At 72.5% G+C, this 227380-nt stretch carries 197 protein-coding genes, 4 pseudogenes and 1 riboswitch (1 of these 202 only partly in view); of the genes and pseudogenes, 82 read left to right on the forward strand and 119 right to left on the reverse strand.

Annotation, left to right across the window (positions count from 1 at the left end):
* The 3 genes from ACFO3J_RS14820 to ACFO3J_RS14830 form a co-directional block, all read right to left on the reverse strand.
* On the reverse strand, positions 1-757 hold the beginning of the coding sequence (locus ACFO3J_RS14820; protein ID WP_386429852.1) for a glycosyl hydrolase family 28-related protein. 1322 nt of this gene lie to the left of the window's left edge; the window shows 757 of its 2079 coding nt (coding positions 1-757); it begins with the start codon at positions 755-757; its stop codon lies off the left edge, out of view.
* A 279-nt stretch (positions 758-1036) separates the two neighbouring features.
* Positions 1037-1255: a DUF397 domain-containing protein gene (locus ACFO3J_RS14825; protein WP_386429853.1), complete on the reverse strand. Its 219-nt coding sequence runs from the start codon at positions 1253-1255 to the stop codon at positions 1037-1039.
* Positions 1231-2064 (reverse strand): helix-turn-helix domain-containing protein, encoded by an 834-nt coding sequence (locus ACFO3J_RS14830; protein ID WP_386429854.1) that lies wholly within the window; start codon positions 2062-2064, stop codon positions 1231-1233. Before ACFO3J_RS14830 ends, ACFO3J_RS14825 begins: the two co-directional genes overlap by 25 nt.
* Before the next feature lie 138 nt (positions 2065-2202).
* Between ACFO3J_RS14830 and ACFO3J_RS14835 the strand changes: the two genes are divergently transcribed.
* Complete coding sequence (locus tag ACFO3J_RS14835; RefSeq protein ID WP_386429855.1) at positions 2203-2643, forward strand: ATP-binding protein; 441 nt, start codon at positions 2203-2205, stop codon at positions 2641-2643.
* Between the two features lie 158 nt (positions 2644-2801).
* On the opposite strand, the gene ACFO3J_RS14840 is transcribed toward ACFO3J_RS14835, so the two are convergent.
* Positions 2802-3281, reverse strand: a complete 480-nt coding sequence (locus ACFO3J_RS14840; RefSeq protein ID WP_386429856.1) for an RICIN domain-containing protein — start codon at positions 3279-3281, stop codon at positions 2802-2804.
* A 156-nt stretch (positions 3282-3437) separates the two neighbouring features.
* Positions 3438-3857, reverse strand: a complete 420-nt coding sequence (locus ACFO3J_RS14845) for a VOC family protein (protein ID WP_386429857.1) — start codon at positions 3855-3857, stop codon at positions 3438-3440.
* A 178-nt stretch (positions 3858-4035) separates the two neighbouring features.
* Here ACFO3J_RS14845 and ACFO3J_RS14850 point away from each other — a divergent pair, with 178 nt between their 5' ends.
* Together ACFO3J_RS14850 and ACFO3J_RS14855 are read left to right on the forward strand one after the other, a co-directional pair.
* Positions 4036-4416: a type II toxin-antitoxin system RelE/ParE family toxin gene (locus ACFO3J_RS14850; RefSeq protein ID WP_386429858.1), complete on the forward strand. Its 381-nt coding sequence runs from the start codon at positions 4036-4038 to the stop codon at positions 4414-4416.
* Positions 4413-4736 (forward strand): helix-turn-helix domain-containing protein, encoded by a 324-nt coding sequence (locus tag ACFO3J_RS14855; protein WP_386429859.1) that lies wholly within the window; start codon positions 4413-4415, stop codon positions 4734-4736. The genes ACFO3J_RS14850 and ACFO3J_RS14855 overlap by 4 nt, the downstream gene beginning before the upstream one ends.
* Before the next feature lie 102 nt (positions 4737-4838).
* Here the strand turns inward: ACFO3J_RS14855 and xylA are convergent, their stop codons facing one another.
* On the reverse strand, positions 4839-6044 hold the full coding sequence (gene xylA / locus ACFO3J_RS14860) for a xylose isomerase (RefSeq protein WP_386429860.1): 1206 nt from the start codon (positions 6042-6044) through the stop codon (positions 4839-4841).
* A gap of 112 nt (positions 6045-6156) precedes the next feature.
* Between xylA and xylB the strand changes: the two genes are divergently transcribed.
* A complete protein-coding gene (gene xylB / locus ACFO3J_RS14865; protein WP_386429861.1) occupies positions 6157-7578 on the forward strand; it encodes a xylulokinase in 1422 nt (473 codons plus the stop codon).
* A 604-nt stretch (positions 7579-8182) separates the two neighbouring features.
* Positions 8183-9325, forward strand: coding sequence for an ROK family protein (locus tag ACFO3J_RS14870; protein ID WP_386430216.1), 1143 nt, complete (start codon positions 8183-8185; stop codon positions 9323-9325).
* A 9-nt stretch (positions 9326-9334) separates the two neighbouring features.
* On the opposite strand, the pseudogene ACFO3J_RS14875 reads toward ACFO3J_RS14870, so the two are convergent.
* A pseudogene (locus tag ACFO3J_RS14875) lies at positions 9335-10213 on the reverse strand (LysR family transcriptional regulator); the annotation flags it as partial.
* A 231-nt stretch (positions 10214-10444) separates the two neighbouring features.
* Between ACFO3J_RS14875 and ACFO3J_RS14880 the strand changes: the two are divergent.
* On the forward strand, positions 10445-11353 hold the full coding sequence (locus tag ACFO3J_RS14880; RefSeq protein WP_386429862.1) for an SDR family oxidoreductase: 909 nt from the start codon (positions 10445-10447) through the stop codon (positions 11351-11353).
* A gap of 75 nt (positions 11354-11428) precedes the next feature.
* Here ACFO3J_RS14880 and ACFO3J_RS14885 read toward each other — a convergent pair whose 3' ends face one another.
* Positions 11429-12808 (reverse strand): L,D-transpeptidase, encoded by a 1380-nt coding sequence (locus ACFO3J_RS14885; RefSeq protein WP_386430217.1) that lies wholly within the window; start codon positions 12806-12808, stop codon positions 11429-11431.
* 376 nt (positions 12809-13184) lie between these two features.
* Between ACFO3J_RS14885 and ACFO3J_RS14890 the strand changes: the two genes are divergently transcribed.
* On the forward strand, positions 13185-13469 hold the full coding sequence (locus ACFO3J_RS14890) for a hypothetical protein (RefSeq protein WP_386429863.1): 285 nt from the start codon (positions 13185-13187) through the stop codon (positions 13467-13469).
* Positions 13470-13535: 66 nt separating this feature from the next.
* Here the strand turns inward: ACFO3J_RS14890 and hutH are convergent, their stop codons facing one another.
* The 5 genes from hutH to ACFO3J_RS14915 all read right to left on the reverse strand — a co-directional run bounded on the left by hutH (position 13536) and on the right by ACFO3J_RS14915 (position 19939).
* Positions 13536-15089, reverse strand: coding sequence for a histidine ammonia-lyase (hutH, locus tag ACFO3J_RS14895; protein WP_386429864.1), 1554 nt, complete (start codon positions 15087-15089; stop codon positions 13536-13538).
* A gap of 518 nt (positions 15090-15607) precedes the next feature.
* Positions 15608-16783 (reverse strand): GGDEF domain-containing protein, encoded by a 1176-nt coding sequence (locus tag ACFO3J_RS14900; protein WP_386429865.1) that lies wholly within the window; start codon positions 16781-16783, stop codon positions 15608-15610.
* Positions 16784-16862: 79 nt separating this feature from the next.
* A complete protein-coding gene (locus tag ACFO3J_RS14905; RefSeq protein ID WP_386429866.1) occupies positions 16863-17666 on the reverse strand; it encodes an enoyl-CoA hydratase/isomerase family protein in 804 nt (267 codons plus the stop codon).
* 80 nt (positions 17667-17746) lie between these two features.
* Complete coding sequence (locus tag ACFO3J_RS14910; protein WP_386430218.1) at positions 17747-18838, reverse strand: adenylate/guanylate cyclase domain-containing protein; 1092 nt, start codon at positions 18836-18838, stop codon at positions 17747-17749.
* 234 nt (positions 18839-19072) lie between these two features.
* Positions 19073-19939 carry a biotin--[acetyl-CoA-carboxylase] ligase gene (locus tag ACFO3J_RS14915; protein ID WP_386429867.1) on the reverse strand — a complete coding sequence of 289 codons (867 nt, stop codon included), beginning with the start codon at positions 19937-19939 and terminating at the stop codon, positions 19073-19075.
* 184 nt (positions 19940-20123) lie between these two features.
* Between ACFO3J_RS14915 and ACFO3J_RS14920 the strand changes: the two genes are divergently transcribed.
* The 4 genes from ACFO3J_RS14920 (at position 20124) to ACFO3J_RS14935 (ending at position 22970) form a co-directional block, all read left to right on the forward strand.
* Positions 20124-21713 (forward strand): acyl-CoA carboxylase subunit beta, encoded by a 1590-nt coding sequence (locus tag ACFO3J_RS14920; RefSeq protein ID WP_386429868.1) that lies wholly within the window; start codon positions 20124-20126, stop codon positions 21711-21713.
* A 119-nt stretch (positions 21714-21832) separates the two neighbouring features.
* A complete protein-coding gene (locus ACFO3J_RS14925) occupies positions 21833-22039 on the forward strand; it encodes an acyl-CoA carboxylase subunit epsilon (RefSeq protein WP_386429869.1) in 207 nt (68 codons plus the stop codon).
* 84 nt (positions 22040-22123) lie between these two features.
* Complete coding sequence (gene mmpB, locus ACFO3J_RS14930; RefSeq protein ID WP_386429870.1) at positions 22124-22258, forward strand: morphogenic membrane protein MmpB; 135 nt, start codon at positions 22124-22126, stop codon at positions 22256-22258.
* Positions 22259-22364: 106 nt separating this feature from the next.
* Complete coding sequence (locus ACFO3J_RS14935; protein WP_386429871.1) at positions 22365-22970, forward strand: Maf family protein; 606 nt, start codon at positions 22365-22367, stop codon at positions 22968-22970.
* Between the two features lie 37 nt (positions 22971-23007).
* On the opposite strand, the gene ACFO3J_RS14940 is transcribed toward ACFO3J_RS14935, so the two are convergent.
* Positions 23008-23448, reverse strand: a complete 441-nt coding sequence (locus ACFO3J_RS14940) for a hypothetical protein (RefSeq protein ID WP_386429872.1) — start codon at positions 23446-23448, stop codon at positions 23008-23010.
* Between the two features lie 425 nt (positions 23449-23873).
* Here ACFO3J_RS14940 and ACFO3J_RS14945 point away from each other — a divergent pair, with 425 nt between their 5' ends.
* Positions 23874-25631: an acetyl/propionyl/methylcrotonyl-CoA carboxylase subunit alpha gene (locus tag ACFO3J_RS14945; RefSeq protein ID WP_386429873.1), complete on the forward strand. Its 1758-nt coding sequence runs from the start codon at positions 23874-23876 to the stop codon at positions 25629-25631.
* Between the two features lie 180 nt (positions 25632-25811).
* Here the strand turns inward: ACFO3J_RS14945 and ACFO3J_RS14950 are convergent, their stop codons facing one another.
* Positions 25812-27278 (reverse strand): MFS transporter, encoded by a 1467-nt coding sequence (locus ACFO3J_RS14950; protein ID WP_386429874.1) that lies wholly within the window; start codon positions 27276-27278, stop codon positions 25812-25814.
* A gap of 127 nt (positions 27279-27405) precedes the next feature.
* Between ACFO3J_RS14950 and ACFO3J_RS14955 the strand changes: the two genes are divergently transcribed.
* Positions 27406-28035, forward strand: coding sequence for a TetR/AcrR family transcriptional regulator (locus tag ACFO3J_RS14955; RefSeq protein ID WP_386429875.1), 630 nt, complete (start codon positions 27406-27408; stop codon positions 28033-28035).
* A 9-nt stretch (positions 28036-28044) separates the two neighbouring features.
* On the opposite strand, the gene ACFO3J_RS14960 is transcribed toward ACFO3J_RS14955, so the two are convergent.
* The gene (locus ACFO3J_RS14960; protein ID WP_386430219.1) at positions 28045-28920 is read right to left on the reverse strand and encodes a DeoR/GlpR family DNA-binding transcription regulator; all 876 of its coding nucleotides are present in this window, start codon (positions 28918-28920) and stop codon (positions 28045-28047) included.
* Between the two features lie 254 nt (positions 28921-29174).
* Positions 29175-30623: an NAD(P)H-quinone dehydrogenase gene (locus ACFO3J_RS14965; RefSeq protein ID WP_386429876.1), complete on the reverse strand. Its 1449-nt coding sequence runs from the start codon at positions 30621-30623 to the stop codon at positions 29175-29177.
* Positions 30624-30756: 133 nt separating this feature from the next.
* Between ACFO3J_RS14965 and ACFO3J_RS14970 the strand changes: the two genes are divergently transcribed.
* From ACFO3J_RS14970 to ACFO3J_RS14980, 3 genes are all read left to right on the forward strand, one after another.
* A complete protein-coding gene (locus ACFO3J_RS14970) occupies positions 30757-31194 on the forward strand; it encodes a gamma-glutamylcyclotransferase (protein ID WP_386429877.1) in 438 nt (145 codons plus the stop codon).
* 500 nt (positions 31195-31694) lie between these two features.
* Positions 31695-32510: a purine-nucleoside phosphorylase gene (locus ACFO3J_RS14975; protein WP_386429878.1), complete on the forward strand. Its 816-nt coding sequence runs from the start codon at positions 31695-31697 to the stop codon at positions 32508-32510.
* A gap of 27 nt (positions 32511-32537) precedes the next feature.
* Positions 32538-34223 carry a phospho-sugar mutase gene (locus tag ACFO3J_RS14980; RefSeq protein ID WP_386429879.1) on the forward strand — a complete coding sequence of 562 codons (1686 nt, stop codon included), beginning with the start codon at positions 32538-32540 and terminating at the stop codon, positions 34221-34223.
* Between the two features lie 499 nt (positions 34224-34722).
* Here ACFO3J_RS14980 and ACFO3J_RS14985 read toward each other — a convergent pair whose 3' ends face one another.
* The 12 genes from ACFO3J_RS14985 to ACFO3J_RS15040 all read right to left on the reverse strand — a co-directional run bounded on the left by ACFO3J_RS14985 (position 34723) and on the right by ACFO3J_RS15040 (position 50265).
* A complete protein-coding gene (locus tag ACFO3J_RS14985) occupies positions 34723-35514 on the reverse strand; it encodes a hypothetical protein (RefSeq protein WP_386429880.1) in 792 nt (263 codons plus the stop codon).
* 12 nt (positions 35515-35526) lie between these two features.
* Positions 35527-36372, reverse strand: a complete 846-nt coding sequence (locus ACFO3J_RS14990; protein ID WP_386429881.1) for a phosphate ABC transporter ATP-binding protein — start codon at positions 36370-36372, stop codon at positions 35527-35529.
* A 94-nt stretch (positions 36373-36466) separates the two neighbouring features.
* On the reverse strand, positions 36467-37390 hold the full coding sequence (locus ACFO3J_RS14995; RefSeq protein ID WP_386429882.1) for a sortase: 924 nt from the start codon (positions 37388-37390) through the stop codon (positions 36467-36469).
* A gap of 114 nt (positions 37391-37504) precedes the next feature.
* Entirely contained in the window at positions 37505-39085 is a 1581-nt protein-coding gene (locus ACFO3J_RS15000) for a hypothetical protein (RefSeq protein WP_386429883.1), read from the reverse strand.
* A gap of 142 nt (positions 39086-39227) precedes the next feature.
* The gene (locus tag ACFO3J_RS15005; protein WP_386429884.1) at positions 39228-40358 is read right to left on the reverse strand and encodes a hypothetical protein; all 1131 of its coding nucleotides are present in this window, start codon (positions 40356-40358) and stop codon (positions 39228-39230) included.
* Between the two features lie 185 nt (positions 40359-40543).
* Positions 40544-41632: a substrate-binding domain-containing protein gene (locus ACFO3J_RS15010; protein ID WP_386429885.1), complete on the reverse strand. Its 1089-nt coding sequence runs from the start codon at positions 41630-41632 to the stop codon at positions 40544-40546.
* Positions 41633-41884: 252 nt separating this feature from the next.
* Positions 41885-44488, reverse strand: a complete 2604-nt coding sequence (locus ACFO3J_RS15015; RefSeq protein ID WP_386429886.1) for a hypothetical protein — start codon at positions 44486-44488, stop codon at positions 41885-41887.
* Positions 44475-46253: a phosphate ABC transporter substrate-binding protein PstS gene (locus ACFO3J_RS15020; RefSeq protein WP_386429887.1), complete on the reverse strand. Its 1779-nt coding sequence runs from the start codon at positions 46251-46253 to the stop codon at positions 44475-44477. The genes ACFO3J_RS15015 and ACFO3J_RS15020 overlap by 14 nt, the downstream gene beginning before the upstream one ends.
* Before the next feature lie 14 nt (positions 46254-46267).
* On the reverse strand, positions 46268-47587 hold the full coding sequence (pstA, locus tag ACFO3J_RS15025; RefSeq protein WP_386429888.1) for a phosphate ABC transporter permease PstA: 1320 nt from the start codon (positions 47585-47587) through the stop codon (positions 46268-46270).
* Between the two features lie 57 nt (positions 47588-47644).
* Positions 47645-48688, reverse strand: a complete 1044-nt coding sequence (gene pstC / locus ACFO3J_RS15030; protein WP_386430220.1) for a phosphate ABC transporter permease subunit PstC — start codon at positions 48686-48688, stop codon at positions 47645-47647.
* A gap of 137 nt (positions 48689-48825) precedes the next feature.
* Complete coding sequence (locus ACFO3J_RS15035) at positions 48826-49218, reverse strand: hypothetical protein (protein WP_386429889.1); 393 nt, start codon at positions 49216-49218, stop codon at positions 48826-48828.
* Between the two features lie 348 nt (positions 49219-49566).
* Positions 49567-50265 (reverse strand): PH domain-containing protein, encoded by a 699-nt coding sequence (locus ACFO3J_RS15040; protein WP_386429890.1) that lies wholly within the window; start codon positions 50263-50265, stop codon positions 49567-49569.
* 146 nt (positions 50266-50411) lie between these two features.
* Here ACFO3J_RS15040 and deoC point away from each other — a divergent pair, with 146 nt between their 5' ends.
* From deoC to ACFO3J_RS15065, 5 genes are read left to right on the forward strand one after another with little or no spacing between them, the layout of a single operon-like run.
* Complete coding sequence (gene deoC, locus ACFO3J_RS15045) at positions 50412-51452, forward strand: 2-deoxyribose-5-phosphate aldolase (protein WP_386430221.1); 1041 nt, start codon at positions 50412-50414, stop codon at positions 51450-51452.
* Positions 51453-51454: 2 nt separating this feature from the next.
* A complete protein-coding gene (locus tag ACFO3J_RS15050; protein ID WP_386429891.1) occupies positions 51455-52963 on the forward strand; it encodes an aldehyde dehydrogenase family protein in 1509 nt (502 codons plus the stop codon).
* The gene (locus ACFO3J_RS15055) at positions 52960-53850 is read left to right on the forward strand and encodes an aldehyde dehydrogenase family protein (protein WP_386429892.1); all 891 of its coding nucleotides are present in this window, start codon (positions 52960-52962) and stop codon (positions 53848-53850) included. Before ACFO3J_RS15050 ends, ACFO3J_RS15055 begins: the two co-directional genes overlap by 4 nt.
* A gap of 58 nt (positions 53851-53908) precedes the next feature.
* Entirely contained in the window at positions 53909-54211 is a 303-nt protein-coding gene (locus tag ACFO3J_RS15060) for a ribbon-helix-helix protein, CopG family (RefSeq protein WP_386429893.1), read from the forward strand.
* Entirely contained in the window at positions 54208-54711 is a 504-nt protein-coding gene (locus ACFO3J_RS15065) for a hypothetical protein (RefSeq protein WP_386429894.1), read from the forward strand. The genes ACFO3J_RS15060 and ACFO3J_RS15065 overlap by 4 nt, the downstream gene beginning before the upstream one ends.
* A gap of 41 nt (positions 54712-54752) precedes the next feature.
* Here the strand turns inward: ACFO3J_RS15065 and ACFO3J_RS15070 are convergent, their stop codons facing one another.
* A complete protein-coding gene (locus tag ACFO3J_RS15070; RefSeq protein ID WP_386429895.1) occupies positions 54753-55160 on the reverse strand; it encodes a hypothetical protein in 408 nt (135 codons plus the stop codon).
* A gap of 87 nt (positions 55161-55247) precedes the next feature.
* Between ACFO3J_RS15070 and ACFO3J_RS15075 the strand changes: the two genes are divergently transcribed.
* Positions 55248-55889, forward strand: coding sequence for a hypothetical protein (locus ACFO3J_RS15075; RefSeq protein ID WP_386429896.1), 642 nt, complete (start codon positions 55248-55250; stop codon positions 55887-55889).
* A gap of 199 nt (positions 55890-56088) precedes the next feature.
* Here the strand turns inward: ACFO3J_RS15075 and ACFO3J_RS15080 are convergent, their stop codons facing one another.
* Entirely contained in the window at positions 56089-56874 is a 786-nt protein-coding gene (locus ACFO3J_RS15080) for a SigE family RNA polymerase sigma factor (protein ID WP_386429897.1), read from the reverse strand.
* A gap of 252 nt (positions 56875-57126) precedes the next feature.
* On the opposite strand from ACFO3J_RS15080, the gene ACFO3J_RS15085 reads away from it, so the two are divergent.
* The 4 genes from ACFO3J_RS15085 to ACFO3J_RS15100 all read left to right on the forward strand — a co-directional run bounded on the left by ACFO3J_RS15085 (position 57127) and on the right by ACFO3J_RS15100 (position 60669).
* Positions 57127-57804 carry a response regulator gene (locus ACFO3J_RS15085; protein ID WP_386429898.1) on the forward strand — a complete coding sequence of 226 codons (678 nt, stop codon included), beginning with the start codon at positions 57127-57129 and terminating at the stop codon, positions 57802-57804.
* Positions 57801-59315: an ATP-binding protein gene (locus ACFO3J_RS15090; RefSeq protein ID WP_386429899.1), complete on the forward strand. Its 1515-nt coding sequence runs from the start codon at positions 57801-57803 to the stop codon at positions 59313-59315. Before ACFO3J_RS15085 ends, ACFO3J_RS15090 begins: the two co-directional genes overlap by 4 nt.
* A gap of 158 nt (positions 59316-59473) precedes the next feature.
* Complete coding sequence (locus ACFO3J_RS15095; protein ID WP_386429900.1) at positions 59474-60070, forward strand: hypothetical protein; 597 nt, start codon at positions 59474-59476, stop codon at positions 60068-60070.
* Positions 60071-60180: 110 nt separating this feature from the next.
* Positions 60181-60669, forward strand: a complete 489-nt coding sequence (locus ACFO3J_RS15100; protein ID WP_386429901.1) for a VanZ family protein — start codon at positions 60181-60183, stop codon at positions 60667-60669.
* 146 nt (positions 60670-60815) lie between these two features.
* On the opposite strand, the gene ACFO3J_RS15105 is transcribed toward ACFO3J_RS15100, so the two are convergent.
* Entirely contained in the window at positions 60816-61139 is a 324-nt protein-coding gene (locus ACFO3J_RS15105) for an ATP-binding protein (protein WP_386429902.1), read from the reverse strand.
* A gap of 91 nt (positions 61140-61230) precedes the next feature.
* On the reverse strand, positions 61231-62397 hold the full coding sequence (locus ACFO3J_RS15110) for an adenosine deaminase (protein ID WP_386429903.1): 1167 nt from the start codon (positions 62395-62397) through the stop codon (positions 61231-61233).
* A gap of 100 nt (positions 62398-62497) precedes the next feature.
* Here ACFO3J_RS15110 and ACFO3J_RS15115 point away from each other — a divergent pair, with 100 nt between their 5' ends.
* On the forward strand, positions 62498-63298 hold the full coding sequence (locus ACFO3J_RS15115) for an alpha/beta hydrolase (RefSeq protein WP_386429904.1): 801 nt from the start codon (positions 62498-62500) through the stop codon (positions 63296-63298).
* 66 nt (positions 63299-63364) lie between these two features.
* Here the strand turns inward: ACFO3J_RS15115 and ACFO3J_RS15120 are convergent, their stop codons facing one another.
* The 9 genes from ACFO3J_RS15120 to ACFO3J_RS15160 form a co-directional block, all read right to left on the reverse strand.
* Positions 63365-63958 carry a DUF4232 domain-containing protein gene (locus ACFO3J_RS15120; RefSeq protein WP_386429905.1) on the reverse strand — a complete coding sequence of 198 codons (594 nt, stop codon included), beginning with the start codon at positions 63956-63958 and terminating at the stop codon, positions 63365-63367.
* Between the two features lie 59 nt (positions 63959-64017).
* Positions 64018-65298 carry a thymidine phosphorylase gene (locus tag ACFO3J_RS15125; protein ID WP_386429906.1) on the reverse strand — a complete coding sequence of 427 codons (1281 nt, stop codon included), beginning with the start codon at positions 65296-65298 and terminating at the stop codon, positions 64018-64020.
* A 118-nt stretch (positions 65299-65416) separates the two neighbouring features.
* Positions 65417-65851 carry a cytidine deaminase gene (locus tag ACFO3J_RS15130; RefSeq protein ID WP_386429907.1) on the reverse strand — a complete coding sequence of 145 codons (435 nt, stop codon included), beginning with the start codon at positions 65849-65851 and terminating at the stop codon, positions 65417-65419.
* Positions 65848-67134, reverse strand: a complete 1287-nt coding sequence (locus tag ACFO3J_RS15135; protein ID WP_386429908.1) for an ABC transporter permease — start codon at positions 67132-67134, stop codon at positions 65848-65850. Before ACFO3J_RS15135 ends, ACFO3J_RS15130 begins: the two co-directional genes overlap by 4 nt.
* Entirely contained in the window at positions 67131-68261 is a 1131-nt protein-coding gene (locus ACFO3J_RS15140) for an ABC transporter permease (protein WP_386429909.1), read from the reverse strand. Before ACFO3J_RS15140 ends, ACFO3J_RS15135 begins: the two co-directional genes overlap by 4 nt.
* On the reverse strand, positions 68258-69958 hold the full coding sequence (locus tag ACFO3J_RS15145) for an ABC transporter ATP-binding protein (RefSeq protein WP_386430222.1): 1701 nt from the start codon (positions 69956-69958) through the stop codon (positions 68258-68260). Before ACFO3J_RS15145 ends, ACFO3J_RS15140 begins: the two co-directional genes overlap by 4 nt.
* 196 nt (positions 69959-70154) lie before the next feature.
* On the reverse strand, positions 70155-71183 hold the full coding sequence (locus ACFO3J_RS15150) for a BMP family lipoprotein (RefSeq protein ID WP_386429910.1): 1029 nt from the start codon (positions 71181-71183) through the stop codon (positions 70155-70157).
* Between the two features lie 222 nt (positions 71184-71405).
* On the reverse strand, positions 71406-72614 hold the full coding sequence (locus tag ACFO3J_RS15155; protein ID WP_386429911.1) for an amidohydrolase: 1209 nt from the start codon (positions 72612-72614) through the stop codon (positions 71406-71408).
* Positions 72615-72888: 274 nt separating this feature from the next.
* Positions 72889-74643: a G1 family glutamic endopeptidase gene (locus tag ACFO3J_RS15160; protein ID WP_386429912.1), complete on the reverse strand. Its 1755-nt coding sequence runs from the start codon at positions 74641-74643 to the stop codon at positions 72889-72891.
* Between the two features lie 318 nt (positions 74644-74961).
* Here ACFO3J_RS15160 and ACFO3J_RS15165 point away from each other — a divergent pair, with 318 nt between their 5' ends.
* Entirely contained in the window at positions 74962-75435 is a 474-nt protein-coding gene (locus ACFO3J_RS15165) for a carboxymuconolactone decarboxylase family protein (protein ID WP_386429913.1), read from the forward strand.
* A 132-nt stretch (positions 75436-75567) separates the two neighbouring features.
* On the opposite strand, the gene ACFO3J_RS15170 is transcribed toward ACFO3J_RS15165, so the two are convergent.
* The 3 genes from ACFO3J_RS15170 to ACFO3J_RS15180 form a co-directional block, all read right to left on the reverse strand.
* Positions 75568-76179 carry a hypothetical protein gene (locus ACFO3J_RS15170; RefSeq protein ID WP_386429914.1) on the reverse strand — a complete coding sequence of 204 codons (612 nt, stop codon included), beginning with the start codon at positions 76177-76179 and terminating at the stop codon, positions 75568-75570.
* A gap of 138 nt (positions 76180-76317) precedes the next feature.
* Positions 76318-76974, reverse strand: coding sequence for a DUF2637 domain-containing protein (locus ACFO3J_RS15175; RefSeq protein WP_386429915.1), 657 nt, complete (start codon positions 76972-76974; stop codon positions 76318-76320).
* The gene (locus ACFO3J_RS15180; RefSeq protein WP_386429916.1) at positions 76967-77236 is read right to left on the reverse strand and encodes a hypothetical protein; all 270 of its coding nucleotides are present in this window, start codon (positions 77234-77236) and stop codon (positions 76967-76969) included. The genes ACFO3J_RS15175 and ACFO3J_RS15180 overlap by 8 nt, the downstream gene beginning before the upstream one ends.
* A gap of 479 nt (positions 77237-77715) precedes the next feature.
* On the opposite strand from ACFO3J_RS15180, the gene ACFO3J_RS15185 reads away from it, so the two are divergent.
* From ACFO3J_RS15185 to ACFO3J_RS15195, 3 genes are read left to right on the forward strand one after another with little or no spacing between them, the layout of a single operon-like run.
* Positions 77716-79023 carry a hypothetical protein gene (locus ACFO3J_RS15185; RefSeq protein ID WP_386429917.1) on the forward strand — a complete coding sequence of 436 codons (1308 nt, stop codon included), beginning with the start codon at positions 77716-77718 and terminating at the stop codon, positions 79021-79023.
* Positions 79020-79511, forward strand: a complete 492-nt coding sequence (locus ACFO3J_RS15190; RefSeq protein WP_386429918.1) for a hypothetical protein — start codon at positions 79020-79022, stop codon at positions 79509-79511. The genes ACFO3J_RS15185 and ACFO3J_RS15190 overlap by 4 nt, the downstream gene beginning before the upstream one ends.
* On the forward strand, positions 79508-81790 hold the full coding sequence (locus ACFO3J_RS15195; protein WP_386429919.1) for a hypothetical protein: 2283 nt from the start codon (positions 79508-79510) through the stop codon (positions 81788-81790). The genes ACFO3J_RS15190 and ACFO3J_RS15195 overlap by 4 nt, the downstream gene beginning before the upstream one ends.
* Positions 81791-81821: 31 nt before the next feature.
* Here ACFO3J_RS15195 and ACFO3J_RS15200 read toward each other — a convergent pair whose 3' ends face one another.
* From ACFO3J_RS15200 to ACFO3J_RS15240, 9 genes are all read right to left on the reverse strand, one after another.
* Positions 81822-83168 (reverse strand): protein kinase domain-containing protein, encoded by a 1347-nt coding sequence (locus ACFO3J_RS15200; protein WP_386429920.1) that lies wholly within the window; start codon positions 83166-83168, stop codon positions 81822-81824.
* Positions 83165-84106 (reverse strand): protein phosphatase 2C domain-containing protein, encoded by a 942-nt coding sequence (locus ACFO3J_RS15205; protein ID WP_386429921.1) that lies wholly within the window; start codon positions 84104-84106, stop codon positions 83165-83167. The genes ACFO3J_RS15200 and ACFO3J_RS15205 overlap by 4 nt, the downstream gene beginning before the upstream one ends.
* Positions 84103-84789 carry a vWA domain-containing protein gene (locus ACFO3J_RS15210; protein WP_386430223.1) on the reverse strand — a complete coding sequence of 229 codons (687 nt, stop codon included), beginning with the start codon at positions 84787-84789 and terminating at the stop codon, positions 84103-84105. Before ACFO3J_RS15210 ends, ACFO3J_RS15205 begins: the two co-directional genes overlap by 4 nt.
* A gap of 191 nt (positions 84790-84980) precedes the next feature.
* Positions 84981-87569 (reverse strand): GTPase-associated protein 1-related protein, encoded by a 2589-nt coding sequence (locus ACFO3J_RS15215; RefSeq protein WP_386429922.1) that lies wholly within the window; start codon positions 87567-87569, stop codon positions 84981-84983.
* A 303-nt stretch (positions 87570-87872) separates the two neighbouring features.
* Entirely contained in the window at positions 87873-89261 is a 1389-nt protein-coding gene (locus ACFO3J_RS15220; protein ID WP_386429923.1) for a glycosyltransferase, read from the reverse strand.
* A 642-nt stretch (positions 89262-89903) separates the two neighbouring features.
* Positions 89904-91064, reverse strand: a complete 1161-nt coding sequence (locus ACFO3J_RS15225) for a hypothetical protein (RefSeq protein WP_386429924.1) — start codon at positions 91062-91064, stop codon at positions 89904-89906.
* Between the two features lie 91 nt (positions 91065-91155).
* Positions 91156-92091 carry an N-acetylneuraminate synthase family protein gene (locus ACFO3J_RS15230; RefSeq protein ID WP_386430224.1) on the reverse strand — a complete coding sequence of 312 codons (936 nt, stop codon included), beginning with the start codon at positions 92089-92091 and terminating at the stop codon, positions 91156-91158.
* Positions 92092-92160: 69 nt separating this feature from the next.
* Positions 92161-93414 carry a cytidylyltransferase domain-containing protein gene (locus ACFO3J_RS15235; RefSeq protein WP_386429925.1) on the reverse strand — a complete coding sequence of 418 codons (1254 nt, stop codon included), beginning with the start codon at positions 93412-93414 and terminating at the stop codon, positions 92161-92163.
* Positions 93415-93488: 74 nt separating this feature from the next.
* On the reverse strand, positions 93489-94775 hold the full coding sequence (locus tag ACFO3J_RS15240; protein WP_386430225.1) for a DUF6716 putative glycosyltransferase: 1287 nt from the start codon (positions 94773-94775) through the stop codon (positions 93489-93491).
* Positions 94776-94997: 222 nt separating this feature from the next.
* Between ACFO3J_RS15240 and ACFO3J_RS15245 the strand changes: the two are divergent.
* From ACFO3J_RS15245 to ACFO3J_RS15260, 4 genes and pseudogenes are all read left to right on the forward strand, one after another.
* Positions 94998-95945, forward strand: a pseudogene (locus ACFO3J_RS15245) (glycosyltransferase family 2 protein); the annotation flags it as partial.
* Positions 95946-96124: 179 nt separating this feature from the next.
* Complete coding sequence (locus ACFO3J_RS15250) at positions 96125-97489, forward strand: polysialyltransferase family glycosyltransferase (protein WP_386429926.1); 1365 nt, start codon at positions 96125-96127, stop codon at positions 97487-97489.
* Positions 97486-98691 carry an acyltransferase family protein gene (locus ACFO3J_RS15255; protein WP_386429927.1) on the forward strand — a complete coding sequence of 402 codons (1206 nt, stop codon included), beginning with the start codon at positions 97486-97488 and terminating at the stop codon, positions 98689-98691. The genes ACFO3J_RS15250 and ACFO3J_RS15255 overlap by 4 nt, the downstream gene beginning before the upstream one ends.
* 83 nt (positions 98692-98774) lie before the next feature.
* Positions 98775-99470, forward strand: coding sequence for a TetR/AcrR family transcriptional regulator (locus ACFO3J_RS15260; RefSeq protein ID WP_386429928.1), 696 nt, complete (start codon positions 98775-98777; stop codon positions 99468-99470).
* Between the two features lie 12 nt (positions 99471-99482).
* Here the strand turns inward: ACFO3J_RS15260 and ACFO3J_RS15265 are convergent, their stop codons facing one another.
* The 3 genes from ACFO3J_RS15265 to ACFO3J_RS15275 form a co-directional block, all read right to left on the reverse strand.
* Entirely contained in the window at positions 99483-101063 is a 1581-nt protein-coding gene (locus ACFO3J_RS15265; protein WP_386429929.1) for an acyl-CoA mutase large subunit family protein, read from the reverse strand.
* A 356-nt stretch (positions 101064-101419) separates the two neighbouring features.
* Complete coding sequence (locus ACFO3J_RS15270) at positions 101420-102106, reverse strand: hypothetical protein (protein WP_386429930.1); 687 nt, start codon at positions 102104-102106, stop codon at positions 101420-101422.
* 20 nt (positions 102107-102126) lie between these two features.
* Positions 102127-102834: an RNA polymerase sigma factor gene (locus ACFO3J_RS15275; RefSeq protein WP_386429931.1), complete on the reverse strand. Its 708-nt coding sequence runs from the start codon at positions 102832-102834 to the stop codon at positions 102127-102129.
* 342 nt (positions 102835-103176) lie between these two features.
* Here ACFO3J_RS15275 and ACFO3J_RS15280 point away from each other — a divergent pair, with 342 nt between their 5' ends.
* The 5 genes from ACFO3J_RS15280 to ACFO3J_RS15300 are packed head-to-tail and all read left to right on the forward strand — an operon-like array spanning position 103177 to position 107323.
* On the forward strand, positions 103177-103830 hold the full coding sequence (locus ACFO3J_RS15280; protein WP_386429932.1) for a 2-oxo-4-hydroxy-4-carboxy-5-ureidoimidazoline decarboxylase: 654 nt from the start codon (positions 103177-103179) through the stop codon (positions 103828-103830).
* A gap of 48 nt (positions 103831-103878) precedes the next feature.
* Complete coding sequence (gene sdhC, locus ACFO3J_RS15285) at positions 103879-104259, forward strand: succinate dehydrogenase, cytochrome b556 subunit (protein WP_093735429.1); 381 nt, start codon at positions 103879-103881, stop codon at positions 104257-104259.
* Positions 104260-104266: 7 nt separating this feature from the next.
* Positions 104267-104758, forward strand: a complete 492-nt coding sequence (locus ACFO3J_RS15290) for a succinate dehydrogenase hydrophobic membrane anchor subunit (RefSeq protein WP_386429933.1) — start codon at positions 104267-104269, stop codon at positions 104756-104758.
* Positions 104759-104795: 37 nt separating this feature from the next.
* Positions 104796-106550 carry a succinate dehydrogenase flavoprotein subunit gene (gene sdhA, locus ACFO3J_RS15295; RefSeq protein WP_386429934.1) on the forward strand — a complete coding sequence of 585 codons (1755 nt, stop codon included), beginning with the start codon at positions 104796-104798 and terminating at the stop codon, positions 106548-106550.
* Positions 106550-107323, forward strand: coding sequence for a succinate dehydrogenase iron-sulfur subunit (locus tag ACFO3J_RS15300; RefSeq protein WP_386429935.1), 774 nt, complete (start codon positions 106550-106552; stop codon positions 107321-107323). Before sdhA ends, ACFO3J_RS15300 begins: the two co-directional genes overlap by 1 nt.
* A gap of 111 nt (positions 107324-107434) precedes the next feature.
* Here the strand turns inward: ACFO3J_RS15300 and ACFO3J_RS15305 are convergent, their stop codons facing one another.
* A complete protein-coding gene (locus ACFO3J_RS15305) occupies positions 107435-108982 on the reverse strand; it encodes a sensor histidine kinase (RefSeq protein ID WP_386429936.1) in 1548 nt (515 codons plus the stop codon).
* Complete coding sequence (locus tag ACFO3J_RS15310) at positions 108979-109788, reverse strand: response regulator transcription factor (protein WP_386429937.1); 810 nt, start codon at positions 109786-109788, stop codon at positions 108979-108981. The genes ACFO3J_RS15305 and ACFO3J_RS15310 overlap by 4 nt, the downstream gene beginning before the upstream one ends.
* 205 nt (positions 109789-109993) lie before the next feature.
* Between ACFO3J_RS15310 and ACFO3J_RS15315 the strand changes: the two genes are divergently transcribed.
* From ACFO3J_RS15315 to ACFO3J_RS15330, 4 genes are all read left to right on the forward strand, one after another.
* Positions 109994-112207 carry an MMPL family transporter gene (locus ACFO3J_RS15315; protein WP_386430226.1) on the forward strand — a complete coding sequence of 738 codons (2214 nt, stop codon included), beginning with the start codon at positions 109994-109996 and terminating at the stop codon, positions 112205-112207.
* Positions 112208-112704: 497 nt separating this feature from the next.
* Positions 112705-113115 carry a hypothetical protein gene (locus ACFO3J_RS15320; protein ID WP_386429938.1) on the forward strand — a complete coding sequence of 137 codons (411 nt, stop codon included), beginning with the start codon at positions 112705-112707 and terminating at the stop codon, positions 113113-113115.
* Position 113116: 1 nt separating this feature from the next.
* Positions 113117-113824: a DCC1-like thiol-disulfide oxidoreductase family protein gene (locus ACFO3J_RS15325; RefSeq protein WP_386429939.1), complete on the forward strand. Its 708-nt coding sequence runs from the start codon at positions 113117-113119 to the stop codon at positions 113822-113824.
* 72 nt (positions 113825-113896) lie between these two features.
* Complete coding sequence (locus ACFO3J_RS15330) at positions 113897-114709, forward strand: TetR/AcrR family transcriptional regulator (protein ID WP_386430227.1); 813 nt, start codon at positions 113897-113899, stop codon at positions 114707-114709.
* 37 nt (positions 114710-114746) lie between these two features.
* Here the strand turns inward: ACFO3J_RS15330 and ACFO3J_RS15335 are convergent, their stop codons facing one another.
* From ACFO3J_RS15335 to ACFO3J_RS15345, 3 genes are all read right to left on the reverse strand, one after another.
* Positions 114747-114992 carry a DUF397 domain-containing protein gene (locus ACFO3J_RS15335; RefSeq protein ID WP_386429940.1) on the reverse strand — a complete coding sequence of 82 codons (246 nt, stop codon included), beginning with the start codon at positions 114990-114992 and terminating at the stop codon, positions 114747-114749.
* Positions 114989-115846, reverse strand: a complete 858-nt coding sequence (locus tag ACFO3J_RS15340) for a helix-turn-helix domain-containing protein (RefSeq protein WP_386430228.1) — start codon at positions 115844-115846, stop codon at positions 114989-114991. The genes ACFO3J_RS15335 and ACFO3J_RS15340 overlap by 4 nt, the downstream gene beginning before the upstream one ends.
* 178 nt (positions 115847-116024) lie before the next feature.
* A complete protein-coding gene (locus ACFO3J_RS15345; protein ID WP_386429941.1) occupies positions 116025-116342 on the reverse strand; it encodes an SCO4848 family membrane protein in 318 nt (105 codons plus the stop codon).
* 213 nt (positions 116343-116555) lie between these two features.
* Between ACFO3J_RS15345 and ACFO3J_RS15350 the strand changes: the two genes are divergently transcribed.
* A complete protein-coding gene (locus ACFO3J_RS15350) occupies positions 116556-117881 on the forward strand; it encodes a D-alanyl-D-alanine carboxypeptidase family protein (protein ID WP_386430229.1) in 1326 nt (441 codons plus the stop codon).
* On the opposite strand, the pseudogene ACFO3J_RS15355 reads toward ACFO3J_RS15350, so the two are convergent.
* The 5 genes and pseudogenes from ACFO3J_RS15355 to ACFO3J_RS15375 all read right to left on the reverse strand — a co-directional run.
* Positions 117817-118785 (reverse strand): annotated as a pseudogene (locus tag ACFO3J_RS15355) (YihY/virulence factor BrkB family protein); the annotation flags it as partial. The gene ACFO3J_RS15350 and the pseudogene ACFO3J_RS15355 sit on opposite strands and share 65 nt — an antisense overlap.
* Positions 118773-119261, reverse strand: a complete 489-nt coding sequence (locus ACFO3J_RS15360) for a GtrA family protein (RefSeq protein ID WP_386429942.1) — start codon at positions 119259-119261, stop codon at positions 118773-118775. The pseudogene ACFO3J_RS15355 and the gene ACFO3J_RS15360, both read right to left, overlap by 13 nt.
* A 128-nt stretch (positions 119262-119389) precedes the next feature.
* Positions 119390-120355: a decaprenyl-phosphate phosphoribosyltransferase gene (locus ACFO3J_RS15365; RefSeq protein ID WP_386429943.1), complete on the reverse strand. Its 966-nt coding sequence runs from the start codon at positions 120353-120355 to the stop codon at positions 119390-119392.
* Positions 120348-120884, reverse strand: a complete 537-nt coding sequence (locus ACFO3J_RS15370; RefSeq protein ID WP_386429944.1) for a phosphatase PAP2 family protein — start codon at positions 120882-120884, stop codon at positions 120348-120350. The genes ACFO3J_RS15365 and ACFO3J_RS15370 overlap by 8 nt, the downstream gene beginning before the upstream one ends.
* Before the next feature lie 29 nt (positions 120885-120913).
* Entirely contained in the window at positions 120914-121156 is a 243-nt protein-coding gene (locus tag ACFO3J_RS15375; RefSeq protein ID WP_386429945.1) for a hypothetical protein, read from the reverse strand.
* Positions 121157-121160: 4 nt separating this feature from the next.
* Between ACFO3J_RS15375 and ACFO3J_RS15380 the strand changes: the two genes are divergently transcribed.
* Positions 121161-122546 (forward strand): FAD-binding protein, encoded by a 1386-nt coding sequence (locus ACFO3J_RS15380; protein ID WP_386429946.1) that lies wholly within the window; start codon positions 121161-121163, stop codon positions 122544-122546.
* A gap of 122 nt (positions 122547-122668) precedes the next feature.
* Positions 122669-123424, forward strand: a complete 756-nt coding sequence (locus ACFO3J_RS15385) for a decaprenylphospho-beta-D-erythro-pentofuranosid-2-ulose 2-reductase (RefSeq protein WP_386429947.1) — start codon at positions 122669-122671, stop codon at positions 123422-123424.
* A 56-nt stretch (positions 123425-123480) separates the two neighbouring features.
* Here the strand turns inward: ACFO3J_RS15385 and ACFO3J_RS15390 are convergent, their stop codons facing one another.
* Positions 123481-124056: a 2'-5' RNA ligase family protein gene (locus ACFO3J_RS15390; RefSeq protein WP_386430230.1), complete on the reverse strand. Its 576-nt coding sequence runs from the start codon at positions 124054-124056 to the stop codon at positions 123481-123483.
* A 245-nt stretch (positions 124057-124301) separates the two neighbouring features.
* Positions 124302-125327, reverse strand: coding sequence for a tryptophan--tRNA ligase (gene trpS / locus ACFO3J_RS15395; RefSeq protein ID WP_386429948.1), 1026 nt, complete (start codon positions 125325-125327; stop codon positions 124302-124304).
* 173 nt (positions 125328-125500) lie between these two features.
* Here trpS and rocD point away from each other — a divergent pair, with 173 nt between their 5' ends.
* Positions 125501-126739, forward strand: a complete 1239-nt coding sequence (gene rocD, locus ACFO3J_RS15400) for an ornithine--oxo-acid transaminase (protein WP_386429949.1) — start codon at positions 125501-125503, stop codon at positions 126737-126739.
* Positions 126740-126968: 229 nt separating this feature from the next.
* The gene (locus ACFO3J_RS15405) at positions 126969-127811 is read left to right on the forward strand and encodes a hypothetical protein (RefSeq protein ID WP_386429950.1); all 843 of its coding nucleotides are present in this window, start codon (positions 126969-126971) and stop codon (positions 127809-127811) included.
* Positions 127812-127888: 77 nt separating this feature from the next.
* Here ACFO3J_RS15405 and ACFO3J_RS15410 read toward each other — a convergent pair whose 3' ends face one another.
* The 4 genes from ACFO3J_RS15410 to ACFO3J_RS15425 all read right to left on the reverse strand — a co-directional run bounded on the left by ACFO3J_RS15410 (position 127889) and on the right by ACFO3J_RS15425 (position 131645).
* Positions 127889-128878 carry a malate dehydrogenase gene (locus ACFO3J_RS15410; protein ID WP_386429951.1) on the reverse strand — a complete coding sequence of 330 codons (990 nt, stop codon included), beginning with the start codon at positions 128876-128878 and terminating at the stop codon, positions 127889-127891.
* Positions 128879-129166: 288 nt separating this feature from the next.
* Positions 129167-130108, reverse strand: coding sequence for a helix-turn-helix domain-containing protein (locus tag ACFO3J_RS15415; RefSeq protein WP_386429952.1), 942 nt, complete (start codon positions 130106-130108; stop codon positions 129167-129169).
* Positions 130109-130252: 144 nt separating this feature from the next.
* Complete coding sequence (locus ACFO3J_RS15420) at positions 130253-130750, reverse strand: DUF3017 domain-containing protein (protein ID WP_386429953.1); 498 nt, start codon at positions 130748-130750, stop codon at positions 130253-130255.
* Entirely contained in the window at positions 130740-131645 is a 906-nt protein-coding gene (locus ACFO3J_RS15425; RefSeq protein ID WP_386429954.1) for a bifunctional methylenetetrahydrofolate dehydrogenase/methenyltetrahydrofolate cyclohydrolase, read from the reverse strand. Before ACFO3J_RS15425 ends, ACFO3J_RS15420 begins: the two co-directional genes overlap by 11 nt.
* A 190-nt stretch (positions 131646-131835) precedes the next feature.
* Here ACFO3J_RS15425 and ACFO3J_RS15430 point away from each other — a divergent pair, with 190 nt between their 5' ends.
* Positions 131836-132600 (forward strand): RDD family protein, encoded by a 765-nt coding sequence (locus ACFO3J_RS15430; protein WP_386429955.1) that lies wholly within the window; start codon positions 131836-131838, stop codon positions 132598-132600.
* A 525-nt stretch (positions 132601-133125) separates the two neighbouring features.
* On the opposite strand, the gene purH is transcribed toward ACFO3J_RS15430, so the two are convergent.
* Together purH and purN are read right to left on the reverse strand one after the other, a co-directional pair.
* On the reverse strand, positions 133126-134724 hold the full coding sequence (purH, locus tag ACFO3J_RS15435; protein WP_386429956.1) for a bifunctional phosphoribosylaminoimidazolecarboxamide formyltransferase/IMP cyclohydrolase: 1599 nt from the start codon (positions 134722-134724) through the stop codon (positions 133126-133128).
* Positions 134721-135344 (reverse strand): phosphoribosylglycinamide formyltransferase, encoded by a 624-nt coding sequence (gene purN, locus ACFO3J_RS15440; RefSeq protein ID WP_386429957.1) that lies wholly within the window; start codon positions 135342-135344, stop codon positions 134721-134723. The genes purH and purN overlap by 4 nt, the downstream gene beginning before the upstream one ends.
* A gap of 372 nt (positions 135345-135716) precedes the next feature.
* On the opposite strand from purN, the gene ACFO3J_RS15445 reads away from it, so the two are divergent.
* Positions 135717-136616 (forward strand): hypothetical protein, encoded by a 900-nt coding sequence (locus tag ACFO3J_RS15445; RefSeq protein ID WP_386429958.1) that lies wholly within the window; start codon positions 135717-135719, stop codon positions 136614-136616.
* A 137-nt stretch (positions 136617-136753) separates the two neighbouring features.
* Positions 136754-137551 carry a ferritin-like domain-containing protein gene (locus ACFO3J_RS15450; RefSeq protein ID WP_386429959.1) on the forward strand — a complete coding sequence of 266 codons (798 nt, stop codon included), beginning with the start codon at positions 136754-136756 and terminating at the stop codon, positions 137549-137551.
* A gap of 446 nt (positions 137552-137997) precedes the next feature.
* Here the strand turns inward: ACFO3J_RS15450 and ACFO3J_RS15455 are convergent, their stop codons facing one another.
* Positions 137998-139437 (reverse strand): cell division protein PerM, encoded by a 1440-nt coding sequence (locus ACFO3J_RS15455; protein ID WP_386429960.1) that lies wholly within the window; start codon positions 139435-139437, stop codon positions 137998-138000.
* A gap of 152 nt (positions 139438-139589) precedes the next feature.
* Here ACFO3J_RS15455 and ACFO3J_RS15460 point away from each other — a divergent pair, with 152 nt between their 5' ends.
* A complete protein-coding gene (locus ACFO3J_RS15460; RefSeq protein WP_386429961.1) occupies positions 139590-140744 on the forward strand; it encodes a sigma factor-like helix-turn-helix DNA-binding protein in 1155 nt (384 codons plus the stop codon).
* A gap of 41 nt (positions 140745-140785) precedes the next feature.
* On the opposite strand, the gene sucD is transcribed toward ACFO3J_RS15460, so the two are convergent.
* The 5 genes from sucD to ACFO3J_RS15485 form a co-directional block, all read right to left on the reverse strand.
* Positions 140786-141670: a succinate--CoA ligase subunit alpha gene (sucD, locus tag ACFO3J_RS15465; protein ID WP_386429962.1), complete on the reverse strand. Its 885-nt coding sequence runs from the start codon at positions 141668-141670 to the stop codon at positions 140786-140788.
* Between the two features lie 22 nt (positions 141671-141692).
* Positions 141693-142865 carry an ADP-forming succinate--CoA ligase subunit beta gene (sucC, locus tag ACFO3J_RS15470; RefSeq protein ID WP_386429963.1) on the reverse strand — a complete coding sequence of 391 codons (1173 nt, stop codon included), beginning with the start codon at positions 142863-142865 and terminating at the stop codon, positions 141693-141695.
* Between the two features lie 330 nt (positions 142866-143195).
* Positions 143196-144485 (reverse strand): VWA domain-containing protein, encoded by a 1290-nt coding sequence (locus tag ACFO3J_RS15475; RefSeq protein WP_386429964.1) that lies wholly within the window; start codon positions 144483-144485, stop codon positions 143196-143198.
* A 133-nt stretch (positions 144486-144618) separates the two neighbouring features.
* Positions 144619-147345: a DUF5682 family protein gene (locus ACFO3J_RS15480; RefSeq protein ID WP_386429965.1), complete on the reverse strand. Its 2727-nt coding sequence runs from the start codon at positions 147343-147345 to the stop codon at positions 144619-144621.
* On the reverse strand, positions 147342-148499 hold the full coding sequence (locus tag ACFO3J_RS15485) for an ATP-binding protein (RefSeq protein WP_386429966.1): 1158 nt from the start codon (positions 148497-148499) through the stop codon (positions 147342-147344). The genes ACFO3J_RS15480 and ACFO3J_RS15485 overlap by 4 nt, the downstream gene beginning before the upstream one ends.
* A 141-nt stretch (positions 148500-148640) precedes the next feature.
* Here ACFO3J_RS15485 and ACFO3J_RS15490 point away from each other — a divergent pair, with 141 nt between their 5' ends.
* Both ACFO3J_RS15490 and ACFO3J_RS15495 read left to right on the forward strand, forming a co-directional pair.
* A complete protein-coding gene (locus ACFO3J_RS15490; protein ID WP_386429967.1) occupies positions 148641-149978 on the forward strand; it encodes an SWIM zinc finger family protein in 1338 nt (445 codons plus the stop codon).
* Positions 149979-150092: 114 nt separating this feature from the next.
* Positions 150093-151754: a DUF5691 domain-containing protein gene (locus ACFO3J_RS15495; RefSeq protein ID WP_386429968.1), complete on the forward strand. Its 1662-nt coding sequence runs from the start codon at positions 150093-150095 to the stop codon at positions 151752-151754.
* A gap of 148 nt (positions 151755-151902) precedes the next feature.
* Here ACFO3J_RS15495 and ACFO3J_RS15500 read toward each other — a convergent pair whose 3' ends face one another.
* Complete coding sequence (locus ACFO3J_RS15500; RefSeq protein WP_386429969.1) at positions 151903-152313, reverse strand: cobalamin B12-binding domain-containing protein; 411 nt, start codon at positions 152311-152313, stop codon at positions 151903-151905.
* Between the two features lie 357 nt (positions 152314-152670).
* Here ACFO3J_RS15500 and ACFO3J_RS15505 point away from each other — a divergent pair, with 357 nt between their 5' ends.
* Complete coding sequence (locus ACFO3J_RS15505; RefSeq protein ID WP_386429970.1) at positions 152671-153645, forward strand: esterase/lipase family protein; 975 nt, start codon at positions 152671-152673, stop codon at positions 153643-153645.
* A 139-nt stretch (positions 153646-153784) separates the two neighbouring features.
* Positions 153785-155284, forward strand: coding sequence for a M23 family metallopeptidase (locus ACFO3J_RS15510; protein ID WP_386429971.1), 1500 nt, complete (start codon positions 153785-153787; stop codon positions 155282-155284).
* A gap of 324 nt (positions 155285-155608) precedes the next feature.
* Here ACFO3J_RS15510 and pcrA read toward each other — a convergent pair whose 3' ends face one another.
* A complete protein-coding gene (gene pcrA, locus ACFO3J_RS15515) occupies positions 155609-158104 on the reverse strand; it encodes a DNA helicase PcrA (RefSeq protein ID WP_386429972.1) in 2496 nt (831 codons plus the stop codon).
* A gap of 280 nt (positions 158105-158384) precedes the next feature.
* Between pcrA and ACFO3J_RS15520 the strand changes: the two genes are divergently transcribed.
* The 3 genes from ACFO3J_RS15520 (at position 158385) to ACFO3J_RS15530 (ending at position 162490) form a co-directional block, all read left to right on the forward strand.
* Positions 158385-159533 carry a C40 family peptidase gene (locus ACFO3J_RS15520; protein WP_386429973.1) on the forward strand — a complete coding sequence of 383 codons (1149 nt, stop codon included), beginning with the start codon at positions 158385-158387 and terminating at the stop codon, positions 159531-159533.
* Positions 159534-159705: 172 nt separating this feature from the next.
* Positions 159706-159860: riboswitch (cyclic di-AMP (ydaO/yuaA leader) on the forward strand.
* Positions 159861-159867: 7 nt separating this feature from the next.
* Positions 159868-160974: a C40 family peptidase gene (locus tag ACFO3J_RS15525; protein ID WP_386429974.1), complete on the forward strand. Its 1107-nt coding sequence runs from the start codon at positions 159868-159870 to the stop codon at positions 160972-160974.
* 460 nt (positions 160975-161434) lie between these two features.
* Positions 161435-162490, forward strand: a complete 1056-nt coding sequence (locus tag ACFO3J_RS15530) for a C40 family peptidase (RefSeq protein WP_386429975.1) — start codon at positions 161435-161437, stop codon at positions 162488-162490.
* Positions 162491-162720: 230 nt separating this feature from the next.
* On the opposite strand, the gene ACFO3J_RS15535 is transcribed toward ACFO3J_RS15530, so the two are convergent.
* Positions 162721-162975 carry a DUF397 domain-containing protein gene (locus tag ACFO3J_RS15535; protein WP_386429976.1) on the reverse strand — a complete coding sequence of 85 codons (255 nt, stop codon included), beginning with the start codon at positions 162973-162975 and terminating at the stop codon, positions 162721-162723.
* Entirely contained in the window at positions 162972-163781 is an 810-nt protein-coding gene (locus tag ACFO3J_RS15540; protein WP_386429977.1) for a helix-turn-helix domain-containing protein, read from the reverse strand. Before ACFO3J_RS15540 ends, ACFO3J_RS15535 begins: the two co-directional genes overlap by 4 nt.
* 145 nt (positions 163782-163926) lie before the next feature.
* Here ACFO3J_RS15540 and ACFO3J_RS15545 point away from each other — a divergent pair, with 145 nt between their 5' ends.
* From ACFO3J_RS15545 to ACFO3J_RS15580, 8 genes are all read left to right on the forward strand, one after another.
* Complete coding sequence (locus tag ACFO3J_RS15545) at positions 163927-164373, forward strand: ATP-binding protein (RefSeq protein ID WP_386429978.1); 447 nt, start codon at positions 163927-163929, stop codon at positions 164371-164373.
* 90 nt (positions 164374-164463) lie between these two features.
* Positions 164464-165453: a zinc-binding dehydrogenase gene (locus ACFO3J_RS15550; protein ID WP_386429979.1), complete on the forward strand. Its 990-nt coding sequence runs from the start codon at positions 164464-164466 to the stop codon at positions 165451-165453.
* Positions 165454-165630: 177 nt separating this feature from the next.
* The gene (gene tgmA, locus ACFO3J_RS15555) at positions 165631-165897 is read left to right on the forward strand and encodes a putative ATP-grasp-modified RiPP (protein WP_386429980.1); all 267 of its coding nucleotides are present in this window, start codon (positions 165631-165633) and stop codon (positions 165895-165897) included.
* A gap of 3 nt (positions 165898-165900) precedes the next feature.
* Complete coding sequence (gene tgmB, locus ACFO3J_RS15560; RefSeq protein ID WP_386429981.1) at positions 165901-166899, forward strand: ATP-grasp ribosomal peptide maturase; 999 nt, start codon at positions 165901-165903, stop codon at positions 166897-166899.
* 40 nt (positions 166900-166939) lie between these two features.
* On the forward strand, positions 166940-168088 hold the full coding sequence (gene tgmC / locus ACFO3J_RS15565; protein ID WP_386430231.1) for an ATP-grasp peptide maturase system methyltransferase: 1149 nt from the start codon (positions 166940-166942) through the stop codon (positions 168086-168088).
* A gap of 125 nt (positions 168089-168213) precedes the next feature.
* Positions 168214-169116, forward strand: coding sequence for a helix-turn-helix domain-containing protein (locus ACFO3J_RS15570; protein ID WP_386429982.1), 903 nt, complete (start codon positions 168214-168216; stop codon positions 169114-169116).
* 94 nt (positions 169117-169210) lie between these two features.
* Positions 169211-170182, forward strand: coding sequence for a hypothetical protein (locus tag ACFO3J_RS15575; RefSeq protein ID WP_386429983.1), 972 nt, complete (start codon positions 169211-169213; stop codon positions 170180-170182).
* A gap of 545 nt (positions 170183-170727) precedes the next feature.
* Positions 170728-171525 carry an NPP1 family protein gene (locus tag ACFO3J_RS15580; RefSeq protein ID WP_386430232.1) on the forward strand — a complete coding sequence of 266 codons (798 nt, stop codon included), beginning with the start codon at positions 170728-170730 and terminating at the stop codon, positions 171523-171525.
* Between the two features lie 81 nt (positions 171526-171606).
* On the opposite strand, the gene ACFO3J_RS15585 is transcribed toward ACFO3J_RS15580, so the two are convergent.
* A complete protein-coding gene (locus tag ACFO3J_RS15585; protein ID WP_386429984.1) occupies positions 171607-172524 on the reverse strand; it encodes a transglutaminase-like domain-containing protein in 918 nt (305 codons plus the stop codon).
* Positions 172525-172583: 59 nt separating this feature from the next.
* On the opposite strand from ACFO3J_RS15585, the gene ACFO3J_RS15590 reads away from it, so the two are divergent.
* Positions 172584-172751 (forward strand): hypothetical protein, encoded by a 168-nt coding sequence (locus ACFO3J_RS15590; RefSeq protein WP_386429985.1) that lies wholly within the window; start codon positions 172584-172586, stop codon positions 172749-172751.
* Positions 172752-172793: 42 nt separating this feature from the next.
* Here ACFO3J_RS15590 and ACFO3J_RS15595 read toward each other — a convergent pair whose 3' ends face one another.
* Positions 172794-173537: a LuxR C-terminal-related transcriptional regulator gene (locus tag ACFO3J_RS15595; RefSeq protein WP_386429986.1), complete on the reverse strand. Its 744-nt coding sequence runs from the start codon at positions 173535-173537 to the stop codon at positions 172794-172796.
* Positions 173534-174877, reverse strand: coding sequence for an ATP-binding protein (locus ACFO3J_RS15600; RefSeq protein WP_386429987.1), 1344 nt, complete (start codon positions 174875-174877; stop codon positions 173534-173536). Before ACFO3J_RS15600 ends, ACFO3J_RS15595 begins: the two co-directional genes overlap by 4 nt.
* 165 nt (positions 174878-175042) lie before the next feature.
* Between ACFO3J_RS15600 and ACFO3J_RS15605 the strand changes: the two genes are divergently transcribed.
* Both ACFO3J_RS15605 and ACFO3J_RS15610 read left to right on the forward strand, forming a co-directional pair.
* Positions 175043-176320 (forward strand): PspC domain-containing protein, encoded by a 1278-nt coding sequence (locus ACFO3J_RS15605; RefSeq protein WP_386429988.1) that lies wholly within the window; start codon positions 175043-175045, stop codon positions 176318-176320.
* A complete protein-coding gene (locus ACFO3J_RS15610; RefSeq protein WP_386429989.1) occupies positions 176317-176535 on the forward strand; it encodes a hypothetical protein in 219 nt (72 codons plus the stop codon). Before ACFO3J_RS15605 ends, ACFO3J_RS15610 begins: the two co-directional genes overlap by 4 nt.
* On the opposite strand, the gene ACFO3J_RS15615 is transcribed toward ACFO3J_RS15610, so the two are convergent.
* Both ACFO3J_RS15615 and guaA read right to left on the reverse strand, forming a co-directional pair.
* Entirely contained in the window at positions 176486-177049 is a 564-nt protein-coding gene (locus ACFO3J_RS15615) for a DoxX family protein (RefSeq protein WP_386429990.1), read from the reverse strand. The two genes, ACFO3J_RS15610 and ACFO3J_RS15615, sit on opposite strands and share 50 nt — an antisense overlap.
* 164 nt (positions 177050-177213) lie before the next feature.
* Positions 177214-178755, reverse strand: a complete 1542-nt coding sequence (gene guaA / locus ACFO3J_RS15620) for a glutamine-hydrolyzing GMP synthase (protein WP_386430233.1) — start codon at positions 178753-178755, stop codon at positions 177214-177216.
* A 389-nt stretch (positions 178756-179144) separates the two neighbouring features.
* Here guaA and ACFO3J_RS15625 point away from each other — a divergent pair, with 389 nt between their 5' ends.
* Positions 179145-179516, forward strand: a complete 372-nt coding sequence (locus ACFO3J_RS15625; protein WP_386429991.1) for a chorismate mutase — start codon at positions 179145-179147, stop codon at positions 179514-179516.
* Between the two features lie 403 nt (positions 179517-179919).
* On the opposite strand, the gene ACFO3J_RS15630 is transcribed toward ACFO3J_RS15625, so the two are convergent.
* From ACFO3J_RS15630 to ACFO3J_RS15660, 7 genes are all read right to left on the reverse strand, one after another.
* Positions 179920-181686, reverse strand: a complete 1767-nt coding sequence (locus ACFO3J_RS15630) for a GMC oxidoreductase (RefSeq protein ID WP_386430234.1) — start codon at positions 181684-181686, stop codon at positions 179920-179922.
* A gap of 221 nt (positions 181687-181907) precedes the next feature.
* Complete coding sequence (locus tag ACFO3J_RS15635; protein ID WP_386429992.1) at positions 181908-183605, reverse strand: succinic semialdehyde dehydrogenase; 1698 nt, start codon at positions 183603-183605, stop codon at positions 181908-181910.
* 182 nt (positions 183606-183787) lie between these two features.
* Positions 183788-185467, reverse strand: a complete 1680-nt coding sequence (locus ACFO3J_RS15640; protein WP_386429993.1) for a serine/threonine-protein kinase — start codon at positions 185465-185467, stop codon at positions 183788-183790.
* A gap of 102 nt (positions 185468-185569) precedes the next feature.
* Complete coding sequence (locus ACFO3J_RS15645) at positions 185570-187576, reverse strand: protein kinase (RefSeq protein WP_386429994.1); 2007 nt, start codon at positions 187574-187576, stop codon at positions 185570-185572.
* A 274-nt stretch (positions 187577-187850) separates the two neighbouring features.
* Positions 187851-189728, reverse strand: a complete 1878-nt coding sequence (locus tag ACFO3J_RS15650; protein WP_386429995.1) for a serine/threonine-protein kinase — start codon at positions 189726-189728, stop codon at positions 187851-187853.
* A 201-nt stretch (positions 189729-189929) separates the two neighbouring features.
* Positions 189930-191705: a serine/threonine-protein kinase gene (locus ACFO3J_RS15655; protein ID WP_386429996.1), complete on the reverse strand. Its 1776-nt coding sequence runs from the start codon at positions 191703-191705 to the stop codon at positions 189930-189932.
* A gap of 59 nt (positions 191706-191764) precedes the next feature.
* Entirely contained in the window at positions 191765-193471 is a 1707-nt protein-coding gene (locus tag ACFO3J_RS15660) for a glycerol-3-phosphate dehydrogenase/oxidase (RefSeq protein WP_386429997.1), read from the reverse strand.
* 235 nt (positions 193472-193706) lie between these two features.
* On the opposite strand from ACFO3J_RS15660, the gene ACFO3J_RS15665 reads away from it, so the two are divergent.
* Positions 193707-194984, forward strand: coding sequence for a nucleotide sugar dehydrogenase (locus ACFO3J_RS15665; RefSeq protein ID WP_386429998.1), 1278 nt, complete (start codon positions 193707-193709; stop codon positions 194982-194984).
* Positions 194985-195025: 41 nt separating this feature from the next.
* On the opposite strand, the gene ACFO3J_RS15670 is transcribed toward ACFO3J_RS15665, so the two are convergent.
* The 4 genes from ACFO3J_RS15670 to ACFO3J_RS15685 all read right to left on the reverse strand — a co-directional run bounded on the left by ACFO3J_RS15670 (position 195026) and on the right by ACFO3J_RS15685 (position 199611).
* Positions 195026-196147: a GuaB3 family IMP dehydrogenase-related protein gene (locus ACFO3J_RS15670; protein WP_386429999.1), complete on the reverse strand. Its 1122-nt coding sequence runs from the start codon at positions 196145-196147 to the stop codon at positions 195026-195028.
* 216 nt (positions 196148-196363) lie between these two features.
* The gene (gene guaB, locus ACFO3J_RS15675) at positions 196364-197863 is read right to left on the reverse strand and encodes an IMP dehydrogenase (RefSeq protein WP_386430000.1); all 1500 of its coding nucleotides are present in this window, start codon (positions 197861-197863) and stop codon (positions 196364-196366) included.
* Positions 197864-198058: 195 nt separating this feature from the next.
* On the reverse strand, positions 198059-198670 hold the full coding sequence (locus ACFO3J_RS15680; protein WP_386430001.1) for a sigma-70 family RNA polymerase sigma factor: 612 nt from the start codon (positions 198668-198670) through the stop codon (positions 198059-198061).
* 329 nt (positions 198671-198999) lie between these two features.
* Complete coding sequence (locus ACFO3J_RS15685; protein WP_003948568.1) at positions 199000-199611, reverse strand: response regulator transcription factor; 612 nt, start codon at positions 199609-199611, stop codon at positions 199000-199002.
* 514 nt (positions 199612-200125) lie between these two features.
* On the opposite strand from ACFO3J_RS15685, the pseudogene ACFO3J_RS15690 reads away from it, so the two are divergent.
* A pseudogene (locus tag ACFO3J_RS15690) lies at positions 200126-200440 on the forward strand (WhiB family transcriptional regulator); the annotation flags it as partial.
* A 296-nt stretch (positions 200441-200736) separates the two neighbouring features.
* On the opposite strand, the gene ACFO3J_RS15695 reads toward ACFO3J_RS15690, so the two are convergent.
* The gene (locus ACFO3J_RS15695) at positions 200737-201669 is read right to left on the reverse strand and encodes a LysR family transcriptional regulator (RefSeq protein WP_386430002.1); all 933 of its coding nucleotides are present in this window, start codon (positions 201667-201669) and stop codon (positions 200737-200739) included.
* A gap of 82 nt (positions 201670-201751) precedes the next feature.
* On the opposite strand from ACFO3J_RS15695, the gene ACFO3J_RS15700 reads away from it, so the two are divergent.
* From ACFO3J_RS15700 to ACFO3J_RS15715, 4 genes are read left to right on the forward strand one after another with little or no spacing between them, the layout of a single operon-like run.
* Positions 201752-202900: an aminotransferase class V-fold PLP-dependent enzyme gene (locus tag ACFO3J_RS15700; RefSeq protein ID WP_386430003.1), complete on the forward strand. Its 1149-nt coding sequence runs from the start codon at positions 201752-201754 to the stop codon at positions 202898-202900.
* Between the two features lie 52 nt (positions 202901-202952).
* Complete coding sequence (locus ACFO3J_RS15705) at positions 202953-203738, forward strand: GNAT family N-acetyltransferase (RefSeq protein WP_386430004.1); 786 nt, start codon at positions 202953-202955, stop codon at positions 203736-203738.
* An 8-nt stretch (positions 203739-203746) separates the two neighbouring features.
* Positions 203747-204400, forward strand: a complete 654-nt coding sequence (locus ACFO3J_RS15710) for an MOSC domain-containing protein (protein ID WP_386430235.1) — start codon at positions 203747-203749, stop codon at positions 204398-204400.
* A gap of 57 nt (positions 204401-204457) precedes the next feature.
* Positions 204458-205234, forward strand: a complete 777-nt coding sequence (locus ACFO3J_RS15715) for an SDR family NAD(P)-dependent oxidoreductase (protein WP_386430005.1) — start codon at positions 204458-204460, stop codon at positions 205232-205234.
* Positions 205235-205331: 97 nt separating this feature from the next.
* Here the strand turns inward: ACFO3J_RS15715 and groL are convergent, their stop codons facing one another.
* Entirely contained in the window at positions 205332-206954 is a 1623-nt protein-coding gene (gene groL / locus ACFO3J_RS15720) for a chaperonin GroEL (protein ID WP_386430006.1), read from the reverse strand.
* Between the two features lie 146 nt (positions 206955-207100).
* A complete protein-coding gene (gene groES / locus ACFO3J_RS15725) occupies positions 207101-207409 on the reverse strand; it encodes a co-chaperone GroES (RefSeq protein WP_093740451.1) in 309 nt (102 codons plus the stop codon).
* A 258-nt stretch (positions 207410-207667) separates the two neighbouring features.
* Here groES and ACFO3J_RS15730 point away from each other — a divergent pair, with 258 nt between their 5' ends.
* A complete protein-coding gene (locus tag ACFO3J_RS15730; RefSeq protein WP_386430007.1) occupies positions 207668-208864 on the forward strand; it encodes a THUMP-like domain-containing protein in 1197 nt (398 codons plus the stop codon).
* Positions 208865-208894: 30 nt separating this feature from the next.
* Here ACFO3J_RS15730 and ACFO3J_RS15735 read toward each other — a convergent pair whose 3' ends face one another.
* The 4 genes from ACFO3J_RS15735 to tsaB are packed head-to-tail and all read right to left on the reverse strand — an operon-like array spanning position 208895 to position 211686.
* Complete coding sequence (locus tag ACFO3J_RS15735; protein WP_386430008.1) at positions 208895-209155, reverse strand: hypothetical protein; 261 nt, start codon at positions 209153-209155, stop codon at positions 208895-208897.
* Positions 209152-210390: a tRNA (adenosine(37)-N6)-threonylcarbamoyltransferase complex transferase subunit TsaD gene (gene tsaD / locus ACFO3J_RS15740; RefSeq protein ID WP_386430009.1), complete on the reverse strand. Its 1239-nt coding sequence runs from the start codon at positions 210388-210390 to the stop codon at positions 209152-209154. Before tsaD ends, ACFO3J_RS15735 begins: the two co-directional genes overlap by 4 nt.
* Positions 210383-210961: a ribosomal protein S18-alanine N-acetyltransferase gene (rimI, locus tag ACFO3J_RS15745; RefSeq protein WP_386430236.1), complete on the reverse strand. Its 579-nt coding sequence runs from the start codon at positions 210959-210961 to the stop codon at positions 210383-210385. The genes tsaD and rimI overlap by 8 nt, the downstream gene beginning before the upstream one ends.
* A gap of 59 nt (positions 210962-211020) precedes the next feature.
* Positions 211021-211686 (reverse strand): tRNA (adenosine(37)-N6)-threonylcarbamoyltransferase complex dimerization subunit type 1 TsaB, encoded by a 666-nt coding sequence (gene tsaB, locus ACFO3J_RS15750; RefSeq protein ID WP_386430010.1) that lies wholly within the window; start codon positions 211684-211686, stop codon positions 211021-211023.
* Positions 211687-211868: 182 nt separating this feature from the next.
* Here tsaB and ACFO3J_RS15755 point away from each other — a divergent pair, with 182 nt between their 5' ends.
* Complete coding sequence (locus ACFO3J_RS15755) at positions 211869-212414, forward strand: hypothetical protein (protein WP_386430011.1); 546 nt, start codon at positions 211869-211871, stop codon at positions 212412-212414.
* Positions 212415-213317: 903 nt separating this feature from the next.
* Here the strand turns inward: ACFO3J_RS15755 and tsaE are convergent.
* The 5 genes from tsaE to ACFO3J_RS15780 all read right to left on the reverse strand — a co-directional run bounded on the left by tsaE (position 213318) and on the right by ACFO3J_RS15780 (position 218493).
* The gene (gene tsaE / locus ACFO3J_RS15760) at positions 213318-213887 is read right to left on the reverse strand and encodes a tRNA (adenosine(37)-N6)-threonylcarbamoyltransferase complex ATPase subunit type 1 TsaE (RefSeq protein ID WP_386430012.1); all 570 of its coding nucleotides are present in this window, start codon (positions 213885-213887) and stop codon (positions 213318-213320) included.
* A gap of 11 nt (positions 213888-213898) precedes the next feature.
* Positions 213899-215230, reverse strand: a complete 1332-nt coding sequence (locus tag ACFO3J_RS15765) for an alpha/beta fold hydrolase (RefSeq protein ID WP_386430013.1) — start codon at positions 215228-215230, stop codon at positions 213899-213901.
* Between the two features lie 7 nt (positions 215231-215237).
* Positions 215238-216416 carry an alanine racemase gene (alr, locus tag ACFO3J_RS15770; protein WP_386430014.1) on the reverse strand — a complete coding sequence of 393 codons (1179 nt, stop codon included), beginning with the start codon at positions 216414-216416 and terminating at the stop codon, positions 215238-215240.
* A 75-nt stretch (positions 216417-216491) separates the two neighbouring features.
* Entirely contained in the window at positions 216492-217931 is a 1440-nt protein-coding gene (locus tag ACFO3J_RS15775; RefSeq protein WP_386430015.1) for an NAD(P)H-hydrate dehydratase, read from the reverse strand.
* A gap of 193 nt (positions 217932-218124) precedes the next feature.
* The gene (locus ACFO3J_RS15780) at positions 218125-218493 is read right to left on the reverse strand and encodes a holo-ACP synthase (protein WP_386430016.1); all 369 of its coding nucleotides are present in this window, start codon (positions 218491-218493) and stop codon (positions 218125-218127) included.
* A 140-nt stretch (positions 218494-218633) separates the two neighbouring features.
* Here ACFO3J_RS15780 and coaA point away from each other — a divergent pair, with 140 nt between their 5' ends.
* On the forward strand, positions 218634-219641 hold the full coding sequence (gene coaA / locus ACFO3J_RS15785; protein WP_386430017.1) for a type I pantothenate kinase: 1008 nt from the start codon (positions 218634-218636) through the stop codon (positions 219639-219641).
* Between the two features lie 40 nt (positions 219642-219681).
* Here coaA and glmM read toward each other — a convergent pair whose 3' ends face one another.
* The 4 genes from glmM to ACFO3J_RS15805 form a co-directional block, all read right to left on the reverse strand.
* Positions 219682-221040 carry a phosphoglucosamine mutase gene (gene glmM / locus ACFO3J_RS15790; protein WP_386430018.1) on the reverse strand — a complete coding sequence of 453 codons (1359 nt, stop codon included), beginning with the start codon at positions 221038-221040 and terminating at the stop codon, positions 219682-219684.
* Positions 221041-221328: 288 nt separating this feature from the next.
* Positions 221329-221844: a 30S ribosomal protein S9 gene (gene rpsI, locus ACFO3J_RS15795; protein WP_386430019.1), complete on the reverse strand. Its 516-nt coding sequence runs from the start codon at positions 221842-221844 to the stop codon at positions 221329-221331.
* A gap of 39 nt (positions 221845-221883) precedes the next feature.
* Positions 221884-222327, reverse strand: coding sequence for a 50S ribosomal protein L13 (gene rplM / locus ACFO3J_RS15800; RefSeq protein WP_386430020.1), 444 nt, complete (start codon positions 222325-222327; stop codon positions 221884-221886).
* A 223-nt stretch (positions 222328-222550) separates the two neighbouring features.
* On the reverse strand, positions 222551-224173 hold the full coding sequence (locus ACFO3J_RS15805) for an ABC-F family ATP-binding cassette domain-containing protein (protein WP_386430021.1): 1623 nt from the start codon (positions 224171-224173) through the stop codon (positions 222551-222553).
* Between the two features lie 132 nt (positions 224174-224305).
* Between ACFO3J_RS15805 and ACFO3J_RS15810 the strand changes: the two genes are divergently transcribed.
* Positions 224306-225808, forward strand: coding sequence for a hypothetical protein (locus ACFO3J_RS15810; protein WP_386430022.1), 1503 nt, complete (start codon positions 224306-224308; stop codon positions 225806-225808).
* Between the two features lie 35 nt (positions 225809-225843).
* Here the strand turns inward: ACFO3J_RS15810 and truA are convergent, their stop codons facing one another.
* On the reverse strand, positions 225844-226689 hold the full coding sequence (truA, locus tag ACFO3J_RS15815) for a tRNA pseudouridine(38-40) synthase TruA (RefSeq protein WP_386430023.1): 846 nt from the start codon (positions 226687-226689) through the stop codon (positions 225844-225846).
* A 75-nt stretch (positions 226690-226764) separates the two neighbouring features.
* A complete protein-coding gene (gene rplQ / locus ACFO3J_RS15820; RefSeq protein WP_386430024.1) occupies positions 226765-227307 on the reverse strand; it encodes a 50S ribosomal protein L17 in 543 nt (180 codons plus the stop codon).
* Positions 227308-227380 lie beyond the last annotated feature (73 nt).

A 227380-nucleotide genomic window follows, 5' to 3' on the forward strand; every position in this document is an offset into this window, starting at 1 on the left:
GCAGGTCGATGGTGGTGGGCGCCGCGCCGGCCGGGGCGGTCAGCCGGATCTTGTCGCCCGCCTTGTACGTACGGCCGAGCAGCAGGCGCTGCTCGTCGTAGAAGTGGTTGGGGCGGTAGGGCTTGGCGAAGACCGGCGTCGGAGTGGTGTCCTGCGGCACGCAACCGCACTCGGTGACCCAGTAGTCGGGGTGCAGGATGTCGGCGTTGGGGTCGTTCGAGAACGGGTACAGGTTGTACAGCCAGGCGTACTGCGAGGTCAGCGCGATGGACTTCTTGTCGCCGCCGTTGACCGTGACATTGAGCGGCGAGGTGATGCCGCCGCCGGTCGCCGCGTCCGGAATGCTGTAGCGGACGGTGATCGCGTTGGTGGTGCTGGGCAGGGTGAATTCGACGTACTGCCCCGGCTGCAGGGTGACGGCGCTGCGGCCGGACGCCTCCGCCGGCAGGGTGTACGCGTCGCGCCCCGGGCCGATGACGGTACCGGTGGTCTTGGCGTGCTCCGCCTCCTGCTCGGCGAAGCCGACACTCGCGCCCTTGCCCGCGACGAGCGCCGGGTCGAGGGCGGCGCGCGTGACAGCCGGTTGCGCGGCGCTGGCGCCGGTGGCGCCATGACCGCCGGCACCGGCGAAAGCGGTGCCGCCGGCCAGCATGCTGAAGCCCGCCGCGGTCGCAGTCAGCGAGGCGACCACCATCGCGGCTCTTCGCCGGGGGCTGCCGGACCGATTCGCCGCAGCACCTGTGATGCTCCGTGACATCGAAAGCTCGTTTCTCTCGGGACTGACGCCATCAAGGGTGAGGTGACATTAGGGCCCGGCTGTCCCGTTCCACAAGATTGCTGCGAAATGATTTCGCAACTTTGGGCTCAAACTACGCCCGTACGTTTACTTCTTGCGTTGCAACGACGATTCGTTGCGACACTCCCGCATCACCCGCCCCGGGCGTACGCGGTCACGCTCCGGAACCGGAGCGGAAGCGCCAACGGTCCCGCCACCCTTGACGGGTGGCGGGACCGTTGGTCGTCGGCGGTCGGATGATCAGCCGTTCGGGAGGCGTCCCGCCTTGACGTCGGCGACGAACGCGGACCAACTCGACGCCACGAAGACGAGCGCCGGACCCTGCGGGTCCTTGGAGTCACGAACGGGAATCACGCCGGGGTAGCCGGCCGCGACCTCGACGCAGTCGCCCCCGTCGCTGTTGCTGTACGACGACTTGCGCCACTCAGCGGCGCTCAGGTCAAGTCCGGTGGTAGGCATGACGTGCGGTCCTCCATTGCTTGCCGGATGAGATCGAGCGACGCGCCCGGTGGCAGAGCGGCGTCCCTCAACAAATCGTAGGACAACTTCAGTTGTTCCACGTCCTCCGGTTCCTCGATCAGATCACCGGTCTTGCTGGACTCCAGGTAAGCGACGGTCTTGCCGCCGCGCAGCCAGAGCAGTGTCAGGGAACCGCCGAGAAGATGGTGCAGTCCGGCCTTGAACGGAACGATCTGGACGGAGATATTGGGCCGCTGAGCGTCTTCCACCAGCCGGTGGAGTTGCTCCAGCCAGGCTGCGGGGTCGCGTGTGGGCCTTCGGATCGCGGACTCGTCCAGCAGCGCTCGGAAGTGCTGAGGCTGCTCGCCGTAGAGCACGTCCTGCCTGCTGATGCGGGCCGCCACCTGCTCCTCCAGCCTTTCCTCGCCGAGCGGACGGGCCAGGCTGAGGACTTCCGTCGCGTACGCCTTCGTCTGCAACAGCCCTGGGATGGTGGAGACGCTGTACTGCTGACGCACCGTGGCCAGGGTCTCCAGGTCCATGAAGCGCCGGTATCGGCCGGGCACCACATCGGCCTTGGCGAGAAACCACAGATTCTCCAGGTGGTGCCCGGTCTCATACGCCCGGTCGAGGGCATTCATCGCGTTCGACGAACCGAGCTTCTCGCCCTTCTCCAGCTTGAGCAGGTACGAGCGGTCGTACGTCGTCTTCTCCGCCAACTCGGCCAGCGACCACCCCGCCGCCTCGCGCAACCGGGCCAATTCCTCGGCCAGAAGGCTCCGAGCGGACGGCCTGCCGCGTCCCACCATGTCCTCACCCCTTGCGAACAGCCAACGTTCTCGTAGTCCTTGTGAACTGGGCCACAGCTCACATCTGGCAACGGTAACGCTCAGAGTTGGATCCTGTGAGCAGTTCGATACCGACAGTTGCCTGAGAGGCCCAGCGGCATGACTGCACCCGCACCCCCGACCCCAGCCCCGACGGCGGTCCATCATTGGCCGAAGGACCCCGCATCCGTGAGCGCCGCCCGGCGTCACCTGCGCGGCGTCCTCGACCGCTGGAGCCTCGAAAACCTCGCCGAGGCAGCCGAGTTGGTCGTATCCGAGCTGGTCACGAATGCCGTCCAGCACGCCCGGTCCTCCGACCGGCTGATGGAGGTCCGCTACCAGCCGACGCCGGAGGGCGGCCTCAATATCGAGGTCCACGACGCCGACGACCAAGCCCCGGCCATGCGCGGAGCGACCGCGAAAGACGAGTCGGGCCGGGGCCTGCGCATCGTTGACGCACTGACGAACGGCCGTTGGGGAGTGCTCCCCCGCGAGCCTCGCGAGGGCCTCGGAGCCGTCGGAAAGCTCATCTGGGCTCACATCGGCCCGGACCCCTCATGAATCACCTGAGAGTGACCGCGCCGACGACACGACCCTGGACGATCACGGCCGAGTCCGGGCTCACCGCGAGCGGCTACCTGACCCGGGCGCCGGTAGGCGCCGCGCGCAGCGGCGGGGCGGCTACCGGCGGGCGAGAAGTCGAGGAGTAGCGGGGCGGATCAGTAGTTGGTCAGGCTGATCTGCTGTCCCTGGATCGTCCACTGCTGGTTGGCCGCGGTGCCGCAGTTGCCCAGGGACACGATGTACGCCTGCGGGTAGTTCGTGACCAGGCACAGATTCGAGTACTGGGTCAGGCGGATCGACTGACCGCTGACGGTCCACTGCTGGTTGGCCGCGGAGCCGCAGTTGCCCAGGGACACGATGTACGCCTGCGGATAATCGGTCACCACACACAGGCCGGGGTTCTGGGTGAGGTGGATCGACTGGCCACTGACGGTCCACTGCTGATTGGCCGCACCGGAGCTACAGGTGCCCAGGGTGACGAAATAAGCCTTCGGGTAGTTGGTGACCAGACAGAACTTGCCGACGGCCGGGACCACACCGGCAGGCGCGGGGGCTGCCACGGCGGCCGCCGGCAGTACGAGGGACGTCAGCGCGAGAAGCACGGGCAGGAGGAGCTTGCGGAATAAGTGAGCCACGAGGTGGAATCCTTCACGGTTGGCGGATCCGCATCAGCCGTGACGCAACTGCCCGTCCCGGCCAAGGGATCTGGGTGATTGGGGCCTTGAAAGGTTCCCCTCATCACTCACGTCATATGCGTCACACGCGATACATGCCTCCTGGCCCCGGGGGCATCACGAATGGGTCGGGGTCCAGAGGCAGAAGGGGTGGCCGGCCGGGTCGAGCAGGACGCGGGCATCGGGCTGGGGCTGGAAGTCGGCGAGGGTGGCGCCCAGGGAGAGGGCGTGGGCGACCGACGCGGGCAGGTCCGGCGTCTCGATGTCCAGGTGCATCATCATCTGCTGGACGCCGGGGGCGGCCGGCCAACTGGGCCGGACGAACGCGGCCTCGGCCTGAAAGGCCAGGCCCGGTCCGCCGCCCGGCGGGATGAGCTTGACCCAGTCCGGCTCGTCCATGGTCACCGCCCAGCCGAGCAGCCGCCGGTAGAAGCCGGCGAGCGCATGCGGATCGGGAGCGTCCAGGACGGTCCCGGTCATCGTCAGCGGCGGCGGCCCGGACGGAGCGGCGGCATCGGGCGCGGGTGCGGTCGTCATGCCCGCATGTCTACCCGCTGGTCCGGCCAACGCTCAGGGCCGCGCCGCCCGCCGGCCGTACCGGACAACCCTCGCCATCGGCTTCGCTCGATCGAGTGACGCGGCCCAGTCGAGCTGGCCAGGATCCTCCCGGAAAGGTTTAGCTTTCGCTAAACTCGACGGGTGGAAGGTTCTTGGCATGGCGGAGCAGTGGGAGGTTTATCTGACGAGCGAGGTGGATCAGTGGCTCCATGACTTGGAGAAGGTCGATCCCGCCTCGTATGTCTTGGTCAACCAAGCGATCTGGGTGCTGGTCTGCGATGGGCCCGCGGAAGGCAGGCCGCTTGTCGATCGAGTGCGCGGATCGAATCTCCACAACCTGAAGGAGCTACGACCTCCCTCGGCGGGACGGAGCGAGGTGAGGGTGCTGTTCATGTTCGACCCGTGGCGCGCGTCCATCCTGTTGGTGGCCGGCGACAAGGCGGGAGACTGGCGCGGCTGGTACGAGCGGGCGATTCCGCTGGCCGAGCGGCGGTACGCGGAGTACTTGGACGAGCGGGCGAAGGAGGCGGGGCAGTGACGCGGTTCTCCCGTTGGAGTGAGAGCGGGCACCATGAGCGGGCTGCGGAGTTGGCCGGCGGGGCCGAAGCGTTTGAGCAGGGCGTGCGGGAGCTGGTCGGTACGGCCCGGGCGTGGCGGCTGGTCGAAATGCGGAAGGAGCGCGGATTCACGCAGGCGGAGGTGGCCGCGGCAATGGGCATCAGCAAAGGGCGGGTGTCCCAGATCGAGAGCGGGCAGGTCTCGGGCAGTGAGGTGATCGCCCGCTATGTCGAAGCGCTGGGCGGCAGCCTTGTGATGGTCGCCGTGTTCGATGACGGCGAGTTGCGCAAGGTGGGTTGACGGACCATCGGTGCGGCGGGGGACGTCAGCCGACAGGCCCCGCGGCCCGCCGACGACGGGAGGTCGTCGGCGGGCCGCCGGGGGGCCGGGGGGGCCGGGGTGTCAGCGCGCGGCCAGCAGGTGGTTCATCGCCAGCTGGTCGAGGTGCTCGAAGGCCATGCCGCGGGCCGCGGCGGCCTCCGGGTCGAAGTCCTCGTAGGCCGTGCGGTCGGCGAGGAGGTCGGCGAGGGTCTCGCCTTCCGCGACGGTCGGGAGGGCCAGCTCGTCCAGGCGGGAGGCGCGCAGTGCCTCCTGGACCTGCGGGTCGGCGCGGAAGGCGGCGGCCCGCTCCTTGAGGATGAGGTAGTTGCGCATGCAGCCGGCCGCCGACGCCCAGACACCGTCGTAGTCCTCGGTACGCGGCGGCTTGAAGTCGAAGTGCCGCATGCCCTCGTAACCGGCCGTCTCCAGCAGGTCCACCAGCCAGAAGGCGGCCCGCAGGTCGCCGGCGCCGAAGCGGAGGTCCTGGTCGTACTTGATGCCGGTCTGGCCGTTGAGGTCGATGTGGAAGAGCTTGCCGTGCCACAGCGCCTGCGCGATGCCGTGCGGGAAGTTGAGCCCGGCCATCTGCTCGTGGCCGACCTCCGGGTTGACGCCGACGATGTCGGGCCGCTCCAGCGAGTTGATGAAGGCCAGCGCGTGGCCGACGGTCGGCAGCAGGATGTCGCCGCGCGGCTCGTTCGGCTTCGGCTCGATGGCGAAGCGCAGGTCGTAGCCCTGCTCGGTGACGTAATCGCCGAGCAGGTCGAAGGCCTCCTTCATGCGGTCCAGCGCGACCCGTACGTCCTTGGCGGCGCCGGACTCCGCGCCCTCGCGGCCGCCCCAGGCGACGTACACCTTGGCGCCCAGTTCCACGGCGAGGTCGATGTTGCGGATGGTCTTGCGCAGCGCGAAGCGGCGGACGTCGCGGTCGTTGGCCGTGAAGGCGCCGTCCTTGAAGACCGGGTGGGTGAAGAGGTTGGTGGTGGCCATCGGGACGACGAGTCCGGTGCTGTCCAGGGCCTGGCGGAAACGCTTGATCCGGGCGTCCCGGTCGGCGTCGGAGGAGCCGAAGGGGATCACGTCGTCGTCGTGGAAGGTGACCCCGTAAGCGCCCAGCTCGGCGAGGCGGGTGACGCTCTCGACCGGGTCGAGCGGGGCACGGGTGGCGTCACCGAACGGGTCGCGGCCCTGCCAGCCGACCGTCCACAGGCCGAAGGTGAACTTGTGCTCGGGGGCCGGGGTGTACGGGTTCCCGGAACCAGCGGGCGGGGGCGTGGCGGAAGTCATGGTGGTCGGCTCCTATTCGTCAGACTGTTGAACAAATTAGTATGCGAGGCCGATGATGGGAAGTGGGAACCCGGAGAAGTGCGCTGAGCGCGCGCGAAAGGACACGGATCACATGGCGTCGCAGGATCAGTCACACGGGCAGGTCGTGCTCGGCGTGGACAGCTCCACGCAGTCCACGAAGGTGCTCGCGGTCGATGTGGACAGCGGCGAGGTACTGGCGCGCGGGCAGGCACCGCACACGGTCAGCGGCGGCGCCGGGCGGGAGAGCGATCCGGAGCAGTGGTGGCAGGCGCTGATCGACGCGCTCGGGCAGCTGGGCGAGTACGCGGGGCGGGCCGAGGCCGTGTCGGTCGGCGGTCAGCAGCACGGCCTGGTCGTGCTCGACGCGGCCGGCCGGCCGCTGCGGCCGGCGCTGCTGTGGAACGACGTACGGTCCGCGCCGCAGGCCGACGCGCTGGTGGAGCGGTACGGCGCCGGGTGGTGGGCCGAACGCTTCGGCTCGGTGCCGGGGGCGAGCTTCACGGTGACCAAGTGGGAGTGGCTGCGGGCGCACGAGCCGGAGGTGGCGGCGGCCGCAGCGGGTGTACGGCTGCCGCACGACTTCCTGACCGAGCGGCTGAGCGGCGCCGCGGTCACCGATCGCGGGGACGCTTCGGGCACCGGGTGGTGGGCCTCGCAGACCGGGGAGTACGACGAGACGCTGCTCGGTGAGGTCGGGCTCGACCCGAAACTGCTGCCCGCCGTGCTGGGGCCGGGTCAGCGGGCCGGCACGGTACGGGAGCGGCTGCCGCTGCGGGCCGGGGCGCTGGTCGCGGCCGGCACCGGCGACAACGCGGCGGCGGCCCTCGGGCTCGGGCTCACCCCGGGCCGGGCGGTGCTCAGCCTGGGCACCTCGGGCACGGTGTACGCGATCGCGCGGCAGCGGCCGGTGGACCCTACGGGGACGGTGGCGGGTTTCGCGGCGGCCGACGGGGGCTGGCTGCCGCTGGCCTGCACGCTCAACTGCACGCAGGCGGTGGACAAGGTGGCCGCGCTGCTGGGGCGGGGCCGCGAGGAGGTGGAGCCGGGGGGCACGGTGGCCTTCCTGCCCTTCCTCGACGGCGAGCGGACGCCGAATCTTCCCTACGCGTCCGGTCTGCTGACCGGGCTGCGGCACGAGACGTCCGCCGGACAGGTCTTGCAGGGGGCGTACGACGGGGCGGTCTGGGCGCTGCTGCGGGCGCTGGACGAGGTGCTGGCGGTGGACGCCGCCGCGTCGCCGGAGCCTTTGCTGCTGATCGGGGGCGGGGCGCGGGGGGCCGCCTGGCGGGAGACGGTCCTGCGGCTGTCCGGGCGCCCGGTCCAGGTCCCCGCCGCCGAGGAGCTCGTCGCCCTCGGGGCGGCGGTCCAGGCGGCGGCCCTCCTCACCGCGGAGGAGCCTTCGGCGATAGCCCATCGCTGGGCGACTTCCCGGGGGCCGCTCTACGATCCCGTCCCCCGCGATGACGCGGCGCTGGCTCGGCTGGCGGCGGCCCTGCCCCTGGCGGGTGCGTGAACGCCGGCCGGGGGCAACCCGGTTTTCCCACCCGCAACCACCCGTGCGGATTCGATCTCGGCGATCGGCTCAACCAGCGGGGGTCCGGCGCCATCGGCGACTGCCGGTCCGTGGGTGGAGAGCGGGCCCGGACAACGCCCACCCGGCGGCCCGGCGGAGCCACTGCCGGCGAACCGCTCAACCGGCGCGGGACCGGCGCCATCGGCGGCTGCCGGTCCGTGGGTGGAGAGCGGGCCCGGACCACGCCCACCCGGCGGCCCGGCGGAGCCACTGCCGGCGAACCGCTCAACCGGCGCGGGTCCGGCGCCATCGGCGGCTGCCGGTCCGTGGGTGGAGAGCGGGCCCGGACCGCGGCGGGCCGGCGGATCCGGGCGGGGCTGGACGCTGCATCGGTGGGGGTCCGGCGCCGTCGGCGTCCCGCTGGCCGGGGCTCGCGGGGCGCGTCCGGGGGGTGTGGGTGACCGCCGGGGGGATGGGGCGGCGCCGATAGGGAACGCGCGCTGTTCGGGCCGCACATACTGAGGGGCCGAGGGAAGGGAGGAGCCCCGTGGGGAGAGCAACTGGCGCACAGGCGGGGCTGCGGCGGCGGAACATGGGGCTGGTGATGCGGGCGCTGGCCGCCGGGGAGAAGGTGACCCGGGCGGGGGTGGCCGCGGAGGTGGGGCTGACCCGGGCCACCGTGTCGACGCTGGTCGACGAGCTGCTGGCGGCCGGGCTGCTGGAGGAGCGCGGGGCGCAGCGGCCGGGGACGGTGGGGCGGCCCGGGACCGCGCTCGGGCTGTCCGCGACCGGTCCCGCCGGGGTGGGCGCCGAGATCGGGGTCGATCATCTGGCCGCCTGCGTGGTGGACCTGCGCGGGACCGTCCGGTGCCGCACCGAGGCCCCGGCGGCGAACCGTGACCGCCCGGCCCCCGCCGTACTCGCCGAACTCGCCGAGCTGACCGCCCGCGTCACCAAGGAGGCCCAGGAGGCCGGCCTGCGCCCGGTCGGCACCACCGTGGCCGTCCCCGGTCTGGTGGGCCGCGACCGCGGCACCGTCCTGCGCGCCCCCAACCTCGGCTGGGAGGACGTCCCGGTCGCCGCCGCCCTCGGCGCGAACACCGTCGTGGAGAACGAGGCCAATCTCGGCGCCCTCGCCGAACTCTGGCTCGGCGGCCACGACCGGCTCGCCGACTTCGTCCATGTCTCCGCCGAGATCGGCATCGGCGCCGCCCTGGTGGTGGAGGGCCGCCTCTTCCGGGGGGCCCGCGGCTTCGCCGGTGAGCTGGGCCATGTCCCGGTACGGCCGGACGGACCGCTGTGTTCGTGCGGCGCGCACGGCTGCCTGGAGACCTACGCCGGGGAGGAGGCGCTGCTGCGGTCCGCCGGGGTCGCCACCGCGCGGGGCCCGGCCGCGCTGCGGAAAGCCGCCCGCGAGGGCGACCCCGCGGCGCTGCGCGCCCTGGAGGAGGCCGGCGCCGCCCTCGGGATCGCGCTCAGCGGCGCGGTGAACCTGCTGGACCCGCAGGCGGTCGTGGTCGGCGGACCGCTCGCCGACCTGGCGCCCTGGCTGCTGCCCGGCGTACGCCGCGAGCTGGCGGCCCGCGTCACCGACCGGCAGTGGCGCCCCGAGGACCTCGTCACCTCACGCCTGGGCCGTGACGGCGTCCTGCGGGGAGCCGCCTACAGCTCCGTACGCACCGTCCTGGACGACCCCGCGAGCTGGATCAACGGCTCCGCCGTCACCCCCGGGGGCCTGGAGGGATAGGTCCTGGCCGAGGTGGGCCCGGGCGTACTTGCCGAAGGCCGCGACCAGCCGGTTGCGGTCGTCCGCGCGGGTCGCCAGCACCACGTGGCTGGGCTCGACGCCGAGCAGCGGGATCGTGGTGAGGTCCGGGCGCAGGCTGGTGGCGCGCATGCAGGCGCCGACGATGGCCACCGCCTCCCCGGCGGCGATGAGTTCGAGCTTGTCCTCGACGGCGTCGACGAACGGACCGTCGGGCGCCCGGCTTCCGTCGGGCCGGGGATCGATCAGCCAGAAGGCGTTCCAGGCGGGGTCGGCCAGCCGGGGCATCGGCTCGTCGGCGATGTCGTCGAGGGTGACGGACTCCTTGCCGGCCAGGCGGTGGTCGAGGGGCACCACCAGCATCCGGGGTTCGTCGTGGAGCAGCGTCACCCGCAACTGGTCGGTGGCCAGCGGCAGCCGGGTCACCGCCGCGTCCACCCGGCGCTCCAGCAGGGCGGCCCGGGATTCGTTCCAGCGCAGGTGCAGGGTGTGCACCTCGGCGTCCGGATGCCGCCGGCGCAGCTCACGCACCGCCGAGGTGACGATGATGCCGGTGGTGTAGCCGATGGTGATCCGGCGGGGCCGGGCGGCGGCGCGGGTGGCGGCCGTGGCCTGGGCGGCGGAGCGCAGCAGCGCCCTGGCGGACGGCAGGAACACCTCGCCCGCCTCGGTGAGCCGGCTGCCGTGCGGGGTGCGGTCCAGCAGGCGGGCGCCCAGCTGCTCTTCGAGGCGGCGGACCTGGCGGCTCAGCGAGGGCTGGGTGATGTGCAGGGCCTCGGCCGCGCGGCCGAAGTGCCCCTGCTCGGCGACGACCGTGAAGTACCGGACCAGCCGCAGATCGAGGTCCGGCGCGGGTGATGAGTCGGTCATGCCTGGAGTCTACTTCCGGCGGGTCCGGGAGTCCGCCGCCGAAGCCGCTCCGACCCGGGGCTGACCTGGGGTCATGCCCGCATCGTATTGCGCCGTGCGAAACAGGCTTTGGACGTGGGCCGCCCGCGGCCCGGACGCTGGAGCCACCGGTCCGGTCGCCCGCCCCCGCCGGTCCGCACCGGTCCACGCGGTACGGGCGCCGGACCCCGCTGTTCACCGAAGGAGCGCACTGTGCGTGTTTTTGTTACCGGCGCGACCGGCTACGTCGGTTCCGCCGTCGTCCGCGAACTCATCGACGCCGGGCATCAGGTCGTCGGCCTCGCCCGCTCGGAGCGGGCCGCCGCGTCCCTGACCGCCGCCGGCGCCGAGGCGCACCGCGGCGACCTCGCGGACCTGGCCGGCCTCCGCGCGGGCGCCGCCGCCGCGGACGGCGTCATCCATACGGCGTTCCAGAACATCGGTCCCGACACGGATTTCGCCGCCTCGTGCCGGGCCGAGGACCGCGCCGTCGAGGCGCTCGGCGAGGCCCTCGCGGGATCCGGCCGGCCGTTCGTCATGACCTCCGGCACGGGACTCGTCACCGCCGGCCCCCTGGCGACCGAGGAGGACGCGGCCGATCCCGCGTCGCCCGTCGGCCTGCGGGCCGGCGCGGAGGAGACGGCGCTGTCCTTCGCCGCCCGCGGCGTCCGGGTATCGGTGGTACGGCTCTCGCCCTCCGTGCACAGCGACGGCGACCGGCACGGATTCGTCCCGTCGCTGATCGGTATCGCCCGGGCCACCGGGATATCCGCCTACGCGGGCGACGGGTCCAACCGCTGGCCCGCCGTGCACCGGCTCGACGCCGCGCGCCTGTACCGGCTGGCCGTGGAGGCGGCGCCCGCCGGAGCGCGGCTGCACGCGGTCGGCGAGGAGGGTGTGCCGCTGCGCGAGATCGCCGGCGCGATCGGGCGTCAGCTGGAGCTGCCGGTCGTCGGTGTGAGCGGTCAGCAGGCGACCGACCACTTCGGCTGGCTGGCCGGCTTCGTGTCGCTCGACAATCCGTCGTCGAGCGCGCTGACCCGGAAGCTGCTGGGGTGGCGTCCGGTGGGGCCCGGGCTCGTCGCGGACCTCGACGCGGGGCACTACTCCGAGGTCGAGTAGCGGCGGGCCGGGGAGCTGGAACACGCGGGCGGCCGCTCCGGACGGAGCGGCCGCCCGCTCAGCGGCGGACGGTGGTCAGCTCAGGGCCGAACCGGCGACCCACTGCGACCAGTTCATGTTCCAGCCGTTGAGGCCGTTGTCCGGCTGGATGGTCTTGTCGGTGGAGTTCTTCATGATCACCACGTCGCCGATCATGGAGTGGTTGTAGAACCACGCGGCCGGTGTGTTCGGGTCCTTGCCGCCCTTGGTGTCGCTCAGGCCGATGCAGCCGTGGCTGGTGTTGACCGTGCCGAAGGCGGACTTGGGCGCCCAGTAGTTGCCGTGGATGAAAGTGCCGGAGGTGCTCAGCCGCATGGCGTGCGGGACGTCGGGGATGTCGTACTCGCCCTTGCCGTCGCTGTTGGTGAAGCCGACCGAGGCCCCGTCCATCCGGGTGGTCTGGTCCTTCTCCGAGATGACCATCTGACCGTCGTAGGTGGTGTGCTGGGGGGCGCCCGCCGAGATCGGGATCGTCTTGATGACCTTGCCGTCGCGGACCACGGTCATCATGTGGGTGGCGGCGTCGACCGTGGAGACCTGGGAGCGGCCCACGTCGAAGCCGACCGTCTTGTGCTGGACGCCGAAGACGTTCGGCGCGCCCTCCACACCGTCGAGGTTCAAGGTGAGGGTGACATGCGAGCCGGCCAGCCAGTACTGCTGGGGGCGCAGGTCGAGCCGGGTGGAGCTGAACCAGTGGCCGACGACCCGCTGGCCGCTGCTGGACCGTACGGTGATGCCCTGCTGCACGGCGGCGCGGTCGCCACGGGCGATGGCCTTGTCGAAGTTGATCGAGACCGGCATGCCGACGCCGACGGTCGAGCCGTCCTCGGGCGTGAAGTAGCCGATGAAGCTGCCCGCGGCGGAGATGGTGGCGAAGGTGGAGTTCGCGGCGGCGACACGGCCCTGGGTGTCGGTGGCGACGGCGGATATCAGGTACTGGGTGCCGCGGGCCAGCTGCCCGTCGGGCGTCCAGCGGGTGCCGTCGGCGGATATCGTGCCGGCCACCCGCTGGCCGCCGGCCTTCGACGTCATGGTGACGGAGGTCAGCGTGCCGTCCGCCACGGTCACCTTGGTGGCGCCGGTGATGCCCGCGCCCGTGCTGCCGCTCTGCGGCGAGAAGGTGATCTTCGCGGCCGAGGCGTTCGCGGCGGCGCTGGCGTCGGCCTGGGCGGTGGCGTTCGCGCTGCTGGCCGGGCTCCCCGTGGGGGTGCCGGGGGCGGAGGAGGACGCGGTGGCGGACGGGGACGGCGCCGAGGACGCCGAGGACGCGGCCGGTGCGGGGGACGGGGAGGACGCGGAGGGCGCCGCCGGTGACGAGGACGCGGAGGCCACCGGGGAGCTGGCGGGCGCCTTGTCCGCGTGGCTGCCGATGCCGCCCGCGCAGGCGGTCAGCGCAAGCGAGCCCCCCAGCAGCACCGCGGCCGCCGCGAGGGTGCGTCGGCGGGTGTACGGGGACCGGTGACCGGACCTCTGGGCAGGGGTTTTCTCGGGGTTGGGCGTCGTCACGCGTCTCTCCGATGGTGGGGGGCTCGGGAGGCCTGGCTCATGCGTCTTCTTCGTCTTGACGTTCCCCTTCATGAAAACAGGCGAGGGTGGTGGTCCGGACCCTTCTGCCAGGAATTGTGGCCTTTCCCACGCGGCGGAAGGTTCCCGGCCCAGCCAGCGGGCATACGATCTGCGTAATTCCGTTCATACAGACCGTGATCACCGGGAGACCGGCTTCACACGCGTGGCGCCGAGTCACTAGCATCGGCCCCCACGGTCAAGTCGCCACTCAAACCTGGGGGATACGTTGACCTCGCCCCGCCCTTATGTCGCAGCCGCCGCCGCTTCCGTGCTGGCCGCGCTGTATTTCGTGCCCTCGGCGACCGCGAGCCCGGTGCATCCCGCGCCCGCGCACTCCACGACGAGCCGGACGGCCACCGCCACCGGCGGCTCCGCCCCCGAACTGGGCGGGCTGGCGGACACCGGCGCGGTGGACACCAAGCCGTACGTCATCGGGGGCGCGGCGTTCCTGGTGGCCGGAGCGGGGCTGGTGCTGAACGCCGGGCGCCGCGCCCGCGCCGAGGCGGTCTGACCCGCTGCCCGGTCCGGAGCGCCCGGCGCCGGCCGGCGCCCGCACCGGGCTCCGTGCTGCCCTCGGTCAGGCCAGCGGTCCGGTGACCGACTCGGCGGCGCGGGCCAGCGAACCGTCCCGGACGAAGGCGTAGGCCGCCTCCAGGTCGGGTGACAGGAAGCGGTCCGGGCCCGGGCCCTGGATTCCGGCCTCCCGTACGGCCGCCAGCACCGCCTGCGAGGCGGGCGCCGGCCGCAGCCCGGCCGTCGTGGCCCTGATCTCCAGCGCGCGGGTGGCCGCGTACAGCTCCACCGCGATGATCCGGGCCAGGTTGTCGACCGCGGTACGCAGCTTGCGCGCCGCCGACCAGCCCATGGATACGTGGTCCTCCTGCATCGCCGAGGACGGGATGGAGTCGACGGAGGCGGGGACGGCCAGCCGCTTCAGCTCGCTGACCAGGGCGGCCTGGGTGTACTGCGCGATCATCAGACCGGAGTCCAGCCCGGGGTCGTCGGCCAGGAAGGGCGGCAGGCCGTGCGAGCGGTTCTTGTCCAGCAGCCGGTCGGTGCGGCGCTCGGCGATGGAGCCGAGGTCGGCGGCGGCGATGGCGAGGAAGTCCAGGACGTAGGCGACGGGGGCGCCGTGAAAGTTGCCGTTCGACTCCACCCGCCCGTCCTCCAGGACCACCGGATTGTCGACGGCGGAGGCGAGTTCGCGGTCGGCCACCAGGCGGGCGTGGGCCAGGGTGTCGCGGCCGGCGCCGGCCACCTGGGGGGCGCAGCGGATCGAGTACGCGTCCTGTACGCGCGGGGCGTCGTCCTGATGATGGCCGGTCAGCCCGGAACCGGCGAGCACCCGGCGCATGTTCTCGGCGCTGGCGGCCTGCCCGGGGTGCGGGCGGATGGCGTGCAGGTCGGCGGCGAGCACCCGGTCGGTGCCGAGCAGCGCTTCCAGGGTGAGGGCCGCGGTGATGTCGGCGGCGGTGAACAGGCGGGTCAGGTCGGCGCAGGCCAGCAGCAGCATGCCGAGCATGCCGTCGGTGCCGTTGATGAGGGCCAGGCCCTCCTTCTCGCGCAGCACGACCGGGATGATCCGGTGCGCTTCGAGCAGCTCGGCGGCCGGGCGGACCGTACCGTCGGGGCCTTCCGCCTCGCCCTCGCCCATCAGGACCTGGGCGCAGTGCGCGAGGGGGGCGAGGTCGCCGGAGCAGCCGAGGGAGCCGTACTCGTGCACGACCGGGGTGATTCCGGCGTTGAGCAGCGCGGCCATCGTCTCGGCGACCACCGGCCGCACGCCGGTGTGCCCGGACGCGAGCGTCTTCAGCCGCAGGAACATCAGCGCCCGCACCACCTCGCGCTCCACCCGCGGCCCCATCCCGGCGGCGTGCGACCGCACCAGGCTGCGCTGCAGCTGCGCCCGCAGGTCCGGCGTGATGTGGCGCACGGCCAGCGCACCGAACCCGGTGCTCACCCCGTACACCGGCTCCGGCTTCGCGGCCAGCGCCTCGATCACGGCCCTCGCCTTCGCGATCCCGCGCAGTGCGGCTTCCCCGAGCACGATCTGCGCGTCCCCGCGCGCCACCGCCAGCACATCCTCCGCCGAGGTCCCGTCGGCGCCCAGCACCACGTTCTGCATATCCATATTCACGCACCCTAAGCAGTGAATCCCGAGCTGTCACCCCGCCCCCGGACCGGCCCCCGCCTCCCCCCTCCGCGGCCGGGACGCGGGGTGTTTCCCACCCGCAGCCACCCGTGCGAGTGCGATGCCGGGTGCGGGCCTCCTCGCGGGGGTACGCCACCGCCGGCGGCGCCCGGTCCGTGCTCCACCCCAGCAACCCACCCAACCTGCGCCCCCAGCCCCGCACGGCTTCCCCCCGGCCGACAGCACCACCGCCAGCAACCCTCCCCCACCCGACAACCCACCCACACGACCGGCAGCCGGACGGCCCGCCCCCAGCAAGTCCGCCCACCCACAGGCCACCGGACCACCGGAGGGCCACCCCCACGAACCGCCCGCCGCCGACGGCGGCGCACCCCCACGAGGGGACCCGCACCCGACAACCCACCCGCACGGGTGGCTGCGGGTGGGAAAAGGCGGAGGAGGAAGCGGGGGCCGCCCCCGCGTCCCGGCGGCGGCCGGGCGGCGCCGGGAGGCGGGGGCTAGCCGCGCGCTTCCGGGGGGCGGCGGCCGCGCAAGGTGCGGCGTTCCGGGGTGGGAGGGCCCGGAGGGGGCGCGTCGGCGAGTTGGACGACGGGGTCGCCGGGGCCCTCGCGGCCGGCGACGACCGGGTGAGCCGCGCGCAGCGCCTTCGCCCGGTACTGGGCCGCGTCCGCCAAGCGGAAGAGGCGGCGGGCGGAGCGGACCGGGCCGATCGCGTCGCCGGTGGAGGCGACGCCGACGGCGACCCCCTCGCCCACGCCCAGTTCGTGCGCCCGGCGGCACAGCTCCTCCGCCACCAGCTCCACCTCCGCCGCCGGCTGCCCGACCGCGACGATGCAGAACTCGTCGCCGCCCAGCCGGGCCGCCAGGCTCCCCGGCAGGGTCGCGCCGCACAGCGAGAGCAGGGAGCCGAACCGTTCCAGCAGGCGGTCCCCCACCGCGTGCCCGAGCAGGTCGTTGACCCGCTTCAGTCCGTTGAGGTCGCAGACGACCAGGCTGACCACCGCCCCCTCCAGCCGGTGCCGTTCCAGCGCCTCGTCCAGCCGTACGTCCACCGCCCGCCGGTTGCCGAGCCCGGTCAGCGGGTCGGTGAAGGCCAGCCGCCGTACCTCCGCCAGCCGCTGGGTCTGGGCGATCCCGGCCGCGATCAGGGCCGCCAGCACACTGGCGAAGTCCGCGTCGGTGCGGCCGAAGGCGGTCTCACCGATCGCCCGGGCCACGTACAGCTCTCCCCACGCCCGCCCGTGCACGACGATCGGCGCGACCACGCAGCTGCCCCGCCCGCGCCGCCGCAGCGCGGCCGTGCGGCCCCAGCTGTGGCCGCCGGACGACGGCTCCGCGCTGTCCGCGGCCTCCACCCACGCGTGGGGTTCGCCGCCCCCGGCCCATGTCCCGTGCAGATACTCGGCGATCTCCGGGAAGTCGTGCACGGAGTACGACTCGTCGGTCGGTTCGGCCGCCTCACCGGCCGCGAGGTGGCCGTCGTTGACCAGGACCCGCAGCCGGCCGGCCTCCCGCTCCCAGGCGGAGATCGCCGCGAAGGACCCGCCCATCGCCAGCCGCGCCCGCCGCGCGCCGGCCCGTACCGCGGCCTGCGGTGTCTGCTCGGTGGCCAGGGCCTGAGCGAGTTCGACGACCGCCCGCAGCCGTACGTCCGCCGCCGTCCCGTCAACCATCCCCCCAGGCTAGGGAGATTTGCCCCGGCGCGACCGCTGGCCCGGCGATCGCTGGGCCGAACGAGCGGAGCGCCCCCGGCTACTCCCCGGGCCAGTCCGGGCGGCGCTTCTCGTTGAACGCGGCCACACCCTCCACCCGGTCCCCGGAGAAGGCGACCGTGCGCCAGGCCGCGTCCTCCACCTCCAGGCCGGTCCGCAGGTCCAGGCCGTGGCCCAGGCGCAGCGCGCGCTTGGCCGCGCGCAGGCCGACCGGGGAGTTGGCCGCGATGACGGCGGCCAGCGCCAGGGCGGTGTCGCGCGCGCCCTCCCCCTCGGGGGCGAGCCGGTCGATCAGGCCGAGCGCCGCCGCCTCGGCGGCGGCCAGCCGGCGGGCGGTGAAGACGAGATCCGCGGCGCGGGCCGCGCCGACCCTGCGGGGCAGCAGCTGCGTACCGCCGCCGCCCGGGATGACCCCGACGGACACCTCGGGCAGGCCCAGCACCGTCGTGCCGTCGCCGACGATCAGGTCGCAGCTCAGCGCCAGCTCGAAGCCGCCGCCGAGGGCGTAGCCGTGCACCGCGGCCACCGCCGGCATCGGCAGTTCCAGCACTCCGGTGTACGCGGCCCGGGCGAGGGGGCGCTGGCGGCCCAGTTCGGCGTCGCTGAGCGCGTTGCGCTCCTTGAGGTCGGCGCCGACGCAGAACGCCCGGTCGTTGGACGAGGTCAGCACGGTCACGCTCACCGTCCGGTCCCGGCCCAGCGCCTCGCACGCCCCCGCGATGGCCTCGGCCATCGGCGTGGACACCGCGTTCATGGCCGCGGGCCGGTCCAGCACCAGCTCGGCCACCCGCTCGCCGTGCCGCCGCACCCGTACGAACTCCCCGTACCGCTGCTCCTCAGCCACCACGCCGTCCTTCCGCCGCCGGTCCATGCCCCCGAACGGGACACATCCTGCCAGCGGGGCAGCGCGGCCGGGGGCGCCGGTCAGTGCGCGCGGCGGGTGAGCAGCCAGGGCTCCACCACGCCGAGGCCGCGGACCGGGCGGCGCCACATCGGCTGGAGCGCGAAGCGGTACTTCTCGGCGGAGCCGGCGTCCACATCGGCCTCCGAGACCGGGGCGTCGCCCGCCGCGCCGAGGGCCTCGGCGAAGTCGCCGTCGACGAGGACGGCGTCGCGGGGAGCTATCGAGGTGAGCCGGGAGGCGAGATTGACGGTGGTGCCGAAGACATCGCCCATCCTCGTGGTGACCGTGCCGAAGGCCATCCCGACCCGGAGCGCCGGCATGGACTCGTCGCCGGTCATCGTCTCGATCAGCCGCATGCCGATCTCGGCCGCCGTGCCGGGGTCGTCGGCGACGAAGAGCACCTCGTCGCCGAGCGTCTTGATCAGCCGGCCGCCGTAGGCGGCCACCTGATCGGCCGCGGTGGTCTCGAAGGCCTCCACCAGCTCGCCGAGCTCCTCCTCCTCCAGTCGCCGGGTGAGCCGGGTGAAGCCCACCAGATCGGCGAAGCCGACCGCGAGCCGGCGGTCCACCGCCTCCTCGTCGTCGGACTGGACGACCCTGCTGGTGGCCGCCGCGACCTGGCGCCGCCAGACGTAGATCAGGAACTCCTCCAGCTCCGGCAGCAGCAGTTCCACCAGCGGATACGCCACCTCGGCGCGGGTCATGCCCGGCTCGGGCGGCTCGGTGAGGCCTTCGAGGAAGGAGTCGGTCTGCCAGTCGGCGAGCCGGGCGGTGGTCTGGCCGGTGGACCGGGCCACCTGGATCGCCATCGACTCGCTGAGCAGGCCCGCCTCGACGAGTCCGGCCAGCCGGCGCAGCGCCAGCACATCGGCCTCGGTGAGCGCCCTGGCCTGGCCGATGTCGGCGAAGCCCATCGCCCGCCAGAAGCGGGACGCCAGGTCCATCGAGACACCGGCCGTGCGGGCCGCCTGGAAGGGCGTGTAGCGGCGGGGCGCGCCCAGGATCAGCTGCTCCAGCCGCAGGGCGAGCGGATGCTCACCGGTGTCCGGATATTCACCCGATTCGGGGTCCTGGTCGGGGTCCGCGCCGTCCCCGGGGTCGACGAAGCCCATCGCGGGCAACGGGACCCCGCGATCGCCGCGCACCGCGTCCGGTCCAGCACCCGGATGCGGTGAGTACGGCTCGTCCGGCGAGGCGCTGTCGTTGTCCACGATCTACCGCCCGGCCCCGAAAGAATCCCTGCGCACAGCCCTTCCGATCATCGAGACGACGCAGCTCCTCAAAGATACGGCAGGTGTGCCCTGGCTCACTCGCACCGGGCTCACCGACGGCCCGGGCGCCCCCGGTCAGCCCTGTCCGCCGCCCGGCAGCAGGTGGACGACATCGCCCGCGCCCACCGCTTCCTCCCCGCCCGGCCCGGCGATCACCAGCCGTCCGTCGCCGTCGACCGCCACCGCCGTACCGGAGAGTTCCCGGCCGCCGGGCAGCTCGGCCCGGACCTGGCGGCCCAGGGTGGCGCAGCCGGCCGCGTAGGTCTGCTGGAGACGGGAGGCGGCCGGGTCGCCGCCGGCCTCGCGCCAGGCCTCGTACCAGTCGGCGATCGAGCGCAGCACGGCCCGCAGCAGCGGGTCGCGGTCGGTGCCCTGGGCGCCGGCCAGCGCCAGCGAGGCTGCGGTGGGGACCGGCAGCTCCTCGGCGCGCAGCGTGACATTGAGGCCGATACCGATGACCACGGCGGTGCCGACCCGCTCGGCGAGGAGGCCGGCCGCCTTGCGCTCCTCGCCCCCGACGGTGACCAGCAGGTCGTTGGGCCACTTCAGCGCCGTGTCGACGCCGGCCGCCCGGGACAGCGCGGTGGCGGTGGCGACGCCGGCCAGCAGCGGCAGCCAGCCCCAGCGGTGCACGGGCACCGGCTGGCGGTCGCCCGAGGGCTCGCCCGGCCGGAGCAGCACCGAGAAGAACAGCCCGGAGCGGGCCGGCGCGGTCCACCGCCGGTCGAGCCTGCCGCGGCCGGCGGTCTGCTCCTCGGCGATCAGCACCGCCCCCTCGGGGGCGCCGTGTTCGGCCCGGACGACGAGGTCGGTGTTGGTGGAGCCGGTGGCCTCCACCACGTCGAGGTCGGTCCACAGGCCGTCCGGGACGACGACCGCCCGGCGCAGCGCGGAGGCGTTGAGGGGCGGTCGTTCCAGATCGGACCAGCGGTTGCGCGTCATGGCCTCACCCTACGAGGGCGCCCCGGCGTCCCCGGGTCCGCGCGGCCCCGGGGGTGTGTCGAACGCCGCAGTGCCCGTACCCGAGCGTCGCCATTACGCTACACAGCAGCGTTACCCGTCAGTCATTTCAGCGGGCGGAGGGAACGTCACCGTTCGATCCGCCGAGAGCAGGAGAGCCGCCTCCATGGCCGAGCCGGAGTACGACATCCACACGACCGCGGGGAAGCTCGCCGACCTGCGCCACCGTATCGAGGCGGCGACGCACGCCGGTTCGGGGCGGGCGGTGGAGAAGCAGCACGCCAAGGGCAAGCTGACCGCCCGGGAGCGGATCGAACTGCTCCTGGACGAGGGGTCGTTCACCGAGCTGGACGAACTGGCGCGGCATCGCTCCACCAACTTCGGCCTGGCCGAGAACCGGCCGTACGGCGATGGCGTGGTGACCGGCTACGGCACGGTCGAGGGCCGCCCGGTGGCGGTCTTCTCGCAGGACTTCACGGTGTTCGGCGGCGCGCTGGGCGAGGTGTACGGCGAGAAGATCGTCAAGGTGATGGACTTCGCGATGAAGACCGGCTGTCCGATGATCGGCATCAACGACTCGGGCGGCGCGCGGATCCAGGAGGGCGTCACCTCGCTGGGGATGTACGGCGAGATCTTCCGCCGCAACACCCATGCCTCCGGGGTGATCCCGCAGATCAGCCTGATCGTCGGCCCGTGCGCCGGCGGCGCGGTCTACTCCCCCGCGATCACCGACTTCGTGGTGATGGTCGATCAGACCTCGCACATGTTCATCACCGGTCCCGATGTGATCAAGACGGTGACCGGCGAGGACGTCGGCATGGAGGAGCTGGGCGGCGCCCGCACCCACAACACCACCTCGGGCAACGCCCATCACCTGTCCGGTGACGAGAAGGACGCCTTCGAGTACGTCAAGGCGCTGCTGTCCTACCTGCCGAGCAACAACCTGGAGGAACCGCCGGCCTTCCCGGCCGAGGGGGACCTGACGGTCACCGACGAGGACCTCGAACTCGACCTGCTGATCCCGGACTCGGCGAATCAGCCCTACGACATGCACAAGGTCATCGGGCATGTCCTGGACGACGGGGAGTTCCTGGAGACCCAGAGCCTGTTCGCCCCGAACATCGTCACCGGCTTCGGCCGTATCGAGGGCCGCCCGGTGGGCGTGGTCGCCAACCAGCCGCTGCAGTTCGCCGGCTGCCTGGACATCGACGCCTCGGAGAAGGCAGCGCGTTTCGTCCGGACCTGCGACAGCTTCAACATCCCGGTGATCACCTTCGTCGACGTCCCCGGATTCCTTCCGGGCACCAGCCAGGAATGGGACGGCATCATCCGCCGCGGCGCCAAACTGATCTACGCGTACGCCGAGGCGACCGTTCCGCTGATCACGATCATCACCCGAAAGGCTTACGGCGGCGCCTACGACGTGATGGGCTCCAAGCACCTGGGCGCGGACCTCAATCTGGCCTGGCCGACCGCGCAGATCGCGGTGATGGGCTCGCAGGGCGCGGTGAACATCCTCTACCGCCGCACCCTGGCGGAGGCCGCGACCCCGGAGGAGGCCGAGGAGTTGCGGCAGCGGTTCATCACCGAGTACGAGGACACACTGCTCAATCCGTACGTGGCGGCCGAACGCGGCTATGTGGACGCGGTGATCGCGCCGTCCAAGACCCGGGCCCAACTGGTGAAGGCGCTGCGGACGCTCCGCAACAAGCGGGAGAGCCTACCCCCTAAGAAGCACGGGAACATTCCGTTGTAGGGGGTAGGCGCCTCAGCAGGCACAGCTGTCCAACCTGTCGTATCCCTTACAGCCATCGCAGTCGACACAGCCGACACAGCCGACAGAGTCGTCCCGTTGTGGAGAACAGGAGTGGTCCCGTGGTGATCAAGGTGGAGCGGGGAAGTCCGACCCCGGAGGAACTGGCGGCCGTGGTGGCCTTGGTCCAGGCGCGGGCCGCGGCGCTGGAGTCGGCCGCCGACAGCCCGGAGAGCCTGGCCGCCTGGGCCGACCCGGCCCGCGGCACGCTGCGTCGCACCCCCCGTCCGGGCCCCGGCGCCTGGCGGATGTCGGTGTGGCCGGCGTAAACCACCGTTACGGGTGAGACTGAGCCCCGCTTCTGAGTACGGATACTCAGGCGCGGGGCTTCACCTCGGCGCAACCCTGGGGACATGCTGTGGTCGGACGATCGACACGAGGGTCCCCCGGAGGACATGCGCCGCGCGCAGACGATGCTGCGCCGGGCCATGGTGCTGATCGCGTTCGCCGCCGCGGTGGTGATGGCGCTGGCCGCCTGGCGGGCCTGAGCGCGGCGGGCACGGTGGGAGCCTTCGGTGCCGTGGGTGCGCTGGGAGCCTTCGGTGCGGTGGGCGCCCGGCGGGACGTGATCGCGCGGTTCCCTACGATGTCCGGGTGACTTCCTCCCGTGTCCTCGTGCTCGCCTCCGCCTCCCCCGCCCGGCTCGGTCTGCTGAAGCAGGCCGGGTTCGACCCGCGTGTCCTGGTGAGCGGGGTGGACGAGGAGGCGATCACCGCGCCGACCCCCGCCGAACTCGCCCGGGTGCTGGCGGTGGCCAAGGCCGAGGCGGTGGCCGGCGGCGGTCTGCTGGACGGCGGTGAGCTGGTGGTCGGCTGCGACTCGGTCCTGGAGCTGGACGACCGGGCGCTGGGCAAGCCCAAGGACGCGGCCGAGGCCGTCGAGCGCTGGCGGGCGATGCGCGGCCGCAGCGGGGTGCTGCGGACGGGCCACTGCGTGATCGACACCCTGACCGGCCGTCAGGTGTCGCGGACCGGTTCGACGACCGTACGGTTCGGGACGCCGGACGACGCCGAGGTGGCCGCGTATGTGGCGAGCGGCGAGCCGCTGAACATGGCGGGCGCGTTCTCCATCGACGGCCGGGCGGCGCCGTTCGTCGAGGGCATCGACGGCGACTCGGGGAACGTGATCGGGCTGTCGCTCCCGCTGCTGCGGCGGCTGCTGGCCGAACTGGACGTACGGATCACGGATCTGTGGGTGTGACAGCCCGGCCCCGCCGTTCGGGGAGCGGCGGGCCGGCTCAGGCGGTGGCCGGGGGCGCGGCCGGCGGCGCCTCATCCGGCCGCGGCCGGTCCTCCGGCGCGTACTGCACCAGGGTGGCGACCAGTCCGGCCAGCACGGCCATCATCACGGCGAACGCCCACCAGCCGACCAGGCCGACCACCACCGCGCCGACCACGCCGTGCACCACCGCGCAGCCGATGAGCACGATCCGGCCGAGCCGCCCGGCCGTCCGGTCGCGCCAGGCGATCCGGGCCACCAGCAGCGCGCAGCCCGCCAGGAACAGCCCGAACACCGCGCCGCCCGCCCAGGATCCGAGCGCCATCTCGTCGGTGCCGAGTCCGGCCAGGGACATCTGCTGGTGCTTCACCGCCAGGCCCAGCACCCAGTTCACGAAGGCGACCGTGAGCGCTTCCAGAACCAGCGCCACCGCCGTGCCGGCGGCTATCCCTCTGCGCATGTCCTGTCTCCCCGCTCTCCCGGGTGTCCCAGCGGCGGACACCGCCCGGGAGGTTACCCCGGGTACTTCGCGGTCTGCACGCTACTCACGGGTACCGTCAACGACAAGAGGTCCCGGACCGGCACTCGTTGGGGATCCGCCCGGGTATCCGCCCAGAGATCCGGGGTCGAAAATTTTCCGGGCTCTCTTCGTAGGGTTTCTACAAAAGAAGCCCGGATGGAGCATCCGATCCCTTCCGAGATCCGCCGCACAGCGGGGAGTGCGGGACATGGCCCCTGGCCGGGTCGTACCGTGGACTGAGCGGGCTTTCAGGGGTTGTTCAGGCCCTTGGATCACCCTCCGTGTGGGCAAGCTCACCGCAGGGGTGCCTCGGCATCGAGTGTGGCCAGTACCTAAACTCGGCTTGTTTCAAGGAGGGAGTCATCGTGCGTAAGGTCCTTATCGCCAATCGCGGTGAAATCGCAGTTCGAGTCGCCCGTGCCTGCCGGGATGCGGGGATCGCCAGCGTGGCCGTCTACGCTGATCCCGATCGTGAAGCGCTGCATGTCCGCGTGGCCGACGAGGCCTACGCCCTGGGCGGTGACACACCCGGCAGCAGTTACCTGGACTTCGGCAAGGTGCTGGCGGCCGCCGCCGAATCGGGCGCCGACGCGGTCCATCCCGGCTACGGATTCCTGTCGGAGAACGCGGAGTTCGCCCAGGCCGTCCTGGACGCCGGCCTGACCTGGATCGGACCGCCGCCGCAGGCCATCCGCGATCTGGGCGACAAGGTGGCGGCCCGTCACATCGCCCAGCGCGCCGGGGCCCCGCTGGTGGCCGGCACCCCCGACCCGGTCTCGGGTTCGGACGAGGTGGTGGCCTTCGCCCAGGAGCACGGCCTGCCCATCGCCATCAAGGCCGCCTTCGGCGGTGGCGGACGCGGCCTGAAGGTCGCCCGCACCCTCGAAGAGGTCCCCGAGCTCTACGACTCGGCGGTACGCGAGGCGGTCGCCGCGTTCGGCCGCGGCGAGTGCTTCGTGGAGCGCTATCTCGACCGCCCGCGCCACGTCGAGACCCAGTGCCTGGCCGACACCCACGGCAATGTCGTGGTCGTCTCCACCCGCGACTGCTCGCTCCAGCGGCGCCACCAGAAGCTGGTCGAGGAAGCGCCGGCGCCCTGGCTGACCGAGGAGCAGAACACCCAGCTCTACACCGCGTCCAAGGCGATCCTGCGCGAAGCGGGCTATGTCGGGGCCGGCACCTGCGAGTTCCTGGTCGGCCAGGACGGCACGATCTCCTTCCTGGAGGTCAACACCCGCCTCCAGGTCGAGCACCCCGTCACCGAGGAGGTCTCCGGGATCGACCTGGTCCGGGAGATGTTCCGGATCGCCGACGGTGAGGCGCTCGGCTACGACGACCCGCCGCTGCGCGGTCACTCCTTCGAGTTCCGCATCAACGGCGAGGACCCCGGGCGCAATTTCCTGCCCGCCCCCGGCGTGGTCACCGCGTTCGCGCCGCCGAGCGGCCCCGGTGTCCGGCTGGACTCCGGCGTTGAGGCCGGCGCGGTCATCGGCCCGGCCTGGGACTCGCTGCTCGCCAAGCTCATCGTCAGCGGCGCCACCCGCGAGCAGGCCCTTCAGCGGGCGGCCCGCGCGCTGGCGGAGTTCCAGGTGGAGGGCATGGCCACCGCCATCCCCTTCCACCGCGCGGTGGTCGCCGACCCCGCCTTCGCGCCCAAGGACGGCCCCTTCACCATCCACACCCGCTGGATCGAGACCGAGTTCAACAACACGATTCCGCCGTTCACCGGGGCTTTCGTGGACGAGGAGGAGGCTCCCGGCCGCGAGACGGTGGTGGTCGAGGTCGGCGGCAAGCGGCTGGAGGTCTCGCTCCCGGCGTCGCTGGGCATGACGCTGGCGCGTACCGCGGCGGCGGGCGGCGCCAAGCCCAAGCGGCGGGCCGCCACGAAGGCGGCCAGCGCTGTCTCGGGTGACGCGCTGCCGTCCCCGATGCAGGGCACGATCGTCAAGGTCGCGGTCGAGGAGGGGCAGCAGGTCAAGGAGGGTGACCTGATCGTGGTCCTGGAGGCGATGAAGATGGAGCAGCCGCTGAACGCGCATCGCACGGGGACCGTGCTCGGGCTCAAGGCGGAGGTCGGTTCTTCGGTGTCCTCCGGCGCGATCATCTGCGAGATCAAGGACTGACCCCTACGGGGAGGTGGACCCGGTCCGCAGCCCCAGCCCCTCACGGCCGGACTCCGGACCACCGGCCGTGGGGGGCTGGTCGCGCAGTTCCCCGCGCCCCTACGGGGCTCGGAGTTTCCCCCCGGCGAGGTGCGCCCCGTCAGGGGCGCGGGGAACTGCGCGCTCAGCCGGGACCGGGCGTCAGTCCGAAGAAGACGCCAGGGGGCTGGGCCGGCGGGACCCGGCGCCCGCCACGGACTTGAGCGAGAGCGCCAGCACCAGCGACACCCCCGCGAAAACCGCCCCCGCGGCGAACGCCGCCGTCGCACCGTGGAGGAAGACATTGCCGTGGGCGTGGCGGGAGGCCGTGCCGAAGACGGTGACCAGGACGGAGAGTCCGACACTGCCGCCGACCTGCTGCATGGTCTGGAGGAGGCCGGATGCCGACCCCGCGTCCTTGGGCTCGACACCGGACAGGATGAAGGTGTTGAGCGGCATCATCGTGAAGCCCATCCCCACCCCGAACAGCAGCATCGGTCCGAGCAGCCCCGCCACGTACCCCTCGGACGCCGACAGCTGGGTGATCCACAGCCCCCCGCACAGCGTCAGCGTGATCCCGCTGGCGGCGGTCCGCTTCGCGCCGAACCGGGCGATGGCGCGCGGCGCCAGCCGGGCCGCGGCGAAGAGCATCGCGGCCAGGGGGACGAAGGCGAAGCCGGTCCGCAGCGGGCTGTAGTGCAGATACGTCTGGAGATACTGCGTGGTGAAGTAGAAGACGCCGAACATGCTGGCCGGCACGAGCAGCATCACGCAGTAGGCCAGCGCGCGGTTGCGGTCGGCGAACAGCCGCAGCACGACCAGCGGCCGGTCGGCCCGCAGCTCGTTGATCAGGAACGCGGCCAGCAGCGCGACCGCGATCACGAACGAGGTCAGCGCGCGCCCGTCACCCCAGCCGTTCTCGCCGACCCGGATGAAGCCGTAGGACAGCGAGGCCATCCCGAGCGTGCCGGTCAGCGCGCCGGCGATGTCGAACCGGCCGCCGCGGTGGCGTGCGGTCTCCTTGATGAAGCGGGGCGCGATCAGCACGATGGCGATGCCGATGGGGATGTTGATGAAGAACACCCAGCGCCAGGAGCCCCAGCCGGTGAGCATGCCGCCGACGGTGAGACCGATCGCGAAGCCGGCCCCGGCCACCGCCGAGAAGACGCTGAGCGCGCGGTTGCGCTCGCTGCCCTCGGTGAAGGAGGTGGCGATCAGCGCGAGGGTGCTGGGCGCGGCGAGCGCGGCGGCGGCGCCCTGGAGTCCGCGGGCGACCAGCAGCACGGTGGCGCTGGTGGCCAGGCCGCCAGCCACGGAGGCCAGGGTGAAGGCGGCCACCCCCCATACCAGGGCGGTGCGCCGGCCTATCAGGTCGCCGATCCGGCTGCCGAGCAGCAGCAGACCGCCGAACGCCAGCGTGTAGACGTTGAGCACCCAGGACATGCCGGTCGGCGTGAAGCCCAGGTCGAGGCTGAGTTTGGGCAGCGCGACGTTCACCACGGTGGCGTCGAGAAGCAGCATCAGCTGGGTGCCGATAATGGCGGCGAGGGCCAAGAATGGGTGGTGCCTGCGGGTGGGGGACGGCAGGCCGGTGGTGGTGGTCTGATCACGCGTGGTGGGCGTGGACATGGAAAGTAAGCCTCCAGCGGCGAGAGGTAAGCGGAGGGCGCCTCCGGTAACTATACGGAGCCAACCTCCGGTTCTACAATCACTACGGGGAACGCGGCGGAAACGGCCACTTCAGGAGGCATGAGGCATGCGGGCGGACGCGCAGCGCAATTACGACAGACTGCTCGACGAGGCCAGGCAGGCGTTCATCGTGCACGGCACCGATGTCGCCCTGGAGGACATCGCCCGGCACGCCCGGCTCGGCGTCGGCACCCTCTACCGCCATTTCCCCGACCGCTACGCGCTGATGAACGCCGTCTTCGAGCAGGAGGTCGAAGCGCTCGCCGCCCGCGGGCGCGAACTGCTCGGCGAGGAGGACTCGGCGGCGGCGCTCACCAAGTGGCTGCACGCGGTGGCCGCGCACTCCACCATCTACCGCGGGCTGGCCGCGGCCATCATGGAGGCGTCCGACGCGAAGATGCCCGCCTGCCGGACGAAGATGCCGACGACGGGCGGCTCGCTGCTGTGGCGGGCCCAGCAGGCGGGGACGATCCGGGCGGATGTGACGATCGGCGACCTGCTGAAGCTGACGTACGCGATCGTGGTGACCGCGGAGAAGAACACCGAGGACCGCGGGCTGTTCCGCCGGCTGATGTCGGTGATGACCGACGGCATCCGGACCCGCGACGCCGCGGAGGACACGGAGGACCCGGTGGACGCGCCCGCGGCGCAGGCACAACCGGCGGCGGCTCCGGCACCCGCCGGGCAGCAGGTCTAGCGGCGGCGGCTACCGGCGGCGGACGTCCGCCAGCCGCGGGGTGGGTGGCTGCTGGTCGGGGCCGCGGGGCGGCTGATGCCGTCTCGGGCCGGGCAGCGGGGTCTCACGGCGCGGCCGTCCGGTGGGGGTGTCGGTGCCCGGGGCCGGAGCCACCGCGATCTGCACCCCGCGATCGGCGAGCGCCTGCAACTCGGTGCCCGCCCGTTCGTCGTCGGCGGGCGGCTCGTCGGTCACCAGATGGGTGATCACATCCGTCGGCACCGTCTGGAACATGGTGTCGGCGCCGAGTTTGGTGTGGTCGGCCAGCACCACGACCTCGCCGGCCGCCTGGACCAGCGCCCGGTCCACGCTCGCGGCGAGCATGTTGGAGGTGCTCAGGCCGCGCTCGGCGGTCAGGCCCGCCCCGGACAGGAAGGCGCGCGAGACCCGCAGCCCTTGCAGGGACTGCTCGGCGCCGCTGCCCACCAGGCCGTAGTTGGAGCCGCGCAGGGTGCCGCCGGTCATCACCACCTCCACCCGGTTGGCGTGCGCGAGCGCCTGCGCGACCAGCAGCGAGTTGGTGACCACGGTCAGGCCCGGCACCCGGGCCAGCCGTCTGGCCAGCTCCTGGGTGGTGGTGCCGGCGCCGACCACGATGGCCTCGCCCTCGGCCACCAGACCGGCGGCGAGATCGGCGATCGCCGTCTTCTCGGCCGTCGCCAGGTGGGATTTCTGCGGGAATCCGGACTCGCGGGTGAAGCCACCCGGCAGCACCGCACCACCGTGCCGGCGGTCCAGCAGTCCTTCGGCCTCCAGGGCGCGTACGTCGCGGCGCACGGTCACTTCGGAGGTCTGGACGACCCGGGCGAGTTCACGAAGCGAGACCGCTCCGTTCGCCCGCACCATTTCCAGGATCAATTGGCGACGTTCTGCAGCGAACACGAAACCGACAGTAACCCCAACGACCGTCTGGTTTCAGCGTTTTGCACCGGATGACGGAAGTAGCACGTCAAACAGACCAGGAAGTGCTATGCCCCGACCGTGCGTTCGCACGCCGAAAGTGTTTGAAGTGCCGCGGGACGGATTCGGCGGCGGCCGGGGAGAGACGCGAAAACGCCCCGGACGCAGGGGAGATGCGCGGGATTCGGGTGCGGTGACGCTCAGCTGCCGTCGGCGCTCTTGCGGTTGTACAGCTGCCGTGCCACTTCGGCGACCGAACCGGACAGCGACGGATAGACGGTGAAGGCGTTGGCGATCTGCTCCACCGTCAGGCTGTTGTCGACCGCGATGGAGATCGGGTGGATCAGCTCGCTCGCCTTGGGCGCGACGATCACGCCGCCGACCACGATGCCGGTGCCCGGGCGGCAGAAGAGCTTCACGAAGCCGTCCCTGATGCCCTGCATCTTGGCCCGCGGGTTGCGCAGCAGCGGCAGCTTGACGACATTCGCCTCGATCCGCTTGCTGTCCACGTCGGCCTGGGTGTAGCCGACGGTGGCGATCTCCGGGTCGGTGAAGACGTTGGACGAGACGGTCTTGAGGTTGAGCGGGCCGACCGCGTCGCCCAGGAAGTGGTACATCGCGATCCGGCCCTGCATGGCGGCGACCGAGGCGAGCGCGAAGACACCGGTGACGTCGCCGGCCGCGTAGACGCCGGGGGCGCTGGTACGGGAGACCTTGTCGGTCCAGATGTGCCCGGACTCGGTCAGCTTCACGCCGGCCTCCTCCAGACCCATGCCGGTGCTGTTCGGGATGGCGCCGACCGCCATCAGGCAGTGCGTGCCGCTGATCACCCGGCCGTCGGCGAGGGCGACCTCCACCCGGTCGCCGACCCGCTTGACGGACTGGGCGCGGGAGCGGGCCATCACGTTCATGCCGCGGCGGCGGAAGACGTCCTCCAGCACGGCGGCGGCGTCCGGGTCCTCGCCGGGCAGCACCCGGTCGCGCGATGAGACCAATGTCACGGTGGAGCCGAGCGCCTGGTAGGCCCCGGCGAACTCGGCGCCGGTGACACCGGAGCCCACCACGATGAGTTCCTCGGGCAGCTCGTCCAGGTCGTAGACCTGTGTCCAGGTGAGGATGCGCTCGCCGTCGGGCCGGGCGTCCTCCAGCTCGCGCGGGCGGCCGCCGGTGGCCACCAGGACGGCGTCGGCGGTCAGCTCCTCGACCGTGCCGTCGGTGCCCTCGACCAGCACGGTGCGGGTGCCGTCGGTGGTCTGCGGGCCGCTGAGGCGGCCGTGGCCGCGTATGACCTTGGCGCCGGCCCGGGTCACGGAGGCGGCGATGTCGTGCGACTGGGCCAGCGCCAGGCGCTTGACCCGGCGGTTCACCTTGCCGAGGTCGACGCCGACCACCCGGGCGGAGCGCTCCAGCGGCGGTGTGTCGTCGGCCACGATGATGCCCAGCTCCTCGTAGGAGGAGTCGAAGGTCGTCATCACCTCGGCGGTGGCGATCAGCGTCTTGGACGGCACGCAGTCGGTCAGCACCGACGCGCCGCCCAGGCCGTCGCGGTCCACGACGGTCACCTCGGCGCCGAGCTGCGCCGCGACGAGCGCGGCCTCGTAGCCGCCGGGTCCGCCACCAATGATCACGATCCGAGTCACGTACCCCATTGTCCCGCACGCGCCAAGCATGTCCCGCCAGGGGGGCGGCTTCGGCCCGGGCGGGGCCGTATGCTCCGACTCGTCCGGGGGCACGGACCCGCTCCTTACGCCGGGCGCATCCCGCTCCCGTACCCTCATTTCCATGTCGCTCTACGCCGCCTACGGAAGCAACCTCGACGCGCGGCTGATGACGCGCCGCGCCCCGCACTCCCCGCTGCGCGGCACCGGGTGGCTCGACGGGTGGCGGCTGACCTTCGGGGGCGAGCAGATGGGCTGGGAGGGTGCGCTGGCCACCGTGGTCGAGTCGCCCGCCAGCCAGGTCTTCGTCGGCCTCTACGATGTCGCCCCGGTCGACGAGGAGTCCATGGACCGGTGGGAGGGGGTCCCGCTGGGCATCTACCGCCGCACCACGGTCCGCGTCCAGACGCTGGAGGGGGACGCCGCCGCGTGGCTCTTCGTCCTCAACGACTACGAGGGTGGGTTGCCTTCGGCGCGCTACCTGGGGGAGTTGGCTGACGCCGCGGAGTCGGCGGGGGCGCCGTACGACTACGTCATGGAGCTCCGCAAGCGGCCCTGCTAGTCCCTGCCGGGCCCTGCCGGGGGCTCAGCGGGGGCCTCGGACCCGCCGTAGTTCCCCGCCTCGATCCCCGGCCACCGGCCGGTGGGGCTTCCCGCGCAGTTCCCCGCGGGGCCCTGCGGGGCTCCGGACCCGCCGTAGTACCCCGCCTCGATCCCCGACCACCGGCCGGTGGGGCTTCTCGCGCAGTTCCCCGCGCCCCTATCGGGGCGCACCTCGCCGGGCGGGAGAGGTACGGGCCCCGAAGGGGCGCGGGGAACTGCGCGGCCAGCCCACCACGCACGCGCGGACGGGCACGGACCGAAAGGGGCAGGACACGACCCCGAAGGGGCGCGGGGAACTGCGCGGCCAGCCCACCACGCACGCGCGGACGGGCACGGACCGGAAGGGGCAGGACACGATCCCGAAGGGGCGCGGGGAACTGCGCGGGCGGGGGGCGGCTGCGCCTTGCCGGCGGAGGCGACCGCGCCGTCTACGCGCGTAGGACGTGACAGGTTACCCTCGTGCGCGTGAACGCTTCCGTGAACTCCGATCCCTACGCCGCGGCCGACGCCGCCGCCGCCCGCCTGCGCGAGCTGACCGGCGCCGATACCCATGACGTCGCCCTGGTGATGGGCTCGGGCTGGGTGCCCGCCGCCGATGGTCTGGGCGCCGCTGACCATGAGTTCGCGGTGACCGATCTGCCGGGATTCCCGGCCCCCGCGGTAGAGGGTCACGCCGGCCGGGTGCGGTCGGTACGGATCGGCGCGATCCGGGCGCTGGTGTTCCTCGGGCGCACCCATCTCTACGAGGGCCGGGGCGTCGCCACCGTCGTGCACGGAGTGCGGACCGCCATCGCCGGGGGCTGCAAGACCGTCGTGCTGACCAACGGCTGCGGCGGCCTGCACGCCGGCTTCCGCCCCGGCCAGCCCGTACTGATCAGCGACCACATCAATATGACCGCGACCTCACCCATCGTCGGCGCGAACTTCGTCGACCTCACCGACCTGTACTCACCGCGGCTGCGCGCCCTGTGCCGCGAGGTGGACCCCTCCCTGGAGGAGGGCGTCTACGTACAGCTCCCCGGCCCGCACTACGAGACGCCCGCCGAGATCGGCATGGTCCGGGCGATAGGCGGGGACCTGGTGGGCATGTCCACCGCGTTGGAGGCGATCGCCGCCCGCGAGGCCGGCGCGGAGGTGCTGGGCATCTCCCTGGTCACGAATCTGGCCGCCGGGATGACCGGCGAGCCGCTCAACCACGAGGAAGTCCTGGAGGCCGGACGGGAGTCGGCCGCCCGGATGGGGACGCTGCTGGCCCAGGTGCTGGGCCGGCTGTAGGCAGCTGCAGGCAGTTGGAGGAAACCGATGGCCGACGTACTCGCCCAGGTCCGCGCGTGGATCGCCGAGGACCCCGACCCGGAGACACGCGGGCAACTCGAAGCGCTGCTGCGGGCGGCGGACGCGGGCGCCCCCGAGGCGCTCGCGGACCTCGCCGAACGCTTCGGCGGCACCCTGGAGTTCGGCACCGCCGGGCTGCGCGGTGAGCTGGGCGGCGGGCCGCTGCGGATGAACCGCGTCGTGGTGATGCGGGCCGCGGCCGGCCTGGCCGGATATCTGCGGGCGCGGCAGGGCGGCTTGGTGGTCATCGGCTACGACGCGCGCCACAAGTCGTACGACTTCGCCCGGGACACCGCGGCCGTCATGGTCGGCGCGGGGCTGCGCGCCGCGCTGCTGCCGCGTCCGCTGCCCACTCCCGTACTGGCCTACGCCATCCGGCACTTGGGCGCCGCCGCCGGTGTGATGGTGACCGCGAGCCACAACCCGCCGCAGGACAACGGCTACAAGGTCTATCTGGGCGACGGCTCCCAGATCGTGCCGCCCGCCGACGCCGAGATCGCCGCCGAGATCGCGGCGGTCGGCCCGCTGGCCGGGGTCCCGTTGGCCGAGGCGGGCTGGGAGTTGCTCGGCGAGGACGTACTGGAGGCGTATCTGGCGCGCGCGGCCGGGGTCGTACAGCCGGGCGGCGCACGGGAGTTGTCGGTGGTCTACACCCCGATGCACGGGGTGGGCCTGGAGACGCTGAACGCGGCCTTCGCGCGGGCCGGTTTCGCCGTGCCCGTCCCGGTGGCCGAACAGGCCGCGCCCGACCCGGACTTCCCGACCGTCGCCTTCCCCAACCCGGAGGAGCCGGGGGCGATGGACCTGGCCTTCGCCACGGCCCGGGAGGCGCGCCCGGACATCGTGATCGCCAACGACCCGGACGCCGACCGCTGCGCCGTGGCCGTACCCGATCCGGCCGCCGCCTCCGGGTGGCGGATGCTGCGCGGCGACGAACTCGGCGCGCTGCTGGCCGCCCACCTGGTCCGTACCGGCGCCGCCGAAGCCGGGCAGGACGTCTTCGCCGCGAGCATCGTCTCGTCCTCGCTGCTCTCGAAGCTCGCCGCGCGGGCCGGGATCGCCTACGAGGACACCCTGACCGGCTTCAAGTGGATCGCCCGGGTGCCGGGGCTGCGCTACGGCTACGAGGAGGCGCTCGGCTACTGCGTCGACCCGGCCGGCGTGCGCGACAAGGACGGCATCACCGCGGCCCTGCTGGTGGCCGAACTCGCGGCCGGCCTCAAGGCGCAAGGCCGCGCGCTGGGCGACCTGCTGGACGAGATCTCCCTGACGCACGGCTTGCACGCCACCGACCAGTTGTCCGCCCGGGTGGCCGACCTCTCCCTGATCGGCGCGGCCATGGCCCGGCTGCGCGAGCACCCGCCCACCGCCCTGGCCGGCCTGGCCGTCACCACCGCGGAGGAGCTCGCGGCCGGCTCCCCCGCCCTCCCCCCGACCGACGGCCTGCGCTACCGCCTGTCCGGCGACGAGGCCCGCGGCGTCGGCTCCGCCCGCGTCGTCGTCCGCCCGAGCGGCACCGAGCCGAAACTCAAGTGCTATCTCGAAGTCGTCCTCCCGGTCGATTCCGCCGCCGCGCTGCCCGCGGCCCGCGACACGGCGGCCAAGGTCCTGGCCGAACTGAAGGCGGACGTCGCCGCGGCGGCGGGCATCTGACCTCCCGCGGGCGCCGTCGGCGGGGCCGAGGCACAGAGCCCCGCGTGCGGCTGCCGGCCCTCCGGTGCGACGGACCCCCGCCCGGCGCTGCCGGGGGCGGCTGGGCCTGCGGGGTCGTCCGCGCGGGCGCCCGGCTGGCCCGGCACAGAGCGTCGCGCGCGAGGCGCGGCGGCCGGCAGGTCATTGGACTCCGCCGGGCCCCGGCGCCTTCCGGACTCCACGCCAGGGCCCGGCACAACCCACCGCACGCTGCGCACGCCGGCCGGCAGCCAGCGGGCGGACTGACCCCGCCGCCGCAGGCAGGTGCCAGCAACGCCCGGCGCCGGGCGGCCTCCGGCCTCAGCACATCGTGCGCTCCGCACGGCCGCCGACACCCCCGCCGCCCTGCGGCGCGCACCGCCCCGGACAGCCGCAGCGAGGCCCGGCGTCAGCCCCCTCTCCGGCGCCCTCCGCGCCCGGCGCGGGCGCGCTCCCGGTCGCGGTCCGCTCGAAGCGGCCCTCAGCGGTCCAGGGTCAGGTAGCTGAAGCCGGTGTCCGGGCCCACGCAGGTCTGCAGGGTCAGGTCGCCCCAGTACAGGCCGTTGTCGGGGCCGCCCTGGCCGGGCTCGATGTAGTTGGCGTAGACGTGGTACGAGAGGATCCCGGCCGGGGTGTCGAGGGTGACATGGGTGCCGGGCGGGAGCGGGGCGAGTTCGGCGTAGCCGCAGTAGTCGTGGCCGACGACGACCGAGGTCCGCATCTTGTAGCCGTCGGCCGCGATGGGGTCGGGGCCGTAGAAGAGGACGGCCGCCACGCAGCGGTCGACGGTGTCCTGGCCGCCGCGCACCACCGGGCGCGACCAGTCGCCGATGTGCAGCACCATGCCGGTCGCGGGCTTGCCGGTGCGGGCCAGTCCGGGGTTGCTGGGAGAGGGCGCGGGCGGGCGCGGCGGGGCGAAGGAGGGGGCGGGGGCTCGGGCCGCGGTGGTCGTGGGCGGAGCGGTCGGCGTGCGTTTCGCCGGTCCCGTGCGTGAGGCGGCGGGCCGGATCGCGCTCCGGGCCGCCGGCGGGATGACCGGCCCGGCGCCGGGCGAGGCCGGCCCCGGGGTCGGCCGCGCGCTCGGGCTCGCGGTCGGGCGTACGGTCCGGGCCGGCCGTACGGCCGGAGCCGCCGCGGTGGGCCCGGGCGCCGCCGCGCGGGGCGCGGTGCCGGCCGCCTCGGGCGCGGCGGGGCGACCGCAGGCGGCGAGCGCGGCGGCGGTCAGGACGAGCGCGGGCAGTGCCCGCGTCAGATGGCGCGCGGTGGGACGCATCCCCGCGTCCCCCTAACCGAACCGGCCGTTGACGTAGTCCGAAGTGCGCCGGTCCTGGGGGCGGTTGAACATCTCCTCGGTGGGCCCGTGCTCCACGATGACGCCGGGCGCGCCCTGTTCCGCCAGGAAGAAGGCGCAGGAGTGCGAAACCCGGGCCGCCTGCTGCATGTTGTGCGTGACGATGACGATGGTCACCTCGTCCGACAGCTCCCCGATGGTCTGCTCGATCCGGCGGGTCGAGGTCGGGTCGAGGGCCGAGCACGGCTCGTCCATCAGCAGCACCCTCGGCCTGACCGCCAACGACCGCGCGATGCACAGGCGTTGCTGCTGACCGCCGGACAGCGCCCCGCCGGGCTGCCGCAGCCGGTCCTGGACCTCACGCCACAGGCCCGCCTTGCTCAGGCACTCTTCGACCAGGTCGTCGCGCTCGCCGCGGTTCGCCTTGACGCCGTTCATCTTGAGTCCGGCCAGCACGTTGTCGTAAATGCTCATCGCCGGGAAGGGGTTGGGCTTCTGGAAGACCATGCCGATCTCGCGGCGGGCATGGGTGATTCGCCGGCCGCGGTCGTAGATGTCCTCGCCGTCGAGCAGCACCTCACCGGCCAGCGAGGCGGAGGAGATCAGCTCGTGCATCCGGTTGAGGATGCGCAGGAAGGTGGACTTGCCGCAGCCGGACGGGCCGATGAGCGCGGTGACGCGCTGCGCGGGCATGGTGAGCGAGACCCGGTCCAGGACCTTGTGGTCGCCGAACCAGGCGGAGATCTCGCGGGCGTCGAGCGTGGCGGAGCGCGAAGGCGCCGCGGCCGACGGCTCGGCCGGGACGGGCGGCAGCGTGACGGTCTCGTCGGTGGCTGACATCGGGTGGCGTTTCCCCTCGGAGCGAAAGCGGGTCGGAGCGGTCGGAGCGGGTCGGAGCGGGTAAGGGCCCGGGCGGACCCGAACGGGTCCGTGGTCAGAGCAGGTTGGGCAGCAGTTCGGTGGCCGCGCCGGACAGCCCCACGACGATCGCGGTGAGCACCGGCAGCCCGCAGATCCAGGTCTGCCAGCGGCCCCAGCGGCGGTAGATCCAGGTGGCGGCGATGGTCACCACCAGCAGCGCCTGGAGCCAGAGCAGCACCGGCAGCCAGGCCGACTGGTCGCCGGCCAGCGGCTGTTCGGCCGCGTCGATGCCGCCGCCCGCCGGCGGTCCGGGCTGCGCCGCGCTGACCAGTTCCGCGTCGACCCGCAGCACACCGTGCGGGGTGTAGAGGCCGCCGGTCGCGGTCATCAGCACCAGCCGGCCCTGCCCGGCGCCGGGTTGGACAGGCGCGGGATCGCCGGCCCGGCGCAGACCGGTGACCCGGTACTGCTGCTGGCCCTGGCCGGTGGTGACGGTGATCCGATCGCCGGCCCGCAGTTCGTGGAGGTGGTTGAACGGACTGCCGTAGCCCCACTGGCGGCCCATGACGATGCTGGTGCCGGGCTGGCCGGGCAGCGGTGTGTCCCTGCGGTGCCCGGGGCCGGAGGTGAGCACCCCGGAGGAGGTGCCCTGGAAGACGACTTCGCGCAGGCCGATCCGGCCGATGTGCAGGATCGCCACCGGGTCACCCGTCGGCACCGGCTTGCCGTTGTCGTCCAGCCGGCCCACCGGCGCGGTGCCGAGGGCGAGTTCGGCGCGCAGCGTGGCGTAGCCGTTCTGCTGGGCGCGGGCGTGCTCGACATGGCCGAGCACGGTGAGGTTGACGACGAACCCGAGCAGCAGCACGGCCAGCAGCGTCAGCGCCGCGCCGGGTACGGCGAACCGCGGGTCGGTCCGGTGGCCGGCCGGCGGCCGCGGTGGCGGCGGGGCCTTCCCCGGGTCTTCGGCGGCCTCGTGGGGTGGTGACAGGACGGCCACGGGTGCGCTCCTTCGGTGCTGCGGTACGGGTGGGCTGCGGCGGGGGTCGGGCGGGTGCTGCGCCGGGAGCGGGCGGTGTGCGGGACCGGCCGCCCCCGGCGGGGTGCGCGAGGGTCAGTCGCGCGGGGTGGGGCCGAAGGTGAGCAGTTTGCCGTCGCGGCGCACCCGGTAGACCGCGTAGCCGCCGCCCGCGGCGAGCAGCAGGGCGAGCAGGCTGAGCGGGATGATTCCGTCGGCGCCGGTGGCCGCCAGCGGACCCTGGCCGCCGCCGGTCGTACCGCCGGAGCCGGAGGTGGAACCGCCGCCGAGGTCACCGGAGGTGCCGCCGCTGAGGTCACCGCCGGAACCGCCGGAACCGCCGGTGATCCCGCCGGTCGTGCCACCGTCCGTCGTACCGGCGGTCGTCCCGCCGTCCGTCGTGCCGGCGCTGGTCCCACCGTCGTCGGTGCCGGCCGTGGTGCCGCCGTCGTCCGTGCCCGAGGTCGTGCCAGCAGTCGTGCCCGCCGTCGTCCCGTTGGTCGTCCCCGTCGTCGTACCGGTCGTCGTCCCCGTCGTCGTACCGGCGGTCGTGCCGTCGGACGTGCCGGTGGTGAAGGGGAAGGACTGCTCGATGGCGCTGGTGGCGCCCTTGAGCACGATGGCGTGGTCACCGTCCGCGATGTCGGCGGGCAGGGTCACCAGGTAGTTGTTGACCTTGCCGGCCGTGTCGGGGGTCGCGTCCGGGAGGGCCGCCGTGCCGTCGTCGAGCGTGACGGCGACCGACTCGCCCGGTGTGGCCGACCCGGTCGGCGCGGGCAGGAAGCCCTCGGCGGTCAGGTTGATCTTCTGGCCCGCGTCGAGGACGGGGGTGCCGTCCAGGATGTTGCCCGAGTCGTCGAGCACGGTGAGCGTGGGCTCCGCGACGAAGTCGTAGGTGATCGAGGCGTCGCTCGGCCCGAACGAGAGCGGGTCGGTGGGGACGAACCGGGCGGTGTAGTTGTACACGCTCGGGTCGGTGACCCCGGTGATCGTCGCGGTGGCCGTCCCGCCGGAGACCGTGCCGGAACTGACGGTGGTGGTGCCGTCCCGGATGAAGTCCACCGTCCCGACCGCGGTGTCCGGGTCGATCTTGGCCGTCAGGGTGACGTCCTGGCCCACGACGGAGTGTCCGACCGGGGCCGCGTCGAGGGTGACCGTGGTCGCCGTCGGCGGGGTGACCGCCTTCACCGCCCAGTTGCTGCCGGTGATCTCGATGAAGGTGGTGAAGGTGGGCCGGTCGGTGTTGGCCGCGTCGTTGGAACGGCACACCACGTGCACCGGGTAGGTGCCGTCGACGATCGTCTGGTGCCCGATCTGGAAGGCGGTGGCGATCGACCGGACCACGATGCCGCCGCCGGACGCGGCGGGTACGTCGGCGGTGATCGGCGTACCGCTGTACGGTGCTCCGCTCGCCAGGTGCAGGGCGACCGCCCCGTCGGTGTTGTTCGGCAGGGTCACCAGGACGTCCAGCGTGTCCTGGTAGGGCGCCGGGCAGGGGGCCGACACCGACAGGTGCGAGAAGGCCGGCAGGTCGGTGGTCGTGCCGCTGGTGGGCGTCAGGGTCACATCGCCGGCGAGATCCGCGCTCGCCGTCCCCGCGGTGGTGAGCACCAGGGCACCCGCGCCCAGGATCAGTGCCAGCACGCTCAGCAGCGCGGCGTGCATTCTACGTTTCATGTCTCCTCGTCCCCTCGGGGATACGGTCGGTGGTACGGCCGGTACGGGCGCCGCGTGGTACGCGTGCGGCCCTGCCACCTGATGAGTGGCAGGGCGCGCTTCGTGCGTGCTGGTCAGCGGGTTGTCCGCCGGACCGGCACGGCTACTTCGTGGTGAAGTCGAAGGTGATGTAGATCAAGCTGCTCTCGCCGAGCAGGACGAGCTGGTGCGAGCCGTCGGAGATGAACCTGGGGACGGTGAGGGTGTAGTTGGTCACCGAGCCGGCCGCGTCCGAGGTCGTCGACGGGAAGAGGGCGGGGAGGATGCTGTACACGTTGGTGGCCGCCACGTCGACCTTCTCGCCGGCGCTGGGCTTGAAGCCCGTCGCGGAGACGGTGATCTGCTGTCCGGCGGTCAGCTGCGGGTCGGCCCCCAGCGCGTTTCCGGCGGCGTCGGTCAGCGTGATCGACGGAGCCTGGACGAAGCTGTAGTCGAGCGTGCCGTAGGCCTGCGCGTGACCGAGCTGGTCGGCGGGCACGAAGATCGCGATGTAGTTGCGCACCGACGGGACGGTGTTGGCCGGCGGCTGCACGCTGGCGGAGCCGTTCACGACCGGGACGGGGTCACCGATCGGGTTGATGCCGTTGTCCGCGGCGAACTTCACCACACCGGGCACACCCCGGGTCACGGTCGCGGTGAGGGTGAAGGGCTGGCCGACCTGGACGTGGCGGGCGGGGCTCGGAGTGAGCCTGATCTTGGTGGCGGCCGGCGCGGGGAGGCCGGAGACCTGCCAGGTGCTGCCGGTCACGCTGATGAAGCCGGTGGACGTGGGGTGCTCGGGGAAGTCGGCCTTGTCCGCGTTGGCGCAGGTCACGTGGATCGGGTACGTGCCGTCGGCGAGCGGGACGTGCGTGACCGCGAAGGCGGTCGCGATCGAGCGGATGACGGTGCCGTTGCCCGAGGCGGCCGGCACCGGTGCGGTGATCGGGGCGGCGCTGTAGGGGGCGCCGGTCGTGAGGTTGGACACGAGGATCGACTCACGGCCGTCCGGCACCACCAGGGACACGGTCAGGCTGTCCTGGTAGTCCGCCGGGCACGCCTTGCTGACCGAAACCTGGCTGAACGGCGAGGCGTCCGTGACGCTGTTGCCGCGCGCGGTGAGGGTGACGGTGCCCGAGGCGGCCGTCTTCACCGTCGTCGCGGCGCTGGCGGTGCCCGCACCGGTCAGCAGGGCGCCCGCGCCCAGGGCCAGTCCCAGCGCGCCGACCAGAACGCCGTGCAGTCTTCGTCTCATCAGGTCTTTCTCCCTTGGGAAGTGTGAAAAGCGCGGAACGTGCGGGAAGCGGATGTACCGCGGTACGTCGAGCGGGTGGGGCGGCCGGGCACCCGTGGGGGTGCCCGGCCCGGCGGACGCGCTCATCCGCCGTGGTGGTGGTGCGGGTGCGGGGCCTCAGTCCGCGAGTCCCCGCGAAGGGCGGGTCAGGACTTGCCCTTCAGCGTGGTGAGACCGCAGTTCGGGTCGACGCCGAAGCCGTAGAGCGTGATCGTCGCGGTGTCCAGGCAGACATCGGAGGAGGCGCCGACGAAGGTGTTCGCGATGTCGGTCTCGGTCAGCCGGGTGCTGACGAAGACGTTGTAGACCTCGCGGTTGATCGGGAACAGCGGGTTCAGCGCGGCGGGCGTACCGGTGGTCGGGGTCTTGCCGTCGGCCGACCGGAGCACGACGCCGTGGCGGCGGTCCCGCACGTGCGTGGTGGTGGAGTTGGACTGGGCGATCCACTGGGCGATCGAGAAGGGCGCGATGTCCTCGGAGTGGTCCGCGGTGACGGTGCGCTGCAGCGCGCCGCCGTCGTGCTCCTCCACCGGGGTGCCGTCCTTGGCCACGTCGCTGACGCAGGACGGGAGGGCGGTGGCGCTGAAGCCCAGCTGCGCGGCCCAGAACTTGCGGGTGCCGGAGCCGGACTGCGGGACCAGCGGGTGGACGGTGACGCCGTTGATGGTCGGGAACGTCCCGGCCGGCAGCGGGTTGCCGCTGGTGTCCTTGCAGTTGTAGACGCGCTTCAGGTCCGAGTTGCTGGCGGCGAACGTGACGTTGGTGGGCAGCGTGCTGCCGCTCTTGACCGCCAGCGCCACGGCGTCCTTCGCGAACGGGACCCAGGTCAGCGAGGCGTCGCTGGAGTCCGTCACACCGCTGGAGGAGCGGGCGAAGTCGATGTTGCCGGCGTGGGTGGTGAAGGCGTCGTTGCGCAGCGCGGCGATGCCTTCGCCGGAGCCGTTGGGGCGCTGGATGGCGGGGTGGCCCGAGCGCAGGACGATGTTCTCGTGAGCCGCGCCGGTGGTCGGGTTGACCGCGTCGTAGGACGCGATCAGCAGGTCGGCCGGGCTGCCGTCCGAGTCGAAGACGTCATTGCTGATGCCGTTCAGGACGTCCTGCGTGGTGTCGGAACCCACGCCGTTCAGCTGGCGGAACTCGGTCGGGTCGGCCTGGGCCGTCCCGGAGATCAGCGCGGTCCCGAGGGTCGCGGCGCCGAGCACCATCGCCGCCCGCTTGGCGAATTTCACGTTCACTGTATTTCCTCCGAAAGTCATGCGGATGGAATTTCCAGATGTGACGCGACAGGGAGTGTTCCGGAATTCTCCCCGGAATGATCCGGTCCGTCGACCGGCCTTGAACATGCTGCCACAGGCGGCAAGGATCGCAACCAAATTAAACGCCCCGGTAAAGTGAACGAAAGGTATTCGCGGATCGCCTCGAATTTCCTTCTACGGGGCGCGTAGGTCCGCCGAAAGAGCTGCGGCCGGGATCTTCCCGCGCTGCTCTCATACCGGCCTCTTTCCGAATCTCCCGAATCTCCCGAAGGAAATCAGCGCGGTACCGGTGCCGCGGACCGCGCCCGCACGCATCAGCAGCGGTCCGGCCAGCGAGCCGACCACACCCGCGATGAGCACGATCAGCAGCACCCAGCGGACGGCGCCGAGCACGAGCCCGGGGGTGGTGCCGCCGGTCTGCGCGATGGTGTGGGTGTCCGGGGAAGGGGAGGAACCCGGACCTCCGGCGCCGCCGGCCGCCGCGGCGGCCGGTTTCGCCGAGGAGGAGGGCGTACCGCCGGTGGTCGCCCCGGACGCGGCGCCGGCCTGGCCGGCCGAGGTGCCGCCCACCGTGACACCGCCGGACGCGCCGCCGGACAGCTCGCCGCCGGCGCCGCCGATGCCGCCGGATCCGCCGGAGGAGCCGGAGCCGCCCGAGGACCCGGTCCCGCCCGAGGCCGCCGTGCCGCCGCCGGTGGACGTGCCCCCCGACGTGGCCGGCGGCGCCCCCGCGACCAGCGCGCTGGCCGCGGTGAGCGCCTGGTCGCGCAGGGCGGTGGGCAGCGGCGCGTACCCGGGGGGCAGCAGACCGTTGCCGATGCCGGACTGCTGGCCGAGGCCGACCGCGTAGCGGATCATCGTCGCGAAGTCGTTGCGTGAGGTGCTGTCCAGGCCGGTGGAGACGGCGGCGTAGGTGACCGTGGTGAGCGGGTAGGCGCCGGGGGTCTTCCGGCCGGGGTCGGCGTCCAGCACCCCGGGCACCTTGCCGGTCCTCATCCCGGCCACCGCCTTGGTCAGGCTGTCATCGGTCGGAGCGACGAACTGGCCGCTGGAATTGAGCAGTTCAGCGGTGCCGAGCCGGTAGCGGGCGGCGGTGGCGGCGTCGGTCAGCCCGAGGTTGAAGTACTGCCCGGGCAACTGGGGGCTCTGGGCGAGCTTCGGCGGCACCACGGTGGTGTCCACCACCGGCGTACCGGTGTTGTTCGCCTTGAGGACCCGCGACGCGTCGTCGTGCAGATCCTGCCCGTAGGGGTTCATCGCGACGGGGGTGATCTTGAGAGCCTGGTTCGTGTCGGACGGCGTCCACGAGGTCGGATCGGGTTTCGGGAATTCGGTGAGCGCGGTGGTAGCCGGCTCCAGGGCCAGGAAGCTGGGGTTGATCTTCATTCCCCACTCGTCCGGCTTTCCCTGCAGAAAACTCTCGGCCTGGGGGTCGGAGCGCAGCCACCGCCACAACTCCCCGGCGTAATCGGACGGCCCCTGCGGCACCTGGAGTCCATATCTGCACCCGCTGAGCCGATAGAATCCGAGGCCCGCATTGAGCTTGAGGAACTCCGGATCCTGATCGATGTCCTGCGCGTTCTCCTTGGGCAGCGCGCCGCGGACGACCTGGGTATTGGGCCCAGGCAGATCGCACTGATAGGACTCGGTGAGCATCTTCGCGACGAGACGGGCATTGAGACGTATACGCGGAACCTGCCGCGATGAATTCTCGACCTGGACGTTGAAGCCGATGACGAGCCCGGACACCGCCACCGGCGCCTGGACGATCGGTGGACCGCCGTCCTGCGGCGCGATCGGGTTCTCGATGAAGGCGAGGCCGGGAGAGCCCTCGGTCGGGGCGGTGATCTGGGTGCGCGCGTAGTCCTCGTTCTGCAGGACGTAGCCGAAGGTGGTCCTGTCCTCGGTGCACAGCGTCGGCTGCCAGGAGCTGATCGCCTCGCTGACCAGGTCCGACCCGATGGTGGCCTGCTCCTTCTGGCCGATCGGGCAATAGGCGCCGATCGGCTTGAAGTCCAGCCGGAAGGTGATGCGCTGCGCCCAGTTGCTCGCCGACAGCGGTGAGGTCCGCACGCCGCCGGCCGGCACGCTGCCGTTCGGTTCGTGCTCACCGCGGGGTACGGCGACGAGCCAGCACGGCTCGGGCTGCGCACCGGCCTTGGTGACATTGCCGCACCCCAGGAAGCCGGCCTCCACCGCCGATTCCAGCTGGAAGATGGTTTCGCCGGTGCCGTCGTCGCCGGTCCTGGCCACCGGTTGCTCATTGCTGGTGAGCTGGGTGAAGTAGGTCTGGAGGTCGTCCGTGCTGTTTCCCTGCACGGTCCGGAACGGCACGGTCTGCCCGTCCGGGGTGGCGGGGATCGTCTCGGCGGGGTCGTCCAGGCCGGTGTCCGGCGTGTAGGCCACCGAACGCCGGGTGGCGTAGGTACCGATGCTGTTCAGCGGCTGGCCGAAGACGCACTGGTCCCGGTCGGGGCCGGCCGGGGAGTTCCCCCAGCACTGCATGAACTGCAGGAAGTCGGATCCGTACAGGCCGGCCTCTCCCGGCTTCGTCGGCGCTCCGCCCGTCCAGCTCACCTTGACGCCCTGACCGCGCAGTTCCTTCGTCTGCTCGACCGTCACCTTGAGCTTCGAGAAGTCGTTGTACGGGCCCTTCGTGCCGGATTTGGTCACTGCGGAGTTCGCCGTGCCCGTCGCGGCGCGGGCCTGGCCGCCCGCCGGGAGCGGGAGCAGCACCAGGCCGACGGCGGCGAGGACCGCGACCAGCAGGCCGCCGGCCCGGACCAGGGCGGTACGGCCGCCCTGTCCCGGTGCGGCTGCGTTACGCGCGTCCATTGCGCCTCCCTGACCTGGTGAGCCGGCGGGCGATGGCGGGCGGGGCGACGACGACGGCGAGCAGCATCAGCGCCGACAGGCCCATCAGCCAGGTCCGCAGGCCCCAGAAGGTGTCGTCGCCGACGGCCACGCTGGAGGCGACGATGTCCTGATTGCCGCCGCCCGCGCCGCCCGCGTCGCCGCTGGGCAGACCGGTGTCGGGGTCGACCCCGGCGCCGGGCCCGGCGGTCGTGCCGGTGCCGGCCGTGCCGCTCGAACCACCGGCCGTGCTCGTGCCGCCGGCCGTGCTCGTCGCAGCGCCGCTCGAACCACCGGCCGTGGACGTCCCGCCGGAGGTGGTCGTGGCACCGCCGCTGGAACCACCGGCCGTGCTCGTACCGCCGCCGGACGTGCCCCCCGTACCGCCGCCGCCGGACGTACCGCCGCTCGATCCGCCGCCGCCCGATGTCCCGCCGGAGGTGCCGCCGCCTTGGGCGGCGGGCTTCACCGGGGTCGGGTGGTGGACGGCGCCGCCGGTGCCGCTGCTGCACTGGGTCGCGCCCATGTGGTCGCAGGGCGGCGGATTGGGCGCGCTCTTGACCAGCGTGTTCACACCGTCGGTGGAGAAGGTCGGATTGTGGCAGCCGGCGATGTTGATGTTCTGCACCTGCACGCCCGGGATACGTCGGAGCTGCTCGAAGCCGGCCTGCACCAGGTTGATCGGCAGCGGCGAGAAGCCCAGCGGCTGCGCCTCGGCCTGTCCCGCGCACAGGAAGTAGTAGCCGAAGGCGCCCAGCGTCCTGCCCTTGTCCGCGGTGATCGGGGCTTCCAGCTTGGTCGGCAGGATCATGTAGCTGTAGCTGGACAGCGGATACGTCCGCGGGTCCCGGTCGGCGTAGACGTTGTCGAGGATCTGCGTCAGGTACTGCGAGGAGTTCTTGTTCGGGTTGATCTGCGCCTTGGTCATCGACACCGCGACATTGGCCGCGGTCGGCTCGGTGTAGTAGCCGTCCGCGTTGAGCACCTTGGCGACCGGGAAACCGGTGGTGACCGCGTAGGAGTACTCGACGTAGGTGATGGCGCCGTCGGCGTAGTCCTGCCGGGTGTAGCCGGACACACCGAGCGAGCCGGACTGGGCGATGAAGCCGGAGCCGGGGATCACCGGGTAATAGGATGTCAGGCCGCAGGGAAGGGGCTTGCCCAGCCGCTTGCAGTAGTCGCTCCACAAGGCGCCCTGCTGCTTGGACATCCACAGCGTGAACTGGGCGGTGGTGCCCGAGCCGTCGGAGCGGACCACCGGGATGATCTTGCGGTTGGGCAGCGTCAGACCCGGGTTGTCGGCGGCGATCTGCGGGTCGCTCCAGCGGGTGATCTTCCCGGTGAAGATCTTGGCGAGGGTGTTGCCGCCCAGCCGCAGATTGGTGACCCGGCGGTTGCCGATCTTCAGGTTGTACATGAAGGACGTACCGCCGGCCACGATCGGCATATAGGCGTAGCCGCGCCGCGGCGGAGGTTCACGGACCCCGAATTCGGTCATCCCGTAGGGGATCTCGGACACCGCGAAGTCCACCGTGCCGTTCGCGAACTGCGTTCGGCCGTCGGACGAGCCGGTGCCGGCGTAGTCGACGGTCATCCCGTACTGGGTGACGTTGCGGCGCCACTGGTCGATGGCGTTCTGGCTCCAGGTCGAACCGGCGCCGCTGATCCTGGCGTAGGTGTCCGCGTGCGCGGGGCCCTGGCCGCCGATCAGCAGCGAGGTCAGCAGCATGGCGAGGGCCGCTGCCACCGCCCGAATCCTTCTCACGATCCGTCAACTCCCTGTTCGGGTCCCTGCTCGGGGTGTTCGAGGTACTCGGGGGGCCGGGCCGCCGCTTCGGGCGCCGGGCCGAAGTCCTGGCCGGCCGCGGCCCGGGCCGCGTGCCGCTCGGTGAATCGGCGCAGGTCACGGTTGGAGGCGACCACCTTGCGGTGTGTACCGCGCCGGGTCAGCTCGCCCGGGCCGCGCCCGCCGATCAGCCGGGCGATCACAAAGAGCAGCAGCACCAGCACCAGCAGCACCGCCGCCGCCCCGAAACCGCGGGCGATCATCGCGGGCTGCGGGGACTTGACCAGCTCGAAGGCGGCCAGCGGCAGCGACACCATCGGGTTGTGCGACGGGTCGTAGTTGGTGCCCGCGCCGTAGCCGGCCGTCAGCAGCACCGGCGAGGTCTCGCCGATGCCGCGGGCGGTGCCCAGGATCACCGCGGTGGTCAGCCCGGACCTGGCGGTGGGCAGCACCACGTGCCACACGGTGCGCCAGCGCGGCGAGCCCAGCGCGTACGACGCCTCCCGCAGCGTGCCCGGCACCAGCCGGAGCACCACGTCGGAGGCGCGGATGATGATCGGCAGCATCATCACCGAGATCGCCAGCGAGGCGGCGAACCCGGATTTGTCGATGCCGAGCGCGAGGATCGCGGTGGCGTAGATGAACAGGCCGGCCACGATCGAGGGCAGCGCGGTCATCGCCTCGACCACGGTCCGCACCAGGCGGGCGTAGCGGCCGGGCACGTCGTTGAGGAACACCGCGCAGAGCAGGCCCACCGGCACGGTCAGCACCAGCGCGACCGAGATCTCGATCAGGGTGCCGATCACCGCGTGCCGGATGCCGCCGACGGTCAGCGGGTCGAGCGGCCCGGCCTTCCTCATGTCCTGGGTGAAGAAATTGAGGTGTCCCAGCGCCTTGCGGCCCGACCACAGCGTGTAGACGACCACGAAGGCCAGCGCCACCAGCAGCAGCACCGCCAGGCTGTGCACGACCGCCGAAGCGATCCGGTCGCGGACCGCCGGGCCGTCCTCGTCGAACGACACCAGCAGCGCGTACAGCGCCAGGAACAGCAGATACGCGCAGACCACGAAGCCGAGGCCACCGGTGAAGGGCGCGATCCGGGCGAAGAACAGCCAGGTCAGCGAGAGCGACGCGGCGGCGGCGCCCAGCACCGCGAACATGTCGGTGCGCCGCAGGGACAGGGTGGAGCGGCGCTGCTCGGGGGTGTCCCGCGGCGCGGGCCGGGGCAGCGTGGTGGCGGCGTCCGGTGCCGCACCGTCGTGCGGCGGGTGTACGGCTATGGCGTCCGTGGTCATGCGGGAATGGCTCCTTGCTCCGCCGATCGCTCGGCTGCTCGGCAACTCGGCTTCGGCTTACTCGGCGGTGGCGCCGGAACGGCTGCGGGCGACGATCGAGGAGGCGGCGAAGTTCACGACCAGCGTCATCAGGAAGAGCGCCAGCCCGGCCGCCATCAGCGCGGACATGCCGAGCTTGCTGGCCTCCCCGTAGCGCAGGGCGATCAGCGAGGAGACGGAGCTGGTGCCGCTCTGCAGGATGTGCGGCTGGATCACGAAGACCGGCGAGATGACCAGATAGACGCCGATGGTCTCGCCGAGCGCCCGGCCGAGCCCCAGCATGGTGCCGCCGATCATGCCGCCCTTGCCGTACGGCAGGACGACCGAGCGGATCATGCCCCAGCGGGTGGCGCCCAGCGCGTACGCGCCCTCGCGTTCGCCGACCGGGGCCTGCGAGAACACCTCACGGATGATCGAGGCGATGATCGGTGTGACCATCATCGCCACCACGAGGCCGGCGATGAAGGTGGAGGCGGTGTAGACGGTGGCGGTGGCCAGCGGGTCGTGCGGATCGGCGCCGTCGACCTTGAACAGGGGGAACCAGCCCAAGTAGGTGGACAGCCAGCGGGCCAGGCCGATCACCTTGCCCTGGAGGAAGAACAGCCCCCACAGGCCGTAGACCACCGACGGCACCGCCGCCATCAGGTCCACCACGCTGACCAGGGTGCGGCGCAGCCGGGCCGGCGAGTACTCCGAGATGTACAGCGCGGTGCCGATCGCCAGCGGTATCGAGACCACCACGGCGACGGCCGCGATGAGCACGGTGCCGAGGATGACCGCCGCGATGCCGAAGTGGCCGGCGTCCGGGTCCCACGCGGCGGTGGTCAGGAAGCCGAAGCCCGCGACGCGCAGTGCCTGCCAGCCCCGGTACAGCAGGAACCCGCCGACCAGCAGCATCACCACCAGCACCAGGCCGCCGCCACCGCGGGCCACGCCCCGGAACACCCGGTCGGGCAGTCCGGAGTCGCTGTACAGGCGCCGCGCCCGGTCGGGCGAGGGGTCGTCGGCCGTTGACCGGTCGACGCCCTTGTCCGGCCCGTCGGTTCGTGCCCGTGTTCGCATCGTCACATCAGGACACGCTCATGGTCCGCGGTGGACGTCCCGGCACACCAACATGAACAACAGCACCCGTAGGGGCAACTTCCGTTTACCTTTGTCCATCCGGCGATCACACACACCCGCAGCCGGACGCGGGTAGATCAGCTGACGTCGCCCCACGGAACCGCTTGCGTCCCACGAAGCCCCGATAACACCACCCGGAACCGTTCGTAGGCCGCCTGGCAGGTGGAATGCCGTTCGTACGCGCGGGCCGACACGGCTTGGACGCGTCCTTCGGCGTCCCGTAACCGCCAGATCCAGCCATTGGACTCGGCCGCGTGCTGGACCCCGCCGGCCAGCCCTTCCTGTCCCTCGCACAATGCCTCGAACGCGGCCCGACAGGCCTTGTCGTCCGGATAGGCCTTCCCGCCGAGGGCGATCACCCGGCCGTTGTTGGCGGTGAGCCGCCACGAGAACCAGCCGTTCTCCGAGATGTCGATCTGACATCGACTCCCGACCGTCCCGCCGCCGCCCCCACTCGCAACCCCGGCCATGCAGCTATCCCCACCCCTGTTGACCCCGCCCCGTCGCGTCATCCGTGTCGGACGAGGCCGCACGCGTGCCGCAGATCGTGCGGCACGGGCAATGTATGCAGCGAAGAGACGCTTGAGGGTTGCCTCATTGGCCGCCCACAGCATCCTTCACCGCGAAGTTGCCCCTTGTTCACAGGCGGTCACAGGTTGTTATGAGAGTGCGTCCAACGGGGAGCCAGGTTGCCCGTGGGGCCTCAGTGAGGACGCGGCGAGGGGGCCGGCGGGCAGGCGTCAGCGGCACCGCGAGCCGGGGGCGCGGGCGCGAGAAGGGGGCGGGAGGGCGGCGTCGAGGCGGGGGTGGACCAGGTGTCAGTGACCGGTGGCGAGCAGGATCACCAGCACGATCGCGCCGGCCGCCGCCGGGCCGATGATCTCGTAGCACCAGCGGACGATCGGCTGGGTACGGGCCTGGTCGTCGTCCGCCGGGTGCCGGTCGGCCAGCTCGCGCAACTCGGCCACCGCCTGGTCGGCCCACGCGCGTATCGGGTCGCCGTCGGCGGCGAGCGTGGCGGGCCGGCCCGCCCGGCCGCGCGGGCTGCCGCCGCCGAACGGGTCGTCGGCCGCCGCGCGGGCGGCCCTGGACGTCTGCCGGACGGCCCGCTTACGGGCCCGCACGGACACCGGGATCGCCCACAGCTGGAACTTGCGGTCGCCGGAGAACAGCTCGGTGGAGTAGGAGGAGCGCACCTGGTCCACCGCCGACCAGGGCAGCGTGATGGTACGGAACGGGTTGCGGATCCGGATCCGCTCCGCCCCCGCGTACACCACCGGGCGCACCGTGAAGGCGATGATCAGCGGGACGGCGAGCAGCAGGCCGGCCAGCGCCAGCCACGGTGTGTGCCCGGTGCCGCGGATCACGGCGTCCCCGCCCAGCCACCCGGCCAGCACGAGCAGCACGACACCGCCGCCGACGCCGGCCGCCGAGCGGTAGGCACGGTCGGCATACCGCGGCTGACCGGACTCGGCGGTGGCCGACTTGCCCGGGCGTTCCAGGTTGAAGCTCCTCATACCTTCGATTCTGCCTGACAGCTCCGACGGTCCCGGCTCCGCCCCGGTTGCGGTCCGGTCCCGTTTCCCGCCCCCGGACCGGGTGTGCCGCTCCCCTCAGGGGGTGGCGGGTCTCCTACGCGCGTAGATATGGTGATGTGGTGACCATGCCCTCCGTTGTTCCCGCATACGCCCCCGACGCCCCTGGCAGGCTGGCCGGCTTCGCGGACGCCACGGCGTCCGACAGCGCGCTGCGCCGCTTCCTGCACGGGCTGCCCGGGGTCGACGCCGTCGGGCTCGAAGCCCGGGCGGCCGGCCTCGGCACCCGGTCCATCAAGACGACGGCGAAGGCCTACGCCATCGACCTCGCCATCTCGATGATCGATCTGACCACGCTGGAGGGCGCCGACACCGCCGGCAAGGTCCGCGCGCTGTGCGCCAAGGGCATGCGTCCCGACCCGACCGACCGCGAGGTGCCCCAGGTCGCCGCGATCTGCGTCTACTCGGACATGGTGGCCACCGCCAAGGACGCGCTGGCCGGCAGCGGGGTCCAGGTGGCCTCCGTCGCCACCGCCTTCCCGTCCGGCCGGGCGGCCCGGAGCGTCAAGCTCGCGGACACCGCGGACGCGGTCGCCGCCGGGGCCGACGAGATCGACATGGTCATCGACCGCGGCGCCTTCCTGTCCGGCCGCTACATGGATGTCTTCGAGGAGATCCGGGCGGTCAAGGAGGCCTGCCTGCGGCCCTCGGGCGGCTCCGGGGACGCCAAGGGCAAGGGCCCGGGGTCCGGGGAAGGCGGCCGCGCCCATCTCAAGGTGATCTTCGAGAACGGCGAGCTGGCCACGTACGACAACATCCGCCGCTGCTCCTGGCTGGCGATGCTGGCCGGCGCCGACTTCATCAAGACCTCCACCGGCAAGGTGGCGGTGAACGCCACTCCGGCCAACACCTTGCTGATGCTGGAGGCGGTGCGCGACTTCCGGGACGCGACCGGTGTGCAGGTGGGGGTCAAGCCGGCCGGCGGCATCCGGACCTCGAAGGACGCGATCAAGTACCTGGTGATGGTCAATGAGACGGTCGGCGACGACTGGCTCTCCCCCGGCTGGTTCCGCTTCGGGGCCTCCAGCCTGCTCAACGATCTGCTGATGCAGCGTCAGAAGCTCAGCACCGGCCGGTATTCCGGCCCCGATTACGTCACGGTGGACTGATCATGGCCTTCGAGTACGCACCCGCGCCCGAGTCCCGCGCCATCGTCGATCTCGCGCCCTCCTACGGGCTGTTCATCGACGGCGAGTTCACCGAGGCGGCCGACGGCACCGTCTTCAAGACCGTCTCGCCGTCCACCGAGGAGGTGCTCGCCGAGGTCGCCCGGGCCGGGGAGGCCGACGTGGAGCGCGCGGTGGGCGCCGCCCGCAAGGCCTTCGTGAAGTGGTCCGCGCTGCCCGGCGCCGAGCGCGGCAAATACCTGTTCCGGATCGCCCGCATCCTCCAGGAGCGGGCCCGCGAGCTGGCCGTGCTGGAATCGCTGGACAACGGCAAGCCGATCCGCGAGACCCGCGACATCGATCTGCCGCTGGTGGCGGCGCACTTCTTCTACTACGCCGGCTGGGCGGACAAGCTGCGGCACGCGGGCTACGGCCCCGATCCGCGCCCGCTGGGCGTGGCGGCCCAGATCATCCCGTGGAACTTCCCGCTGCTGATGCTGTCCTGGAAGATCGCGCCGGCCCTGGCCACCGGCAACACGGTGGTGCTCAAGCCGGCCGAGACCACTCCGCTGTCCGCGCTGTTCTTCGCCGATGTCTGCCGCCAGGCGGGCCTGCCGCGCGGTGTGGTCAACATCCTGACCGGCTACGGGGACGCGGGCGCCGCCCTGGTCGCCCATCCGGACGTGGACAAGGTCGCGTTCACCGGTTCCACCGAGGTCGGCCGGGCCATCGCCCGCGAGGTCGCGGGCAGCGCCAAGAAGGTCACCCTGGAGCTGGGCGGCAAGGCGGCGAACATCGTCTTCGACGACGCCCCGATCGACCAGGCCGTCGAGGGCATCGTCAACGGCATCTTCTTCAACCAGGGCCATGTCTGCTGCGCCGGTTCCCGGCTGCTGGTCCAGGAGTCGGTGCGCGACGAGGTGCTGGACGCGCTCAAGCGCCGGATGGCCACGCTGCGGGTGGGCGACCCGCTGGACAAGAACACCGACATCGGCGCGATCAACTCCGCGGAGCAGCTGGCCCGGATCACCGCGCTGGCCGAGGCGGGCGAGCAGGAGGGCGCGGAGCGCTGGGCGCCGCCGTGCGAACTGCCGTCGGCCGGCTACTGGTTCCCGCCCACCCTGTTCACCGGCGTCACCCAGGCACACCGGATAGCCCGCGAGGAGATCTTCGGCCCGGTGCTGTCGGTGCTGACCTTCCGCACCCCGGCCGAGGCGGTGGAGAAGGCCAACAACACGCCGTACGGCCTGTCGGCCGGCATCTGGACGGAGAAGGGCTCGCGCATCCTGTCGATGGCGAGCAAGCTGCGGGCCGGGGTGGTGTGGGCCAATACGTTCAACAAGTTCGACCCGACCTCGCCGTTCGGCGGTTACAAGGAGTCCGGTTACGGCCGGGAGGGCGGCCGGCACGGCCTGGAGGGGTATCTCTCCGGGGCGGCCGAGCCGGTGAAAGAGCGCGGTGAGCGCGGTGGGCGCAGTGAGCGCGGCGAGGGAGAAGGCGGGCGCGACCGATGAAGGCTTCCGAGAACAAGGGCGAGTTCGCGCGGCTGAGTGTGTTCAAGACCTACAAGCTGTACGTCGGGGGGAAGTTCCCGCGTTCCGAGAGCGGCCGGGTGTACGAGGTGACGGACTCCAGGAGCGGGGACTGGCTGGCCAACGCCCCGCTGTCGTCCCGCAAGGACGCGCGGGACGCCGTGGTCGCCGCCCGCAAGGCGGTGCCCGGCTGGTCGGGCGCGACCGCGTACAACCGGGGACAGGTGCTCTACCGCGTCGCGGAGATGCTCGAGGGGCGCCGCGAGCAGTTCGCCCGCGAGGTCGCGGAGGCGGACGGGCTGTCCAGGGCGAAGGCGGCTGCCGTGGTGGACGCGGCGGTGGACCGCTGGGTCTGGTACGCGGGCTGGACCGACAAGATCGCCCAGGTGGTCGGCGGCGCCAACCCGGTGGCCGGCCCCTACTTCAACCTCTCCACGCCCGAGCCGACCGGTGTCGTCGCCGTCCTGGCCCCGCAGGACTCCTCGTTCCTGGGGCTGGTCTCGGTGCTGGCCCCGGTGATCGCCACCGGCAACACCGCGGTGGTCGTGGCCGCCGAGCGCGCCCCGCTCCCCGCGCTGTCCCTCGGCGAGGTCCTGGCCACCTCCGACGTCCCGGCCGGCGTGGTCAACATCCTCTCCGGCCGCACCGCGGAACTCGCCGGGCCCCTGGCCTCGCACCAGGACGTCAACGCCCTCGACCTCACCGGCGCCCCCGCCGACCTGGCCACCGAGCTCGAACGGGCCGCGGCCGACAACCTGAAACGCGTCCGCCGCCCCTCCCCCACCGAGGACTGGACCGCCGACCCGGGCACGGGCCGGCTGACGGCGTGGCTGGAGACGAAGACGGTGTGGCACCCGATGGGGGTGTAGCGGCCAGCCACGGGTTACGGAGTTGCCAGCGCGTCATACGCCGTCATACGGTTGGTTCGTGGCAAAGACACGAGTGACGCTGACGCTGGAAAGCGACGAGGACGCGGCTGTGCGCGCCGCCGCCGAGGAGGAGGGGCTGGATCTTTCCGCCTTCCTCCGGGTGGCGGCGCTGGCCGAGGTGGCCCGGATCAGTCGGACGAGGGCCAGGTTCGCCGAGGTGGACGAGGTGAGCCGCGCTGCCGAGGAGGCACAAGCAGAGCAGTCGTCCGACGCGTCCCCAGCCGCCGACGCGGCGATGGACGCCTATCTGGACGCGATCGACAGCGCCCTCACCCGGCGGGGCGGCGGTGCCGCCGCGTGACCGTCTTCGTCTACGACACGGGCGCGCTGATCGCACTGGAGCGGAAGGACCCGGAGACACATCGTTTCCACGAGCGACTGGTGGCCAGACCGGGCACGCATCCCCCGGTCGTCCTCGTGCCAGTCCTCGCCCAGGCATGGCGACCGCGGCCCGGCCACTGGACGCCGTTGTCCAGGGTGCTGCCGACCTGCACGGTGTTCGCCGCCGAACCGGGCGTGCCCAGCTGCGGCGTCTGCCAGTCCGGGCACACCACCGACGACGCGAAACGGGCCGGCGTCTGCGCGTCCCGGGCCGCCCTCCCCGCCAAGAAGCGCCCGGACGCGGTGGACGCGCTGGTCACCGTGATCGCGGCCCGGCACGAACAGGCCGTGATCCTCACCTCCGATCCCGACGACCTGTGCGCCTACCGCGACGCGCTGGGCCTGGCGGGCGAGGGGGTCTCGGTACTCCCGGTGGCCGCGCTGGCGGAGTTCCGCTCGGGCAAGCCGACCCTGCTCTGAGCGCGCGAAGGACGCGACCCGCCCTGGCGGCGGGGCGCCGGTCAGTGCGGCAGCAGCCCCGTCAGCGGTCCCACCAGGGGCAGCGTGCCGAGGGAGCCGCCGCTGGTGATCGGGTTGGTGACCGCGGCGGTGGAGATCGGGCGGAAGTCGGCGATCTGGGAGCCCACCGCGTTGGTGAGCGGGTCGACGGAGGTGTTCGACAGCGGGTCGAGGCGCAGGTCGCGGACCGGGGCGATGGCGTAGCCGAGGGCGCCGGTGACGTACTGGGTGGGGAGCGCCTGGATCGGCAGCGCGTCGGTCACCGTCCCGGTGGGCAGCGAGCCGAGCGGGTCGGCGGTGGCAGCGGCGGCGACACCGGACGGCAGGGCGGCCACCGCGGCCGCGGTGGCGGTCAGGACGAGGACAGTGCGGGCGGTACGCGCGGTGCGCACGGTTCGGGGTGCAGACATGGACCACAGAGTAACGTAATGACCGCGTAGGGTAGTTGTGCACGGCGGCTCGTGCCCGGCACGGGTCGTACGGGAGAATCGTTTTCCGTGAGTTCACCTTTCGCCCGTGTCGTGCTGCTGGCCGGCCCGTCCGGCTCCGGCAAGTCGTCGCTCGCCGCCCGCAGCGGCCTGCCCGTGCTCGTCCTCGACGACTTCTACAAGGACGCCGGCGATCCGACGCTGCCGACCCTGCCCGGCTCGGCGGCCGTGGACTGGGACGCCCCCGCGTCGTGGAACGCGGACGCCGCCGTCGCGGCCGTCGCCGAACTGTGCGCCCGGGGCGCGGCGGACACCCCGGTGTACGACATAGCCGCGAGCGCCGCGACCGGCCGGAACCGGCTCGATCTGCGCGGGGCCCCGGTGTTCGTCGCCGAGGGCATCTTCGCCGCCGAGATCGCCGGGCGCTGCCGCGAGCTGGGGCTGGTCGCCGAGGCGCTGTGCCTGCGCGGGCGGCCGACCACGACGGCCCGGCGCCGCTTTGTGCGCGATCTGCGCGAGGGCCGCAAATCGGTGATGTTCCTGATCCGGCGCGGTTGGCATCTGCTGCGGGCCGAGCGCGGCATCGTGGCCCGGCAGGTGGCCCTCGGCTGCCGTCCGTGCGATCAGGACGAGGCCAGGGACCGGATCAGCGCGGTGTCCGGCGAGGCGCACCGGCCCGAACTCCTCTGCGGGCCCTGCGTCGTCGCGTGACCCGGACCGGCTCGGCGCGGCGACCCGCGAAAGCCGACGAGCCCACAACCGAAAAGCCCAAAGCCGAAGACCCCGAAGCCGAAAAAACGGGGCCGGACGGTTTCCCCCTCGCCGTCCGGCCCCGCTCCCCCCTTCCCCCCGTGCTCCCCCCGGCTGGAAAGTCTGTGCCGCGCCGTCGCGCCCCCGCGCGCCGCGCTGGTTACGCCACCAGTTCGCCGAACGCGTCTTCCTCGTCGCGGCCGAAGCTGAGCGCCTGGTCCTCGCGCATCCGCCGCAGCGAGCGCCAGATGCTGCTCTTGACGGTGCCGACGCTGATGCCGAGTATCTCGGCGATCTCCGGGTCGGTGCGGCCCTCGTAATACCGCAGGACCAGCATGGTGCGCTGCTGTTCGGGCAGTCGGGCCAGCGCCTGCCAGAGCACCGCGCGCAGTTCGGTGCCGCCCATCTCGTCGGTGTCCCCCACCGTCTCGGGCAGTTCCTCGGTCGGGTACTCGCTGAGCTTGCGCCGGCGCCAGGCGCTGATGTGCAGGTTGGTCATCGTGCGGCGCAGATAGCCGCCGACCGCGGCCTTGTCGCTGATCCGGTCCCACGCCCGGTATGTGGAGAACAGGGCGCTCTGCAAGAGGTCCTCGGCGGCGAACCGGTCACCGGTCAGGTGGTAGGCGGTCGCGTAGAGGGAGGCCCGGCGCTCCTGGACGTAGGCGGTGAAGGCCGCCTCCGCCTCGGCCCGCGCGGCCTCGGTCCGCCGCTCGTCTCGGCCGGTCAGGTCGGTGCCGTCGGCCGGGACCGGCCGGTCCGCGGTGGCCTCGACCGGTGTGATGTACGCCATGCGCTGCCGCGGCACCAGGTGCGGGGTCGCGGTGCGTCCGGTGCCGCGAACGTACCCCCGTCCGCTCGCGGCACCGGACATCTCGGCGGTCCTGCCGGTCTGGCAGGAAGGCACGGAGTGGACTGCGGTTCCGGTGGTGTCGTGCAGTGTGTTCATTTTCCCGCCCCCGTCATGGAACCTTCAGCGTCGTCCCGGGCGTCGCACCCGTTGTGCGGTGTGCGTCGCTTCGATGGGCACAAGACTGCCGGGCCAGTTTCATGGCACTGTCCGCCGAGTGTCACAGGCACGTCACAGAGCACCCCGGTACGGACCCGCGTCCGGCCGGGAAGCGCCCGGGAATGCCTCCGGGACGGACCCGCGACGGCCGCGGGGTTCATCGGCCTCCAGGGGTAGGCAACAATGTCGGGCGTGCCTTTCCTGTTGCTGATCGAGGATGACGACGCCATCCGCACCGGTCTTGAACTCGGCCTGTCGCGTCAGGGTCACCGTGTGGTGTCTGCCGCGACGGGCGAGGACGGCCTGCGACTGCTCAAGGAACAGCGCCCCGACCTGATCGTGCTGGACGTGATGCTGCCCGGCATCGACGGCTTCGAGGTGTGCCGGCGCATCCGCCGCACCGACCAGCTGCCGATCATCCTGCTGACCGCGCGCAGCGACGACATCGACGTGGTGGTGGGCCTGGAGTCGGGGGCCGACGACTATGTGATCAAGCCGGTGCAGCCGCGGGTGCTGGACGCCCGGATCCGCGCGGTGCTGCGCCGCGGTGAACGGGACAGCACCGACTCCTCGGCGTTCGGCGCGATCGTCATCGACCGCAACGCCATGACGGTGACCAAGGACGGCGAGGACCTCCAGCTGACCCCGACCGAGCTGCGGCTGCTGCTGGAACTGAGCCGGCGGCCCGGCCAGGCGCTGTCCCGCCAGCAGTTGCTGCGGCTGGTCTGGGAACACGACTACCTCGGTGACTCTCGGCTGGTGGACGCCTGTGTGCAGCGGCTGCGCGCCAAGATCGAGGACGTACCGTCGTCACCGACCCTGATCCGTACCGTCCGCGGCGTCGGCTACCGGCTGGACACGCCTCAGTGAACGGTGGCCGCGTCCGCGGACTGCCCGGGTTGTTCCGCTGGACGACCAGCCTGCGGCTGCGGCTGGTCGCGGTCTTCGCGCTGGTGGCACTGACCGCCGCGGTGGCGGTGTCCGGGATCGCGTACTGGCTCAACCGGGACGCGGTGCTGACCCGGGCCCAGAACAGCACGCTCAACGACTTCCGCGACTCGCTGCAGCGCGACGCCGCCTCGCTGCCGGCCGAGCCGACCTGCCTGTCGCTGAACACGGCGGCCGACCGGATCGGCGGCCCGGACACGTACCAGGTGGTGCTGATCGACACCACGCCGGACAACCAGCCGTGCGCGGCGGCCTCGGACCGGGATGTGTTCACCGTCGACGATGTGCCCCGGTCGCTGCAACGCGCGGTGAACACCGTGCACAAGGACGGCGACTACCACCTGCACTGGGAGCGGATCTCGCTGCAGGGCCACCCATATCTGGTGGCCGGCGCGCGGATCAAGGGCGACGGCCCGACCGGCTACATGCTCAAGTCGCTGGACGCGGAACGCAAGGACCTCAACTCGCTGGCCTGGTCGCTGGGGATCGCCACCCTGCTGGCGCTGATCGGCGCGGCGCTGCTGGCGCAGGCGGCGGGTTCGGCGGTGCTCCGGCCGGTGCGGCGGCTGGGCGAGGCGGCGCAGCGGCTGGGCGAAGGGCATCTGGACACCCGGCTGAAGGTGTCCGGCACCGATGAGCTGGCCGAGATGTCGCGGACCTTCAACAACGCGGCCGAGGCGCTGGAGTCGCGGGTGGAGGAGCTGAGCGCGCGCGAGTCGGCCAGCCGCCGCTTCGTCGCCGACATGTCGCACGAACTGCGCACCCCGCTGACCGCGATCACCGCGGTGACCGACGTGCTGGAGGACGAGGCGGAGGCGCTCGACCCGATGATCGCGCCCGCGGTACGGCTGGTGGTCAGCGAGACCCGGCGGCTGAACGAACTGGTGGAGACGCTGATGGAGGTCACCCGGTTCGACGCCGGTACCGCGAAACTGCGGGTGGACGAGGTGGACGTGGCCGACATGATCTACGCCTGCATGGACGCCCGGGCCTGGGTGGACTCGGTGGAGCTGGACGCGCCCCGCGGTGTGCTGGCCACCCTCGACCCGCGCCGCCTCGATGTGATCATGGCGAATCTGATCGGCAACGCGCTCAAGCACGGCGGCTCCCCGGTGCGGGTGGCGCTCCGCCGGGAGGGCTCGCAGATCGTCATCGCGGTCTCCGATCACGGCCCCGGCATCCCGGAGGACGTGCTGCCGCACGTCTTCGACCGCTTCTTCAAGGCCGACGCCTCCCGGGCCCGCTCCGAGGGCAGCGGCCTGGGCCTGTCCATCGCGCTGGAGAACGCGCACATCCACGGCGGCGACATCACCGCGGGCAACAGCCCCGAGGGCGGCGCCGTCTTCACGCTGCGGCTGCCGGTACGCCCGAGCGAGGGGGACGGCGCGGACGAGTACGACGCGGCGGGCGGTCCCGCGGGTGAGGCGATATGAGGGCCAAGGGCTGGCAGCGGAGGCATGCGGGCGGCGCGGGTAGCCGGGCCGGTGCGAGCGGTGCGGGCGGGCTGACGTCGATACGCCGCCGCGCTCGTCCGTATACGGTCGCGGGGCGCAGTGGTCCTGGTAGTTCTGGTGGTCCTGGTGGTCCGGTCATGGGCGCCGGGCGTACGCGGACGGCCGCGCTGCTCCTGCTGGCCGCGTCCCTGCTGGCCGGCTGCGGAATCCGTTCCACCACCGTGCCGGTGGACGCCGGTCCCGCGCCGACCCGGGTGTCCTGCGCGGTCCCGAAGGCGCCGTCCGTACTGCCGGCCGGCGCGACGATCCAGCAGGTGTACCTGGTGTGCAGCATGCAGATCACCCCGGTGCCGCGCGCGGTGGCCCTGCCGGACAGCGGGGCCGACACGGACGGCGTCGCCTCGGGCCTGATCGGGGAGTTGCAGAAAAGCCCGGGCACCGAGGAGACCGCGGCCGGCTTCTCCACCACCGTGCCGGGCAACGCCCTGTATCTGGAGACGCCGCCGGCCAGCGCCCCCAAGGGCACGCTGTGGTTCAGCGCCGCGCTGGACGACCTGCCCTCCTTCGCGCTGGCGCAGATCGTCTGCACTCTCACCGGCAATCCGCGGATCGCCCCGGACCACGCGGTGCTGCTCGGTTCCCGCGGCTCGGACGAGGTCCGCCGCTACACCTGCACCGACGACCTGCGCACCCGCCCGGAGGCGGCGGACACCGCGGGCACCCCGGTGCACTGACCTTCGGACCCGGCCGTCGACCCGCCGCTCGGCGGAGGACGGGATTCCGTTCGGGCGGGAACCGTGGGGTGGGGTGTGGCGTCCTTGACAGCGTGCGGCACGATGGCTCCATGATCAGGGTGCGCGCGGCCGGGTTGCTGCTGTCCGCCGCGTATCTCGCGTTCGTCGGCTGGATGCTGCTGCGGCCGCACTACGTGCCCTGGGTGTCGGCGCCCAACCTCCGCCCGCTGAGCACGATCCGGGCCGACCTGGGCATGGGCGCCCCGGAGGCGGCCCGGCGGATCGGCGCGGGGCTCGCGCTGCTGGCGCCGCTCGGTGTGCTGCTGCCGATGGCGGGCGGCCGGATCCGCGCCTCCGGTTTCGCGTCCTTCGCCCGCACCGTCTTCGCGGCGCTGATGGTGTCGCTCTCGCTGGAGTTCACCCAGACCCTGGTGCCCGGTCAGCTCTTCGACGTGGACGCGCTGCTGCTCAACACCCTCGGGGTGGCGCTGGCGCATCTGCTGGTGGTGCCGCCGGTCCGGCGGCGGCTGCGGCGCCGCGAGGAGGCCGCGGCCGCGTCGCCGAAGCGGGAGCGCGCGACAGCCGATTCCACGCCGTAGACGGTCCTGACCGGCCCCGGCGTACGGACGAGAGCCTCGGATACGGTGCCGGGCGCCGGTGCCGGGCCGCACCCCGGCCGCCTTATGGGCAGGGGGCGAGGCCCGCGCCCGCGGGGCCCGGACGGACGGCGCCGCCGCAGCCGGTCTCAGCCGCCGAGGACGCTGCTGCCGACCGGGAGGCCGCCGAGGAGCTGGCCGACCGGGGCGACCTGGTTGCCGGAGAGGTGGTTGCCCGAGGGCAGCAGGCTCGCCGGGTTGCCCGGGAGTGCGGCAGAGCCGTGGGTGAGCGCCTGCTTGGTGCCCGCGGCGGTGGAGGCGGCGCCGGGGAGCAGCTTGGTCGTCTGCCCCAGCGGGAGCGAGCCGAGCGCGCCGCTGGTCAGGTCGGCGGCGGAGGCGGTGCCCGCCGCGGCGGCCGCGGCGACCAGGCCGAGCGCGGCGGTGGTCAGGGTCTTCTTGGTTCGGGTCTGCATACTGCGGAACGTAGTCAGCCGGTCACGCCACCCGCAACCGGCGCGGCGCGCTCCCGGGACCGCCGGCCCGCACCGGCCGGACCTGCCCCGATCAGCCCGCTTCGAGCACGGAACCGCTGGCCAGGTGCGGTAGGGCGCCGCCCGGCGCGAAGAGCCACTCGGCCTTCAACTCGGCGTACCCGGGCTTGATGACCTCGTTGATCATGGCCAGACGTTCGTCAAAAGGGATGAATGCCGATTTCATCGCATTGACGGTGAACCACTGCATGTCGTCCAGGGTGTAGTCGAACGCGTCGACCAGGTGCGCGAACTCGGCGCTCATGCTCGTGCCGGACATCAGGCGGTTGTCGGTGTTGACGGTGACCCGGAAGTGCAGCCGGCGCAGCAGCCCGATCGGATGCTCGGCGTAGGAGGCGGCGACCCCGGTCTGGAGGTTGGAGCTCGGGCACATCTCCAGCGGCACCCGCTTGTCCCGGACGTACGAGGCCAGCCGGCCGAGCGTCACCTGCCCGTCCGGGCCCTGCGTGATGTCGTCGATGATCCGCACGCCGTGGCCGAGGCGGTCGGCGCCGCACCACTGGAGCGCCTGCCAGATCGAGGGCAGGCCGAAGCCCTCGCCGGCGTGGATGGTGAAGTGGTTGTTCTCCCGCTTGAGGTAGTCGAAGGCGTCCAGGTGCCGGGTAGGCGGGTAACCGGCCTCGGCGCCCGCGATGTCGAAGCCGACGACGCCCGAGTCCCGGTAGTCGTTGGCGAGTTCGGCGATCTCCTGGGAGCGGGCGGCGTGCCGCATCGCGGTGAGCAGGGCGCCGACGCGGATGCGGTTGCCGGCCGCCCTGGCCCGGTGCTCGCCCTCGCGGAAGCCGTCGTTGACCGCTTCGACGACCTCTTGCAGAGTGAGGCCGCCTTCGAGGTGCTGCTCCGGCGCGTAGCGCACCTCGGCGTAGACCACGCCGTCGGCGGCCAGATCCTCGGCGCATTCGGCGGCGACCCGGGTCAGCGCCTCCCGGGTCTGCATCACCGCGCAGGTGTGGGCGAACGTCTCCAGATAGCGCTCAAGGGAGCCGGAGTCGGCCGCCTCGCGGAACCAGGCGCCGAGCTTGTCCGGGTCGGTCTCGGGCAGCCCGTCGTAGCCGGTGGCCAGCGCGATGTCCACGACGGTGCCGGGGCGCAGGCCGCCGTCGAGGTGGTCGTGCAGCAGCACCTTGGGGGCGTGAACGATCTGTTCCCGGGTCGGGAGGCCCGGTTTGGGGGTCCGCATGGGGCAACTGTAGCCCCTACGCGCGTAGATCTCCCGCACAAAGCAACTATTTTCCACCCGGCCATACAGCGCACACCCCCTCGTCTGCGATCGTTGCGCCATGGCTTCGCAAGCATTACCGGCACGTGGCGCGCGGCTGGGGCGCGCGGTGGCGCCCGGGCGGGTGCCGCGCGCTCCGGTGCCCGCGTATCGGGACCAGGACCGGGGCGCGACGGTGCGCGCCGTCGTCCTCGCGCTCCCCGGCGGGGACGCGCTCAGCACCCGGCGCCGCTCCCCGGTGGCGGCGGCGGTCATGTGGCCGCTCGCCCGCCATCTGGTGCGCGCGGGTGCGGCCGAGGGGATCGCGGCGCATGTGGTGCACTACCGCTTCCGCGGCTGGAACGGCGGTCACGCGCACCCGGCGGAGGACGCCGAGTGGGCGGTCGGCGAGGCGGTGCGCCGCTACGGCGACGTGCCGGTGTGCCTGGTCGGCATCGACATGGGCGCGCGGGCGGCCCTGCACGCCGCCGGCCACCCGGCGGTGACCTCGGTCGTCGCGCTCGCGCCCTGGCTGCCCGACGACCCGGACCCGGAACCCGAGCCGGTCAAGCAGCTCATAGGCCGCCGGGTCCTGCTCGCCCACGGCACCGACGACGACTCCACCGACCCCGAACTCTCCTACCGGCTGGCGGAGCGCGCCAAGAAGGTCAACCGCGAGGTCTGCCGCTTCGAGGTCCACTCGGCCGGCCACGGCCTCCACCAGCACCGCGCCGAAGTCTTCGCCCTCACCACGGACTTCGTCCTCGGCTCCCTCCTGGAACGCCCCTATGCCCGCCCGATCGCCGACGCCTTGGCGGCCCCGCCGCCGCTGGGCCTGCGCATGCCCCTGGCGGCGGGCTTCGGCCGCTCCCTGAACCACTGAAGCGGCCTCCGGCGGCCACCCGGGGGGCGGCCTCGCGCCCGTCCCCCCGGGCGAGCTGTCGGGTGGCTAGGTCGGTGGGGACGCGGGCCTGTCGGTAGCGGTCGGGGGCGCCGCTTGCCAGGCCATGACGTCGAGGCGGCCGGTGTTGCCGAGGTCGACGTTCAGGGGGAGGGAGTGGGGCAACGCGCCCTGGGTCGGGGTGATTTCGACTGCCGCACCGGTGAGGGCGACGACGTCCGAGCGGGTCACCAGATTCCGCCACACCAGGGCGGCGGTGGCGAGCCGGCCGGGCGCGAGGGCGATCCGGGTCGGGCCCGGGTCTACGACGGCGCCGGCCCCGGCGACCGAGGGGCCGTGGTGGACGGTGACATGATAGGGGGCCCGGTGCTCGTCCAGTACCCGAACCGCCGGGTAGCCGCTGACCGTACGGGAAGCGGTCGAGCAGTTCACCACGCGCAGTTGGACCGCCCGCAGCCCCATCGCGCCGTCCACCGGGCCGAGACTCACCCGCAGTCCGTCGGTGGGGCAGGCCGGCGGCTTCGGCGTCGCCGGCCTCGGTGCGGCGGTCACCGACACCGCCGCACCCCCGCCCGGTCCGCAGCCGCCGGCCAGCACGACAACTCCCAGGGCCAGTAAGGCGCGTCCTCTTCCCCATGTCATCCGAAGATCGTCACACAGGCCCGGACCACCCCCGGACCACCCCCGAACGGCCCCCGGCCTCAGGCGATACGGTCCAGCACGATCGCGGCCCGCGCCGAAGCGGCCGCGTCCGCCGCCGAGATGGCGAAGGCATCCGCCAACGCCTCCGCCGCGTAGGGGAACTTCTCCGGGGTGTCCGTGTGCAGCGTCAGCAGCGGCTGGCCGGCCACCACCGGGTCACCCGGCTTGGCGTGCAACTCCACGCCCGCGCCCGCCTGGACGGCGTCCTCCTTGCGGGCCCGCCCGGCGCCCAGGCGCCACGCGGCGACACCCACCGCGTAGGCGTCCAGCGAGGAGAGCACTCCCGAGGAGGCCGCCGTCAGCACGTGCTGCTCCCGGGCCACCGGCAACTCCGCACCGGGGTCGCCCCCTTGGGCCCGGATCATCCGCCGCCAGACGTCCATCGCCGAGCCGTCGGCCAGCGCCTTGGCAGGGTCGGCGTCCGGCAGGCCGGCCGCGTCCAGCATCTCGCGGGCCAGCGCGAGGGTGAGTTCGATGACATCGGCGGGCCCGCCGCCCGCCAACACCTCAACGGACTCACGGACTTCGAGCGCGTTGCCGGCGGTGAGCCCCAACGGCACCGACATGTCGGTGAGCAGCGCCACCGTACGGACCCCGTGATCGGTCCCGAGGCCGACCATGGTGGACGCCAACTCCCGGGCGTCCGCGAGGGTCTTCATAAAGGCACCGGAGCCGACCTTGACATCCAGCACCAGCGAGCCGGTGCCCTCGGCGATCTTCTTGGACATGATGGAGGAGGCGATCAGCGGGATCGCCTCCACCGTGCCGGTGACGTCGCGCAGCGCGTACAGCTTCTTGTCGGCGGGCGCGAGCCCGTCCCCGGCGGCGCAGATCACGGCGCCCACGTCGCCGAGCACGGCCAGCATCTCCTCGTTGGACAGCGAGGCGCGCCAGCCGGGGATGGACTCCAGCTTGTCGAGGGTGCCGCCGGTGTGCCCGAGTCCGCGCCCGGACAGCTGGGGCACGGCCGCGCCGCACGCGGCGACCAGCGGTGCCAGCGGCAGGGTGATCTTGTCGCCGACGCCGCCGGTCGAGTGCTTGTCCGCGGTGGGCCTGGCCAGCGCGGAGAAGTCCATCCGCTCCCCCGAGTCGATCATCGCCGCGGTCCAGCGGGCGATCTCGGCCCGGTCCATCCCGTTGAGCAGGATGGCCATGGCGAGCGCCGACATCTGCTCGTCGGCGACGGTTCCCCGGGTGTACGCGTCGATCACCCAGTCGATCTGCTCATCGCTGAGCCGACCGCGGTCGCGCTTGGTACGGATGACGGAAATGACGTCCACGGCAGCAACTTCCCAGCGTCTAGGGCGATCTGTACTACGGCCTGTACTACGGCTGATATGAGATGCGGAACATGCGGGACACGCGGTACGGGTGGAGCCGGCCGCGGCGGCGGAACGCTCAGCGCTCCAGGTCCTCGGGCCCGAACGCGTCGGGCAGCACTTCCCGCATCGTCCGCACCCCCCGGACCGTGTCGACCAGCAGCTCCGCCCCGCCGTGCTCCCAGAGCAGCTGGCGGCACCGCCCGCAGGGCATCAGCACCGCGCCGCGCAGGTCGGAGCAGGTGAAGGCGACCAGCCGGCCGCCCCCGGAGGCGTGCAGCGCCGAGACCAGGCCGCACTCGGCGCACAGCGCCACCCCGTACGACGCGTTCTCGACATTGCAGCCCACGACCGTCCGGCCGTCGTCGGTGAGGGCCGCGGCGCCGACCGGGAAGCCGGAGTAGGGCGCGTAGGCCCGCTCCATCGCCTCCCGGGCGGCGGCACGCAGCGCGTCCCAGTCGACGGTGACGTCCGCCGACGCCGGTGAACCCGGAGTCCGTGGAGTGCTGCTCACCCGCCCTGTCCCTTCCGATACGGCATTCCGTCCGCCTTGGGCATCCGCAGCCGCTGCGCCGACAGCCCCATCACGAGCAGCGTGGCGACGTACGGCGTGGCCTGCACGACCTCGTCCGGCACGGAGTCGGTCAGCATGTACCACAGTGCCAGCAGCACCGCGAAGCCCAGCGCGATCGCCGCGCCGATCCGCGCCCCGCGGTAGAACTTCCAGGCCGCCATGGCGAGCAGCAGCAGCGCCAGCAGGAGCAGCAGCGCGTGTACCGAGGGGCCGCCGTTGCGCAGCTGGAGGCTGTCCGCGTATCCGAACAGCCCGGCGCCCATCGCCAGCCCGCCCGGCCGCCAGTTGCCGAAGATCATCGCGGCCAGGCCGATGTAGCCGCGCCCGCCGGTCTGCCCCTCCAGGTAGAAGTGGGTGCCGATGGCCAGGAACACCCCGGCCAGTCCGGCCAGCCCGCCGGAGATGATCACCGCCACGTACTTGTACGTGTACACATTGACGCCCAGCGACTCGGCCGCGACCGGGTTCTCGCCGCAGGACCGCAGGCGCAGGCCGAACGGCGTGCGCCACAGGATGAAGAAGGTGGCCACGAAGAGCACCAGCGCGACCAGCGTCAGCGACGACACATTGGTGACCAGGCCGCCGACGATCCCGGCCAGGTCCGAGAGCAGGAACCAGTGGTGTTTCTCCACCGTGCTCAGCCAGTGCGACAGCCCCGGCACCGTGAAGTGCTTGATGTCGGCGATCGGTGGCGACTGCTTGGGGGTGCCGCCCTTCTGGGCCGCCTCGCCGACGTTGAACAGGCGCTTGGCGAGGTAGGCGGTGACTCCGGCGGCGAGGATGTTCATCGCCACACCGGCGATGATGTGGTCCACGCCGAAGGTGACGGTGACGACCGCGTGCACCAGCCCGCCGAGCGCGCCGCCGGCCACACCGGCCAGCACGCCGAGCCACGGATTGGTCTGCCAGCCGGCCCAGGCGCCGAAGAAGGTGCCCAGGATCATCATGCCTTCGAGGCCGATGTTGACCACGCCGGCCCGTTCCGACCACAGGCCGGCCAGGCCCGCCAGGCCGATGGGCACCGCGCCGGACAGCGCGCCGGCCACCTGCCCGGCCGAGGTCACGTCCTCGGCGCCGGTGATGGCCCGCACCGCCGAGACCAGGATCAGGGCGGCGGCCAGGATCAGCAGGACGACCGGCCAGGTGAGCGTGAACCGGCCGGTCCGGCGGCCGCCCGCGCGGGGTGCCAGCGGCGGCGGGGTCTGGGTTGCGGTGGCAGTCACGCCGGCACCTCCTGCTTGTCTTCGGTGCCGGAGTCACCGGCATGAGTGCCGGCCGCGGCGAGTTCCGCACCGACCTGGCGCTGCTGCCGGGTCAGCCCGTAGCGGCGTACGAGTTCGTAGGCGATGACCACGGCGAGCACGATCACGCCCTGGATGACGCCGACGATCTCCTTGTCGTAGCCCTCGAACTCCAGGCCGTTGGAGGCGCGTTCGAGGAACGCCCAGAGCAGGGCGCCCACCCCGATGCCGATCGGGTTGTTGCGGCCGAGCAGGGCGACCGCGATGCCGGTGAAGCCGATGCCGGTCGGGAAGTCGGTGCCGTAGTCGTACGACTGGTTGAGCAGGGTGGGCATGCCGACCAGTCCGGCCATCGCGCCGGAGATCAGCATGCTGGTGACGACCATCCGCTTGACGTTCACACCGCTGGCCTGCGCGGCCGACTCGGAGCGGCCGACCGCCCGCAGGTCGAAGCCGAAGCGGGTGCGGGACAGGCCGAACCAGTAGAGGACGCCGGCCAGCACCGCGAAGACGATGAAGCCGACCACCGGGCCGGTGGCGGTGGAGAAGTTGAACAGGTGGCTGGAGGACGGCAGCGGCTTGGTGGACACCATGTTGGCGTTCTTGTCCAGGACGCCGAGCCGTCCGTCCTGGAGGAAGTAGCCGATCACGATGCCCGCGATCGAGTTGAGCATGATGGTGGAGATGACCTCGCTGACGCCCCGCGTCACCTTGAGGACGCCGGCGATCGCGGCCCACAGCGCGCCCACCGCCATGGCGGTGAGGATGATCACCGGGATCTGGATGATGCCCGGGATCGACAGGGCACCGCCGACCGCGGCGGCGAAGAAGGCCGCCAGCCGGTACTGGCCGTCCACGCCGATGTTGAACAGGTTCATCCGGAAGCCGACGGCGACGGCGAGACCGGCCAGGTAGTAGGTGGTGGCCTTGTTGAGTATGTAGACCTGGCTGTCGGACTTGCTGCCGTAGGTCACCATCACATTGAACGCGTGGAACGGCTCCTTGCCGGTGGCGAGCAGCACCAGCGCGGTGACGATCAGCGCGCCGACGACGGCCAGGACGGGTGCGGCGATCCCGAGGATCAGCCGGTCCTTGTCGAACTTCTTCATCGGTCCTCTCCCCCGGATCCCGCGGATTCGTCCGTGTCTTCGGCGTCTTCGGCCGCGCGGGGCTGTTCAGCCGCGCCGGGCTCTTCGGCCGCGCGGGGCGCGGGGATCCGGCCGGCGGTCTCGTCGGCCGCCAGGTGGCCGGACGCGGCGCCGGTCATCGCGGAGCCCAGCTCCTCCGGCGTTATCGTGGCCGGGTCCGCGTCGGCGACCAGCCGGCCCCGGTACATCACCCGCAGCGTGTCGGACAGCCCGATCAGCTCGTCCAGGTCGGCGGAGATCAGCAGCACGGCCAGTCCCTCACGCCGTGCCTCCCTGATCTGGTCCCAGATCTGCGCCTGCGCGCCGACGTCCACGCCCCGGGTCGGGTGCGCGGCGATCAGCAGCTTGGGCAGATGGCTCATCTCGCGTCCGACGATCAGCTTCTGCTGGTTGCCGCCGGACAGCGACGCGGCGGTGACCTCGATCCCGGGGGTGCGTACGTCGTACTCGCGCACGATCCGCTCGGTGTCGCGGCGGGCCGCGCCCGGCTCGATCAGGAAGCCCCTGCTGTTGGGGCGTTCGGTGACATGGCCGAGGATGCGGTTCTCCCACAGCGGGGCTTCCAGCAGCAGGCCGTGCCGCTGCCGGTCCTCCGGGATGTAGCCGATGCCGTCCTCGCGCCGCTTGCGGGTCGGCGCCACCGAGATGTCGGTGCCGTCCAGGACCAGGGAGCCGCCGTCGGGGATGCGTATCCCCATGATGGCCTCGACCAGTTCGGCCTGGCCGTTGCCCTCCACGCCCGCGATGCCTAGCACTTCGCCCTTGTGGATGGTGAAGCCGATGCCGTCCAGCACGATCCGCTCGACGCCGTCCGCGTCGACCGCGGCCAGCCGCAGCCCGTCCACGGTCAGCATCGGCTCGGTGGTGACCGTGGACTCGCGGGTCTCCGGCGAGGGCAGTTCGCTGCCGACCATCAGCTCGGCCAGCTGCTTGGTGGTGGTGTTCGCCGGGTCCACGTCACCGACGGTCGTACCGCGCCGGACGACGGTGATCTCGTCGGCCACCGACAGCACTTCGCCCAGCTTGTGCGAGATGAAGATGACGGTCAGGCCCTCGGACTTCAGCCCGCGCAGGTTGTCGAAGAGCGCGTCGACCTCCTGTGGCACCAGGACGGCGGTGGGCTCGTCCAGGATGAGGATGCGGGCGCCGCGGTAGAGCACCTTGAGGATCTCCACCCGCTGCCGGTCGGCCACGCCGAGGTCCTCGACCAGCGCTTCCGGCTTGACGCCGAGCCCGTAGGCGTCGGAGATCTCCCCGATCCGCTGCCGGGCCCGGCCGCCGATCCCGTACAGCTTCTCGCTGCCGAGGACGACGTTCTCCAGCACGGTGAGGTTGTCGGCCAGCATGAAGTGCTGGTGCACCATGCCGATCCCGCGGGCGATGGCGTCGCCGGGGTCACCGAAGCTGACCTGCTCGCCGTCGATGGCGATGGTGCCCTCGTCCGGCTTCTGCATGCCGTAGAGGATCTTCATCAGGGTGGACTTGCCGGCGCCGTTCTCGCCCACGAGGGCGTGTACGGTGCCCGCGCGCACGCTGATGTCGATGTCGTGGTTGGCAACGACGCCGGGGAAGCGCTTGGTGATCCCGCGCAGCTCGACCGCGTACGCGGGCGGGGGCGCGGACGCGGGCGGCGTGGGTGGACTCGTGGACGCGTTGATGGCGCACGCTCCTCGGGGAAAGGCCGGGGCGGTGTCGGGCGGTGGGGGTGAACGTACCGCGAGGCCCGGCGGGGTCGCTTCAGCAACCCCCGCCGAGCCTCGTGGTCAAGCACCTGTCATCGGATCAAGGTCGGTACAACCTCTGATCAAGCTCCGATCAAGTTCTGATCGACCTCTGATCAAAGGCGGATCAGGGTCACGGGGTGCTGCTGACCTTGATCGCGCCCGAGACGATCTTCTGCTGGGCGGCGTCCAGCTGGGACTGGATGTCGCTGATGAAGCCGCCCGACGTCGCGAGCGACACACCCTTGTTGGCGAGGTCGTACGAGTTGGTGCCGGTCTTCGGCTTGCCGTCGTGCACCGACTTGATCAGGTCGTACGTCGCCACGTCGACGTTCTTTATCGCCGAGGTGAGGATGCTGTTCTTGTACTTGGCCAGCGCCGGGTCCTGGTACTGGTCGGAGTCGACGCCTATCGCCCAGGCGCCGGACTTGCCGGCCACCGCCTGGATGGAGCCGTCACCGGACAGACCGGCCGCGGTGTAGATGACGTCCACGCCGCTGTCGAGCATGCCCTGGGCCTTGCCCTGCGCCGAGGTCGGGTCGGCGAAGCCCTTGGTGTCGGTCTCGTACAGGTACTGCCGGGTCACGGTCACCGACGGCTTGGTGTCCTTGACGCCCTGCGCGAAGCCGGCGTCGAAGGTGCCGATCAGGGTGTTGTGCACACCGCCGATGAAGCCGACCTTGCCGGTCTTGGTCTTCAGGGCGGCGGCGACGCCGGCGAGATAGGAGCTCTGCTCGGTGGAGAACACCATGCTGTCGACGTTGGGCGAGTTCACCACGGAGTCGACCAGGCCGAAGGTGGTCTTGGGGTACTTCTTGGAGATCGCGGTCACCGCGTCGCCGTAGGTGAAGCCCACCGCCACGACGGGGTTGTAACCGGCCGCCGCCAGCGAGTCCAGGCGCTGCTCGCGGTCCGACTCGGTCTCGCCGTTACTCGCGGTCAGTTCCTTCTTACCGAGTTTGAATTCGCTGCTAGCCTTGTCCATGCCGCGGGCCGCGGAGTCGTTGAAGGAGTGGTCACCACGGCCGCCTACGTCGTAGGCCATACCGATGCCCTTGGCCTTGCCACTGTCCGAGGTGGAACTGCTGCCACACGCGGTCGCGGTCAGCGCGAGCGCCGCGGAAACCACACCCGCGGCAGCGATCTTGGATACCCGGCGCAAGAGGGTCCCCTTCAGTTGGAAGCGCCCCGTCCGGCGCTGGCTAAGCCGGAGCTTAACGCGCGTAGATGTCAGGTAAAGACCGAATGAAGACCTGTTATCGGATCGACGCATTTCAGCCAGGTGAAGCCTCCGTAGCGGCTGCTTCACCCGGTGTCAGAAGCGCAGGACACCGCCTCGGGGAGCGGCTTTTGGCGCGTTTCCCGGCGGGCCCGGGGCCGGGGCTCAGGACAGCAGCGCGGCTGCCGTGAAGAGTTCGACGCCGACCGCGATCGCGCCCTCGTCCACGTCGAAGTCGCCCCGGTGCAGGTCGCGCGGCGTGGTGTCGCCGACCGGCCTGGTGCCGAGCCGGGCCAGCGCGCCGTGGACGTGCTCCAGATACCAGGAGAAGTCCTCGCCGCCCAGGCTCTGATCGGTGTCCTCGACCGCCGGGGCGCCGTAGCGCGCGGTCATCGCCTCGCGCAGCAGCTCCACCGAGCCGGCCTCGTTCACCACCGGGGGCACTCCGCGCTGGTAGGTGATCTCGCACTTGGCCCGGTAGATCGCCGCGATCTGGTCGATCACCTCGTGCACGAGGTCGGGTGCGGCGTGCCAGGCGCCCAGCTCCAGGCAGCGGACGGTGCCTTCGAGTTCGGCGTGCTGCGGGATGACGTTCGCGGTGTGACCGGCCTCGATCCGGCCCCACACGACGCTCAGCCCGGAGCGGGGGTCGACCCGGCGGTTGAGCGCGGCGGGCAGTTCGGTGGCGAGCTTGGCGGTGGCCATCACCAGGTCGGTGGTCAGATGCGGGCGGGCGCTGTGGCCGCCGGGACCGTCCAGGGTGAGTTTGAGCCGGTCGGCGGCCGAGGTGATGGGCCCCTGCCGCAGTCCGATCCGGCCGACCTCGACCCGGGGGTCGCAGTGCACGGCCAGGATGCGGTCCACTCCGTCCAGCACGCCGGCCTGCACCGCGTCCAGCGCGCCGCCCGGCATGATCTCCTCGGCGGCCTGGAACACCAGCCGCACCGGGCGCGGCAGCTTGCCCCGCTCGCTCATCCCGGCCAGCACCAGGCCGGCGCCGAGTACGACGCTGGTGTGCACATCGTGCCCGCAGGCGTGCGCCCGCCCGTCCACGGTGGAGCGGTACTCGACGTCCTTGGTGTCCGGCACCGGCAGCGCGTCCAGGTCGGCCCGCAGCGCCAGCCGCTTGCGGGCGGGGTCCGGGTCGTCGGGGCCGATGTCGCAGACCACACCGGTCCCGTTGGGCAGCACCTTGGGCTCCAGCCCCGCCTGTGCCAGCCGGGCCCGCACCTTCTCGGTGGTCCTGACCTCCTGCCGCGCCAGCTCGGGGTGGCGGTGCAGGTCGCGGCGGAACGCGATGAGCTCGGCGCGCAGATCCTCGGACAGCACGCTCGACAGCGCGGCGGGTGTCTCTACGGGTGAGTCGTCGTTCACCTCAGTCAGGGTATGCCCCACGCCCGGCTCCTCCTAGCTGGTCGGCACATTCACAGACCTGATCAGGGCCCTGCGGGCAGCCTACGACCCCGCGGTCGTCACCCGCAGCCGCTCGCCCGGCCCGCCGCCGGATCACCGCGGTGCGGGCGGGGCCCCGCGTGCGGTGGCCCGGACCAGGGGGTGGTCCGGGCCACCGCACGGCGGGACGGTGGAGGGTGGCGGAGGACTGGTGGAGGACGGCGGAGGACGGTCGCGGGCGGCCGGGCGGTCCGCGTCAGCCGGTGATCGCCGGGCCGCTGTTCGCGGCCATGCCCTGGCCCTGTGAGACGCCGCCGCGAGCGAGGTCCTGGGTCCACAGGACGCCCGAGTTGGCCTGGAAGGCGACCTCCAGGACGATGCCGGGGACGGCGGTGATGGAGGGGCTGGTGCCGGCCCGCATGCCCAGCTGCGTATTGAAGTTGATGTAGCTGCCCACCTCCCACAGCAGGCCGGTACTGGCCTGGAAGGCCGTCTCGTAACCGCCGGCCGCCAGCGCCGTGATGCTGGGACTGGTGCCCGCCGCCATCGCGTAGCCCTGGGAGACGCCGCCGCGGGTGAGGTCCTGGGTCCAGAGCACACCGGTGTTGGCCTGGAAGGCCACCTGGAAGCCGCCGGCCGCGGAGGCCGCGATGCTCGGGCTGGTGCCGGCCCGCATGCCCAGCTGGGTGTTGAAGTTGATGTAGCTGCCGACCTCCCACAGCAGGCCGGTGTTCGCCTGGAAGGCGATCTCGTAGCCGCCGCCGGCCAGCGCGGCGATGCTGGGACTGGTGCCGGCCAGCATCGGGTAGCCGAGCGGGGTCCCGCCGGTCTGCGGGGTGTATTTCCACAGCTGCCCGGTGTCGGCCTGGAAGACCACCTCGAAGGTGCCGTCGGGCGCGGCGGCGATGGCCGGGCTGGTGTTGGCCATCACCCCCAGCTGGGTGTTGAAGGTGAAGGCGGTGCCGTAGACGGTGAGGACCCCGCTGTGGCCCCCCGCGCTGTTCGACACGAAGGCCACCTCGAAACCGCCGCCGGGCAGCGAGGCGATGCTGGGGCTCGTGTACGCCCGGATGGTCTGGCCCAGGTAGCCGGACCCCGAGGGCGTCGAGGTGTGCAGCAGGCCCCCGCCCAGGTCGCTGCTCTGGAACGCGATCTTCGGGGTGCCGGTGACATTGCCCGCGTTGCCGTGGGTGACGGTGAAGTATCCGGGGCCGCCGATGTCGCTCGTGGTGGCGGTGCCTCCGCTGGGGTCGGCCAGGTCGATCGCGTTCCCGTTGGCCGCGGTCATATAGGCGCCGTTGATCGTGGTGCCGTTGAAGCCGGTGAAGCCGAAGTCGGGCAGCGGCAGGACCTGGCCGTTGCCGGCGTTGGTCGGGGCTTCCACGATGGCTTCGGCGGAGTTGTTGGGCAGGTAGGAGGACGAGGTCAGCACGGTGTTCTCGGTCCAGCCCTGGGTGATGTCGACCAGGCGCAGCGTGTAGACGTTCAGGTTGGCGACGGTGACGCTGGCGGTCATGTTGTCGCCGGGCGCCAGGTAGTTTCCGTAGTTGACCGGCGGGCTGGGCGCCATCTCGTACCAGCCGAAGTAGTGCGGTACGCCGCCGGAGCAGTCCACGCTCGTGCCGGTCTGCTCGACGTTGGTGAAGAAGGGGCCGCCCTGGGCGCCGTCGATCCCGACCCAGGTCGCCACCGCGCCGCCCGCCCGGCAGTCCACCCAGGGCTGGACCCAGTTGGACGACACGGCGGTGACGCCGTTGTTGGCGGTTTGCTGCGCGTAGCCGGACCAGTTGGTGGAGAGCTGACGGGGGCCGTTGACGACGACGCCGGGGCGGGCCGCCGGCCGGGCGGGCGTGGGCGCGGCGATCCGTGGCCGGGACTCGATCCGGGACCGCGCGGCCGGCGCGGTGCGGGCTGTGTGCCCGGAGGCGGCGGCGACCCCCGCGGCGGCGATTCCCGCCAGCGCGAGGGCCATGGTCAAGGCGACGACGACTAGCGAACGCAACAAACGCACTGGGCACTCCTCGACGTGGGTGGAACGACGGGGTTCGTGCTCCGCTCCACCGCTGGGCGCCGCAGGGCGGCCGCGCCGGGAACGGACGTGCTGCGGGTCACCGGGCGACAGCCGACCGGATCGCCGAGCCGAACCTAGCGGCGGCCACCGCCCTGGACAACGCACATTCCTGCCGTTGCCGACGGCGTTCTCCGCCACGGGAGGAGGCGCCGTCGCGAGCGTGCCCCGGGGAGACGCGTGTCACACGCGGCGATGTCACATCACGGCGAGCTGTCCGGTCATAGAGGTGTAGCCACCGACAACGGCAAGGGGTGCACCATGGAAGCCCGTTTGAACCTCCTCGACAGCCCGTTCGCAGCCAAGTCCCTGAGGCACATCGTCTCGGCGGGGCTGGCGATCGGGGAATCGACACTGCCGGCCGCGACCCAGGAGCTGATCAAGCTCCGCGCCAGCCAGATCAACGGCTGCGGCTTCTGCACGGACATGCACACCAAGGACGCCGCGCACGCCGGGGAGACCCAGCAGCGGCTCAACCTGGTCGCGGCCTGGCGCGAGGCCACGGTGTTCACCGACGCCGAGCGCGCGGCCCTGGAGCTGGCGGAGCAGGGCACCCGCGTCGCCGACGCGGCCGGCGGGGTCACGGACGAGGCGTGGGCGAACGCCGCCAAGCACTACGACGAGGACCAGCTCGCCTCGCTGGTGTCGATCATCGCCGTCATCAACGCCTTCAACCGGCTGAACCTCATCGTCCAGCAGCCGGCCGGCGACTACCAGCCCGGCCAGTTCGGCTGACGGGACGCGGCCGGTGCGATCGGGCACCGGCGGCAGGACGGCGCCCCGGACCCCGCTCGTAGGGGTCCGGGGCGCCGTGCCGCCCGGTTCCGTACGGTCGTCGGGCGGACCCGGTCGGCGGAAGGGGAGCGGCTACCCCCAGGTCACCGCCTCCCCGGTGGCCCAGAAGCCGGAGCCGAAGGTGTCGTCGCCGGTGATCGGGGCGTAGCCGGTGACGGGGAGCGGGGGGTCGCAGTGGTAGCAGAGTTTGTAACCGGCCGCCTCGGACTGGGTGGACTTACGGCGGATCCACTCGGCGGCCTCCTCGGTGGTGAGCACCTGCATGCCCGCCGCCCAGGCGGTGCTGCAGACGCCCTGGTGGGCGAAGGCGGGCAGGCCGGCGAGGAAGCGGGGGGAGCCGACGGGTTCGACGCGGCCGACGAAGCGGGACACCTTGGGGCAGCTGCTGCGGTGCAGGGTGTGCTTGCCGGCCGCGTACGGGTGCGCGTCCAGGTCGGACAGCCGCACCTTGTGAGTAAGCGATTCTGCAGCGATCGCGTCGAACTCCGCCCGGGCGCCCGCGCACATGGGGCAGCCGTGCGGGCAGTCCTCGCCGATGGTCTCCTCGTCGAAAGTGGTCGCGGGACGGTCCGGGGCGTGGAACCGCCGGGCGAACTCGTCGAGAGCCTGGTGGAGTTCGGGCGCGGTGACCTGCCCCTGCGCGACCAGGTCGATCATCTCCCTGACGGCGGGAAGCTCGATCACGAACTGGGCCCCGCCGGGACTGTGGGGGGCTTCCGCGCAGTGCATTCCCCAGACGAACCGGTCCTCTGCGTGCTGGCGTTCCATCATTACCTGGTCGTTCTCTCTCAGAAGCTTTTTCGGATGCCGGGCGCCGGGGACTCAGTGCTTGCGCTGGCGGGGGATCTTGGCGTGGCGGGGGTGGAGGAGGGTGATCTGCCGGCAGAGGAGGTGGAAGCTGGCCAGCGCGGAGACCGGGGGCAGCCCGGCGGTGGCGATCGCGGTGAGCGTCCTGGGGGCGTGGGCGATGCACAGGGCCATGGCGATCGCGGAGAAGACGATCACCGCGATCCAGGCGGCCCGCACCTCGCGGCGGTGGGCCGCCGCCTGGAGGATCGACAGGCAGGCGGCGAACCACGGGCCGTAGACCAGCAGCGGCCAGGAAGAGGCCAGGCTGTGGGCGGTCGGGGAGGCGAGTTCGCGCAGCGGGTCGTACGAGACCATCGCGCCGAGCACGCTGACGGTACTGGCGACGACGGCGGTGGTCCCGGCGATGGCGACGCCGAGACGGAGGGGCCAGCGCGGCCGGACGGACGGCCGGCGTCTGCGGCGCCGGTCCATCCGGGAGGCGGCGGACCGGTGGCCGCGCGGTGCCTCCTCCTCGAAGGGCTGCTGGAAGAGCTGCTCGAACTCGACTTCGAGGTCCCAGTGGCTCAGGGTGTCCTCCGCCGGGGCCGCCGGAGGGTAATCCGGCGCGGGCCCCGGGTCGGGGGCGAAAAGATCAGGGGCGATCAGCGGATATTCGTCGTATTCATACATTCTGACGCCATCCCGGTAGCAAGGCGTACGGGCGGGCACTTGTCGAGGATCCGAGGTGCGCGGCGTTCCACCGCGTGGTGAAGTCGGCCTCGATCCGTCCCATCAGGGCAAGGAATTCGCTCAGCAGCACATCGCACGGCGGCGGCCCGACGGCGGCTTCGCGGCCGAATTCGGCACCGTACATCGCCTCCCCACGACTGTTCTCGGCGGCGAACGCCGGCGTTTGCGCGGTGGAGTCGGCAGGTCGCAGGTCCGCGGCCACTGAATGGAGGGGGCCAGAAGGCGTATTCACACAGTCTTCAACGACTACGGGATTGGCCCGGGACGAGGCAAACGAGTGAACGGCGTGGCATTCGGTTGGTCCGTTTGCCGCAGTCGTGTGAAAGCCGGGTACGAACGTTCGCGGTGACGCGGCGTCACCGTGCTCGGATGGACCCGTCAATCCGGAGGCGGATTTACTTTCCGCGTGTCGTACGTCATTACGGCGGCGGTCGTCCGGTAACATCGCGCGCCCGCGCTGAATGCGCGGGTATTCCGGCGCCGGTCCGGCCGAACGGACGCGGGGGGCCCGCCGCGCGCACCGCGGACGGCCCCGAAGCGGGCCGCGGGGGGTGTCCGGGCACGGGCGGACATGCACGGCACTGTCACAGTTTGAGCAAACGCGTGTCTACGGCTCCGGGTTGTGGTGGAGTGCAGCTCCGCGGGGGATCGCGGGGACGCGAAGTGCTGTAGGGGGTGGGAATGCCGTTCTCGGCATTGGTGAACCCGGCCCAATTGGGGCGGGAGCTGAAGGACCTGGCGGGCCGGCCCCAACTGGCGGGCCGGAGGGATGAATTACAGAGCCTGGGCGAGGACCTCGAAGCCGCCAGGAATCTGGACGCGTGGTCCGGGATCGACCTGGTGGCGGCCTTCGCCCGGCCGGAGAGCCTGGCGGATCCGGCCCCGGGGAGCCGCGGGGGCGGGCGGGGAGGCGGCCGGGGAGGCCGGTCGCTGTGGGCCCGGATCAGCAGAATCGTCCGCGAGGAGCCGCTGGAGGCGGCGCTGGGCGTGATGGTCTTCGCGCCGCTGCTGGTCACATGGTTCGGGCTGCGGATGGCGAGCCGGGCCTACGGCGAGCTGGCGAAGGACAATCCCAAGGAGGCGTCGCGGCCGTTTCTGCAACTGTGGCAGTCCGGCTTCGACGGCCACCTGTCCTCCTATGAGCGCTTCGACAGCCTGGCGCTGGTGGCGGTCGGCCTGATCGGCGTCCTGCTGCTGCTCGCCCTCGCCCATGCCCTGCTCCGCACCCGCAACGAGCGGGAGGCGGCCGAGCGGGAGGCCGAAGGCGCCGTCCTGCTCAGCCAGCTGGCGTCCGTGCTGACCCGGGCGCAACTGGCCCTGGTCGCCCACCGCAACAGCTCACCGGCCCGCTTCGCGGCTGAACTGACCGGCGCCGCACGGCAGTTGCGCTCGCTGACCAATCAGGCGGTCAAGAGTCACGACAAGCTGGTCCTGGTGGCGGACGCCACCGACCGGGCGGCCACCGAACTGGGCGCCGCCACCGACCGCCTGTCCAAGGAGGTGCCCCAACTGGGCTCCGCCGCCGACCGGATCGAGACCGCGGTCCGCGCCGGGAGCGACGCCCTGCGCGACGCGCAGGCGAAGGCGGTCGACGCGGTGCGCGCCGCGCAGGACACCACCGTGCGGACCGGGGAGGACAACGCGACCGCCGTCCGCGAGGTCGGCGAACGGATCGGGCGGGCCGGAGCGGTGGTCGATACGGCGCTGAAGGAACTCGCCGCCGTGCAGCAGCAGTTGGTGGTGATGTCCGAGCAGGCGGTGCAGGCGGCCGACCGGGCGTCGCAGAACATGGTGCGCAGCGCCGACCGTACCGGTGACGCGGTGGACGGCATGCGCAAGGCCACCGAGCAGTGGGACGCCGTCGCCGCGCACTGGCAGGACGCCGCGGCGCGGCTCGACGCCGGCATCCGGCTGCTCGCCGGGGCGCCGCAGCCGGAGGACGCGGTCAGCGGCTCGGGGCTCGGAGCGGGGCTCGGAGCGGGCGGATGACGCGCCTGTCGCGCCGCCGCGGGCGGCTGGGCACCACCGCGCTCGCCGGGTGGCTGTTCGCCGACTTCCTGCTGGTGCTGGCCCTGGTGGCGATGGGCGACCAGGCCGACCCGCTGGCGGACCGGCGCCCCGCGCCCCGGCCGACTCCCACGCACAGCGCGAAGCCGCGTCCGAAGCCCACCCCCACCGGACCGCGCTCGGTGTCGAGGACCCGCTACAAGTTCTCGGTTGCGGGAAGCGACAACGCCTCGCTGGAGCGGCAGATCGTGACGGCCACCCGGGCGCGCGCGGGCCAGGAGGCCGCCTTCGTGCTGACCTTCGGCGGCACCCAGGCCGGCACGGCCTACGCGCGCAAGGTCAATGTGCTGCTGCACCGGGCCAGGCCCGCGATGTTCAACCAGGACACCGCGACGGAGGACTTCCTCCAACTCGACGCCGAGGCGGACACAGCGAGCGTGTGGGTGTACTTCTACACCGCGCCGCGGTGAACGGGCCGCAGACGGCGGCGCCCGGACCGGCACCGTCCCCGGCGCCGCCGGCTCCCCTGCTGCTGCCGATGTTTCCCGGTCTGCCCGGCTTCACCGCGTTCAGCGAACGCCTGACCCGGCTCGGCTTCCGGCACGCCGCCGAACCGCTGTTGCGGGCGCCGCGGCCCGCCCCGCCGCCCCACGCACTCCAGGGGGCAGCCTCCCGGCCCGCCTTCCGGGTACTGGACGGACTGTGGCTCACCGGGCGCGGCGGGAACTGGCTGCGGGTCGACGCGGCGTCCATCAACGAGTGCCGGTCCCGCTGGGAGGGCAGCGGCGATCCGCGCGCCACCGAGATCCGCTCGCTGCTGAACTGGCTGCGCCGGCAGATCCGCGACGACGTCATGCGGCTGCGCCGGGTCGTGCTCTACCAGTTGTCCTGCCTGCTCGCCGACCGCCCCGGCGGTCCGACACGGGAGGCGGCCGAGGCGCTGGGTGTGCACCCCACCGAGTCCGCCGCGCTGGCGGCGGCCGTCGCCGCCGGTTTCCCCGCGTCAGGACCGGTCCGGCAGGCGGGCGAGGAAATCACCGACGCGCTGCGCGGCGGGCGCCTCTACCGGGCCGCCGAACTGGCCGCCGCACTGCCGGAATCGCCGGCCGACCCGGAACTGGCCGCCGTTCTGGACGACTTGATGCGGCGGACGGATGAGGTCGAATCGCTGGCGGCGGTCGCGGCCCGGCGGCAGGCGAGCGGACAGCTCGGCCCGGCGGCCGAGGCATGGCTCGGCGCGTCCCGGCTCGCGGTGGACGATCCGCGGGTGCGAGCGGGGCTGTTGGGCGTGGCGGTGCTCATCGCCGACGCCGAGGACGGCACCACCGAGTCGGACGGGGACGCGGGCAGCGCGGGCGCCCCGGACGGCCCGGACGGCCCGGGCGCCCCGGACGGCCCGGACGGCCCGGACGGCTCAGGCAGCACGGCCGGCGCGGGCGGCCGCTCGGTGTCCGCCCGCCTCGACGGCGACGCCGTGACCCTCCAGTGGCAGCCGGTCGTCGCACCCGGAAGACGCCGCTCCCCCACCCGCTACCGCGTGTTCAGATTCCCGTCCGGCGCGCCGGAGGAGGCCGTCGGCATCGAGGTGGCCGACCCGCCGGAGACCGCCCGCACCGCCCTCACCGCCGTCGACCCCGGCATACCGGTCGGGACCGAAGTGCGGTACGTGGTGGTCCCGTTGTACGGGAACCGGGTCGCGCGGCTGCCGAGCGCCTCGGGTCCCGTGCTGTCCGCACCGGAGGTCGAGGACCTGCGGTGGAAAGCGGTGCCGGACGGGGTCCGGCTGAGCTGGCGGGCACACCCCCGGGCGGTCGGCACCCGGGTGCGGCGCGGTGCGGAAGCGCCGGTCCCGGGCGGCTCCGACGGCATGGTCGACCAGCCGCTGCCCGCCGGTGACCACTGGTACCGGGTCAGCAGCGAATACCGGAGCGGATCGGGCGAGTCGCTGTGGACCCCGGGCCGTACGATCCAGGCCCGCGCCGAGGAATGGCCCTCCCAGGTCGCGGAGTTGGCGGTGGCCGCGGTGCACGCCGACGGCCGGGTGGAGCTCGCCTGGACCCCGCCCGCCCGGGGCGTCGGACAGCTGGTGCGGTGGCGCTGGTGGCCCGCTGCGCCCGGGGAGGACGTCACGCCGCTGCTCGCCGAGCTGTTCCCGCCCCCGGGTGCCGCGCAGGACCTGGACGGCCCGCAGGACACGGCCGCGCCGGGCGGCGGCCCCGCCGACGAACCGCCCTCCGGCCGACGACAGTTGACGCTGAGCCCCCGGCGCGGTGCCTCCACCCGGGTCACCGCCGTCAGCGTGCTGGACGGGCGGGCGGTGGCCGGCCCGAGCGTCCTGATCGAAGCGCCGGACGCGGTGGCCGACCTGGTGGTGCGACGCCGTCACCGGGGCTGGGCGCACATCGACTTCCGCTGGCCGGAGCCCGCGGTGCTGGTCCTGGTGCGCTGGGAGCAGGACGGCCGGGTACGGGAACGCCGGGTGGCCCGCTCCCGGATGGACGCCAACGGCGTGGACATCCCGCTGACCGGGCGCGAAGCGGTGGTGACGGTCGGCGCGGTGTCGCGCCCTGACGTGACGGTGATCGGCGTGGAGCCGGCACGGTTCGCCGTACCTGCGGTCCCGCCCCTGCCGCCGGCCGCACCACCCGCCGCGGCGGTCGAGGACACGCCCGAGGAGCCCCCGCCGGCACCGGAAGCCGTCAAAGTCACCTGGTGGCGGCGATTGTGGCCGTGGCGGCGGCGTGGCTGAACCCGGGGCCGCGGGCGGCCCCGGGCGCGGGTCAGGCCTCCACCACCCCTTCGGTGCCGCCCCCGAACTCGATGGTGATGCCGGGCCGCAGCGCCGCCGTCTTGCCCGGCGGCACCGTCTGCGTCGTGTTGTCCGGGCGGCGGGTGGTCCAGGTGGTCCCGGTCCGGTTGGTGAGGCCGAAGCGCCCGGGGTGCTGCGGGTGCTCGGTCACCTCGCCCACCACATCGGTGAAGTCGTGCCGCTTGGGGCTGCTGATCAGGTGGTGGCCGTAGATACGGCCGCCCCGGATCAGCCGGACCGGAGTGCGGTGCCGGACCGCGCCCACACCGGTGAGGACGGTCAGGCAGGGCGGTACGTCCAGCGGGCGGGCGCACTTCCAGCAGGTGGGCGCGGTGGCGCCGGGCTGCGAGAGGTTGAACTTCCCGCACACGGCGCAGATCAGGCTGCTGTCGAGCACGGAGCTCAGCGCGCCGCGCCACTGGCTCTCCCTGACCCGCTCGACCGGTTCGGTCAGCCCCACCGTGAAGGTCTTGACGAAGAGGTCCTGCAGCTTCTTCGGCATGGTCCGCCAGGTCGCGATGACGGTGTCCTGCTCGCCCGGCACCGGCCGGTTGGTGGTGTTCGCCGGGTCGTAGACGAAGACCGGCCGGGTGCCGTAGAGCCGGCGCTGCGCGGCCTCGTCGAGGCAGCGGATCTTCAGCGCGAGGGCGCCCTGGAAGGGGTGGTGGTTCATGAACAGCATGAAGAGCAGGACCGCGAGCGAGTGCAGGTCGGTCTGCGTACCGGGTGAGACCCCCTTGTCGCCGCGGACGAGTTCGGGCGCCATGAAGTCCATCGTGCCGGCGACGCCCGCGGCCTCGCTCTCGAAGACGGCGTTGTCGTTGTCGCAGACCAGGATGTCGCCGGTGACCGGGTCGAAGAAGATGTTCCCCCAGTTGATGTCCCGGTAGGCGATGCCCTTGCCGTGCAGCGCCAGATACGCCTCGACGGTGTGCAGCGCGGCGATCACCAGGGTGCGCTGGGTGACCGCGCTGACCGAGGGGTCGCGGCGGAAGAGCGCCGGCAAGTCCTTGAAGCGGTCCGGCCGTACGTCCATCAGGTAACCGAAGCCGCCGCTGAGCGCGTTGGGGTCCGAGACGACGGACTGCGGCCACAGGAAGCGGGAGTCGGTGAACCGCAGGCCGATCAGCCCTTCGAGGATGTTGCGCTGCATCTCGGTGGCCTGCGCCGGGTAGTACCACTTGACCGCGCGGTCCCCGTGCGGTGTCTTCGCCTGGTAGACCTCGCCCTGACCACCGGCGCCGTAGAGCCGGCCGACCGTGATCCGGTCGCCGCTGTCGGTGATCAGGGTGTGCCCCTCGGGCAGTATCCCGTTCACGATGTCGTTCCTTCCGTGTCCAACTGGTGTGGCGGGTCCGGCTGTCGCCCGGGCCGGTCCGACGGCTGGGCCGGTGCGGGCCGGTCGCGTCCGGCGTCGGCGGTGGGTGCGTACCGCTCGGACGGAAACGCCCCGACCAGTGTCGAGTCGTCCCCGGAGAAGCTCGCGGCGCGCTCCAGCCAGCTCGCCAACTGCCCCTGTACGACGTCGAGTCCCTGGTCGCGGGCCCGGTCGCGCAGTCCCTCGGCGAAGCTGACGAAGCCCGAGTGGTCGGTGAAGCTCTTGGACAGCCCGTCGGTGGAGATCAGGACCGCGGTGTGCCGGTCGGCGGGCAGCCGCTGCCAGTGGATCCGCATCTGCCGCCATGCCTCCGCCTGGCACAGCGAGTCCGCCTCGTCCCCCAACTCCGGCCCGTCGTAGAGGGGTACGAAGGGCTCGCCGGTCTCGTCGACCAGCACGATGTCGCCGTCCCCGAGCTTCCAGCACAGCAGCAGCCGGCCCACGACGATCGCCCCGACCAGGGTGCTGCCGTACGGGATCGTGTCCAGGCCGGCCCCTCGGGCCCGCGGCCAGGTGCCGTCCGCCGGGGAGTTGGCCTCGAACATCGCCACCCGGTGCCGCCAGTGGTGGACGATCTGCTGCGGCAGACCGCGCGCCGCCGCCAGCACGGCGGGCCAGTGACTCTCGTCGCCGCCCCGCCGTGCCACGTCCTGCGCCAGCACCTCCGCGCAGGCGATGAACGCCTCCACCGCCCAGCGCGAGCCGAGGTCACTGCGGTAGTGCGCCTTCGAACCGTGTCCGTCGGCGACCACCAGCAGCACCCCGTCGCCGCCGATGCCCTTCCGGGCGGCCCAACTGTCCTGTGTGTACTTCTTGTTGCGGCCCTTGACCGCGCCCTGGAGGAGTGTCCAGGCCGGACCGTCCGCGACCTCGGTCACCAGACGTCGTCGTCATCGTCGGCGACGACGGGGGGCGGTGGCACCAGGTTCTTGACCGGGGCGTTCTGCTGGTCGTCGTCATCGGCGGCGCCGCCGCCGACCGGGGTGGACGAGGCGCGCACCGCCATGGTCGAGGCCCAGCGGATGGCCCGCACCAGCTGCTGCGGGTTGTCGGCCTGGATCGGCTCCATCTCCGGATTGGCGAGGAACTCCTTGAGGACGCCCTTGTCGGCGTCCTGGCCGATGGCCACCGCCACCCGGATCGCCCGCTTGCCCCAGGGGGTGGCGTCGACGGCCCGCAGGCCGGCCCGCCAGTCGTCGGTCGGCTGGCCGTCGGAGACCAGGGCCAGTACGGGGCGCAGCGCCCGCTCGGGCATCGGCGGCATGTCCAGCACCGTCGCCGCGAGTTTCAGGGCCGCGCCGAGGCTCGTCCAGCCCGAGGTCCCGACGTCCTTCCAGTTGAAGTCCGCCACCGGGGTGGGCTTTTCCACATGCCAGGACGCGGACGCGCTGAAGGTGATGGCGCGGACCAGCAGGCTGGCGGCGGGATTCTCGTTGGCGGCGTCGCGCATCTCCGGTATCGCCTCGCGGATGGCGAAGTTGAGCTCGGCGATCTTGCCGTTCATGCTCATCGAGTCGGAGCAGTCGAGTATCCAGATGAAATGTACGGGACGGCTGGCCATCGGGCCGCCGGGCATGTCGCTCACGCGGTTCCCCTCCTTCTGGCCGGAGTTCGGTGCGTCCGGCTTCGCGCGTGTCGTGCGGTCGTTGTGTCGGTCGTTGTCGTCGGTTGTCTGCTGGTTCGTCTGCGTCGGTCGCGGCGTCGGCGTCGGTATCAGTCCGGGCGCGTGGGTCGGGACGCGGTCCGGGCGTCTCAGCGGTGGAAGTCGTTCCGGGGGTCGATGCCGGTTCCGCTGAGGCCGGTGTCGACGAACGCCTCCCAGTTGTGTGCCCATTCCAACTCGCCCATCGCGCGCAACCTCTCCCCGATTTTCTGGAGTTGGATGGGATTCCGCAGCCGCAGCCGCACGACGGTTTCCCCGAACACCTCGGTGGTGAGGACCTGCGACTCGTTCCGCCATCCGATGGTCGCTTGGAGGGAGTCCCGGCCCCAGGCCGTGAAGAGCTTCGCCGCCCCCTCCGGGTCCCCGGCCAGGGCGTCGACCAGCCTCTCCTTCCGCTTGGGGGTCAACTGCGCGTCCACATATCGCTTGAGGAGGGTCTCTTCGAGCGGCCCGGCGAGCACGCCGAGCACGAACGTGTCGGCCAGCTCGGCCGGTTGGGACTCGGCCAGCCGCACGGCGAGTTTCTTGGTGATCCAGTCGCGTACCGGGTCCGGGACCGAGAGGGCCAGCATGCTCCGCACTTGCTGGATGGCCAGCTTGGGACCGACCTCGTGCCGGTCCATCCGCCGGCCGAGGTTCAGCAGTTTCGCGACGGCCGCCTGCCGGTCGTCCAGTTCGGTGCGCATGCCGAGGAGTTGGTCGGCGAGTTCGGCCGAGTGGTCGGACGGCGGCTCGGGCACGGTCAGCAGCCTGGCCAGCCGTCCGTCGAATCTCGCGGCGGCGATACGGCTGGGCCCGCAGTGGCTGATCAGTTCCAAGGCGTCCAGCAGGCTCGGGGTCCCTTCCCGCCACACCAGCCAGAGGACCAGGCCGAGCAGCGCCGGTTCCCACACCTCCTCGGTGCCGGCGGAGGCGATCAGCCGGCGGAACAGCTCCATCCCGGCGATCCGCCGGTTCCGCAGCCGCTCGGCCTCGATGATCAGGCGCAGCCGCGCCGGAGCCTGTTCGTAGACGGTGTCCAGCCAGCCGCCCAGCGGCGAGGCGACCAGACCGGCGAGCGCCTCCGGCCTCGGACCTCTTTCCGCCTTGGCCAGCTGATCGAGGAGCAGCCGGACGAACGGCGTGGCCAGCCGCTCGAAGGGCTCCCGGGTCCGCTCGTCGCGGGGCGCTTCTTTCCAGAGCAGATCCCGGCTGATGCCCGCGGCGGCCTTGACCTCGGCGGCCTCCTGGCCGCTGCGCTCGGCCAGATACGCCGCGGTGACCCGGTCCGCCGCCAGCGGGCGTTCGCGCGGCGGCGACAGGGTGTGCAGGGCCTCCAGCACGCTCACCCATTGGAGGAACGGAGTGTCGTGACGCGCCCGGACCGTTTCGGTCAGCTTGTCGACCACCGCCGCCCGCAGACCGGCGTCGTCCGCCGACTCCCTGGTCGGGGGTGCGAATTCGGCGAGGACGGCGGCGAGCAGCCCGTCGTCCGACAGCGGCACCCGGACGCCCAGCTTCGCGAAGAGGTCCGACAGCTCGGCGGGCGTCAGCGGACCCCGGCGGACGGCGGCGACCCGGACGGGGTTGGCTCCCCCCGGGATGCCGCTGACGGCCTCCTCCTGGTCCTCCTGGTCCTCCCACCCGGCGTCCGGGCCGCCGCCGATCGCGGTGACGGGCGGCACGATGGGAGCGGGGGGAACCGGCGCCGGCCGCGATGCGGGCGGCAGGGCGGTCTGCACCGGCGCGGGTGGGGACGCCTGCCGGGACTCCGCGCGGTCGTACGGCTCCGTGTCGACGGGGCGGGCGAGGATCAGGTCCCGCAGCGGTCCGATACCGAACGGCTCGTCCGCCGTGCCCTGCCGGTGGTAGGCGGTACGCGGGGCCAGCCCGGTCCGCCAGACCTGGGCGGCGACCGACGCCCAGTTGTCAGGACCGGGCAGCGGCGCGCTGCCGGGGCCGCCCAGGCCGTCGTAGACGCGGTAGAGGTGACGTAACGCGGCCTCGTCGGCGCGGTCGAAGTCGGCGTCCGGGCCGATGCCGACGAGCTGCTGGGGAGCGGCGGCCGGCCGGTCGGTGAAGAGCACGAAGGTGAGGGCGCGGGCGCAGGCCGGGGTCAGCGAGGCGCAGGCCAGCGCGATCCAGCGGGCGACCGTCGCCGGATCACGCTCGGCGATCACGATCTGCCGGCCGGCCGGGGCCGCGAACAGCCGGTGGACGTCGGCGAGGAAGGGCTCGACCTGCTCCGCGTGCGCGGCGGCGAAGTCCACCAGGTGCGCGTCGTCGCACCAGTCCGGGACGTCCTCGGCGCCGTCCGCCGCGCTCCCGGACGGCTCCCACAGCCGCGAGCGCCAGGTCTCGATGGGCGTACGGTCGCCCAACTCCTCCGCGCCGCCGGGCAGATAGCAGGCTGCGACCCGGCGCGCGGAGCCGCCGTACGGGTCCGGCCACCCGGCCGTCGCCGCGTCGTCCGGCGCGCCCGGTCCGGCCATCTCCAGCAGCAGCGCTCCCCCGCCGGGCAGCCGGGTGTGGCTGAGTACGGCGGAGCTGCCGTCGGGCACCGTCGGTAACGCCTCGGTGATCACGGACGCGATGGTGGCGGCGACCTCCGCGGGCAGCGATTCCGCCCCCGTCTCGGCCCGCAGGTCATCCGGCAGCGCTCCCGGCCGGACGAGAAAGCCGAGCCGCTGGAGGGTCATCGCCCCGCCCCCGGTGCGCGCCGCGTCGGGCCCTTGGCCCTCGGACCCGCGGCGGCGCGCGGTCGCACCGGCGACGGCATGGGTATCGACATCGGTATCGGCACTGCTAACGGCACCTGGAACACCTGGTTTCCCCCTCCCCCCGGTGACCGGACTGACTCGCGGAGGGGCGTGAACTCCCTTCGCGGCGGTCGCAGTTCGGTCGCCTGGAGGAGCACTGTAGAAGAGGAGGGTCCCGCTTCGGGGGGTTTTGCCGAATCCGCCGGGCGCTGCCCGGCGGCCGGCGGCCGGGATTCCGGACGCTCAGCGGCGCGGCCCCAGCAGCCGCGCGTAGAGATCCAGCAGCTGGGTGGACTCGGTCTGCCAGGACCACTGGCGCAGGATGTCGACCCGGTCGTACGCCTTGCGGTAGCGGCGCGGGTTGGTGAGCACCGCGCCGACCGCGCGGACGAAGTCGGCGGTGTCGCGGGCCCGGAAGACCTCGCCATTGCCGAGTTCGAGGGTGGCCGCGGCCATCGCGCGCACATCGCTGACCACCACCGGGAGGCGGGCGTGGGCGTATTCGAGGTAGCGGGAGGCCAGCACGGCCTGGTGATGCGGGAGTTGGTGGACGGGCAGCACACCGATGTCGGCCGAGGACAGGAAGGAGGGGATCTCGTCGACCGGGACATACGGCAGCACGTGCAGCCGTGCCTGGACCCCGAGTTGGGCGGCCCGGTCGCGCAGCGCGCCGAGTTCGGGGGCCCCCGGGTCGGGGACGACGAAGGCCGCGTGCAGGTCGTAGAGCTTCGGCAGCGCCTCGATGACGGTGTCCGGCCCGCGGTCGGGGCTGAGCGGGCCGGTGTGGACCAGCAGCGGGACGTCGGCGGCCAGATGGCAGCGTTCGCGGACGCCGTGCGGATGGTCGAGGGCTCCGGTGGCGAGCGGCGGGGCGTTGCGGACCACCGCGGGAGTGGTGGACAGGCCGTGCCGCAGGCGGAGTTCACCGGCGAGGCGGTCGCCGACGGTGACCACGCCGTCCGCCTCCCGGGCGAAGGTGCGCAGCAGCGCGTCCCCGGCCACGGTGGCCCGCCGGGTCTGCGCGGGGACGCGCGGCGGGGCGTCCCAGACCACCTCGATCCGGTGACCGGAGCCCTCGGCCCGCAGCGCGGCGCGGATCGCCAGGCCCAGCGAGCGGTGGCCGAGCGCGTGGATGAGGTGCGGGCGGACCGCGTCGAGCACCGGCCCGTACGCGATCTCCTCGTCCAGCAGGCCGGGATCCAGCCGGCGCCAGGCACGGCGGCCGAGCAGCAGCCGGGCCACTTCCGTCACCAGGTTGTCCAGCCGCCCGTCCGGGCGCTCCCGGCGGCGTACGGCGGCCCGGAACTGCGCGGCCCGCGCCCGCGTCCAGCCGACCCTGGCGCCGTGCCGGAACCAGGCCAGCGCGTAACCGCAGCGGGCCAGCGCGAGCAGCGGCAACGGCCGGTGCACGATGACCAGTTCGGCGCCCCGGGTGGTCAGCAGCGAACGCTGCGCGGTGAGCAGCGTGGTGCGGTGGTCGTGCGCGGCGGCGCTCCGGTAGGCCAGCGGCCACCGCAGCCCCGGCCGGGGCCGCGACACCCGGTGGGTACGCAGCACATCGCGGACGGTCACCTGCCGTACGTCGACCCCCGCCAGCACGACCGTGGCCGGCGCCCGCCCGATCAGCGTCACGTGATACCCGGCCGCCCGGGCGGCACTCGCCACCCTGAGCGCACGCGAGTCCCCGTCGAGACCCCCGCCCGACACCACCGCCACGCGCGCCGATCCGCGTAAACTCCCCGCCATCCCCGCACCCAACCCCATACAGATGATCTACGGGTTAAGTGTGCCTTGCCGGAGGGCGAACGAGTTTTGTGGGCACCGTCGGGCGCGAGGGCACCGCCCCTTCTCCTTTTTTGCCGCGCCCTCGCCGCCGGTCGCTTAGACCCGGTGTCGACAGTCGATCGTGCTCGCTCGCTCGTTCCTCGCTCACTGCGCGCGTTCTCCTTTTCGACACCGGCGCGCCCTTTGGCTCGGTCGCTACCGGCGAACCCCAGAGCGCAACGTGAACGGACCGACGAACCGCACAGCGCAACGTGAACGGACCGGCGAACGCCACGGCGCCCGGTGGCCCTGGGGTGCCCCGCTGGGTCCATCTGACGCCCGAGGGCTCGCCGGTAGCCAGCGAGCCAAAGGGCGCGCCGGTGTCGAAATGGGGGTCCCCCCGGACGGAGTCTGGGGGAGAACGACAAGCGAGGAACGAGCGCGGGAGAGAGGAACGTCGACACCGGGTCTAAGCGACCGGAGGCGAGGGCGCGGCAAAAAAGGGGGCAACTACGCCGGGCTGGGGCTGTCGGCCGCTGGGAGGCCGTGGAGGTCGCGGGCGGTGTCGGTGATGCCCGCGAGGAAAGTGTGGGCGCGGGGGGAGGCGTCGGAGGTCAGCCAGTCCTGGTCGATGTCGACGACGATGATGTCGACTCCGGTGCCGGCCAGCGCCAGCGGCAGCGTGTGGACGACGGTGGACGGGAAGGACAGGACCGCCTTGCCGATCGGGCCGCGCCTGGCGACCAGTTCGAGCGGCAGGTCGGGCCGGACGATCTCCAGGCCGGTCTCGTCGGCGAGCCGGTGCAGCTTGTCGACGGCCTCCCGGCGGTGCGCGAAGTAGCGCCGGGCGCCGTGCTGTTCGGCCAGCGAGCGGACCACCTCCAGATAGCGCTCGGGGTCCACCACCCCGGTCTCGACCAGCGAGGTGCCGATCAGGTCGGTGCCGTCCAGGATGCTCGGGGGCCCGAACCGGCTGCGGGTCCAGGCGAAGCGGTTGGCGCGTACGGACATGCCGGCCGGCGCGGTCGCGGGCATCGCGCTGAACAGCTCGATGGTCCGCCGCTTGCCGGGGGTGAGCCGGCGCCGCGCGGCCGAGGCGAACAGGCCGAAGGCGGCGTCGGCCGGGGACCTGCGGTGCCCGCTGCGGTGCCAGCGCACCAGTCGGCCGCCGCGGGACAGGATCTCGGTGAACTCCATGGTGGCGGTGCCGTCGTCCACCACGGTCAGCTCCTTGGCGCGGCACAGCGGCAGCAGCACCTGCACCAGCCGGGAGAACGGGTCGCCGATCACCAGCCGCCGGGCCCGCAGCAGCAGCGGGGCGACGGCGAGCGCGGTGTGCAGCAGGCCGTTGCGGCGGCCCTCGCCGCCGCGCGCCTCGTACCAGCGGACGATCGCGCCCTGCTCACGGGCGAGTTCGGACATCCGGCGCAGCTGCCCGCGGCTTATCGGGTCGGCGGGCGAGAGCACCACCACGGTGAGCGGCTGCGCCGCCGAGGGGGTCTCCTCGGCGGCGCGGCCGTCGCGCGGTGCGGGGATCGGGGGTATGGCGGGCGGGTGCACATGCGCCCACTCCAGGACGTTCAGGAGCTGGACGGGTGACTCGACCAGCGCCACGGGGCCGGAGCCCGATGCGGGCGGCCGCCTCCTGCGGAGCGCGAGCCTTGCGGTCATTACCTCGTCCTCGTCCCTCTTGTCACGTGTCCTGTGGAAGCCCGATCCCCGCCGTCTTCGGTCCGGCCGCCAGCGGCCGGACCGCCGGCGGTCAGACCGTCGCGGACTCGGAGGCGGCCTCGGCCTCGGCGACCACGCCGGCCACCCGGCGCAGCTTCTTCATCGGGCCCAGCTCGCCCTCGTAGACCTGCTTGACACCGTCACCGAGCGCGGCCTCGATGATGCGGATGTCGCGGACCAGCCGGTCCAGACCCTGCGACTCGACGGACGCGGCCTGGTCGGAGCCCCACATCGCGCGGTCGAGGGTGATGTGGCGCTCCACGAAGACCGCGCCGAGCGCGACCGCGGCCAGCGTCGTCTGCAGGCCGACCTCGTGACCGGAGTAGCCGACCGGCACGTTCGGGTACTCGGCCTGCAGGGTGTTGATCATCCGCAGGTTGAGCTCTTCGTTCTTCGCCGGGTACGTCGAGGTGGCGTGGCACAGCACGATGTTGTCGCTGCCGAGCACCTCCACCGCGTGCCGGATCTGCTTCGGCGTCGACATGCCGGTGGAGAGGATGACGGTGCGGCCGGTGGCGCGCATGGCGCGCAGCAGCTCGTCGTCGGTCAGGCAGGCGGACGCCACCTTGTGCGCCGGGACGTCGAACTTCTCCAGGAACTCGACCGACGGGACGTCCCACGGGGAGGCGAACCAGTCGATGCCGCGCTTGCGGCAGTACTCGTCGATGGAGCGGTAGCCGTCCTCGTCGAACTCGACGCGGTGGCGGTAGTCGATGTACGTCATCCGGCCCCAGGGGGTGTCGCGCTCGATCTCCCACTGGTCGCGCGGAGTGGCGATCTCCGGGGTGCGCTTCTGGAACTTGACCGCGTCACACCCAGCGGCGACGGCCGCGTCGATCAGAGCGAACGCGTTCTCCAGGTCGCCGTTGTGGTTGATGCCGATCTCGCCGGTGACGTACACGGGCTGACCGTTGCCGATGTGGCGCGAGCCGACGGCGCGGAGGTTGGCGGGGAGAGTTGCCGGGATAGAGGCCACGGGGGTGTTCCTTCGGTATTCAGGGGGTGTTCTGGGACTTCGTGGGACTTCAGTCAGCGGTCAGCGAGCGAGAGTGGGACCGAGCAGCCAGGCGGCGATCTCGCGGATCGCCCCATGACCGCCGTGGGCGGTGGTGACGGCCCGGGCGGCGGCCCGGACCACGTCATGCGCTCCGGCGACGGCTACGGGCCAGCCGACCAGGGCGAAGCAGCCGAGGTCGTTGACGTCGTTGCCGGCGTAGAGCACCCGCTCCGGCGCGATGCCGTTCTCCTCGCACCACTGCTTGAGCGCGAGGTCCTTGCGGTCGATGCCGTGCAGGACCGGGACTTGCAGCTTCCTGGCCCGGGCGGCGACGACCGGGTTGGTCTCGGTGGACAGGATCAGTACGGGCAGGCCCGCGCGGCGCAGTGCCGCGATCCCGAGCCCGTCACCGCGGTGCACGGTGACGGCCTCGTGTCCGTCCGAATCGATCAGCACCCGGTCATCGGTCTGGGTGCCGTCGAAGTCGAGTACGACCGCGTCGACATCGGCGCGGGTCGGGATGCCGGCCCGCGCGTCGAGCAGCGGGGCCAGCGCGCGGGCGCGTTCCAGATCGGCGGGTTCGTCGATCTCCAGCACCCGGGCCGGGTCGGTGCGCACCAGCGCGGTCCGGCCGAAGAAGCGGTGCTTGGCGGCGCGGAAGCCGGCCGCGCGCATTCCGTACGCGGCGCCGGTCTCCAGCAGGTCCTGCGGCCGGTCCTGGCGGCGCGGGCGGGTGGCCTTGTCGTGGTTGACGCCGAAGGACCCCCCGCTGGTTCCCTCCGCGTCCGCGTCGCCGGCCGAACCATCAGCCGGACCGTCGACCGGGTCGCCGTCGCGCCAGACGAACCCGTGGAAGGGTGCGACGGTGTGCGCGGTGTCCGCGCCGCCCTCGGTGACCGCGGCGACCACGCCGTCGATCTCGTCGCTGGTGATGAAGGGGCTGGTGCACTGCACCAGCAGCACCACCTCGGCCGCCGCGCCGGTGGTGGCCTCGTGGCTGTCCATGGCGTGCAGGACGGCGGCCTCGCTGCTGGCGGTGTCGCCGGCTATCGCGACCGGCCGCAGGACCACCTGGGCGCCGGCCGAGCGGGCGACCTCGGCTATGGACGGGTCGTCGGTGGACACCACGACGTCGCTGACCCGGCGGGCCCCGGTGCAGGCCAGCACGGCCCGGGCGACCAGGGGTACGCCCCCGACGGCGGCCAGGTTCTTGCCGGGTACGCCCTTGGACCCGCCGCGGGCGGGTATGACGGCCAGCACGCGGGGCGCGGCCTCGGCCGGTTCGGTGGTCATCGGGGTGACTCCTGTCAGTGCGGGCACCGGCGGCTCCGGCGGTGCCTGGTCTTCGGCCGTACGTATGCCCGGCGTCACAGCTGGCCCCAGCGCCGGATGACGGGGGCGACGCGCTGTACGCCCTGACGGTAAGCCGTGCGGGCGGAGTTGCGCACCAGCTCGTGAACGGCTTTGCGGACCGGGCCCGGCTCGCGCGGCGAGAAGCCGGCGATGGGCTCGCCCTTGGGGTCCAGGCCCTGCCGGGCGAGGATGCCGGGAAGGTATCCCGGCGCGGTGCGCTGTGTGTAGTAGGGGGACAGCCGGGGCAGTTCGGGCACGTCCACCAGGCCGCGCACCCGGGCGCGCAGGCCCGCGTAGGGATCGCCGCCGCCCACACCGTGCTCGGCGGTCCAGTAGGGATCGGCCTCCGGCAGGTGGCCGTCGTCGAGTTCGTCCCAGGACGCGAAGCAGCCCGAGCCGAGGAAGTGGTGGTTGCCGAGGGACTCGCGGATGCCGAGGTCGGTGAGGATCGCGGTCGGTATCCGGCGGTACAGCGACTCCAGCGCCGCGGTCGAGCTGACCGTCACGAGGAGGTCCGTTCGGTCCAGCACCTCACCCATGTTGCCGTAGACCAGTTCCAGATTGCGCGGCGGGTCCAGCGAGGCGACCAGCTTCTGGTACGGATTCTCCTCGATGTGCGTGGTGTGCTCGCCCGGCTTGCTGCGCAGCTTCACCAGCACATCGCGCTCCGGGTGCAGGCGGGCGTGCTCGACGGTGCGGCGCAGCAGGTGCAGGCGGTCGGCGCGGCCCTCGGGCACCGACGGCTGGACGGCGAAGGCGACGGTGAACCGGCGCTCGTCGTCGGGCCGGTAGAGCTCGCCGCCGAGGAACGGCAGCGCGGTTTCGGCGATCGCGGTTGTGGGATATCCCACACCGTCGTAGACGGCCCTGAAGCGCCGGGCGTCGTCGGCGCTGTTGGCCAGGATCACATCCGCGCCGGCCCGCAGCAGCAGCCCGTCGGCCAGCTTTTCGTACACGACCCCGACATAGCCGGTGACGACGACCGGGCGGTCGGCGCGGCCCTCCCAGGCGCGGTTGAAGCCGTGCAGCAGCGCCTGGACGGTGCCGCCGACGCAGGAGACGACCACCACGTCGCAGCTGTCCGGATTGGTGCCCGCCAGGATCTCCGCCGCCGTCGCCTCCACCATCGAGTCCGCGGGAATGCCCAGTTCGGCGAGCTGTCGCGGGGTCGGTGTGGCCCGCCCGCGAAGGAGGCGCGCGTCCAGACGCGCGTCGGGGTCGATGCGTCGCGCGGTCAGCGCACCCCACTTCCAGCGGGTGTCCGAATCGGCGATCACAGTGACCCTCAGTGGGCCGGGCATACGTTCCACACCCTGACAGTAGGAAGCACTTGGACTCAACACGCTAACCATCGGCCAACGGCAGGTAAACAAAATGCTTCGGATCGGAGGTGGTCCGGCGAGGCGTACCGCGTGACCCAGGTCACCCGGGGCTCGCACCGTTACCGTTCCGACATGTTTCGTTTACCTAGATGTACGTCCGATGCAAAGCACCAGGTGGCCTGAACGGCCTAATGTACGGGAGTGGTCAAGCTCTCCGTTATCGTGCCGTGCTTCAACGTGCAGCAATTCGTCCCGGATGCCCTGCGCAGCCTGCGGGCCAACACCCGGGAGGATTTCGAGTTCCTGCTGATGGACGACGGTTCCACCGATCAGACGCCCCACCTCCTGGAACGGGGGGTCGGCAGCATCCCCGGCGCGAGGATCATCCGGCGCGACCACACGGGAGTGGCCGCCCTGCGCAACGCCGGCATCGACGCGTCCAAGGGCCAGTACATCACCTTCATGGACGGCGACGACTGGATGGCGCCGGGCTACCTGCCGCAGCTGGTCAAGGCCATGGACGACCTGGACGTGGACTTCCTGCGCACCGACCACGTCCAGTGCACCGGCAGCAGCCGCAGTGTCATACGCGCCCCGCACGGGCGGCGCAACGCACGGCTGGACCCGCGCAGCACCATCCTCCCCGCCGACCGCCCCACGCTGGTGGACTACCCCTACTCCTGGGCGGGCGCCTACCACCGCCGGATCGTCGAGCAGGGTCTGCTGCACATGCCGGAGGACCTGCGCACCGCCGAGGACCGGCCCTGGATCTGGCGGCTGCACCGCGAGGCCAAGTCGGTCGCTGTGGTCGGACTGATGGGGATCTACTACCGTCGCGGAGTGTCCAACTCCCTGACCCAGGTCGGCGATGTCCGGCAGCTCGACTTCATCCGCTCCTTCGACCAGGTGATCGCCGACATCCACGCGGACCCGGACGGCGAGCGCTTCCTGCCCAAGGCGGTCCGCACCTACTGCGCGATCATCGCCCACCACCTGGACAACCTCGACCGGCTGGAGCCGTCCCTGGCACGCAAGCTCAAGGCGCTGGCCGCCGGGGCGCTGGGCCGGCTGCCCAACGACGTGCTGACCGAGGCGCTGGACTCGATGGACATCGAGCGCAGCGTGAAGATCCGCCGGCTGCGCTGGCGCATTCCCAACAAACTGGACGAGGGCGCCGAGGCCGAGACGTTCCCGGAGCTGAGCGCCGCCGGCAAGGCGGAGGCGGCGAGCGTCACCGCGGCCGGCCTCAAGGTCGGTTCCACCGCGGCCGACCCGGACGGCGACGACGACCCCGATGCCAGCGACCACGCCGGAACGGTGGTCGCGTAATGGGCAGTACGCAGCTCTTCCTCGCCTCGACCCTGTACGGCGCCGCCACCCTGGCCGCCGCGCTGGACGCCGGCACCCTGCCGGCCGCCGACCGCCGCATCCTCGTGGTCAGCAACAACGCCTCGGTCCCGGAGACCCACACGGGCCTGGACCTGGCGCCCGGCTTCGAGGCGCTGCGCAACCGCTTCGACCGGATCGTGTCGTGGAACGAGACCATCCACCCGCTGCACCCCGGCGGCTGGGCGCCGCGTGCCGACGAGGTCCCGATGTGGGAGCGCTATCTGCGGCTGCTGTGGGACCTCGGCGACGACGATGTCGAACTGGTCGTGGAGTCCATCCAGGTCGCGCCCGCGCTGGCGTTCGTCCAGGTCTTCATCGGCTGCCCGATCACGGTCTACGCCGACGGCCTGATGTCGTACGGACCGACCCGCAACAAGCTCGGCCTGCTGGTGGACACCCGGATCGACCGGCTGCTGCACCTCGACCTGGTGCCCGGACTGCGGCCGATGCTGCTCAGCGAGCACGGCGTGGAACCGCGGGTGGTGCCCGCCGCGGAGTTCACCAAGGTGCTCGCCGAGCTGGCCGAGGCCTCGATGGACGCCAGCGGCGACGACCTGACCGGGGTACCGGCGGGCGCCGCGCTGCTGCTCGGGCAGTACCTCTCCGCGCTCGGCCTGATCACGGCCGACGAGGAGGAGGAACTGCACCTGTCGATGGTGCGGGGCGCGGCGGCGCTGGGCCACAAGGAGATCGTCTTCAAGCCGCACCCGACGGCGCCGGCCGAGTGGACCGAGCCGCTGAAGGCGGTGGCCGAGAGCCTCGGCTGCCGGCTGACCGTGCTCAACTCGCCGGTGCTCGCCGAGGTCGTCTACCTCAAGGCCCGCCCGGCCCTGGTCGTCGGCTGCTTCTCCACCGCGCTGCTGACCGCCTCGGTGTTCTACGGCATCCCGGTGGCCCGTACCGGTACCAAGCTGCTGCTGGAGCGGCTGGCCCCGTACCAGAACAGCAACCGGATCCCGGTGACCATCGTGCACGCACTGCTGCCCGACCTGAACGACACCAGGGCGGTCACCGCGTGGAAGCCGCCCTCCCCGGAGCAGGTGGCGGCCCAACTCACGCCGCTGCTGCACGCGGTGGGCTACTGCATGCAGGCGAAGGCGTATCCTCATCTGCGCGCCGAGGCCGTAGCCTGGCTGACGGATCGCCTGAACGCGGACACCTGGCCGTACTTCAAGCGCCGCCGGCTCACCTCGCTCGGTCTGCCCGGTGCGGTTCCGGCCCGGCTGGCGTTCGTGCCGCGCAACCGAACCGTCCGCCGGGTGGCCCGCCGCGCCCGTGCCTTCAAGAAAGCCACACTGGGATGAGTCTGCACATGCCGGCCCCCGCCGACGAGTCCGCGGGGCCGGGCGGCTCCACGACCATGGCGGAGCCCCTGCCCCAGGCCGCCCCCGGCCAGCAGCCCACCGCCCCCGCCACGCCCGCGCCCTCCGGCGGCGGACGGGCCAGGGGGCGGCTGCGCGCGCTGGACGGGCTGCGCCTGATAGCCGCGCTGATGGTCTGCACGTACCACTACGGAGGCCGCGGCGGGGACATCACGACCGCCTGGGGCGCCTCGGCGAGCGACCTGTTCCCGCACGTGGCGGGGCCGTTCTCCTACGGTCCGCTGGGTGTGCAGATCTTCTTCATCATCAGCGGCTTCGTGATCTCCATGAGCGGCTGGGGCCGCAGCGTCAAGGACTTCGCGATCTCCCGGATCACCCGGCTCTACCCGGCGTACTGGGCGGCGCTGATCATCGTCACGGTCGCCTTCGCGGTCGTCGGCCTCAAGCGGGTCTCCGACACCGACCTGCTGGTCAACTTCACCATGCTCCAGATGCCGGCCGGCGCCGAGCGGGTGCTGGGCGTGTGCTGGACGCTGTGGGCCGAGATGCGGTTCTACCTGCTGTTCGCGCTGTGCGTGGTGTGGCCGGGCGCGACCCGCAAGCGGGTGCTGGTGTTCTCCACCGTGTGGACGGTCCTGGCGCTGTACGCCGAGTCCTCCAACGAGGCCTTCCTGAAGCTCGCGCTGATGCCCGAGTACGCGCCCTTCTTCGTGGCCGGCATGGGTCTGTACCTGGTCTACCGCTTCGGCCACGACGCCCTGTCCTGGGGCGTGGTCGCGGTCGGCTTCCTGCTCGGCCAGCGCGAGGAGGTCAAGGCCCTGGTGGCCCCGGCCCACATCTCGGTCTTCCACCACCGCTCCCCGCTGACGGTGATCGCCGTGGTGGCGGCCGGCTTCCTCGCGGTGATCGCGGTGACACTCGTACCGCGGATCGCGAGCATCAACTGGGGCTGGCTGACCACGGCCGGCGCGCTGACGTACCCCTTCTACCTGGTGCACGAGCACCTCGGCTGGGTCGTCATCGGCAAGCTCCGCGAGCACACCGACTGGGCGCCCACCGTGATCTTCGCGGTCACCGTGCTGTCCATGCTGGTGCTCGCCTATCTGATGCACCGGCTGGTCGAGAAGCCGCTGGCGCCCCGGCTGAAGAAGGTGCTCCAGCGGCAGCCGGTCCCGGTGGCCTGAACCGGCCGGAGACCTGAGGGACGCGGAGCGGCGGCGGGTGGCGGCCATAGGGCCGCCACTCGCCGCTGCCCTACGATGTGGGGGTGAGCGAAATCACCCGCGGCATGGTACGTGAGCCGACCCGCGCTCAGGAGATCGTCGCCCTCGGGCTGCGCGACGAGAAGAGACGGCGGACGCGCAGACACATCGCCGAGGTCGCCACCAGGCTTTTCCTGGAGCACGGCTTCGGACGGGTCACCATCGCCGAGGTGGCGCGCACCGCCGAGGTGTCGGTCAACTCCGTCTACACCTACTTCCCCTCCAAGGAAGACCTCGTCTTCTACCCGGACGAGGCGTCCGCGCAGCGCATGGTGCGGATGGCCGCCGACCGGCCGCGCGGACACTCGGCGGCGGACGCGGTGTTCGCCGCGCTGCGGGCCGAACTGCGCCACGGCGAGCGGATGGCGGGCCTCACCCAGGGCTTCGGCCGCTTCCTGGAGATGATCCGCGCCGAGCCCACCCTGGCCGTCCGGCTGGACACGATCCGGCGCGAGATGGTCGACGCGCTGGCGTCGGCGCTGGCCGACGAGACCGGGGCCTCCCTCGACGATCCGCTGCCCCGGCTGGTGGCCTCCCAGCTCGGCTGGGCGCAGGAGCAGCTCTTCCGGGACATCGGCGACCGGACCCGCGCCGGGCAGACCCCCGACGTCATCGCGCGGGCGGCGCTGGAGCTGCTGGACACGATGGAGGGGCTGCTCGGCGAGCGGGTCCTGCGGTACGCGACGCGCCAGGCGTCCTGACCCCCGGGCTGTTCAGAAGGAGTCGGTGGGGACGTACGTACCCCACACCTCGCGCAGCGCGTCGCAGACCTCGCCCACGGTGGCGCTGGCACGCAGCGCGTCCTTCATCGGATAGAGCACATTGCCGGAGCCCTCGGCGGCGGCGCGCAGCTCGGTCAGGGCGCGGTCCACGGCGGCCTGGTCACGGCCGGCCCGCAGGTCCGCCAGCCGCCGCGCCTGCTGGGCCTCGATCGCCGGGTCCACCCGCAGCGGTTCGTACGGCTCCTCCTCGTCGAGCTGGTAGCGGTTCACCCCGACCACCACCCGCTCCCCCGAGTCGGTCTCCAGCGCGATGCGGTACGCGTTGCGCTCGATCTCGCCCTTCTGGAAGCCCTGTTCGATCGCGTCGACCGCGCCGCCGAGTTCCTCGATCCTCGCCATCAGCTCCAGTGCGGCGACCTCGACGTCATCGGTCATCTTCTCCATGACGTACGACCCGGCGAACGGGTCCACGGTGGCGGTCACATCGGTCTCGTAGGCCAGGATCTGCTGCGTACGCAGCGCCAGCCGGGCGGACTTGTCGGTGGGCAGCGCGATGGCCTCGTCGAAGGAGTTGGTGTGCAGCGACTGGGTGCCACCCAGCACCGCGGCCAGTCCCTGGACCGCGACCCGGACCAGATTGATCTCGGGCTGCTGCGCGGTCAGTTGGACGCCGGCGGTCTGGGTGTGGAAGCGCAGCATCTGCGACTTGGGGTTCTTCGCGCCGAACTCCTCCCGCATCACCCGGGCCCAGATCCGGCGCGCGGCACGGAACTTGGCGACCTCCTCCAGGATGGTGGTCCGGGAGACGAAGAAGAACGACAGCCGCGGCCCGAAGTCGTCGACGTCCATGCCCGCGTCGATCGCGGTCCGGACGTACTGGATGCCGTCGGCGAGCGTGAAGGCGATCTCCTGCGCGGGCGAGGCGCCCGCTTCGGCCATGTGGTAGCCGGAGATCGAGATGGTGTTCCACTTGGGGATCTCCGCCTTGCAGTACGCGAAGATGTCCGCGATCAGCCGCAGGCTCGGCTTGGGCGGGAAGATGTACGTCCCCCGGGCGATGTACTCCTTCAGCACGTCGTTCTGGATGGTGCCGGTCAACTCCGAGGCGGCCACGCCCTGTTCCTCGGCGACCAGTTGGTACAGGAGCAGCAGCAGGGCGGCCGGGGCGTTGATGGTCATCGAGGTCGAGACCTTGTCCAGCGGGATGCCCGCGAACAGCAGCCGCATGTCCTCGATCGAGTCGATGGCGACGCCGACCTTGCCGACCTCGCCGTGGGAGATGGCCGCGTCGGAGTCGTGGCCCATCTGGGTGGGCAGGTCGAAGGCGACGGACAGGCCCATCGTGCCGTGGGCGATGAGCTGCTGGTAGCGGGCGTTGGACTCGGTGGCGGTGCCGAAACCGGCGTACTGCCGCATCGTCCAGGGCCGTCCGGTGTACATCGACGGGTAGACCCCCCGGGTGTACGGATAGCCGCCGGGCTCCCCCAGCCGCTCCTCGGCGTCCCAGTCCTTCAGCGCCTCGGGACCGTAGACCGGTTCGATGGGCAGACCGGATTCCGACTCGCGCGTCATGGTTCACGCCTCCGCTGGATGAAGCTGGAAAAAGCTGAATGTAGCTACCGGAAAGTAAGTTCCGGGAGCTCGCAACGGACTGTAGCGGCGTCCGCGCGTGCCGTCCGGCGGTCCCGGCTGGGACCTTCCTCACACACCTTCCCGACAGTCCTAGCACTCCGCGCCGGAGACGTCCCGCAACCGGCCTGCCGACGCCCGGGACTTGCCGGGGCTCGTGGAGGCGGACGAGCGCGGCCGGGCAGGGGGAATGCGCCCGACCGCGCTCTGGACGCGGACCCCGATACGGGGAGAACCGGGGTCCACCGAACCGATGACCAGTCGGTTCACTTGCTACAGCGCATCCCCGCCCGGAAGTGTCACCTGTGCCCCTCCCCCTCGGCGGTACGTCCGCTGGGGTGAGGTTTGTGCCGCGCGGTGCGGTTGTGACCGCCGGGGGCACGGGCGGGCTGCCGGGCCGCGCCGGGCGGGGACTTGACGGCGTTCTTGGCGTTCTTGGCGCTCTTGGCGCTCTTGGCGCTCTTGGCCTTCTTGCCCTCCCCGCCCTTCTCGGCGTTCTCGGCACTCTTGACGCGCTTGCCGGCGCCGTGCCCGTGCGCGCCGTGCGGGTGATGGGCCCGGTGCGGTCTGACGAGCCGTTCGCCGCGGCCGGCGGCGGCCGTGCCCGGGGGCGAAGCACCGGCGGACACCTCGACGCTCGGGGCCGCCGTACGGTCCGCCGGGGTGACCGCGGCCGGCGGCCCGCTCACCGGGACCCTGCCGGAGCCCGCGCCGGGCAGCAGCGTCCGCCCGGTGCCGGCGCCCACCGCGACCGCGACCCCGCTGAGCGCGACCAGCGACACCAGCGCGGCGGCGGCCACCCGCAGCACCCGCCCGGCCCGCACCACCGGCCCCGCCGAGGAGCGCGCGGCCCGGAAGGCCGCCAGCGCGGCCTCCTCCCGGACCGGGTCCAGGGCCGCGGGCGGGCCGCCGGCCGTCAGCAGCAGCCGGCCGAGCCGCGCGGCGGCCACCGCGTCGGCGAGTTCGCCTCGTCCGTCGTCGCTCATGTCACTTCCATGTCACTTGCTCACAGCGCCTTGGAGGCCGAAACCGTCACATCGGCCGGTCGGCCGCCCGTCCCCGGCCGGTCCGCCGTCTCCACCCTCTCCGGCGCCTCCGCCTCCGCCACTCCCTCCGATACCCCCGCTGCCCCCTGATCGTCCCGGTCCTCCAGTTCCAGGATCTCGGCCAGCCGGCGCAGCCCCCGGTGGGTCGCCATCCGCACCGAGCCGGCCCGTTTGCCCAGCACCCGGGCCGCGCTCGTGGAGTCCAGGCCCATCACCACCCGGAGCAGCACCGCTTCGGCCTGCTCGCGCGGCAGGGCCGCGATCGCGGCCAGCGCGCGGTCGGTGGCCACCGCGTCCAGCGCCTCCCCGGCGGTGTCCGCCCGGTCCGGGAGCTGGACGAGTTCGTCCACCCCGGCCCCGGAGACCGGGCGGCGGCTGCGGGCGCGGATGTGGTCCAGCGCGCGGTTACGGGCGATCCGGGCCGCCCAGCCGCGCACCGACGCGCCGTCGCCGCGGAAATTGGGCAGGTCGCGGGCTATCTGCAACCAGGCCTCGGACGCGACGTCCTCGGCGTCGGCCGGTCCGACCAGGCTGCGGACGTACTGCAGCAACTGCGGCTGCACGGCGCGGTACACGACTCTGAAGGCGGTCTCGTCACCGCCCTGCGCCGCGCTCACCGCGGTATCCAGATCCACGTACGGGCCCACCCCCTCGAACACCGTCCCCATCCTGCCTCATGAGGGCCGGTGACACTTTTGGAGTCGGTGACGCCGTACAAATGGCGGCCGGGGACGCTCCTGTGGGGGGAGGCGGACCCCGGCCGTCGTCATATGCCGTGTGCCGGGCCGGCCAGGTGCGCACGACGGGGCTGTCAATCAGCCATCGCGCCGCTTCACGTACGGGTGAAATTCCGTGCCCCCCGCCCGGGCCGCCCGCGCCCGCCCGTACAGTTGAGCGCACCCCGCCGCACCCCTGGCGCCGTAAGCACCCCCCACACCTGCACGTGCGCGCCGTACGCGTCCCCGTACGGTCGCCCGAGATCACCCAGGAGCCCGCCGCTGTCCAGCGACATGCCCCCAGAAGGGCTGGCCCTGCTCAACCACGCCCCCACCGTGGTCGCCGAAGCCGCCCTGCGGTCCTGCTGCGGGTCCCGCCGCTGGGTCCGCCGGATGACCGCCCACCGGCCGTACCCGACGCTGGAGTCGCTGCTGGCCGCGGCGGACGAGGCGGCGTACGACCTGACGTCCGCCGACCTGGACGAAGCGCTGGCCGGCGAGGCCACCACCGCACTCGCCGACCGCGGCAATCTCGCAGCGCACACCGCGCTGCGCGCCGCCCACGCCGCCTACGAGGCGAAGTTCCAGCACGCCTTCGTGATCGACCTGTCGGCCGCCGGACCCGCCGAGGCGCTCGACCTGACCCTGGTCAGCCTGCATCAGCGGCTGGGCCACGAGAAGGACGAGGAGTCGGCGGTCACCGCCGAGCAGCTGCGGCGGATCTGCCGGGCCCGGCTGCGCCGGCTCGCCGCCGCCACCGACCTGCCCGCGCGCGGGTACCGGGACCTGCGCTTCCCGCCCTCCTCCGCCGCCGGATCGGCTCCCGCGCCGCCCCGCGCGTCACCCGGTGGTGCGGGATCACTCACACCTGGACCACCCCGTGGTACGGAGCCGACAGCGCGTCGCTACGATGGCCGGGGCCGGTGGACCGTACCCGGCCGGGCGTGACCGACACCGAAGCCGGCAGCCCTCGTACCGCTCCCGGAGGGTTTTTCCGTGCCGGCTGGAACGCTGTACCGCGGCCGGGAAGGCATGTGGTCGTGGGTGGCTCATCGAGTCACCGGTGTCCTCATTTTCTTCTTCCTGTTCGTCCATGTCCTCGACACCGCGCTGGTGCGCGTCTCCCCCGAGGACTACGACAAGGTCGTCTCGACCTATAAGACCCCCATCGTCAGCCTGCTGGAGTACGGACTCGTCGCCGCGATCCTGTTCCACGCGCTGAACGGCCTGCGCATCATCGCGGTCGACTACTGGACGCAGGGCCCGCGCTACCAGAAGCAGATGTTCTGGACCGTGATGGGCCTGTGGATCCTGCTGATGATCGGCGCGATCTACCCGGTCCTCGGCCACGCCGCACGAGTCCTGTTCGGGAGCTGAACGACACATGGCCACTGATGTCACCCCCACGGAAGCCGTGGAGCTGACCGGCTCCAGCGCCTCGTACGGCCCGGACAACCCGGCGCCGTTCATCGAGGCGCCGCGCGCCCGCACCTCGCGCACGCCCAGCTCCCGCAGGTCCTCCCGGACCAACTTCGAGCTCTACGGCTGGCTGTTCATGCGGCTGTCCGGTGTCGTCCTGGTCGTCCTGGTCCTGGGCCACCTGCTGATCCAGCTCGTGCTCGACGGCGGTGTCAGCCGGATCGGCTTCGCCTTCGTGGCCGGCCGCTGGGCCTCGCCCTTCTGGCAGTACTGGGACCTGGCCATGCTGTGGCTGGCCATGCTGCACGGCGGCAACGGTCTGCGCACCGTGATCAACGACTATGCCGAGCAGGCCAGCACCCGCGTCTGGCTCAAGACACTGCTGTTCACCGCAGTCGTGTTCACCATCGTGCTGGGTTCGCTGGTGATCTTCACCTTCGACCCGAACATCCGCTAAGCGCTGAGCCAGGGCTGGAACAGGGAAGCGACCCCCAATGCAGATCCACAAGTACGACACCGTCATCGTCGGCGCGGGCGGCGCCGGTATGCGTGCCGCCATCGAGGCCACCAAGCGCAGCCGCACCGCCGTCCTGACCAAGCTCTACCCCACCCGGTCCCACACCGGCGCGGCCCAGGGCGGCATGGCCGCCGCCCTGGCGAACGTCGAGGAGGACAACTGGGAGTGGCACACCTTCGACACGATCAAGGGCGGCGACTACCTGGTCGACCAGGACGCCGCCGAGATCCTGGCGAAGGAGGCCATCGACGCGGTCCTCGACCTGGAGCGGATGGGCCTGCCGTTCAACCGGACGCCCGAGGGCAAGATCGACCAGCGCCGGTTCGGCGGCCACACCCGCAACCACGGCGAGGCCGCCGTGCGCCGGTCCTGCTACGCCGCCGACCGCACCGGCCACATGATCCTCCAGACGCTGTACCAGAACTGCGTCAAGGAGGGTGTGGAGTTCTTCAACGAGTTCTACGTCCTGGACCAGCTGCTCACCGAGGTGGACGGCGTACGGCGGTCGTCCGGCGTGGTCGCCTACGAGCTGGCCACCGGCGAGATCCACGTCTTCCAGGCCAAGGCCGTGATCTACGCCTCCGGCGGCACCGGCAAGTTCTTCAAGGTGACCTCGAACGCGCACACCCTGACCGGTGACGGCCAGGCCGCGGTCTACCGGCGCGGACTGCCGCTGGAGGACATGGAGTTCTTCCAGTTCCACCCGACCGGCATCTGGCGGATGGGCATCCTGCTCACCGAGGGTGCCCGCGGTGAGGGCGGCATCCTGCGCAACAAGGACGGCGAGCGCTTCATGGAGAAGTACGCGCCGGTCATGAAGGACCTCGCCTCGCGGGACGTGGTGTCCCGGGCCATCTACACCGAGATCCGCGAGGGCCGCGGCTGCGGTCCGGCCGGCGACCATGTGTACCTGGACCTGACCCACCTGCCGCCGGAGCAGCTGGACGCGAAGCTCCCGGACATCACCGAGTTCGCCCGTACGTACCTGGGTATCGAGCCGTACACCGACCCGATCCCGATCCAGCCGACCGCGCACTACGCGATGGGCGGCATCCCGACCAACGTCCAGGGCGAGGTGCTCTCGGACAACACCTCGGTGGTGCCCGGCCTGTACGCGGCCGGCGAGGTCGCCTGCGTGTCCGTGCACGGCGCCAACCGGCTCGGCACCAACTCGCTGCTGGACATCAACGTGTTCGGCCGCCGCTCCGGCATCGCCGCCGCCGAGTACGCGCACGCCAACGACTTCGTGGAGCTGCCGGAGAACCCGGCCGCGATGGTCGAGGCGCAGATCGAGCGGCTGCGCTCCGGCGCGGGCAACGAGCGGGTGTCGCAGATCCGCACCGAGCTGCAGGAGTGCATGGACGCCAATGTGATGGTGTTCCGCACCGAGCAGACCATCAAGACCGCCGTCGAGAAGATCGGCGAGCTGCGGGACCGCTATCTGCGGGTGTCCATCCAGGACAAGGGCAAGCGGTTCAACACCGACCTGCTGGAGGCCGTCGAGCTGGGCAACCTGCTCGACCTGGCCGAGGTGATGGCCGTCTCCGCGCTGGCCCGCAAGGAGTCCCGCGGCGGTCACTACCGCGAGGACTTCCCGAACCGCGACGACGTGAACTTCATGCGGCACACGATGGCCTACCGCGAGGTGGAGGCGAGCGGCACCGAGTCGATCCGCCTCGACTACAAGCCGGTCGTGCAGACCCGCTACCAGCCGATGGAGCGTAAGTACTGATGAGCACCCCGACGCTCGACCACAACTCCCCGGCCATGGACGCCGCGGAGTCCGCCGAGTCGCACCTGATCACCGTCACGCTGCGGGTCCGCCGGTTCAACCCGGAGGTCTCGGCCGAGGTGCAGTGGGTCGACTACCGGATCCCGATCGACCCCAAGGAGCGCGTCCTGGACGCCCTCCACAAGGTCAAGTGGGAGATCGACGGCACCTTGACCTTCCGCCGCTCCTGCGCGCACGGGGTGTGCGGGTCGGACGCGATGCGGATCAACGGCAAGAACCGGCTGGCCTGCAAGACCCTGATCAAGGATCTCAACCCGGACAAGCCGATCACGATCGAGCCCATAAAGGGACTCACGGTCCTGAAGGACCTCGTGGTCGACATGGACCCGTTCTTCCAGGCCTACCGCGATGTGATGCCCTTCCTGATCACCAAGGGCAACGAGCCGACCCGCGAGCGGCTCCAGTCCGCCGAGGACCGCGAGCGGTTCGACGACACCACCAAGTGCATCCTGTGCGCGGCCTGCACCTCGGCCTGCCCGGTGTTCTGGAACGACGGCCAGTACTTCGGCCCGGCGGCCATCGTCAACGCCCACCGCTTCATCTTCGACTCCCGCGACGAGGGCGCCGAGCAGCGGCTGGAGATCCTGAGCGACAAGGACGGCGTCTGGCGCTGCCGCACCACCTTCAACTGCACGGACGCGTGCCCGCGCGGCATCGAGGTCACCAAGGCGATCGCCGAGGTCAAGCGCGCGCTGATCACCCGCCGCTTCTGATCTTTCCGCGGCGGCCCGCTTTCCCGGCGGCGGCCCTCGCCCCGCCCGGCCCCGTCTCCCTCGCGGAGGCGGGGCCTTCGCTTCGGCCCGGGGCGGCCCGGGCGGCCCGGCTCAGGACACGGCGACGGCGGCGGACGCGGCGGCTGCCGCTGCCGCTGCCGCTGCCGTCGTGGGTACGGCGGCCGGCGGCTCGGCGGCGGGCAGGGTGACCCGTACGGTCAGGCCCGCGCCCGGCGCGGTGTCCAGCGCGACCGTGCCGTGGTGGGCCAGCACCAGCGCTTGGACGATGGACATGCCCAGCCCCGCGCCGCCGGTCTCCCGGGCCCGCTCGGGGTCCGCCCGGAAGAAGCGGTCGAAGGCGCGGGCCGCGTCCGCCTCGCTCAGACCGGGCCCGCGGTCGCTGATCCGCAGCCCGACCTCGCCGCCCTCGCGGGCCGCGACCTCCACGGTGACCGGCGAGCCGGCCGGGGTGTGCACCCGTACGTTCGCCAGCAGATTGCCGACCACCTGCCGCAGCCCGGCCTCGTCACCGATCACGTACGGCGGCGCGGAGTCGCAGTCCGGCAGCAGCAGGGTCAGCGGCCGCTCGGGCTGCTGCGCGGCCAGGTCGGCGGCGGCGTCGCGGACCAGGCAGCCGAGGTCCACCGGGCGGAAGACCAGCGCCGGGCGGTCGTCGAGCCGGGCCAGCGCGAGGAGTTCGTCCACCAGGCGGCTCATCCGCAGCGCCTCGGCCGAGACCCGGGTCAGCGCCCGGTCCTTCTCCTCGGCGTCCAGCATGCCCTTCTCGTAGAGCTGGAGATAGCCGCGTACCGAGGCCAGCGGGGTGCGCAGCTCGTGCGAGGCGTCGGCGAGGAACTGCCGCTGCTGGCTGGTGGCGCGTTCGCTCTCGGTCAGCGCGGCCTCGATCTGCTGGAGCATCGCGTTGAGCGCGCTGCTGAGCTGCTCCACTTCGCTGGAGCCGTGCCGGGCGGTGCCGATCCGGCGGGACAGATCGCCCTCGGCTATCGCGGAGGCGGTCTGCACCATGTCCTCCAGCGGGCTGAGCCGGCGCCGGGCCGCGGTCAGCGAGCCGGTGGCGAGCAGCCCGAGCAGGACGGCGCCGACCGCGCTCTCCACGATGAGCAGCTTGCCGATCGCCCGCTTGACCCCGCTCATCCGCATGCCCTTGACCAGGATGGTGCCGTCGGACAGCCGCAGGGCCACCACCCGGTACTCCATCATCCCGGTCTCCACGGTGGCCGGGTCGCCGCTGCGGGCCAGCCGGGCCGGGTCGGGCAGCGCGGCGGCCAGCTGGGACTGCTCCTCGCTCACCGGTGTGGTGTCGTTCCGGCACACCTCGGCCGGGCGGCCGTGCTTGTCCAGCACGATGAACAGGTCCTGCGCGAAGGCCTGGGCGATCGCCGAGCCGCTCTTGCCGCTCTGCAGCAGCCCCGCCAGCGTGCACAGCTGCTTCAGCCCGCCCTCGGTGACCGAGGTCTGCTCCAGCGACGACTGGGAGGACTTCAGCGAGTCGTCGATCTGCCCGACCAGCACCATGTAGGTGGCGGCGATGCTGGCGGCCGCGGCCAGCAGCAGGCCGGCGGCCAGGAAGAGCACATTGGCGATGGTGAACCGGCCGCGCAGCGACTGGGGCCGGGGCCAGAAACCGCAGGCGTTCACCGCTCGGGCCCTTCCGCCGGTTCCAGCGCGCGCAGCCCGTAGCCGATCCCCCGCCGGGTCTCGATCAGCGGCGGCCCCAGCCGGTCCAGCTTGCGCCGCAGATAGGAGATGTAGGTCTCCACCACCGTGGAGGACACCGCCGTCTCGTACTGCCACACATGCTGGAGCAGCTGCTCCTTGGTCAGGATGCGGCCGGCGTTGCGCAGCAGGTGCCGCAGCAGGTTGTACTCGGTCGGTGTCAGCTCCACCGGCCGCCCGGCACGCCGCACGGTGTACGTCGCCTCGTCCATCTCCAGATCGCCGTGGCGCAGCGTCCGGCCGGCCAGCCGGTCCGCACGGCGCCGGGTGCGGCGCAGCACAGCGTGCACCCGGGCCACCACCTCGTCCACCCCGAACGGCTTGGTGATGTAGTCGTCCCCGCCCAGCGCCAGCCCGGCCACCAGATCGCGGGGCGCGTCCCGGGCGGTGACGAAGATGATGCCCAGATCGTCCTCCGCTTCGCCGCCCGCCTCGGCGGCCCGCTGCTCGCGCAGGGCGCGGCAGACCTCCCAGCCGTTGCCGTCCGGCAGCATCACGTCCAGCAGCACCAGATCGGGCCGGTGTTCGCGGGCGGCGGCCACCGCCTCGCGTCCGGTGGCCGCGCTGAGCACGGTGAACCCGTTGTATTTCAAGGTGATCCGCAGAATGTCGGCGATGCCCGGTTCGTCTTCGACGATGAGCACGGTGGCCTGCCCGGCGGCGGGCGCGGTGGCCTGCGCCGGGGCGGGTGCGGGTGCGGCTGCCGGGGTGAGCGCGGAGGCGTCCATGCCCACCAGTATCCGTAACCCGGCGGCAACGGCGGCACGGCCCGAACCTTGGAGTTCCTTGAGAGAACCCGGATCGGCTTGGTTCCGGGCGGGTCGGCCACGGACGCTGAAGTCATTCCCCGGCTTCCCCGGCCTTTTTCGCCGGGCGGGAGCCGGGAGGTGAACAGGACCGTACCGACGAACAGGGGTGTGAGGCGTGGCCGCAGTGGCGCGATGGTGCTTCCGGCACAAGTGGACGGTGATCCTGCTCTGGCTGGTGGCACTGCTGGTCGTCGGCGGGGCCGGCAGGACACTGGGGGACAGCTACTCCAACGCGTTCTCCCTCAAGGGCACCGAGTCCTCGAAGGTGCTGAGCCTGCTCGGCAAGGTGCTCCCCCAGCAGGCGGGCGAGGCCGACACCGTGGTCTGGCACGTCGACTCCGGTTCGGTGCGCGACCCCTCGGTACGGCAGCGGATCGACCCGATGCTGGCGAAGGTCGCCGCGCAGAAGGACGTCGGCACCGTCGGCAGTCCGTACGACGCGGCGGGCGCTTCGCAGATCAGCAAGGACGGGCGTACCGCGTACGCCACCGTCACGTACACCAAGCTCGGCAACGACATGGACCTCGATCAGGCGCAGGCGCTGATCGACACGGCCCACACCGCCAAGGCCCAGGGCCTGTCGGTGGAGGTCGGCGGCAACCGGCCGGCCCAGGCCGAACAGCCGCTGCCGGGGCTGGCCGAGGGCGTCGGTATCGCCGCCGCGGGCGTGGTGCTGTTCCTGGCGCTGGGCTCGCTGTTCGGCATGCTGGTGCCGCTGGTCACCGCGCTGTTCGGCATCGGCATCTCGTCGTCGGCGATCATCCTGCTCAGCCACGGCATGGATGTGGCGGACTTCGCCCCGCAGCTGGCCACGCTGGTCGGGCTCGGGGTGGGGATCGACTACGCGCTGTTCATCGTGACCCGGCACCGCAAGGGCATTCTGCGCGGCCGAAGTCCCGAAGAGGCGGCGGTCACCGCGCTGAACACCTCGGGGCGGGCGGTTCTCTTCGCCGGCGGCACGGTGTGCATCGCGCTGCTGGGGATGTTCACGCTGCGGCTGACCTTCCTCAACGGGGTGGCGGTGGCCTCCGCGCTGACCGTGGTGATCACCGTCGCCGCGGCCGTCACCCTGCTGCCCGCGCTGCTGGGCGTGCTCGGTATGCGGGTGCTCAGCCGCCGGCAGCGGCGCCGGCTGGCCGCCGACGGAGCGGAGCAGATGTCCACCACGGGCACGGCCGCCCGCTGGTCGTCCTTCCTCCAGCGGCACCCGCGCTCGCTGGCCGTCGTGGCGGTGGCGGTGATGGCCACCTTGGCGATACCGGCGCTGTCGCTGCGGCTCGGCTCCTCCGACCAGGGCAACAACCCGACCACGACCACCACCCGCAAGGCCTACGACATGCTGGCGAGCGGCTTCGGACCGGGCTTCAACGGTCCGCTGACGATCCTGGCCGAGGTGCCGACCGCCGCCGACCGGACCGCACTGAATGGGCTGGTGGCGAAGCTGAAGACCACCGACGGGATCGCCTTCGCGGCGGCGGTGCCGATGAAGCCGGACGCCACGGTGGCGCTGATCGACGCGGTGCCGACCACCTCCCCGCAGGACAAGGCGACCTCCGACCTCATCGACCACCTGCGGCACGACGTGGTCCCGGCCGCCGAGCGCGGCACCACGATGAAGGCCTACGTGGGCGGGCAGACCGCGATCTTCAAGGACTTCTCGACCGTCCTGTTCGGGAAGCTGCCGCTGTTCATCGGTGTGATCATCGCGCTCGGCTTCGTGCTGCTGCTGTTCGCGTTCCGCAGTCTGGTGGTGCCGCTCACCGCGGCCGTGATGAACCTGGTGGCAGCGGCGGCGTCCTTCGGTGTGCTGGTCGCCTGCTTCCAGTGGGGCTGGGGCGGTTCGATCGCCGGACGGGCCGGGCCGGTCGACGCCTTCCTGCCGGTGATCATGCTGTCCCTGCTGTTCGGGCTGTCGATGGACTACCAGGTCTTCCTGGTCAGCCGGATGCACGAGGAGTGGATGCACACCCGGGACAACGCCCGGGCGGTCCGGGTCGGCCTGGCCGAGACCAGCCGGGTGATCAACTCGGCCGCGGTCATCATGATCTGCGTCTTCGCGGCCTTCGTCCTCAGCGGCCAGCGGGTGCTGGCGATGTTCGGCGTGGGCCTGGCCGGCGCGGTGGCCCTGGACGCGTTCATCCTGCGGACGGTGCTGGTGCCGTCGCTGATGCATATGTTCGGCACCGCCAACTGGTGGCTGCCGGGCTGGCTCGACCGCCGGCTCCCGCACCTCGCGGTGGAGGCGGCCGAGGACGACGGCCCGCAGTCCGCGCCCGCGCCGCTTCCGGACGCGGGGGGCGACCCGGTGCCGAGCGGACCGGGGGTGCGCGGCAGGTAAGTGGTGCCTGGCGGCACTCGTTACTGATTGGTTCGCAAGGGCCCGGCTCCCACTTCGGTGGGGGCCGGGCCCTTTGCTGTGCGGTCACGGCTGCGGACGCGAGCCCGCCACGGCGTCGGCACAGGGGCGCGGCGAGCGCGCGGTACGCGGCGCCCTACAGGGGCGCGGGGAACTGCGCGACCGGCCCACGACGGCCCGCGCCCCGCGAACGACCGGCGGGCACGGTCGCACCGCCCGCCCGGCCGCACCGCCCGCCCGGCCGCCCCGCCCGCCCGGCCGCCCCGCCAGCGCAGCCGCGCGGCCCGCCGACCGCTGGCCCGCCGGCTCTCCTGGCGCCCGCGCGCGTAGGGCTTGAACATGTTCAAAAGCCCCGCTAGAGTCGAGTCGTCAGCGAGTTTGAACGCGTTCAAGTCAGTCAGCGAACTAAGCGTTCACGCTCCGCTTCGAGGTCCGAGGGGTGGAATCTTCCGCGATGAACATGACCGTCCCTTGCCTATGTGGTCTATCTGGCCGTCAGCGTCGGCCTGACCGTGTGGGTCGCCAGGACTCTGAGCTCCAACGGCCGGGTCTTCCTGGCCGACGTGCTGCACGGCAACGAGGCACTGGCCGACGCCGTGAACCGGCTGCTGGTGGTCGGCTTCTATCTGGTCAACTTGGGCTTCGTGGCCCTCTATCTGAAGTCCGGCGACACGATCAAGGACGCGCGGGAGGTCTTCGAGGCGCTGTCCGTCAAGCTCGGCGTGGTGCTGCTGGTGCTCGGCGCGTTGCACCTGGCCAACGTCTACGTACTCAGCAGGATCCGCCGGCGGGGCCTGATCGAGCGCGAGCAGTTCCCGCCGGTCGACCCGGACGGCCACACGGAGACGGCGTGGCGGGGCCCGGTGGGTCCGAAGCCCGCCGGCGCGTGAGATGGGCGCCGAGGTCCCCCCGGGCGCTGCGCCCACCGCCCGCCCGGCGCGGCAACTGGATGCCGGACCACGTCTGCGACGGCTCACCGTCCTCTACGACCCGGACTGCCGGGTGTGCGCCTTCGCCAGCGGGTGGCTGGCCCGGCAGCGGCAGCTCGTACCGCTCGACCTGGTCCCGGTCGGCTCGCCGGAGGCGGTACGCCGCTTCCCGGCGCTCGACCAGCGGGCCGCCCGCAAGGAGATCACCGTCATCGGGGACGGCGGCCAGGTCTACCGGGGCGACAGCGCCTGGATCGTCTGCCTGTGGGCGCTGGCCGAGCACCGCACCCTCTCGCACACCCTGACCTCCCCGGCCGGCCGCCGTCTGGCCCGGGCGGCGGTGCTCGGCGCGGCGAAATACCGCGAGGCGCACCCGCCGCAGCGCCGCTGGGAGAAGCAGCCGGCCCGAGCGGGGGGACCGCCGAAGGGGAGCGGCGGAGCGCGGGGCCGGCAACCGGCCCGGGGAGCGCCATGGTCCGGCGCTCCCCGGCCACCGGAATCCACCCCGGCACCCCGCTGGGTCTACGAGGGCTCCGCCGGCTGGCGCCAACTCGACCCCAACCCCCCGCCCCCACCCGGCTGGACCTACGACCCGGCCACCGGCTGGACCCAGCCCGCCACCGCGCCACCCCCCGAAGCCTGCACGGACGACTGCTCACCCCCCGGCTAGCGCCGCGGCCCCCCACGGTTTGTCGGGGCAAATCGTGCGGGGAAGGGCACTAGGCTCACCCGGGTGGAGGACATGGACAGTGGGGCCGACGCCGAGCCGGCCGCGGCCGGGGCCGAAGAGCTGCCGGGGGGGCGGGCCCGGCCGAAGACCGGGAAGAGCGAGCAGACCCGGGCGGTGATCCTGGACACGGCGATGCGGCTGTTCCAGGAGCGCGGCTACGACAAGACCACGATGCGGGCCATCGCCCAGGAGGCCGGCGTCTCGGTCGGCAACGCGTACTACTACTTCGAGTCCAAGGAATTCCTGATCCAGGGGTTCTACGACCTGATGACGCGAGCCCACGCCGTCGACGCGAGGTCCCGTATGGAGGGGGTACGGGACTTCGCCGAGCGGCTGGAGATCGCCCTGGTCTCCTGGCTCGACGAGGCGGCCGACTACCACGAGTTCGCCGCCCAGTTCTTCCGTACGGCCGCCGATCCGGACAGCTCCCTCAGCCCGTTCTCCAACGAGTCCCACCCGGCCCGCGCGACCGCCGTCGCCCTCTTCCGCGACGTGCTCGACGGATCCGACCTCGCCCCGAAACTCGACGCCGAACTCGCGGAGCTGCTCCCGGACCTGCTCTGGCTGCACCTGATGGTCGTCGTCCTCTACTGGGTCTTCGACCGCACCCCGGACACCATCCGGACCCGCGAATTCGTCCGCCGATCGACCCCGTTCGTCGCGCGCGTCATCGCCCTGTCCCGCTATCGCGCCTTCCGCCCCCTGGTCCGCGACGCCAAGTCCCTGATCCAGGACTTCATCCTGCCGACCATAGGCAAATCCCCCCTCCCCCAGCCGAAGCCCGCAGAGCCCGGCCGTCCGGCCAAGAACCCACCCCGAAGCTGAGGCCCCCCTCCCGAGGTGCGGGCCGGGGGTGTGGAGGTCAGAGGTGGGCGGCGTAGGTGGTGAAGGCGGACCACTCCTGGGGGGAGAAGGCGAGTTGGGGACCTTCCTTGTCCTTGGAGTCGCGGACGTGGACGACCTCGGGGCAGGTGGCGACCTCGACGCAGTCGCCTTCGCTCCCGCTGCTGTAGCTGGACTTGTGCCAGGAGAGGGCGACCTCTATGCAGTTGTCCCCCTGCGAGCCGCTGTAACTGCTCTTGAACCAGGCCAGATCCGACGTGCTCATAGCGCCCCTCGCAATCGCTCCAGCAGGCTACGGGAGTCTTCGGGAGTGAGAGCCTGCGAGCGTAGTTTCGCATACCGCTGTTGAAGGACGCTGAGCGATTTCGGGTCAGCGATGAACAGCCCGCTCTCTTGTCCTTCGGAGTAGCCGTACCAGCGGTGCTCCGGGGTTTCCTGCAAGACGATCGGTCCGTCCAGCCCCGCGTGCGACGGCTGCCGCAACGGCATGATCTGTAGCTCCACGTTCCAGTGCCGGGCGTCCACGTCCAGCAGATGATCGAGCAGGTCGCGCGTCACCTCCTCCCCGCCCGTGTGCCGTTCCAGGATCGACTGCTCCAGGATGAAGTTGAAGGCGCACGGCGGTTCGCGATCCGTGGACAGCAGCGCCTGCCGCGACAGCCGCGCGTTGATGCGTGCGGCCACGGCTGCCTCGCCGGCGAGTGGCGGCACGCTCCAGGACACGGCTCGCGCGTACGCCTCGGTCTGCAACAGGCCTGGCACCACCCGGCATTCGTACGTGTTGAGGCTGATCGCCAGCAGTTCCAGCCGCGCCCAGCGGCGGAACCACGCGGCCAACCCCGGCTGCCGCGAGATGTGTTTGATCGCCTTGCGCAGGGCGCCCGTGTTGCCCAGCACCCTCTCCGCCCGCTCCACGAACTCCTCGTCGGCCATCCGGCGGCCCACCTCGATCGAGGCCACCGTGTGCTTGGAGAAATTCACCGCCGCGCCGAACTCCTCCCGGCTCAGGCCCATGTGCTCACGCAGCGCCTGTACGACAGCGCCGAAGGTCCGCAGGCTGTCCGAGGACTCGGGTTCACCGCCCCCGTCGCCCGTACCCGTAACGTCCGCGCCACTCATACCTTCGGCCATCCCGGCCACCTCCCGCGTACATGCCCGCTCACTTGCGCTCGCTTACAGCTCGCACCATGCTCGCGTGCCGGAGGCCGTACCGTCTACCCTGCGTGCGCGTACGGCGCCGGAGCGTACTCAGGCAGAGGCGACCCAGGCCATGCCGGGCCGCCGGGGGCAGTCCCGGTCAGCGGGTCCGCTGAGCTGCGGTCTCTGCCGGGGCCGGGACGGGGGAAGGGGCGACCCCGGCGGTTTCGGCCGCCTCGCGGCGCAGCGCCAGCACGCTCCGCAGCCCCAGCGTGCCGATGGCCGCGCCCAGGAAGAAGGAGACGACCGCCAGGGTGATGTGGATCCAGAAGTAGGCGGTCGGGGCGGAGTGGTCGCCGTGGTGGAAGGCGAGGCCGCTGGTGTCCTTCCAGAGATTCTTGGCGAAGATGGTCCAAACGATCAAGGACCAGACGCCGAAGGCGACGAGGAACCAGGACACCCGGCGACTGAGCTTCATACGTCCCAGTATGGGTCGGACCCGGTCGGCCGCCGAGGGCGGGGGGACCCGGGGCAGCCCCGCGCCGGGGACCGGGTTCCGCACGGAATGGTGGGAGATGTCACGTCGCCGGGGGCCGACCCGGTGGGTCGGGTGTGCGGAGAGGGGCGGTACGTTCGGAAGGTGCTTTTGACTGGAACCACCGCTCCGCGTCGTACCGCGCTGGCCGTGTCCATGATCGTCACGCTGCTCGGCGGGGTCGCGTTCGGGGCCGGGACAGCCGTCGCGGCACCGATACCGCCGCCCAAGCCGCCCAAACAGACCAGAGCGACGACCAAGCCGACCCCGATGCCGCCCGCGCAGCTGTCGAAGCTGGGCGGGGACCGGCTGGGTGTGCCGGGGACGCAGGTGAACGCGGCGGCCGGAGTGCCCGCCCTGCCGGCGAAGCTGACCTCGCGCTCGTGGATCGTCGCGGACGCCGAGACCGGGGCGGTGCTGGCCGAGCACAACGCGCACTGGCAGTTGCCGCCGGCCAGCACGCTGAAGATGCTGTTCGCGGACACGGTGATGCCGAGGCTGCCCAAGACCGAGGTGCACAAGGTGGTGCCGTCGGACCTCGCCGGAATGGGGGCGGGCAGCAGCCTGGTGGGCATAAAGGAGAACCTCAGCTACTCCGTGCGCGACCTGTGGCTGGGCGTCTTCCTGCGGTCGGGCAACGACGCGGTGCACGTGCTGTCCGCGATGTACGGCGGGCTGCCCAAGACGGTGGCCGACATGAACGCCGAGGCGCACGAGCTGCAAGCCGGCGACACCCATGTGGTGACGCCGGACGGCTATGACGAGCCCGGCCAGGTCAGCAGTGCCTACGACCTGACGCTGTTCGCCCGGCAGGGCCTGCAGAACGCCGACTTCCGGGCCTACTGCTCGACGGTCAACGCCCAGTTCCCCGGCGACTACGTGAAGAACAAGCAGGGCAAGCCGACCGGCGTCCGCAGCTCCTTCGCGATCTCGAACACCAACCGGCTGCTCAGCGGCGACTACGACCTGAGCCGCTACCCGGGCATCGCCGGTGTGAAGAACGGCAACACCACCGACGCCGGCGCCACCTTCACCGGCGTCGCCCAGCGCGGCGGGCGCACGCTGCTGGTCACCGTGATGAACCCGTCCGGGACCGAGCACGACGAGGTCTACCGGGAGGGCGCCTCCCTGCTGGACTGGGGCTTCAAGGCGGCGCCGGTCGTCAAGCCGGTGGGGACGCTCGTGCCGCCGCTGAGCAAGCTGCCGCACACGGTGGCAGGCAAGTCGGCCCCGGCGCCCGGCGCGGCGCAGCAGCCTCGGGTGGCGACCGCGGCCAGTACGTCTCCGGTGTCCTCCTCGGGGGGACGCTGGACGGCGGTCGGCGTGGCGGCGGGCACCGCCGTGCTGCTGGCGGCGGTGGTCATCGTCGTGCGACGGCGGCGCCCGCTTCCGTCCGAGGTCGGAGCTGGCGGTCCAGGCGATGGGAGCCGGACCCGCCGTTCGCGGGGCCGTCCCCGTTCGCGCCGCCGTCGGGCCCGCTAGCCCGCGGGCCCGGGTCCCGTGCGGACTCCTGCCCGGCGGCGGTCCGCGACGGCGGTGAGTGCACCGGGGTCGCCGTCCACGCGGCGCAGTACAGCAGCAGCCTGGCCACGAAGTTGATCCAGATCAGCAGCGCGACCGGCGTGCCGAAGGCGCCGTAGACGTTCTTGCCGGCCACCTCGCGCAGATAGCCGCTCAGGCCCAGCTTCAGCGCCTCGAAGACGACCGAGCCGATCACCGCGGCCTGGATCACCGCGCGGCGCGGGGGCTCCACCGCGGGCAGCTGCGTCAGCAGATAGACCAGGATCAGGAAGCTCGCGACGACCGCCAGGACGATGCCGGCCAGGGTGAGCAGCGCCGGTCCCGGCCCGTTGTGGGCCAGGCCGAGCCGGGCGGCGGTCCAGTCGACGGCCTCGGTGGCGAAGCCGGAGACGGAGAGCGAGACGACGACGGCGGTGCCCAGGCCGAGCAGCACTCCGGCGTCCCCCACCTTGCTGGTCAGCGGGTTGCGCGGCTGGTCGTCCTTCTCCCAGACCGCGCGCAGGCAGCCCCGCAGCGCGCTGATCCAGTTGACGCCCGTGACGAGCAGCACGGCGCCGGCGATCAGCCCGATGGTGCCGGCGTTGTCGACCAGTCCGCTGATGTCCAACTGGTTGGCGATGCCGGGGATCTGCTGGGAGATCTTGTTCTCCAGCGCGTCCAGCTGCCCCCGGGACAGCAGCACCGCGCCGACCGCCGCGACCACGGTGAGCAGCGGGAAGAGCGCCAGGAAACTGCTGAAGGTCAGGGCGGCGGCCAGCCGGGCCCAGTGCACGGTCAGCAGATGGTCGAACGCCCGGTAGGCGTGGGTGCGCATCACGGCCGCGATACGCGGGCCGATCCAGGGCAGCCCGGTCAACCAGTCCATGTGGGGCCGTTACCTTCCTCCGGGTCGGGCACGCCGGCCGTGCCCTGGACGGGGGATTGGACAGGGGAGGGGGCGGGCGCCCCGGCGGACCGGGCCGGGCGGAACACCAGGGTGCGGGTCCCCCAGAACCGCAGCGCGGTGCCCAGCAGCATGCCGATGCCGAGCCCGGAGACCAGGTCGTCGCGCTGGGTGGTGAGGCCGAGCAGGTAGTGCGAGCAGCCCAGGCAGATCAGCTGGACGGCGGCGCCGGCCACGTTCACCACCAGGAACACCCCGTAGCGGCGGGCCCGCCCGACCGCCGGGGTGCGGCCCCGGTAGGTGATGAAGGAGTTGCCCAGGTAGGCGACCGTGCAGCTGGCCACGAAGGACAGTGACTTCGCGGTGAGCGGGCCGAGTCCCCAGTGCCCGCGCAGCCAGATGAACAGGCCCAGGTCGGTGATGTAGGCGGCGGCCCCGGCGAAGGCGAAGCCCATCATCTCGGGCAGCATCGGTCGCCCGACGCGCTCCCCCGGCCCGGCCCGGCCGCCCGCGCGCCCCGCGCCGGCCGACTCCCCCGGCCCCCGGGCCTCCCGTCGCTCCGACCGCCGCCGGAATCCCGGTGGTCTCACTGATTGACCACGGCGAGTACGTACAGCACGCCCCACGCCAGCGCGATCAGGACCAGCGCCCGGTCCCGCAGCACCACGTCCTCGGGCTCACCGGCGGTCCCGGCGTCGGCGAAGACCGCGTAGCGCAGGACCGACAGGGTGAAGGGGATCATCGACAGCTGCCGCCAGGGCATCAGGCCGCGCGGCTGGCCGCCGGTCTCCATCGCCCACAGGCAGTAGGCCAGCACCGCCACGCCCGCCGCGAGCTGCCAGACGAAGCGCAGATAGCCGGAGGTGTAGGAGCTGAGCAGGGCGCGGGAGGCGGCGACGTTCTTCCGCGAGGACATCAGCATCAGCTCGGAGTAGCGCTTGGCGGCGACCATGAAGAGCGCGCCGAAGCCGGAGGTGATCAGGAACCAGCGGGACAGGTCGATGTCGAGGGCGATCCCGCCGGCCATCGCCCGCATCAGGAAGCCGCCGGTGACGATGACCAGGTCGACGACCAGGACGTGCTTCAGCCACACGCAGTAGGCCAGTTGCATGACGACATAGCCGGCCAGCAGCGCGGCGGTGTCGGTGTTGCAGGCCAGCACGGCGGTGGCGGGCGCGAGCACGGCCAGCACCGCGCCGGCGGTGTAGGCGGCGCGGACCGGCACCTGGCCGCTGGCCACCGGGCGCCGGCGCTTCACCGGGTGGGCCCGGTCGGCCTCGGCGTCCCGGGCGTCGTTGATCAGATAGACGGCGGCGGCGCAGGCGGTGAAGAGCGTCAGCACCACGGCGAGCCGCAGCGACTCCATGGGGCTGAGCAGCTTGGCGGCGGCGAAGGGGGCGGCGAGCACCAGCCCGTTCTTCATCCACTGCCGGGGCCGCGCGGTCCGCAGCAGTCCGCCGGCCAGCGTCAGCGCGGAGCTGCCGGAGGGCGGGACGCGGTCGGGCGGGCCGGGGCTGGGGTCCTCGACCAGTGCGGCGGAGGGATCAGTCATCGCGTACACCTGCCAGTGCCCAGCGGCGGCCGAGGCGGGCCATCGCCCCGCCGAGCAGCGCGCCGAAGGCGACATCGGTCGGGTAGTGGACGCCCACCACCAGCCGGGACACGCAGATCGCGGCGGCCAGCGGCGGGAAGGGTCCGCGCGGCAGCAGCGCCCCGAAGGCGATGGCCGCGGCGGCGGAGGAGGCGGCGTGCGAGCTGGGGAAGCTGTGCCGGCCGGCGGTGCGCACCAGCGGCGCCGGGCCGGGGAGGTCGGGGCGGGGGCGGCGGACCACGCGTTTGACGGCCATGCTCGTCGCGTGCGAGGCGGCGACCAGCGCGGTGGCCCGCAGCCAGGCGCGGCGCCGGGCCGGGTCGGCGCCCGCGCCGGCCAGCCCGGCGAGCAGCCACACCGCGCCGTGCTCGCCGGCCCAGGACAGCCCGCGCGCGGCGGCCGCGACATCGGGGTGGGTGCCGCATCTGCGCAGCGCGGTGAGCAGATGGTGGTCCGCGCGCCGCGCGACGGCGGAGTCGGGGTAGCGCACCGGCGGTTCTCCCCACGTGGGCGGCGGACCTATGACACGAAGGTCATACGGGCGATACAGGAGATACAGGAGATACGGGTGACGCTGGTGCCACGGGCATCACGAGCAATATGCACCATATGCTCGATATGGGCAGTATCAGACACCACGTTCTTACCGTGCGAACCCGTCGCCCGCGCACTCCCGTTCGCCCTTTTCAGTGAGAAAAGCCCCATAAGCGTCATTCTCAGTACATTCTCGGCAATCAGCATGTCTTCCGGCGCTACGGTCACCGGTATGCCCGTACCCCCCGCCCCGGCCACCGCCCCCGACCCGGCGCCGTCGTCCGTCACCGGCTGGGGCCGTACGGCTCCGACCACCGCCCGGCTGCTGCGCCCCCGGTCGTACGAGGAGACCGCCGCCGCCGTCCTCGGCAGCGACGGCCGCGGCATCATCGCCCGCGGCCTCGGTCGGGCCTACGGCGACGCGGCGCAGAACGCGGGCGGCGCGGTCCTGGACATGACGGGTCTGGACCGCATCCACGAGATCGACGCGGTGAACGGGCTGGTGGTGTGCGACGCCGGGGTCTCCCTGCACCGGCTGATGGAGGTGCTGCTGCCGCTCGGCTGGTTCGTACCCGTCTCGCCCGGCACGCGCTTCGTGACGGTCGGCGGGGCCATCTGCGCGGACATCCACGGCAAGAACCACCATGTCTCCGGCTCCTTCACCCGGCACGTCCGGGCCATCGAGCTGCTGACCGGCGACGGCGAGACCCGGCTGGTCACCCCCGAGGACGAACCGGAGCTGTTCTGGGCGACGGCCGGCGGCATGGGCCTGACCGGGGTGGTGCTGGCGGCCACCATCGACCTGGTGCCGGTGGAGACCTCGCTGATGACGGTGGACACCGAACGCGCCGTCGACCTGGACGACCTGATGGCCCGGCTCACCGCGACCGACCACGAGTACCGCTACTCGGTGGCCTGGATCGACCTGCTGGCGCGCGGCGCCCGCACCGGACGCGCGGTGCTGACCCGCGGCGACCACGCCCCGCTCGACGCACTGCCCGGCCGGGCCCGCCGCACCGCGCTCGCCTTCCGTCCCGGGCGACTGCCGGCCGCCCCCCGCTTCGTGCCGGACGGGCTGCTCGGCCGCACCACGGTCGGGCTCTTCAACGAACTCTGGTACCGCAAGGCGCCGCGCGAGCGCCGCGGCCGGCTGCAGAAGATCGCCTCCTTCTTCCACCCGCTGGACGGCCTGCCGGAATGGAACCGGATCTACGGGCGCAGCGGCTTCGTGCAGTACCAGTTCGTGGTGGGTTACGGCCAGGAGGAGGCGCTGCGCCGGATCGTACGGCGGCTGAGCACCCGCGGCTGCCCGTCGTTCCTCGCGGTGCTCAAGCGGTTCGGCGACGGGGATCCGGGCTGGCTGTCCTTCCCGATGCCCGGCTGGACGCTGGCGCTGGACATCCCCGCGTCGCTGTCCGGGCTCGGCTCGCTGCTGGACGAGCTGGACGACGAGGTGGCCGGCGCCGGTGGCCGGGTCTACCTCGCCAAGGACTCCCGGCTGCGGCCGGAGATGGTGGCCCGGATGTATCCGCGGCTCGACGACTTCCGCGAGCTGCGGGCCCTGCACGACCCGCGCGGCGCCATCACCTCGGACCTGGCCCGCCGGCTCGGGCTGTGACGGAATCCATGAAGGGGCCCGTGAACGGGCTCATGAACGGGCCCGGACCAGCACGAACAAGCACGGACGAGCAGGAACGAACAGGACCGAGTACGACCGAGTACGACCGAGGGAGTACGCATATGAAGGACGCATTCGGGGCACCGCAGTCGCTGCTGCTCCTGGGCGGCACCTCCGAGATCGGGCTGGCCACCGCCCGGCGGCTGATCGGGCGCCGCACCCGCAAGGTATGGCTGGCCGGGCGGCCCTCCCCCGCCCTGGACGCGGCGGCGGCCCGGCTGCGCGCGCTGGGCGCCGACACCCGGGTGGTCCCCTTCGACGCGCTCGACCCCGCCTCCCACGAGGACACCCTCGGCAAGGTCTTCGCCGAGGGTGATGTGGACGCCGTCCTGCTCGCCTTCGGCGTGCTCGGCGACCAGGCCCGCGACGAGCAGGAACCAGCCGCGGCGGTCCGGGTCGCGCAGACCAACTACGCCGGCTCGGTGTCCTCCGCCCTGGTCTGCGGCGCGGCCCTCCAGCGCCAGGGGCACGGCTCGCTGATCGTGATGTCCTCGGTGGCCGGCGAGCGCGGCCGGCGCTCCAACTTCATCTACGGCAGCAGCAAGGCGGGTCTGGACGTCTTCGCGCAGGGCCTCGGCGACGCGCTGCGCCCGGCAGGCGTCCATGTGCTGGTCGTACGCCCCGGCTTCGTCCGGACGAAGATGACCGCGGGCCGCCCGGAAGTGCCGCTGTCCACCACCCCGGAGGCGGTCGCGGCCGCCATCGAGTCCGGCCTGCGCCGCCGGTCCGAGGTGATGTGGGTGCCGGGGACGCTCCGCCCGGTCATGTCGGTGCTGCGGCACCTTCCCCGCGCGGTCTTCCGCAGGCTGCCGCTGTAGCGGCGGGTTTCCGAAGACGCGTCTCCGGGGCGGGTCCTAGCCTTGGGGACCGGCCCTCAGATACGGGTCGGCGTACGGGTGGCCTGCTGCTGCGGCACCGCCGGCTGCTCGTCCGGCGGGCCGAAGGGGAAGTCCTGGATCTTGCGCCAGACGCCGTCCCCGCCCTGGACGTAGAGGGCGAAGCCGATCGCCGACCAGCCGGCCGCGAACGCGGCCAGTTCGGCCTGGGCGCGGTCCAGCGCGGCGTCCGGGATGCCGTGCGCCACCGTGACATGCGGGTGGTACGGGAACTGGAGCTCGCGCTCCACCGGCCCGGACCGTACCCGCTCCTGGAGCTCCGCACAGGCCGGACCGCCCTCGGCGACCCGGAGGTAGACCACCGGCGACAGCGGCCGGAAGGTGTCGGTGCCGTCCAGCCGCATCGCGAACGGGCGGCCGGCGTTCGCCACCCTCGTCAGATGGCGCTGGAAGGCGGGCAGCTCAGCGGGTGCGACCTCGGTGGGCGGCAGCAGCGTGACATGGGTGGGGATGGCGCGGGCGGCCGGGTCGCCGAAGGAGCTCCGCCGGTCCTGGAGCAAGCGGCCGTACGGCTCCGGGACCGCGATGGACACGCCGATCGTGGTGGTACCCACAGCGCTCCCCATGCGTTTCACCCCTTTCCCCACGTCGGTCACAAACTCGGGCAACCGAGATGCCAGTGTCGCGCGTAGAGGGGCATGCCGGACAGCGACGTAGGTCACAGATCCCCGATCCGCGACCCAGGCCACTCCTCAGCTCCGGCACACCGCCCCTTCCGCTCGACGAAACCTCAGCGCTTCCGTACGTCCTTGCCGTGGCTCAGTAGCTCAGCACTTCAGCACTCCAGTGCCCTGGCACCTCAGTGCTTCGCCGGTACGAAGCCGATCCGGTCGTAGGCCGCCGCCAGCGTCTCCGCGGCGACCGCTCGCGCCTTCTCGGCCCCCTTGGCCATCACCGCGTCCAGTGTTTCCGGATCTCCCAGATACTCCTGCGTACGCTCCCGGAACGGTGTGACCCACGCCACGAAGATCTCCGCGACGTCCGTCTTCAGCGCACCGTAGCCCTTGCCGGCGTACTGCTCCTCGAGTTCCGGGATTCCGGTGCCGGTGAGGGCCGAGTGAATCGTGAGCAGGTTGCTGACGCCCGGCTTGTCCTTTTCGTCGAACCGCACCACCGTGTCGGTGTCGGTCACCGCCGAGCGGAACTTCTTGGCCGAGACGCCCGGCTCGTCCAGCAGGTTGACCAGGCCCTTCGGCGAGGCCGCCGACTTGCTCATCTTGGCCGTCGGGTCCTGGAGGTCGTGGATCTTGGCGACCTCGCGCACGATGTGCGCGGCCGGCAGGTTGAAGGTCTGCCCGAAGCGGCCGTTGAAGCGCTCCGCGAGGTCCCGGGTCAGCTCGATGTGCTGCCGCTGGTCCTCGCCGACCGGCACCGCGTCCGCCTGGTAGAGCAGGATGTCGGCGACCTGGAGGATCGGATACGTGAACAGGCCGACGGTGGCCCGGTCGGCTCCCTGCTTGGCGGACTTGTCCTTGAACTGCGTCATCCGGGACGCCTCGCCGAAGCCGGTGATGCAGTTCATCACCCAGGCGAGCTGGGCGTGCTCGGGCACATGGCTCTGGATGAACAGCGTGCAGCGGTCCGGGTCCAGCCCGGCCGCCAGCAGCTGGGCGGCGGCGAGCCGGGTATTGGCCCGCAGCCCGGCCGGGTCCTGCGGCATGGTGATGGCGTGCAGGTCCACGACCATGTAGAACGCGTCGTGCGTCTCCTGCAGCGCCACATACTGGCGGACCGCACCGAGGTAGTTGCCCAGGTGGAAGGAGCCCGCGGTGGGCTGGATGCCGGAGAGGGCGCGCGGACGCCCGGGGATGCGTTCAGAGGCCATGGCCCCATTCTCTCAGGTCGGTCCAGCCCGCCCCCACCCCCGCGGGCCTTCGCTGTGGACGACGGGTGAGCGACCATGGAGGGGAGCGGAAGGGAGTACACCGCAGGGGGCACCACCCCCGCCCAGCGCCGGGCCCGGCCGGTCTCCCGACGTACGACGATCGGAGCACGCACGTGACCACCCTCTCCAGCATCTCCAGTGCCGGTACCACGGCCACCGAACGCCAGATCGCGGCGGCCGAGGCCCACAGCGCGCACAATTACCACCCGCTGCCCGTCGTCATCGCCTCCGCCGAGGGGTCGTGGGTGACGGATGTCGAGGGCCGCCGCTACCTCGACCTGCTGGCCGGCTACTCCGCGCTGAACTTCGGCCACGGGCACCCCCGGCTGATAGCGGCCGCCAAGGCCCAGCTCGACCGGGTCACGCTCACCTCGCGCGCCTTCCACCACGACCGTTTCGCCGCGTTCTGCGGGGAGCTGGCGGAGCTGTGCGGGATGGAGACGGTGCTGCCGATGAACACCGGGGCGGAGGCGGTGGAGACCGCGATCAAGACGGCCCGCAAGTGGGGCTACCAGGTCAAGGGCGTCCCCGACGGCAAGGCCACCATCGTGGTGGCCGCCGACAATTTCCACGGCCGCACCACCACGATCGTCAGCTTCTCCACCGACCCCGAGGCCCGCGCCGACTTCGGCCCGTACACCCCGGGCTTCAAGGTGGTGCCCTACGGCGACCTCGACGCGCTCGACGCGGCGGTCGACGAGAACACGGTCGCGGTGCTGCTGGAGCCGATCCAGGGCGAGGCCGGCGTCCTCGTGCCCCCGCCCGGCTATCTCGCCGGGGTGCGGCGGCTCACCCAGGAGCGCCGGGTGCTCTTCATCGCCGACGAGATCCAGTCCGGCCTGGGCCGCACCGGCCGTACGTTCGCGTGCGAGCACGAGGGTGTGGTGCCGGACATGTACGTGCTCGGCAAGGCGCTCGGCGGCGGGGTCGTCCCGGTCTCGGCGGTCGTCTCCTCCCGCGAGGTGCTGGGCGTCTTCCGCCCGGGCGAACACGGGTCCACCTTCGGCGGCAACCCGCTGGCCTGCGCGGTCGGCCTCGAAGTCCTGGCGATGCTGCGGACGGGCGAATACCAGGAGCGCGCCGCCACGCTCGGCGACCACCTGCACGCCGAGCTCCAGACCCTCGTCCCCACCGGCGCGGTCACCGCCGTCCGCGGCCGCGGCCTGTGGGCCGGCCTCGACATCGCCCCCGCCCTCGGCACCGGCCGCATCATCTCCGAACGCCTCCTCCCCCAAGGCCTCCTCGTCAAGGACACCCACGGCTCCACCATCCGCCTGGCCCCACCCCTCACGATCACCGAAGACGACCTCGACTGGGCGCTGGCGCGGCTCCGCGGGGTGCTGGCGGGGTAGGTTCTCGATCTTCCCGGGCGGCTGACCCGGCGGAGTCCGCCCGGGGGGAGAGCGGATGCTCCCCCCGCACGGGCCGGCAGCCGCCGATGGTGGCGCGCCCCCGCAAGGGGAACCGTCCGCCGACAAACCACCCGCACGGGTGGCACGGGTGGGAAACACCCCCCGCCCGGGCAGGGCAGCCGCCGACGGAAGGGGAAGCGGGGGCCGGCGCCCCCCATAGGCTCTGCGGATGCTTACCGGAATGCTTGCCGCGCTCGGCGCAGCCGCCGCCTTCGGGGTCGCGTCCGTGCTGCAAGCCGTCGGCGCCAGGGCCGCCGAGCCCGGCAGCGGCTCCGGGGTCGACACGAAACTGCTGGCGCGAGCCGTACGGCAGTGGAAGTACGTGGCCGGCCTCGGCCTGGACCTCGCCGGGTTCGCCCTGGAACTCGTCGCGCTGCGCGAACTGCCGATCTACACGGTCGGCGCCGCCCTCGCCGCGAGCCTGGCCGTGACCGCGGTGACCGCCAGCCGGATGCTGAACGTACGGCTCGGCCGCCGGGAATGGGCCGCGGTCGCCACCGTCTGCGGCGGCCTCGCCCTGCTGGGCCTCGCCTCCGGCACCGAGGGCGGAGGCCATGGCGGCACCGCGCTGCGCTGGGGCACGCTGGCCGCCGCGGCGGTCGTCCCCGCGCTGGGCTCAGCGGCGGGCCGCCTCCCCGGGAAGGCCAGGGCGGCAGCCCTCGGACTCGGCGCCGGTCTCGGCTTCGGCATCGTCGAGGTGTCCGTCCGCCTCATCGACACGCCGCGGCCGGCCGAACTCCTCGCCAACCCCGCGCTGTACGCCCTGCTGCTGGGCGGCGCCGCCGCCTTCCTCCTCCTGACCTCCGCCCTGCAGCGCGGCTCGGTGACCGCCGCCACCGCCGGCATGGTGATCGGGGAGACGATCGGCCCCGCGCTGGTCGGGGTCCTGGCCCTGGGCGACCGTACCCGCGACGGCTGGGCCCCGGCCGCCGTGTCCGGCTTCGTCCTCGCCGTCCTGGGAGCCCTCGCCCTGGCCCGCTTCGGCGAGCCCCCGCCCCCCGGGAACCCGTAAGGGGCCCGGCGCGATAGCCGGAGCCCCTTACGTGCGTCACCCGAGCGGGACGCGCGAGCGTCAGACCGGGCCGACCGTCAGATCAGCCCCAGCGCCCGCACCGCTTCCCGCTCCTCTTCAAGCTCCTTCACCGACGCGTCGATCCGCGCCCGCGAGAACTCGTTGATGTCCAGGCCCTGGACGATCTCGTACGCGCCGTCCTTCGTGGTGACGGGGAAGGAGGAGATCAGGCCGGTCGGGACGCCGTAGGAGCCGTCCGAGACGACGCCCATCGAGGTCCAGTCGCCCTGGGCGGTGCCGGTGACCCAGGTGTGGACGTGGTTGAGGGCGGCGGAGGCCGCCGACGCCGCCGAGGAGGCGCCGCGGGCCTCGATGATCGCCGCGCCGCGCTTCGCCACGGTCGGGATGAAGGTGTCGGCCAGCCACTGCTCGTCGTTGACGACCTCGGCCGCGTTCTTGCCGGCCACCTCCGCGTGGAAGATGTCCGGGTACTGGGTGGCCGAGTGGTTGCCCCAGATGGTGAGCCGCTTGATGTCGGAGACCTGCGCGCCGGTCTTCTTCGCGAGCTGCGCGATCGCCCGGTTGTGGTCCAGGCGGGTCATCGCGGTGAAGCGCTCCGCCGGTACGTCCGGGGCCGCCGACCGCGCGATGAGCGCATTGGTGTTCGCCGGGTTGCCGACCACCAGCACCTTGATGTCGTCGGCCGCGTGGTCGTTGATCGCCTTGCCCTGCGGCTTGAAGATGCCGCCGTTCGCCGAGAGCAGGTCGCCGCGCTCCATGCCGGCGGTGCGCGGGCGGGCGCCGACCAGCAGGGCCACGTTCGCGCCGTCGAAGGCCGCGTTGGGGTCGTCGGTGATGTCGATGCCGCGCAGCAGCGGGAAGGCGGCGTCGTCCAGCTCCATGGCGGTGCCCTCGGCGGCCTTGAGGCCCTGCGGGATCTCCAGGAGCCGGAGGTTCACCGGTACGTCCGCGCCGAGCAGGTGGCCCGAGGCGATACGGAAGAGGAGCGCGTAGCCGATCTGGCCGGCCGCTCCGGTGACGGTGACGTTGACGGGAGTGCGAGTCATGCCTTCTCCTGGCCTTTTCCTGCTGCGGGTAACTGGTCGCCCCGGCAGTGGCCCAGGCGGCCCCTAACGTGGATCTCTCGGCGTCAAGAGAGCCAACCGTCAGGCTATCGCGGGTCGGCGCCACCGATGCCCCGCGGGTATGTGGCACCGGTCACCGGGCCGCCCCGGAAGCCCGGTGCGGGAACGATTCAGCCACCCCCGCCGCCACTTCCGGCCGACACGCCGACCCGAGGCCCCGACCTCACCCGCTAACCCCGCGCTCCGGCCCGGCAGTTCACTTCGACCGCGTCATCCGATGCAGATACCCAGCACGATGAGGCCGATGCACAGCTTGCTGGGGCTCGGCGTGGGTGCCGGCGCCGACGTCGGCGGCGCGGTGGTGGGCGAGGCGGAGGGCGAGGCGCCGCCGGGTCCCGCGCCGCCGGTCGTCGGCGGGGCGCTGACGCCGCCGGACCCGCCCGAACCGGGCTCGGGATCGGCACCGGAGCCCGAACCCTGGTCCGGACCCGAGCCCGAGCCGGGTGCCGCGCCGGCCGTCCCGGTCCGGGGTCCGGCGGGCGGCGGCGTCGTGCTGGCCGCCCCGCCCATCACCGACGGCCGGTCGCCGGACGCGGCGCCCGCCGTCGTACCGGCCGCCGGTGCCCGGCCCGAAGCGGCCGGTGCGAGCGCCCCCGGCGACCCGGCGGGCCCGCCGGAGCCAGCAGCGGCCCTGCCGGCCGGCGCCCGGCCCACCGCGCCTTCGGGAGACGCGGCCACCCCGGAAGGCAGCGGACTTCCGGCCGGAGCCCGGCCGCTGCTCGTGCCCGCCGTCAGGATCACCGCCACCAGCGCGGCGACGGCCAGCACCCCCGCTGCCGCCAGCAGCAGTAATCGCCGCCCGCGCCCGGGCAGTCCGTCCTCGGCGCCCAGCGGATCGAGCGGGTCGGGATGCGGCACCCGCCTGCCGCGTACCCGGTCACCGGCTCCCGCGCTCGCCTTCTCGGCGAGCTTCCACAGCGCGCCGATCCGGTCGTAGTCGGCTCCGCTGACCTGCGCCAGGACCTCCACCGCGTCCAGCGGCGGCAACCGCCGGCCGGCCAGCGCGCGTTCCCAGTTCTCGGCGGACTGGGCGGTACGGGCCGCCAGCGCCGGCACGGTCAGCCCGCTGCGGTCCTTCATCCGCCGTAACTGCGTGGCGAGCCGCCGCACATCCACCGGGATGCTGTCCGCCAACGGCTCCCACTGACCCACGCCCTGTCCCCCGCATCGCTCGGTACCTCTGCCGGGCCAACGCTAGAACGCCCGTGCTCCGCGGGGAGGATTTTCCGGACTCCCGGCCACGGGGAGTATCCGGCCTGCTATAGGGAGTGACCGCAATTGCACTTCACCGGTCCGCTACCGGACCGAGAAGTGGATGATGTCCTCCAGGAACGGGATCCGGATCAACGGGTCGGGCTGTGCCATCAGCGCGAGCAGCACTATGGCCGTGCCCAGCGCGCCGTAGGTGATCACGTCCGTGAAGCGGCTGCGGACCGCGAGCATGCCGACCCGGGCCAGCCCCCAGCGCAGTACCGCGCCGAGCAGCAGCGAGCAGCCGATCAGCAGCGTGCCGGCCCGGAAGGCGTCGGTGGCGGTGACGAGCAGGCCTATCGCGACCCCCGCGATGACCAGCAGGATCGGCCACTGCCTGGCCGGCGCCGGGGCGTCCCCGCCGGCCGCCGCCCCGCCGCCCTCGGGGCGCGGGGTGCTGGTGGTGATGGCGGGCCGGCCGCCCGGTTCACGGTGCTCGCGCGGCTCGCGCGGGTCACGGGCGTGCCGCCGGACGGGCTCGGCCGTGTGCTGGGCCGCTTCCAGGTCGGGGGACGGGTTCGGCCCGACCGCCTCAGCCGACACGGTCCGCCGCCTGTTCCGCGTCCGCCTGCCCGAGCGCCGCCGCCGCTTCGATCCCCTCGGCCGCCGCCACCACGTTGAGCAGCAGCATCGCCCGCGTCATCGGCCCGACCCCGCCCGGGTTCGGCGACAGCCAGCCCGCCACCTCGGAAACCCCCGGGTGGACATCGCCGACGATCTTGCCGTTCTCGTCCCGGCTGACGCCCACGTCGAGCACCGCGGCGCCCCGCTTGACGTCCTCCGGCTTGATGATGTGCGGCACACCGGCCCCGGCCACGATGATGTCCGCCTGCCTGAGCTGCGCCGACAGGTCCCGGGTGCCGGTGTGGCACAGGGTCACCGTGGCGTTCTCCGACTTACGGGTCAGCAGCAGGCCGATCGACCGCCCGACGGTGATGCCGCGCCCGACCACCACCACATGCGCGCCGTTGATGTCCACGTCGTGCCGCCGCAGCAGTTCCACGATGCCGTTGGGGGTGCAGGGCAGCGGCCCCGGCTCGTTCAGCACCAAACGGCCCAGGCTCATCGGGTGCAGGCCGTCCGCGTCCTTGGCCGGGTCCATCAGCTCCAGCACCCGGTTGGTGTCGATGCCCTTGGGCAGCGGCAGCTGGACGATGTAGCCGGTGCAGTCGGGGTTCTCGTTCAGCTCGCGGACCACCGCCTCGATCTCGGCCTGGGTCGCGGTGTCCGGCAGCTCGCGCTGGATGGAGGCGATGCCCACCTGCGCGCAGTCGCGGTGCTTGCCGGCCACGTACCACTTGCTGCCCGGGTCGTCACCGACCAGGAGGGTGCCGAGGCCGGGGGTGACCCCGCGGGCCTTGAGGGCCGCGACGCGGCCGGTCAGCTCGGACTTGATCGCTGCGGAGGTGGCCTTGCCATCGAGAATCTGGGCGGTCATGCCCCTATCCTCGCGGATCGGGCCCGCGACCGACCAATCAGCCCGGGGACCGGACAACTTTGCCCCCTGAGCGACCGCCTTTGTCCCTTGCGCGGCGATGCTCCCGGGTCGGACGATGTCCCGCGGCCAGTGGGATATTCACTCGCCCGTTCGCACCTTTCCGTCCCCGTGCCCGCTTAAGGAAAAGCCCGTGAGTCAGCCCCCCGATCCCAGCAGTCCCTACGGTGAGCCGCAGCCGAAGGACCAGCCGCAGCCGCAGGCGCAGCCGCCGTCGCAGGAGCCCTACGGCGGCGGGCAGCCGTACGGCGCTCCGCAGCAGCCGTATCCGTATCCCTATCCGCCGCAGCCGGGGGCGTACGGCCAGCCGCCGCAGCAGCCCTACGGGTATCCGCCGGCCGGCTACCAGCAGCCGCCGCCCCCGTACGGATACGGTTACGCGCCCGGTCCTGGGGTGCCGCTGCCCGGGATGCCGCCGCTGGCGAGCTGGGGCGCCCGGCTGGGCGCCTTCCTCCTGGACTGGCTGATGTTCTTCCTGATCCCGCAGGGCCTGGCGGGGGCCGGCTACATACGAATAATCCTCGCGTCCAACGACCGCCTCAACACCTGCGACGACCAGGGCATCCCCAGCGACCGCTGCTCGCTCCCGCACCCGCCGACCGGCTCGATCATCCTGATCCTCCTCGGCGGGGTCCTCGCTCTCGGCGCGGTCTTCTTCATCGCCTACCGCGAGGGCTCGACCGGCCAGAGCCCCGGCAAGCGCATCGTCGGCATCCGCCTCCTGAAGGAATACGACGGCGCCACCCTCGGCTTCGGCCTCGCCTTCGGCCGCCGCCTCCTGCACATTCTGGACAATCTGGCGTGCTACATCGGGTGGTTGTGGCCGCTGTGGGACCCGAAGCGGCAGACTTTCGCGGACAAGGTGCTGCACACGGTCGTGATCAAGGACCAGACCTAGGCGGCAACTGCCCGCGCGGTTCCCGCGCCCCTGGGGGCGGTTGCGGTCCGTCGTCGACCACCCCTGACCCGGTGGCTGATCGCGCAGTTCCCCGCGCCCCTGGTAAGGCACCCCGCGCCGCCGAGGGGCGGTTGCGGTGCGTCGTCGACCACCGCTGAGCCGGTGGCTGGTCGCGCAGTTCCCCGCGCCCCTTCGGGGCACGACCTCGCCACCCGCCAGCCAACGGTGCCCCACAGTGCGGTGCCTTACCGCCGACGTTGCCCAACAGGGGCGCGGGGAACTGCGCGCGCAACCACGACGCCGCCGCAGACGGGCGACGACCCCGAGGGGCAGAACCCGCCCCGCAAGGGGCGCGGGGAACTGCGCGACCAGCCCGCCGCGACCCGCACCGGACGACCCCGCCCAGGAGCGCACACACTCACCCGGGCAGGGGCCCGCCCCGCAAGGGGCGCGGGGAACTGCGCGCGGAACCGCGACGGCGCCGCAGACGGCCAACGGCCCCCCGGGGCAAAGCCCCCACCGGGGTCAGTGGAAGAAGTGGCGCGTCCCGGTCAGATACATCGTGACCCCCGCCTCCGTCGCGGCAGCGACAACCGCCTCGTCGCGGATCGACCCCCCCGGCTGGACCACCGCCTTGATCCCCGCCGCGGTGAGCACCTCCAACCCGTCCGGGAAGGGAAAGAACGCGTCGGAGGCCGCGTAGGCCCCGGCCGCCCGCTCCGCCCCGGCCCGCTCCACCGCGAGCTTCGCGGAGTCCACCCGGTTGACCTGCCCCATGCCGACCCCGACCGTCGCCCCGTCCTTGGCCAGCAGAATCGCGTTGGACTTGACCGCGCGGCAGGCCCGCCACGCGAACGCGAGGTCGGCCAGTTCCGCCGCCGACAGCGCCTCACCGGTCGCGAGCGTCCAGGTCGACGGGTCGTCGCCGTCCGCCTGGAGGCGGTCCTTGACCTGGACCAGCGCGCCGCCCTCGATCGGGCGGTACTCGGTGGTCGCGGCCGGCCCGGCCGCACACCGCAGCACCCGGATGTTCTTCTTGCGGGCCAGCACCTCGACCGCGCCGTCCTCGTAGGCCGGCGCGACGATCACCTCGGTGAAGATCTCCGCGACCTGCTCGGCCATCGCCACCGACACCGGCCGGTTCACCGCGATGACCCCGCCGAACGCGGACAGCGGATCGCACGCGTGCGCCTTGCGGTGCGCGTCGGCGACATCCGTACCGAGCGCGATCCCGCACGGGTTGGCGTGCTTGATGATCGCCACGCAGATCCCGTCGTGGTCGTACGCCGCCCGGCGCGCCGCCTCGGTGTCCACGTAGTTGTTGTAGGACATCTCCTTGCCGTGCAGCTGCTCCGCCCCGGCCAGCCCCAGCCCGCTGCCGTCGATGTAGAGCGCCGCGCCCTGGTGCGGGTTCTCGCCGTAGCGCAGGGTGTTCTGGCGCCGGTAGGTCACACCGGTGAAGTCGGGGAATTCGCTCTCCGCGTCGGCGGCGTAGCCCTCGGCGAACCACGAGGCCACGGTCACGTCGTACGCCGCGGTGTGCTGGAAAGCCTCGGCGGCCAGCCGCTTGCGGGTCCTGAGGTCGAAGCCGCCCTCGGCGACGGCGGCCAGTACGTCCGGGTAGCGGTCCGGGCTGGTGACGACCGCGACCGAGGGGTGGTTCTTGGCGGCGGCACGCACCATCGAGGGGCCGCCGATGTCGATCTGCTCCACGCACTCGTCGTCGCTCGCGCCCGAGGCGACCGTCTCGCGGAAGGGGTAGAGATTCACCACGACCAGCTCGAACGGCTCGATGCCGAGGTCGGCGAGCTGCCGGCGGTGGTCGTCCAGCCGCAGGTCGGCGAGGATGCCGGCGTGCACCCGCGGGTGCAGCGTCTTGACCCGGCCGTCGAGGCACTCCGGGAAGCCGGTCAGTTCCTCGACCTTGGTGACGGGCAGGCCGGCCGCGGCGATCCGCCCGGCCGTACTCCCGGTGGAGACCAGCTCCACGCCCGCGTCGTGCAGACCGCGGGCCAGCTCCTCCAGACCGGTCTTGTCGAAGACGCTGACCAGCGCGCGGCGGATGGGCCGCTTGCCCTCCGACCCGTCCGACCCGTTCGTACCGTTGGTGACGTCGGCGCTCATGCCGGAACCCGTACCTTTCGTCCTTCGATGCGGTAGCCGTCGCGTGACAGCCGCCCTACTACGTCGACGAGCAGTTGTCGCTCGACTTCCTTGATGCGCTCGTGGAGCGCTTCCTCCGTGTCGTCCGGCCGGACCTCGACCACACCCTGGGCGATGACCGGGCCGGTGTCGACGCCGTCGTCGACGAAGTGGACGGTGCAGCCGGTCACCTTGGCGCCGTACGCGAGGGCGTCGCGCACGCCGTGCGCGCCCGGGAAACTGGGCAGCAGCGCCGGGTGCGTATTGATGAAACGTCCCCCGAATCGGGCCAGGAATGCCGGGCCAACGATCTTCATATAACCGGCGGAGACCACGAGATCGGGGTCGTACCCGGCGGTGGCCTCGGCGAGCGCCCGGTCCCAGGCGGCGCGGTCCGGGTGGTCCTTCAGCTTCACCACGAAGGTGGGCAGGCCCGCCCGCTCGGCCCGCTCCAGGCCGGCGATGCCGTCGCGGTCGGCGCCGACCGCGACGATCCTCGCGCCGTAGGCGGGATCGGCGTCGATGGCGTCGAGCAGTGCCTGGAGATTCGTACCGGAACCGGAGACGAGGACGACGAGGCGGGCGGGGGTGCGGGCGGCCACTGGCGGAGGCTCTCTCAGTCTCTGGCTCGGTCGGTTCAGGGGCGGGGTTCACGGTCGGTTCACGGGCGGGTCCGCGGCGGGTTCACGCCGGGTTCTCCGTCGGTACGGAACACCCGGCGGGAGGAAGGTGGTGCCCGGACCGTTTTGGGAGGATCGTACGAGGCGGGAGCCGCTCGGATTCCAGGGAACCCTACGAGGCCGCCGACCGTCAGCAACGATACCGGCACACCGGACGGCCCCCGCGGGACGGGGGAGCGCGCGGGCGGTAGCGTCTGCCGGGAGACGAATGGCGCGTGCACCTGTTCCATCGGTCGCACCCGCCACCGGACACAGGCGACAGCCGGATACATCAGAGGAGCCGAGCCCAAGGGGATGGCGCATCACATCATGAGCAGCGGCCGTAATCACATCGTGCTGCGCGCGCCTGAGGGCGATCAGCGGGACAACCCGTTCGCGCCGCCTCCCAACGGTGCACCGGACCGCCCGTGGCAGCCACGCGGGCCGGAGGACTCCGGCTCGGCGCCGGGCGGTCACCAGGACGGTCAGGGGAGCCAGGGCGGCCAGGGTGAGGGTCAGGGCAGCGGTCAAGGCCACGAGGGTCACGGCCACGACGGCCACGGCAAGGACGGCCACAGCGGTCACGACCACAGCCCGGGTCCCTGGGCGCACGGCGGCCCGCCGGACCGGGGGACGCCGCCGCCCCCGCCGCAGTGGGGCAGCCAGTGGAGCAGCCGGCAGCCGCAGTCCGGGCGACCGGACCCGTTCGCGCGCCGCCCCGAGGGCGGTCCGACCGGTCCTCAGGGCCGGGCGCCGAAGTTCGATCCCACCGACCCGGCGCACCGCCGGTCCCGTTACGCGCTGGTGTGCGGCTGCTGGGGCCTGATCTTCGCGCTGCTCGGCTGGACGACGGTGGCCCTGCTGCTCGGCGCGCTCGCCCTCTACTGGGGCATCAGCGCGCTGCGGATGTCCCCCGAGGAGCGGGCCAAGGCCCGTACGGCGGCGGCTTCGGCGCTGGCCGACGCCGCCCAGTCCCCCCGCCCGGCGCCGCCCGCCCCGGGCCCGGACGCCCAGCGGTCGTTCCTGACCGCGGCGTGGACCGGGATCGTGACCAGCGCGGTCACGCTGGCGATCGTGGCCGCGACCTTCGGCTTCCAGCTGGCCTATCGCGACTACTACACCTGCCGGTCCGACGCGCTGACCCACCCGGCGACGGTCGCCTGCCAGAAGCTGCTGCCGGGGCCGTTCCGCAGTCTGCCGGCCTTCCGGGACTGAGCGGCGGCCGCGCCGCGACCGGACGGGGCCCGGCCGGGGCCAAGCCAGCCGTCCCCGGGTTGCGGGCCGCTTCTGCCCGGTTTTGACTCGTGATGGCACAGGTTGTGCCCGCGGTCACCGGCGGAAGGAGCCACGCCATGCTGTCGGCGCGGAGTTTGTTCACGGAGATCCTGGAGAACGACGAGGCGTTCGCGCTCTTCTGCTCGATCGCGGCCAGCGGTGAGGCGCAGGGCGGTTGGGAGAACGGCCGGATCTCGGCGCTGGTGCCCGCCTCGCAGCGGGAGATGGCGCCGAAGATCGCCCGGCACGGGGCGGACGAGGAGAAGCACGGGCGGATCTTCCTGGCGCTGATCCGCAAGCGCGACCTCGATACGGTGCCGGTGCCGCCCGACACGGACTACACGATGCTGCTGGAGGCGGCGGGCATCGGGCTCACCCACGCGCGGCTGCGGCGGGACCAGCCGCTCAGCGAGCTCGACATCGTCACGTATCTGGCCCACAGCAGGGTGACGGAACAGCGGGCGTCCGAGCAGATGCGGCTGCTGCTGAAGCACTTCGGTGACCACACCGAGCTGGGCCGGGCGGTCCGGGCGATCTCCCGCGACGAGGACAACCATCTGGCCTACTGCCACGAGGAACTCCTCCGCCTGGCCCGGGCCGGCCACGCCCGCACCATCCACCGCATCCTCCGCGAGTGCGCGATCGCGGAGATCCGCACCTACCGGGACGTCAGCCTCGCGGTCATGTCCCACATGTCCCGCATCCTCGGCTGGCCCCCCATCAAGATCGCCACCCTCCGCGCCGCCATCCGCGCGACCTACGCCTACGAACGCGCCACCGGCTGGCGCCGCATGGTCACCCTCACCCTCCCCACCGACAACCTCAACGCCCTGGGCGACCCGACGCCTCCGGCGGTGGCTTCGGCAACTCCCTGAGCCTCCGCGTCCCACGGCCGACCGGGGGTGAGGGGCGCCGCCCCTCAGGGCCGCCCGCGGCAGCCACCCGCCCGGGGCGGGCGGGTGACTGCCGCCACCGACGAGCAGCGGGGGGCAGCCCCGGACCCCGCCGCGGCGGCGAGACGTCCGGCGGTGCGGACCGGCGGCGCTCACCCGGCCGGGACCCCCGCCCCCCGCCGGGCCTCGACGCACACACCCACCGCCCACCAACAACGGGGCCCAGCCCCAGATCCCCGCCGCAGCGGCGGGACGTCCGACGGCGCGGACCGGCGGCGCCCCGCCGCCCGCGACCGCCCCCCGCCCCCCGCCTGGCCCGGGGGGCCACACCCACCGCCGACGAACAGCGGGGGGCAGGGGGCGCAGCCCCAGATCCTCGCCGCAGCGGGAGGGCGTCCGGCGTGCGGGCCGGTGGGGGCGGGCTGGTGTCAGGGGGCGCTGGGGCCCGGGTCGGGCGGGAAGGTGGGGAGGCGGGGTGGGTTCGGCCAGGGGAGGGGGTCGGGGAGAGGGGGGAGCGGGGTTTCGGGGGCGGGGGGATCGGGCGGAGTGGGGGTCGAAGGCACGTGGGGCGCGGAGGCGGAGTCCGGGACCCGCGCCGGAGGCGAGGGTGCGGGCCAGCGGGTGAGGAGGGCGGTGGGGAGGGCGATCGCCAGGGTCCAGGCGGCGCCCGCCGAGCCGGTGAGGAACCAGGTGGGGCCGAAGGCGGACAGGCGGAAAGTGCCGAGGGCGCCGCCCGACCAGGTGGCGAGGACGGCGAGGGCGAGGCCGAGGAGGAGGGCCGCGGCCGCCGTGGTGCGGGCCGTACGGGCCGGGCGCCAGCCGCGATGGCCGACCCACCATCCCGCGACGCCCGCGGCAGCGAAGGGCAGCGCCAGGGCCGCCCGCCCGGGCCAGCCGCCCGCACCCTCGCCCGGCAGCGCCGCCAGCAGCGGGAAGCGCGGCAGCGTCCCGTAACCGTAGGCACCCGCCGGCCCCACCGAACTGCCCGCGCCGACCGTGAAGCCGGCTCCGAGCGCGTAACTCGCCCCCCACACCGCCAGATTCGGCACCAGCGCCACCGCGATCAGCAGGATCACGATCCGCCCCAGCACCGGCCCGCTGAGCTGCGGATACGTCGACCCGGACAAGCGCGCGTGCCACACCAGCGACGCCCCGCCGAGCAGCGCCCCGCCGCCGACGAGGACGCCCAGCGCGATCCCGGCGGCGCGCACGGCGGCGCCCAACTCCTCGACATGGGCGGGCCGCACCCGGGAGGGAATCCGCAGCCAGTCGGCCGGCGCCGGCCGCCCACTGCCCGCCCACGCCCCGCAGCCGGCCGCCACCACCGCGAAGAGGGGCACGTACAGCACACTCGGCCCGGCCAGATGGACGCGTCCGCCCGTCGTGTAGGCGACCGCCAGCGCCGTCACCGAGAAGTACCCGGCGAGCACCCACCCGGCCACCGCCGCCGCCTCCGCCCGGCCCACCTTCCGGCCGTCCTCCGAAGAGACCGCCGACGACGTACCCCGGTAGAGCAGCCAGGCCGGCAGCGCGCTGAGCAGCAGCGGTGTCAGCGCGATCGGCGCCGGGGCACCGGCGAGCGTGTCGGTCCGGACGAGTTCGGCGCCCTGCGCCAGCAGCCACAGCCCGACGCCGATGTGCAGCGCGCCGCCGAAACCGCTGTCGGGGTAGGGGGAGGCGATCCAGAGCAGCAGCACGACCGCGGCCAGCAGCCCGAGCCCGAGGGCTGCGGCGGCCGCTCCCCCTGCGGCGGCCGGCAGGCGGGCCGCGGCCGGCCGGGCCGACAGCTGAACGCTCAGTGAGGTGGCCGGCGGGGCAGCGGCCGGGACCGGGGCCGGGACCAGTGCGGGGTCGGTGGTAGGCGTCACGGCACCCCATGGTGCCAAGAACCCCCCTTTTGCCCCGACAGCAGGCAAAAGACCGTCGTGTCGCCCACCATGTTCGCTATGTGTCATTTTTCCGGACGATGGGACGAACGGCGGTACGAGGCCCGCCCACCCGCGTCGGCGGGGACGGACCGGTGACGGCGCGGAAGAAGCGCGGCAAGGCACCCAGGGCCCGTGGCGGCCGTCCCTCGCGACCCGCCGAGCCGCCGCACGAGGCCCCGCCACCGCGCGCCACCGGCCGTAGCGCGTCCCCCGCCGGGCAGGACTCCCGGCCGGCGGCTGCGGACCCGCCCGCCGCCACCGGCCCGGAACGCGTACCCGCCCAGACGTACCACCCGGTGGCAGCCGCCATCCCGGCACCGGCCGCCCGGCCCGACTCCGGGCGGCAGCGCCCCCGTACCCCTGAAGCCGCGTTCGACGCCCTCTACCTCCACGCCGCCGGCCCGCTGCTGCGGCAGGTCGAACTGCTCACCGGGGTCCCGCCCTTCGCCCGCCACGTCGTCACCCATGCCTTCGGCCTGGCCTGGCAGCGCTGGCCCGAAGTGGCCCGGGACAGCGACCCGGTGGGGTGGGTGCGGGCGGCCGCGTACGACTACGCGCTGGCGCCCTGGCAGTGCTGGGCACTGGACCGCCGGCTGCGCCTCCGCGTCCCCGGCTGCCCGCAGAACACCGAGCCGCGCTTCGACCCGCAACTCGGCCCGCGACTCGGCCCGCAGCTTCCGCCCGGCCGCCAGGACCCGCTGGAGGCGGCCCTGCTGGAGCTTCCGCCCGTCCACCGCAGGGCTTTGCTGCTGCACGACGGGCTGGGGCTCGGCCTGCGGGAGACGGCGGCGGAGATCGAGGCCAGCACCCTCGCGACGGCCGCCCGGATCGCCCGGGCCCGGGAGGCGCTGGCCGAGGCGGTACTGGAGCCGGAGCTGGAGCCGGGACCACCGGAGGCACTGTCCGCGCGGCTGGGCGCACTGCTGCGGAGGGACGGCGACACCCCGGAGCCCCCGGACCGGCCCGAAGCCGTACGCGCCGCCGGGGAGCACGGCGTACGGCTGCGAACGGTCGGCGCCCTCACGCTGACCGGCCTGATCGCGGCGGTGACCACCCTGACCATCGCGCTCGCCCCCGCGCACGGCCCGCGCGCCGCCACCGTCGACCCCGTCAACCCCGTCCATTCAGTCCACTCGGTCCGCCCCGTGCACGCCGATGTGCCGGCCGCCGGCAAGCCGATCAGGGACCGCGCACCCGCCACGGCGCCGGGCGGCGGCACACAGCGGCGCGGGCCCGCCCCCCGCTGAGGGGACGGGCCCGCGCCGTCGGAGCTGTGACCGCCGGGGTGTCAGCCCGCCAGGATCGCCCGGGCCAGGCGTGCCGTCTCGGACGGCGTCTTGCCGACCTTGACGCCCGCCGCCTCCAGGGCCTCCTTCTTGGCCTGCGCGGTGCCGGAGGAGCCGGAGACGATGGCGCCGGCGTGGCCCATCGTCTTGCCCTCGGGCGCGGTGAAGCCCGCGACATAGCCGACGACCGGCTTCGTCACGTTCTTCTCGATGAACGCCGCCGCCCGCTCCTCCGCGTCGCCGCCGATCTCACCGATCATCACGATCAGGTCGGTGTCGGGGTCGGCCTCGAAGGCCGCCAGCGCGTCGATGTGGGTGGTGCCGATGATCGGGTCGCCGCCGATGCCGACCGCGGTGGAGAAACCGAGGTCCCGCAGCTCGTACATCATCTGGTACGTCAGCGTGCCGGACTTCGAGACCAGGCCGATACGGCCGGGCTGGGTGATGTCACCGGGGATGATGCCCGCGTTGGACTGGCCGGGAGTGATCAGGCCGGGGCAGTTGGGGCCGATGATCCGGGTCTTGTTGCCCTTGGCCTGGGCGAGCGCCCAGAACGCGGCGCTGTCGTGGACCGCGACACCCTCGGTGATGACGACCGCGAGCGGGATCTCGGCCTCGATGGCCTCGACCACCGCGTCCTTGGTGAACTTCTCCGGGACGAAGATCACGGTCACGTCGGCGCCGGTGGCCTCGATGGCCTCCTTGACGCTGCCGAAGACCGGGACGTCGCCCTGCTCGAAGGTGACCGTGGTGCCGGCCTTGCGCGGGTTGACGCCGCCGACGATGTTGGTGCCGTCGGCGAGCATCAGCGTGGTGTGCTTCATGCCGGTGGCGCCGGTCATGCCCTGGACGATGACCTTGCTGTCCTTGGTCAGGAAGATAGCCATGGTTGTCTTCTGTCCTCGTCCCTTACTTCGCAGCCAGCTCGGCGGCCTTGTCGGCCGCACCGTCCATGGTGTCCACGCGCTGCACCAGCGGGTGGTTGGCGTCGGACAGGATCTTGCGACCCAGCTCCGCGTTGTTGCCGTCGAGGCGCACGACCAGCGGCTTGGTGACGTCCTCGCCCCGGGAGGTGAGCAGCGCCAGGGCCTGCACGATGCCGTTGGCGACCTCGTCGCAGGCGGTGATGCCGCCGAAGACGTTGACGAAGACGGACTTGACGTCCGGGTCGCCGAGGATGATCTCCAGGCCGTTGGCCATCACCTCGGCGGAGGCGCCGCCGCCGATGTCCAGGAAGTTGGCGGGCTTGACGCCGCCGTGGGCCTCGCCGGCGTACGCGACGACGTCCAGGGTGCTCATCACCAGGCCCGCGCCGTTGCCGATAATGCCGACCTCGCCGTCGAGCTTGACGTAGTTGAGGCCCTTGGCCTTGGCCTTCGCCTCCAGCGGGTTGGCGGCGGCCTTGTCCTCCAGCGCCTCGTGCCCGGGCTGCCGGAAGGCCGCGTTCTCGTCCAGCGAGACCTTGCCGTCCAGCGCGACGATCTTGCCGTCGCCGGTCTTGACCAGCGGGTTGACCTCGACCAGCAGGGCGTCTTCCTTGACGAAGACGGTCCACAGCTGCTGCAGCACCGCTGCCACCTGGTCGGCAATCTCGGCCGGGAACTTCGCGGCGGCGACGATCTCGGCGGCCTTCTCCGCGGTCACGCCCTCCAGCGAGTCGACCGGGACCTTGGCCAGCGCGTCGGGGTTCTCCTCGGCGACGACCTCGATCTCCACACCGCCCTGGACGGAGGCCATGGCGAGGAAGGTGCGGTTGGTGCGGTCGAGGAGGAAGGAGACGTAGTACTCCTCCTTGATGTCCGCGGTCTCGGCGAGCATCACCTTGTGGACCGTGTGGCCCTTGATGTCCATGCCGAGGATGGCGTCGGCCTTGGCCACCGCGTCGGCCGGGTCGGCGGCCAGCTTCACACCGCCGGCCTTGCCGCGGCCGCCCACCTTGACCTGCGCCTTGACGACCGCACGGCCGCCGAGTCGCTCCGCCACGGCGCGCGCCGCCTCAGGCGTGTCGATGACTTCACCGGCCAGCACCGGTACACCGTGCTTGGCGAAGAGGTCCCTCGCCTGGTACTCGAACAGGTCCACGCGCGTCCGTCTCCCTTTTCCCTGGATTTCCCGAGGATTCAGCTGTGCGCAGGCCGCTGCCGCCATCGCTGTGCAGCGCGGCCAGCGTGCTCTGCCTGATCTGCCTGATGCCTGATCTGCCTGGGCGTGCCGCTACGGGCAGGGCGACTGCACTGTCACAAGGGAAGCGCACACGGTGACCGAGTACGCGGCATGTCCGCATTGCAGGTTATCGCCGAGCGCGGTGGGGGCCTAAATCGCAGGTGGCCTGCGGGCGGTGAGAACGGTCACAGGCGCCGCCGTTCCCGCTCCTCAGCAGCCATGATCCGGTCACCGCCCCGTCGCTGCCGGTCACTTGTCCGGTATCGGCAACGGTCGCTTCTCGATGGCGGCGGCCATCACCTCGGGGAAGAGGTCGGGGGTGCAGGCGAAGGCGGGCGCGTCGAGAGCGGCGAGCGCCGCCGCGTGCTCCCGGTCGTAGGCGGGCGCGCCCTCGTCGGACAGCGCGAGCAGCGCCACGAACTGGACGCCGGACGCCTTCATCGCCGCCACTCGCTTGAGCATCTCGTCGCGGATGCCGCCCTCGTAGAGGTCGCTGATGAGCACGACGACGGTGTCGGCGGGGCGGGTGATCAGGGACTGGCAGTAGGCCAGCGCCCGGTTGATGTCGGTGCCGCCGCCGAGCTGGGTGCCGAACAGCACGTCCACCGGGTCGTCCAGCTGGTCGGTGAGGTCCACCACTGCGGTGTCGAAGACCACCAGCTTGGTGTCGATGGACCGCATCGAGGCGAGCACGGCGCCGAAGATCGAGGCGTAGACGACGGACGCGGCCATCGAACCGGACTGGTCGATGCACAGCACGACATCCTTTTTCACCGCCCGGTCCGCCCGGCCGTAGCCGATCAGGCGCTCAGGGACGATGGTGCCGTGCTCGGGCAGATAGTGCTTGAGGTTGGCGTGGATGGTGCGATGCCAGTCGATGTCGCGGTGGCGGGGGCGGTTGATCTTCGCCGAGCGGTCCAGCGCGCCGGTCAGGACGGCTTTGGTCCTGGTGGCGAGCCGCTTCTCCAGGTTGTCCACCACCTTGCGGACCACCGCCCTGGCCGTCTCCTTGGTGGTCTCGGGCATCACCTTGTTCAGCGACAGCAGAGTGCCGACCAAGTGGACGTCGGCCTCGACCGCCTCCAGCATCTCCGGCTCCAGCAGCAGCGCGGACAGGCCGAGCCGGTCGATGGCGTCACGCTGCATGACCTGGACGACGGAAGTGGGGAAGTACGTGCGGATGTCGCCCAGCCAGCGCGCGACCTGGGGGGCGGAGCCGCCGAGCCCGCCGGACCGGTCGCCGCTCCGGCCGCCGGCCGCCGACCCGCCGTAGAGGGCGGTGAGCGTACGGTCCATCGCGGCGTCCCTGCCCGCGAGTTCGCAGCCGGTGCCGTCGGCCTGCCCGCCACCGAGGACCAGGCGCCAGCGCCGCAGACGCTCGTCGGCGGCGGCCGGGGCGGTCGGGGCGGGATGCGCCTCGGGGTTCGCCGCAGGGGCCGGTGCGGGGGTGGGTGCGGGGGTCGGCGCGGAGGTGCGCGCCGTGCTTGGGGCGGGGCTCGATACGGGACTCGGTGTGTTCTTCGGCGCGGTGTCAGGCATGGTGCTCCCCCAGGTCTGCCGGGTCGTCGGTTCATCGGGTCGTCGGGGCGTCAGGTCCCCGGGTGGTCAGGTCATCGGGTGGTCAGGTCATCGGGCGTCAGGTCGGGTCAATAGGGCTGATCCATCGGTACGTTCACGCCGGTAGCGGTCCGGCGTCGGTCGTCAGGGCCAGGTCGGTGGTCGTGGTGGTGCCCAGCAACAGGCGCACCGTGTGCAGGGCGGCTTCCGCGCGCGCCTCGTCGAGGCCGGTGCCGAAACCGGGCAGGCCCGCTTCCGCCGTGGTGTCCCGGCGGCGAGGCGTGGTCGGGCCGCGCCGCACCAACTCGCCGACCGAACGCCGCACCCCGGGCTCGAACTCCGCGAACGTCCGCCGCAGCAGCGGCAGCACATCCGTGAAGGCCTCCCCCGACACCCGCGCCAGCCAGCCGTCCACCAGCGCCAGCAGGCGCTCGTCGTGCACCAGCAGCATCCCGCCGCCGGCCAGGAACCCCTCGACCCAGCCGGCCGCCTCCAGCGGCCCGGTGCCCGGCGACAGGGCCAGCCCCATCAACCGCGCGGCCTCCTCCGCGGCGAGTCGGCCCTCGTCCGTGAGCAGCCGGGCGGCGGCGCCCCGCAGCAGCCCCGGTATCGCCCCGTCCCGCTCGGCGAGCGACCGCAGCATCCCGGCCCAGCGCTCCCGCAGGTCGTTCGGCGGCGGGACGTGCCCGGACGCCTGCCCGGCTGGCTGGCCGGTCGTCGGGGCGGACTCCGGCAGCAGGCCGATGGCCCGGTGGACGGCGTCCAAGTGGGCCCGCAAGGCCGCCGCCGCGTCCGCGTCGAGGCCGACGCAGGCCGACGGGAAGCCGACGCAGATCCGGTGGGCAAGGCCTTCGGCGACCCCGGCCAGGGCGGCGGAGTCGGTGCCGCGGACATCGCCGTAGCGGACCGCGCGGACCAGCGCGGGCAGGGCTGCTGCCAGGTGGGCCACATCGGCGTCCAGGGCGGCGCGGTCGGCGAGCACCCGCATCACCGTGGGGAGCGCCTGCGACAGCCCGGCCAGCAGGCAGCGCTCCGCGACGGCGGTGACATCGGCCAGCGCCTGGGCGTGCTCGGCCGATTCCTCGGCCCGGGCGGTCGCCGCGGCCTCCACGGTGGTGCCCCAGATGCCGGCCTCGGCGACCCGTATCGCCGACTCCGGCTCCCAGCGCAGCCGCCAGGTCTCCCGGAAGGTGCCCTTGCCGTCCCGGCCCGCGGTCGGCTCGCCCCACTCGATACCGAGCAGCCGCAGCCGGTGCAGCAGCCTGCTGCGGCCCGCGTCCAGGTCCTTGCGCAGGTCCAGCTCCAGCTCGCGCTCCAGCGCCTCCGGCTTCAACCGCAGCCGGCGCTGCTCGCGGGCCAGGTCCCGGGCCAGCGGTACGGCGGGCGCGTCCGGCGGCACCTCGCCCAGCACATCCCCCACGACGAGGCGGTCCCTGATCAGCGCCAGCGGCACGTCCGAGCCGTCGCACATCACCGCCCTGACCGCGTCGGTGGTCTCGCCCAGGCCGGCCAGCGGGCGGCCCCGCATCGCGGCGAGGGTGTCGGCGAGCCGCACGGCCTCTATGACGTGGGCCGAGGACACCGGGTAGTCCTCCTCCCGGAGCAGCCGCGCGACCTCGGTCATCCAGCGGGCGACCGGGCGATCCGGCGCGGCGAAGAGATGCCGATACCACCCGGGCGAGTCGATGCCCGCGCCGTAACCGCTCGCCCGTGACAGCCGCCGGTGGGTCCACGGCACCCAAGTCGTTTCGACCTTGGCCTTCGGCAGCCCTTTCAGCGCCTGCCGGTCTGCGGCGGCGGTGGTCTTCACCGCCAGCGCCGGTACGTGCCACGCCCCGCACACCACCGCCGTCCTTGCGTACGCCCGCCGGGCCTCCCTCACCCGCAGGCGCATATGGGCCTCCCGCAGCGGGTCCAGCGCGTGCCCGCCGTCTCCGTACTCCTCCCTGATCTCCCTCATCGCCTCGGCCAGCGCTTCGAACGGCGCCAGCGCGTCCTTCTCCTCCCCGTCCGCCCGGTGCTCCACGGCGTCCTCCCACCACCGCTCCGGATCGTCGTACCCGGCGGCCTGGGCGAGCACGGCCAGCGGATCGACCCGCACGGCTTCGGGAACGGCCCCCGGGACGGCTTCCGGCTGGGCGGCCTCCGGGTCCGCGATGGGCGGCTCGTCCCGCTCCTCCTCCGCCGCCGTCCGAAGCGCGAGGGTGTGTGCGGCCGGCAGGTCGATGAAGCGGACCTCCACCCCCGCCTTCGCCGCCCATCGCATCGCCACCCACTCCGGCGAGAACTCGGCGAAGGGCCAGAATCCGGCCCGCGCCGGATCGTCGACCACATGGGCGAGGAGCGCCACCGGTGGCCGCATCGCCGGGGCGGCGGCCAGCGCGGTCAGTGCGTCGGCCTCCGGCGGACCCTCGATCAGCACGACCTCGGGCCGATACGCCTCCAGCGCGGCCCGCACCGCCCGCGCCGACCCCGGCCCATGGTGCCGCACCCCGAGCAGCACCAGATCTTCCGCCCTGGCCCCCCGCGACCCGGGCACGGCCCCCCTCGGGGCGTCCCCGGTCACCCCGGACCGCACGGGAATGCCCGGCGCGCCCCCGATCCCACCGCTGCCCGAATCGCCGACCAGGCCGCTGGCCGGAACCCCGGCGTTGGCGCCCGCCGAGCCGACGACCGCCGTCTCCCGCAACGCCCTGGCTCCGCCGGGCTGCCCGCTGCCCGAATCGTCGACCGCCTCACTCACCGAACTGCCGACCGGACCCCCGGCCTCGCCGCCCGCCGCGCGGACAGCGGCCCTGGCCGCGCCGGTCCCCCCGGTGCCCCGCTTCGCGGAAGTCCTCATACCGACACCTCGCGGCAGGCGCGGTAGAAGTCCTTCCAGCCGTCCCGCTCGCGGACGACCGTCTCCAGATACTCCTGCCAGATGAGGCGGTCGGCCGCCGGGTCGCGGACGACGGCGCCGAGGATGCCGGCGGCGACATCACCCGCGCGGAGCACACCGTCGCCGAAGTGGGCGGCCAGGGCGAGGCCGTTGGTGACGACGGAGATCGCCTCGGCGGTGGAGAGCGTGCCGGAGGGGGACTTGAGCTTGGTGCGGCCGTCCTCCGTGAGGCCGGAGCGCAGCTCGCGGAAGACGGTGACCACCCGGCGGATCTCGTCGGCACCCCGGGGCGCGGCGGACAGGTCGAGGCCTCGGCCGAGCTGGTCGACCCGGCGGGAGACGATCTCCACCTCGTCCTGGGCGCTGGCGGGCAGCGGCAGCACCACCGTGTTGAACCGGCGGCGCAGCGCGCTCGACAGGTCGTTGACCCCCCGGTCCCGGTCGTTGGCGGTCGCGATCAGGTTGAAGCCGCGCACCGCCTGTGTCTCCAGGCCCAATTCCGGTATCGGCAAGGTCTTCTCGGACAGGATGGTGATCAGCGCGTCCTGCACGTCGGCGGGGATGCGGGTCAGCTCCTCGACCCGCGCGATCCGCCCCTCCGCCATCGCCCGCATGACCGGGCTGTGCACCAGCGCGGCCCGGCTCGGGCCGTTGGTGAGCAACTGCGCGTAATTCCAGCCGTAGCGGATCGCCTCCTCCGGCGTACCGGCCGTGCCCTGCACCAGCAAAGTGGAATCACCGCTGATCGCGGCGGCGAGATGCTCGGACACCCAGGTCTTCGCGGTGCCGGGCACGCCGAGCAGCAGCAGCGCCCGGTCGGTGGCCAGCGTCGTGACCGCGACTTCGACGATGCGGCGCGGGCCTACGTATTTAGGTGTGATGACCGTGCCATCGGACAGCGTGCCGCCGAGCAGATAAGTGGCCACCGCCCAGGGCGACATTTTCCAGCGGGCCGGGCGCGGCCGGTCGTCCGCCGCGGCGAGCGCGGCGAGCTCGTCCGCGAAGGCGTCCTCGGCGTGCGGCCGCAGCGCCTGCTCGGTCGCCGCCGCCGGTGCGGCCGGTGTAGACGGTGCGGCCGGTGCGGACACGGCCACCTCGCTCGTCGTTTCGATCATGACTCTTCCCCCACTCGCATGGTCAGGACCCGGTCGGTCCGTGCTGTTCTCCACCATGCACCCCACCACTGACAATCGGTCACCGAGAGCTATTCGCGCAGCTCAGAGCGATTGTCAGTGGTGGGTTCTACCTTCGGGGACATGGAGACGGAAGCACGGTGGACAGCGGATCAGGTGCTCGCGCTGGCGCCTGACGCCGCATCACGCAAGGCGGGCGCGCGGCTCGCCACGCCCGCCCCGTGGAGCGGCACGGGCGCGGCCGGGACCGCGGTGTTCGGGCTGTGCGAGGGCAGCGGCAGCAAGCCGTATCAGACAGCGGTGGATGTGGACGGTCCGGCATTCCGCTGTACGTGCCCGAGCCGGAAATTCCCCTGCAAGCACGCGCTCGGACTGCTGCTGCTCTGGGCCGAGGGCGAGGCCGGGCCGGTCGGCGCGGCGGCGCAGCCGGACTGGGTCGAGCAGTGGACCTCGGCGCGGCGGAAGAAGGAGCAGGACGCGCGGGTGGCCCCGCCCCGGGCCGCCGGGCCCGCCGATGCGGAGGCGGCCAAGCGGCGGGCCGACCGACGGGCGGTGCGGGTGGAGGGCGGCGCCGCCGAGTTGGAGCAGCGGCTGACCGATCTGCTGCGCGGCGGGCTCGCGGGGGCGGATCGCGGCAGCTATCAGCAGTGGGACGAGATCGCGGCCCGCATGGTGGACGCGCAGGCGCCCGGGCTCGCCTCGCGCGTGCGGGAGTTGGGGTCGCTGGCCGTCGGCGGTGGCGACTGGCCGTCGCGGATGCTGGAGGAGACGGCCCTGCTGCATCTGCTCGCCCGGGGCTTCCTCGGCCGTGAGGGGCTGCCCGCAGCCCTCGCGGAGACGGTGCGGACCCGGATCGGTTTCACCGTCGACTCCGCCGAGCTGCTGGAGGGTCCCACCCTGCGGGGGCAGTGGCTGATCCTCGCGCAGTACGACGCGGCGGACGAGCGGCTGACCACCCGCAGGATCTGGCTCCACGACGCGAGGAGCGGCCGGTTCGCGCTGCTCCTCTCGTTCGGGGCGGCGGGCCGGGCGCCCGAGCTCACCCTGCCGGCGGGATTCCTGCTGGACGCGGAGCTGGCCTACCACCCGTCCGCGCTGCCGCTGCGCGCGGCGCTCGGTCCGCACCAGCTGTTGTCCGCCCACCCCGACACCGCCCCGGCGGGCACCGCGGTCGCCGCCGCTCTCGCCTCCTACGGCACCGCCCTCGCCGACGATCCGTGGCTGGACGCCTGGCCGGTGCTGCTCTCCGATGTCGTGCCCATCCCCGGCCGCGACCGCTGGCAACTCGCCGACGCCTCCACCGAGGACGCCCTTCCCATCGCCACGGCGTCCCCTTCCCTCTGGCGGCTCGCCGCGATCTCCGGCGGCCACCCCACCACCGTCTTCGGGGAACTCAGCCCGGCCGGTATGCGCCCGCTGGCCGCCTGGCCGTCCGGCGAGGCCGAGCCGATATCCCTCTGAGCGGGTCCGGACGGGCCCGTAGCCGGGTCACGCGAGAGAACAGCGAGGTGCCGCGGATGACGCTGCGGGCCCGAGAAGACCGCCCGGACAGGGCTTGAACGAGGGGAACGGACGATGGACATCACCTGGGACGACCTGGTGGGGAGCGCCCTGCTCGGGACAGAGCGGCGGCGGCCCAGCGGAGTGGTCGGCGACGCGGAGGAAGCCGCCGCGGGCCTGCTGGACGCGGCAGCCGGCGGCGTGATGCGGCGGCGGGCCGGGGTGCGGCCCGGAGTCGCGGGGGAACGGCCGGCGGTCGCACCGGCCGACCGGCGGCCGGAGCTGCCGGTGGCGGCCCGCCGGAGGCTGGGGACTCTGCTGGCGGACCGGGTGGGGGACGGGGCCCGGGGCCGGCAGGGGGCCGCGCCGAATCTGGCGGAGTTGCTGCCGCAGTGGCTGGCGGCAGCGCGACGGGAGGGGTACAGAGCGCCGGCCGCGCTGCTGCCCGCGCTGCTGGACGCGGCCAGGTCCCGTACGGACCTGCGGGCGGACACGCTGGCGCTGACCGGACCCCGGGGGCTGTGGCTGGCCGGGCTGAATCCGGAGTGGAAGTACGCGCTGCGAGTGGGCCACGCTGGGGCGGCGGCCAGCCGGCCGGAGGACGAGCGGGAGACCCGGCGGATCTGGGAGGAGGGGCTGTTCGCCGAGCGGGTCGCGCTGCTGACGCGTTCACGCCTGGCCGACCCGGCGCACGCGCTGGAGCTGCTCGCCTCCACCTGGCGGAGCGAGCGCGCCGAGGACCGGCTGATGTTCCTGGACTCGCTGCGCACGGGACTTTCCGCGCGGGACGAACCCTTCCTGGAGGAGGCGCTGTCCGACCGCAGCCGGAACGTACGGGCGACGGCGGCGGAGTTGCTGTCCGCCCTGCCGGGCTCCGCGCTGGCCGGGCGGATGGCGGAGCGGGCCCGCGGTTGTGTGTCGCTGGGCGCCGGCGGCGTCGTGGTGGAGGCGCCGTATGAATGCGACGCGGCGATGGAGCGGGACGGCGTGGCCCCGAAACCGCCGAGCGGGAGGGGCGAGCGGGCATGGTGGCTGGGGCAGTTGGTGGACGCGGCACCGCTGTCGGCGTGGTCGGCGCAGTTCGGCGGTCTTACGCCCGAGCAGATCGTCGCCCTGCCGGTGCTGGACGACTGGCAGCCGGACCTGCACGCGGCCTGGTGCCGGGCCGCGGTGCGGCAGCGGGATTCGGGCTGGGCGCGGGCGCTGCTCGGCCCGCCGCCCGCGCCCTCCGCCCCGGTCGCCGCGGTCGGCGACCCGGCGAAACTGCTGTCGATCCTGCCGGCCGACGAACGGGCCGGGTGGGTCGCCGACTTCATCGGGGCGCACGGCCTGTCGGAGGCGTTCCAGATGCTGGGGGTGTGCGCGGTGCCGTGGGCGCCGCCGCTGGGCCGGGCGGTGGTGGACGCGCTGGACATCGCTCGGGACGCGGGGAGTTATCCGTGGAGCTTCAGCGGCGTGATGGGCCTGGCCGAGCGCTGCCTGGACCCGGGCGCCGCCGACCAGGTCGCGGTGCTCACCGCGGCGGCCCAGGAACCACCGGACGGCTCGCCGGGAGCGACGGTGTACTGGTCCGAGGCGTTCCAGCGGCTGACCGGCACGCTGCGGCTGCGCGCGGTGATGCTGGCCGAGCTGCGCCCCGAGCCGATCGCCGGGCACCCCGATCGGCACCCCGACCCCGCGGTGTCCGAGGAGCGGACGGGCGCGGACCCGGGCACACCGGAAGGCGGCACGCCATGACGCGCAGCCCGCGAGCGGCGCACCCGTCACCTGTCACGCGCCCGCCGAAAGCCGGACCGGACGCAGGTCCGGCATCGCCCGCCCGCCGGGAACCCGACGGGAAGCGGGAGCGGGCCCGGAAGCCCGGCCGGGAGGGGAAAGGGCCTGCTCAGGCCACGTTCTGCCGGATGTTCGCGTTGACCCAGTCCACCACGGCGCCGGTGGTCGCACCGGGTGTGAAGATCTCGGCGACCCCGAGATCCTTGAGGAGCGGGATGTCCCCCTGGGGGATGATGCCGCCGCCGAAGACCTTGATGTCCAGCGCGTCGCGCTCCTTGAGCAGCTCCAGCACCTTCGCGAAGAGCGTCATGTGCGCGCCCGAGAGGATGGAAAGACCGATCGCGTCGGCGTCCTCCTGGATCGCGGTGTCGACGACCTGCTCGGGTGTCTGGTGAAGGCCGGTGTAGATGACCTCCATGCCGGCGTCGCGCAGCGCTCTGGCGATCACCTTGGCGCCGCGGTCGTGACCGTCGAGACCCGGCTTGGCCACCACCACCCGAATGGGTCCGGACACTCCCATGACTGCCTCCATGCTTACGGCTCGCGGGTCGGGGACGGCGGGTCACGGCACCAGGCGTGGTACCGCAGTGTGAACGAACGTTATCGCTCGCGCCCCGGGGCCGACAGTTTTACCGTGGCCGGGGAGGGGGAAATCACACAGAGAGAGTTCGGATCGACCGGGCCTGTCAGGCCTTCGCCCGCGCGGGACACGCTGGCGACGACCCCTCGGACCTGGGAGCTTCCTCGGGAGCCGCGAGGGCATCGCGTATCCGGGCCCGGCGCCGCCGGGTGTGGGGACACGGTATCCGCGGCGGATCCCACCGAAGGCGCCGAGGAGTCGCAGCCGACCCCGCGGCGCCGCGACGGGAGGTGGGCCATGGCCGCCCAATCGTCGGACGCCGAGCCGGGCAATGAAACTGGCGGGGAGAGCCGGTGGCATCACGGAGCCGGTCTGGTCCGGGTCACCGCCATCGACCTGGCCGTACTCGCGGGTCACATGCTGCTCTATCCGACCGGGATGCTCCCCGAGCACCACCCTGACACCATCCCGCTCACCCCCGCCGCCCCCGAAGACTCAGCCGACGAGGCCCCGGACAGCCTCGCGGGCACCCCGCCCGACGCCACCCGGCCGACCCCGGACACCTCGTCGGCCGACCCCGGCAAAGCCGCCGCGCCCAGCCCGCGGCCCGCTCCCGGCTGCACCCCGCCGGCCGCCGGGGCAGGCGCCCATCCCCCGGTGCTGCTGCTGCACGGCTTCGCGGACAACCGTTCGGCCTTCGCGCTGCTGCGCCGCTCGCTGCTGCGGAACGGCTGGGGCTGCGTCCAGGCGCTGAACTACTCGCCGCTGACCACCGACATACGCGCCGCCGCCGAAGCCCTCGGCCCGCACGTCGAGCAGATCTGCGCGCAGTCGGGGCAGCGCCGGGTGGACATCGTGGCACACAGCCTCGGCGGGCTGGTGGCCCGTTACTACGCGCAGTGCCTGGGCGGCGACGCACGGGTGCGGACACTGGTCACGCTGGGCACCCCGCACTCCGGGACGAGGGCGGTGCCGGCGCTCAGCCCGCACCCGCTGACGCGGCAGATGCGGCCGGGTTCCGAACTGCTGGCCGAGCTGGCCGCACCCGCCGAGGGGTGCCGGACACGGTTCGTGGCCTTCTGGAGCGATCTGGACCAGTTGATGATCCCGGTGGAGGCGGCCAGGATCGAGCACGGGGATCTGCGGACCAGGAACATCAAGGTGAGTGGTATCGGACATTTGTCCCTACCGGTCCACGGTGCCGTGGCCGCCGAAATCCGCCGGGAGCTGTCCGAACCGGGGCCGTCGCCGGGCGCGATGGACGCCGCTTAACAGATTCATAACGGCCGAATATCACCCGAAAACGGGGCAAGGTGGGCGTCGGGTTTCGGCCGGAGATTGTCGCCGCCGGGTAACGACGGCTACAGTCGCCGCTAATTCTCCTGCTGTCGAGGCGAAAGAGAAGCAAGCGGTGACCGAAAGTCCCCTGCCGGGGTACACCCCCGACTACGACGCTTACGGGTACGACGCTTATTCCACAGGCGCCTACCAGACCGTCGGCACCGCCTTCGCCGATGACGCGACCGGCACCTACGGGTACATCCCGCAGCAGGCCCAGCACGACCAGCGGTACGAGACGCACGAGACGTACGAACCGTCCCAGCAGCCGCAGGCCCAGCCCCAGTACCAAGCCCAGCAGGTCTACGGCTACGGCGACAACACCACTTACGGCTATACGGGTTACGACACGGGTTACGACCAGACGGGCACCTACGCCGCCTACGACCCCTACGCGTACGGCGACGGGGCCGCGCCCACCACGGCCGGCACCGGCGCGGGCACGTACTACGACACCGGCACGTACGACACCAGCGCGCTCTGGCAGGACCCGCAGCCGCAGCAGGTCCAGCCGCAGGCCGACTGGGACTCCGGCGCCTATCCGGCCTACGGCTACGGGTACGGCTACGACGCGAGCGGTGACACCGGGGTCTACGAGCAGGTCCGGCCGGACTACGGCTACCAGCCCGCTCCCGACGAAGCCGCGCCAGCCCACCAGCCCGAGCCGATGCCGCAACCCGAGCCCGAGCCCCACTCGCACCCGGTACGCGACCTCGCGGACCAACTCATCGACGACGTCGAGATGTTCACCGCCGAGTTCGCCACCGTGCGCGACACCGAACCGGAGCGGCACGACTACGCGGCCGATGGTTACGGTGACGGCGAGCCCGTGGCGCGCAGCCGGCGCCGCAAGCCCGCGAAGCGTTCCGCGCTGCTGACCGTGGCGGTGCCGTCGGTCGCCGTGATGGGCGTGGCGGCGGTCGGCGCGGCGGCGGTGGCCGGGGTCGGCATGGCCCAGGACGCGCCCAAGGCGCAGGCGGACGGCCAGAAGGAGGGCGCGGTGAACACTCCGGCGCCCACCACCCAGTTGGACCGGCAGCTCGCCGGGGTGAGCCGGGACGCAACCGACTTCGCGGACCGCGCCAGCCGCACCCAGGAGCGCATCGACCTGAAGGACCGCCAGGAGGCGGCGAAGAAGGCCGCGCAGGTGGCGGCGGCCCGCAAGGAAGCGCTGCGGCCGAAGTTCCTGCTCCCCGTGACGCAGAAGGGGCTGAGCGCGTACTTCGGGCAGGCCGGCGTCAACTGGATGGCGCTGCACACCGGGATCGACTTCCCGGTGCAGGTCGGCACCCCGGTGATGGCGGCGACCGACGGCACGGTCCGCACCCAGTGGAACAGTTCCTACGGCAACATGGCCATAGTCACCGCCGCTGACGGTACGGAGACCTGGTACTGCCACCTGAGCAGTACGAAGATCCGCTCCGGGAAGGTGAAGGCGGGCGAGGTCATCGCCTACTCGGGCAACACCGGCAACACCACGGGGCCGCACCTCCACTTCGAGGTCCGCCCGGACGGCGGGGCCCCCATCGACCCCTTGCCCTGGTTGCTGGCGCACGGCCTCGACCCCCGCTGAGCCTCGCGGGGGCGAACCGGGACCGCCCGGGCTGCCCCTCCCCGCCGGCTCCCGGACCTCCCGCGGTCCGGGGCTTGTCGTCGCGCAGTTCCCCGCGCCCCTATGGGGCACGCCACCGCCCGGGGAGCCCCTCCCCGCCGCCCTCGGACCTCCCGCCCGCACCCGGCTGGTCGCGCAGTTCCCCGCGCCCCTGGGTACCGTGCTTCCTCCCGGGCGGTAGACCTGCCCCGAAAGGGGCGCGGGGAACTGCGCGACCAGCCACGACGGCGCGGCAGCCGAAAAGGAACGGGCATCCGAACGGCGCTGACGCACCTGTCCCAGAAGCTAAAGCTTCTGGACCGGCGCGTAGCGCAGAAGCAACTGCTTCGGCCGGTCGTCCCCGAAATCGATCGTCGCCTTCTCGTCACCCGGGCGGCCGGCGACAGCCACCACCGTGCCGAGGCCGAACTGGTCGTGGGTGACGCGGTCGCCGACCGCGAGGGAGATCACCGGGCGGTCGCCGCCCGTGCGGCGGGTGGCGAAGCCGCCGGTGCCGCTGCGGGCGGAGAGGGAGGAGGACAGGGACGCCGCCGCCTTCGACACCGCGCCCGAGCCGGCGCCCGGCGACCCACCCGTCCGCTTCCACTCGATCAGCGCGTCCGGGATCTCCTCCAGGAAGCGCGACGGCGGGTTGTAGGCCGGCTGCCCCCAGGCGCTGCGCATCATCGAGCGGGTGAGGTAGAGGCGTTCACGCGCACGGGTGATGCCGACATAGGCCAGCCGCCGCTCCTCCTCCAGCTCCTTGACCTCGCCGAGCGCGCGCATGTGCGGGAAGACGCCGTCCTCCATGCCGGTGAGGAACACCACCGGGAACTCAAGGCCCTTGGCGGTGTGCAGGGTCATCAGGGTGATGACGCCGCCGGACTCGGTGTCGTCGTCGGGGATCTGGTCGGAGTCGGCGACCAGCGCGACCCGCTCCAGGAACTCCGACAGCGTGCCCGGCTCGCCCTCGCCGCGGTCCTGCTCGAACTCCAGGGCCACCGAGGCGAGTTCCTGGAGGTTCTCCACCCGGGTCTCGTCCTGCGGGTCGGTGGACGCCTGCAACTCGGCCAGATAGCCCGTGCGTTCCAGCACCGCTTCCAGGACGACGGCGGGGCCGGCGCCCGACTCCACGATCGTGCGCAGCTCGTCCATCAGGGTGTTGAACCGCTTGACCGCGTTGGCCGAGCGGGCCGCCATGCCGTAGGCGTCGTCGACCCGGCGCAGCGCCTGGGGGAAGGAGATCCGCTCCCGCAGCGCCAGCGCGTCGATCATCGCCTCGGCCCGCTCGCCGATGCCGCGCTTGGGCACGTTGAGGACGCGGCGCAGTGGCACGGCGTCCTCGGGGTTGGACAGCACCCGCAGGTACGCCAGCACGTCGCGGACTTCGCGGCGCTCGTAGAAGCGGACGCCACCGACGACCTTGTACGGCAGGCCGACCCGGATGAAGACCTCTTCGAAGACCCGGGACTGCGCGTTGGTGCGGTAGAAGACGGCGACGTCGCCGGGGCGGGCGTCACCGGAGTCGGTCAGCCGGTCGATCTCGTCGGCGACGTACTGCGCCTCGTCGTGCTCCTGGTCGGCCGCGTAGCCGACGATGACGGGGCCGTCGCCGGACTCGGTCCACAGGTTCTTCGCGCGCCGGCTCGCGTTGCGCTCGATGACGGCGTTGGCGGCGGACAGGATCGTCTGGGTGGAGCGGTAGTTCTGCTCCAGCAGGATGGTGCGGGCCTGCGGGTAGTCCTCCTCGAACTGGAGGATGTTGCGGATCGTCGCGCCGCGGAAGGCGTAGATCGACTGGTCGGCGTCGCCGACCACGCACAGCTCGGCGACCGGGACCGCGCCGGCCTCCGCCGCGCCGTCCCGGGCTTCGCCCGTGCCGACCAGCTCGCGCACCAGCGTGTACTGCGCGTGGTTGGTGTCCTGATACTCGTCGACCAGCACATGGCGGAAGCGCCGCCGGTAGTGGTCGGCGACGTCGGGGAACGCCTGGAGCAGGTGGACGGTGGTCATGATGATGTCGTCGAAGTCCAGCGCGTTGGCCTCGCGCAGCCGGGCCTGGTAGAGCGCGTAGGCCTCGGCGATCTTCTTCTCGAACAGGTTCTCGGCCTGGGCGGCGAAGGTCTCCTCGTCGATCAGCTCGTTCTTGAGGTTGGAGACCTGCGCGCTGAACGCCTTCGGCGGGAACTGCTTGGGGTCGAGGTCCAGATCCCGGCAGACCAGCGACATCAGCCGCTTGGAGTCGGCCGCGTCGTAGATCGAGAAGGACGAGGTGAAGCCGAGCGACTTGGACTCTCGGCGCAGGATGCGGACGCAGGCGCTGTGGAAGGTGGACACCCACATGGCGTTGGCGCGCGGGCCGACGAGCTCCTCGACGCGTTCCTTCATCTCGCCGGCGGCCTTGTTGGTGAAGGTGATCGCCAGGATCGAGCCGGGGTGGACCTGCCGGGCGCCCAGCAGATAGGCGATCCGGTGGGTCAGCACCCGGGTCTTGCCGGAGCCGGCGCCGGCCACGATGAGCAGCGGCCCGCCCGCGTGCTCGACAGCGGCGCGCTGCTGCTCATTGAGTCCCACCAGCAGCTGCGCGGGGTCGGTGGCAGGGCGCGCGGCACCGTCGCGGTAGTGCGCGTCACGCGGCGGCGGTCCGTCGAAGCGGTCGCCGAAGAGATCGTGCGGTACGTCCTCGGCGGGGCCCCCACCGGGTTCGTCCTCCGGCTCCGGCGGCTCGGGCGCCCCGGAATCACCCGGGCCGTGGACGGCGTCGAGACCGGCAAGGAAACTGTCGTCAAAGAGGCTGCTCATCGCCTAACGAGTCTAGGCGCCCGCACCGACACTCTTCCCCCGGTTCGCCCGAGCCCGGCCGACCGGGCAGGCGATCACTCCCGTCCCGTGAAGCCCGGCCCGTCCCCCGAACCCGCCCGCGTCCCCGTAATCCCGATGCCACGCTCCGTGACGCCACGGGCCCTCCGGCAAAACATTACGAAAAGGTATCGGGCCTATCGGACACACCCCTTCCCAGCAGCCCCGCGCTTTGGCTACGGTGCCGCACCAGGCAGAGCGCCCCGGAAGGAGTCCGCCCGCCATGGCGACGCACCGTAAGGCCCGTACCGCGATACTCAGTGCCCCCGGCCCCCGCGCGGCCGTGGGGCTGACGACGGCGGCGCTGGCCACCGTGACCCTGCTGACGGAGAGCGCGAGCGCGACGCCCGCCCCTCCCAAGCCGGCCAAGCCATCGATCGCCGATGTGCAGGCCCAGGTGAACACCCTGCTGCACCAGGTCGACGCCGCCACCCAGAAGTACGACGGCACCAAGGAGAAGACCGACCGGCAGAACGTCGCGGTCAACAAGCTGCTCACCGAGGCCGCCAAGAAGACGCAGCAGCTGAACGAGTCCCGCCGGGTGCTCGGGGAGTACGCCGCCGCGCAGTACCGGGCGGGCGGGGACACCACGACCACCCGCTATCTGATGGCGCCCGACCCGCAGGCGGTGCTGGACCAGGTGCACCTGACCGGGGTGCTGGCCCAGCGGCAGGACGCGGCGGTGACGACCTTCCGGGTGCAGCAGGCCGCCGCCACCAAGCAGCGGATCGAGGCGGCCAGGAGCCTGGCCACGCTCACCACCCAGCAGGCCCAGCTGCGGACCGCCAAGGCGGACGTGCAGAGCAAGCTGAGCCAGGCCCAGCACCTGCTGAACACCCTCACCGCCGAGCAGAAGGCGCAGCTGGCGAAGATCCAGGCCCAGCAGGAGGCGGCGGCCAAGGCGAAGGCCGACAAGATCGCGGCGGCCGAGAAGGCCGCGCAGGAGAAGGCCGCGCAGACGGCGAAGGCGGCGGGCGGTACGAAGGGCACCGACGCGCCCGTCACCCCCGCCCCCGCCAACGCCTCGATCGCCGACCAGGCCATCGCCTTCGCGCGCGCCCAGATCGGCAAGCCGTACGTGTGGGGCGCGACCGGGCCGGACTCCTTCGACTGCTCGGGCCTCACGCAGGCGGCGTACAAGGCGGCCGGGATCACCTTGCCGCGTACCACCTACGACCAGGTGGACGTCGGCACCCGCGTGTCGGAGGCGGACCTCCAGCCGGGCGACCTGATCTTCTTCTACAGCGACGTCAGCCACGTCGGGCTCTACATCGGCGGCGGCAACATGATCCACGCCCCGCACACGGGCACGGTGGTCAAGATAGCTCCCATCACCGAAATGCCCTTCTACGGGGCTGTACGCCCGTATTGATCCCCCGGCCCGGCCCGCGCGGGCCGCCGCAACCCCGCAGAATCCAACAGAACCCTTGAGATCACAAAGCGATTTCAGTCACATTGCGATCCAAACTTCCCAAGACTGCCAGAAGTTGACTACGGTAGCCCGCTAGGTGGCTTGATTCCCCGCCGGTGCCCGTACCGGCAGCAGGTCGCCTCCGCTCAATCCGGCCTCGGCCGGAGCCGGGGACCCACCCAGTGATCCGGGGTGAATCGGAACGGACGCCGCGAGGCGTCGGAACCGTAGGGCGACCTTTCCGCCCGAACCCGTCAGCTAACCCGGTCGGCGGCCCACGGAAGGAGTCGCCTCCTTGGCGTCGCACCGCAAGCCGCGTACCCACATACTCGCCACCGCAGGCCCGCGCGCCGCGGTGGGAGTCACCGCAGCGGCCCTGGCGTCCGTCACCCTGCTGAGTGAGAGCGCGAGCGCCGCCCCGGCGCCGGCCAAGCCCACCATCAGCGAGGTCAAGAAGCAGGTCGACACCCTCAACGAGCAGGCCGAGGTGGCGACCCAGCAGTACGACCAGGCCAAGGAGAAGACCGACACGCAGCGGGCCAAGGCCAATCAGCTGCTGCAGCAGGTCGCGCGGAAAACGCAGACGATGAACGAGACGCGGCGCGTCCTGGGGCAGTTCGCCACCGCCCAGTACCGCGACGGCGGCATGGACGCGACCACGCAGCTGCTGCTGTCGCCGGACCCCGAGACGTTCCTCCAGCAGACGCACATGATGTCCCGGCTGTCGCAGACGCAGGCGACCGCGCTGAAGACCTTCCAGGTCCAGCAGGAACAGGCGTCCATCCAGCGGGCCCAGGCCACCAGCAGCCTCAAGGCGCTGACCGAGGCGCAGGGCAAGCTGGCGGCGCAGAAGAAGAACGTCTCCGCGAAGCTGGCCGCCGCGCAGAAGCTGCTCAACAGCCTCAACGCCCAGGAACGCGCCAGGCTCGCCGCGCTGAGCACGCCGCCGAAGTCCAAGGTGTCGTACACCTCGACCTCTTCTTCCTCGTCGTCGTCCTCGTCGTCCTCTTCCTCCTCGTCGGCTTCCGCCGCGAGCTACAGCGGCCCCGCCTCCGGGCGCGCGGCGGCGGCCCTCCAGTTCGCGCTGGCCCAGCGCGGCAAGCCGTATGTGTCCGGTGGCACCGGGCCCAACGCGTACGACTGCTCGGGCCTGACCCAGGCCGCCTACCGCGCGGCCGGCATCACCATCGGCCGCACCACCTGGGACCAGGTCACGGACGGCACGGCCGTCTCCGAGTCCAATCTGCGCCCCGGCGACCTGGTCTTCTTCTACTCCGGCATCAGCCACGTGGGCATCTACCTCGGCAACGGTGAAGTCGTGCACGCGCCGCACACCGGCGCGGTGGTGGAGATCGCCCCGATGAGCTGGATGCCGTTCGCGGCCGCCCGCCGCATCGCGTAGGACCTTCCGGACGACCTGCTTAGCAGGCACCCGCCGGACCGACCGCCCTGACCGACGCATCGGTCAGGGCGGCTTCGTTTACGGGCGGATCACCCGTCGAACAGCGGTCGTTTGTGGTCGGCAGCGGACGAAAGAGGGCAGTCCCGGTCGATCCGCCCGCTACGCCCCCGGACGGGGTTTAGCGTCGCCTCGCGGGTGGCCGACCCCACTGGCCTCGTGAGAGCGACGGCCCGGCCGCCCGCGCCGAAGGTCCGGCGGTGTCTGTTCCCCCCGTGCAGACGCCGCCGGGCCGCCGGTCGGTTCCGTTCCGGACCGGCCGGACCCCCCGGACGGCTCCCCGGAAGGAGTGGCGGCCTCCATGGCCTCACACAGTCGCGACCCGCACTTAGGCACGGCCCGCACCACCGGCACCCCCACCGCCCCCCGCACCGCCGGCGCACCCCGATCCACCCGCTCAACGATGTCCCGCGCGGCATGCACGCTCGCCCTCGCCTCGGCCGCCTCGGTCACCCTCTTCGCGGAGCCCGGCCAGGCGGAACCCCGCCTCACCCCGCAGCAGGTCCAGGCGCAGGTCGAGGTGCTCTACCGGCAGGCCGAGCAGGCCACCGAGAAGTACGACGGCGCGAAGGAGCAGGCGGACGCCGCCCGGGCCGCCGTCGCCGAACTCCAAGGCGAACTGGCCCGCAAGACCGTCCGGCTCAACACCGCCCGGGACGCGGTCGGTTCGCTGGCAGCGGCCCAGTACCGCGCCGGATCGCTCGACCCCACGCTCCAACTCGCGCTGAACTCGACACCGGACACGTACCTCCAACGCGTCGGTCTGGCCAGCCGGTTGGGCGTCCGCCAGGCCGCCGCCCTGGAGCGGATCACCATCGAACGGCGGAGCATCGCCATCACCCGCGAGCAGGCGAACGGCAAACTCGCCGCCCTGCGCACCGCCCAGGACCGGCTGGCCGCCCGTAAGCGCGACGTACAGGCGAAGTTGAGCCGGGCGCGGGCGCTGCTGGCCCAACTCACCGCTGAGCAGCGGGCCGCGTTCAACGCCGCGGACGTCGGCGCGCCCGCGTCCCCCAACGCCGTCCCGGCCGCCCTCTCCTCCCGGGCGACCACCCGCCTCCCGCTGAGCCCTTCGCTGAGCCCGGCGCCGAACTCCCTGGCGGCCCCTTCCTCCCGCGCCGCCGCGGCCGTCGCCTTCGCCTATCGCGCGCTCGGCCTCCCCTACGTCTGGGGCGCCACCGGCCCCGGCTCGTACGACTGCTCCGGCCTCACCCAGGCCGCCTGGCGAGCCGCGGGCGTCTCCCTCCCCCGCACCACGTACACCCAGATCAACGCCGGCACCCGCGTCCCGGAGTCCCAACTCCGCCCCGGCGACCTGGTCTTCTTCTACGCCGGCATCTCCCACGTCGGCCTCTACATCGGCGGCGGCCAGATGATCCACGCCCCCCACCCCGGAGCCCCGATCCGCATCGCCCCGATCAGCGAGATGCCCTTCGCGGGCGCGACCCGGCCGAGCTAGACCCCTGCGGGGGCAAGTGAACTAAGGGTGGGCGCGCCCCCTGAGCGCGCCCACCTCTGCCCGGATCCTCCTCCGTTGTCCGCCGCGGCTACGACCCACGCGGCGAACAGGACCCGTTCATCACTCCAGCAGAACGCGTCCCGGCGCGCAGATCAACCACCGACCGGCGACGTACCTGGTCATGTCGCACATGAGAAGGGACGAACGCGGAGCAACCAGCCCTAATTCCGTCAGGCGCGAAGGTCCTGCGCGGCGGCGTACGCGACGAAGTCGGCCCAGGCATCGGCGTCGAACGCGAGCTGGGGGCCGGAGGTGTCCTTGGAGTCCCGTACGTGGACGGTGGTTGGGGAGGCGGCGACCTCGATGCAGGCGCCGCCCGCGCTGTCGCTGTGGCTGGACTTGCGCCAAGAGGTGGCGACCTCGATGCAGTTGCCACCCTCGGTACCGCTGTGGCTGGACTTGAACCACGCCAGCTCGGTGCTCATAGTTCCTCCGCCAACTTGCCGATGAACTTGGCGGACTCCTCGGGGCTGAGGGCCGCACGCAGGATCATCGCATAGCGCTGGGACATGACGCCCACCTTCGCAGGCTCGGCAGAGAGGATGCCGGTCGACTGTCCTTCCTCGTAGGAGAGGGTCTCGTGCTCAGGAGTTTGCAGGAGGACGAACGGACCGTTGAGACCCGGGTGTGCCCCTCGAAGTTCCAGGACCTGGACGGTGATGTTCCGGCGCTTCCCCATCTCCACCAGGTTCAGCAACTGCCGCTTATGAGCTCCGGAGTTGGTCAGGACATTTCGCAGCGCGGCCTCACCGATCACGAAATTGAAGGACTTGGTCTGCGTAGCCAGCAAAGCTTGACGCGCCAGGCGTGCCCGCACTCGCTCCACGATCGTTTCGTCGTCAAGCGGCGGCCAATGGGCGCTGAGTAGGGCTTGGGCCGTCTCCTCGGTCTGGAGCAGTCCTGGAATGAGCAGCGGCTCGAACGAGCTGATGACCAACGCCTCGGCTTCGTACCGCATGTAGTCGTGCGAGAACGAGGCGTACGGGTCGGGCTTCAAGAACGCGAACCCCGCGACCAACACGCCCTGCGCCCCGCAGAGATCGTCGGCGACTTGGAGCAGCCTCAGCGTCGGCTTGCGGCGACCCTGCTCCATGGACTTGACCGTCTCGTAGCCATAGCCGGCCTCCTTGGCCAACTGATCCCGTGTGAGCCCAGCACGCTCGCGAGTGAGCTTGCACTGGTTTCCGCAGTAGCGCCAGGACATCGGCGGCTCGGAGGTCTCCATGGTCATCAGCGGACCGTCCCTCATGGTTCAACCGCGGGTACGGCACCCTCCGTACCCGCGTCGTGACTCCCGAGATTAACGCGATCCGCACACGCTGTGATCGGCGAATTGCGAAATCCGCAGCGCTGTGAGCCCGTTGAGGAACGCGTCCATGAGCCCTTCCAACCAGCCGTATCCGACGACCGCGCCCGCCGATGGAGTTGAGTGGCGCCTGCCCCGCCACCCCCGTACCGTCGGCCGGACCCGCACCCTTTTCATCGAACAAGCGAAAGCGTGGCAGCTGCCCCGGGACACCGCCGAGACGGCGACGCTGCTGCTCAGCGAGTTGGTGACCAATGCGGTCCGTCACTCGCGGGTACCCGGGCGCCAGATCGGCGCTCGATTCCAGCTACTCAGCGCGACCGTCCTCCGCGTCGAGGTGTCGGACGCTGGGAACGGCCTGCCCGTGCTGCGTAGGTCGGCGCCCGACGACGAGTCAGGGCGGGGGTTGGCTCTCGTGGAGGCTCTCTCCCGAGCCTGGGGTTCGTACCGGCGCCCGTACAGCATCGGCAAAACCGTCTGGTTCGAACTGGACGTCGTAGGACCGAAGACGGAGTGACGACACGACTGCGGCCAGAGGCGCCGGGCGGGGCCGGCGCCTAGCGTCGGGGGCGCAGTGGAGGTCAACGACGAGGGAGGGACATCCGTCATGCGCGCGATCGTGGTGCGGCAGTTCGGCGGCCCGGAGGAACTTCGGCTGGAGGAGGTGCCGGATCCGGTGGCCGGACCGGGAGAGGTGGTCGTGGAGGTCGAGGCCACCGGGATCCAGTTCGTGGAGACGCAGGTCCGGACCGGGAGCCTGCAAGGGGTGTCGCCGATCGCCCCGAAGGCGCTGCCCTGGACGCCGGGGCGCGATGTGGCCGGAGTCGTCGCCTCGGTCGGGGAGGGGGTCGATCCCGCGCTGATCGGCCGGCGGGTGGCCGGTCAGACGGCTCTCAGCGGCGGGTACGCCGAGCGGGCGGTGCTCCCGGTCAGCAATGTGCATCCCTTGGCCGAGTCGCTGGGGAGCGTCGAGGCGGTGTCTCTCCTCGGCACCGGCCGGACGGCGATCGGGCTGGTGGAGACGGCGGGGATCGGCAAGGGCGACATCGTGCTGGTGGAATCCGCCGCCGGGGCGGTCGGCACGCTCGTCCTGCAACTCGCCCGCGCGGCCGGGGCCGAAGTGCTGATCGGGCTGGCCGGCGGCGAGGAAAAGCTCAAGCTGGTGCGGGAGTTCGGCGCGGACGTGGCGATCGACTACACCCAGCGGGACTGGCCGGAGCAGGTCCGGCAGGCGGCTCCCCAGGGGGTGACCGTCGTCCTGGACGCCCTCGGCGGCGAGACCGGGACCAGCGCCTTCGAACTGCTCGCTCCCGGTGGGCGCTTCATCATCTTCGGCTTCTCCAGCGGCAGCATCACCCAACTCGACCCGGCCGCCGTCGCCGCCCGCGACATCACCGTCACCTCCTACTTCGGCCCCCCGACCGGCCACCGCGGCCCCGACGTCCAAATCCGCCAAACCCGCGAGGCCCTCACCGCGGCGACCGAAGGCCGCCTCCACCCCCTCATCGGCCAAACCTTCCCCCTCGCGGACGCCGCCGCCGCCCACACCGCCATCACCACCCGCACCACCGTCGGTAAAACCGTCCTCCTTCCCTGAGCCCCGCCAGCCCCCGGGACGAGGCGATAACCACAGGTCCGCGACATCACGGAGCGTCCCATTTCCGCGACGGTCCGCGACATCTACGCTTACTGGTCAGAACCCCTGCCGTAGTCGGGTTCTGTTCAGGCCGAGGCCGTCCGGCTCCTCGCCTGAGGTGAGAGAAGGGGACTTCGCATGGAGGCACTCACACCCCAAGCGCCGTGGGCAATGCGGCTGGTCACCGACCGGCTGCCGGTAAACCCGCCGCCGTACACGACCGTGACCTTGGACGAGGCGACACAGACCGCCCGCTACACCGACGCCGTCGGCCGACTGGTGGAAATGGGCAAGCACGGCACCAACAAGGCCAAGGGCACCGCCTCGGTTTCCGGCGGAGGCGACGGCCAGGTCCCTCAGCCGCAGAGTCAGGACGACAACACCACCGACTACGAGTCGGACTGACCAGTGGCTCCTCCCGTTCTGGTCGTCACCTCCCTGGAGGACGTCACCGCCGACCTGGTCATCGCCGCACTCAACGAGCGCGAGGTGCTTGTCGTCCGGGTGGACCCGGGCGATATCGGGCCCGGCCTGACGTTCGGCGCCCGCATCGGCGCCGGTGTGCCAACTTGGGCCGGGCGGCTGCGTACGACAAGCCGCGAGGTGGAGTTGGGGGAGGTGGCGGCGGTGTACTACCGCCGCCCTACCCCGTACACCGCCCGGTTCGCCCATCTACCCTCGCAGCAGCGGGACTTCGCTGTCGCCGAGGCCCGGCACGGCCTCGGCGGCGTCCTGCACAACCTGCGCGACGCGCGGTATGTGAACCACCCGGCCGCTGTCAGCCGAGCCGACTTCAAGCCCGCCCAGCTGCAATGCTTCGCTGAACTCGGGTTTACCATCCCGGCAACACTCATCACCAACGACGCCAAGCAGGCGCGGAAGTTCGCCGCGGAGCACAACCGCGTCATCTACAAGCCGTTCCGTGGTCTGCCGGTGGGCGAGGACGGGAACGCCGGAGCGATCTGGGCTCAACGCGTCGATCCGGGCTCCTCCGACGACTCGCTCACCGTAATGCCGCACTTATTCCAGGCCGAGGTCCCCAAGACCGCCGACGCACGGGTCACTGTGGTCGGGCGAAAGGTGTTCGCCAGCCGGATCGAGGCACCGGACGGTTTTCTGGACTGGCGCCGCGGTGACTGGAACAGCCTCGTCCACATGCCCATCGGCGTCCCGGCGCTGATCGAGACCGCGCTGCACAGCTACCTGGACTCTTTCGGCCTGGCCTTCGGCTGTTTCGACTTCGCGCTCACCGGAGACTGGCACCTGCCCGAATCCTGGACGGCCCTTGAGTGCAATCCGAACGGGCAATGGGGCTGGCTGCCCGAAGCCGATGCCATCGCCGAGGCGTTCGCCGACGTCCTGGGCGGAGAGGAAGAGGTGGTCCGTGACCACGCCCACCGGTCCTGAGGCCGGCATCGAGAGCGACGCAGTGAATCTGCGTGCGGCCATGGCGAAGGCCGTCGTCACGGATGGCGTCGTCATCGATGCGGCGTGGCGGCGGGCGGTCGAGACCGTGCCACGGCACCGGTTCGTGCCCGGCTTCTATCTGCCCGCCGTTGAACGCGATGGGCAGGGGCTGACCGTGTGGGAACCTGTCACCGCCGGGCTGGACCATGGTCGGTGGCTGGCTGCCGCGTACTCCGACAGCACGCTGATCACGCAGTTCGACGGCATCGAGGTGGACTGGCGGCAGCCGAGCGTCCGGCACGGTGGGGCGCCGACCTCGTCGTCCACCCTGCCATCGCTCGTGCTGCGGATGTGGGCGGACCTCGATGTCGCGGAAGGGAACGCCGTCCTGGAGATCGGCACCGGGACCGGCTACTCCACCGCGCTGGCGTGCGAACGCCTCGGGTCCGCCGTCCTCACCAGCATCGAGGTGGACCCGTACCGCCTGGAGACGGCGGCGGACGCGCTGTACGGCTCGGGCTACGCCCCCACGCTCGCGGTCGCGGACGGGCTGTACGGCTACTGGCCCGAGGCGCCGTTCGACCGGATCATCGCCGCGTGTTCGTTCCGCGCTGTCCCACCGGCTCTTGTCGCCCAGACCAGCCCCGGCGGGAAGATCCTGCTCACCCTCAGCGGCTGGCTCTACGGATACGCCCGCGTCCTGCTCACCGCCCAGGGCGACGGCTCCGCCGAAGGCCAACTGCTCGACGGCACCGTCTCCTTCATGTCTGCACGGACGCACGCCGCCCCGGCGTTCGGGAACCCCGCCCACTGGGCGGCCGGCCTCACCGAAACCGGCCGCGAGGCGGAGCACAGTCCGGAGCGGATCACGGCCGCCACCGACGAAGCCTTCCATCTGAGATTCCTCGCCCAAAGCGCCGCGCCGGACGCGCAGATGACCATGGTCGGTGGAGTGGTGCACCTGATCGACGTCATCAGCGGATCGGCCGCCACCCTCACGCCGGATGACGGCACATGGCACGTACGGCAAGGAGGTCCGGTCCGGCTGTGGGATCGCATCGAGACGGTCCTGAGCGCGTACGACGAAGCGGGCCGGCCTGGGCCGGAGACGTTCCGATTGCGCGTGGACGACAGCGGCCAGCAGCTACGCCATCCGCAGATGCCCGACCTCCAGTTGCCGAGGCCCTGAGCAGGGGTGCCCGCGTGACGCCCGCCGGGGTTCGGCACCGCCGGGCTCGGGCCGGGACTGACCCCCGGGATGCCTACCCCAGTGGGGTGAGGCGGGGAGCGGTGGGGGTGCGCATACTCGGGGCTATGGATGAGAACGGGGGGCTCGCCGACTTCCTGGTGGCACGCCGGGGACAGGTGCGGCCCGAGGACGTGGGGCTGCGGACCTATGGGGAGCGGCGGCGGGTGACGGGGCTGCGGCGGGAGGAGCTCGCGATGCTCGCGGGGATCAGCGCGCCCTATTACGCGCGGCTGGAGCAGGGGCAGTCGCGCAACGCCTCGCGGGAGGTGCTCGACGCGATAGCGAGGGCCCTGCGGCTGGATGAGTCCGAGCGTGCTCATCTGCACGACCTGGCGCGTACCGCTGGACGGGGCAAACCGGTCGGCCGGCCGCGCGCCGAGCGCGTGACTCCGGCGACCGGAGCTCTGCTGGCGGCCATCGAGGGCACTCCCGCCGTCGTCCTGGGCCGCCGCAGCGACGTGCTGGCCTGGAACCCGCCGGGGCACGCGCTGTTCGCCGGCCATCTCGATCCGGGCAGCCCCGACGAGCCCGGCCGCAGGCCGAACATGGCCCGGCTGGTGTTCCTCGACGCCCACACCCGCGAGCTGTACGCGGACTGGCCCGCCAAGGCGAAGGCCGTGGTCGGCAATCTGCGGCTGACGGCCGGGCGGTATCCGGACGATCCGCTGCTGGCCGGGCTGATCGGCGAACTGACCATGCGGAGTGCGGAGTTCGGCGCGATGTGGGCCGATCACCGGGTGCTGGCCTGCGATGTCGCCGATTACGAGATGCGGCACCCCTTGGTCGGGACACTGACCGTCACCCAGCAGACGCTGCAGAGCCCGCAGGGAAACGGTCCGGCGCTGGTAGTGGCCACCGCCGCGCCCGGCTCGCCGTCCGCGACAGCCCTGGCCCTGCTCGCCCACGCCACCGCGTCTCAGGCCGTGCCCTCGCCGCGCTCCGGCGCCCGAGCCCGTACCGCCACCTGATCAGCGGTCGGCAACACCACCACCACACCACGTCGGCACCGCACCGCGGCTGCCGCATGCCCGAAAACACTGCCCGAGAACAGTGAAGGAACCGATGTCCAAGCGAAGCATCAAGCTCACCGTGTCGGCCATATTGGTCGCCGCGGCCGCCCTCACGGCCGCCGCGCCGGCCGAGGCGCTGACCCCCGGCGGGCCACTCAGCGACATACGGATCGCCGACCACTTCGACCTGGCGGCCGGCCAGCTGCCGGAGAACATCAGCCTGCTGCCCGACGGCACGGCCGACGTCACCTTCGCCGCCAGCCGCCAGGTCGCCCAGGTCAGCCCCCGGGGCACCACGCGCATCCTGGCCACGCTGCCCGCGCCCGCCGACGGCGGGGTCAACACGCCCGCCCTCGGCTTCCCGCTGGCCACCGGCATCGTCCACACCTCGGACGGCACGGTGTACGTGCTCTACGCGACCGGCACCGCCGATCTGACCGGACTGTGGCGGCTGCGCCCCGGCCGCACTCCGCAGCGCATCGCCGCGCTGCCCGCGAACGGCCTGCCCAACGGGCTCGCGCTCGACGAGCGGGGCAAGCGGTTCTACATCACCGACTCGGTGCTCGGCACCGTATGGACCGTCCCCGTCACCGGCGGCACCCCCACCGCGTGGTCCACCGCCCCCGAGCTCGCCGCCGCCGGCTTCCTCGGCGCCAATGGCGCGAAGGTGCGCGGCGGCGCCGTGTGGGTCACCAACCTGGACCGGGGCACCCTGCTGCGCATCCCGATCCGCGCCGGGAACCGCGCGGGGGCGCCGCAGGTCAGGGCGTCGGGGCTGGCGGGTATCGACGACTTCGCCTTCACCGGCCGCGGTGACGAGATCCTCGCCGCGCTCAACTCCCCCAACCAGGTCGTACGTATCCGCCCCGACGGCACCAGCAGCACTGTCCTGGACGCCGCCGACGGACTGCAGAACCCCACCTCCGTCGCGCTGCGCGGCAACGACGTGTACGTGCTCAGCGCCGCCTACACCACCGCCACCGACCCCAACCTGCTCCGCGCGCAGCTGCGCGACCGCTTCTGACCACCCGGGCATAAGGAGCCGCCCGCGCGCCCCGGCCACGCCCGGCGGGCGGCTCCCCCGGTCCGGTGGGCGGCCCACTCCGGCTCATGAATGCGAATACGGTGGTCGGGGAAAGGACGGCCTGGGGCTGTGTCTCCGCCAACCCGCGCAATTCGCTTCGACGTCGCCGTGGATTTCCAGGAGAAATCCTGCGAACTGGTCGCGCAAGACCTCGACGTCACCGTATCGGCCGCGCTCAAGACCCCTGAGTGCCCCCGTATGCTCCCGGTATACCGGCGCCGCCCCGGTATGTACCGCTGGGTCGTGGAATGCTCCCCGGCTTCCACGGTTCGCGTTCAGGCGATAGTGCGCCAATGTTCAGTTGTCATGCTTGCGCCATGTGTCGCCCCGGGCTAATTTGATGCCGCACCACGGGAAGCAATGCGCCTGCCAAAACTTCCCGGTGGCGTGAAATCAATTGATCCCGGTGCGAGGAATCCAGGCGCGGACCCTTGCTTCCCCTTTATGGCTAAGGAATTGGTGTGCGCGGCATGCTGTCACCGACGATGAATCCCGGGAACGAGGCGTCCAGCCCCAAGCGTCCGAGGAGGCTCCGCCGGTCCGCGCTGGCGAGCGCGCTCGGCGCGGCGGCGCTGGTCATGGCGCTCCCGGGCAACGCGAGTGCGAATGTGCTCACGCTTCTGCCCCAGAACGCCGACGGCCTGGAGCAGTCCTTCTCCCCGGCCTACGACTACGACACGGACGGCTGCTACGCCACCGCCGCGATCGGCGCCGACGGCACCCTCAACCCGGGCCTGAAGCTGGGCGGGGACGTCAACGGGCACTGCCACGACTACGCCCAGCTGGCCAACGCCAACACGTACTCGCGGGAGAAGTGCAACAACGACTGGTGCGCCGTGGTGTACGCCAGCTACTTCGAGAAGGACCAGGCCACCCTCGGCCCGGCGGCCATCGGGCACACCCACGACTGGGAGCACGTCGTGGTCTGGATCAACAACAACCAGGTCCAGTACGTCTCGGTGTCCCAGCACTCCGGCTACAAGGTGGCCCCCAGCTCCCAGCTGCGGTTCGACGGCACCCACCCGAAGGTCGTCTACAACAAGGACGGCGCCTCGACCCACGACTTCCGCTTCGCCAACAACAACGACGAGCCCCCGGAGAACGCCACCGGCGGCTGGTTCTACCCCCGCCTCGTCGGCTGGAACGGCTACCCCGACGGCTTCCGCGACAAGCTGATGAACGCCAACTTCGGCGAAGCCACCATCAAGATCAACGACGCCAATTTCGACTACGCCCTGGCCCACTCGATGCCGTCCGGCATCCCCTTCGACCCGAACGCGTAACCCGAACGCGTAAGCCGACCTCCCACCCGGCAAGGTGCGGACGCCGAACTCCCGGCGCCCGCACCTACGGGAAGCCGCCGGTCAGCGCAGGGTGACCTGGCGGGGGCCGTTGAAAGGGGCCAGGGAGAGGACGGTGCGGGGGGTGCGCAGGGTGGCGGTTGTGGTGAAGAGGGTGCGGGCCGCCTCGTAGGGGACGTCGGGAGCGGCGGTGATGGTGGCGGTGCGGTCGTAGAGGGTGCGGATGTCGTCGGTCATGTCGTCGTCGCTGCTCGCGCCGGCGCCCCAGATGTCCCACAGCAGGGTCTCGGTCTTGTTGAGGGCGGCCAGGTCGAGGCGTACGCTCCCGGCCACGAACCACTCGCCGACCAGGGGTCCTTCGGGCTGGACGCCGAAGGTCTTCGGGTCGGCGGCGCCCGAGCGGATGGTCTGCCAGGCCGAGCCGGCCACGAGGAAGCGGTCGCGGGGGACGTCCATCGGGTCGAAGTCCACCGGGAAGCGGGCGGTGATCGCGGGGTCGGCCAGCTGGGCGTCGGCGAGCAGCCAGCCGCGGGCGTCGTCCCAGTACTCGGTGACGACATGGTCGAAGTGGAAGCCGTCCGTGCCGAAGTAGTCCGCGAAGCCCGACCGCAGCCGGGCCGGGACCCCGGCGTGCCGCAGCATCGAGACGTGCAGCAGCGTGAAGTCCCGGCAGGTGCCGACGAACCGGTCGCCGTACGCCCGCCGCACCGTCAGCGGCGCGTCGTCGCGCGCCACGATCAGCCGCAGGATGTCGTCCACATACCGCGTCTCGGCGTCGTCCCGCATCCGGTCGGCGGGGATCGCGGCCCCGAACTGTTCGCCTTCCAGCCGGTGGATCACCACGTCCCGCACCACCCGCGCCAACTCCCCGACCCCGTGCGGCAGTCCGCCGTACCACCCGGCCATCTCCCCAGGCTCGGAGACGACGCTCTGCGAGGAGTAGTAGGCGGCGGCATCCGGTGCGAGCCGTACAGCGGTCATGGCGGAACCCCCATCAGCAATCGGCCACACGTTCGACTGGCGGGCCGTCGCGTTCCACCGTGCCAAATTTCGCCGGGAAATGTCCACCCTCCGGCCGGGAGCGCACGGCGTTCGCCAGCGAGCCGGTACAGCAGCTGCTCAACGAGGGCCAGAGTGCGCGCATCGCGGACGCGCTGCGCACCCTGGCGGGCACGCTGCTCGGCGGCGGGGCCGCGCGCGGCGAGTGACGGCGGCCGGCCGACCGCCCGGAGCGGCTGCCCCGGCCCCGCTCAGACCAGCCGCCTCGCCGTCGCCCAGCGCGTCAGCTCGTGCCGGTTGGACAGCTGCAACTTCCGCAGCACCGCCGAGACATGGGACTCGACCGTCTTGGCGGAGATGAACAGCTGCTTGGCGATCTCCTTGTACGCGTAGCCGCGGGCGATCAGCCGGAGCACCTCGCGTTCGCGCTGGGTGAGGCGGTCGAGGTCCTCGTCGACCGGGGGCGCGTCGGTGGAGGCGAAGGCGTCCAGGACGAAGCCGGCCAGGCGCGGGGAGAAGACGGCATCGCCGTCACGTACGCGGAAGACGGAGTTGACCAGGTCGGGCCCGGTGATGGTCTTGGTGACATAGCCGCGGGCGCCGCCGCGGATGACGCCGATCACGTCATCGGCCGCGTCGGACACCGAAAGCGCCAGGAAACGCACCGGGTTGACCGGGTCGGCCATCAACGCCGCCGAGCGGCGCAGCACTTCCACCCCGCCGCCGCCGGGCAGGTGCACATCGAGCAGGACGACCTCGGGGCGGGTGGCGGCCACCACGGCGACCGCCTGGTCGACGTCGGCGGCCTCGCCGACGACCTCGACCCCGGTCTCCTCCGTCGCGCCGATCTCCGCCTGCACACCGGTACGGAACATCCGGTGGTCGTCCACCAGCACCACCCGGACCCGCCGCCCGGCGGCGCCCTCGGAAGCCGCGCCCTCCGCGGCCGGACCCTGGAAGGCCGGACCCGATCCCGTACCCGTGTCAGCGCTCATGCCGTCGCCACCCTCTCCATCTCCAGCTCCACTTCCGTACCCCCGCCCGGCGCGGGACGCAGTCGCGCCTGCCCGCCGTTGCGCTGCATCCGCCCGATGATCGACTCCCGGACGCCCATCCGGTCGTCCGGCACCTGATCGAGATCGAAGCCGGCGCCGTGGTCGCGGACGGAGACGAAGACCCTCGACTCCTCGACCTCCGCGTAGACCTGGACCGCTTCGGCCGCGGCGCCGGTGGAACTGCCACCGTACTTGGCCGCGTTCACCATGGCCTCCCGCGCGGCCTGCATCTGCGCCGACAGCCGCTCGTCCAGCGGGCAGTCGCCGACGCACACCACCTCGACCGGCACCCCGTGCGCGTCCTCCACCTCGGCCGCCGCGGCCCGTACGGCGTCGGCCAGCGTCGTCGGCTCGTCGTCGCGGCCGGTGCCCTCGGGGCGGTACAGCCAGGCCCGCAACTCGCGTTCCTGGGCGCGGGCGAGCCGGGAGACCTCGCGGGGGTCCTCGGCGTTGCGCTGGATCAGGGTCAGGGTGTGCAGCACCGAGTCGTGCACGTGCGCGGCGACTTCGGCCCGCTCCTGGGCGCGGATCCGCATCAGCCGCTCGGCGGACAGGTCCTGGGTGAGACGGATCAGATACGGGCCCGCTATCAGGGCCACCCCGACCAGGACGGCCAGCGCGGCTTGCAGGATGCCGCCGAGGTGGCTGCCGGAACCGCGGACCACGATGAAGCCGGTGACGCCAGCGACGACCAGGCCGACCCCGGCCGCCGCCCGGGCCAGCGGCCAGAACCGCTTGCCGTGGCTCATCTCCACCCAGCGGGCCTTGCGGGCGTTGTCCGCCTGCCGCCACACCAGGGCCACGCCCAGCGCGATCACCAGCAGCGGCCACACCGCGCGGTTGGCGGCGCCGAGGTTGAGGTTGTCCACCAGGATGCCGGTGCCGACGGCGAGCGCGATCAGCGCGATGATCTGGCCCTTGTCGGGCCGCTTGCCGGCCAGCCAGGAGCGGGCGTCCCTGGGCTCCTTGGCCTCCGCGACCCCGCCCACGCCCAGCGGCACGAAGAACCAGAAGACCGCGTAGAGCAGCAGGCCTATGCCGTTGAAGGCCGACAGGACCAGGAAGAACACCCGGACCCACAGCACCGGCAGCCCCAGGTGCCCGGCCAGCCCGCGCGCCACCCCGCCGACCATGCGGCCCTCGGAGCTGCGGTAGAGCTTGCGCACACCGGAGGCCTCCGGGCCGGGCGCGGACAGGAAGGACGCCCCCTTGGGTCCCCCGGTCCCGGGCCCGGGCGGCGCACCGGTACGCGCCCCGGTGGGCGGGCTGGTCGCTGACATACCCCGATCGTCACACAGGCCCCGTACCGGGAGCATCAGGGTTGACCCCCGAGATCCCGGCCGCCCCGCCGCCACCGCCCCGGCCGGCCCCCAGGGGACGGATCAGGGACGTACCAGGGTCGGACCGGGTGCCCGCCGCCCCGCCGACCGGTCACCATAGGGCCTATGACGGACCAGCCCGCGGACACCGCCGCTCCCGAGGACACGTCCGAGGACGCCTCGGACCGGCCCAAGCTCGTCCGCGGGCGGGACGAGCGCAAGGTGCTGGCCGGTGTCTGCGGGGGCGCCGGGCGGTACTTCGACGTCGATCCGGTCATCTTCCGTGTCGTGCTGGTCGTGCTGTCCCTGACCGGCGGCATCGGTCTGATCATCTACGGCATGGGCTGGCTGGTCATCCCGCAGGAGGGCGAACGGCAGAGCGAGGCGCACCGGCTGCTGTCCGGCCGGATCGAGGGCGCGCCGATGACCGCCGTGCTGATGGCGCTGGTCGGCTGCGGCCTGTACGCCTCGATGATCGGCAACGGCGCCAACCAGGCCTTCTCGCTGCTGCTGCTGGCCGCCACGGCCGGCGCCGTCTACTGGTCGCAGCAGCGCCGCAGGACACCGGAGGCGGTCTCCCCCGACATGGCCAACGCGGTGGCCGACGCGCCGCCGGCCGTGCAGGCGCCGCCGGGCCCCTTCGGCTCGCAGTCCGCGCCGTCCTGGTGGCGGGAGCCGCTCAGCAAGGAACCGCCCTATCTGTGGGGGCCCGACGACGGGCCGTACGGCCGGGAGGACAAGGCCGCCTGGCGGGAGAGGAAGAAGGCCGACCGCAAGGCGGACCGGGGTTCCTGGCTCTTCGGCTTCAGCGTCTTCCTGCTGGCGGTGACCGCGGGGGCCGTCGGGGTCGGGGCCTCCTGGCGGTACGAACCGGTCGGCACCAGCGCCGAGATCGGCCTGTCGGCGGCGCTCGGCGTCCTCGGGTCCGCCTTCGTGCTCGCCTCGTTCGCCGGCCGGGCCCGGGGCGGGACCGTCTTCCTGTCGGTCGTGACCGTCGCCGGTCTGGTCGCCGCGGCGTCGCTGCCCAAGAGCGGGCACGGCCTGGGCGCCACCACCTGGCGGCCGGCCACCCCGACCGCCGTCCAGCGGCTCTACGAACGCGGCGCCGGCACCGCCACCCTCGACCTGCGGTCGCTGCCGCTGGGCGGCGCCACCGTGATCACGGAGGTCAAGGTCGGCGCTGGCCAGGTGGTGCTGCGGCTCCCGAGCGACGCCGTCGTCGTCATCGACTACACCCTCGGCCTCGGCCGGGTCGTCCAGCCCGGGAGCACCGAGGACGGCGTGCACCTCCGGCGCCACCGGCACCAGGTGCTGACCTACCGCCCGCCGGACGGCACCGCCGTCACCGGCACCATCGACCTCGACGTGGATCTCGACGTCGGACAGCTGAAGGTGATCCGATGAGACGGCACCGCTTCGAGCCGGGCGCCCTGGTGATGGGCCTGGTCCTGCTCGCGGTCATGACGGCCTTCGTGCTCGACGCCTGCGGGGTGTGGGACCTGTCCGACCCGCACCGCTCGGTCCCGATCGCCGGGACCGGGCTGGCGCTGGCCGCCGTGACCGCGATCGTCACGCAGGGTGTTCGGAGCGTACGGGGTCGTGCGCGCCGGCGCCGCTGACGCCGTCCACCACGGTGGCTCCGCCCACCGCCGGCCGGCCGCCCGCGGCGGTCCCGCGGCGCTGCTTGATCAGCGCGTCCAGCGACAGATAGGGCGTGCCGGCCAGCACCAGCGGCAGCCACGCCATCAGATAAGCGAGGTCGTTGCCGTAGTAGTAGGGCGTGGTCGACCAGCTGACGGTCAGCCACAGGCTGAGCGAGATCAGCGCGCCGCCGAGCGCCGCCACCCGCCCGAGCAGCCCGAACAGGATGCCCAGCCCGGCCGCCAGCTCGCCGAGGGCGATGGCGTACCCGAAGCCGTGCGGCGCCTTGAGGGCCAGATCGATCATCGCCGGTATGGCGGCCTGGTCGTGGGAGCCGTGCAGGATCTGCACCAGCGAACCGTTGGCCGAGTCGGTGAAGAAGGTATCGCTGGTCAGCTTGTCGAGGCCCGCGTAGATGAAGGTCACACCGAGGAAAATCCGCAACGGCAGCAGTGCGTAGCGACGAGCGGTTTCCCGCCACACCTCAAGCATCGTCTCCCGCCTCTCCCGCCGTCCGTGCTCCCGGGTGGAAGCGATGGTTCGGAACGGCCGCGTTCACCGGGATATACGTACACCCGCGGCCTGTGTCTCAGCCTCGGGCCGGAAATTCGGGCGAACCCCGGAATTTCCGGCCCGGCGGACGGCGTGGGCGGGATTCACTCCCACTCGATGGTGCCCGGCGGCTTGCTGGTGATGTCCAGCACGACCCGGTTGACGTCCTTGACCTCGTTGGTGATGCGGGTGGAGATCTTGGCGAGAACGTCATAGGGCAGCCGGGACCAGTCGGCGGTCATCGCGTCCTCCGAGGAGACCGGGCGCAGCACGACGGGGTGGCCGTAGGTGCGGCCGTCACCCTGGACACCGACCGAGCGGACCTCGGCGAGCAGGACCACCGGGCACTGCCAGATCTCGCGGTCCAGGCCGGCCGCGGTCAGCTCCTCGCGGGCGATGGCGTCGGCCTCGCGCAGCAGGTCGAGGCGCTCGCGGGTGACCTCGCCGACGATCCGGATGCCGAGACCGGGACCGGGGAAGGGCTGGCGCTGGACGATCTCCTCGGGCAGGCCGAGCTCCTGGCCCACCATCCGGACCTCGTCCTTGAACAGCTGGCGCAGCGGCTCCACCAGCTGGAACTGAAGGTCTTCGGGCAGCCCGCCGACATTGTGGTGCGACTTGATGTTGGCGGTGCCGGTGCCGCCGCCGGACTCCACCACGTCCGGGTAGAGGGTGCCCTGCACCAGGAACTCCACCGGCTGGTCGTCCGGCGCGGCGGCGACGATCTCGGCCTGCGCCTGCTCGAAGACCCGGATGAACTCCCGGCCGATGATCTTGCGCTTCTGCTCCGGGTCGGACACCCCGGCCAGCGCGGTGAGGAACCGCTCGGCAGCGTCCACCACCTTGAGCTGCACGCCGGTGGCGGCCACGAAGTCCTTCTCGACCTGCTCGGTCTCGCCCTTGCGCATCAGCCCGTGGTCGACATAGACGCAGGTCAGCTGTGATCCGATGGCCTTCTGCACCAGCGCGGCGGCGACCGCGGAGTCGACCCCGCCGGACAGGCCGCAGATCGCCCGGCTGCCGCCGACCTTCTCGCGGATGAGCGCGAGCTGCTCCTCCACCACGTTCGTGGTCGTCCACGAAGGGGTGATGCCGGCGCCGCGGTAGAGGAAGTGCTCCAGGATCTGCTGGCCGTAGGTGGAGTGCAGCACCTCGGGGTGGTACTGCACGCCGTACAGCCGCGCGGCGTCGTTCTCGAAGGCGGCGACCGGGACGACATCGGTGGACGCGGTGACGGTGAAGCCCTCGGGCGCGGCCGAGCAGGCGTCGCCGTGGGACATCCACACCGACTGCTCGGCGGGGGTGCCCTCGAAGAGGGTGGAGCCGGGCTTGGACACGGCCAGCGAAGTACGGCCGTACTCACGGGCGCCGGTGTTGTCCACGGTGCCGCCCAGCGTGGTGGCCATCAGCTGGAAGCCGTAGCACATGCCGAAGACCGGCACTCCGGCCTCGAACAGCGCCCGGTCGAGCGTCGGGGCGCCCTCGGCGTAGACGGAGGCGGGGCCGCCGGACAGGATGATCGCCCGCGGCCTCTTGGCGAGCATCTCCTCGACCGGCATGGTGGACGGCACGATCTCGCTGAACACCCGGGCCTCGCGGACACGGCGGGCGATGAGCTGGGCGTACTGCGCCCCGAAGTCGACCACGAGGACGGTGTCGGTGACCGGGTCGGTGACGGGGTCGGAGACCGTGTCGGTGAGGGTGTCGGTGACGGCGCTCGGGGTGTTCTCGGGAGCGGCTGGGGTCGCTGATGCCACGGGCGGCCTTCCGGCGGTTGCTGCTGGGGGATTCGGGTCCGAGTCTACCCGGGGTGAGCAGGGCGCCTTGCGCTCGGCCCGGGGCGGTGGTCCATACTGGGCGCCATGCAGATCGACGTCTTCGCGTTTACCTATGGCACCGGCCGGTCCGGCTGCCTGGGTCGTGTCGCGTGAACTGCTGACAAGCGACGTAACAGGCGCCCCGGGCCACTGGCCCGGGGCGCCTGTTCGCGTCCGCGGTCCGGGGCCCGGGGTCGGACGACCCGAGGAGCAGACACATGACCGAGAGTGCGACCGCGCGGGCCCAGCAGCCCGCGGAGCCCGAAGCGACCCGGCCGGGCACCGAAACCGGCACCAGCACCGGCACCGGCACCGGCACCGGCACCGGCACCGGCATCAGCACCGACACCGACAGCCTGATCGCCGGGAAGCGGGGCCGGATCGACGACCTCGATGCCCGGATCATCGCCCTGGTCGGCGAGCGCATGGCCCTGTCCGCCGAGATCCAGACCGCCCGGATCGGCTCCGGCGGTCGTCGCCTGCACCTGAACCGGGAGATGGAAGTGCTGCGGACCTACGGCGAGGCGCTGGGCAAGCCCGGCACCGCGCTGGGGATGACGCTGCTGGAGCTGTGCCGGGGCCGGGTCTGAGACGGCCGGGGCGGCCCACCGCGGCCGAGTCATCACGCGCGCGAGGCGACTCCTTTCAGGGGGATCACCCGAACGGCACGTGACCGCCTCGCGGCCCCTTCGTTGGAGGGAGTGTCCGTGCCAGCCAGGGGCGGTCACCCAACACCACGCGTGGAAAGAGGACACCGTCCAGACGCAGCTGGGCGGGGTGCAGCCGGTGCGATGAGGCGGGTGCAGTCGTGCACCCGCCGTGGGACCTCGCACGGGCGATCAGTGGCCGGACCGCAGGGGACAGCAGCCCGGTCACGACTTCAAGAGGCGGTCGGTCCCGAGGGACGCCTGGGACCGGCCGCTCTGCGGACTCCACATTACAGCCCGTTCAGGGCTTTTTGGACTTAGCGACGGGGACTCACGGGCGGGGCGTTCAGGATTCCGGCGCCACCGAGCGGGGCGGCACCGCGGGCATCTTCAGGAAGGGCAGCCGCAGCGCGCCGAAGGCACTCTCCGGCACCGCCGGGGCCACCGGCCGTACCGCGGCGATCCTGCGGTAGGCGGCGCCCTGGGCCGGCCGCGGGTCCTGCTCGCCCTTGTTGGGCCACAGCGACATCGCCCGCTCGGCCTGCGCGGTGATGGTCAGCGACGGATTCACCCCGAGGTTCGCCGACACCGCCGAGCCGTCCACCACCGAGATGCCCGGGTGCCCGTAGAGCCGGTGGTACGGATCGATGACGCCCTGCTCGGCGTCCGCCCCGATCGGGCAGCCGCCGAGGAAATGCGCGGTCATCGGCCGGCGCGTCGCCTCGCCCACATTGCTGCCCGGGAAGCCGCCGATCTCGGCGGCGATCAGCCGGGCCGCCTCGGCGCCCTCCGGGATGTGCGTCGGATTGGGGGCGCCGTGGCCCTGCCGGGCGGTCAGCAGCCCCTTGCCCGGGCCCCTGCGCTTGCGGAAGGTGGTCAGCGAGTTGTCGCTGGTCTGCATGACCAGACCGATGATGGTCCGCTCCGACCAGCGGTGGTTGGACAGCGAGCGCACCGTCAGCAGCGGGTGGCGCAGGTTGTTGCCGAGGAACTCCAGCCAGCGCGGCAGCCGGCCGCGGTAGGGGGCGGCCAGCATCGACAGGCTGCCCATCGCGTTGGAGCCGCGCCCGTAGCGGACCGGTTCGATATGGGTGTGGTCGTTGGGGTGCACCGACGAGGTGATCGCCACACCCCGGGTGAAGTCCAGCGGGCGGCCCGGGTGGCGCAGGCGGTAGCGGCGCGGTGAGGTCTGCGCGCCCACCAGCGCCTCGGAGTTGGTCCGGGTCAGCTCGCCGAGCCTGGCCGAGATCCGGGGCAGCCGGCGGCGGTCCCGCATGGCGTGCAGCAGCGTCTGGGTGCCGTAGGTGCCGGCCGCGATCACCACCTGGCGCGCCCGCAGCACCTGCCGGGCGCCCCTCTTGCGGTGGTCGGTGGGGACCGCGGTGACGCGGTAGCCGCCGTCCCGGTCCTCGGTGAGGTCCACCACGGTGGTCATCGGGTGGACGACGGCGCCGGCCCTTTCGGCGAGATACAGGTAGTTCTCGTTGAGGGTGTTCTTCGCTCCGTGCCGGCAGCCGGTCATGCACTCCCCGCACTCGGTGCAGGCGCTGCGGGCCGGGCCCGCCCCGCCGAAGTACGGATCGGGCACTTCCTGGCCGGGCGCCGCCCGTACCGCCCCCTCCGCGTCCCGGCCGTCGCCGAAGAAGACGCCGACCGGTGCCAGGTGGAAGGTGTCCCCCGCCCCCATCCGCTCGGCGGCGGCCTTGAGATGCACGTCCGAGGGGGTGAGGGTGGGATTGAGCCGCACCCCGAGCATGCGCCGCGCCTGGTCGTAGTAGGGCGCCAGCTCCTCCTGCCAGTCGGTGATACGGCCCCACTGGCGGTCCTGGAAGAAGGCCTCGGGCGGCACATACAGGGTGTTGGCGTAGTTCAGCGAGCCGCCGCCGACACCCGCGCCCGCCAGCACCAGGACATTGCCGAGGACGTGGATGCGCTGGATGCCGTAGAGGCCGAGCGCGGGGGCCCACAGGTAATTGCGGGCGTCCCAGGAGTTCTTGGGCAGTTCGTCCCGCTCGAAGCGGCGGCCAGCCTCCAGGACTCCCACCCGGTAGCCCTTCTCGGTGAGCCGCAGCGCCGCGACCGCGCCGCCGAAGCCGGAGCCGACCACGAGCACGTCGTAGTCGTAGCCCGCTCCACCGTCCCGGCGGTCCGCGCTGTCGGCTGCGTCGGCGGCGTCGGCGCCGGATTCGTCGCCTGCGCCGTCAGCGCCGCCTGCGTCGGCTTCCTGTACCACAGGTTCCTCCCGGTATCGGGGTGCGGGATGTGCGTCGCGAGGGCGCGGCGAACCGTGCGATCAGCCGGCCGGGGCGGGAGACAGGGCCTCCGCCGGCCGGCTCACCGCATCCGCAGCGCCTTCATCAGCCGCAGCGAATGGGTCAGGAACGCCGCGTACTTCTCGTCGTCCATGCCGAAGGCCGGGGCCAGCGGCATCACGCGCTGGGTGGCGACGGTCTGCGCCTCGGTGTATTTCAGAATGCCCTCGGAGCCGTGCCGACGGCCGAGTCCGGAGTCCTTCATGCCGCCCATCGGGGCGCGGACGCTGCCGTAGGCCGATCCGTAGGCCTCGTTGACATTGACCGTGCCGGAGCGCAGCCGGGCCGCGACCCGGAAGCCGCGCCGGGTGTCCCTGGTCCACACGCTCGCGTTGAGGCCGTAGTCGGTGGCGTTGGCCCGCCGGATCGCCTCCTCCTCGTCGCGGAAGCGGTAGACGGACACCACCGGGCCGAAGGTCTCCTCGGCGCAGACCGCCATCGGGGGCTCCACGCCGTCCAGGACGGTCGGCTCGTAGACGTAGGGTCCGACGTCGGGGCGGGGCCGCCCGCCGGTCAGTACGGTGGCGCCCTTGTCCCTGGCCTCGTCCACATGCCGGGTGACGGTCGCCAACTGGCGCTCGCCGACGAGCGATCCCATGTCGGCGCCGTAGGCGAGCGCGGTGCCGAGCCGCAGCGCCCTGGTCCGGGCCACGAACATGGCCAGGAAGGTGTCGGCGACCGAGGCGTCCACGTAGAGCCGCTCGACCGAGATGCACAGCTGCCCGGCGGAGGAGAAGCAGGCCCGGACCGCGCCGTCGGCGGCCTTGTCGAGGTCGGCGTCGCGCAGCACCAGCAGCGGGTTCTTGCCGCCGAGTTCCAGGGAGGCGCCGATCAGGCGGGCGGCGGCGCGCTGGGCCACCTCGCGGCCGGTGCGGGTCGAGCCGGTGAAGGACACATAGTCGGCGTGCTCGACCAGCGCCGGGCCCACCACCGGTCCGTCGCCGATCACGATCTGGAAGACGCCTTCGGGCAGCCCGGCCTCGATCAGCCGCTCGCGGGCCCACAGCGCGGTGAGCGCGGTCTCGGTGTCGGGTTTCATCACCACCGCGTTGCCGGCGGCGAAGGCGGGCAGCGCGTCCCCGACGGACAGCTCCAGCGGGTAGTTCCAAGGCGCTATCTGGCCGACCACCCCGCGCGGCTGACGCAGCTCGACGGCCTTGGTGAAGGCGGGGAAGGCACCGGTGTGCCGCTTCGGCCGGAGGTAGGAGGCCGCCTTGAGACCGTAGTGCCGGGCCTCCATCACCACGATCTGCACCTCCTCGTGGGCGTGCAGCCGGGTCTTGCCGGTCTCCAGCTGTATCAGGTCGAGGACTTCGGCCTGCCGGGCGAGCACCAGGTCGTGGAAGCGCAGCAGGACGGCGCCCCGGCGGGCGGCCGGGGTGGCCGCCCAGGCGCGCTGCGCCGTACGGGCCCGCTCGAAGGCCAGCGCGACGTCCTCGGGGGTGGCCTCGGGCAGGTCGGCGAGCTTCTCGCCGGTCAGCGGGGTGTGGTTGGCGGTCGCGCCGCCGCCGATGACGCCCCGGGTCAGCCGGGCGACGAGGTCGGGGGTGACGACGGTCCGCGGGTCGCGCCCGGTGATCCCCGCGACCGGGTTCCCGCCGGCGGGGGCCGTCGGGCCGCTTCCCGCGGCCGGGTCACCGGAGGAGGGCGGGCGGGCGCCGGGAGCGGGGGCCCGGCCTTCGGCAGCGGCGGGGGTGGAACGGTCCGGCGAATCCGTCATGCCGGTGAGATTACGACTGGGGGGCACCCGGTGGCTACCCACCAGTAGCCCTTTTCCGCCAGACCCGCCCGGGCCGGCCGGCGACCCGGCGGCGCGACCCCGCCCCCACCGCATCGTCGCAGCTCGGACCGGCGTAACCGCCGGTAGGCAAGCACCGCAGGTCAGACCGGGCGGCCGGCGGATCAGCCGGCCCGGAAGGTGGCGACGGCGGTGTCGAAGGCCTTGCGGGTGGTCTCCACCCGCGCCACCGGACCCGACACCCATATGTCGTACATCCGCCCGTCCTGCGTCCAGCACAGGTCGAAGGTACGCCGGGCACCCCTGCCGTCGCCGAAACCGTCGTAGGTGAACTCCCACAGCGCCGCGTCCTGCCCGTGCTGGGTGGTCCGGGTGATCACCCCGTCCCGGTAGCCCGGATACGTAGCCGAACCCGGCGCGGCCACGTCCTGGTCGTGCATCACCGCGTAGGCCCCGCGCGGGTCCGGCAGCTGCTCGCGCTCGCCGAAGCGGAAGGCGCCGTCGGGCGACCAGTAGTACGTCCGCGTCCCCTCCGGATCGCGGCGCGCGTCCTTGAGGAGGGCGACGGAAAAGCCCTTGGGGTCGGTGATCCGCTCGAAGCCGGGCGGGTAGGGGCCTGCGTCGGCCGGAGCCGGGTGGGTCGTAGGAGCCGCCGGCGTCGCCGTGATCGTGGGGGTGGGCGGGGTCGTCGGGCTCGTCGGCCGGGTGACGCTCCCCGCGGCTGTCGGCGGGCTCGTCACGGCCCCGGCGGCATCGCTGTCACCGCGGGTGACCAGCACCGCCGCCGTCGCGCCCGCGACCACGGCGATGACCGTCACGGCGAGCACCCCGACGGCGATACGGCCCCGGCGGCGCGGGGCGGGCGGCGGCCCGGCCGGGAGCGGGCGGGGCTCCGGGGGCTCCGGCCCGGAATCTGACGGAGCTTGAGGCCCCGGCGAAGGCACCGTCAGCTCCGGTGTGGGCCAGTGCGGTTCGATCCCGGCCTCCGCGTACGCGGTCAGCACCGTCTGCACCTCGGCGGCGGCCATCCGGCGGGCCGGGTCCCGGTCCAGCAGGCCCCTGACCACCGGCAGCAGCGGACCGGCGGTGGCCGGCGGGGTGATGTCGTCGATGGCGACCGCGTGCACGATCTCGCCGATCGAGCCGCGGTGGAAGGGCGACTCCCCCTCGACGGCCGCGCACAGCAGCACACCCAGCGACCACAGGTCCGACTCCGGGCCCGCCTGCCGCCCCGACATCCGCTCCGGCGCGGTGTACTCGGGCGAGCCGACGAACGAACCGGTCTCGGAGACGGTGCTGCTGCCCGGCACCCGGGCGATGCCGAAGTCGGTGAGCACCACCCGTCCGCCGTCGGCGCCCCCGCCCCTTTCGATCAGCACATTGGCCGGTTTGACGTCGCGGTGCTGTATGCCGTGGCCGTGCGCGGCCCGCAGCGCGCCCGCGACGGCGGCGCAGATCCTGGCCGCCTCCCGGGGCTCCAGCGGGCCGTCCTCGGTCAGCACATCGGCCAGCGACCGCCCGTCGACCAGTTCCATCACGATCCACGGCCGGCCGTCCTGCTCCACCACGTCGTGGACCACCACCACGTGCGGGTGCCGGATCCGGGCCACCCCGCGCGCCTCGCGCAGCGCCCGGTCCCGCTGCTGGCCGGCCGCGAGCTCGGTGAGTCCGGTCCCGGGCAGATGCAACTCCTTGACCGCGACCTGACGCCGTAGCAGCTCGTCGTCCGCCCGCCAGACCGTGCCCATGCCGCCGCGCCCCAGCCGGCCGGTGATCCGATACCGCCCGGCGATCATGTCGCGGGGCTGCCGCTCGGCCGTGATCCGTCCCCCGTCACTTGCCATAGGGCCATGATGCCCCGCCCCGAGGGGGTGCGCAGCGGGTCCCGCAGGCCCGGCCGGCCGGGCGCGGGGCCCCCTGAGGGCTCTACGGGACGCGCGGGAGCCTCAGTTGGCCGTGTACGTCTCCACGGCCTTGTCGAACGCCTGCTGGACGGCGGCGCGTTGGCTGTCCGGGCCGGAGATCAGGACGACGTGGTAGTGGCCGTTGATCTGCACCGCGAGATTGCGGGCGTAGATGCTCTGCTCGTTGGCGTCGCGCCAGGTGTACTCGCCCTCGGCCGCCGGGTGGCCGCGCAGGCTCAGGGCCTGCAGGCCGGCCGCGGACGACCAGGAGGAGGCCCGGAAGTCGGCCAGTTCGCGTTCCACCAGCTGATACGCGAGCGGGTCGCTGGAGGAGCCGGACGCCTTGTCCCGGCCGGGGACGACGATGAGCGTGACATCGCTGCCGGTGAACCGCACCTCGTCCTGGCTGTTCCTGCCGGTACGCAGCCAGCCGGTGTGCACGGCGACGGTGAAGCCGGACGAGTCGGTGCGCAGGGCGAAGTCGGGCCCGAGGTCGGGGGGCGCGCTCGGGGCGCCGGCGGCGGGCGGCGGGGTGGTCTGCGCCTTGCTCGGGGCCTTGCTCGGCGTCTTGCTGGGCTTGCCGCTCGCCTTGGTGGTGACCGCCGTGGTGGGGTCGGCCGGGGTGGTGTGGTCGCCGCCGCCCCCGCCGGGCATCTGCGCCGGTATCGTACGGTCGCCGTTCGGATTGGCGGTCGAGGCGCCGCGGTGCGGCATGACGAGCACCGCGTAGACCACCACGGCGGCCAGCACCACCAGGACCGCCACCAGCAGACGGGCGCCGAGCCGGCGCGGCTGGGCGTCGGCGCGCTCGGGCTTGCGGGAGACCACCTGCTCCTCGTGGAACTCCTCCTGACGCATCTCGCTGCGCCGGGCGCTCTCCCGCTTCTCCCGGACCGCCTTGGCCTGCTTGCCGCGGGCGTGCCGGCGGTGCTGCGAGCCGGACGGGTCCATCGCGGCGGCCGCGGCCGCCTTGCCGCGCCGCCGGCGGACCAGCTCGCCCCGGCGCCGCTTGACCGGCAGTTTCGTCGGGTCGGCGGGCAACGCGACGGTTTCGGTGCCGAGTTCGGGTTCGGGCGCGGAGCGGATCAGGGAGCGCAGCCAGCCGCCCAGCTCCTCGGCCTCCGGCCGCTCTTCGGGGTCGGGACGCAGCAGCGACTCCACCACCGGCCGCAGCGGGCCGCATTCCTCGGCGAAGGCGGGCGGCTCGGCGCACACGAGCTGGACGAGTTCGGCGGCGCTGTCCTCGGGGTAGGGCGGGTGGCCCTGGACACTGCGGAAGAGCAGCGTGCCGAGCGCCCACAGGTCGGCGGCGGGGCCGACCGGCGGGGAAAGCCGCCAGTTCTCGTGCACCTCGTGGGCCTGCTCGGGCGCCCAGCGCTCGGTGACCGCGCCGACCACCGTGATGCGGTTCTGCCGGGCCCGCTCCTGCTCCAGCGCGGACTGCGGGCCGTGCCAGGCGGGATCGGCGCCGCCGGCCAGCACTTCCTCGGGCAGCGGGTCGTAGCCGCACAGCGCCTCCTGGGCGGCGCCCGCGGCCAGACCGCCGAGCATCGCCCGGCCGTCGTCGCAGAGCAGCACCGTGCTGGCGGTCACATTGCGGTGCGTCCAGCCATGGGTGTGCAGGGCGCGCAGCGCGGCCAGCACGTCGGAGGCGACCTCGGCGGCCCGGTACGCGTCCAGCGGGCGCTCGGCGAGGAAGGCGGCCAGCGGGCGGGCGGACACCAGTTCGCTCGCGATCCACAGGCTGCCGTCCTCGACGAAGATGTCGAAGACCTGCACCAGACGCGGGTGATCGGGTATGGCCGCGGCGGCCCTGGCCGCGTGCAGTGCCCGCCGGGCGCTGTCCCCGAGCCCGTCGGGGTCCAGCGGCGGGCGTTCCTCGCCCGGGAGTTCGGCGGTCAGCACTTCCGGCAGCAACACCTGGCGGACCAGCACCTCTTGACCGCTGTAGGTGTCGAAGGCCCGGGTCTCGGCCAGCTCGAACTCATCGGCCGGCGGCCGGGGCAGCCGATAGCGCTCGGCGAGCACCCGCCCTGCGTACTCCTCCACGGTGCCCCCCTTCCGGCCCCGGTCCAACTCCTGCGGGAAACGGTCCGATCCGATCCCAACAGGCCCGGATGCGGATGCGGACAGTCCTCAACTACTCACCATACGTGCTGCGCGGCGTTCCTTCGGCCCCTTTGCGCGTTGCGAACCGGGTCCGGCTCGGCGCCCGGTTCGAGCCGAGTACCTGCTTACCCCTTTGCCGCCCCTTGTACTCCCTTTGTGCTTCGGTGCGCTGTCGGCGGGTCGCGGAAGGCCGGTCGGCCACCGCCGGAGGGCACTACTTGGTGGACTCGAACGACCCGAAGAAGGTGTCGCGCATCTGCGCGGAGGCGGCGCTGTCCCAGTCGGCCGCCGGGATGGAGATCATGATCGAGTAGGCGTGGGTATCGTCCACCACGAAGCCGCGGTTCAGCACGTGGGTCTTCTTTCCGTCCCCGGTTCGGTAGAAGTTCCAGTCCGCGGCGGTGCGGTAGTCCCGGTACTGGATCGTCTCGATGGAGATCCGCTCGTAGCCGGGGATGGTGGGCGCCACTTCCGGTTCCTCCTTGCGCCAGGCCGCCGCCGCGTCCTTGCCGGGCTTGCTGGCGTAGTCGACCTGGACCCGGGGGTATCCGCCGCCGGCGCTGTAGATCACGCCGCCGCCCCCGTCGGTGTAACCGGTCACGTGCCAACCGGCCGGCAGGGCGATCGCCATGTGGAACCGGGGGTTGGCAACGAAGCTGTAGCCGGCCGGCAGGGCGTCGCCCCCCTTGCCCCCGCCGGTGTCCTTGCCCTTGCCGCCCTTGCCACCCTGGCCGTCGTCCGAGGGGGACGCCGGTGAGGAGGCCGGAGCCGAGGGGCTGTCGGCGGCGGTGGAGGCGGCGTCCGAGGTGGCCGGAGTCGTGGTGGCGGTCGGCCGGTGGGTGGCCGCGGCGGAGATTCCGCCGGAGTGGCCGGCCGAGGCGCTGGCACCGGGTTTGGCGCCGCCGTTCTCGCTGTCCCCGTCGCCACCACCGGAGTTGGCGATCGCGATGCCTATCACCGTACCGAGCAGGGCGATGACGAGGGCCGCGACCACTATGACCAGAGTGCGGCGCGGCACCACATCGGTGAGCGGCGCGCGGGCGGGCGCGGGCGTGTTCGCCGGGGTGCCCGGTTCGGGCGCGGGCCGGGGTCTGGGGGCGGCGGCCTTGCGGACCGAGCGCAGCGCGTCGCGCACCCTGGCCTGATCGGCGGCGGCCGCGCGCGTCTCGGGGGGCGCGTCGGTCGGCGTGGGCTGCGGGTCCACCGGCAGCACCATGGTCCGGGCGTCGGCGGCGGGCGCGGGCGGCGCGACCGGGCGCTCCGGCGCGTTGACGATCTCGGTGAGCAGCGCGCGGGCGCGCGGCTCGGTCAGCCGCTGCTCCGGGTCCTTGATCAGCAGGCCCCTGATCACCTCGGCGAGCGGCCCGGCGTTGGCCATCGGCCCGACCGGCTCGGTCATCACCGCGGTCAGCGTGGCGATCGCCGACCCCTTGTCGTACGGCGGATGGCCCTCGACGGACGCGAAGAGCAGCGCCCCGAGCGACCACAGGTCGGCGGGCGGGCCGGGCTTCTGGCCGCGGGCGCGCTCCGGGGAGATGTACGAGGGCGCGCCGACCAGCATGCCGGTGGAGGTCACCGACGGGTCGCCGTCGATCTGCGCGATGCCGAAGTCGCCGAGCACCACCCGGCCGTCGTCGGCCAGCAGCACATTGGAGGGCTTGACGTCGCGGTGCAGGATGCCCTCGCGGTGCGCGGCCTTGAGCACGTCGAGCAGCACCAGGCCGATCTCGGCGGCGCGCTTGGGGGTGACCGGGCCGTCCTCGCGGACCGCGTCGGACAGCGAGCGGCCCTCGACCAGCTCCATCACGATCCAGGGCCGGTCGTCCTCCTTGACCACGTCGAAGACGGTGATCGCGCCGGTGTTGCGGATGCGCGCGGTGGCCTTGGCCTCGCGCAGCGTCCGGGTGACCAGCCGGCGCTTCTCGTCCTCGTCCACGTCACCGGGGAAGCGCAGTTCCTTCACGGCGACGCTGCGGCCCAGCGTCTCGTCGACGGCGCGCCAGACCGTACCCATACCGCCCTTGCCGAGCACGGCGCCGAGGCGGTAACGGTCCGCGAGCAGACGTCCGTCGGTACCTTCGACCTCGCTCATGGGTTCCCTCTGCTGTGCCGGCGTTCTCAGGCGGTTGTGGGGTGATCTGTCGGACCATCGGTCGGACGGTCCGTCGGGCGGTCCATCGGGGTGGTGCGGTGGAAGGCGACGCGGTGAGCGCGGTGCGTGCGTCGCGGTCGTCGCGAACAGTGCGCCTGGCCATCATCCCCGACCGGGGGACACGGAAGCCAACCAGACCTATCAGCCGGATTGCCGGAAACCGGCCACCGCGGTGTCGAAAATCGGACGGTTCTCCGTCCATTGGGCACTGGGCGCCGACAGATACACCGCGTACTCGGTCGCGCCCGGCTTGCCGAAGCCCAGATCGATCGCGTGGTACTCGCGCACCGAACCCTCGAAGGTGAACTCCCAGATGGCCGCCGGATCGCCCAGCTGCGTCGTGGGATCCAGCCGCTTCCGATGATAGCCCCGCACGTTGGCCTCGGTGTCGGGTTCGAGGTTGATGAAGTGCTCGTACGGGCTGGTGCTGGCGAAGTCCAGTGCGCTGATCTTCAGATCGACCTTCTGCGTCGGGTCGATGAAGTCCACCTGTTCGCCGTCATTGCTGACCTGCTTGGTCCAACCGACGGGTACCGGGACGGAGTAACCGCGGCCGGTGTCGCTGAACAGGCGGTAGCCGTCCGGGAGGGGCGGGGGCGGCGGGGTGGTGGTGGCCGGCGCGGCCGAGGCGGTGGTGCTCGCCGGAGCGGTGGTGGCCGGGCTGGGCGGGGTGGTGGTGCGGTCCGGGTGCTTGGCGTCCGCCGTGCCGCCGCTTCCGTAGCGCTGGACGGCGAAGGCGCCGCCGGCGGCCACCACCGCGACCGCGAGCACCGCGGCCACCCAGGCCCCGGCCCGGCGCTTACGGGGCCGGTCCGGCGTCGGGTGCGGGGAGTGCGGCGACGCGGGCAGCGGTCGGACGGCGGGGGGCGGTTCCTGCCGGGTCGGCAGCGGGGTGTGCGGGCCGTACGCGCTCCGCCGGTGGTCGGGTACCGCGTCCGGTATCGCCCCGGGCGGCGGCTCGGGCGCCGCGCCGGGCGGGCGGACGACGCTCGTGACGGTCGGCGGCCCCTCGGTCAGGCGGGCGAACTGCCCGATCAGCGCGGTGTCCTGGCCGGACATCGGCAGCCGCAGCAGCCGCTCGGCCTCCTGCGCGGACATCCGCTCGGACGGCTCCTTGGCCAGCAGCCCGGAGATCACCTGGGTCAGCGCGCCCGCGTTGGGGGCTTGCGCGACCGGTTCCTCGGCGATGGCGTAGGCGGTCTCGATCGCGGTCGGCCGGCGGAACGGCGAGGTGCCCTCGACCGCCTGGTAGAGGGTGGCGCCCAGCGCCCACATGTCGGCCTCGGGCCCGGGCACGGCGCCGCGGATGCGCTCGGGGGACAGGAAGTCGATGGAGCCGATGAGTTCGCCGGTCCGGGTCAGGGTGGAGGTGCCGGACGCCTGGGCGATGCCGAAGTCGGTGAGCACCACCCGCCCTCCGCCGCCGCCCCCGTCACCCTCGGCGGGGGAAGCGCCGCCGACGCCGAGCAGCACATTGCCGGGCTTCACATCGCGGTGCAGCACCCCGGCGCGGTGGGCGGCGCGCAGCGCGGCGATCATGCCGCGGCCGATCCGGGCCACTTCGCCCACCGGCAGCGGGCCGCGCTGCTTGACGAGTTCGCCGAGGGTCACCGACGGCACGTACTCCATCACGATGGACGGCAGCCCCGCGTCGTCCACCACGTCGTGCACGACGATCACATTGGGGTGGGTGATCCGGGCGGCGGCGCGGGCCTCGCGGCGGGTGCGCTCGAAGAGGGTGGCCAGCTCCTCGTCGTCCATGTGCGGCTGCGGCGGGTGCAGCTTCTTCACCGCGACCTGCCGGCCGAGCAGTTCGTCCTCGGCCCGCCAGACCGTGCCCATGCCGCCGCGGCCGATCCGCTCCAGCAGCCGGTACCGCCCCGCGACCAACCGACCCTCGTCGCCCTGCCCGACCATCTCGCCCCTTGTCTTGCCCCCGTGTGCGCGTGTCGCGCTCGCGCCCAGACTCCTCCCGTCTACAGGGGAACGATATCCGGCGCGCCGAGGCGGGCCGCATCCGCGGTCTGATCATCGGGCTGGAGTTGGGACTGGCGCTCGGCCTCGACCCGCTTCTCGTAGTGCTCGACCTCGTTGTCGATCTGGTTCTGGTCCCAGCCCAGCACCGGTGCCATCAGCTCGGCGGCCTCACGCGCGCTGCGGGTGCCGCGGTCGAAGGTCTCGATCGAGATCCGGGTCCTGCGGGTGAGCACGTCCTCCAGGTGCCGGGCCCCCTCGGCGGTGGCGGCGTAGACCACCTCGGCCCGCAGATAGTCGTCGGCGGCGGCCAGCGGCTTGCCCAGCGACGGCGTCTGCTCGATCAGCGCCAGCACCTCGTCGGCCAACGAGCCGTAGCGGTTGAGCAGGTGCTCCACTCGGGCGACATGCACCCCGGTGCGGGCCGCGATCCTGGCCCGGGCGTTCCACATCGCGTTGTAGCCCTCGGCGCCGGCCAGCGGCACATCCTCGGTGCAGCACTCGGCCACCCGGCGGTCCAGGCCGTGCACCGCCTCGTCGACGGCGTCCTTGGCCATCACCCGGTAGGTGGTGTACTTGCCGCCGGCCACCACGACCATGCCCGGCAGCGGGTGCGCCACCGTGTGCTCGCGGGACAGCTTGCTGGTGGCGTCCGACTCACCGGCCAGCAGCGGACGCAGCCCGGCGTAGACGCCCTGTACGTCGTCCCTGGTCAGCGGAGTGGCGAGCACCGAATTGACGTGTTCCAGCACATAGTCGATGTCGGCGCTGGAGGCGGCCGGATGGGACTTGTCCAGATTCCAGTCGGTGTCGGTGGTGCCGACGATCCAGTGCCGGCCCCACGGGATGACGAAGAGCACGCTCTTCTCGGTCCGCAGGATCAGCCCGGTGCTGGAGTGGATCCGGTCCTTGGGCACCACCAGGTGGACGCCCTTGGACGCGCGGACGTGGAACTGCCCGCGTTCGTTGACCAGCCCCTGCGTGTCGTCGGTCCACACACCGGTCGCGTTGACCACCTGGCGGGCCCTGATCTCGTACTCGCCGCCGGCCTCGACGTCCTGCACCGTGGCCCCGACGATCCGCTCGCCCTCCCGCAGGAAGCCGGTCACCCGCGCCCCGTTGGCGACGTGCGCGCCGTAGGCGGCGGCGGTGCGCACCAGCGTCACCACCAGGCGCGCGTCGTCCACCTGCGCGTCGTAGTACTGCAGCGCGCCGATCAGCGCGTCCTTGCGCAGCGCCGGCGCCACCCGCAGGGCGTGCTTACGGGTCAGGTGGCGGTGCACGGGCAGGCCGCGGCCGTGACCCGACGACACCGACATCGCGTCGTACAGCGCGACCCCCGAACCGGCGTAGAGCCGCTCCCACCCCTTGTGCTGGAGCGGGTACAGGAAGGGCACCGGCTTGACCAGGTGCGGGGCCAGCCGCTCCAGCAGCAGCCCGCGCTCCTTGAGCGCCTCGCGGACCAGGCCGAAGTCCAGCATCTCCAGATAGCGCAGGCCCCCGTGGATCAGCTTGCTGGAGCGGCTGGAGGTGCCGGCGGCCCAGTCGCGGGCCTCGACTATGCCGACGGACAGGCCGCGGGTGGCGGCGTCCAGCGCGCTGCCGGCGCCCACCACGCCGCCGCCCACCACGAGGATGTCCAGTTCCTGCTCGGCCATCTTGGCCAGCGCTTCGGCTCGCTCAGCGGGGCCGAGGGTTGTGTCACGCATCCGTGCCTCCGTAAGCGGCGTATTCATGATCGGTTCGTGCTCGGGCCGAGGTCGCTCCGGGCTCGGTCATGGTCAGGTTCTCTTCGATAGTGACCGGCCTGCCCGGGAGCGGCCACCTTGAAGCGTCCGGGGCGTGCGGCGCGCCGAGTGTTCATATCAGCAATTTGTCTGGTTAGCCTGTTTTAGATCGCGTCGCGCCGTCATCCGTGTGGCCATTCGTGGAGGACCGAGCCCCATGCCAGCAGACCTCGCCGTCCTCGGACTCGGCCACACCGGACTCCCCCTCGCCCAGGCGGCCACCGCCGCCGGAGTGAACACCGTCGGCTACGACGCCGATCCGGACCGGGTGGCGGAGATCAACGCCTGCCGGGTGCCGCCCGGCACCCTCACCGCCCCCGAGCTGCGCCGGATGCTGGCCGGCGGCTTCCGGGCCACCGCCGATCCGGCCGTGCTCGGCCGGGTCAGGACCGCGGTCATCTGCTCCCCCACCCCGCTCGGCGCCGACCACACGCTGGATCTGAGCGAGGTGGCCGCCGCCGCCCGCGCGCTCGCCGCGCACCTGCGTCCGCACACCACCGTGGTCCTCGAATCAGCCGTCTACCCCGGGACGACCGAGGGATTCCTGCGCCCGCTGCTGGAGGCGGGGGGCTTGCTGGCCGGCCGGGACTTCCACCTGGCCTACTCCCCCAGCCGCCTCGACCCCGGCAACCGCGAGGTCCGGCTCACCAACACCCCCAAAGTGGTCGGCGGCCGCACCCCCGCCTGCACCGAGGCCGCCGCCGCCTTCTACGGCCGCCTCACCGAGCGGGTGGTCCGCGCCAGGGGCCTGCGCGAGGCCGAGGCGGTCAAGCTGCTGGAGACCAACTACCGGCATGTCAACATCGCCTTCGCCAACGAGATGGCGGTCTACTGCCACGACCTCGGCGTGGACCTGTGGGATGTGATCCGGTGCGCCGAGACCAAGCCGTTCGGCTTCCAGTCCTTCCGGCCCGGACCCGGTGTCGGCGGCCCGGCCGCCCCCCTCGACCCGAACGCGGCCCCCGCCTTCACCGGCGGACCCGCCCCCCACCTGCGGCTGCCGGGCCACCCGCTGCGGATGGTCGAACTCGCCCAGGAGGTCAACGGCCGGATGCCCCGCTATGTCGTGCAGCGCGCCGCCGCCCTGCTCAACGAGCACGGCAAGTCGCTGCGCGGCGCCCGCGTCCTGCTGCTGGGCGTCACCTACAAGGCCGACCTCGCCGACGAGGAGGGCGCCCCGGCCCGCGAGATCGGCTCCCGGCTGATCGAGCTGGGCGCGCAGCTCGCCTACCACGACCCGTACGTCCCCCAGTGGCGGGTGCTGGACCGCCCGGTGCCGCGCGCCGACTCCCTGTGGGAGGCCGCCGCCGAGGCCGATCTGACGGTCCTGCTCCAGCACCACCGCACCTACGACTTGCAGGGTCTGGCGGTGAAGGCCCAGCTGATGCTGGACACCCGTGGGGCGACCCCGGCGGGCGCGGCGGCGCGGCTGTAGCCGGCGGCGGCTCGCTGGGGGCGGCCCGCCGGACGCGGCGCTCAGCGGTGGTGCGTCGGCGAGACCGTCACCTCGACGCGCTGGAACTCCTTGAGGTCGGAGTAGCCCGTCGTGGCCATCGAGCGGCGCAGCGCCCCGAAGAAGTTCATCGACCCGTCGGGCGCGTGGGACGGCCCGAGCAGGATCTGCTCGGTGGTGCCGGCCGTGCCGAGATTCATCCGCTTGCCGCGCGGCAGCTCGGTGTTGACCGCCTCCATGCCCCAGTGGAAACCGCGGCCCGGCGCGTCGGTGGCGCGGGCCAGCGGGGAGCCCATCATCACCGCGTCCGCGCCGCAGGCGATCGCCTTGGGCAGGTCGCCGCTGGCGCCGAAGCCGCCGTCGGCGATCACATGGACATAGCGGCCGCCGGACTCGTCCATGTAGTCGCGGCGGGCCGCGGCCACATCGGCGACCGCGGTGGCCATCGGCACCTGGATGCCCAGCACATTGCGGGTGGTGTGCGCCGCGCCGCCGCCGAAGCCGACCAGCACGCCCGCCGCGCCGGTCCGCATCAGGTGCAGGGCCGCGGTGTAGGTGGCGCAGCCGCCGACGATCACCGGTACGTCCAGCTCGTAGATGAACTGCTTGAGGTTCAGCGGCTCGTGCGAACCGGACACATGCTCGGCGGAGACGGTCGTACCGCGGATGACGAACAGGTCGACGCCCGCGTCCACCACGGCCTTGGAGAACTGGGCGGTGCGCTGCGGGGACAGGGCGGCGGCGGTGACCACGCCGGCGTCCCGCACCTCCTTGATCCGCTGGCCGATCAACTCCTCGCGGACCGGGGCGGCGTAGATCTCCTGGAGCCGGGAGGTGGCGCGGTGGTCGTCGAGTTCGGCGATCTCGGCGAGCAGCGGCTCGGGGTCGTCGTAACGCGTCCACAGGCCTTCGAGGTTCAGCACCCCGAGGCCGCCCAGATTGCCGATCCGGATCGCCGCCTCGGGCGACACCACCGAGTCCATCGGGGCCGCGAGGAAGGGCAGTTCGAAGCGATAAGCGTCGATCTGCCAGGCGATCGAGACCTCTTTGGGGTCCCGGGTCCGCCGGCTGGGCACCACGGCGATGTCGTCGAAGGCGTACGCCCTGCGGCCCCGCTTGCCCCGCCCGATCTCGATCTCAGTCACAGCCCGTGCCTCTCTTTTCTTTCGGCGGTTCCAGTATCCCCGGTCCGGGGGACGGGATACGACAGCGGGTGCCCCGCCCGGTGGGAACGGGGGCCCGCAGGCACACCGGGGCCGAGCACACCAGGGGCGCGGGGAACCGCGCGAGCAGGCCCGATCGGCGGACGGTCCGGCGACCGGCCGGACGAGGCCGGGCCGGCGGTCCGGCCACCCCCCTGGTCACCCGTGGTAGTTGGGGGCTTCCACCGTCATCTGTACGTCGTGCGGGTGGGACTCCTTGAGGCCGGCCGCGGTGATACGGACGAAGCGGCCCTTGGACTCCATCTCGGAGATGGTCGCGGCGCCGACATAGCCCATCGTCTGGCGCAGGCCGCCGATGAGCTGGTGAAGCACGGCGGACAGCGGGCCGCGGTAGGGGACCTGGCCCTCGATGCCCTCGGGGACGAGCTTGTCGTCGGAGGAGACCTCGGCCTGGAAGTAGCGGTCCTTGGAGTACGAACGGCCCTGGCCGCGCGACTGCATCGCGCCGAGCGAGCCCATGCCGCGGTAGGACTTGAACTGCTTGCCGTTGATGAACAGCAGCTCACCGGGGGACTCTTCGCAGCCCGCCAGCAGGCTGCCGAGCATCACACTGCTGGCGCCCGCGGCCAGCGCCTTGCCGATGTCGCCGCTGTACTGCAGGCCGCCGTCACCGATCACCGGGACACCGGCGTCCATGCAGGCCTGCGCGGCCTCGTAGATCGCGGTGACCTGGGGCACACCGATGCCGGCCACCACCCGGGTCGTACAGATGGAGCCGGGGCCGACGCCGACCTTCACGCCGTCCACCCCCGCGTCCAGCAGCGCCTGGGCGCCGTCGCGCGTGGCGACGTTACCGCCCACCAGGTCCACCGGGACGGCGGACTTGATCTTGGCCATCCAGTCCAGCGCGTTGCTGTTGTGGCCGTGGGAGGTGTCCACCACCAGGAAGTCCACCCCGGCGGAGACCAGTGCCTGGGCGCGGTCCAGTGCCTCGGGGCTGGCGCCGACGGCCGCGCCGACCAGCAGCCGGCCCTCGCTGTCCTTGGCGGCGTTCGGATACTGCTCGGCCTTGACGAAGTCCTTGACGGTGATCAGACCGCGCAGCCGGCCGTCGGCGTCCACCAGCGGCAGCTTCTCGATCTTGTGGCGCCGCAGCAGCGCCATCGCGTCCACCCCGGAGATGCCGACCTTGCCGGTGACCAGCGGCATCGGGGTCATGACCTCGCGCACCTGGCGGCCCGGGTCGTTCTCGAAGGCCATGTCACGGTTGGTGACGATGCCGAGCAGCCGGCCGCCCTCGTCGGTGACCGGGACGCCGCTGATCCGGAACCGGGCGCACAGCGCGTCCGCCTCGGCCAGGGTGGCGTCGGGACGGACGGTGATCGGGTCGGTGACCATGCCGGACTCGGAGCGCTTCACCAGGTCGACCTGGCTCACCTGGTCCTCGATGGACAGATTGCGGTGCAGCACGCCGACACCGCCCTGCCGGGCCATCGCGATCGCCATCCGGGCCTCGGTGACCTTGTCCATCGCCGCGGACAGCAGCGGGATGTTCACCTTGACGTTGCGGGAGATGAGGGACGCGGTGTCCACCTGGTTGGGCAGCACCGCGGAGGGCCCCGGGAGGAGCAGCACATCGTCGTAGGTCAGTCCGAGTGTGGCGAATTTCTCGGCTACTCCGTCGGCGTTCACTGACATGACACCTTCCCGAATGGTCTTGCCCGGCGAGTTGTCCAATGGTAGTGGCTTCGCCGGTATTCCTCCGCCGGGGCTCGATGACACCTCCGGGTGACACGGGCGCGCGCCGTCGCCGCCCCGAGCCCCCACGGCGGCGTCCGGGGTCCTGCGGCGGTGCGGGGAGCGGGTGTTGGGGCCTGTCGTCCGGTGACGGCGTCAGGCGCTGCGCGGGGTGCCCGTCGCCGTGGTCGAGGTCTCCTCGGCGATGGCCCGCAGCCGGCTGAGCGCGCGGTGCTGCGCCACCCGTACGGCCCCGGGCGACATGCCGAGCACCTGCCCGGTCTCCTCCGCGCTCAGGCCCACCGCGACCCGCAGCAGCACCAGCTCGCGCAGGTGGTCGGGCAGCCGCTCCAGCAGCTTCTTGGCCCAGGCGGCGTCGCTGTTGAGCAGCGCGCGCTCCTCGGGGCCGAGCGAGTCGTCCGGCTTCTCCGGCATCTGGTCGGACGGCACCGCGGTGCTGCCCGGGCCGCGCATGGCGGACCGCTGGAGGTCGGCGACCTTGTGCGCCGCGATGGAGACCACGAAGGCCTCGAACGGCCGGCCCAGGTCCCGGTAGCGCGGCAGCGCGCACAGCACCGCGAGGCAGACCTCCTGCGCCAGGTCGTCCACGAAGTGCCGTGCGTCACCCGGCAGCCGGGACAGCCGGGTGCGGCAGTACCGCTCGGCGAGGGGGTGAACGAGCGCCAGCAGCTCGTGGACCGCCCGCTGGTCGCCGTCGACGGCGCGACGGACGAGGGCACCGATGGCAGGTGTGTCGTCGTCGCGCATCCACCCATGGTGCCTCGCCACGGGACGATCCGTGGCATCGCGTCCGTACTTCTGCACCGAAGCGTTATCCGGCATGCCTTGCGGTACCGCGTCCGGCGCTGTCATCTCCGCCATCCGAAGCCCCCGCCGATCCCCGAGGAAGTCCATACGTCAAGCATGCGTCCTCCCCCGGGAAACCGAGGACTCGCGGGCGACTTCAGCGGATTTCGCCGCTGTGACGACCGGTCCGGCGCCCCCTGCGAGCGCCGGTGCCGCCTCGACCGGGCCGATCGCCGCGGCGATCCGTACGTCCCTCGCCGCGGCCTGCCGCGCGGGCCGGCCCACGGCGCTTAACGCACCAGGCCCCAGCGGAAGCCGAGCGCCACCGCGTGGGCCCGGTCCGACGCGCCGAGTTTCTTGAACAGCCGCCGCGCGTGCGTCTTCACGGTGTCCTCGGAGAGGAACAGCTCGCGGCCGATCTCGGCGTTGGACCGCCCGTGGCTCATTCCCTCGAGCACCTGGATCTCGCGGGCGGTGAGGGTCGGCGCGGCGCCCATCTCGGCCGACCGCAGCCGGCGCGGGGCGAGCCGCCAGGTGGGGTCGGCCAGCGCCTGCGTCACGGTGGCCCGCAGCTCGGCGCGCGAGGCGTCCTTGTGCAGATAGCCGCGGGCGCCGGCCGCGACGGCCAACGCCACCCCGTCCAGGTCCTCGGCGACGGTGAGCATGATGATGCGGGCGCCGGGGTCGGCGGACAGCAGCCGCCGTACCGTCTCCACCCCGCCGAGGCCGGGCATCCGGACGTCCATCAGGATGAGGTCCGAGCGGTCGGCGCCCCAGCGGCGGAGGACTTCCTCGCCATTGGCCGCGGTGGTTACGCGCTCGACGCCGGGCACGGTGGCCACCGCGCGGCGCAGGGCCTCTCGGGCGAGCGGGGAGTCGTCGCAGACGAGGACGGAAGTCATGACCGCCCTCCGCAGCTGAACCGCGTCACGTTGTGCCTCCAGGCTGTACGAAGTACGAATCTTCACCGTTGGGGCTGACGGATCGGGCATCTGCCCGAATCACTAGATCCGCCAACCGCTTCCGCCACACTCAACGACCCTCACCCGAAAGAGTTACGGAGTTTGATCGGCCCGATCGGCACTCTACGTGATCGATCGCTCACGAAGGGATCGTGCCGCAGGTCAGCCGGGTGAGGCGGGGTGTTTTGGGGTGCCGGAGGCCCCGGTCGGACGCCGCCCGAGGCGGGGTACATGCTGCCGAACGGGTGTTATGCCGGAGTTTGCACTGTTTGGCCGCTCTTTTCTGGTGCCTGGGCCAATTGTCGCTAAATTGGCGATGAGTCATATTTACATCTACTACGACAGTAGCTGTACGGTCGGAAACCGGTCACCGTCGCCGTCACGTCACCACGTCACCGTCGCGCCGTCTCCACCGTCTTCCACGCCTTCACGCACCCGTTGAGGGGAATGAGCAATGGCAGACTTCTCCCGCCTTCCCGGGCCCAACGCCGATCTGTGGGACTGGCAGCTCGTGGCCGCGTGCCGCGGCGTCGACAGCTCGCTGTTCTTCCACCCGGAGGGCGAGCGGGGCGCCGCCCGCAGCGCGCGCGAGGCCTCGGCCAAGGAGGTGTGCATGCGCTGCCCGGTGCGCGCCGAATGCGCCACCCACGCCTTGACGGTGCGTGAGCCGTACGGAGTCTGGGGCGGCCTGACCGAGGACGAGCGCGAGGCGATGATGGGGCGGTCGCGGAGCAGGGCGTCCGAGGCGGACGTGGAAGACGCGGAAACGGCCGACCGGGACAACGGCGGCGGGGACGACGACACGGACGGCCCCGAGGGCCCCGACGGCCCCGACAACGCGGACGACATCGACGCGATGGACCGCATGGACGGCATGCACGACATGGACGACATCGGCGCCCTGGACGACGTGGACGACAGGGACGCGATGGACGACGGCGAGCGGGCGGACGGCTCCGGCTCGTCGCGTACGGGGGGATGGCGCTAAGCCTCGCGCCGCTCCTGAAGAATCGATTCTGCGCCAGCCCCGGAAGGCCCCCCGAAGAGCCGGATCAGCCCACCGGATCAAGACACCGGCACGGGCCGACCGCCGTGCGCCAGGCCCGCCCTGGTGAGCAGCCCCAGCATCATGTCCACCGCCGGCACATGCGCGAGGTCCGGCAGCGTGAGCGCGACGACCTCCCGCTCCACGGCCGGCCGCATCTCGACCATGGCCACGCCCTTCTGCCGTACCGACTCCAGCGCCAGGTCCGGCAGCACCGCCACCCCCAGCCCGGCCGCGACCAGGCCGACCACCGCCGGGTAGTCGTCGGTCGCGAAGTCGATCCGCGGCGTGAACCCGGCCCGTTCGCAGATCTCCACCAGATGGCGGCGGCAGCGCGGACAGCCCGCGATCCACTGCTCCCCGGCCAGCTCCTCGATCCCGGCCGGCCCCTCCTGCCCGGCCAGCCGGTGCCCTTCCGGTACGACGCCGACCAGCCGGTCGGTCAGCAGCGGGAGCACCACCAGATCGGCCCACGACTCCTCGGCCGGCACCGGCAGGTCCACATAGCGGAACGCCAGCGTGATGTCGCAGTCACCCGCCCGCAGCAGCTCGACCGAGCGGGGCGGTTCCGCCTCCACCAGCGAGACCTTCGTCCCCGGGTGCCGGGCGCGCATGTCGGCGACGGCGCTGGGCACCAGGGTGGAGCTCCCGGACGGGAACGACGCCAGCCGCACCCGTCCGGCCCGCAGCCCGGCGATCGCGGCGATCTCCTCCTCGGCGGCGGTGAGACCGGCGATGATCCCGGCCGCGTGCCGCACCAGGGCCTCGCCCGCCTCGGTCATCCGCATCTCGCGCGGCCCGCGCACCAGCAGCGGCGTGCCGGCCGAGGCCTCCAGCGCCTTCATCTGCTGGCTGACGGCCGGCTGGGTGCAGCCCAGCTCGCGGGCAGCGGCCGAGAACGAGCCGGTGCGCGCCACCGCGCGCAGCACCCGGAGGTGACGAGCTTCCATCATGCTTCAACCATAAGTGAGGCTTGGGGCCGCGCGACGAATCCCGCCGATGGACTTTGGGCGGGGCCGACGCCAGGCTGGGCCCATGCGACGGACGACTGACACCACCGACAGCACGGCAGCGCGAGCGGCGGCCCCGGCGGACCGTCCGGAGGGATCCGGTGGCGCCGGTTCCCCCGGCCGGCTGCGGGCGCTGGTCGAGGCGGAGTACGGCGGGATCGGGGGCGGGTATGTGAACACCGCCACGCTCGGGCTGCCGCCGGCCCGCACCGCGGCCGCCCTGCGGGGCGCGCTGGACGCGTGGGCGGCGGGACGGCCGGATGTGGCCGCCTACGAGGCGGCGGTCGCCGCGAGCCGGGCGGCGTACGCCCGGATCACCGGGGTGGCCGTGGAGCGGGTGGCGCTGGCCGGCACCGTGGCCGGGAGCGTCGGGCTGATCGCGGCGCAGCTGCCCGAGGGCGCGGACGTGGTCGTGGCCGCGGACGACTTCAGCTCGCTGGTGCACCCCTTCGCCGGGCGCCCCGGTCTGTCGCTGCGGATCGTGCCGCTGGCCGAGGTCGCCTCGGCGGTACGACCGGATACGGCGCTGGTCGCGGTCAGCGCGGCCCAGTCGCTGGACGGCCGGGTCGCCGACCTGCCCGCGATCCGGGCCGCCGCCACCGAGCACGGCGCCCGGGTGCTGATCGACGGCACCCAGTCGGTCGGCTGGCTGCCGCTCGCGCCGGACATGTACGACTATCTGGTCTGCCACGCCTACAAGTGGCTGCTCAGCCCGCACGGCGCCTGCTTCCTGACGGTCCGGGAGGGCCTCGAAGCCACCCTGTCCCCCGCCTTCGCCGGCTGGTACGCCGCCGACGACCCGTGGGAGTCCTGCTACGGTCCGATCGCCGATCTCGCCCCGGGCGCCCGGCAGTTCGACGCCCGTCCGGCCTATCTCTCCTTCGTCGGCGCCGCCGCCTCCCTCTCCCTGATCGAGGAGGTGGGCGTCCCCGCCGTGAACGCCCACGACCTCGCGCTGGCGGCCCGGCTGCGGGCCGGCCTCACCGCCCTCGGCCGCACCCCGGTCCCGGGCGACTCGGCGATCGTCGCCGTCCCGGGCATGCCCGCGACCGCCCCGGCCCGCCTCCAGCAGGCCGGCGTCCGCTTCGCCGCCCGGGCCGGGAACCTCCGCTTCGCCTTCCACCTGCACAACACGGAGGCGGACGTCGACCTGGTGCTGAACGCCCTGGGGTGAAGACCCCCCGAATTCCGTTGAGCCGACCGGCGCCCCGTGCTCCAATGCGCTGATGGACACCGAAGCCGTACGCGCGCTGTTCGACATCCAGATGCGGCGGGACGCGGCGCCGGAGCCCGGCGCGCGGGTGGAGCGGTTCGCGGGCGTGGTGCGGCAGACGGGCGCCGCCGTGCACGACTGGACCGGTGTGCTGTGGTCCGATCTGGACGAGGAGACCGCGGACGCCGCGATCGCCGAGCAGACCAGGTGGCTGGCCGGTCCCGAAGGGGCCGGCCGGGAGTTCGAGTGGAAGCTGTACGCGCACGACCGCCCGGCCGACCTCGGCGACCGCCTGCTGGCGGCCGGCTTCACCCCGGGCCCGGCCGAGACACTGATGGTCGCCGAGGTGGCCGAGCTGCCGCTGGACGGGCAACCGCCCAGGGGCGTGCGCGTGGAGACCGTCACAGACGCGCCCGGCGTCTTCCTGATGGCCAAGGCCCACGCGAAGGCGTTCGGCGCGCCCGCCGAGGCCCTGCACGCCCGCCTGCTCGACCAGCTCACCCGCAGCCCCGGCAGCCTGGTCGCGGTCGTGGCGATGGCGGGCGGCGAAGCCGTCTGCTCGGCCCGGATGGAGTTCCACCCGGGCACCGACTTCGCCAGCCTGTGGGGCGGCGGCACCGTACCGGAATGGCGCGGACGCGGGATCTACCGCGCGCTGGTCGCCCACCGGGCCCGTATCGCCGCCGCGAGGAACATCCGCTATCTCCAGGTGGACGCCTCCGACGACAGCCGCCCGATCCTGCGACGGCTCGGCTTCACACCGCTCGGCGTCACCACTCCCTACCTCAGACAGGGGTGAGCAGCAGCATGCCGCACATACTCAGCGTCAATGTGGGCCGACCGCGTCCCAACCCGTGGAAGCGCGTCTCGACCACCGGCATCGACAAGCGGCCGGTGGCGGGCCCGGTCGCGGTGACCGTACCCGGCCCGAAGGGCGACGGCTCGGTGGGCCTGGCCGGTGACCACGCGTACGACATCGGGCACCACGGTGGCGCCGACCAGGCGGTATACGCCTACGCCCGCGAGGATCTCGACCACTGGGAGCGGGAGTTGGGCCGCGAGCTGGCCGGCGGCTGCTTCGGCGAGAATCTCACCACCAGCGGCATCGACGTCAACTCCGCGCTGATCGGCGAGCGCTGGCGCGTCGGGGGCGTCCTGCTCGAAGTCTCCTGCCCGCGTATCCCCTGCTCCACCTTCGCCGGCTGGCTCGGCGAAAGCGGCTGGCTCCCCCGCTTCACCCGGGCCGCCCTGCCGGGCCCCTACTTCCGGGTGATCGAACCCGGCCAGATCACCGCGGGCGACCCGATCACCGTCGTCTCCCGCCCCCGGACCCACGCCGTCACCGTCGCCGTCTCCTTCCGCGCCCTCACCACCGCCCCCGACCTCCTCCCCCTCCTCCTCGACGTCCCCGCCTTCCCCGCCGACGAACGCGAAGCGATCCGCCGCCGCCTGGCCCGCTAGTGCTGTCACCGGTCCGTACGTCTGGGCCGTCCCGCCGGGGCCCTCTACGCTGCCCGCATGACGACTTCACTGATCACCGGTGCGACCTCCGGCATCGGCGCGGCCTTCGCGCGGCGGCTCGCGGCCGCGGGTCACCGTCTGGTGCTGGTCGCCCGCGACGAGGAGCGGCTGCGGCGCACGGCGGCGGAGCTGGGGGCGCGGTACAACACGGCGGCCGAGGTGCTGCCCGCCGATCTGGCCGAGGACGACGGCATCGCGGCGGTCGAGGCGCGCCTGCGTGATCCCGGCGCGCGGGTGCAGGTGCTGGTCAACAACGCGGGGTTCGGGCATCGCGGGAGGTTCCTGGAGACTTCCGTCACCGACGAGTCGCGCATGCTGAAGGTCCACTGCGAGGCGGTGCTGCGCCTCACCTCGGCGGCGGTGCCCGCCATGCGCGAGCGCCGCCACGGCTTCGTCATCAACGTGGCGTCCACCGCCGCGTTCATGCCCCGCGGCACCTACGGCGCCAGCAAGGCGTGGGTGGTCAGCTTCACCGAGGGCATCGCCCGCGAACTCGACGGCTCCGGCGTCCGCTTCCTCGCGCTGTGCCCGGGCCTGGTCCGCACCGAATTCCACGAACGCGCGGGCATGGATCCCGGCAAGGCCCCCTCCTGGGCGTGGCTCAACCCCAACAAGGTCGTCGCCACCGCGCTGCGCGACCTGTCCCGCGGCCGCACGGTCAGCATCCCCGACCCCCGCTACAAACTCGCCGTCGCCCTGGCCCGCCACACCCCGCCCGCCCTCTTCGCCGCGGCCTCCCAGCGCACCACCCGCCGCTACGACCCCAAGCTCTGAGCCGCCCGCGCCGGGTGGCTGAAACGCGTGCGGCCCGGCCCCCCCTCTTTCGAGGGGGGCCGGGCCGCTGCGGGTGTTCAGGTGGTGCGGGGGTGCGTCAGTGCGAGTGGCCGTGGCTGTGGCCGGCCTCGGCGGGCTCCTCTTCCTTCTTCTCGACGACCAGGGTCTCGGTCGTGAGGAGGAGGGAGGCGATGGAGGCCGCGTTCTCCAGGGCGGAGCGGGTGACCTTGACCGGGTCGATGACGCCGGCCTTGATGAGGTCGCCGTACTCGCCGGTGGCCGCGTTGAAACCGTGGCCCTTGTCGAGGTCGGCGACCTTGGCGGTGATCACATAGCCTTCGAGGCCGGCGTTCTCGGCGATCCAGCGCAGCGGCTCGACGGCGGCGCGGCGGACGACCGCGACACCGGTGGCCTCGTCGCCGGTCTTGCCCAGGTTGTCGTCGAGCACCTTGACCGCGTGGACCAGGGCGGAGCCACCGCCGGAGACGATGCCCTCCTCGACGGCCGCGCGGGTCGCGGAGATCGCGTCCTCCAGGCGGTGCTTCTTCTCCTTGAGCTCCACCTCGGTGGCCGCGCCGACCTTGATCACGCAGACGCCGCCGGCCAGCTTGGCGAGGCGCTCCTGGAGCTTCTCGCGGTCCCAGTCGGAGTCGGTGGTGCCGATCTCGGCCTTGATCTGGTTGACCCGGCCGTCGATCTCGGCCTTGTCACCGGCGCCGTCGACGATCGTGGTCTCGTCCTTGGTGACGGTGACCCGGCGGGCGGTGCCGAGCAGGTCGAGACCTGCTCCGTCCAGCTTGAGGCCGACCTCCTCGGCGATGACGGTCGCACCGGTCAGGGTGGCGATGTCGCCGAGCATGGCCTTGCGGCGGTCACCGAAGCCGGGCGCCTTGACCGCGACGGCGTTGAACGTGCCGCGGATCTTGTTGACGACCAGGGTGGACAGGGCCTCGCCCTCCACGTCCTCCGCGATGATCAGCAGCGGCTTGGACGCACCGGCCTGGATGATCTTCTCCAGCAGCGGCAGCATGTCCTGGATGGAGGTGATCTTGCCCTGGTGGATCAGGATGTACGGGTCGTCGAGGACGGCCTCCATCCGCTCCTGGTCGGTGACGAAGTACGGCGAGAGGTAGCCCTTGTCGAAGGCCATGCCCTCGGTGAACTCCAGCTCCAGGCCGAAGGTGTTGGACTCCTCGACGGTGATGACACCGTCCTTGCCGACCTTGTCCATCGCCTCGGCGATCAGCTCGCCGACCTGCTTGTCCTGCGCGGAGAGCGCGGCGACGGCGGCGATGTCCTCCTTGCCCTCGATCGCGCGGGCGGAGGACAGCAGCTCCTCGGAGACGGCCTTGACGGCCGCGTCGATGCCCTTCTTCAGGGCGGCGGGGGAGGCGCCGGCCGCGACGTTGCGCAGGCCTTCGCGGACCAGGGCCTGGGCCAGCACGGTCGCGGTGGTGGTGCCGTCACCCGCGATGTCGTTGGTCTTGGTCGCCACCTCCTTGACGAGCTGGGCGCCCAGGTTCTCGTACGGGTCGTCGAGCTCCACCTCACGGGCGATGGTGACGCCGTCGTTGGTGATCGTCGGGGCGCCGAACTTCTTGTCGATGACGACATTGCGGCCCTTGGGGCCGATGGTCACCTTCACGGTGTCGGCGAGCTTGTTGACGCCGCGCTCAAGGGCGCGACGGGCGTCCTCGTCGAACTTCAGAATCTTGGCCATGCCTGGGAACTACCTCGTCTACTCGTCAGTCAGTTGTCGTCGTCAGTCATCGGTGAGGACGGTCAACGAAACCGCCCCGGGGCCCCGGCCTGAAGGACACGGAGAACCCGGGGCGGGATCACGGCTGTTCGGTGAAGCCGGAAGACTTACTTCTCGACGATCGCGAGGACGTCGCGCGCCGAGAGGACGAGGTACTCCTCGCCGTTGTACTTCACCTCGGTGCCGCCGTACTTGCTGTAGAGCACGACGTCCCCCACGGAGACGTCGAGCGGCAGCCGGTTGCCGTCCTCGAAGCGGCCCGGACCGACGGCAAGGACGACGCCCTCCTGGGGCTTCTCCTTCGCCGTGTCCGGAATGACCAGGCCCGAGGCCGTGGTCTGCTCGGCGTCGAGCGGCTGGACCACAATGCGGTCCTCAAGCGGCTTGATGGCAACCTTGGTGCTGGCGGTCGTCACGATCCGACCTCCCCCTTCAAAGGGCTCACGGGAGTGTCTGTCTGGGTCGGCGACCTGGTAGGCCCGTCGTCGCGGGTGCCGGACCTGCCCGTCGCTGAGTTCTGGCACTCAGCGGTGCCGAGTGCCAGAACTGAGACTAGGACGCACTTAGCACTCGGTCAAGCGGAGTGCCAGTGGCGTGGTCCGGACGGGTGCATCAGTGCCCCTCCCGGGGACCGCGGGCGCCGGTCCGCACCGGCGGGACGGCGGCCCGGCCGGGTGACCGACAATGGTCCGGTGGACCCCGAGAACCTGCGCGACCTGCTGACCGAGGACGGCCGGGCGCTGCTCGGCGGGCTGCGCGACCACGACCCGGCCGCCGACCTGGCCGTGGCGACCCGGCTGCGCAGGAGCTACGACGCCGGGCTGGTCTCGGCGGCGCTCGGGCAGGCGCGGCTGCGGCAGCGGGCGGTGGCGAAATTCGGGCCGGACGACGCGCACCGGATGTATTTCACGCCGGACGGCGTCGAGCAGGCCACCCGAACGAGTGTCGCCGCCCACCGGGCCGAGCGTTTCCGGGCGCTGGGCGTGCGGCGACTGGCCGATCTGTGCGGCGGCATCGGCGGCGACGCGATCGCGCTGGCCCGGGCGGGCATCGAGGTGCTGGCCGTCGACCGCGACCCGCTGACCTGCGCGGTGGCCCGCGCCAACGCCGAGGCGCTGGGTCTGGCGGACCGGATCGAGGTGCGGTGCGCGGATGTCGCCGAGACGGATACGGCCGGCTACGACGCGGTCTTCGTCGACCCGGCCCGGCGGACCGGGCGGGGCCGCACCTTCGACCCCGAGGCCTACTCGCCGCCGCTGTCCTGGGCGGTGACCGCCGCCCGCCGCGTCCCCTTCGCCGCCGTGAAGGTCGCCCCCGGCATCCCGCACGAGGCGGTGCCCGCCGACGCCGAGGCCGAATGGGTGTCGGACCGGGGGGACGTGAAGGAGGCGGCGCTGTGGTTCGGCACCCGGCCCGGCGCCGTACGCGCCACCCTGCTGCCCTCGGGGGCTGCGCTGCGGGCCGCGTCCCTGCCGCCGGACCCGTCGGTGCGGCCGGTGGGGCGCTTCCTCTACGAGCCGGACGGCGCGGTCATCCGCGCGCATCTGGTGGCGGCGGTGGCCGAAGAGGTGGACGGCGGGCTGATCGACCCGACCATCGCCTATGTGACCGCGGACGAGCGGCGGCCGACGCCGTACGCGACGGCGTACGAGATCGGCGATGTGCTGCCGTTCAACCTGAAGCGGCTCAAGGCGCTGCTGCGGGAGCGGGAGGTGGGCACGCTGACGGTGAAGAAGCGCGGTTCCGCGGTGGAGCCGGAGGAGGTGCGGCGCCGGGTGAGACCGCGGGGGCCGAACGCGGCGACCGTCTTCCTCACCCGGGTGGCGGGCTCGCCCGCCATGCTCATCGGACGGCCGGCCGCACGGGACTGAGCGCGCGTCAGTCCCGGTCGCGAGGGTGCGTCAGCTCTCCACCGACACCGAGACGAACCGCCAGCGGTGCACCTGACGGCGGACCAGCTCGCCCGGCGGATCGGGCAGTTCGGGCAGCTCGGCGTCGTACGGCTGCTCCCACCAGCTGATCACCAGCACCCGGTCGCCGGGCGCGATCAGGAACTCCAGCCGCCGGGGCATCGGGGACAGGTCCTGCTCCCGGGCCCAGTCCAGCAGCCGGGGGCCGCAGCCGTCCGCCGCGGCGGCCTCCCACATCAGGGTGACGGTCATCCGTACAGGTTGTCCTTGCTCAGCTCATGGACATGGTCGTGATCGCGGCGGTGATCGTGCCTGTGATCGTGGCCGAGGACCTGGCCGTGGACGGGCTCCGGGACGCCGTGGCCGGGGACCTCGGGGTGCGCCTGCGGGTGGACGCGGGCCTGCGGCGCCTCGTGGCCGTCCTCGCCCGGCCGCCCGTGCGTGTGCCCCGGTACCGACACCTCGGTGACCGGCAGCGAGGAGTCGGCCGGCAGGTCGAGGGTGGAGGCCGGACGGCCGCGTGCCACCATCTCGGCGCCCAGGGCGGCGACCATGGCGCCGTTGTCCGTGCAGAGCCCCGGGCGGGGCACCCGCAGCCGGATACCGGCGTCCGCGCAGCGTTCGAGGGCCAGCGAGCGCAGCCGGGAGTTGGCGGCCACTCCCCCGCCGATCATCAGATGGTCGACGCCGTTGTCCTTGCAGGCCCGGATCGCCTTACGGGTCAGCACGTCCACCACCGCCTCCTGGAAGGACGCGGCCACATCGGCGATCGGGACCTCCCGGCCCTCCCGGCGCCGCGCCTCGACCCAGCGGGCGACCGCCGTCTTCAGCCCGGAGAAGGAGAAGTCGTAGGCCGCGTCCCGGCCGCCGGTCAGCCCGCGCGGAAAGGCGATCGACGCCGGGTCGCCGTCGCGGGCGTGGCGGTCGATGGCGGGCCCGCCGGGGAAGCCGAGGCCGAGCACCCGGGCCACCTTGTCGAACGCCTCGCCCGCCGCGTCGTCGATGGTCGCGCCCAGCGGCCGTACGTCGCCGGTGATGTCGGGGGCGAGCAGCAGCGAGGAGTGCCCGCCGGAGACCAGCAGCGCCATCGTGGGCTCGGGCAGCGGGCCGTGCTCCAGCTGGTCGACGCAGATGTGGGACGCCAGGTGGTTGACGCCGTAGAGCGGCTTGCCGAGCGCGTACGCGTACGCCTTGGCCGCCGACACCCCCACCAGCAGCGCGCCGGCCAGGCCGGGCCCGGCGGTGACCGCGATGCCGTCGAGGTCGCGGGCGCTCACCCCGGCCTGCTTCAGGGCCCGCTGGACGGTGGGGATCATCGCCTCCAGATGGGCGCGGCTGGCGACCTCGGGGACGACACCGCCGAAGCGGGCGTGCTCGTCGACGCTGGAGGCGATCGCGTCGGCCAGCAGGGTGTGCCCGCGCACGACGCCGACACCGGTCTCGTCGCACGAGGTCTCGATGCCCAGGACAAGGGGTTCGTCAGCCATGGATCTCTGTTTCCTGTACGCCTGGCTCGTCGCCGGCGGTGACGGTGGAGGCGGGGTCGGCAGGGGGATCGGCAGGGGGATCGGCAGGGGGATCGGCGGGGTCGGCGCTCGTGGTCGCGGGGCTGGCGGCGGGGTCGGCCAGCCGCATCACGAGGGCGTCGACGTTGCCCGGCTGGTAGTAGCCCTTGCGCACGCCGATGGGTTCGAAGCCGAAGCGCCGGTAGAGGCGCTGGGCGCGCGGGTTGTCGACGCGTACCTCCAGCAGCACCTCGTGGCACTCGGCGGCGGTCGCGGTCCGCAGCAGCTCGGTCAGCAGCCGGGCGCCCAGGCCGGTGCCCCAGTGGTCGCGGGCGGCGGCGATGGTCTGCACATCGCCGGTGCCGGCCACCGCGGCGAGCCCGGCGTAGCCGACGAGCCGGCCTTCGGGCGTCTCGGCGACGACATAGCGCCGGCTCGCCGCCGGGTGCCCGGCGTCGGCCAGCTCGGACCAGAACATGCCGCGCGACCAGGCGTCCTCGGGAAAGAGGTCGTGTTCCAGGGCGGTGACGGCGTCCAGGTCCCACCAGCGCATGTCCCGCAGGACCACGCCGTTCCCGGCGCCGGTGGCTCCGGCGGCGTCCGCGGCCGTGCTCACTTCGGGAGTACCGCCTTGTAGCCGGCCGGCACCTGCGCGTCGGGCCGCCGCAGATAGAGCGGGAGCGCGGGCGGGAAGGACTGCCCGGTCGCCAGCCGGTGGGCGGCGAGCGAGGCCAGCGCGCCGGCCGACTGGTGGGCGGGGTCGGGGCGGTGGTCGGCGAAGACCTCGGGGTACAGATGCGCGCCGGCGCCGACCGCGGGCAGCTCGGCCACCTGCTCGGCGATGTCGGCCGGGCGGTTCACCGCGGGCTCGGTGACCCGCAGCTGGGGGCCGTCGTAGCGCGCCCAGTAGACCTCCTTGCGGCGGGCGTCCGTGGCCACCACGAACGGTCCGTCCAGACCCCCCTCACCGGCCGCCCAGGCCAGCCCGTCCAGCGTGCACACCCCGTGCACCGGTACGTCGAGGGCGTCCCCGAAGGCCGCGGCGGTCACCAGGCCGACCCGCAGCCCGGTGTACGGACCCGGTCCGACGCCGACCACCACGCCGGTGACCTGGGCCATCGTGGCACCGGCGGCGGCCAGCACCCGGTCCACGGCGGGCATCAGCAGCTCGCCGTGCCGGCGCGCGTCGACCACGGTGGACTCGGCGAGCACCCGCTCCCCGTCGTGCAGGGCGGCGGTGACGGCTGGCGTGGCGGTGTCGAAGGCAAGCAGGAGCACGCCTCCAAGCGTACGGCGCGCGCTCGCGGCGCCGGGGCGGTGGGCGGGGCGGCTGCTAACGTCATACCGGATCAAATACGTAATTCGTATGGAATGAGACAGGCCGGGAACCCGGCGGCGGGTTGGGCCGACCGGGCGAACCGCCACGGCCGGCGGGGTACGAGAAGCGGAAGGACGCGACCGTGGTGAGGATCAAGGCCGGCGCACTGGTCACCGGACTCGTCGGGACGGCGCTGCTCGCCGTGGGCACGCTGGCGCTGGTGGCGGCCTCCTCCGCGCCGGACGCCGCGGCCCTCGCGGCGGCCCGTACGGCCGGCAAGGCCCGGGCGAGCGGCGCGGCCCCGCTGCTGGCCGTCCCGGCCGACTCCGGCTCCGGCAAGCGCGTCGTCTACAGCGTCGCCCGCGACCGTGTCTGGCTGATCGACGACCACGAGCGCCTGCTGCGCACCTTCCCGGTCCACAGCGGCGCCGTCCACCCCGCCCCCGGCCCCCACCGCGTCTTCGCCCGCCGCGCCCTCGGGGTCGGCGGCGACGGCCGCAAGGTCCAGCACATCGTCCTCTTCGCCCGGACCCCCACCGCCAACATCGGCTTCAGCGAAACCCTCGACGGCTCCTTCCAGCCCCCCGCCCCGGCCAAGCGCACCGGCGCGATCCGTGAAACCCGCAGCGACGGCACGGAGTTGTGGCAGCGCGCGACGATCGGCAGCAGGGTGGAGGTGGTGGGGTAGGGGGTGGGGGGGAGCCGTGGGGTGGGTGCCGTTGAGCGCGGGGGTGCCGTAGGGGGGTGCCGTGGGGGGTGGGGGCGTCGGGCGTGAGGGCACCGTTTCGTGGGCGCCGTGGGGCGTGAGGGCACCGCCCTTTCCCCTTTTTTTGCCGCCCTCTCGCCTCCGGGCGCTTAAGTCCGGTGTCGACGGTCGATCGTGCTCGATCCTTCGTTCCTCAGGACCTCCGCGCGTTCTCCCTTTCGACACCGGCGCGCCCTTCGGCTCGCTGGCTACCGGCGAACCGTCGGGCGTCAGGTGGACCCAGCCGAGCACCCCAGGGTCACCGGGCGCCGTACGGTTCGCCGATTCGTTCACCTCGCGCTGTGCGGTTCGCCGGTAGCGACCGAGCCAAAGGCCGCGCCGGTGTCGAAAGTGGAGAACGCGCGCAGTGAGTGAGGAACGAGCGAGCGAGCACGATCGACCGTCGACACCGGGTCTAAGCGGCCGGAGGCGAGGGCGCGGCAAAAAAGGGGAAAGGGCGGTGCCCTCGCGCTGGACGGCACCCATCCATCGGCACCCTCACGCCCGACGGCACCCACGAGACGGCACCCTCACCCCTTCGGGTGTCCCCCTCAAGCCGCGTCTCGCCCTCGCCCCGCCGGGGCCGTCGGGTCCGGGGCTGGCCCCGGGGTCTCGTCCGCCGGGGGTGTGGAGACCGTGCGGGCGGCCGCGCAAGCCGCCAGGATGTCGCGGACCGAAGGGGTGGGCGCCGGGTGGGCGGGAGCGTCGGGGTGGGGGAAGTGGCGGTGCTGGTCCGGCATGCGCGTCTCCTCGTAGCGAGAAGTTAGGCAGCCCTAACCAGGTGCCCGCATCCAGCAGACCATGGCCGCCCTCCCCCGCGCAACATCTTCCCGACACCTTGTCGGCTCACACCCGGAGCGCGCTCAGATCCTCCTTGGCCCACCGTGGTCCGACGCCGGTCACGGTCACCTCGCGGACGTCGTCGAGGCCCTCGGGGTCCTCGGATACGGCCGTACCAGCCGTGCCGCCCATGCCGGTCGTCCGGGAGATGACCACGTGCAGCCGGGCGTCGGAGAGGTCCTCGACCTTGCCGTCGCCCCACTCCACCACCACCACGGACTCCGGCAGGGAGACATCGAGGTCGAGGTCCTCCATCTCGTCCAGGCCGCCGCCCAGCCGGTAGGCGTCCACGTGCACCAGGGCCGGGCCGCCGCGCAGCGAGGGGTGGACCCGGGCGATGACGAAGGTCGGGGAGGTGACCGCGCCGCGTACGCCCAGGCCCTCGCCGAGGCCGCGGGTCAAGGTGGTCTTGCCCGCGCCCAGCTCGCCGCTGAGGAGGACCAGGTCACCGGGGGTCAGCAGGGAGGCGAGCCGCCGTCCCAGCTCGTGCATGCGCTCGGGGTCACGGACGGTGATCCGGACCACGGGAGCGTCCTGTTCCGTACCGGTCGGGTACGGGTCATGCGAAGTGCCCATGAAGGCGAATGCTACGCGTCAGGGGCCGCCGTGAGCTCTCGAAGTCGTTGTGCGACCGGCGCGCGTACGGTCTCCGCGGCCTCCGTAATGAGCCGGGCGAGGGCGGTGTTGACCAGTGCCGGCCGCTCCATCAGCACCAAGTGCCCGGCGCCCTCCACGATGATCAGCTCGGCGTTGGGCAGCTTCTCGGCGATGTCGGCGCTGTGCGGGCTGGGCGTCAGCAGGTCCTTGTCGCCGGCCAGCACCAGCGCGGGCAGTCCGTCCAGCACGGCCAGCGCGGCGCCCTTCTCGTGCTCGGTGAAGGCCGGGTAGAACTCGGCGACCACATCGATCGGGGTGGCCTCGATCAGCCGCTCGGCGAAGCGGCCCACGGCGGGGTCGATGTCGTCGGAGCCGAAGGAGTAGCGCTTGATGATCCCGGTGAACAGGTCGGCGGTGGCCCGGCGGCCCCTTTCCACCAGCTCCGCCTGACTGCCCAGTATCCGCAGCAGTCCCGGCGCCACCGCCCGGAAGGCCCGCGCCCCGGCGGCGGGCAGGCCGAGGGTGACGGCGGCGAGCTTGCCGGCCGAGGTCGAGATGAAGGCGACCCCGGCGACCCGCTGCTTGACGTACTCGGGGTACTGGTCGGCGAACGCCATCACCGTCATACCGCCCATGGAGTGACCGACCAGTATCACCGGCCCCTCGGGTACGGCCGCGTCGAGCACCGCCTTGAGGTCGCGGCCGAGTTGGTCGATGGTGGCGCGCTTGCCCGCGAGCTGGTCGCGCCCGCGTTCGCTGCGGCCGTGGCTGCGCTGGTCCCAGTAGACGGCCCGCACGGTGCCGCGCAGGGCGGCGCGCTGGAAGTGCCAGGAGTCCTGGGTCAGGCAGTAGCCGTGCGAGAAGACGACGGTGACGGGCAGCGCGGCCTTCCCGCTCACCGCGCCCTTCACGGCCCCGATCAGGCCGCCGCTGACCATCCCGTCCACGCCCAGGGCGCTGCTCCCGGCCGCCTTGCCGTTCGCCCGCGTCCGGCCGCCGCCCGGACGCTCGCCCTGGCGGCGCAGCCAGCCCCGGCCCCGCTTCGGCGGCTGCTCCTGCGCCGGGGGGACCGGCGGGGCGGGCGGCGGGTCGGCCTCCTCCGTCTCGAAGTACAGCTCGGTGCCGTCCTCGGCCAGGGCCGTCCCCGGCACGCCGCGCAGCGTGCCGTAGGGCCCGGCGGCGTCGAGCGCCAGGCGGGCCCGGCGGCGGGTGCCGCGGCCCACCGTGACGCGTTCGATCGCCACTCCGGCGGCGGCGCCCGCGGCCACCACGCCGATGGCGGCGCCGACCAGCCCGGCCTTCTCCCATGTCTTCTCGGCCATCAGCCCGTCACCGCCCGCCGGAGTCGGCGGGAACGGCGGCGGGGCCGTCGGCGGTGTCCACGTACTCGCGGGGAACGCGGGGGCCGATCCGGGTGACGATCTCGTAGGCGATGGTGCCGCAGGCGCGGGCCCAGTCCTCGGCGGTGGGCTCGCCGTCGTCGCCGGGGCCGAACAGCACGGCCTCGTCGCCGGCTTCGGCGGCGTCGCCACCGAGGTCGACGACGAACTGGTCCATCGCCACACGTCCCGCCACCACCCGCCACTTCCCGGCCACCAGTACCGGCCCGGCGCTGGACGCGTGGCGCGGCACACCGTCCGCGTACCCGAGCGGGACCAGCGCAAGCGTGGTCTCACCCGGAGTGACGTAGTGGCGGCCGTAACTGACGCCGTGTCCGCCCGGCACCCGCTTGACCGAGGCGAGGCGGGCGGTGAGCCTCATCACCGGGCGCAGCCCGAAGTCGGCGGGGCCGCCGAGCTGCGGGACCGGCGAGATCCCGTACATCGCGATGCCGGGCCGGACCATGTCGAAGCGCGCCTCGGGGAGGGTGAGGGTGGCCGGCGAGTTCGCCATGTGCCGCACCTCGGGGGTCAGTCCGGCCTCCTCGGCCTGGGCCAGGGCGGTGCGGAAGACGGCGAGTTCGCGGGCGATCGAGGGGTGGCCGGGCTCGTCGGCGCAGGAGAAGTGCGACCACAGGCCGGTGACGCGGATCAGCCCGGCGTCCTCGGCGGCGCGGGCGGCGGCGGTCAGACCGGGCCATTCGGCGGGCTGCGCGCCGTTGCGGCCGAGCCCGGCGTCGAGCTTGAGCTGCACCCGGGCGGTGCGGCCGGTCTCGCTGGCCGCCCGGGTCACCTCGTCCAGCGCCCAGCGGGCGCTGACCGTGACGTCGATGTCCGCCTCGACGCACTCCCGCCAGGGCCCGCCGGGCGTCCACAGCCAGCACAGCACCCGGGCGCCGATCCCGGCCGCCCGCAGCGCCAGCGCCTCCTCGGGTGTCGCGACGCCGATCCAGCCCGCCCCGGCGGCCAGCGCGGCCCGCGCGCAGCGGACCATCCCGTGCCCGTAGCCGTCCGCCTTGACCACGGCCATGAACGCGGCGCCGGGGGTCCTCGCCCGCAACGCCGCGACGTTCGCCCGCAAGGCGCCCAGGTCGATCCGTGCCCTGGCCCGCGTGTCCATGTCGTTCATCCAGCTCAGTCTCTCAGGCGCGTGCCTTTTCCCTCTCCACGACCTCGCGGACCGGGTCCGGGCCGCCGTCCGGCGTCACGAGCGGACGTTCCGCCAGGCGGCGGGGATCGTGTCGGCGACATCCAGGGCGGACAGCGGGCCTTCGGCCAGCCGGGCGGACAGGCCGTGCAGGTAGGCGCCCACCGAGGCGGCGTCGCGGGGGTCGAGGCGGGCCGCCAGCAGGGAGCCGGTGAGGCCGGACAGCACATCGCCGCTGCCCGCCGTGGCGAGCCAGGCGGTGCCCGTGGGATTCACCCGAACCGGTGTGCCGTCCCGGGGGTCGGCGACCAGTGTCGTGGAGCCCTTGAGCAGCACGGTCGCGCCGAAGCGCGCGGCCAGCGTCCGTACCGCCTCCAGCCGGCGTGCCTCGACGTCCGCCCGGTCCCAGCCCAGCAGGGCGGCGGCCTCGCCGGCGTGCGGGGTCAGCAGGGTGGGCGCGGTCCGGCCCCGCACCCGCTCGGGGTCCAGCATCCGCAGGCCGTCGGCGTCCACCAGTACGGGTACGTCCGAGTCCAGCACCTCGCCCACCGTCGTCCGGGCCTGCGGGGTGTCGCCGAGCCCGGGGCCGACCACCCAGGCCTGGACGCGGCCCGCCTCGTGCGGCGACCCGGTGGACACCAGTGTCTCGGGGTGCCGCGCGAGCACCGCCTCACCGCCGGGCCCCACATAGCGCACCGCGCCCGCGCCGGCCCGCAGCGCGCCGGACACCGCGAGCACGGCCGCGCCGGGGTAGCGCTGCGAGCCGGCCGCGATCCCGACCACGCCCCGGGCGTACTTGTCGCTCTCGCCGGTCGGATCGGGCAGCAGGGCGGCGACGTCGGCGTGCTGGAGCGCTTCGAGTTCGGCCGCGCCGAGGTAGGGGTCCAGGCCGATGTCGACCAGCCGCAGCGCGCCGGCCAGTCCGGCGGCCGGGTCGATCAGCAGGCCGGGCTTGTACGTGCCGAAGGTGACGGTCACATCGGCGCGTACGGCGGCGCCCCGCACCTCCCCGGTGTCGGCGTCCACCCCGCTGGGCAGGTCGACGGCGACGATCGCCGCCCGGGCCTCGTAGGCGGCCTCCGCCAGCGACACGGCCGCCGGGCGCAGACCGCCCTTGCCGCCGATGCCGGTGATGCCGTCCAGCACCAGATGCGCCCGGGTGATCACCGCGGGCCCGTCCGCCGGGTGCACGGCCCGCCCGCCGGCCGCCAGCAGCGCGGCCAGCCCGCCTTCGTGCGTACGGTCCGACGCCAGCAGCACCGCGGTCACCGCGGCCCCGCGCTTCGCGAGCCGCGCCCCCGCGAACAGCGCGTCCCCACCGTTGGACCCGCTCCCCGCCAGCACCACCACCCGCGCCCCGTAGACCCGCCCCAGCACATCCCCGCACGCCGCGGCCAGTCCGGCCGCCGCCCGCTGCATCAAGGCCCCCTCCGGCACCCGCGCCATCAGTTCCCCCTCCGCCGCCCGCACCGCCTCCACACCGTGCCCATATCTCATCGCGAACCCTCCAGTCAGCGGTCAGCCCGACAATACGGACGCCGTGTGCCCGCTGCCACGCGACGCCACACGGCGGCGTCGTATATCCCGTCGCCTTATGCGGATTCCCGTACGAGACAGAGGTGGGCCATCGACGACCATGACGAGATCCGGAGCGCCGCCTGCCGCTGTCACGACGAGAGTTGACCCGCCCTCACCCTTCGGCGATGACCACCGCGGAGGCGATGCCCGCGTCGTGGCTCAAGGAGACGTGCCAGCCGGTGACGCCGAGGGTGGCGGCGCGGTTGGCGACGGTGCCGGTGACGGTGAGGCGGGGTTGGCCCGAGGGGGTGGTGGTGATCTCGGCGTCGAGCCAGTGGAGGCCGGGCGGGGCGCCCAGGGCCTTGGCGACGGCCTCCTTCGCGGCGAAGCGGGCGGCCAGGGAGGCGGTGCCGCGGCGTTCGCCGCTGGGGAGGTGCAGTTCGGCCGGGGTGAAGAGGCGTTCGGCCATACCGGGAGTGCGGGCCAGGGCCGCCTCGAAGCGGTTGATCTCGGCCACGTCGATACCGACTCCGACGATCATCCGACGATCACCCAACCGAACGCGCACATGCCCGACAGCTTAGGTGTGCCGCCCGTACCCGCGCATCGCGGGCGGCGGCGCCGGGGACCGCGCCCACGACTCCCGCCCCCGGCGCGCGGCGCCGGCCCGTCCCCTGGACAATGTCCCCCGTGCCGACGACCCCCGCCCCCGCCACCCCGTACGTCGATCTGACCCGGGACCAGTGGCGCACCCTGCGCGAACGCACCCCGCTGTCGCTCACCGCCGACGAGGTGGAGGGGCTGCGCGGGCTCGGCGACGTCGTCGACCTGGACGAGGTGGTGGACGTCTATCTGCCGCTGTCCCGGCTGCTGAACCTCTACATCGCCGCCCACAGCGGTCTGCGCGGCGCCCTCAACACCTTCCTCGGCGACCTCGCCGACGGCGGGCAGGGCCCGCAGCGGGGCACTCCCTTCGTCATCGGGGTGGCCGGCAGCGTCGCGGTGGGCAAGTCCACCACCGCCCGGCTGCTCCAGGCCCTGCTCGCCCGCCCCGAGACGCCGTCCGGCGCCGCTCCCGGGTCCGGGCACCGCCGGGTCGAACTCGTCACCACCGACGGCTTCCTGCTGCCCAACGCCGAACTCGACCGGCTCGGCCTGATGTCCCGCAAGGGCTTCCCGGAGTCCTACGACCGCCGCGCGCTGACCCGCTTCGTCGCCGACGTGAAATCGGGCAAGGACGAGGTCGGCGCCCCGGTCTACTCGCATCTCACCTACGACATCGTGCCCGGTGAGCGGCTTGTCGTCCGCCGCCCGGACATCCTCATCGTCGAGGGCCTGAATGTGCTCCAGCCCGCGCTGCCCGGCAAGGACGGCCGGACCAGGATCGGCCTGGCCGACCACTTCGACTTCAGCGTCTATGTGGACGCCCGCACCGAGGACATCGAGCAGTGGTATGTCGGGCGGTTCCGCGAACTACGGGCGACCGCCTTCCACGACCCGGACTCGTACTTCCGCAGGTTCACCGAGGTGCCGGAAGCCGAGGCGATGGACTACGCCGAGCTGATCTGGCGCACCGTCAACCTGGCGAATCTGGAGGAGAACGTGCTCCCGACCCGCGGCCGGGCCACCCTGGTGCTCCGCAAGGGCCCGGGCCACCGGGTGCAGCGGCTCAGCCTGCGCAAGCTCTAGCCCCGGCCCACCCCGGCCGACACCAGCACGGCGGCGGCTCCTACCCGAGCACCGACTTCACGACATCGGCCAGCCGCCCCGCCACCGTGCGGGCGTGATCGATGTCCGCGGCCTCCACCATCACCCGTACCAGCGGCTCCGTGCCCGACGGCCGCAGCAGCACCCGTCCGGTCGAGCCGAGTTCCGCCTCCGCCTCGACGACCGCCGCGGCCAGTTCGGCCGCCGAGTCCACCCGGCTCTTGTCGACGTCCGGCACATTGATCAGGACCTGCGGCAGCCGGCGCATCACCGTGGCCAGGTCGGCCAGGGTCCGCCCGGTCTCGGAGACCCGCGCGGCCAGCAGCAGCCCGGTCAGCGTGCCGTCGCCGGTGGTGGCGTGGTCCAGCACGATGACGTGCCCGGACTGCTCACCGCCCAGCGCGTAGCCGTGCTCCTTCATCGCCTCCAGCACATAGCGGTCGCCGACCGAGGTCGCCACGAAGTCGATGCCCTCGCGCTCCATCGCCAGCTTGAAGCCCAGGTTGGACATCACCGTGCCGACCACGGTGTTCTCCCGCAGGCCGCCGTGCTCGCGCAGCGACACCGCCAGGATCGCCATGATCTGGTCGCCGTCGACCTCCTGGCCGGCCCCGTCCACGGCCAGGCAGCGGTCCGCGTCGCCGTCGTGCGCAATGCCGAAGTCGGCGCCGTGCTCGACCACGGCCGCCTTGAGCAGCTCCAGGTGGGTGGAGCCGCAGCCGTCGTTGATGTTGAGCCCGTCGGGCTGGGCGCCGATCGTGATGATCTCGGCGCCGGCCCGGGAGAAGGCCTCCGGCGACACCCAGGAGGCCGCGCCGTTCGCCTCGTCCAGGACGATCTTCAGCCCGTCCAGACGGTTCGGCAGGACGCCGATCAGATGGGCGACGTACTGGTCGAAGCCCTCCTGATAGTCGCGGACCCGGCCGACACCGGCGCCGGTGGGGCGGTTCCAGGGCGCGCCGGTGCGGTGCTCGGCGTAGACCGCCTCGATCCGCTCCTCCAGCTCGTCGTCCAGCTTGTGGCCGCCGCGGGCGAGGAACTTCACGCCGTTGTCCGGCATCGCGTTGTGGCTGGCGGACAGCATCACGCCGAGGTCGGCGCCCAGCGCGCCGGTGAGATACGCCACCGCGGGGGTGGGCAGCACACCGACGCGCAGGACGTCCACGCCCGCGCTCGCGAGGCCCGCCACGACGGCGGCCTCCAGGAACTCGCCGGACGCCCGCGGGTCGCGGCCGACCACGGCCACCGGCCGGTGGCCTTCGAAGCCGCCCGCCTCGGCGAGTACATGCGCCGCCGCGACGGACAGGCCGAGCGCCAGCTCGGCGGTGAGGTCGGCGTTGGCGATGCCCCGCACCCCGTCGGTGCCGAAGAGTCGTCCCACAGTTGTTTCCTCCGATTACGTGCGAGGTGCGGCGGCTCGGCCGTACCGCGGGCCGCGCCGTCCGCGGGCGATGCCGTCACGGCTCGCGGGTACGGCCGGGCAACGGATGGCCGGTGCGGGTCGTGACCCCACCGAATACACCTCAGATACCACCACAGATATACGCCCCCGGTCGTACCACCACACATATACGCCCCGGGCGCGTAACACGAACGCCCCGGAGGCACCAGTGTGTCTCCGGGGCGTTCGGCACGCCGGGCGGGGTGGATCGCTGTCCCGCCGGAGGCGTCAGCGCTTGCTGAACTGCGGCGCCTTGCGGGCCTTCTTCAGACCGGCCTTCTTCCGCTCGACCGCGCGGTCGTCACGGGTGAGGAAGCCGGCCTTCTTCAGCGGGCCGCGGTTGTTGTCCACGTCCGCCTCGTTGAGCGCGCGGGCGACACCCAGGCGCAGCGCGCCCGCCTGGCCCGAGATGCCGCCGCCGTTGATCCGGGCGACGACGTCGTAGCGGTTGTCGAGTTCGAGCACCTTGAAGGGCTCGTTGACTTCCTGCTGGTGCACCTTGTTGGGGAAGTAGCCCTCAAGGGTGCGGCCGTTGATCTTCCACTTGCCGCTGCCCGGGATGATGCGGACGCGGGCGATGGACTGCTTGCGGCGGCCGGTGCCGGCGGCCGGCTGCGGGTCGCCGAAGCGGGACGCGAGCGACTCGGAGGTGTACTCCGACTCGACGGCCTCCGACTCGAAGGTCGTGATCTCGTCGTAGGACTCTTCGCCCTCGACGGGGGTCTCGGGAGTGGTCTCAGCCACGGTTCTCCTCAGATTCTTTCTGGTAGGCGGTGGCCGGGACTACTGCGCGACCTGGATGATCTCGAACGGCTGAGGCTGCTGCGCGGCGTGCGGGTGCTGGTCGCCCGAGTACACCTTCAGCTTCGAGAGCATCGCGCGGCCCAGGGTGTTCTTGGGGAGCATGCCCCGGACGGCCTTCTCGACCGCCTTCTCGGGGTGCTTGTCCAGCAGCTCGTCGTAACGCACGGAACGCAGACCGCCCGGGTACCCGGAGTGGCGGTAGGCCATCTTCTGGGTCTTCTTGTTGCCGGTCAGGTGCACCTTGTCGGCGTTGATGATGATGACGAAGTCACCGGTGTCGACATGCGGGGCGTAGATGGGCTTGTGCTTGCCCCGCAAAAGGGTGGCGGCCTGGGTCGCCAGACGGCCCAGGACGACGTCCCGGGCGTCGATGACGTGCCACTGGCGAGTTACATCGCCGGGCTTGGGGCTGAACGTACGCACGGTCGTAGCCTTCGCTTCTTCTCAGTGAATGTGTCCTGACAAGGCCACCCGGACGATCACGACAGCCCTGGCCGCCTTCGGGGACGCAACCCGTCGGCTTGCCGCTGTCCATCGGCCCGGTGAACCGGCGTAAGGGCCCCTCACGTGAGATAAGGCAAGCCAATACGCATAAGTTTCAAGGTATCAGGATAGCCAGCGGGGCCGTACGGGTCAAAACGCCGGCTCAGCGCTCACGCTCCACCCGCCGCTCGTCCCACACCGGTTCGGCCGACTCGCGCACCAGTCCGTCCGACCCGAACACCAGGTAACGGTCGAAGGAGCGGGCGAACCAGCGGTCGTGGGTGACCGCCAGCACCGTGCCGTCGTACGACTCCAGGCCCTCCTGGAGGGCCTCGGCGCTCTCCAGGTCCAGGTTGTCGGTGGGCTCGTCCAGCAGCAGCGCGGTGGTGCCGACCAGCTCCATCATCAGGATCTGGAAGCGGGCCTGCTGCCCGCCGGAGAGCTTGTCGAAAGGCTGATCGCCCTGCCGCTCCAGCTCGTAGCGCCGCAGTACGGACATCGCCCGGCCGCGGTCGCGGGCGTGCTCCGTCCACAGGATGTCCACCAGGGTGCGGCCCATCAGCTCGGGGTGCGCGTGCGTCTGGGCGAAGTGCCCCGCCACCACGCGGGCGCCCAGCTTGTACGTGCCGGTGTGCGCCACGCTGCCGTCCCCGGCCAGCAGCCGCAGGAAATGCGACTTGCCGGAGCCGTTGGAGCCCAGCACCGCGACCCGCTCGCCGTAGAAGACCTCCAGGTCGAACGGCTTCATCAGACCGGTCAGCTCCAGCCGCTCGCAGGTCAGCGCCCGCACCCCGGTACGGCCGCCCTTCAGCCGCATCCGGATGTCCTGCTCGCGCGGCGGCTCGGGCGGCGGCCCGGCGTCCTCGAAGCGCTTGAACCTGGTCTGCGCCGCGTGGTAGCGGGAGGCCATGTCGGGGCTGATGGACGCCTGCTGGCGCAGCCGCAGCACCATCGCCCGGAGCTTGGCGTGCTCCTCGTCCCAGCGGCGGCGCAGCTCCTCGAAGCGGGCGAACCGCTCCTTGCGCGCGTCGTGGAAGGTGGCGAAGCCGCCGCCGTGCACCCATACGTCACTGCCCGCGGGGCTGGGCTCGACGCTGACGATCCGCTGGGCCGAGCGGGCCAGCAGCTCGCGGTCGTGGCTGACGAACAGCACCGTCTTCTTGGTCTGGGCGAGCTGCTCCTCCAGCCAGCGCTTGCCGGGGACGTCCAGATAGTTGTCCGGCTCGTCCAGCAGCAGCACCTCGTCGGGGCCGCGCAGCAGGGCCTCCAGCACCAGGCGCTTCTGCTCACCGCCGGAGAGCGTCTTGACCTCGCGCCACTGCGCCCGCTCGTACGGCACGCCCAGCGCGGCCACGGTGCACATGTCCCAGAGCGTCTCGGCCTCGTAGCCGCGTGCCTCGGCCCACTCGCTGAGCGCGGTCGCGTACGCCATCTGGGCCGGCTCGTCGTCCTGCGCCATCATCGCCAGCTCGGCGACGTCGACCGCCTTGGCGGCCTCCTGGATACGCGGCCGGGCCACCGACACCAGCAGGTCGCGGACCGTGCGGTCGTCGCGGACGCTGCCGACGAACTGCCGCATCACGCCGAGGCCGCCGCTGACCGTGACGGTGCCGCTGTGCGGTTTGAGCTCACCGGCGATCAGCCGGAGCAGGGTGGTCTTGCCGGCGCCGTTGGGGCCCACCAGGGCCGCCACCGCGCCTTCGCCGACCCGGAACGAGACGTCGCCGAGCAGCGCCCGCCCGTCCGGCAGGTAGTAATCGATGTGCGCCGCTTCCACATGTCCCATGGCCTGGATTCTCCCCGGGACGGCTTATTCGTCCCAAGTCGTTTTCGCTGCGGCCGTCCCGGACCAGGCCCGGACCCTCCCGGATCCTTCCCGAATCACGGGCAGGCCCGGTCCGGCAATATGATGCGCGACATGACTGAAGGGCCCGGGCAGCAGCCACCACAGGATCCGCGTTCCAGTGCCGCAGAAAGCGCCCCGGACAGCGGGCGCGAGGGCAGGCGCGAGGTCCTGGAGGGACGAGTCATCCCCTCACGGTCGCAAGCGCAGCAGCAGTACGACGCGCGTCCGCCGCAGGCGGCGCCAACGGACGACCCGCGGCAGCACTTCGCCGCGCCGCCACCGCCGGGGCCCGAGTCGGGCACCGCGCCCCAGGCGCCGGCCGCCGGACCGGCCTGGAGCCCGCAGCAGGGCGGCGTACCCCAGCAGCAGGGGTATCCGGCCGGGCCGCAGGGCTACGCCCCGCAGCAGGCCGCCCAGGCGCCGCAGGGCCCGCGGATCCAGGAGCCGCCCGCGGCGTACGGTCCGGGCGGGCAGTTCGGCGGGCCGCAGCCGCAGGGCACGCAGGCCCAGCAGCCACCGGCCGCCGGCCCGCAGCCGCAGGGCATGCCGCCGCACGGTGCGCCGCCGCAGGCCCAGCGGGTCCGGCAGGCCCAGCAGGCTCCGCCGGTCGTTCCGGCCGGCCCCGCCCCGGCGCCGCAGGGCCAGCCGCCCGCGCAGGGCCTGAGCGGTCAGGCCGCCGTGCAGCAGCGCATCCAGCAGATACGCGAGGCCGCCGCGGCGGAAGAGGCGAGTGCCCCCCGCCCCACCGGCCGGCACTCCGCCGGCGGACCGCCGCGCGGCCCCGGCACCCCCGATTGGAGCGCGCTGGCCGATCAGCAGGCCGCGGCCGGCGCCCGCCGCCGCAAGGTCATGATGCTGACCGGCGGGATCGTGGCCGTCGCGGTCATCGCCGGCGGGGTGGCCGCCGCCGTGGTGCTGTCCGGCAAGAGCTCGGACGACAGCGCGGCCGGCACCTCGGCCTCCGCCAGCACGACCGCGAGCCAGCCGGCCCTGCCGCCGGCCCCCTCCTTCTCCTCGGTGGCCCCGCCGCCCCCGGCCAATCCGCTCGACTACCTGGGCTCGGCCGCCAAGGACAAGGCGCCGCTCACCCCGGCCTCGCTCTTCGCCGGCCAGCAGTTCGTGATGAACGGCCGCACCTACCTCAAGACCGTCTCGGCCACCACCACCAGCTGCGCGACCGCGGCCCGCGACGACGTGGCCGCCGGCCTGGCCGCCAACGGCTGCCGGCAGCTGCTCCGGGCGACCTACACCAACGGCACCCTGGCCGTCACCATCGGCATCGCCGTCTTCGACGACACCCCGCACGCGGCCAAGCTGCAGAAGACCGCCAAATACCTCGCCCCGCTCAACGGCGGCGGCGTCAAGGACTTCTGCCACGCGGTGGCCTGCCAGATGACCTCGAACACGGTGGGCCGCTACGCCTACTTCGCGATCTCCGGCCTGAGGAACGGCAAGACGCTCCCCCCGACCGACACCATCGGCAAGCGCGCCGCCAACGAAGCCTCGAACTTCGCCTTCCAGCGGATCATCCAGCGCGGCCGGGACGCGGCACTGGCCGATCCCAGCCGCGGCTGACCCGGCTGACAGGAACGCGAGGAACCGCCGGCGCCTTACGGGCAGCCGGGCAGCGTCCGCAGATTGCGGGCCTCCCGGCTGCGCGCGGCCAGCTGGTCGTCGGCCGGATAGCCGACCTCCTCAAGAGTGAGGCCGTGCGGACGCACCACATTGACGGCCGAGTGCCGCACCTTGCCCGCCAGCACCTCGCCGGGGAAGCCGGCCGGCTTGTGCCCGTCGCCGACCAGGATCATCGCCCCCACCAGCGCCCGCACCATGTTGTGGCAGAAGGCGTCCGCCCGCACCGTGGCCACCGCCACCCCCTGCGCGGACCGCTCCCAGCGCAGGTCCAGCAGCGTACGGATGGTGGTCGCGCCCTCGCGCTTCTTGCAGTACGCGGCGAAGTCGTGCTCCCCGAGCAGCAGTTCGGCCGCCTCGTTCATGGCGTCCACGTCCACCGGGCGGTCGTGCCACAGCACATGCCCGCGCAGCAGCGGATCGACGCCGCCGGGGTGATCGCCGACCCGGTACGCGTAGCGGCGCCAAACGGCCGAGAACCGCGCGTTGAACCCGGCCGGCGCCGCTGCCACCCGCCACACCCGTACGTCCCAGGGCAGCCGCCCGGCGAGCCGCCGCAGCAGCTTGTCCGACTCGGCGGCCCACACGTCCCGCGGCAGATCGACATGCGCCACCTGCCCGCGCGCGTGCACCCCGGCGTCGGTGCGCCCGGCGACCGTGAGCTCCACCGGCTCCCCCAGCCGCAGCACCGTACCGATCGCCGACTCCAGCTCGCCCTGCACCGTCCGCCGGCTGCGCTGCTTGGCCCACCCGGAGAACTCCGCCCCGTCGTAGGACAGATCCAGCCGCACCCGTACGAAGCCGGGCGCCGGGTCGTCGCTCACGCGTCACTCCTCGCTCCATGGGAAACGGGCCCGCACCCCAAGGGGTACGGGCCCGCCCGTCGGTCGTCAGGACGCTCAGGCGTCCTTGGACTCCTCGTCCTCGCCGGCCGCGGCCGCGTCGGCCGCCGGAGCGGCGTCCTGGACCTCGTCCTCGGCGGCCGGGGCCGCGTCCGTGGCGGCCTCGTCCTTCGTGAGCGAGTCTTCCTTCACCGCGCGCTTGGTGGCCGCTTCGGCCTCACCGGTGGCCTCCTGGGCCACGGTCAGCGCCTCCACCAGCTCGATGACCGCCATCGGCGCGTTGTCGCCGCGGCGGTTGCCGATCTTGGTGATACGGGTGTAGCCACCGGGGCGGTTCTCGTAGCGCGGCGCGATCTCGGTGAAGAGCGTGTGCACGACGCTCTTGTCGGTGATCGTCTGCAGCACCTGGCGACGGTTGTGGATGTCGCCCTTCTTCGCCTTGGTGATCAGGCGCTCCGCGACCGGACGCAGCCGGCGCGCCTTGGCCTCGGTGGTCTTGATGCGGCCGTGCTCGAAGAGCGAGCGCGCGAGGTTCGCGAGCAGCAGCTTCTCGTGCGCGGCGCCGCCGCCCAGACGGGCACCCTTGGCGGGCTGAGGCATGTCGTTCTCCTTCTACGCTGCACCGGCCGTGTCAGGTACCGATGTCAGTACGGGCCGGCGGCTGCCGGCTCGT

The sequence above is a fragment of the Streptomyces polygonati genome, assembly GCF_042650325.1.
GTDB lineage: Bacteria > Actinomycetota > Actinomycetes > Streptomycetales > Streptomycetaceae > Actinacidiphila > Actinacidiphila polygonati.

Bases quoted from the DNA above. Each gene is read 5' to 3' on its own strand.
- ACFO3J_RS14825 (WP_386429853.1), bottom strand. From the start codon at position 1,255: ATGCCTACCACCGGACTTGACCTGAGCGCCGCTGAGTGGCGCAAGTCG.
- ACFO3J_RS14830 (WP_386429854.1), bottom strand. From the start codon at position 2,064: ATGGTGGGACGCGGCAGGCCGTCCGCTCGGAGCCTTCTGGCCGAGGAA.
- ACFO3J_RS14835 (WP_386429855.1), top strand. From the start codon at position 2,203: ATGACTGCACCCGCACCCCCGACCCCAGCCCCGACGGCGGTCCATCAT.
- ACFO3J_RS14845 (WP_386429857.1), bottom strand. From the start codon at position 3,857: ATGACGACCGCACCCGCGCCCGATGCCGCCGCTCCGTCCGGGCCGCCG.
- ACFO3J_RS14850 (WP_386429858.1), top strand. From the start codon at position 4,036: ATGGCGGAGCAGTGGGAGGTTTATCTGACGAGCGAGGTGGATCAGTGG.
- xylA (WP_386429860.1), bottom strand. From the start codon at position 6,044: ATGACTTCCGCCACGCCCCCGCCCGCTGGTTCCGGGAACCCGTACACC.
- xylB (WP_386429861.1), top strand. From the start codon at position 6,157: ATGGCGTCGCAGGATCAGTCACACGGGCAGGTCGTGCTCGGCGTGGAC.
- ACFO3J_RS14870 (WP_386430216.1), top strand. From the start codon at position 8,183: ATGCGGGCGCTGGCCGCCGGGGAGAAGGTGACCCGGGCGGGGGTGGCC.
- hutH (WP_386429864.1), bottom strand. From the start codon at position 15,089: ATGGATATGCAGAACGTGGTGCTGGGCGCCGACGGGACCTCGGCGGAG.
- ACFO3J_RS14900 (WP_386429865.1), bottom strand. From the start codon at position 16,783: ATGGTTGACGGGACGGCGGCGGACGTACGGCTGCGGGCGGTCGTCGAA.
- ACFO3J_RS14910 (WP_386430218.1), bottom strand. From the start codon at position 18,838: ATGGGCTTCGTCGACCCCGGGGACGGCGCGGACCCCGACCAGGACCCC.
- ACFO3J_RS14915 (WP_386429867.1), bottom strand. From the start codon at position 19,939: ATGACGCGCAACCGCTGGTCCGATCTGGAACGACCGCCCCTCAACGCC.
- ACFO3J_RS14920 (WP_386429868.1), top strand. From the start codon at position 20,124: ATGGCCGAGCCGGAGTACGACATCCACACGACCGCGGGGAAGCTCGCC.
- mmpB (WP_386429870.1), top strand. From the start codon at position 22,124: ATGCTGTGGTCGGACGATCGACACGAGGGTCCCCCGGAGGACATGCGC.
- ACFO3J_RS14940 (WP_386429872.1), bottom strand. From the start codon at position 23,448: ATGCGCAGAGGGATAGCCGCCGGCACGGCGGTGGCGCTGGTTCTGGAA.
- ACFO3J_RS14950 (WP_386429874.1), bottom strand. From the start codon at position 27,278: ATGTCCACGCCCACCACGCGTGATCAGACCACCACCACCGGCCTGCCG.
- ACFO3J_RS14955 (WP_386429875.1), top strand. From the start codon at position 27,406: ATGCGGGCGGACGCGCAGCGCAATTACGACAGACTGCTCGACGAGGCC.
- ACFO3J_RS14960 (WP_386430219.1), bottom strand. From the start codon at position 28,920: ATGGTGCGGGCGAACGGAGCGGTCTCGCTTCGTGAACTCGCCCGGGTC.
- ACFO3J_RS14965 (WP_386429876.1), bottom strand. From the start codon at position 30,623: ATGGGGTACGTGACTCGGATCGTGATCATTGGTGGCGGACCCGGCGGC.
- ACFO3J_RS14970 (WP_386429877.1), top strand. From the start codon at position 30,757: ATGTCGCTCTACGCCGCCTACGGAAGCAACCTCGACGCGCGGCTGATG.
- ACFO3J_RS14980 (WP_386429879.1), top strand. From the start codon at position 32,538: ATGGCCGACGTACTCGCCCAGGTCCGCGCGTGGATCGCCGAGGACCCC.
- ACFO3J_RS14985 (WP_386429880.1), bottom strand. From the start codon at position 35,514: ATGCGTCCCACCGCGCGCCATCTGACGCGGGCACTGCCCGCGCTCGTC.
- ACFO3J_RS14990 (WP_386429881.1), bottom strand. From the start codon at position 36,372: ATGTCAGCCACCGACGAGACCGTCACGCTGCCGCCCGTCCCGGCCGAG.
- ACFO3J_RS15000 (WP_386429883.1), bottom strand. From the start codon at position 39,085: ATGAAACGTAGAATGCACGCCGCGCTGCTGAGCGTGCTGGCACTGATC.
- ACFO3J_RS15005 (WP_386429884.1), bottom strand. From the start codon at position 40,358: ATGAGACGAAGACTGCACGGCGTTCTGGTCGGCGCGCTGGGACTGGCC.
- ACFO3J_RS15015 (WP_386429886.1), bottom strand. From the start codon at position 44,488: ATGGACGCGCGTAACGCAGCCGCACCGGGACAGGGCGGCCGTACCGCC.
- pstA (WP_386429888.1), bottom strand. From the start codon at position 47,587: ATGACCACGGACGCCATAGCCGTACACCCGCCGCACGACGGTGCGGCA.
- pstC (WP_386430220.1), bottom strand. From the start codon at position 48,688: ATGCGAACACGGGCACGAACCGACGGGCCGGACAAGGGCGTCGACCGG.
- ACFO3J_RS15035 (WP_386429889.1), bottom strand. From the start codon at position 49,218: ATGGCCGGGGTTGCGAGTGGGGGCGGCGGCGGGACGGTCGGGAGTCGA.
- ACFO3J_RS15040 (WP_386429890.1), bottom strand. From the start codon at position 50,265: ATGAGGAGCTTCAACCTGGAACGCCCGGGCAAGTCGGCCACCGCCGAG.
- deoC (WP_386430221.1), top strand. From the start codon at position 50,412: ATGCCCTCCGTTGTTCCCGCATACGCCCCCGACGCCCCTGGCAGGCTG.
- ACFO3J_RS15050 (WP_386429891.1), top strand. From the start codon at position 51,455: ATGGCCTTCGAGTACGCACCCGCGCCCGAGTCCCGCGCCATCGTCGAT.
- ACFO3J_RS15055 (WP_386429892.1), top strand. From the start codon at position 52,960: ATGAAGGCTTCCGAGAACAAGGGCGAGTTCGCGCGGCTGAGTGTGTTC.
- ACFO3J_RS15070 (WP_386429895.1), bottom strand. From the start codon at position 55,160: ATGTCTGCACCCCGAACCGTGCGCACCGCGCGTACCGCCCGCACTGTC.
- ACFO3J_RS15080 (WP_386429897.1), bottom strand. From the start codon at position 56,874: ATGAACACACTGCACGACACCACCGGAACCGCAGTCCACTCCGTGCCT.
- ACFO3J_RS15095 (WP_386429900.1), top strand. From the start codon at position 59,474: ATGGGCGCCGGGCGTACGCGGACGGCCGCGCTGCTCCTGCTGGCCGCG.
- ACFO3J_RS15100 (WP_386429901.1), top strand. From the start codon at position 60,181: ATGATCAGGGTGCGCGCGGCCGGGTTGCTGCTGTCCGCCGCGTATCTC.
- ACFO3J_RS15105 (WP_386429902.1), bottom strand. From the start codon at position 61,139: ATGCAGACCCGAACCAAGAAGACCCTGACCACCGCCGCGCTCGGCCTG.
- ACFO3J_RS15110 (WP_386429903.1), bottom strand. From the start codon at position 62,397: ATGCGGACCCCCAAACCGGGCCTCCCGACCCGGGAACAGATCGTTCAC.
- ACFO3J_RS15115 (WP_386429904.1), top strand. From the start codon at position 62,498: ATGGCTTCGCAAGCATTACCGGCACGTGGCGCGCGGCTGGGGCGCGCG.
- ACFO3J_RS15120 (WP_386429905.1), bottom strand. From the start codon at position 63,958: ATGACATGGGGAAGAGGACGCGCCTTACTGGCCCTGGGAGTTGTCGTG.
- ACFO3J_RS15140 (WP_386429909.1), bottom strand. From the start codon at position 68,261: ATGAAGAAGTTCGACAAGGACCGGCTGATCCTCGGGATCGCCGCACCC.
- ACFO3J_RS15165 (WP_386429913.1), top strand. From the start codon at position 74,962: ATGGAAGCCCGTTTGAACCTCCTCGACAGCCCGTTCGCAGCCAAGTCC.
- ACFO3J_RS15175 (WP_386429915.1), bottom strand. From the start codon at position 76,974: ATGTATGAATACGACGAATATCCGCTGATCGCCCCTGATCTTTTCGCC.
- ACFO3J_RS15185 (WP_386429917.1), top strand. From the start codon at position 77,716: ATGCCGTTCTCGGCATTGGTGAACCCGGCCCAATTGGGGCGGGAGCTG.
- ACFO3J_RS15190 (WP_386429918.1), top strand. From the start codon at position 79,020: ATGACGCGCCTGTCGCGCCGCCGCGGGCGGCTGGGCACCACCGCGCTC.
- ACFO3J_RS15210 (WP_386430223.1), bottom strand. From the start codon at position 84,789: ATGGCCAGCCGTCCCGTACATTTCATCTGGATACTCGACTGCTCCGAC.
- ACFO3J_RS15215 (WP_386429922.1), bottom strand. From the start codon at position 87,569: ATGACCCTCCAGCGGCTCGGCTTTCTCGTCCGGCCGGGAGCGCTGCCG.
- ACFO3J_RS15225 (WP_386429924.1), bottom strand. From the start codon at position 91,064: ATGACCGCAAGGCTCGCGCTCCGCAGGAGGCGGCCGCCCGCATCGGGC.
- ACFO3J_RS15235 (WP_386429925.1), bottom strand. From the start codon at position 93,414: ATGACCACCGAACCGGCCGAGGCCGCGCCCCGCGTGCTGGCCGTCATA.
- ACFO3J_RS15240 (WP_386430225.1), bottom strand. From the start codon at position 94,775: ATGCCCGGCCCACTGAGGGTCACTGTGATCGCCGATTCGGACACCCGC.
- ACFO3J_RS15250 (WP_386429926.1), top strand. From the start codon at position 96,125: ATGGGCAGTACGCAGCTCTTCCTCGCCTCGACCCTGTACGGCGCCGCC.
- ACFO3J_RS15255 (WP_386429927.1), top strand. From the start codon at position 97,486: ATGAGTCTGCACATGCCGGCCCCCGCCGACGAGTCCGCGGGGCCGGGC.
- ACFO3J_RS15265 (WP_386429929.1), bottom strand. From the start codon at position 101,063: ATGACGCGCGAGTCGGAATCCGGTCTGCCCATCGAACCGGTCTACGGT.
- ACFO3J_RS15270 (WP_386429930.1), bottom strand. From the start codon at position 102,106: ATGAGCGACGACGGACGAGGCGAACTCGCCGACGCGGTGGCCGCCGCG.
- ACFO3J_RS15275 (WP_386429931.1), bottom strand. From the start codon at position 102,834: ATGGGGACGGTGTTCGAGGGGGTGGGCCCGTACGTGGATCTGGATACC.
- ACFO3J_RS15280 (WP_386429932.1), top strand. From the start codon at position 103,177: ATGCCCCCAGAAGGGCTGGCCCTGCTCAACCACGCCCCCACCGTGGTC.
- ACFO3J_RS15290 (WP_386429933.1), top strand. From the start codon at position 104,267: ATGGCCACTGATGTCACCCCCACGGAAGCCGTGGAGCTGACCGGCTCC.
- sdhA (WP_386429934.1), top strand. From the start codon at position 104,796: ATGCAGATCCACAAGTACGACACCGTCATCGTCGGCGCGGGCGGCGCC.
- ACFO3J_RS15300 (WP_386429935.1), top strand. From the start codon at position 106,550: ATGAGCACCCCGACGCTCGACCACAACTCCCCGGCCATGGACGCCGCG.
- ACFO3J_RS15310 (WP_386429937.1), bottom strand. From the start codon at position 109,788: ATGGACGCCTCCGCGCTCACCCCGGCAGCCGCACCCGCACCCGCCCCG.
- ACFO3J_RS15325 (WP_386429939.1), top strand. From the start codon at position 113,117: ATGGGCGCCGAGGTCCCCCCGGGCGCTGCGCCCACCGCCCGCCCGGCG.
- ACFO3J_RS15330 (WP_386430227.1), top strand. From the start codon at position 113,897: ATGGACAGTGGGGCCGACGCCGAGCCGGCCGCGGCCGGGGCCGAAGAG.
- ACFO3J_RS15335 (WP_386429940.1), bottom strand. From the start codon at position 114,992: ATGAGCACGTCGGATCTGGCCTGGTTCAAGAGCAGTTACAGCGGCTCG.
- ACFO3J_RS15340 (WP_386430228.1), bottom strand. From the start codon at position 115,846: ATGAGTGGCGCGGACGTTACGGGTACGGGCGACGGGGGCGGTGAACCC.
- ACFO3J_RS15345 (WP_386429941.1), bottom strand. From the start codon at position 116,342: ATGAAGCTCAGTCGCCGGGTGTCCTGGTTCCTCGTCGCCTTCGGCGTC.
- ACFO3J_RS15350 (WP_386430229.1), top strand. From the start codon at position 116,556: ATGATCGTCACGCTGCTCGGCGGGGTCGCGTTCGGGGCCGGGACAGCC.
- ACFO3J_RS15360 (WP_386429942.1), bottom strand. From the start codon at position 119,261: ATGATGGGCTTCGCCTTCGCCGGGGCCGCCGCCTACATCACCGACCTG.
- ACFO3J_RS15365 (WP_386429943.1), bottom strand. From the start codon at position 120,355: ATGACTGATCCCTCCGCCGCACTGGTCGAGGACCCCAGCCCCGGCCCG.
- ACFO3J_RS15380 (WP_386429946.1), top strand. From the start codon at position 121,161: ATGCCCGTACCCCCCGCCCCGGCCACCGCCCCCGACCCGGCGCCGTCG.
- ACFO3J_RS15385 (WP_386429947.1), top strand. From the start codon at position 122,669: ATGAAGGACGCATTCGGGGCACCGCAGTCGCTGCTGCTCCTGGGCGGC.
- trpS (WP_386429948.1), bottom strand. From the start codon at position 125,327: ATGGCCTCTGAACGCATCCCCGGGCGTCCGCGCGCCCTCTCCGGCATC.
- ACFO3J_RS15405 (WP_386429950.1), top strand. From the start codon at position 126,969: ATGCTTACCGGAATGCTTGCCGCGCTCGGCGCAGCCGCCGCCTTCGGG.
- ACFO3J_RS15410 (WP_386429951.1), bottom strand. From the start codon at position 128,878: ATGACTCGCACTCCCGTCAACGTCACCGTCACCGGAGCGGCCGGCCAG.
- ACFO3J_RS15425 (WP_386429954.1), bottom strand. From the start codon at position 131,645: ATGACCGCCCAGATTCTCGATGGCAAGGCCACCTCCGCAGCGATCAAG.
- purH (WP_386429956.1), bottom strand. From the start codon at position 134,724: ATGAGCGCCGACGTCACCAACGGTACGAACGGGTCGGACGGGTCGGAG.
- ACFO3J_RS15445 (WP_386429958.1), top strand. From the start codon at position 135,717: ATGGCGCATCACATCATGAGCAGCGGCCGTAATCACATCGTGCTGCGC.
- ACFO3J_RS15450 (WP_386429959.1), top strand. From the start codon at position 136,754: ATGCTGTCGGCGCGGAGTTTGTTCACGGAGATCCTGGAGAACGACGAG.
- sucD (WP_386429962.1), bottom strand. From the start codon at position 141,670: ATGGCTATCTTCCTGACCAAGGACAGCAAGGTCATCGTCCAGGGCATG.
- ACFO3J_RS15475 (WP_386429964.1), bottom strand. From the start codon at position 144,485: ATGCCTGACACCGCGCCGAAGAACACACCGAGTCCCGTATCGAGCCCC.
- ACFO3J_RS15480 (WP_386429965.1), bottom strand. From the start codon at position 147,345: ATGAGGACTTCCGCGAAGCGGGGCACCGGGGGGACCGGCGCGGCCAGG.
- ACFO3J_RS15485 (WP_386429966.1), bottom strand. From the start codon at position 148,499: ATGATCGAAACGACGAGCGAGGTGGCCGTGTCCGCACCGGCCGCACCG.
- ACFO3J_RS15490 (WP_386429967.1), top strand. From the start codon at position 148,641: ATGGAGACGGAAGCACGGTGGACAGCGGATCAGGTGCTCGCGCTGGCG.
- ACFO3J_RS15495 (WP_386429968.1), top strand. From the start codon at position 150,093: ATGGACATCACCTGGGACGACCTGGTGGGGAGCGCCCTGCTCGGGACA.
- ACFO3J_RS15500 (WP_386429969.1), bottom strand. From the start codon at position 152,313: ATGGGAGTGTCCGGACCCATTCGGGTGGTGGTGGCCAAGCCGGGTCTC.
- ACFO3J_RS15505 (WP_386429970.1), top strand. From the start codon at position 152,671: ATGGCCGCCCAATCGTCGGACGCCGAGCCGGGCAATGAAACTGGCGGG.
- pcrA (WP_386429972.1), bottom strand. From the start codon at position 158,104: ATGAGCAGCCTCTTTGACGACAGTTTCCTTGCCGGTCTCGACGCCGTC.
- ACFO3J_RS15520 (WP_386429973.1), top strand. From the start codon at position 158,385: ATGGCGACGCACCGTAAGGCCCGTACCGCGATACTCAGTGCCCCCGGC.
- ACFO3J_RS15530 (WP_386429975.1), top strand. From the start codon at position 161,435: ATGTCCCGCGCGGCATGCACGCTCGCCCTCGCCTCGGCCGCCTCGGTC.
- ACFO3J_RS15535 (WP_386429976.1), bottom strand. From the start codon at position 162,975: ATGAGCACCGAGCTGGCGTGGTTCAAGTCCAGCCACAGCGGTACCGAG.
- ACFO3J_RS15540 (WP_386429977.1), bottom strand. From the start codon at position 163,781: ATGACCATGGAGACCTCCGAGCCGCCGATGTCCTGGCGCTACTGCGGA.
- ACFO3J_RS15545 (WP_386429978.1), top strand. From the start codon at position 163,927: ATGAGCCCTTCCAACCAGCCGTATCCGACGACCGCGCCCGCCGATGGA.
- ACFO3J_RS15550 (WP_386429979.1), top strand. From the start codon at position 164,464: ATGCGCGCGATCGTGGTGCGGCAGTTCGGCGGCCCGGAGGAACTTCGG.
- tgmA (WP_386429980.1), top strand. From the start codon at position 165,631: ATGGAGGCACTCACACCCCAAGCGCCGTGGGCAATGCGGCTGGTCACC.
- tgmC (WP_386430231.1), top strand. From the start codon at position 166,940: ATGGCGAAGGCCGTCGTCACGGATGGCGTCGTCATCGATGCGGCGTGG.
- ACFO3J_RS15570 (WP_386429982.1), top strand. From the start codon at position 168,214: ATGGATGAGAACGGGGGGCTCGCCGACTTCCTGGTGGCACGCCGGGGA.
- ACFO3J_RS15575 (WP_386429983.1), top strand. From the start codon at position 169,211: ATGTCCAAGCGAAGCATCAAGCTCACCGTGTCGGCCATATTGGTCGCC.
- ACFO3J_RS15580 (WP_386430232.1), top strand. From the start codon at position 170,728: ATGAATCCCGGGAACGAGGCGTCCAGCCCCAAGCGTCCGAGGAGGCTC.
- ACFO3J_RS15585 (WP_386429984.1), bottom strand. From the start codon at position 172,524: ATGACCGCTGTACGGCTCGCACCGGATGCCGCCGCCTACTACTCCTCG.
- ACFO3J_RS15595 (WP_386429986.1), bottom strand. From the start codon at position 173,537: ATGAGCGCTGACACGGGTACGGGATCGGGTCCGGCCTTCCAGGGTCCG.
- ACFO3J_RS15600 (WP_386429987.1), bottom strand. From the start codon at position 174,877: ATGTCAGCGACCAGCCCGCCCACCGGGGCGCGTACCGGTGCGCCGCCC.
- ACFO3J_RS15605 (WP_386429988.1), top strand. From the start codon at position 175,043: ATGACGGACCAGCCCGCGGACACCGCCGCTCCCGAGGACACGTCCGAG.
- ACFO3J_RS15610 (WP_386429989.1), top strand. From the start codon at position 176,317: ATGAGACGGCACCGCTTCGAGCCGGGCGCCCTGGTGATGGGCCTGGTC.
- ACFO3J_RS15615 (WP_386429990.1), bottom strand. From the start codon at position 177,049: ATGCTTGAGGTGTGGCGGGAAACCGCTCGTCGCTACGCACTGCTGCCG.
- ACFO3J_RS15625 (WP_386429991.1), top strand. From the start codon at position 179,145: ATGACCGAGAGTGCGACCGCGCGGGCCCAGCAGCCCGCGGAGCCCGAA.
- ACFO3J_RS15635 (WP_386429992.1), bottom strand. From the start codon at position 183,605: ATGACGGATTCGCCGGACCGTTCCACCCCCGCCGCTGCCGAAGGCCGG.
- ACFO3J_RS15640 (WP_386429993.1), bottom strand. From the start codon at position 185,467: ATGGCAAGTGACGGGGGACGGATCACGGCCGAGCGGCAGCCCCGCGAC.
- ACFO3J_RS15650 (WP_386429995.1), bottom strand. From the start codon at position 189,728: ATGAGCGAGGTCGAAGGTACCGACGGACGTCTGCTCGCGGACCGTTAC.
- ACFO3J_RS15655 (WP_386429996.1), bottom strand. From the start codon at position 191,705: ATGGTCGGGCAGGGCGACGAGGGTCGGTTGGTCGCGGGGCGGTACCGG.
- ACFO3J_RS15660 (WP_386429997.1), bottom strand. From the start codon at position 193,471: ATGCGTGACACAACCCTCGGCCCCGCTGAGCGAGCCGAAGCGCTGGCC.
- ACFO3J_RS15665 (WP_386429998.1), top strand. From the start codon at position 193,707: ATGCCAGCAGACCTCGCCGTCCTCGGACTCGGCCACACCGGACTCCCC.
- guaB (WP_386430000.1), bottom strand. From the start codon at position 197,863: ATGTCAGTGAACGCCGACGGAGTAGCCGAGAAATTCGCCACACTCGGA.
- ACFO3J_RS15680 (WP_386430001.1), bottom strand. From the start codon at position 198,670: ATGCGCGACGACGACACACCTGCCATCGGTGCCCTCGTCCGTCGCGCC.
- ACFO3J_RS15685 (WP_003948568.1), bottom strand. From the start codon at position 199,611: ATGACTTCCGTCCTCGTCTGCGACGACTCCCCGCTCGCCCGAGAGGCC.
- ACFO3J_RS15695 (WP_386430002.1), bottom strand. From the start codon at position 201,669: ATGATGGAAGCTCGTCACCTCCGGGTGCTGCGCGCGGTGGCGCGCACC.
- ACFO3J_RS15700 (WP_386430003.1), top strand. From the start codon at position 201,752: ATGCGACGGACGACTGACACCACCGACAGCACGGCAGCGCGAGCGGCG.
- ACFO3J_RS15705 (WP_386430004.1), top strand. From the start codon at position 202,953: ATGGACACCGAAGCCGTACGCGCGCTGTTCGACATCCAGATGCGGCGG.
- ACFO3J_RS15710 (WP_386430235.1), top strand. From the start codon at position 203,747: ATGCCGCACATACTCAGCGTCAATGTGGGCCGACCGCGTCCCAACCCG.
- ACFO3J_RS15715 (WP_386430005.1), top strand. From the start codon at position 204,458: ATGACGACTTCACTGATCACCGGTGCGACCTCCGGCATCGGCGCGGCC.
- groL (WP_386430006.1), bottom strand. From the start codon at position 206,954: ATGGCCAAGATTCTGAAGTTCGACGAGGACGCCCGTCGCGCCCTTGAG.
- ACFO3J_RS15735 (WP_386430008.1), bottom strand. From the start codon at position 209,155: ATGACCGTCACCCTGATGTGGGAGGCCGCCGCGGCGGACGGCTGCGGC.
- tsaD (WP_386430009.1), bottom strand. From the start codon at position 210,390: ATGGCTGACGAACCCCTTGTCCTGGGCATCGAGACCTCGTGCGACGAG.
- rimI (WP_386430236.1), bottom strand. From the start codon at position 210,961: ATGCGCTGGTGGGACCTGGACGCCGTCACCGCCCTGGAACACGACCTC.
- tsaE (WP_386430012.1), bottom strand. From the start codon at position 213,887: ATGGGCACTTCGCATGACCCGTACCCGACCGGTACGGAACAGGACGCT.
- ACFO3J_RS15765 (WP_386430013.1), bottom strand. From the start codon at position 215,230: ATGGCCGAGAAGACATGGGAGAAGGCCGGGCTGGTCGGCGCCGCCATC.
- alr (WP_386430014.1), bottom strand. From the start codon at position 216,416: ATGAACGACATGGACACGCGGGCCAGGGCACGGATCGACCTGGGCGCC.
- ACFO3J_RS15775 (WP_386430015.1), bottom strand. From the start codon at position 217,931: ATGAGATATGGGCACGGTGTGGAGGCGGTGCGGGCGGCGGAGGGGGAA.
- ACFO3J_RS15780 (WP_386430016.1), bottom strand. From the start codon at position 218,493: ATGATCGTCGGAGTCGGTATCGACGTGGCCGAGATCAACCGCTTCGAG.
- coaA (WP_386430017.1), top strand. From the start codon at position 218,634: ATGTCCCCCGTGCCGACGACCCCCGCCCCCGCCACCCCGTACGTCGAT.
- ACFO3J_RS15805 (WP_386430021.1), bottom strand. From the start codon at position 224,173: ATGGGACATGTGGAAGCGGCGCACATCGATTACTACCTGCCGGACGGG.
- ACFO3J_RS15810 (WP_386430022.1), top strand. From the start codon at position 224,306: ATGACTGAAGGGCCCGGGCAGCAGCCACCACAGGATCCGCGTTCCAGT.
- rplQ (WP_386430024.1), bottom strand. From the start codon at position 227,307: ATGCCTCAGCCCGCCAAGGGTGCCCGTCTGGGCGGCGGCGCCGCGCAC.